The sequence below is a fragment of the Amycolatopsis ponsaeliensis genome (genome assembly GCF_030182635.1).
Taxonomy (GTDB): domain Bacteria; phylum Actinomycetota; class Actinomycetes; order Mycobacteriales; family Pseudonocardiaceae; genus Amycolatopsis; species Amycolatopsis ponsaeliensis.
This window is the reverse complement of the sequence record NZ_JAPZLD010000015.1, coordinates 55,587-220,407: the sequence shown is the minus strand read 5'-3', so window position 1 is coordinate 220,407 and position 164,821 is coordinate 55,587. Positions and strand designations below refer to the sequence as shown.

Annotated in this window: 162 protein-coding genes (1 of these 162 running past the window's edge); 72 read left to right on the top strand and 90 right to left on the bottom strand. The window is 70.6% G+C overall.

Translation table 11 applies throughout. The features are described from left to right. From QQ657_RS23595 to rsgA, 5 genes are all read right to left on the bottom strand, one after another. The coding region (locus tag QQ657_RS23595) for an IS30 family transposase (RefSeq protein WP_284744392.1) at window positions 1–726 on the bottom strand (726 nt) is incomplete at its 3' end. A gap of 514 nt (window positions 727–1,240) precedes the next feature. Continuing rightward, on the bottom strand, window positions 1,241–2,113 hold the full coding sequence (locus tag QQ657_RS23590) for an NAD-dependent epimerase/dehydratase family protein (protein WP_284744400.1): 873 nt from the start codon (window positions 2,111–2,113) through the stop codon (window positions 1,241–1,243). A gap of 60 nt (window positions 2,114–2,173) precedes the next feature. Continuing rightward, on the bottom strand, window positions 2,174–2,911 hold the full coding sequence (locus QQ657_RS23585) for an SCO4651 family lipoprotein (protein ID WP_284744391.1): 738 nt from the start codon (window positions 2,909–2,911) through the stop codon (window positions 2,174–2,176). 64 nt (window positions 2,912–2,975) lie between these two features. Further along, window positions 2,976–3,860: an SCO4651 family lipoprotein gene (locus QQ657_RS23580; RefSeq protein ID WP_284744390.1), complete on the bottom strand. Its 885-nt coding sequence runs from the start codon at window positions 3,858–3,860 to the stop codon at window positions 2,976–2,978. Window positions 3,861–3,961: 101 nt separating this feature from the next. Further along, window positions 3,962–4,984, bottom strand: a complete 1,023-nt coding sequence (gene rsgA, locus QQ657_RS23575) for a ribosome small subunit-dependent GTPase A (protein ID WP_284744389.1) — start codon at window positions 4,982–4,984, stop codon at window positions 3,962–3,964. 116 nt (window positions 4,985–5,100) lie between these two features. Between rsgA and QQ657_RS23570 the strand changes: the two genes are divergently transcribed. The 4 genes from QQ657_RS23570 to QQ657_RS23555 are packed head-to-tail and all read left to right on the top strand — an operon-like array spanning window position 5,101 to window position 7,653. After that, window positions 5,101–5,871: an SOS response-associated peptidase gene (locus QQ657_RS23570; RefSeq protein ID WP_284744388.1), complete on the top strand. Its 771-nt coding sequence runs from the start codon at window positions 5,101–5,103 to the stop codon at window positions 5,869–5,871. Then, a complete protein-coding gene (locus tag QQ657_RS23565) occupies window positions 5,868–6,476 on the top strand; it encodes an alpha/beta hydrolase family protein (RefSeq protein ID WP_284744387.1) in 609 nt (202 codons plus the stop codon). The genes QQ657_RS23570 and QQ657_RS23565 overlap by 4 nt, the downstream gene beginning before the upstream one ends. A gap of 12 nt (window positions 6,477–6,488) precedes the next feature. Next, complete coding sequence (locus tag QQ657_RS23560; RefSeq protein WP_284744386.1) at window positions 6,489–7,250, top strand: phosphotransferase enzyme family protein; 762 nt, start codon at window positions 6,489–6,491, stop codon at window positions 7,248–7,250. 25 nt (window positions 7,251–7,275) lie between these two features. Further along, entirely contained in the window at window positions 7,276–7,653 is a 378-nt protein-coding gene (locus QQ657_RS23555) for a Pycsar system effector family protein (RefSeq protein WP_284744385.1), read from the top strand. Between the two features lie 100 nt (window positions 7,654–7,753). Here QQ657_RS23555 and ybaK read toward each other — a convergent pair whose 3' ends face one another. Continuing rightward, window positions 7,754–8,230, bottom strand: coding sequence for a Cys-tRNA(Pro) deacylase (ybaK, locus tag QQ657_RS23550; RefSeq protein ID WP_284744384.1), 477 nt, complete (start codon window positions 8,228–8,230; stop codon window positions 7,754–7,756). 193 nt (window positions 8,231–8,423) lie between these two features. Between ybaK and QQ657_RS23545 the strand changes: the two genes are divergently transcribed. After that, the gene (locus tag QQ657_RS23545) at window positions 8,424–9,047 is read left to right on the top strand and encodes a sigma-70 family RNA polymerase sigma factor (protein WP_350310699.1); all 624 of its coding nucleotides are present in this window, start codon (window positions 8,424–8,426) and stop codon (window positions 9,045–9,047) included. Continuing rightward, window positions 9,044–9,364, top strand: a complete 321-nt coding sequence (gene rsrA / locus QQ657_RS23540; RefSeq protein ID WP_284744382.1) for a mycothiol system anti-sigma-R factor — start codon at window positions 9,044–9,046, stop codon at window positions 9,362–9,364. Before QQ657_RS23545 ends, rsrA begins: the two co-directional genes overlap by 4 nt. Before the next feature lie 65 nt (window positions 9,365–9,429). On the opposite strand, the gene QQ657_RS56980 is transcribed toward rsrA, so the two are convergent. Continuing rightward, a complete protein-coding gene (locus QQ657_RS56980; protein ID WP_098515123.1) occupies window positions 9,430–9,504 on the bottom strand; it encodes a 50S ribosomal protein bL37 in 75 nt (24 codons plus the stop codon). A gap of 100 nt (window positions 9,505–9,604) precedes the next feature. Between QQ657_RS56980 and QQ657_RS23535 the strand changes: the two genes are divergently transcribed. After that, complete coding sequence (locus QQ657_RS23535; protein ID WP_284744381.1) at window positions 9,605–9,817, top strand: biotin/lipoyl-binding carrier protein; 213 nt, start codon at window positions 9,605–9,607, stop codon at window positions 9,815–9,817. A 2-nt stretch (window positions 9,818–9,819) separates the two neighbouring features. Beyond that, the gene (locus QQ657_RS23530) at window positions 9,820–11,340 is read left to right on the top strand and encodes a sensor histidine kinase (protein ID WP_284744380.1); all 1,521 of its coding nucleotides are present in this window, start codon (window positions 9,820–9,822) and stop codon (window positions 11,338–11,340) included. A gap of 300 nt (window positions 11,341–11,640) precedes the next feature. Here QQ657_RS23530 and QQ657_RS23525 read toward each other — a convergent pair whose 3' ends face one another. Beyond that, window positions 11,641–11,895 carry a WhiB family transcriptional regulator gene (locus tag QQ657_RS23525; protein ID WP_284744379.1) on the bottom strand — a complete coding sequence of 85 codons (255 nt, stop codon included), beginning with the start codon at window positions 11,893–11,895 and terminating at the stop codon, window positions 11,641–11,643. A 274-nt stretch (window positions 11,896–12,169) separates the two neighbouring features. Further along, a complete protein-coding gene (locus tag QQ657_RS23520) occupies window positions 12,170–13,096 on the bottom strand; it encodes a diacylglycerol/lipid kinase family protein (protein WP_284744378.1) in 927 nt (308 codons plus the stop codon). A 326-nt stretch (window positions 13,097–13,422) separates the two neighbouring features. Between QQ657_RS23520 and QQ657_RS23515 the strand changes: the two genes are divergently transcribed. Beyond that, the gene (locus QQ657_RS23515) at window positions 13,423–13,893 is read left to right on the top strand and encodes a hypothetical protein (RefSeq protein WP_284744377.1); all 471 of its coding nucleotides are present in this window, start codon (window positions 13,423–13,425) and stop codon (window positions 13,891–13,893) included. Window positions 13,894–13,993: 100 nt separating this feature from the next. Here QQ657_RS23515 and QQ657_RS23510 read toward each other — a convergent pair whose 3' ends face one another. Together QQ657_RS23510 and QQ657_RS23505 are read right to left on the bottom strand one after the other, a co-directional pair. Further along, window positions 13,994–14,476 carry a GNAT family N-acetyltransferase gene (locus QQ657_RS23510; protein ID WP_284744376.1) on the bottom strand — a complete coding sequence of 161 codons (483 nt, stop codon included), beginning with the start codon at window positions 14,474–14,476 and terminating at the stop codon, window positions 13,994–13,996. Between the two features lies 1 nt (window position 14,477). Further along, window positions 14,478–15,068, bottom strand: a complete 591-nt coding sequence (locus QQ657_RS23505; protein WP_284744375.1) for an acid phosphatase — start codon at window positions 15,066–15,068, stop codon at window positions 14,478–14,480. An 83-nt stretch (window positions 15,069–15,151) separates the two neighbouring features. On the opposite strand from QQ657_RS23505, the gene QQ657_RS23500 reads away from it, so the two are divergent. Continuing rightward, window positions 15,152–15,625, top strand: a complete 474-nt coding sequence (locus QQ657_RS23500) for a hotdog fold domain-containing protein (RefSeq protein ID WP_284744374.1) — start codon at window positions 15,152–15,154, stop codon at window positions 15,623–15,625. Here QQ657_RS23500 and QQ657_RS23495 read toward each other — a convergent pair. Next, window positions 15,622–16,290, bottom strand: a complete 669-nt coding sequence (locus QQ657_RS23495) for a hypothetical protein (protein ID WP_284744373.1) — start codon at window positions 16,288–16,290, stop codon at window positions 15,622–15,624. The two genes, QQ657_RS23500 and QQ657_RS23495, sit on opposite strands and share 4 nt — an antisense overlap. Before the next feature lie 137 nt (window positions 16,291–16,427). On the opposite strand from QQ657_RS23495, the gene QQ657_RS23490 reads away from it, so the two are divergent. Then, window positions 16,428–18,038, top strand: coding sequence for a GMC oxidoreductase (locus QQ657_RS23490; protein WP_284744372.1), 1,611 nt, complete (start codon window positions 16,428–16,430; stop codon window positions 18,036–18,038). Here the strand turns inward: QQ657_RS23490 and QQ657_RS23485 are convergent. The 3 genes from QQ657_RS23485 to QQ657_RS23475 form a co-directional block, all read right to left on the bottom strand. After that, entirely contained in the window at window positions 18,028–18,462 is a 435-nt protein-coding gene (locus QQ657_RS23485) for a MarR family winged helix-turn-helix transcriptional regulator (protein ID WP_284744371.1), read from the bottom strand. The two genes, QQ657_RS23490 and QQ657_RS23485, sit on opposite strands and share 11 nt — an antisense overlap. Then, on the bottom strand, window positions 18,459–18,872 hold the full coding sequence (locus QQ657_RS23480; protein WP_284744370.1) for an SRPBCC family protein: 414 nt from the start codon (window positions 18,870–18,872) through the stop codon (window positions 18,459–18,461). Before QQ657_RS23480 ends, QQ657_RS23485 begins: the two co-directional genes overlap by 4 nt. A gap of 65 nt (window positions 18,873–18,937) precedes the next feature. Next, a complete protein-coding gene (locus QQ657_RS23475) occupies window positions 18,938–19,543 on the bottom strand; it encodes a dTDP-4-dehydrorhamnose 3,5-epimerase family protein (protein WP_284744369.1) in 606 nt (201 codons plus the stop codon). A 446-nt stretch (window positions 19,544–19,989) separates the two neighbouring features. Between QQ657_RS23475 and QQ657_RS23470 the strand changes: the two genes are divergently transcribed. Continuing rightward, complete coding sequence (locus QQ657_RS23470; protein WP_284744368.1) at window positions 19,990–21,171, top strand: NAD(P)-dependent malic enzyme; 1,182 nt, start codon at window positions 19,990–19,992, stop codon at window positions 21,169–21,171. A 61-nt stretch (window positions 21,172–21,232) separates the two neighbouring features. Here the strand turns inward: QQ657_RS23470 and QQ657_RS23465 are convergent, their stop codons facing one another. Then, the gene (locus tag QQ657_RS23465; RefSeq protein ID WP_284744367.1) at window positions 21,233–22,648 is read right to left on the bottom strand and encodes a bis-aminopropyl spermidine synthase family protein; all 1,416 of its coding nucleotides are present in this window, start codon (window positions 22,646–22,648) and stop codon (window positions 21,233–21,235) included. Window positions 22,649–22,741: 93 nt separating this feature from the next. Between QQ657_RS23465 and QQ657_RS23460 the strand changes: the two genes are divergently transcribed. The 4 genes from QQ657_RS23460 to QQ657_RS23445 are packed head-to-tail and all read left to right on the top strand — an operon-like array spanning window position 22,742 to window position 26,080. Next, window positions 22,742–23,827 carry an ABC transporter ATP-binding protein gene (locus tag QQ657_RS23460; protein ID WP_284744366.1) on the top strand — a complete coding sequence of 362 codons (1,086 nt, stop codon included), beginning with the start codon at window positions 22,742–22,744 and terminating at the stop codon, window positions 23,825–23,827. Further along, window positions 23,824–24,507, top strand: coding sequence for an ABC transporter permease (locus tag QQ657_RS23455; RefSeq protein ID WP_284744365.1), 684 nt, complete (start codon window positions 23,824–23,826; stop codon window positions 24,505–24,507). The genes QQ657_RS23460 and QQ657_RS23455 overlap by 4 nt, the downstream gene beginning before the upstream one ends. After that, window positions 24,504–25,196, top strand: a complete 693-nt coding sequence (locus QQ657_RS23450) for an ABC transporter permease (RefSeq protein WP_284744364.1) — start codon at window positions 24,504–24,506, stop codon at window positions 25,194–25,196. Before QQ657_RS23455 ends, QQ657_RS23450 begins: the two co-directional genes overlap by 4 nt. Further along, window positions 25,193–26,080 (top strand): ABC transporter substrate-binding protein, encoded by an 888-nt coding sequence (locus QQ657_RS23445; RefSeq protein WP_284744363.1) that lies wholly within the window; start codon window positions 25,193–25,195, stop codon window positions 26,078–26,080. Before QQ657_RS23450 ends, QQ657_RS23445 begins: the two co-directional genes overlap by 4 nt. Here the strand turns inward: QQ657_RS23445 and QQ657_RS23440 are convergent. Together QQ657_RS23440 and QQ657_RS23435 are read right to left on the bottom strand one after the other, a co-directional pair. Beyond that, window positions 26,070–27,368: an erythromycin esterase family protein gene (locus QQ657_RS23440; protein ID WP_284744362.1), complete on the bottom strand. Its 1,299-nt coding sequence runs from the start codon at window positions 27,366–27,368 to the stop codon at window positions 26,070–26,072. The genes QQ657_RS23445 and QQ657_RS23440 overlap by 11 nt on opposite strands. Before the next feature lie 82 nt (window positions 27,369–27,450). Further along, on the bottom strand, window positions 27,451–28,053 hold the full coding sequence (locus tag QQ657_RS23435; RefSeq protein ID WP_284744361.1) for a LysE family translocator: 603 nt from the start codon (window positions 28,051–28,053) through the stop codon (window positions 27,451–27,453). 65 nt (window positions 28,054–28,118) lie between these two features. On the opposite strand from QQ657_RS23435, the gene QQ657_RS23430 reads away from it, so the two are divergent. Beyond that, on the top strand, window positions 28,119–28,826 hold the full coding sequence (locus tag QQ657_RS23430) for a class I SAM-dependent methyltransferase (protein ID WP_434056769.1): 708 nt from the start codon (window positions 28,119–28,121) through the stop codon (window positions 28,824–28,826). Here QQ657_RS23430 and QQ657_RS23425 read toward each other — a convergent pair. Continuing rightward, window positions 28,823–29,803, bottom strand: a complete 981-nt coding sequence (locus QQ657_RS23425; RefSeq protein ID WP_284744360.1) for an LLM class flavin-dependent oxidoreductase — start codon at window positions 29,801–29,803, stop codon at window positions 28,823–28,825. The two genes, QQ657_RS23430 and QQ657_RS23425, sit on opposite strands and share 4 nt — an antisense overlap. Before the next feature lie 10 nt (window positions 29,804–29,813). Continuing rightward, window positions 29,814–30,332 (bottom strand): GNAT family N-acetyltransferase, encoded by a 519-nt coding sequence (locus QQ657_RS23420; RefSeq protein WP_284744359.1) that lies wholly within the window; start codon window positions 30,330–30,332, stop codon window positions 29,814–29,816. An 89-nt stretch (window positions 30,333–30,421) separates the two neighbouring features. On the opposite strand from QQ657_RS23420, the gene QQ657_RS23415 reads away from it, so the two are divergent. Genes QQ657_RS23415 through QQ657_RS23405 form a run of 3 tightly spaced genes read left to right on the top strand, consistent with a single transcriptional unit; the run spans window position 30,422 to window position 34,730 of the window. Next, a complete protein-coding gene (locus tag QQ657_RS23415; protein WP_284744358.1) occupies window positions 30,422–31,468 on the top strand; it encodes a hypothetical protein in 1,047 nt (348 codons plus the stop codon). Beyond that, a complete protein-coding gene (locus QQ657_RS23410; protein WP_284744357.1) occupies window positions 31,465–34,164 on the top strand; it encodes a CHAT domain-containing protein in 2,700 nt (899 codons plus the stop codon). The genes QQ657_RS23415 and QQ657_RS23410 overlap by 4 nt, the downstream gene beginning before the upstream one ends. Further along, window positions 34,161–34,730, top strand: a complete 570-nt coding sequence (locus QQ657_RS23405) for a CHAT domain-containing protein (RefSeq protein ID WP_284744356.1) — start codon at window positions 34,161–34,163, stop codon at window positions 34,728–34,730. Before QQ657_RS23410 ends, QQ657_RS23405 begins: the two co-directional genes overlap by 4 nt. Window positions 34,731–34,811: 81 nt before the next feature. On the opposite strand, the gene QQ657_RS23400 is transcribed toward QQ657_RS23405, so the two are convergent. Beyond that, complete coding sequence (locus QQ657_RS23400) at window positions 34,812–38,516, bottom strand: multifunctional oxoglutarate decarboxylase/oxoglutarate dehydrogenase thiamine pyrophosphate-binding subunit/dihydrolipoyllysine-residue succinyltransferase subunit (RefSeq protein WP_284744355.1); 3,705 nt, start codon at window positions 38,514–38,516, stop codon at window positions 34,812–34,814. 258 nt (window positions 38,517–38,774) lie between these two features. Here QQ657_RS23400 and QQ657_RS23395 point away from each other — a divergent pair, with 258 nt between their 5' ends. Beyond that, window positions 38,775–39,047, top strand: a complete 273-nt coding sequence (locus tag QQ657_RS23395; RefSeq protein WP_284744354.1) for a hypothetical protein — start codon at window positions 38,775–38,777, stop codon at window positions 39,045–39,047. Between the two features lie 43 nt (window positions 39,048–39,090). Here the strand turns inward: QQ657_RS23395 and QQ657_RS23390 are convergent, their stop codons facing one another. The 4 genes from QQ657_RS23390 to QQ657_RS23375 all read right to left on the bottom strand — a co-directional run bounded on the left by QQ657_RS23390 (window position 39,091) and on the right by QQ657_RS23375 (window position 45,552). After that, window positions 39,091–39,633, bottom strand: coding sequence for a DUF4291 family protein (locus tag QQ657_RS23390; RefSeq protein WP_284744353.1), 543 nt, complete (start codon window positions 39,631–39,633; stop codon window positions 39,091–39,093). 163 nt (window positions 39,634–39,796) lie between these two features. Then, the gene (locus QQ657_RS23385) at window positions 39,797–43,543 is read right to left on the bottom strand and encodes an ABC transporter ATP-binding protein (protein ID WP_284744352.1); all 3,747 of its coding nucleotides are present in this window, start codon (window positions 43,541–43,543) and stop codon (window positions 39,797–39,799) included. A gap of 108 nt (window positions 43,544–43,651) precedes the next feature. Further along, the gene (locus QQ657_RS23380; RefSeq protein WP_284744351.1) at window positions 43,652–44,536 is read right to left on the bottom strand and encodes an ABC transporter permease subunit; all 885 of its coding nucleotides are present in this window, start codon (window positions 44,534–44,536) and stop codon (window positions 43,652–43,654) included. Beyond that, window positions 44,536–45,552: an ABC transporter ATP-binding protein gene (locus tag QQ657_RS23375; protein ID WP_284744350.1), complete on the bottom strand. Its 1,017-nt coding sequence runs from the start codon at window positions 45,550–45,552 to the stop codon at window positions 44,536–44,538. The genes QQ657_RS23380 and QQ657_RS23375 overlap by 1 nt, the downstream gene beginning before the upstream one ends. A 479-nt stretch (window positions 45,553–46,031) precedes the next feature. On the opposite strand from QQ657_RS23375, the gene QQ657_RS23370 reads away from it, so the two are divergent. The 3 genes from QQ657_RS23370 to QQ657_RS23360 are packed head-to-tail and all read left to right on the top strand — an operon-like array spanning window position 46,032 to window position 49,218. Next, the gene (locus QQ657_RS23370) at window positions 46,032–46,709 is read left to right on the top strand and encodes a response regulator transcription factor (protein ID WP_284744349.1); all 678 of its coding nucleotides are present in this window, start codon (window positions 46,032–46,034) and stop codon (window positions 46,707–46,709) included. Further along, window positions 46,702–48,060, top strand: a complete 1,359-nt coding sequence (locus tag QQ657_RS23365; RefSeq protein ID WP_284744348.1) for a sensor histidine kinase — start codon at window positions 46,702–46,704, stop codon at window positions 48,058–48,060. The genes QQ657_RS23370 and QQ657_RS23365 overlap by 8 nt, the downstream gene beginning before the upstream one ends. A 45-nt stretch (window positions 48,061–48,105) precedes the next feature. Continuing rightward, on the top strand, window positions 48,106–49,218 hold the full coding sequence (locus QQ657_RS23360; RefSeq protein ID WP_284744347.1) for an acyltransferase family protein: 1,113 nt from the start codon (window positions 48,106–48,108) through the stop codon (window positions 49,216–49,218). Between the two features lies 1 nt (window position 49,219). On the opposite strand, the gene ald is transcribed toward QQ657_RS23360, so the two are convergent. Beyond that, window positions 49,220–50,335 (bottom strand): alanine dehydrogenase, encoded by a 1,116-nt coding sequence (gene ald / locus QQ657_RS23355; protein ID WP_284744346.1) that lies wholly within the window; start codon window positions 50,333–50,335, stop codon window positions 49,220–49,222. Between the two features lie 172 nt (window positions 50,336–50,507). Between ald and QQ657_RS23350 the strand changes: the two genes are divergently transcribed. Further along, a complete protein-coding gene (locus tag QQ657_RS23350; RefSeq protein ID WP_284744345.1) occupies window positions 50,508–51,440 on the top strand; it encodes a zinc-binding dehydrogenase in 933 nt (310 codons plus the stop codon). 415 nt (window positions 51,441–51,855) lie between these two features. Here the strand turns inward: QQ657_RS23350 and QQ657_RS23345 are convergent, their stop codons facing one another. Continuing rightward, complete coding sequence (locus QQ657_RS23345) at window positions 51,856–52,770, bottom strand: zinc metalloprotease (RefSeq protein WP_284744344.1); 915 nt, start codon at window positions 52,768–52,770, stop codon at window positions 51,856–51,858. A gap of 162 nt (window positions 52,771–52,932) precedes the next feature. Continuing rightward, complete coding sequence (locus QQ657_RS23340; RefSeq protein WP_284744343.1) at window positions 52,933–54,483, bottom strand: PucR family transcriptional regulator; 1,551 nt, start codon at window positions 54,481–54,483, stop codon at window positions 52,933–52,935. A 50-nt stretch (window positions 54,484–54,533) separates the two neighbouring features. Between QQ657_RS23340 and QQ657_RS23335 the strand changes: the two genes are divergently transcribed. Further along, complete coding sequence (locus QQ657_RS23335) at window positions 54,534–55,154, top strand: class I SAM-dependent methyltransferase (protein WP_284744342.1); 621 nt, start codon at window positions 54,534–54,536, stop codon at window positions 55,152–55,154. On the opposite strand, the gene QQ657_RS23330 is transcribed toward QQ657_RS23335, so the two are convergent. Beyond that, a complete protein-coding gene (locus QQ657_RS23330) occupies window positions 55,151–55,588 on the bottom strand; it encodes a VOC family protein (RefSeq protein ID WP_284744341.1) in 438 nt (145 codons plus the stop codon). The two genes, QQ657_RS23335 and QQ657_RS23330, sit on opposite strands and share 4 nt — an antisense overlap. After that, window positions 55,585–55,923: a PadR family transcriptional regulator gene (locus QQ657_RS23325; protein ID WP_284744340.1), complete on the bottom strand. Its 339-nt coding sequence runs from the start codon at window positions 55,921–55,923 to the stop codon at window positions 55,585–55,587. Before QQ657_RS23325 ends, QQ657_RS23330 begins: the two co-directional genes overlap by 4 nt. A 60-nt stretch (window positions 55,924–55,983) precedes the next feature. Here QQ657_RS23325 and QQ657_RS23320 point away from each other — a divergent pair, with 60 nt between their 5' ends. After that, window positions 55,984–56,370: a VOC family protein gene (locus tag QQ657_RS23320; RefSeq protein WP_284744339.1), complete on the top strand. Its 387-nt coding sequence runs from the start codon at window positions 55,984–55,986 to the stop codon at window positions 56,368–56,370. On the opposite strand, the gene rdmE is transcribed toward QQ657_RS23320, so the two are convergent. Further along, window positions 56,367–57,905: an aklavinone 12-hydroxylase RdmE gene (rdmE, locus tag QQ657_RS23315; RefSeq protein WP_284744338.1), complete on the bottom strand. Its 1,539-nt coding sequence runs from the start codon at window positions 57,903–57,905 to the stop codon at window positions 56,367–56,369. The genes QQ657_RS23320 and rdmE overlap by 4 nt on opposite strands. A 165-nt stretch (window positions 57,906–58,070) precedes the next feature. Between rdmE and QQ657_RS23310 the strand changes: the two genes are divergently transcribed. Both QQ657_RS23310 and metX read left to right on the top strand, forming a co-directional pair. Next, complete coding sequence (locus tag QQ657_RS23310) at window positions 58,071–59,381, top strand: bifunctional o-acetylhomoserine/o-acetylserine sulfhydrylase (RefSeq protein ID WP_284744337.1); 1,311 nt, start codon at window positions 58,071–58,073, stop codon at window positions 59,379–59,381. Further along, window positions 59,378–60,496, top strand: coding sequence for a homoserine O-acetyltransferase MetX (gene metX, locus QQ657_RS23305; RefSeq protein WP_284744336.1), 1,119 nt, complete (start codon window positions 59,378–59,380; stop codon window positions 60,494–60,496). The genes QQ657_RS23310 and metX overlap by 4 nt, the downstream gene beginning before the upstream one ends. 120 nt (window positions 60,497–60,616) lie before the next feature. Here metX and QQ657_RS23300 read toward each other — a convergent pair whose 3' ends face one another. Together QQ657_RS23300 and QQ657_RS23295 are read right to left on the bottom strand one after the other, a co-directional pair. After that, a complete protein-coding gene (locus QQ657_RS23300; protein WP_284744335.1) occupies window positions 60,617–60,835 on the bottom strand; it encodes a hypothetical protein in 219 nt (72 codons plus the stop codon). Between the two features lie 15 nt (window positions 60,836–60,850). Next, window positions 60,851–61,729 carry an AurF N-oxygenase family protein gene (locus QQ657_RS23295; protein ID WP_284744334.1) on the bottom strand — a complete coding sequence of 293 codons (879 nt, stop codon included), beginning with the start codon at window positions 61,727–61,729 and terminating at the stop codon, window positions 60,851–60,853. Window positions 61,730–61,809: 80 nt separating this feature from the next. Between QQ657_RS23295 and QQ657_RS23290 the strand changes: the two genes are divergently transcribed. Continuing rightward, window positions 61,810–62,439, top strand: a complete 630-nt coding sequence (locus QQ657_RS23290; RefSeq protein WP_155541160.1) for a TetR/AcrR family transcriptional regulator — start codon at window positions 61,810–61,812, stop codon at window positions 62,437–62,439. On the opposite strand, the gene QQ657_RS23285 is transcribed toward QQ657_RS23290, so the two are convergent. Both QQ657_RS23285 and QQ657_RS23280 read right to left on the bottom strand, forming a co-directional pair. Continuing rightward, window positions 62,436–62,936 carry a hypothetical protein gene (locus QQ657_RS23285; RefSeq protein WP_155541161.1) on the bottom strand — a complete coding sequence of 167 codons (501 nt, stop codon included), beginning with the start codon at window positions 62,934–62,936 and terminating at the stop codon, window positions 62,436–62,438. The genes QQ657_RS23290 and QQ657_RS23285 overlap by 4 nt on opposite strands. A 46-nt stretch (window positions 62,937–62,982) precedes the next feature. Continuing rightward, on the bottom strand, window positions 62,983–63,573 hold the full coding sequence (locus tag QQ657_RS23280; RefSeq protein WP_284744333.1) for an SACE_7040 family transcriptional regulator: 591 nt from the start codon (window positions 63,571–63,573) through the stop codon (window positions 62,983–62,985). Between the two features lie 388 nt (window positions 63,574–63,961). Between QQ657_RS23280 and QQ657_RS23275 the strand changes: the two genes are divergently transcribed. The 4 genes from QQ657_RS23275 (at window position 63,962) to QQ657_RS23260 (ending at window position 69,622) form a co-directional block, all read left to right on the top strand. Next, window positions 63,962–64,732, top strand: a complete 771-nt coding sequence (locus QQ657_RS23275) for an SGNH/GDSL hydrolase family protein (protein WP_284744398.1) — start codon at window positions 63,962–63,964, stop codon at window positions 64,730–64,732. Window positions 64,733–64,869: 137 nt separating this feature from the next. Beyond that, window positions 64,870–66,483: a carboxyl transferase domain-containing protein gene (locus tag QQ657_RS23270; RefSeq protein WP_284744332.1), complete on the top strand. Its 1,614-nt coding sequence runs from the start codon at window positions 64,870–64,872 to the stop codon at window positions 66,481–66,483. A 2-nt stretch (window positions 66,484–66,485) separates the two neighbouring features. After that, window positions 66,486–68,471, top strand: a complete 1,986-nt coding sequence (locus QQ657_RS23265) for an acetyl-CoA carboxylase biotin carboxylase subunit (RefSeq protein ID WP_284744331.1) — start codon at window positions 66,486–66,488, stop codon at window positions 68,469–68,471. Then, window positions 68,468–69,622: an acyl-CoA dehydrogenase family protein gene (locus QQ657_RS23260; protein WP_284744330.1), complete on the top strand. Its 1,155-nt coding sequence runs from the start codon at window positions 68,468–68,470 to the stop codon at window positions 69,620–69,622. Before QQ657_RS23265 ends, QQ657_RS23260 begins: the two co-directional genes overlap by 4 nt. Window positions 69,623–69,671: 49 nt before the next feature. Here the strand turns inward: QQ657_RS23260 and QQ657_RS23255 are convergent, their stop codons facing one another. From QQ657_RS23255 to QQ657_RS23245, 3 genes are read right to left on the bottom strand one after another with little or no spacing between them, the layout of a single operon-like run. Continuing rightward, window positions 69,672–71,057, bottom strand: coding sequence for a hypothetical protein (locus QQ657_RS23255; RefSeq protein ID WP_284744329.1), 1,386 nt, complete (start codon window positions 71,055–71,057; stop codon window positions 69,672–69,674). After that, window positions 71,054–71,389, bottom strand: coding sequence for a hypothetical protein (locus tag QQ657_RS23250; RefSeq protein ID WP_284744328.1), 336 nt, complete (start codon window positions 71,387–71,389; stop codon window positions 71,054–71,056). The genes QQ657_RS23255 and QQ657_RS23250 overlap by 4 nt, the downstream gene beginning before the upstream one ends. A gap of 15 nt (window positions 71,390–71,404) precedes the next feature. Beyond that, window positions 71,405–71,917, bottom strand: a complete 513-nt coding sequence (locus QQ657_RS23245) for a YbaB/EbfC family nucleoid-associated protein (RefSeq protein WP_284744327.1) — start codon at window positions 71,915–71,917, stop codon at window positions 71,405–71,407. A gap of 145 nt (window positions 71,918–72,062) precedes the next feature. On the opposite strand from QQ657_RS23245, the gene map reads away from it, so the two are divergent. From map to QQ657_RS23225, 4 genes are all read left to right on the top strand, one after another. Continuing rightward, on the top strand, window positions 72,063–72,827 hold the full coding sequence (gene map / locus QQ657_RS23240) for a type I methionyl aminopeptidase (protein WP_284744326.1): 765 nt from the start codon (window positions 72,063–72,065) through the stop codon (window positions 72,825–72,827). Window positions 72,828–72,836: 9 nt separating this feature from the next. Then, window positions 72,837–73,349 carry a GNAT family N-acetyltransferase gene (locus QQ657_RS23235; RefSeq protein WP_284744325.1) on the top strand — a complete coding sequence of 171 codons (513 nt, stop codon included), beginning with the start codon at window positions 72,837–72,839 and terminating at the stop codon, window positions 73,347–73,349. A gap of 59 nt (window positions 73,350–73,408) precedes the next feature. Then, window positions 73,409–74,254 (top strand): SDR family oxidoreductase, encoded by an 846-nt coding sequence (locus tag QQ657_RS23230; RefSeq protein WP_284744324.1) that lies wholly within the window; start codon window positions 73,409–73,411, stop codon window positions 74,252–74,254. Between the two features lie 112 nt (window positions 74,255–74,366). After that, on the top strand, window positions 74,367–75,428 hold the full coding sequence (locus QQ657_RS23225; RefSeq protein WP_284744323.1) for an alpha/beta hydrolase: 1,062 nt from the start codon (window positions 74,367–74,369) through the stop codon (window positions 75,426–75,428). On the opposite strand, the gene QQ657_RS23220 is transcribed toward QQ657_RS23225, so the two are convergent. The 5 genes from QQ657_RS23220 to QQ657_RS23200 all read right to left on the bottom strand — a co-directional run bounded on the left by QQ657_RS23220 (window position 75,417) and on the right by QQ657_RS23200 (window position 79,973). Continuing rightward, the gene (locus QQ657_RS23220; RefSeq protein WP_284744322.1) at window positions 75,417–76,292 is read right to left on the bottom strand and encodes a peptidoglycan recognition protein family protein; all 876 of its coding nucleotides are present in this window, start codon (window positions 76,290–76,292) and stop codon (window positions 75,417–75,419) included. The two genes, QQ657_RS23225 and QQ657_RS23220, sit on opposite strands and share 12 nt — an antisense overlap. Beyond that, a complete protein-coding gene (locus tag QQ657_RS23215; RefSeq protein ID WP_284744321.1) occupies window positions 76,292–76,513 on the bottom strand; it encodes a hypothetical protein in 222 nt (73 codons plus the stop codon). The genes QQ657_RS23220 and QQ657_RS23215 overlap by 1 nt, the downstream gene beginning before the upstream one ends. 48 nt (window positions 76,514–76,561) lie before the next feature. Further along, entirely contained in the window at window positions 76,562–77,764 is a 1,203-nt protein-coding gene (locus tag QQ657_RS23210; protein WP_284744320.1) for an acyl-CoA dehydrogenase family protein, read from the bottom strand. 20 nt (window positions 77,765–77,784) lie between these two features. Beyond that, window positions 77,785–79,080: an acyl-CoA dehydrogenase family protein gene (locus QQ657_RS23205; RefSeq protein ID WP_284744397.1), complete on the bottom strand. Its 1,296-nt coding sequence runs from the start codon at window positions 79,078–79,080 to the stop codon at window positions 77,785–77,787. Window positions 79,081–79,175: 95 nt separating this feature from the next. Further along, window positions 79,176–79,973: an SDR family NAD(P)-dependent oxidoreductase gene (locus QQ657_RS23200; RefSeq protein ID WP_284744319.1), complete on the bottom strand. Its 798-nt coding sequence runs from the start codon at window positions 79,971–79,973 to the stop codon at window positions 79,176–79,178. A gap of 100 nt (window positions 79,974–80,073) precedes the next feature. Here QQ657_RS23200 and QQ657_RS23195 point away from each other — a divergent pair, with 100 nt between their 5' ends. Continuing rightward, complete coding sequence (locus tag QQ657_RS23195) at window positions 80,074–80,898, top strand: helix-turn-helix transcriptional regulator (protein WP_284744318.1); 825 nt, start codon at window positions 80,074–80,076, stop codon at window positions 80,896–80,898. Here QQ657_RS23195 and QQ657_RS23190 read toward each other — a convergent pair. Next, window positions 80,893–82,098: a low temperature requirement protein A gene (locus QQ657_RS23190; protein ID WP_284744317.1), complete on the bottom strand. Its 1,206-nt coding sequence runs from the start codon at window positions 82,096–82,098 to the stop codon at window positions 80,893–80,895. The two genes, QQ657_RS23195 and QQ657_RS23190, sit on opposite strands and share 6 nt — an antisense overlap. 118 nt (window positions 82,099–82,216) lie before the next feature. On the opposite strand from QQ657_RS23190, the gene QQ657_RS23185 reads away from it, so the two are divergent. From QQ657_RS23185 to fxsT, 4 genes are all read left to right on the top strand, one after another. Continuing rightward, window positions 82,217–83,131, top strand: a complete 915-nt coding sequence (locus QQ657_RS23185; protein ID WP_284744316.1) for an effector-associated domain 2-containing protein — start codon at window positions 82,217–82,219, stop codon at window positions 83,129–83,131. 94 nt (window positions 83,132–83,225) lie between these two features. Continuing rightward, on the top strand, window positions 83,226–84,722 hold the full coding sequence (locus QQ657_RS23180) for a VMAP-C domain-containing protein (protein WP_284744315.1): 1,497 nt from the start codon (window positions 83,226–83,228) through the stop codon (window positions 84,720–84,722). Next, a complete protein-coding gene (locus tag QQ657_RS23175) occupies window positions 84,700–85,758 on the top strand; it encodes an AAA family ATPase (RefSeq protein ID WP_284744314.1) in 1,059 nt (352 codons plus the stop codon). Before QQ657_RS23180 ends, QQ657_RS23175 begins: the two co-directional genes overlap by 23 nt. A 1-nt stretch (window position 85,759) precedes the next feature. Further along, window positions 85,760–90,223 carry an FxSxx-COOH system tetratricopeptide repeat protein gene (gene fxsT, locus QQ657_RS23170; protein WP_284744313.1) on the top strand — a complete coding sequence of 1,488 codons (4,464 nt, stop codon included), beginning with the start codon at window positions 85,760–85,762 and terminating at the stop codon, window positions 90,221–90,223. 732 nt (window positions 90,224–90,955) lie between these two features. On the opposite strand, the gene QQ657_RS23165 is transcribed toward fxsT, so the two are convergent. Both QQ657_RS23165 and QQ657_RS23160 read right to left on the bottom strand, forming a co-directional pair. Then, window positions 90,956–92,794 carry an HEXXH motif domain-containing protein gene (locus tag QQ657_RS23165; RefSeq protein WP_284744312.1) on the bottom strand — a complete coding sequence of 613 codons (1,839 nt, stop codon included), beginning with the start codon at window positions 92,792–92,794 and terminating at the stop codon, window positions 90,956–90,958. 293 nt (window positions 92,795–93,087) lie between these two features. Next, window positions 93,088–94,266, bottom strand: a complete 1,179-nt coding sequence (locus tag QQ657_RS23160) for a TetR/AcrR family transcriptional regulator (protein ID WP_284744311.1) — start codon at window positions 94,264–94,266, stop codon at window positions 93,088–93,090. Between the two features lie 149 nt (window positions 94,267–94,415). On the opposite strand from QQ657_RS23160, the gene QQ657_RS23155 reads away from it, so the two are divergent. Continuing rightward, window positions 94,416–95,627: an acetyl-CoA C-acetyltransferase gene (locus tag QQ657_RS23155; RefSeq protein ID WP_284744310.1), complete on the top strand. Its 1,212-nt coding sequence runs from the start codon at window positions 94,416–94,418 to the stop codon at window positions 95,625–95,627. An 8-nt stretch (window positions 95,628–95,635) separates the two neighbouring features. Further along, the gene (locus QQ657_RS23150; RefSeq protein WP_284744309.1) at window positions 95,636–97,807 is read left to right on the top strand and encodes a 3-hydroxyacyl-CoA dehydrogenase NAD-binding domain-containing protein; all 2,172 of its coding nucleotides are present in this window, start codon (window positions 95,636–95,638) and stop codon (window positions 97,805–97,807) included. Between the two features lie 53 nt (window positions 97,808–97,860). On the opposite strand, the gene QQ657_RS23145 is transcribed toward QQ657_RS23150, so the two are convergent. Further along, on the bottom strand, window positions 97,861–98,166 hold the full coding sequence (locus tag QQ657_RS23145; protein WP_284744308.1) for an antibiotic biosynthesis monooxygenase family protein: 306 nt from the start codon (window positions 98,164–98,166) through the stop codon (window positions 97,861–97,863). Window positions 98,167–98,282: 116 nt separating this feature from the next. On the opposite strand from QQ657_RS23145, the gene QQ657_RS23140 reads away from it, so the two are divergent. Continuing rightward, window positions 98,283–100,616, top strand: a complete 2,334-nt coding sequence (locus tag QQ657_RS23140; protein ID WP_284744307.1) for a GH92 family glycosyl hydrolase — start codon at window positions 98,283–98,285, stop codon at window positions 100,614–100,616. Here the strand turns inward: QQ657_RS23140 and QQ657_RS23135 are convergent. From QQ657_RS23135 to QQ657_RS23125, 3 genes are all read right to left on the bottom strand, one after another. Next, on the bottom strand, window positions 100,613–102,664 hold the full coding sequence (locus tag QQ657_RS23135; protein WP_284744306.1) for an MMPL family transporter: 2,052 nt from the start codon (window positions 102,662–102,664) through the stop codon (window positions 100,613–100,615). The genes QQ657_RS23140 and QQ657_RS23135 overlap by 4 nt on opposite strands. Window positions 102,665–102,777: 113 nt before the next feature. After that, window positions 102,778–103,446 carry a response regulator gene (locus QQ657_RS23130; protein ID WP_284744305.1) on the bottom strand — a complete coding sequence of 223 codons (669 nt, stop codon included), beginning with the start codon at window positions 103,444–103,446 and terminating at the stop codon, window positions 102,778–102,780. Window positions 103,447–103,453: 7 nt separating this feature from the next. Further along, on the bottom strand, window positions 103,454–104,518 hold the full coding sequence (locus QQ657_RS23125; protein WP_284744304.1) for a sensor histidine kinase: 1,065 nt from the start codon (window positions 104,516–104,518) through the stop codon (window positions 103,454–103,456). A gap of 79 nt (window positions 104,519–104,597) precedes the next feature. Between QQ657_RS23125 and QQ657_RS23120 the strand changes: the two genes are divergently transcribed. Together QQ657_RS23120 and QQ657_RS23115 are read left to right on the top strand one after the other, a co-directional pair. Further along, the gene (locus QQ657_RS23120) at window positions 104,598–105,050 is read left to right on the top strand and encodes a DUF3761 domain-containing protein (protein WP_284744303.1); all 453 of its coding nucleotides are present in this window, start codon (window positions 104,598–104,600) and stop codon (window positions 105,048–105,050) included. An 86-nt stretch (window positions 105,051–105,136) separates the two neighbouring features. Next, window positions 105,137–106,552, top strand: coding sequence for an MFS transporter (locus QQ657_RS23115; protein ID WP_284744302.1), 1,416 nt, complete (start codon window positions 105,137–105,139; stop codon window positions 106,550–106,552). On the opposite strand, the gene QQ657_RS23110 is transcribed toward QQ657_RS23115, so the two are convergent. The 7 genes from QQ657_RS23110 to QQ657_RS23080 all read right to left on the bottom strand — a co-directional run bounded on the left by QQ657_RS23110 (window position 106,549) and on the right by QQ657_RS23080 (window position 113,494). Beyond that, window positions 106,549–107,349, bottom strand: coding sequence for an SAM-dependent methyltransferase (locus tag QQ657_RS23110; RefSeq protein WP_284744301.1), 801 nt, complete (start codon window positions 107,347–107,349; stop codon window positions 106,549–106,551). The two genes, QQ657_RS23115 and QQ657_RS23110, sit on opposite strands and share 4 nt — an antisense overlap. 40 nt (window positions 107,350–107,389) lie before the next feature. Then, window positions 107,390–108,019, bottom strand: a complete 630-nt coding sequence (locus QQ657_RS23105; protein WP_284744300.1) for a histidine phosphatase family protein — start codon at window positions 108,017–108,019, stop codon at window positions 107,390–107,392. 2 nt (window positions 108,020–108,021) lie between these two features. Further along, window positions 108,022–108,825: an SAM-dependent methyltransferase gene (locus QQ657_RS23100; RefSeq protein WP_284744299.1), complete on the bottom strand. Its 804-nt coding sequence runs from the start codon at window positions 108,823–108,825 to the stop codon at window positions 108,022–108,024. Continuing rightward, window positions 108,822–109,619 carry an SAM-dependent methyltransferase gene (locus QQ657_RS23095; RefSeq protein ID WP_284744298.1) on the bottom strand — a complete coding sequence of 266 codons (798 nt, stop codon included), beginning with the start codon at window positions 109,617–109,619 and terminating at the stop codon, window positions 108,822–108,824. The genes QQ657_RS23100 and QQ657_RS23095 overlap by 4 nt, the downstream gene beginning before the upstream one ends. Window positions 109,620–109,662: 43 nt before the next feature. Next, complete coding sequence (locus QQ657_RS23090; RefSeq protein ID WP_284744396.1) at window positions 109,663–111,213, bottom strand: acetolactate synthase large subunit; 1,551 nt, start codon at window positions 111,211–111,213, stop codon at window positions 109,663–109,665. A 5-nt stretch (window positions 111,214–111,218) separates the two neighbouring features. After that, complete coding sequence (locus QQ657_RS23085) at window positions 111,219–112,604, bottom strand: FAD-binding oxidoreductase (RefSeq protein ID WP_284744297.1); 1,386 nt, start codon at window positions 112,602–112,604, stop codon at window positions 111,219–111,221. Between the two features lie 131 nt (window positions 112,605–112,735). Continuing rightward, the gene (locus QQ657_RS23080) at window positions 112,736–113,494 is read right to left on the bottom strand and encodes a PE-PPE domain-containing protein (protein WP_284744296.1); all 759 of its coding nucleotides are present in this window, start codon (window positions 113,492–113,494) and stop codon (window positions 112,736–112,738) included. A 155-nt stretch (window positions 113,495–113,649) separates the two neighbouring features. Here QQ657_RS23080 and QQ657_RS23075 point away from each other — a divergent pair, with 155 nt between their 5' ends. Beyond that, on the top strand, window positions 113,650–114,471 hold the full coding sequence (locus QQ657_RS23075) for an aldo/keto reductase (protein WP_284744295.1): 822 nt from the start codon (window positions 113,650–113,652) through the stop codon (window positions 114,469–114,471). Window positions 114,472–115,010: 539 nt separating this feature from the next. On the opposite strand, the gene QQ657_RS23070 is transcribed toward QQ657_RS23075, so the two are convergent. Both QQ657_RS23070 and QQ657_RS23065 read right to left on the bottom strand, forming a co-directional pair. Beyond that, on the bottom strand, window positions 115,011–115,508 hold the full coding sequence (locus QQ657_RS23070) for a DUF3830 family protein (protein WP_284744294.1): 498 nt from the start codon (window positions 115,506–115,508) through the stop codon (window positions 115,011–115,013). A gap of 2 nt (window positions 115,509–115,510) precedes the next feature. Then, on the bottom strand, window positions 115,511–116,767 hold the full coding sequence (locus QQ657_RS23065; protein WP_284744293.1) for an aspartate aminotransferase family protein: 1,257 nt from the start codon (window positions 116,765–116,767) through the stop codon (window positions 115,511–115,513). A gap of 92 nt (window positions 116,768–116,859) precedes the next feature. On the opposite strand from QQ657_RS23065, the gene QQ657_RS23060 reads away from it, so the two are divergent. The 3 genes from QQ657_RS23060 to QQ657_RS23050 are packed head-to-tail and all read left to right on the top strand — an operon-like array spanning window position 116,860 to window position 119,903. Further along, window positions 116,860–118,323: an NAD-dependent succinate-semialdehyde dehydrogenase gene (locus QQ657_RS23060; RefSeq protein WP_284744292.1), complete on the top strand. Its 1,464-nt coding sequence runs from the start codon at window positions 116,860–116,862 to the stop codon at window positions 118,321–118,323. Beyond that, on the top strand, window positions 118,320–119,378 hold the full coding sequence (locus QQ657_RS23055; RefSeq protein WP_284744291.1) for a tartrate dehydrogenase: 1,059 nt from the start codon (window positions 118,320–118,322) through the stop codon (window positions 119,376–119,378). Before QQ657_RS23060 ends, QQ657_RS23055 begins: the two co-directional genes overlap by 4 nt. 60 nt (window positions 119,379–119,438) lie before the next feature. Next, complete coding sequence (locus QQ657_RS23050; RefSeq protein ID WP_284744290.1) at window positions 119,439–119,903, top strand: DUF4262 domain-containing protein; 465 nt, start codon at window positions 119,439–119,441, stop codon at window positions 119,901–119,903. 181 nt (window positions 119,904–120,084) lie between these two features. On the opposite strand, the gene QQ657_RS23045 is transcribed toward QQ657_RS23050, so the two are convergent. Genes QQ657_RS23045 through QQ657_RS23035 form a run of 3 tightly spaced genes read right to left on the bottom strand, consistent with a single transcriptional unit; the run spans window position 120,085 to window position 122,353 of the window. Continuing rightward, window positions 120,085–120,804, bottom strand: coding sequence for a GntR family transcriptional regulator (locus QQ657_RS23045; RefSeq protein ID WP_284744289.1), 720 nt, complete (start codon window positions 120,802–120,804; stop codon window positions 120,085–120,087). Between the two features lies 1 nt (window position 120,805). Continuing rightward, window positions 120,806–121,552 (bottom strand): maleate cis-trans isomerase family protein, encoded by a 747-nt coding sequence (locus QQ657_RS23040; protein ID WP_284744288.1) that lies wholly within the window; start codon window positions 121,550–121,552, stop codon window positions 120,806–120,808. Window positions 121,553–121,612: 60 nt separating this feature from the next. After that, complete coding sequence (locus QQ657_RS23035) at window positions 121,613–122,353, bottom strand: maleate cis-trans isomerase family protein (protein ID WP_284744287.1); 741 nt, start codon at window positions 122,351–122,353, stop codon at window positions 121,613–121,615. Window positions 122,354–122,457: 104 nt separating this feature from the next. Here QQ657_RS23035 and QQ657_RS23030 point away from each other — a divergent pair, with 104 nt between their 5' ends. Genes QQ657_RS23030 through QQ657_RS23020 form a run of 3 tightly spaced genes read left to right on the top strand, consistent with a single transcriptional unit; the run spans window position 122,458 to window position 125,151 of the window. After that, window positions 122,458–123,456, top strand: a complete 999-nt coding sequence (locus QQ657_RS23030) for a D-2-hydroxyacid dehydrogenase (protein WP_284744286.1) — start codon at window positions 122,458–122,460, stop codon at window positions 123,454–123,456. Beyond that, on the top strand, window positions 123,453–124,835 hold the full coding sequence (locus QQ657_RS23025) for an amidase (protein WP_284744285.1): 1,383 nt from the start codon (window positions 123,453–123,455) through the stop codon (window positions 124,833–124,835). Before QQ657_RS23030 ends, QQ657_RS23025 begins: the two co-directional genes overlap by 4 nt. A 58-nt stretch (window positions 124,836–124,893) precedes the next feature. Further along, complete coding sequence (locus QQ657_RS23020; RefSeq protein ID WP_284744284.1) at window positions 124,894–125,151, top strand: hypothetical protein; 258 nt, start codon at window positions 124,894–124,896, stop codon at window positions 125,149–125,151. A 9-nt stretch (window positions 125,152–125,160) separates the two neighbouring features. Here QQ657_RS23020 and QQ657_RS23015 read toward each other — a convergent pair whose 3' ends face one another. Beyond that, complete coding sequence (locus QQ657_RS23015) at window positions 125,161–125,838, bottom strand: ArsR/SmtB family transcription factor (protein ID WP_284744283.1); 678 nt, start codon at window positions 125,836–125,838, stop codon at window positions 125,161–125,163. A gap of 57 nt (window positions 125,839–125,895) precedes the next feature. Here QQ657_RS23015 and QQ657_RS23010 point away from each other — a divergent pair, with 57 nt between their 5' ends. Further along, complete coding sequence (locus QQ657_RS23010; protein WP_284744282.1) at window positions 125,896–126,387, top strand: MaoC family dehydratase; 492 nt, start codon at window positions 125,896–125,898, stop codon at window positions 126,385–126,387. Here QQ657_RS23010 and QQ657_RS23005 read toward each other — a convergent pair. Both QQ657_RS23005 and QQ657_RS23000 read right to left on the bottom strand, forming a co-directional pair. Further along, window positions 126,326–127,558 carry an MFS transporter gene (locus tag QQ657_RS23005; protein WP_284744281.1) on the bottom strand — a complete coding sequence of 411 codons (1,233 nt, stop codon included), beginning with the start codon at window positions 127,556–127,558 and terminating at the stop codon, window positions 126,326–126,328. The genes QQ657_RS23010 and QQ657_RS23005 overlap by 62 nt on opposite strands. Before the next feature lie 283 nt (window positions 127,559–127,841). After that, window positions 127,842–128,366: a winged helix-turn-helix domain-containing protein gene (locus QQ657_RS23000; protein ID WP_284744280.1), complete on the bottom strand. Its 525-nt coding sequence runs from the start codon at window positions 128,364–128,366 to the stop codon at window positions 127,842–127,844. Window positions 128,367–128,468: 102 nt separating this feature from the next. Here QQ657_RS23000 and QQ657_RS22995 point away from each other — a divergent pair, with 102 nt between their 5' ends. Then, entirely contained in the window at window positions 128,469–129,413 is a 945-nt protein-coding gene (locus tag QQ657_RS22995) for an aldo/keto reductase (RefSeq protein WP_284744395.1), read from the top strand. Here the strand turns inward: QQ657_RS22995 and pqqB are convergent. The 6 genes from pqqB to QQ657_RS22965 form a co-directional block, all read right to left on the bottom strand. Then, window positions 129,410–130,237, bottom strand: a complete 828-nt coding sequence (pqqB, locus tag QQ657_RS22990; protein WP_284744279.1) for a pyrroloquinoline quinone biosynthesis protein PqqB — start codon at window positions 130,235–130,237, stop codon at window positions 129,410–129,412. The genes QQ657_RS22995 and pqqB overlap by 4 nt on opposite strands. Beyond that, window positions 130,234–131,298, bottom strand: a complete 1,065-nt coding sequence (pqqE, locus tag QQ657_RS22985) for a pyrroloquinoline quinone biosynthesis protein PqqE (RefSeq protein WP_284744278.1) — start codon at window positions 131,296–131,298, stop codon at window positions 130,234–130,236. Before pqqE ends, pqqB begins: the two co-directional genes overlap by 4 nt. After that, on the bottom strand, window positions 131,289–131,555 hold the full coding sequence (gene pqqD, locus QQ657_RS22980; protein WP_284744277.1) for a pyrroloquinoline quinone biosynthesis peptide chaperone PqqD: 267 nt from the start codon (window positions 131,553–131,555) through the stop codon (window positions 131,289–131,291). The genes pqqE and pqqD overlap by 10 nt, the downstream gene beginning before the upstream one ends. Then, on the bottom strand, window positions 131,552–132,235 hold the full coding sequence (gene pqqC, locus QQ657_RS22975; protein WP_284744276.1) for a pyrroloquinoline-quinone synthase PqqC: 684 nt from the start codon (window positions 132,233–132,235) through the stop codon (window positions 131,552–131,554). Before pqqC ends, pqqD begins: the two co-directional genes overlap by 4 nt. Before the next feature lie 3 nt (window positions 132,236–132,238). Next, entirely contained in the window at window positions 132,239–132,334 is a 96-nt protein-coding gene (gene pqqA / locus QQ657_RS22970; RefSeq protein ID WP_284744275.1) for a pyrroloquinoline quinone precursor peptide PqqA, read from the bottom strand. Between the two features lie 116 nt (window positions 132,335–132,450). Beyond that, on the bottom strand, window positions 132,451–133,815 hold the full coding sequence (locus QQ657_RS22965) for a WS/DGAT/MGAT family O-acyltransferase (RefSeq protein WP_284744274.1): 1,365 nt from the start codon (window positions 133,813–133,815) through the stop codon (window positions 132,451–132,453). Window positions 133,816–133,895: 80 nt separating this feature from the next. On the opposite strand from QQ657_RS22965, the gene QQ657_RS22960 reads away from it, so the two are divergent. The 6 genes from QQ657_RS22960 to QQ657_RS22935 are packed head-to-tail and all read left to right on the top strand — an operon-like array spanning window position 133,896 to window position 141,943. Next, a complete protein-coding gene (locus tag QQ657_RS22960; protein ID WP_284744273.1) occupies window positions 133,896–135,074 on the top strand; it encodes an NAD(P)/FAD-dependent oxidoreductase in 1,179 nt (392 codons plus the stop codon). Between the two features lie 44 nt (window positions 135,075–135,118). Next, a complete protein-coding gene (locus QQ657_RS22955; protein WP_284744272.1) occupies window positions 135,119–136,741 on the top strand; it encodes a thiamine pyrophosphate-binding protein in 1,623 nt (540 codons plus the stop codon). Further along, on the top strand, window positions 136,738–138,768 hold the full coding sequence (locus QQ657_RS22950; protein ID WP_284744271.1) for a hydantoinase/oxoprolinase family protein: 2,031 nt from the start codon (window positions 136,738–136,740) through the stop codon (window positions 138,766–138,768). Before QQ657_RS22955 ends, QQ657_RS22950 begins: the two co-directional genes overlap by 4 nt. After that, window positions 138,765–140,465 (top strand): hydantoinase B/oxoprolinase family protein, encoded by a 1,701-nt coding sequence (locus QQ657_RS22945; RefSeq protein ID WP_284744270.1) that lies wholly within the window; start codon window positions 138,765–138,767, stop codon window positions 140,463–140,465. Before QQ657_RS22950 ends, QQ657_RS22945 begins: the two co-directional genes overlap by 4 nt. Before the next feature lies 1 nt (window position 140,466). After that, window positions 140,467–141,252 carry an SDR family NAD(P)-dependent oxidoreductase gene (locus QQ657_RS22940; protein WP_284744269.1) on the top strand — a complete coding sequence of 262 codons (786 nt, stop codon included), beginning with the start codon at window positions 140,467–140,469 and terminating at the stop codon, window positions 141,250–141,252. A 4-nt stretch (window positions 141,253–141,256) separates the two neighbouring features. Further along, window positions 141,257–141,943, top strand: coding sequence for a GntR family transcriptional regulator (locus QQ657_RS22935; RefSeq protein ID WP_284744268.1), 687 nt, complete (start codon window positions 141,257–141,259; stop codon window positions 141,941–141,943). Here QQ657_RS22935 and QQ657_RS22930 read toward each other — a convergent pair. Continuing rightward, window positions 141,924–142,163 carry a hypothetical protein gene (locus tag QQ657_RS22930; protein ID WP_284744267.1) on the bottom strand — a complete coding sequence of 80 codons (240 nt, stop codon included), beginning with the start codon at window positions 142,161–142,163 and terminating at the stop codon, window positions 141,924–141,926. The two genes, QQ657_RS22935 and QQ657_RS22930, sit on opposite strands and share 20 nt — an antisense overlap. Before the next feature lie 86 nt (window positions 142,164–142,249). On the opposite strand from QQ657_RS22930, the gene QQ657_RS22925 reads away from it, so the two are divergent. Further along, entirely contained in the window at window positions 142,250–143,227 is a 978-nt protein-coding gene (locus QQ657_RS22925; RefSeq protein ID WP_284744266.1) for an ArsR/SmtB family transcription factor, read from the top strand. A 4-nt stretch (window positions 143,228–143,231) separates the two neighbouring features. Here the strand turns inward: QQ657_RS22925 and QQ657_RS22920 are convergent, their stop codons facing one another. Both QQ657_RS22920 and QQ657_RS22915 read right to left on the bottom strand, forming a co-directional pair. Further along, window positions 143,232–143,627, bottom strand: a complete 396-nt coding sequence (locus QQ657_RS22920; RefSeq protein WP_284744265.1) for an NPCBM/NEW2 domain-containing protein — start codon at window positions 143,625–143,627, stop codon at window positions 143,232–143,234. Between the two features lie 158 nt (window positions 143,628–143,785). Further along, window positions 143,786–145,744, bottom strand: a complete 1,959-nt coding sequence (locus QQ657_RS22915; protein ID WP_284744264.1) for an NPCBM/NEW2 domain-containing protein — start codon at window positions 145,742–145,744, stop codon at window positions 143,786–143,788. A gap of 135 nt (window positions 145,745–145,879) precedes the next feature. Between QQ657_RS22915 and QQ657_RS22910 the strand changes: the two genes are divergently transcribed. Next, on the top strand, window positions 145,880–147,073 hold the full coding sequence (locus QQ657_RS22910; RefSeq protein ID WP_284744263.1) for a CaiB/BaiF CoA transferase family protein: 1,194 nt from the start codon (window positions 145,880–145,882) through the stop codon (window positions 147,071–147,073). Window positions 147,074–147,165: 92 nt separating this feature from the next. Here the strand turns inward: QQ657_RS22910 and QQ657_RS22905 are convergent, their stop codons facing one another. After that, window positions 147,166–147,690: a hypothetical protein gene (locus tag QQ657_RS22905; protein ID WP_284744262.1), complete on the bottom strand. Its 525-nt coding sequence runs from the start codon at window positions 147,688–147,690 to the stop codon at window positions 147,166–147,168. Between the two features lie 143 nt (window positions 147,691–147,833). On the opposite strand from QQ657_RS22905, the gene QQ657_RS22900 reads away from it, so the two are divergent. Next, the gene (locus QQ657_RS22900; protein ID WP_284744261.1) at window positions 147,834–149,102 is read left to right on the top strand and encodes an aminotransferase family protein; all 1,269 of its coding nucleotides are present in this window, start codon (window positions 147,834–147,836) and stop codon (window positions 149,100–149,102) included. A 67-nt stretch (window positions 149,103–149,169) separates the two neighbouring features. Here QQ657_RS22900 and QQ657_RS22895 read toward each other — a convergent pair whose 3' ends face one another. The 7 genes from QQ657_RS22895 to QQ657_RS22865 form a co-directional block, all read right to left on the bottom strand. Then, window positions 149,170–149,607: a VOC family protein gene (locus tag QQ657_RS22895; RefSeq protein WP_284744260.1), complete on the bottom strand. Its 438-nt coding sequence runs from the start codon at window positions 149,605–149,607 to the stop codon at window positions 149,170–149,172. Then, complete coding sequence (locus QQ657_RS22890; protein ID WP_004561810.1) at window positions 149,586–149,783, bottom strand: hypothetical protein; 198 nt, start codon at window positions 149,781–149,783, stop codon at window positions 149,586–149,588. Before QQ657_RS22890 ends, QQ657_RS22895 begins: the two co-directional genes overlap by 22 nt. A gap of 121 nt (window positions 149,784–149,904) precedes the next feature. Further along, window positions 149,905–150,408 (bottom strand): GNAT family N-acetyltransferase, encoded by a 504-nt coding sequence (locus QQ657_RS22885; protein ID WP_284744259.1) that lies wholly within the window; start codon window positions 150,406–150,408, stop codon window positions 149,905–149,907. A gap of 31 nt (window positions 150,409–150,439) precedes the next feature. Beyond that, the gene (locus QQ657_RS22880; RefSeq protein ID WP_350310698.1) at window positions 150,440–151,225 is read right to left on the bottom strand and encodes an IclR family transcriptional regulator; all 786 of its coding nucleotides are present in this window, start codon (window positions 151,223–151,225) and stop codon (window positions 150,440–150,442) included. A 121-nt stretch (window positions 151,226–151,346) separates the two neighbouring features. Next, window positions 151,347–152,042, bottom strand: coding sequence for a 3-keto-alpha-glucoside-1,2-lyase-like domain-containing protein (locus QQ657_RS22875; RefSeq protein WP_284744257.1), 696 nt, complete (start codon window positions 152,040–152,042; stop codon window positions 151,347–151,349). A gap of 80 nt (window positions 152,043–152,122) precedes the next feature. Beyond that, window positions 152,123–153,673, bottom strand: a complete 1,551-nt coding sequence (locus tag QQ657_RS22870) for a PH domain-containing protein (protein WP_284744256.1) — start codon at window positions 153,671–153,673, stop codon at window positions 152,123–152,125. Then, complete coding sequence (locus QQ657_RS22865) at window positions 153,670–154,182, bottom strand: PH domain-containing protein (RefSeq protein WP_284744255.1); 513 nt, start codon at window positions 154,180–154,182, stop codon at window positions 153,670–153,672. The genes QQ657_RS22870 and QQ657_RS22865 overlap by 4 nt, the downstream gene beginning before the upstream one ends. A gap of 173 nt (window positions 154,183–154,355) precedes the next feature. Here QQ657_RS22865 and QQ657_RS22860 point away from each other — a divergent pair, with 173 nt between their 5' ends. The 3 genes from QQ657_RS22860 to QQ657_RS22850 are packed head-to-tail and all read left to right on the top strand — an operon-like array spanning window position 154,356 to window position 156,840. Further along, window positions 154,356–155,273, top strand: coding sequence for a proteasome assembly chaperone family protein (locus QQ657_RS22860; protein WP_284744394.1), 918 nt, complete (start codon window positions 154,356–154,358; stop codon window positions 155,271–155,273). Continuing rightward, a complete protein-coding gene (locus QQ657_RS22855; RefSeq protein WP_284744254.1) occupies window positions 155,273–156,004 on the top strand; it encodes a class I SAM-dependent methyltransferase in 732 nt (243 codons plus the stop codon). The genes QQ657_RS22860 and QQ657_RS22855 overlap by 1 nt, the downstream gene beginning before the upstream one ends. 14 nt (window positions 156,005–156,018) lie before the next feature. Continuing rightward, a complete protein-coding gene (locus QQ657_RS22850) occupies window positions 156,019–156,840 on the top strand; it encodes a class I SAM-dependent methyltransferase (RefSeq protein WP_284744253.1) in 822 nt (273 codons plus the stop codon). Here QQ657_RS22850 and QQ657_RS22845 read toward each other — a convergent pair. The 3 genes from QQ657_RS22845 to QQ657_RS22835 form a co-directional block, all read right to left on the bottom strand. Next, window positions 156,827–157,177 (bottom strand): YciI family protein, encoded by a 351-nt coding sequence (locus QQ657_RS22845; RefSeq protein WP_284744252.1) that lies wholly within the window; start codon window positions 157,175–157,177, stop codon window positions 156,827–156,829. The genes QQ657_RS22850 and QQ657_RS22845 overlap by 14 nt on opposite strands. A 22-nt stretch (window positions 157,178–157,199) precedes the next feature. After that, window positions 157,200–158,186, bottom strand: a complete 987-nt coding sequence (locus QQ657_RS22840; protein ID WP_284744251.1) for an MCE family protein — start codon at window positions 158,184–158,186, stop codon at window positions 157,200–157,202. A 69-nt stretch (window positions 158,187–158,255) separates the two neighbouring features. Continuing rightward, window positions 158,256–159,446, bottom strand: a complete 1,191-nt coding sequence (locus QQ657_RS22835) for an FAD-dependent monooxygenase (protein WP_284744250.1) — start codon at window positions 159,444–159,446, stop codon at window positions 158,256–158,258. A gap of 112 nt (window positions 159,447–159,558) precedes the next feature. On the opposite strand from QQ657_RS22835, the gene QQ657_RS22830 reads away from it, so the two are divergent. Next, window positions 159,559–160,221, top strand: coding sequence for a TetR/AcrR family transcriptional regulator (locus QQ657_RS22830; RefSeq protein ID WP_284744249.1), 663 nt, complete (start codon window positions 159,559–159,561; stop codon window positions 160,219–160,221). Here the strand turns inward: QQ657_RS22830 and QQ657_RS22825 are convergent. After that, window positions 160,218–160,493 (bottom strand): YggT family protein, encoded by a 276-nt coding sequence (locus QQ657_RS22825; protein ID WP_155541239.1) that lies wholly within the window; start codon window positions 160,491–160,493, stop codon window positions 160,218–160,220. The two genes, QQ657_RS22830 and QQ657_RS22825, sit on opposite strands and share 4 nt — an antisense overlap. A gap of 61 nt (window positions 160,494–160,554) precedes the next feature. Continuing rightward, window positions 160,555–161,469: an MBL fold metallo-hydrolase gene (locus QQ657_RS22820; RefSeq protein WP_284744248.1), complete on the bottom strand. Its 915-nt coding sequence runs from the start codon at window positions 161,467–161,469 to the stop codon at window positions 160,555–160,557. Window positions 161,470–161,551: 82 nt separating this feature from the next. On the opposite strand from QQ657_RS22820, the gene QQ657_RS22815 reads away from it, so the two are divergent. Both QQ657_RS22815 and QQ657_RS22810 read left to right on the top strand, forming a co-directional pair. Further along, window positions 161,552–162,430 carry an AraC family transcriptional regulator gene (locus QQ657_RS22815; protein ID WP_284744247.1) on the top strand — a complete coding sequence of 293 codons (879 nt, stop codon included), beginning with the start codon at window positions 161,552–161,554 and terminating at the stop codon, window positions 162,428–162,430. Continuing rightward, entirely contained in the window at window positions 162,427–163,020 is a 594-nt protein-coding gene (locus tag QQ657_RS22810) for a maleylpyruvate isomerase mycothiol-dependent enzyme family protein (protein WP_284744246.1), read from the top strand. The genes QQ657_RS22815 and QQ657_RS22810 overlap by 4 nt, the downstream gene beginning before the upstream one ends. An 18-nt stretch (window positions 163,021–163,038) precedes the next feature. Here QQ657_RS22810 and QQ657_RS22805 read toward each other — a convergent pair whose 3' ends face one another. The 3 genes in view from QQ657_RS22805 to QQ657_RS22795 are tightly spaced (at most 16 nt apart) and all read right to left on the bottom strand, a layout consistent with a single transcriptional unit that may run on beyond the window. After that, on the bottom strand, window positions 163,039–163,434 hold the full coding sequence (locus QQ657_RS22805; protein WP_284744245.1) for a putative quinol monooxygenase: 396 nt from the start codon (window positions 163,432–163,434) through the stop codon (window positions 163,039–163,041). Then, entirely contained in the window at window positions 163,431–164,186 is a 756-nt protein-coding gene (locus QQ657_RS22800) for an MBL fold metallo-hydrolase (RefSeq protein ID WP_284744244.1), read from the bottom strand. Before QQ657_RS22800 ends, QQ657_RS22805 begins: the two co-directional genes overlap by 4 nt. Window positions 164,187–164,202: 16 nt before the next feature. Then, window positions 164,203–164,821: the 3' portion of an alpha/beta fold hydrolase gene (locus QQ657_RS22795; protein ID WP_284744243.1), read on the bottom strand. 167 nt of this gene lie beyond the right edge of the window; the window shows 619 of its 786 coding nt (coding positions 168–786); the start codon falls outside the window, past its right edge; its stop codon occupies window positions 164,203–164,205.

Sequence of the window (164,821 nt, the reverse complement as noted above, 5' to 3'; positions counted from 1 at the left end):
GGTGGTGCGTTCAACGAGGGTGCCGATCGCCGTGCGGTTGAACGCTCCCATGATCAGGTCGCCTTCCCAGTGCCCGGGCACTGCCCGATCCGCGACCTCGGCGGGCCGGTCGCTGATCATCACCATGTCGGTGGCCATCCGCGGCCGCCGCTGGTCCGGGCGCACGTGAGGCCGCCGCTGGATGCGGCCGGACCGCAGCCACCCGGCGACCTCGCGCCGCAAACCGCCTCGGGCCTGCACATACAGGGCTTGGTAGATCGTTTCGCAGCACACATGCCACTCCGGCCGGTCGGGGTGATCGCGGCGGAGCCGGTAGGTGATCTGTTGCGGGCTCCACCGCGCATCCAGCCCATCCTGGACGATGGCCCGCAACGCCGGGTCCGTGACCAGTTTCCCGGCCTTCGACCGGGCGCGCCGGGCGGTGGCCAGTTCGTGCGCGGCATGGGGCTGATAGGTGCCATCGGGTTGCTGGTTGCGGCCCAGTTCCCGGCTGATCGTGCAGACCGGCCGGCCCAGTTCGGCCGCGATGGCCCGCAGCGAGATCCCGGGCTGGCGGACCCGGTCGGCGAGCCGGACCCGCTCGTCCAGGCTCAGAAACCGTGACGACACCACCGGCGCCGGCGGAGTCGCCGTAGCCCGGGCTGCCTCGGCGCGCCAGCGTTTCGCGGTCCGGTAGTTGACCCCGACCTGCCGGGCCGCTTCTCTGCTGCCTGTTCCTGCTTCCACCAGGGCAAAGTAGGTCACCCGCTCGGCGGTTAACGCTCGGCCACGCCGGTCAGGACTACACACGGCCCGGCTCAAAGCCCGGTCTCGATCCCGGCTGGACAAGAGGCAACTCCTGAAAACTCAGGTGTTGCAACCACCCCCAGAAACCGCCGATGGGCGGGGGCTGTCCGGTGAGGGCCTTGGCCCCCAGTGCTCGCCCTGGGCTCGAATGTCTTCGATGAGCTTCGTTCGCAACCTAACCAGAGCTGCCGCCCGCCGAGCGGTGGTGACCCTGCGATCCTCACGACGGCCCGGTGCCTGCGAGCTGCGCGGTCCGGCCGACGAAATCGCCGGGCTGCGAAGGACCTCGAGAGCTCCGCTGAAGCTTCGCCGGGACAGGGCCAGGCGGAGTCGCGTTCACGCAGACTGCCCTCGCCCGGGCGGGCCTCGGTCGGCGCGAGCACCGCACGCCGCCCGTCGCGCCGGCCCCCGCCAGGGACGGGCTGCCCAGCGAGGCCCTCGGCGCCCCAACAGCTCAGCCCGCGGTGAACCAGTCCGGTCCCGGCACCGGCCGTTCACACCGCCACCCGGTCACCGCCATCAACTTCCCCGAATCCACCCGCTGCGACCGCGCCATCGGCTCCGCCATAGCCACCCGCGAGAGCACCCACTTAGGCACCGCCCGCGCCTTCCGAACCCCCGCAGCCGCAGCCATCGCCTCCCCTAACTCACCCTTCCGCACCGCCGGCGCCCCCACGTTGTAAACCCCCGAAGGCGCATCCAACGCCGCCACCGCCGCCGCCCCCGCGTCGGATGGGTGGATCGCCGTTGTCCAATCCGTCCGGGATCCCATGATCAACGGCGCTCCACGCCGGGCTGACGCCAGCAACGCCGCCGTCAGCGTGTCCGAACCCACCAACGTCCCGATCCGCAGCCGCACCACCGTGCGGTCCGTCAGCGCCGCCACATTCTCGTGCGCCACCACGGACGACGCCGTCACCCCGCGCGGCCGCAAAGGTGCGTCCTCGGCCAACACGCGATCTCCGCCGTCCGCGTACACGAACGAAATCCCCTCCTGGACCACGATCCGCAGCTCCTCGACCTCCCGGACGGCCGCGGCCAGCGCGGCGCTCCCCGCCAGCCGGACCCGGTCGTTCGCCGCCCAAGCGGACTTGCTCGTCACCTTCCGGGGAATGCGCGTCGCCAGGTTCAGCACCGCGTCGTGTCCGCGCAAGGCCGTCACCAGCGATGACGCCGAGAACAAGTCTCCCGGCACCGGCTTGGCACCCGTCGCCTCGATGGCCGGCGCCCGCGAGGCGTCGCGGGACAGCCCGCTCACCTCGTGTCCCGCCGCCAGCAGCCGGGCCACCGCCGGCACCCCCAGCACGCCCGTCGCCCCGATCACCATCACCCGCACGTCCGTCTCCTTTCGACTGAGAACCGGACGAGCGAGCGCGGGAAAACGTGACTAGCCCACTTCGCCTGCGGGCGGCGGCTGCACGTCCACCGGTGCGCCCCACTCGCGGTACCGGGTCGTGATCCGCGCCTCGCCGCCCTGCAGGATCGGCGACAGATCCAGCACGACCTGCACCGGCCGGTGCGCGTCGTCGAGCCAGAGCTCCACGGGGAACCGGCCGGCCGAGCCCGCGGGCAAACCCGCGGGCAGGTCCGCGCCCAGCCGGGACAGGTCCAGCTCCACCCGGTAGTGCTCCGCGGCCACGCCGTCCAGCTGCCCGCGCTCGGCCGAGACGATCGAGCCGGCCGTCCGGATCTCGCCCAGCGTGTGCGCCGGGTCGTTCTGGGCCGCGAGCTGGGCGAGGCTGCCGCCGAGGACCTGGGAAAACGGGTCGGTCCCGTCCGCCGCGACCGCCACCCACGGCTTGCCCGCCCCGACCTCGTCGCGCGATCCCTCCGGGACCTTCGCGTACAGCTTCCCGGCCACCAGCCGCAGCTCCATCGGCTCGCCGATGAAGTCGGTCGTCATCACCTGGGACGTCCCGCCCGGGCCGAACCGCGCCTGGCCCTGGCCCTTCGAACGGACCTGGCCCACCGCGACGTCGGTGCTGAACTTCGCCGAGCCGCCTGCCGTCGTGGCCGCCGTGGCGGCGTCGGCCAGCGCCCGCGCGTCGGTGAACGCGGGTGGGGCCGGCGCGCCGGTGCAGCCGGTGAGCAGGACGAGCAGCAGCACGACGGCGGCTTTGCGCATGGTGCCAACAAAAACACAACGGCTCCCCCGAACACGTTCGGGGGAGCCGTTGCTACTCAGAGTCTCAGCGACCGGCCTTCTTCATCAGCTCGCCGAGGTCGACGACCTGGTCGGCCGGCGGGGCCGAGACGTCGACCTGGGTGCCCCAGTCGCTGTACTTCATCGTGAACTTCGCGTCGCCCGCGGGCGCGCCCAGCGCCTGCATCATCGGGCCCTGGTCCATGGTGACCTGGACCGGCAGGTTGTCCTTGTTCAGCCACAGCTCGGCCGGGATCTTGATGTCCTTGCCCTTGAGCATGTCGGTGAGCTTGTCGCGCGCCGCCGCCGGGACCGAACCGGTGAACTGGTCGATGGCCTTCGCGATGTCCAGCTCGACCTTGTAGTGGTTGACCTGCTCGCCGTTCAGCTCGGTCTGGTCGGACGAGACGATCCGGCCCGCCTTCGAGATCTGGTCGAGCATCTTGCTCGGGTCGCTCTGCTCCGCCGACTGCGACAGCGAGGCGCCCAGCGCCTGCGAGACCGGGTCGGTGCCGTCGGCCGAGATCTTGGCCCACGACTTGTCGGTGCCCATCTGCTTCTGCTCTTCGGCGGGCAGCTTGATGTACATGACCTTGTCGACCATGCGCATCTCGGTGGTCTCGCCGGCCGCGGTGCTGGTCATCGAGAACCTGGTGTTCGCGCCGTCGAAGGCCATCGCGCCGGTCGCGCTGACCGTCTGGCCGGCGGCGGAGCCCTCCATGGTGAACTTCGCCGACTTGGACTTCTCGGTGCCCTGCTTGGACGCCGACGCCAGCTGGATCGCGTCGGTGAACGGCGAAGCGAGGAGCCCGCCGCCGTTGGCCTGGGTCTGGTTGCCCGCGCCGGCCGGCTCGGCGGTGCCGGAGGTGCTGCACGCGGTCAGCGTGAGCACCAGCGCGGCGCCCGCGGCGACCAGGGTGGTCTTGCGCATCGAATTCCCCTCAGAGTCGGATCTTCCGCTCGGAATATCGCCCGATCGGACGAATAGTTACCACTGGGACGGTGACGATCCGGATCTGGTTCCCGGTTGTCTCAGGCGTCTGTGACGCGGGCCACTTCGTGGCCGCCGCGGGAGGCCAGCAGCCGGCGCAGCGACGCCAGCCGCTCGGCGCCCGCCTGGCCCTCGGTGACGACGTCGTCGAGCGCGCAGCCCGGGTCCTCGGGCGGCCCGAGGTGCCCGCAGCCCGACGGGCACTCCTCGGCGGCCGCGGCGAACTCCTCGAAGGCGTCGACGATGTCGTCCGCGGTGACGTGGGCCAGCCCGAACGACCGGACGCCCGGTGTGTCGATCACCCAGCCGCCGTCCGGCAGCGGCAGCGCCACCGCGGCGACGGACGTGTGCCGCCCCTTCCCGACCCCGCTCACCACGCCGACGGCCAGGTCGGCGTCCGGGACCAGGCGGTTGACCAATGTCGACTTGCCGACACCGGAGTGGCCGACCAAGGCCGTTACCCGGTCCTTCAGCATCCCGGCGAGGCCTTCGGGGGTTTCGTCGAAGCGGCTGACGATCGCCGGAATGTCGAGGCCCGCGTAGCCCGCGAGCAGCTCGTCCGGGCTGGCCAGGTCGGCCTTCGTCAGGCACAGCACGGGCTCGACGCCGCCCGCGTAGCAGGCGACGATGCAGCGGTCGATGAAGCCGGTGCGTGGCGGCGGGTCGGCGAGCGCGGTGACGATCAGCAGGCGCTCGGCGTTCGCGACGACGAGCCGCTCGTACGGGTCGGTGTCGTCGGCCGTGCGCAGCAGCGAGCTGCTGCGCTCGTCGACACGGATGATGCGCGCGAGGGTGTCCGGCTTGCCGGAGACGTCGCCGACCACGCCGACCCGGTCGCCGACCACCACCGGCGTCCGGCCCATTTCGCGGGCCCGCATCGTGGTGATCACCCGGCCGGGATCGGCGTCGATTGCGCAGGTCCAGCGCCCGCGGTCCTTGCCGATGACCATGGCGTTGACGGCGTCGGCGTGCTCGGGACGGCGCTTGCTGCGGGGCCTGGTGCCCTTGCCCGGACGCACGCGGACGTCGGACTCGTCCAGCTTGCTCCAGTCGTTGCGCGCCAAACCCTCGTCCTCTCGTGCACCGGTGCCCACCCGAATGATCCCACGTCGCTCGCCACGGCCCTGGCCTGCGTGTAACGATGGCGTCCCGGCTGTTCCGGTACGCGAGGAGGTTGGTCATGTGCGGCCGCTACGCCGCGACGAAGGACCCGGCGAAGCTGATCGAGGAGTTCGAGGCCATCGACCTCACCGAGGGGCACGCGCGCGCCGACCACAACGTCGCGCCGACGAAGAACGTGGTCACCGTCGTGCAGCGGCACCCGCGTGACGAAGACGGCCAGGTCCTCGAAGACGAGCCCGCCGAGCGTTCGCTGCGGATGATGAAGTGGGGCCTGGTGCCGTTCTGGGCCAAGGACCCGTCCGTCGGCTCGCGGATGATCAACACGCGTGCCGAGACGGCCGCGGAGAAGCCCGCCTTCCGCCGCGCGCTGGTGTCGCGCCGCTGCCTGGTGCCCGCCGACGGCTGGTTCGAGTGGCGCCGCACCGGCAAGGAGAAGGAGCCGTTCTACATGACGGAGCCGGACGGCTCCTCGATCGCGTTCGGCGGGATCTGGGAGAGCTGGCACCCGAAGGACGACAAGGACGCGGCGCCGCTGATCACGTTCTCGATCATCACGACCGACGCCGCCGGCCAGCTCACCGACGTCCACCACCGGATGCCGCTGATCGTGCCCGAGTCCCATTGGGACGGCTGGCTCGACCCGGACCGCGAGGACGTCAAGGACCTGCTGGTGCCGACACCGGAGGACATCGTGGCGTCGCTGGAGCTGCGGCCGATCTCGACCCTGGTCAACAACGTCCGCAACAACGGGCCCGAGCTGCTGGAGCGCGTCGACCCGCAGCAGGAGCTCGAGGACGACGGCGCGCTGTTCGACAAGCCGAAGTCATGACCGCGCTCAAGATCGACACCGCGCACGGCCTGGCCCGGGTCTACCTCCACTGCGCCGAGGAGGGCACGGCGGTCCTCATGCTGGGCCACGGCGCGGGCGGCGGCCTCGGGGCGAAGGACCTGGTGGCGGTGACGCGCGCGGCCCAGGCGGCCGGCGTGCACGTGGCGCTGGTCGAGCAGCCGTACAAGGTGGCCGGCCGCCGCGCGCCGGCCCCGGCCAACCAGCTGGACGCGGCCTGGCTGACGATCGCGGACGAGCTGTCGGAGCGCTTCGATGGCCTGCCGTTCGTGTTCGGCGGCCGGTCGTCCGGAGCCCGGGTGGCCTGCCGGACGGCGACGGCCGGGCAGGCGGTGGCGGTGCTGTGCCTGGCGTTCCCGGAGCACCCGCCGGGCCGGCCGGAGAAGACCCGCCAGCCGGAGTTCGACGCGGTCGAGGTGCCGACCTTGGTGATCCAGGGGGAGCGCGACCCGTTCGGGCGGCCGAAGGTGGGGGCGCACCAGGAGCTCGTCCTGGTCGACGGCGACCACAACCTGGGCAAGGACCTGGAGACGGTCTCGCGGGCGGCGACGGAGTGGCTGTCGCGGGTGCTCCGCCCGCTGGCCTGAGGTCTCTCGTTCGTGGAGGAGATCCCCCTGACCGGCGGCAACGTGAGCGCCGGCGTCGTGAGGGTGGGGGACACCGTGCGGCGGCCGGCTGGGCCGTGGACGCCGTCGGTGCACGCCCTGCTCGAGCACCTGCGCTCGGTGGGCTTCCTCGGCGCGCCCCGGCCGCTGGGCCTGGACTCGCGCGGCCGCGAGGTGCTCGAGTTCATCCCGGGCGAGGTGCCGTGGCCCGACCGGATCGACCTCCTGGAACCGGACGCGGCGGTGGTCGCGGTAGGCCGCCTGGTCCGCGACTTCCACGACGCGGTCGCCGGCTTTGTCCCGCCGCCCGGTGCGTCGTGGCAGGTGCTCATCCCGGCGGACGGAGCCGAGATCATCGCCCACCACGACCTCGCGCCGTGGAACCTGGTGGTGGACGGCCCGCGCTGGGCGTTCATCGACTGGGACACCGCGGCGCCGGGCACCCGGCTGTGGGACCTCGCGTACACGGCGAACGACTTCGCCCTGCTGACCGGCGGGGTGGCGCCGGCCGAGGCGGCCCGGCGGATGCGCTTGCTCGCCGACGCCTACGACCTGGCCGAGGCTGAACGCCGTGAGCTGGTGAGCCTGCTGGGCCCGCGTGCTCGAGCGATGCACGACTTCCTGGCCGCGCAGGCCGCGGTGGGCAAGGAGCCGTGGACGCGGCTTTGGCGCGAAGGCCACGGCACGCACTGGCGGCACCGCGCCGGCTACCTGGAGCAGCGCCACGACGTCTGGCTGCGTGCGCTGCTGGACTGAGCCCGGCCGTCCGTCACTTCCGAACGTGGGCGACGACGAGGTGCACGCCGACCTGTGGCGCACTCTGCAGATCGTGAGCGAGTGGATCCGGACCGCCGATACGAAGGCCGGAGCGACCTTCGCCGTGGGCGGAGCGGTCCTGGCGGTGGCGGCGACCCGGCTGCGCGGTTCACCCGCGCCGGGCGTGCCGGCGGTGGTGGCGTTGTCGGCCGCGATCACGCTCGCCGCGGCCAGCGTCCTGCTGGCGATCTGGACGGTGGTCCCCAGAGCGCGCCGGCTGGGCACGAAGGCGATCTCGCACTACGGCACGATCGCGGCCTTCGGCTCGGCGGCCGAGTACCGCGCCTCGAGTCGAGACCGGCAGTTATCCACATCGGACTCGGCTATCCACAGATTTGCGTGACCGAGGTTTTCAGGCCCAGGGTGCCGATACGCTGGACAAGGGACGCCCCCCGGGACGGGTGGGGGCTGCCCGGCTGGTCTCTGGACCATAAACGTGCAGGTCAGGCCGCGATCGGCGCCACCATCGCGGAGGTCAACCGGACCAGCTCACCCGGCGCCACCTCCACCTCCAGCCCCCGTCGCCCCGCCGAGCAGAACACCGTCTCGAACGTCGGAGCCGAGGCGTCGATCACCACCGGTAGCCGGCTGCGGTGCCCCAGCGGCGAAATCCCACCGAGCACATACCCCGTAGCCCGCTGAGCCGCCGCCGGGTCGGCCATCTTGGCCTTCTTCCCGCCCGCCGCGGCCGCCAAAGCCTTCAAATCGAGCTGCCCCGTGACCGGAACCACTCCCACGACGAGGCGGCCGTCCACCTCGGCCACCAGCGTCTTGAACACCCGGGCGCGCTCCAGGCCCAGCGCCTCCACCGCCTCCAGCCCGTACGACTCCGCGCGCGGGTCGTGGTCGTACGCGTGCAGCGTGTGCGGCACTTTCTTCTTCACCAACAACGCCGTCGCCGGGGTGCCCTTGCCAGCCATGGGCCGGAGTCTAGGGAATGCCCGCACCGCCCGATCGGTTGTACGGGACGTGACCACAACCCTCGCCACCACACGCTCTCGCAGCCGCCGCCGCCCTCAGGCACCGGCGAGCCGCGGTGTGCCCGGCCCCCGCGTAAACTCGACGTCGCCGTATGCGCGCACGCGCATCGACGCCGAGCGGGAAGGGAACGGTTTGCCGAGCACGCAGAACTCAGCGCCGGAAGAAGCGACCGAGGCCGAGCGCGCCGAGCGCTTCGAACGGGACGCTATGCCGCTGCTCGACCAGCTGTACTCGGCCGCGATGCGGATGACCCGCAACCCCGCCGACGCCGAGGACCTGGTCCAGGAGACCTACCTGAAGGCGTACGCCGCCTTCGCGTCGTTCAAGGCCGGGACGAACCTGAAGGCCTGGATGTACCGCATCCTGACCAACACCTACATCAACGGCTACCGCAAGCGGCAGCGGCAGCCGGTGCAGCAGCCCACCGAGGAGATCACCGACTGGCAGATCGCCAAGGCGGAGAGTCACACCTCCAGCGGTCTGCGTTCCGCCGAGGTCGAGGCGATGGACAACCTGCCCGACACCGACGTCAAGGCCGCCCTGCAGAAGCTGCCCGAGGAGTTCCGGCTGGCCGTCTACCTGGCCGACGTCGAGGGCTTCGCGTACAAGGAGATCGCCGAGATCATGGACACCCCCATCGGCACCGTGATGTCCCGCCTGCACCGCGGGCGCGCCCAGCTGCGCGACCTGCTCGCCGACGTCGCTCGCGAGCGCGGCTTCGTCCGGGGCGCCAAGGAAGAGGTGGCGGGGCGATGAACGACATGTGCGAGGGCGCGTCGGACAAGGTCCGCTGCGAAGAGGCGCTCGCCGACATCTACCTGCTGCTCGACCGGGAGTGCAGTGCCGAGCGGGACGCCGCGTTGCGCGCCCACATCGAGGACTGCCCGCCGTGCCTCGAGGAGTACGGCATCGACGAGCACATCAAGCAGCTACTGGCCCGCAAGTGCGGCGGTGACCACGCCCCGGCCGAGCTGAAGAGCCGGCTGCGCGCGTCGATCCGCCAGACCGTCGCCACCCGTGGCGGCGTCACCGTGGAACGCACCGAGATCACCCTCGAGCAGCGTTCCGAATAGCGCCCGAGCACGACGAAGGCCCCCGCACCGCGGTGTGGGGGCCTTCGTCATGCCGACGCCGGGAATCAGGCGTTGGGCTTCTTGCCGTGGTTCGCGCCGTTCTTCTTCCGGTCGCGACGCTTGCGGGCGCGCTTCGACATGTTCACTCCTCGTCGTCAAAGCTGGTCAACCTCTCAAGTGTGTCATGACGTCCCGTTCTGGTTGGATGGGGTCGTCGGGCGAGCGCCGAGGAGGGTGTCGATGGCCGAAATCAGGGCCGAAATGGTCGGCACCGTGCTGCAGGTCGTCGCGGAGCCGGGCACCGCGTTGAACGCCGGCGACACCGTCCTGATCCTGGAGTCGATGAAGATGGAGCTGCCCGCGGTGAGCGAGAAGGCGGGCACGCTGACCAGCCTCGCCGTGGCGAAGGGCGACCGCGTCCAGCAGGGTGACGTCCTCGGGACGGTCGAGTAACCGTGTCCACCCTCGCCGAACTGCTCGCCGACAACACCGGCCTCCCCGGGGAAGCCGCGGACCACCTGCAGACCGTCGTCGCGGAGTGGCAGCTGCTGGCCGACCTGTCCTTCGCCGACTTCCTGCTCTGGGTCCCGGTGACCGAAGACCTGCAGCCGGACGGCGGCGACTTCGTCTGCGTCGCGCACGCGCGGCCGACGACGGCGCCCACCGCGCACCCCGAGGACGTCGTCGGCACGCGGTTCACCGTGGAGGAGCACCCGCAGCTGGCGAAGGCCATGCGCGAGGCGCGGATCTGCCGCGAGGAGGACCCGCACTGGTACCGCGACCTGCCGATGCGGCGCGAAGCGATCCCGGTGCGGTTCCACGACGACGTCGTGGCCGTGATGAGCCGCGAGACGAACCTGGCCGCCCCGCGCGTTCCTTCGCCGCTGGAGATCGCGTACCTGGGCAGCGCCGGCGACCTGTGCCAGATGATCGTCGACGGCACGTTCCCGCCGAGCGGTACCAACGCCACCGACACGCACACGTCGCCGCGGGTGGGGGACGGCCTGATCCGGCTCGATTCGAGCGGCACGGTCGTGTTCGCCAGCCCGAACGGCCTGTCCGCCTACCACCGGATGGGGCACGAGTCCGACCTGGTCGGCACGCGCCTGGCGCCGCTGACGCGGTCGCTGATCCGCGACCCGTTCGACGCGACCGAGGTGTCGCACCGGATCATCGAGGCTCTCGACGGGAAGCCGTCGAGCCGCACCGAGGCCGATTCGCGGCGCGGCGCGGTGGTGCTGTTCCGCGCGCTGCCGCTGCGCCCGGCCGGGCAGGCGGCGGGTGCCCTGGTGCTGGTCCGCGACGTCACCGAGGTCAAGCGCCGCGACCGCGCGCTGCTCTCGAAGGACGCGACGATCCGCGAGATCCACCACCGGGTGAAGAACAACCTGCAGACGGTGGCGGCGCTGCTGCGCCTGCAGTCCCGGCGGACGTCGTCGGAGGAGGCGCGGCTCGCGCTCGCGGAGTCGGTGCGCCGGGTGACGTCGATCGCGCTGGTGCACGAGGCGCTGTCCATCTCGGTGGACGAGCGCGTCGACCTCGACAAGCTGCTCGACAACGTGCTGCCGATGGTCGGCGAGGTCGCCACGGCGGAGTCGCAGGTCGGGCTGAAGCGGAAGGGCTCGTTCGGGGTGGTGGTCGCGGAGATCGCGACGCCGCTGGTGATGGTGCTGGCCGAGCTGGTGCAGAACGCCATCGAGCACGCGTTCCCGGCGGGCCGGTCGGGCAAGGTCGAGCTGATCGTCGAACGCTCGGCCCGCTGGCTGGACGTCGTCATCCGCGACAACGGGCGCGGGCTGCCGGCGGGGTTCTCGTTGGAGCGTTCGGACGGCCTGGGCCTGCAGATCGTGCGGACGCTGGTCGAGTCCGAGCTGCGGGGTTCGCTGTCGCTGCGGAAGGTGCACGCCGAGACGTCGTCCACCCGGGTGACGGGAACCGAAGCGGCGCTGCGCATCCCTCTTTCGAGGCGCTTGTAGACCGTCGCGTTTGGACTTGATCACCGCCGGGCATACCCGTCCCGGTGGACGAGATCGGGTGCGGATCGCGGCAGGGAACCGGAACACGCTGAAGGCCCGGCACGTGGTGCTCGTGTGCCGGGCCGTTCAACGTTCGCGGGAGGACTTGAAGTCCTGGTGAGGTTTCAGCACACCCGTCGCCGGGTGGTTTCGCCTCGGTTGTTAAACTTGAACCGGGTAGGTATCACCCCAGACGGTCTGGACACAACTGCGCCAGCCCGGGTGAAATACCTGTTTGGTTCGGGTGTAGCGTGATGAAAGTCAGGCGTTGGTACGCGTGCCGATGTGCGTACGGCGGCGCTTGACTGCGCGTCGCTCGTCCTCGCTCATGCCGCCCCACACGCCGGCATCCTGACCGCTGGCCAGAGCCCAGGCCAAGCAGTCGGAAGCGACGGTGCAGCGGTGGCACACGGCCTTCGCCTGAGCTACCTGCGACAGAGCAGGACCGCTGGTTCCCACCGGGAAGAACAGCTCGGGGTCCTCGTCTCGGCAGGCCGCGTCGTGGCGCCAGTCCATGTTCGTGAGCTCCTTCATATGGCGCGGGAGGGCCGCGCCACAGTCGTCAATGGCGGTCGTCTTCTTGGGTGCTTGTGAATGCTTTCACGAAGCACTGCTTTCGACAAGGGTTTCTTGAAGATCGGTGAGTCAGGTCACCCGGCCGAGCGACCCCTCTGACCTGCGGTTTCTCTCCGAAACAGCCGCCCGAAGGGAAGGCTGATGCGCTGAGCGGAGCTTCTGCGTCGACGAACGGCAGCTTGCACTTTGCCGCAGGCGATCAGCGGTCCCGTCGTCACACGATTACGCTGAGTGCATTCGGGACACTGAAGAATTCCACCCTGGTCCGCTGGCCGACGAGGTCGCCGTCCACCTGGAAGTTTACCGGTTCAGCTGCGTCGATGCGGATCATCGGCACGTCGTCGTGACGCACGAGACGTTTTCCTTTTTGGTTGCTCTTCGTAGCCAAAGCACGCCGTACATGCTTGAACACCGTGGGCAACCCCAGACCGTTCAACGCGAACAGACCCAATCCCGTCTCGAACGAGCAACCCGGGTTGAGGTGGACCGGACGCTCGCCCAGGTAGCTCCACGGATCGGTGTTCGACACGAAAGCGGTCAGCGCTTCGGTGGGTTCTTCACCCGGGACGCGGATGGTCAGGGCCGGCCGGCCCAGCGGCGGCCGGAAGTAGGAGCGGACGGCGGCCCTCATGTAGAGGCCGGCGGTCGTCTGCTTGCCGCGGCGCTTGGCGACCCGGCCGACGACGTCGGCGTCCCAGCCGAGCCCGGAGTTGAAGGTGAACCAGTGCCCGTCGGCCAGGCCGAGCCCGACCCGGTGGGAGCGGTCGTTCTCCAGCGCGTTGAGCAGCTGGTGGGTGGCCTCGACGGGATCCGCGGAGATGCCGAGAGCGCGTGCGAACACGTTGGCCGAGCCGCCGGGCACGACGCCCAGGGCCGGCACTCGCCCGATCTGGGTGGGATCGCCGTCCGAATCGGCCAGCAGGCCGTTGACGACCTCGTTGACCGTGCCGTCGCCGCCGTGCGCCACGACCAGGTCGATCCCGTCCCGCGCGGCCGAGCGCGCGACGGCCATGGCGTGCCCGCGGTAGTCGGTTTCGACCACGTCGAGCTTGACCTGGCTGGCGAGCGCGTGCGCCAGGACGTCCCGGCCACCGGCGGTGGTCGAGGTGGCCTGGGGGTTCACGACGAGGATTGCGCGCACTACCGCAGGGTAGGTGACGCCCACCGCCCCGAGAACCTCTCGACGGCGCAAGGTGACCGGAAGCACCGGCCGCCGCAACGTTCCGAACCGCACCTGTGACCCTGTGCCGGGCGGCCCTCCTTCGTGTGACGAGTGTCCGCTCGTCGTGACAAGTGCACCCGGGCCGACCGCCCGCTCATCGACGACACCTGAATTCTCAGCGCCCGGGCGGTCCCGCGAAAACGGCCGACCGGGTGGCATACGATCGAATCAGCTCACGCACGGTGACCCGCCCTGGTCGAGTCCACTGTGCTCCCGCAAAGCAAGTCGCTTCGGAAGGCCCCGCAGTGAAGCTCTCGCCCGCTCCCCGTGAGGTCCGGCTGGCCGGCGTGGTCACCGCGGTGCCGTCGCTCGCCCTGCTGGTGTTCGGGGTGGTCGTGCTGGTGAACGGCCTGGGTTCGCCCGCGCGGCCGGGCAACAACATCTACGTCGAGTCCGGCACGTTCATCGTGGTGGCGCTGGCGTTCCTGGCCGCGTCGGCCGGGCTCGTCGCCGGCCAGACGTGGGCGCGCTCGCCCGGCGTGGTGATCGCGCTGATCGTGGTCGGCCTCGGCTGGTACCTGCTCGGCCCGTCCGGCGAGCCGGTGTGGGGCGTGCCGATCGCGCTGTTCGGCATCGGGGCGCTGGTCCTGTTGTTCCGGCGGCCGTCGCGGGCCTGGGCGCTGGGCCTGCGCGAAGGCGAGACGGAGACGGAAGCCGCCGAGCGAGGCGGCCTGGCCGGCCGCCGCGCCGAGCGCGAAGGTCACGAAGAGGACTGAACCCGGATCCCGCGTGATCAGGCCCGGATCCCGCGTGATTGAAGCCGTGACTCGCGAGATCCGGCTCTGATCACGCGAGTCACGGCTCTGATCACGCGAGTTACGCCTGGGCGGCCAGGGCTTGCAGGGGCTCGTCGGTGAGGCGGTTGACCGTCCACTCGTCCATCGGGACCGCGCCGAGGGCCTTGTAGAACTCCGTCGCCGGGTTCCAGTCCAGGACCGACCACTCGAGCCGGCCGTAGCCGTTCGCGACGCACTCCGCCGCCAGGGCCGCCAGCAGGGCCTTGCCCAGGCCCGAGCCACGGTGGGCGGGCAGGACGAACAGGTCCTCCAGGTAGATCCCGTGCACGCCGCGCCACGTCGAGAAGTTCAGGAACCAGACCGCGAAGCCGACGACCTCGCCGTCCACTTCGGCCACGTGCCCGAACAGCTTGGGCGCCTCGCCGAACAGGGCCTCGCGCAGCTGCGGCACCGTCAGGTGGCACTCGTCGGGCGCGCGTTCGTACTCGGCCAGGTCGTAGGCGAGCCGGACGGCGGCCTCGACGTCGTCGGGCCGGATCCGGCGGATGCGGTCGTCGGGCACGTCAGTCCTCCAGGGCGGGCAGCAGGTTGAGGTGTTCGATCTGGGGTTCGCCGCGCTCGTCGCCGAGCACCGCGATGCCGGCCGCGTCCAGTCCGAAGTGGACGCCGGACGTCGCGGGCTGCCCGAGCCAGCGGGCCACCAGCACGCGGCTGAAGTGCCCGTGCCCGACGAGGATCACGTCGCCGGCCTCGATGTCACCGCGGGCGCGTGCCAGCACGCGGTCGGCGCGGGCGGAGACCTCCGAAGCGCTTTCGCCGCCGGGAATCGGGTGGGTCCAGACGGTCCAGCCCGGCACGGTCTCGCGGATCTGCGGTGTGGTGATGCCTTCGTACTCGCCGTAGTCCCACTCGGAGAGGTCCTCGGTGACCTCGTCGACGCGCAGCCCGGCCAGCGCGGCGGTCCGCAGCGCGCGGGTGCGCGGGCTCGACAGCACGAGCGACGGCCCGCCGACCAGGCTCCGGAGCGTGCCGCCGGCGGCCAGTGCCTGGCCTTCCCCGGCCGGCGTCAGCGGGATGTCGGTGCGGCCGGTGTGCCGTCCGTTCACCGACCATTCGGTCTGGCCGTGCCGGAGGAGGAAGAGACGGTTCGCCACACGGGCGAATATATCCGGCGGTTTGCGCGGCGGCCGGGCGTCTGGTTGGCTACTGAGCAGTAGCTTAGCTCGAGGAGACCTCCATGCCCGACACGTCGACGTTCGCGCTGTGGCACAAGCTGGCCGGCAAGCCGGGCGGGAAACAGCTGTTCAGCGCGGCGATGTGCCTGCGCGTGCCGTACTTCCGCACGGTGCTGCCGTCGGTGCGCGAGCTGCGCCCGGGCCACTGCGAAGTCACCGCGCCGAAGTGGTGGGGTGTCTACAACCACATCCACACGTTCCACGCGATCGCCGCCTGCAACCTCGCCGAGATCGCGATGGGCATGCTCGCGGAGGCGACGGTCCCCGCGACGCACCGGTGGCTGCCGAAGGGCATGAACGTCCAGTACGTCGCGAAGGCCGAAACGGGCCTGCGTGCGGTCGCGTCGCTGCCCGCGCTGCCGGAGTTCGGCGACGAGGGTTTCGAGCTCGAGGTCCCGGTGACCATTTCGGACACGAGTGCCAAGCCCGTGGTCACCGGGACGATCACGATCTGGGTGACGCCGAAGAAGCGTTAGAGCGGCTTGTACTGCACGTACGTCGTCTGCTGGAACGTGTTCTCGCCGGCCGCCGACGGCAGGCCCAGCCGGAGGTCGACGAGCTTGCCGAGGGCGCCGCAGCCGCTGGTCGCGGGCAGGGCGAGGTCCGGGTCGACGACACCGAAGTACGCGATCCGCGGGTCGTTCGAGATGATCCGCGGCGGCACCGCCGGGTCGTCGTGGACGACGGTGTGCAGCGGGGCGGCGAGGGTGCCGATGCTGCAGTCCTTGCGCAGCAACGGGTGCTGGACGACTGCGTAGAGGTCGACCTCGCCGCGGCGTTCGTCGTTGCTCTGGAAGTCCGAATGACCGCCGTAGCGCACCTGGATCGTCGCGCCGGGGATGCCCGGCAGCGGTGCCGGCGCGTGCCGCATGGCGCCGAACACCTGCGCGTACTGGCCGTTCACCCGGCCCTCGCTGAACGTGATGCGCAGCTCCCCGAGCGGGATCTCCCGGTCGTGGATGGTCAGTTTTCCTTGTGAGACAAAGGCTTCGCAACGCCACGTGCCCGGGTCGGCGTTCGCGGGCGGTGCCGGGCAGTCCGTGAAGTCGAACGTCGGCAGCTCGTCGGCGGACGCCGATCCGGGCAGGACCCCCAGTGCGGCGACGGCGACCGCGGCCGCCCCCAGTGCGAGAAGTTTCATGGCGGTGAGCCTGCTCGTCCCGCGCGGCCCGGACATCCGGGATCGCCCCCAGGGGAAGACCGGAAATTTCCCTCGACTGGGTGAAACACGTTCTGATTAGTTAACGCCGTTTACTGGGCTGGGGCATGCTCGGGACCATGTCTGTGTTTTCCCGCCGCCGGTTCCTCGGCCTCGCCGCCCTGAACTCCGCCGCCGCCCTCGGGCTGACCACGGTCTCGACGCGGCCCGCGGCAGCGTCACCGCTCCCGGAGTACTCGCCGGCGGTGGTCATCGGCACCGGCTACGGCGCCGCCGTCACGGCGTTGCGGCTCGGCGAGGCCGGGATCCCGACGTTGATGCTCGAGATGGGCAAGCTGTGGACCGAGCCCGGCGCGGACGGCGAGGTCTTCTGCTCGATGCTCAAGCCCGACGAGCGCGCGATGTGGTTCAAGGACCGCACCGAGGCGCCGCTCGCGTCGTTCCTCTGGCTCGACCTGGCCAACCGCGACATCGGGCGCCACGCCGGCGTGCTCGACCGGGTGAGCTTCGGCGACATGGCGGTGTACCTCGGCCGCGGCGTCGGCGGCGGTTCCCTGGTCAACGGCGCGATGGCGGTGACGCCGGAGCGGTCGTACTTCGAGGAGATCCTGCCGCGGGTCGACGCCGGCGAGATGTACGGCAAGTACTTCCCGCGGGCGAACGCGGCCCTGGGGGTCAACGTCGTCGACCCGGACTGGTTCGAGACGTGCCGCTCGTACCAGTACGCCCGCGTCTCCCGGAAGGCCGCGCGCAAGGCCGGGTTCGGCACGGTGTTCGTCCCCAGCGTGTACGACCTGGACTACCTGCGGCGCGAGGAGGCGGGCGAGGTCCCGCGCTCGGCGGACGCGTCCGAGGTCATCTACGGCAACAACCACGGGAAGCGCTCGCTCGACAAGTCCTACCTGGCCGCCGCGCTCGGCACCGGCCACGTGACCATCGAGACGCTGCGCGAGGTCCGCGAGATCCTCCGGCAGCCCGACGGGACGTACACATTGGTCGTCCGCGAGATCGACGAGCACGGCACCGTCCTGGGCACCCGGCAGGTGAGCACGAAGCACCTGTTCCTCGGCGCGGGCAGCGTCGGCTCGACCGAGCTGCTGGTGCGCGCCCGCGACACCGGGCGGCTCCCCGAGCTGGGCGAGGCGGTCGGGCAGGGCTGGGGCACCAACGGCAACGTCATGTGCGGGCGTGCCAACCACGTCTGGGACACCACCGGCAGCCTGCAGTCCGGCATGCCCGCGCTCGGCATCGACAACCGGGCCGACCCGGTGCACCCCGCGTTCGCCGAGATCGCGCCGGTGCCCGCCGGCCTCGAGACGTGGGTCAGCCTCTACCTGGCGATCACGAAGAACCCCGAACGCGGGCACTTCACCTACGACGCGGCGAGCGACTCGGCGAAGCTGCACTGGACGGCGTCGCAGGGGCAGCCGTCGATCGACGCCGCGAAGGCCCTGTTCGACAAGATCAACCGGGCGAACCGGACGATCTACCGCTACGACCTGTTCGGCGACACCCGCACCTTCGAGAACCGCTTCACCTACCACCCGCTGGGCGGGCTGGTGCTCGGCGAGGCGACCGACGACTATGGCCGAGTGAAGGGCTACCGGAACCTCTACGTCACCGACGGCTCGCTCATCCCGGGCAGCACCGGCGTCAACCCGTTCGTGACGATCACGGCGCTGGCCGAGCGCAACATCGAGCGCGTCCTCGCCGAAGACCTCAAGGGCTGAGCTTCGCCAGTGAATCGACGAAGCCGTCGTCGGCGCCTGCGAAGAACGACGCGTCGGCGGCTTCGACGTCCTTGAGGGCCTTCGCGACCAGGTCCAGGCCGGCTTGGGTGACTTCCAGGCGCTTCGCGCGGGCGTCGGCCGGGTCGTCGGCGCGGGCGAGCAGGCCGCGTTCGGCGAGCTTGCGGACGACCTGGCTGGTCATCATCGTGTCCGTGCCGGCCCGCTCGGCCAGCTGCCGCTGGGTCGGGGGCTCACCCGAGCGGGTGAGCCACCACGTGGTCGTCAGCAGCACGAACTGGACGTGCGTGAGGTCGTGCGGGGCCAGCGCGGCCCGCATCGCCCGCTGCCAGGCCAGTGTCACGCGCCACAGCAGGAAGCCGGGGCTGCGCTCGGGGCCGGGCAGGCGGGACTCCGGGGTGGTCATACTCGCGAGGATGCCTCAGCCAATCGCGCCAGTGCGCGCATGGCGTCCGGGGTGTCCGACGTGACCTGCTCGCCGAAGCCTTCGGGTCCGTCGATGGTGACGCGGTAGGTGATGCGCGTGCCGCCTTCGACGTCGGTCAGGACGTGCTCGAACCGCAGGTGGGCGTCCGGCAGCCGGGTCTCGTCGGTGAAGCTCCGGCCCTCGGTGACCTCGGTCAGGGTGAACGGGATCGGCGGCATCCCGTCCATCGTCATGGTCCCGCTGGTCCCGACGGCGAAGGGGCCTTCGACGACCACCGAGCGGACGCCCGCGTCCCACTCGGGCCAGCGGCCGGTGTCGGCCCAGAGCGGCCAGATCGCGTCGGCGGGAGCGGTGGAGGTCTCGCTGTGCTCGTACTCGTAAAGTGTCATGCGGGCAGACTATATGCGCGCTTACTAACTACGCAAGGGGTCACGCGGACCCGGTGGTGCGGTGCTCAGTGCGCCGAGCGCAGCTTGTCGTAGTAGGCGACGCAGTCCTGGTAGGACGGCAGCAGCCCCTGCTCCTGGGCCTCGGCCAGCGTGGGCGCGGTGCGGTCCTTCTCGGACAGGATCGGCTCGATGTCCGCGGGCCAGGGCAGGCCCAGTTCCGGGTCGAGCGGGGTGATGCCGTGCTCGCCCGTCGGGTTGTACGGCTCGGAGCACAGGTAGGCCATCACCGTGTCGTCCTCGAGGGCGATGAAGCCGTGCCCGAGGCCCTCGGCGAGGTAGGCGGAGTTGAACCGGTCCGCGTCGAGCCGGACGGCGTCCCAGGTCCCGAAGCTCGGCGAACCGACGCGGATGTCCACGACGACGTCGAGCAGCGAGCCGCGGGCGCAGTAGATGTACTTCGCCTGGCCGGGAGGCGTGTCGGCGAAGTGGATGCCGCGGATCGCGCCGCGCCGGGACACGCTGTGGTTCGCCTGGGCCAGCCGCAGGGGGTGCCCGGTCGCCTCGCGCAGGACATCCTCCTGGAAGGGGGCGACGAACAGGCCCCGCTCGTCGGGGAACGCCCGGGGGGAGAACTCGAAGGCGTCCGGGACGCTCAGCCGGCGGAATTCCATGGCGTCACCATATCGGGCGGTTAAAAAACCGAACGGACGTCTTGGCAATTGCCGGGAATAGGGGTCCGGTGTGACGTCAGCCGCACCGAGGGGTCCCCTCCCGGACAAGACCTGTCACAATGACTGGACCGCCGCGTCCGCGGCCATCGCCAGACCCACGGCACCGATGGCCGACGTGACGCCTCGCCGACAGGCCGGCGCTACCGCGCTGGGCTGCCGTGCCGGGATGAGGCTCATTCGGATCAGCTCGGCGCAGCTGCCGGTGGTTCGCACCGCAGGCCGGTTAGCGCCGGGCGACGTCTGAATGAGCCTCACTCACCCACGGATTCCCCTGCAGACCGTGGTCCCAGCTCGCATGCCCAGGAGAAATTCCAGTGACCCAAGTCCGATCCGCGAGTTCCGTCATTCCCACTGGGGGAATGACGGAAACGACGACAGGAATCCCCATGAGCGACCCCACCGGCGCGCCAGCACCGGTCACCGACGAAGAGATCTTCACCGGGCACGAGGGCGGCAAGCTCTCGGTGGCGGCCACCCGCCCGATTTCCAGCCCGCGTGACCTTTCGATCGCGTACACCCCGGGTGTGGCGAAGGTGAGCCGCGCGATCGCCGAGGACGCGGCCAAGGCCAAGCGGTACACGTGGGCGGACCGGCTCGTCGTCGTGGTGAGCGACGGGACGGCGGTGCTGGGCCTCGGCGACATCGGCGCGAGCGCGTCGCTGCCGGTCATGGAGGGCAAGTCGGTCCTGTTCAAGACCTTCGGCGGGCTCGACTCGATCCCGCTGGTGCTCGACACCACCGACGTCGACGAGATCGTCGAGACGCTGGTGCGGCTGCGACCGTCCTTCGGCGCGGTCAACCTGGAGGACATCTCCGCGCCGCGGTGCTTCGAGCTGGAGGACAAGCTCAAGCAGGCGCTGGACTGCCCGGTCATGCACGACGACCAGCACGGCACGGCGATCGTCACGCTGGCCGCCCTGCGCGGCGCCAACCTGGTCCTCGACCGGGCGATCGCCGACCAGCGCGTCGTCGTCTCCGGCGCCGGCGCGGCGGGCGTCGCGTGCGCGCGGATCCTGCAGGAGGCCGGCATCGGCGACGTCACCGTCCTCGACTCGCGCGGCATCATCCACCCCGGCCGCGACGGCCTGAACCCGATCAAGGCGCGCCTGGCTTCGGAGACGAACAAGGCGGGTCTCCAGGGCGGGCTGGCGGAGGCGCTCGAAGGCGCGGACGTGTTCCTGGGCCTGTCCGGCGCGACGATCGACGAGACGCTGCTCGGCCGGATGGCGGGCGGCGGCATCGTGTTCGCACTGTCCAACCCGGACCCGGAGGTGCACCCGGAGGTCGCCGCGCGCTACGCGTCGATCGTGGCCACCGGGCGCAGCGACTTCCCGAACCAGATCAACAACGTGCTGGCGTTCCCGGGCGTCTTCCGCGGTGCCCTGGACTCGGGTGCGCGGGCGATCACGGAGAACATGAAGCTGGCGGCCGCCGAGGCGATCGTGTCGGTGGCGATGGACGACCTGGGCCCGGACCGCATCGTCCCGAGCCCGCTCGACCCCCGCGTCGCCCCCGAGGTCGCGGCCGCGGTGGCGAAGGCCGCGGAGGCGGACGGCGTCACGGCCTGACGTTGTCCATGAGGGGCACCTTCATGGCTTTTAGAGCCATGAAGGTGCCCCTCATGGCATGTCAGAGGAGTTCGGCGAGGCGGTGCCTCGGGACGTCGACCAGGCGCAGGTTCACCAGGTCCTCGGGGACGTCCAGGGCGACGTTCGCCAGGCGGGCGTGGGCGCGGGTCAGGACCTCGTCCTGCTGCTCCACCGCGTCCGCGACCACCACCGCGTGCCGGTTGTCCGGCGTGCTGCGCAGGTACCGCAGGGTGTACTTCCCCCGGACCAGCTCCGCCAGCGACGTCTGGGACCGCTCGTCCGCCAGGTCCGGGTGCGCGTTCGGCACCAGCAGCGCCAGCCGGCGGGCGTTCGTGCCCAGCAGGGTGCGCAGCAGCCACGGCCCCGGGTCGGCCGTGAGGTCCATCGCGACGGCGTCGCCCTCGGGCCCCGAAATCGACCAGTCCACCGGCCGCGTCTCCGGGGAAAGCCCGCCCGAGACGGCGATCTCCTTCAGCTTCTCCAGCAGCGCCGGCTTCGTCCCGGCCGCCTCCACCGACTGCGGCCCGTGCGTGTAGATCGCGGACTTCCCCTTGGTGCCACGCATCTTCTTGGCCTTCGCCGTCGGCTGGCAGACGTACAGGTCCGCCGCGCTGCCGATCGCCTGCGCCCCGAAGTAGCGGTTGAAGTCCGGCAGGATCGCCTCGAACGTCAGCCCGAGCGTGGCCAGTGACCGCTGCACCTGCGCGCCCAGCGCCGGGTGCCGCGGGCTGTAGCCGTACGCGAACAGCAGCCGGCCTTCGGACGGCTCCCGCAGCGCCTGCACCCCGCGCGCCGCGAACAGGCCCATGCCCTCGGGCGTGTACGGCGGATCGCTGAACACCAGGTCGAAGGCGCCGCCGAAGGCCGGCGGCAGGCCGATGCGCAGGTCCGCGTGGGCGGTGGCGATCTCGCGCCCGCCGCGGTCGTCGAGGTAGGCCAGCACGCGCTCGTCGAGGTCGACGACCGTCAGCGACGCCGCCGGGCAGACTGCGTGCACCGCCAGCGACGTCAGGTCGTGGTCGCCGAGGAACAGCAGGTTCGCCGACGCCAGGTCGTACCGGGCGTCCAGCCACAGCGCGCGGCGCAGCACCGTCTCCGGCGTGGCCTGCACGTGGTCGAGCGCGGCCAGCGGCGACGGCACCTCCGCGACCCACTCGGCGACCTTCGGCAGCAATTCGTGCGTCGCGACGGCTTCGTCGAGCGGGTCGGCGTAGCGGGGCGCGCTGTACTGCAGGTACGACGCCGCGACGCCGGGGGAGAGCCGCAGCCGGTCGCCGCTGCGGTCGAGGTCGTCACCCAAGGCGGTGAGGACGTCCTCGACGCTGCGTCGCGGCGCCGCGCTCAGCCGCACCAGCTCGCCGAGGTCGTGGTCACCGGTCCGCAGCAGGTCGATGACGCGGTACAGCGGGCGGACGCCGACGCCGTGCTTGGCGAGGATGTCGTCGAGTGCAGTCACGGGCTCTCAGCGTAGTCACCACCTGCCGGAACACCGTGCCAACCGTCGCCAACTCGGCTACGGTCGATCGGACCGGACATGGGGAGTGGGCAAGTGACGATCGAATTCCGCGACGTGACCAAGCAGTATCCCGATGGGACGGTCGCCGTCGACAAGCTGAACCTGACGGTCGAGGACGGCACGATCACCGTGTTCGTCGGCCCGTCCGGCTGCGGCAAGACGACGTCGCTGCGGATGATCAACCGGATGGTCGAGCCCACCGGCGGCCAGGTGCTGCTGGACGGCAAGGACGTCGCCGAGGGCGACCCGGCGCTGCTGCGCCGCGGCATCGGCTACGTCATCCAGCACGCCGGCCTCTTTCCACATAGGACGGTGCTGGACAACATCGCCACCGTGCCCCTGCTGTCGGGCTGGGACAAGGCGAAGGCGCGCAAGCGGGCCGCCGAGCTGCTCGAGACCATCGGCCTGCCGGTCGAGCTCGGCAAGCGGTACCCGGCCCAGCTCTCGGGCGGCCAGCAGCAGCGCGTCGGCGTCGCCCGCGCGCTCGCCGCGGACTCGCCGGTGCTGCTGATGGACGAGCCGTTCTCCGCGGTCGACCCGATCGTGCGCGAGGACCTGCAGAACGAGCTGCTGCGGCTGCAGTCGCAGCTGGGCAAGACGATCGTGTTCGTCACCCACGACATCGACGAGGCCGTCCGGCTCGGCGACAAGGTCGCGGTGATGCGCGTCGGCGGCAAGCTCGCCCAGTACGGCACGCCCTCCGACGTGCTGCGCCACCCGGTGGACGACTTCGTCGCGTCGTTCGTCGGCCGGGACCGCGGCTACCGCGGCCTCTCCTTCCTCTCCGCCGAGGGCGTCGAGGTGAAGGAGATCGAGCTGGTCGAGATCGGCTCGGCGGTGTCCGCGAGCGACGGCTGGCGGCTGGGTGTCAACGCCGACAAGCAACCCCGCGGCTGGCTGCGGCCGAACTCCACAGTGGACGGCACACTGTCCGAAGACGACCTCGTCGCCGGCGGTTCACTGTGGACCCACGGGACGCCGATCCGCGGGGCGCTCGACGCCGCGCTGTCCTCGCCGGCCAGCCTCGGCGTGGTCGTCGACGAAGACCACCGCGTGCTCGGCGGCGTCGTCGCGAGACAGGTCCTGGACGTGATCGAGGCGACGCCCCAGGCGTCATGAGCTTCTTCGACGAGCTCGGGCAGTACCTGAGCAGCGGGAACACGCGCGTCGAGGTCCTCGGTGACCTGGGCGACCACGTCTACCTGGCGCTGCTCCCGCTGGTACTGGGCATCGTCCTCGCGATCGCGGCCGGCTGGCTCGGCCACCGCTGGCGGCCGGCCCGGCAGGTGCTGATGGTGCTGGCCAACCTGCTCTACACGATCCCGTCGCTGGCGTTGTTCGTCGTCATCCCCGGCCTCATCGGGTCGAAGATCCTGGACAGCATCAACGTCGTCGTCGCGCTGACGATCTACACCACGGCGCTGCTGGTGCGTCCGGTGCTCGACGCGCTGGACGCCGTGGCGCCGTCGGTGATCGCCGCGGCCACCGCCGTCGGGTACAAGCCCGTGCGCAAGTTCTTCGCCGTCGAACTGCCGCTGTCGGTCCCGGTCCTCGCGGCCGGCGTGCGGGTGGCGTCGGTCAGCAACATCAGCCTGGTCAGCGTCGGCGCGCTGATCGGCACCGGCGGCCTCGGGGTGCTCTTCACCGACGGGTTCCAGCGCGAGTACTTCTCGCCGATCGTCGTCGGCATCGTGCTGACCTTGCTGCTCGCGCTGGTCGTCGACCTGGTCCTGGTGGGAATCCGGAACCTCCTGACACCGTGGGAACGGGCCGGGAGCACGGGGGTGGCCGTCGCATGATCACCGACCTCTTCCACTGGTTCGGCGACCCGGCCCACTGGTCGGGCCCGGACGGCATCCCGCAGCGACTGCTGGAACACCTCGGCTACACCGCTTTGTCGCTGGTGATCGCGTTGGTCATCGCTGTCCCGTTGGGACTGTTCGTCGGCCACACCGGACGCGGCGGCGTCGCTTTGGTGAGCGCGGGCAACGCGATCCGCGCGCTGCCGACGCTGGGGCTCGTGACGTTCCTGTTCCTGCTCTTCACCGAAAGCGTCACCTCGACGATCATCGGGCTCGTCGTGCTGGCCGTGCCGCCGATCCTGGCCGGCACGTACGCCGGGCTGCAGGCGACCGACCACGGCGTGGTCGACGCCGCCGAGGGCGTCGGGATGACCGGCTGGCAGCGGCTCTGGAAGGTCGAGGTGCCGATCTCGCTGCCGCTCGTGCTCGGCGGCATCCGCAACGCCGTGCTCCAGCTCGTGGCGACCGCCGCGGTGGCCGCGTACGTCGGACTCGGTGGCCTGGGCCGATTCCTGCTCGACGGACTGGCCATTTTGGACTATTCCGAAGTCATCGCGGGTGCGTTGCTGACGACGTTGCTCGCGATCGTCCTGGACGTGCTTTTCGCGTTGCTGAACCGGGCTCTCGTGCCCCGGGGCGTCCGGCTCGCGACCGCGGCGGCGACCGGCAAGAAGGTGGCGGCATGAAGCGGCTCGGTCTCGTGGCTGCCGCCTTGGTCCTGGTGGCCGGCTGCGGCAACCCGCTGGCGGGCGGTGGCGAAGGTGGTTCGAACGGCGACATCATCATCGGCGCGTCCGACGTCGGGGAAAGCCTGCTGCTGGCCCAGATCTACGCCGGCGCGCTGAAGAACGCGGGGGCGGCGAACGTGACCGTGCGGCCGCCGGTCGGCAGCCGCGAGGTCGTCGTCAAGGCGCTGCAGGACAAGTCGCTGTCGGTGGTGCCGGACTACAGCGGGAACCTGTTGCGGTACTTCGACAAGGAGACGTCCGCGACGACGTCTCAGGACGTCTACGCGCAGCTTCGCCAGAAGATCCCCGCGGGGTTCGAGGTCCTGGACCAGGCGCCGGCCGAGGACAAGGACCTCCTGGTCGTCGGGGCGCAGCTGGCGTCGTCGGGCGTCAAGACGTTCTCCGACCTGGGGAAACGCTGCGGCGAGCTGGTGTTCGGCGGGCCGGGTCAATGGAGCAGCCGCTGGAAGGACCAGATCAAGAAGCTCTACGGCTGCGAGTTCAAGGAGATCCGCACGACCGACACGGGCGGCCCGGTGACGGTGGCGGCGCTGAAGTCGGGTGACGTCCAGGTGGCGGACCTGTTCAGCACGTCGTCGACGATCGCGGCGAACGGGTTCGTGCCGCTGGTCGACGACAAGAACATGTTCCCGGCGCAGAACATCGTGCCCCTGGTCGCGAAGGGAACGCTGTCGGAACAGGAAGCCGCGGCGCTGAACCGGGTGTCGGCGGCGCTGACCACCGACCAGCTGACCCGGCTGAACGTCGAGTTCACCGAGGAGAAGCGCAACCCCCTCGACATCGCCGAAGACTTCCTGGCCCGCAACAACCTCAAGGCTTAGCGATCGCCGCTTCGTGCACGTCGTGCAGGTGGATGAGCAGGTCGTAGGACCGCGCGAGCGCGATGTCCGCCGGGTCGACGGGGAACCCCGTCCCGATGTCGTAGGTCGGGCGGGGGACGTCCAGCCACGCGCGCGCCGCGGCCGGGGCGGTCCGCATGTCGAGGTAGTAGTCCTGGTACCGGACCTGGTCGAGGGTGTACTCGTTCGATCCGGGGCCGGCGGCGCCGACCGTGAACTTCTGCCAGGTACCGGCTTCGTCCTGCGAGAGGAACGAACCGCGGTCGAAGGTGAAGCCGGTGGCGACGTAGTTCGCGCCGAGTGTGTCGCGCAGGAACGAGCCCTGCGTCTTGGGGTACCGCCCGGGATCACCGGAGATGTAGCCGACGTGGCCGTTGTGGGCCGACAGCAGGATCTTGGCGCCGGTGTGGCGTTGCCACCAGACGACGTTCTGCGCCATGACCTCGTCTCGGAAGCGCTGGGAGTTCGCCACCGAGGCCGGGTCGGCGAGGTCGATCGTGAGGAACTTCGCGGTCTGGGCGATGGACCGGGCGTCCTGCGCCACCCAGTCGTCGCCGAGGCTTTGCACCAGCTCGAGGGCTTCCTGGGCTTGGGCCGCGAGCCGTTGCCGCTCCGCGAGCGGCTTGGCGAGGTAGGCGTAGACGTCGTCGATCGGGCGCAGGCCGGTGTAGAGCTCGTTGAGCCGGGCGAGCGATTCGGGGTGGGTCCGCTGGACGTAGCCGGTCACCCGGCCGAAGAACTCGTCGTCCACGGTCGGGGCACTGAGGTCGTCGCCGAGGAAGTGGACGGTGCGGCCGGGGTGGTGGCGGTTGTAGTCGCGCATCCACTCGATGAGGTGGACGAACTCCTCGCGGTCCCACGGCGAGCCGGCGAGCGCGGCCTTGGCGACCGTGCGCGCGTCACCGACGCCGGTCTGGAGGAACTCGTCGATCTCGAGTCCCGCGGACCAGCTCATTTCGAGCGCGAAGGTGGTGAAGCCCTTCTGCTCGACGAGGTAGCGGAAGAGCCGCTCCTTCATGGCGAAGAACTCGTGGGAGCCGTGGGTCGCTTCGCCGAGGCCGGTCACTTGGGCGTCGCCGATCATCGCGCCCAGGGCCCGCAGGTCGGCGGTGTCCCGGCCGGGTTCGGTGGTGCGCAGGGGATGCGCCGCCTGGGTCAGGGCGCGGACGGGGTCCGGCTGGGCGGCATCGGCGGTGGTGGGGGCGAAGAGCGTTCCGGTCGCGATCGCCGCGACGGCGAGGACGGCCGTGGTTTTCCGGTTCCTGGTCATGGAAGGGATATTGGCCGGGGCGCGGGCTCGCCACCCTGGGGCCGGCCGCCCGCTTCGGGGTAGCGCAGGCACTACCCCCCGGTCAGTCGAGGGCCAGCCGGACGCCGAGGCCGATGAAGATGCCACCGGTGGCGACCTCGATCCGGCGCTGGTTCTTCTTCCGGCGCACCCACCCGCCGATGCGGCCGGCGAGCACGCCGACGGCGCCGTCGACGAGGAACTCGAACACGATCATGATCGCGCCGAGGATCGCGAACTGCAGCCAGACGTGCCCTCGTCCCGGGTCGATGAACTGCGGGAGGAAGGCGATGGTGAAGGTGACCATCTTCGGGTTGAGCAGGTTGGTCAGCAGGCCGCTGAGGTAGGCGCGGTCGGCGGGTTTTTCCACGAGCGGCTTACGGTTCCGGATAGCTTGGACGCCGAGGTAGATGAGGTAAGCGGCGCCGGCGATCTTGACGCCGGTGAAGGCGACGGGAACGGCGGCGAAGAGCGCGGCCAGCCCGGCCGCGGCGACGGTGACGTGGATGGCTTCGCTGGTGGCGACCCCGGCGGTGGCGAGAAGCCCGGCTTTCGGGCCGCCGCGCATGCCGCAGCCGAGGATGAAGAGCATGTCCGGGCCCGGGGTGACCATCGCGACGATGGTGGTGAGGACGAAGGCCAGGAGGAGGTGCGGGTCGACCGGCATGAGCCGATCCTGACACGCGGGCCGCGCCCGGCGAACTTGTTTTCGGCCTCCGGCGCATTGCCATGATGGATCACGTGACCACCGACTACGACAGCTTCGCCGAGGCGTACGCGGCCGAGAACGAGACCAGCCTCATGAACGCCTACTACACGCTGCCCGCCATCTTGGGCCTGGCGGGGGACGTCGCCGGGCGGCGGATCCTCGACGCGGGCTGTGGCTCCGGCCCCCTGTTCGCCGCGCTGCGGGATCGCGGGGCCGTCGTGACCGGCTTCGACTCCAGCGCCGGGATGGTCGAGTCGGCTCGCCGAAAGCTCGGCTCCGGCGCCGAGCTGCAAGTCGCTGACCTGGGCGAGCCGCTCTCGTATCCCGACGGCGCGTTCGACGACGTCGTCGCCGCCCTGGTCCTGCACTACCTGGAGGACTGGGCCGCGCCGCTGGCCGAACTCCGGCGCGTGCTCAGACCCGGCGGCAGGCTGATCATGGCTGTCAACCACCCGCTGCTCCACAAGTTGGTCCATCCCGAGGGCGACTACTTCGCGACCAGCAAGTGGTCCGACGAGTACGTCTTCAGCGGCCAGAAGGCCGTGCTCACCTTCTGGCACCGGCCGCTGCACGCGATGACCGACGCCTTCACCGCGGCCGGCTTCCGCACCGCTGTGATCAGCGAACCGCCCTTCGCGCCGAAAGCCCGCGAACTCTTCCCCGACGAGCTAGCGAGATTTCCTTCCGGAGCCTTCCTGGGTTTCCTGTTCTTCGTCCTCGAGGCCGGCTAACGACGTAAGGCGGCCGCGACCCGGCCCGCGTCCTCGATGCCTCGCTCCGGCGGCTCCTCCGGCAGCGGCAGCAGCACCACCGACCCGCTCCCGGCCTCGTGCAGCGAACGCACCGCGGCGACGCACTGATCGAGATCCCCGCACACGGCCAACCGGGAGATCCACTCCGGCCGCAGCCCGGCCGCCAGTTCGTCCACAGTGGACGCCGAGTCGACCAGCTCCAGCAGCTCCGAAGCGAACGGCAGACCCTCCACCTGCACCCGAGACCCAGGCGTCAACGACTCCGCCACCGTCGTCCGCGCGCGCTCGAGGTCGCCCAACGCCAGCCAGTTGTACGTCACCACCGCATGATGGTCGGGCGCGCCCTCCGCGGAACGTCCGGCGGCGATCCCGGAGAGAGCCGTCCGCACGAACTCCGGCGGTGACGGCTCCGCCAGGATCGTCCCGTCCGCGGAGGAACCCGCCACCGCAAGGGACTTCGGGCGACGTACGCCGGCCAGCACCGGCGGCACCTCAGCCGGCGGAAACACGAGTTCCACCTCGTCCAGCGTGACATGCCGGCCCTGCGCGGTCACCCGGTCGCCCGCCAGCAGCCGGCGGACCGCCACCAGAGTCTCCTCCAAAGCTGCCAGCGGCGAAGCCGGATAGGCGCCGATCTGGCGCATCCACGACGCCACCCCGTGCCCCAGCCCGCCGATCAGCCGGCCCGGGTGCAGCTCCGCCAGCGCGGCCAGCTCCATCGCCGCGATCGCCGGGTTGCGGGCCACCGCCGGCAGGACCCCGATGCCCACCTTGGTCGTCGACGTCGCCGCCAGCGCCGTGGCCACTGTCGCGATCCCCGCCGCCCAGAAGCAGTCTTCGACCAGCCAGACCTCGTCGAGACCCGCGGCCTCCGCCTGGCGCGCCAGCTCGACCAGCCTGGCCGGTGGCTGCTCGCGGTTGATCCGGACGCCGACGGACGAACTCGGTGCGTACATGCGAAGCTCCTCAGATCCGGGAGAACGCCGGCGCGTATTCGAACGCGCCCGCCTGCGTGGGTTTGTAGCCGGTGAGCGTGCGGGCCTGGAAGTGCTTGCCCCAGGCCGGATCCGGCGCCGTGATCGAGAGCGTCGACGCCGTGACGAAGCCGAATCGCCCGTAGTACGCCGGGCTGCCGAGCAGGACGACCACGCCGTACCCGAGCGCGTCCGCCGCGCCGAGCACGGCGTGCACCAGCGCCGATCCGACGCCGGCGGCCTGATGCCCCGGCAGCACGCCGAGCGGCCCCAGCCCCACGGCCGACGTCGTGTCCTCGCCGACGCGGGCCCGGCTGCAGCACACGTGCCCGGCGAGCTCGCCGTCGCGGACGGCCACCAGCGACAGCGCGTCGAGCAGGTCGCCGTCCGCGCGCAGCTCGTCGACCAGCGGCGCTTCGACCGGGGTGACGCCGGGTTCGCGCCGGAACGCCTCGCTGTGGATCGCGTACACGGTGGTCCGGTCGGCGGGCGTCTCGCGGCGGATCAGCATGGCCGCCACCTTGCCCCGAACCGGCCGCGGGCGAAAGCCGATTTCGCCCGTGCGCCCTAGACTCGGCCTGAGCCGGACGAGGGGAAACAATGGGGATTCGGGAGCTGGTCGACCGCGTCGTCAAGCGGGAGGCCGAGGGCATCGTCGCCGTGCAGGTTCCGTCGGTGGACACCGGGCCGGTGCCGGAGTTCGCGCCCGGCCAGGTCTACCTCGAAGTCCGGCTGCAGCAGATGTGGCTGACCCGCGCCCGCGAGCTGTGGCGCGAGTACCTGCCCTTCGGGACAATCGTCACCGAGTTCGCCCACAAGGGGAACACCGTCGCGGTGCCCACGGTGCTCAGCAGCGCCGAGCTCGCGCGCCGGTTCCAGGTCACCGGCGCCGACGACGCTGTCGAGATCGCCAACGTCCGGGTCGCCGGGCCGGTCCCGTACGAAGGCGACGAGGTCAGCCTGCTGGTCGCGCTGTTCCGGGCCAAGACCACCGACTGGATCGCGCGCTCGCTGAAGGTCGTCGAAGACGTCGCCTCGGCCGTCGGGTTCGGCGGGCTCGCCGGTGCCGTGCCGCTCGCGTCGTCGCTGATCCGCGGCATCGAGTCGTTCCTCGAGTCCCCGGACGTCGAACTCCGCGTCGGCGCCTACCGGTCGTGGCAGCGGGGCTTCGAGCCGCTGAACTACTGCGTGATGCGACGGCCGCGCACGACGACGTCGGCGGCGGAGCTGGCGTCGCTGCGCGTTTCCGACGGGCGGCTGCACCGGCTCCTCGACGACGGCGTCACCCTCGTGCCCTACACCGAGCACGACTTCATCCTGGTCAGCGTCGAGGCGAAGACCGAGCGCGACGACTACCGCAAGCTCGCCTTCTACCCGCTGTGGGAGCGGACGAAGGAACAGGTGATCGCGGGTGAGCTCGGCGCCGCCCAGCGCGCCTGGCGCAAGACCGCGGGGGCGATCTTCACCGACGACCTGACCCAGCCCCAGCAGGAAATCCTCTTCGCCGAGTACCAGCGGCTGTACGGCGAGCTGGTCGAGCGCTTCTCGGACCTGGAGCTGGCGGAGTACCGCGGCACGACGACCGAGCTCGCGGCGGCTCCCGTCGTCGACGACCCGGTCGCGATCCTCCGGGCGGCCGGAGCGTGACCGAGCCGACCGAAGCGGACCTGCAGCTGCTGGGCCTGATCCAGCACGTCCACGGGCTCCTGGGCGAGGGCCGCCACCAGGACGCCTACGGGGCCTTGATGAGCGGGCTCGAGCTCGCGGAGGCCGACTCCGCCGACCGGCTGGCCGTGTTCGCGTTCTACCGGCTTCTGGGCCAGGCCGCGCGCCTGGCGCGGCAGTTCGACGACGCCCGGAAGGCGTACGCCCTGGCCTTCCAGGTCGCCCGGGACCTCGAGGACCTCAACGCGGCCAGTGCCGCGCTCGAAGGGCTCGGCCTGGTGGAACTGGCCGACGAACGGCTGCCCGAAGCGGACGAGTACCTCGCCGAAGCCGTCAAGGCGGCCCAGGCGTCGGGGGACGCCGACGGGTACCGGGCCGCCCTGCAGAACCACGCGATGGTGCTGTCCCGGCGTGGCGACCCGCGGGCCGTCGAGCGGTACGAGGAGGCGCTGGCCGTCCCGGGGCAGGGGCCGGCGCTGCGGGCCATCACGACCGACAACCTCGCCGAAGAGCTGCGCCGGCAGGGCCGTCTCGAAGAGTCCGTCGCGAAGACGCGCGAAGCCGTGACGATGTTCCGCGAAGCCGGCGCGCGCTACGACGAGTTCGTGGCCCTGCACAACCTCGCCTTGCGTGCCCGCAAGATCGACGCCGAAGCCGCGACGCGGGCCTTCGTCGAGGCCCACGACCTCGTCCTCCGGTTGCACGCCGACGTCGACGTCGAGCGCTACACGACCGGGCACGAGCAGATGGTGCGCCGGATCGAACAGCGGACTGAGGAGAAGTTCGCCGCGGATCACCCCGCCGACGCCGCACTCGAGATCGGGCTCCTCGCGAAGACCGCGTCCGACGCCATCCAGCAGGGCGAAGAGTTGCTGGGCCGGCACCGGTACGCCGACGCCGAGCGTCTCCTCCGGCAGGCCGAGGCGGCGTGGGACCACCTCGGCGCGGTCCACTGCCTGCCGCGGGTCTGGAACGGCCTCGGGTACCTGTACATGGAGACCGGCGACCACGAAACGGCGTGGCAGAACCTGGAACGCGCGAAGCAGTACGCGAACCAGCTCGGCGACGCCCGGCGCGAGCTGACCGCCCTGGTCAACCAGTGCAGCCTGAGCCGGCGGTTCGAGAACGTCCCGCCGCAGCGGGCCCTCGAACTCCTGGCGCGGGCCCGCGGCCTGCAGGCGTTCGTCCGCGACCGGGAGGCCGAGCGGCTGCCCGGCGTCGAGCTGACGGAGTCGCAGCGTGAAGAGCTCGCGAGCGCCGTCGACGGCGGTGTCCTCGACGGCGTCGCCGCCGGGATCGCGGCTGAGCACGGCGCCGTCGAGCTGGAGGAGCGGTACCTGCGGCGGTTCGCCGCGTCCGGGCAGCGGTCGGCCGAGGACATGCCGGGACGGTTCGCGAGCCGGCGCGCCCGGCTGATGCACTTCCTGTTCCGGCAGGGGAAGAGCGACGAGGCCGCGGAGATCGCCACGCGGCTCGAAGCGGCGTTGACGGAGACTCCGGACGTCGCGCTGGCGTTCGTCGTCAACACCGTGCTCGGCGGGCTCGCCTTCCGGGACGGCCGGTGGACCGAGGAGACGCTGCAGCGGCTGGAACGCGCCTGCGCGGCCCATTCGGAGCTGCGGCGCGATGCTGTCGACGTCGGGGAGACCGGCCGGTTCGGTGTGTACGTCGAGCCGCCGTACGCGCAGGCCGTCGAGGTCGCGATCGACCTCGGGCACGCCGAACGGGCCTTCGAACTGGTGCAGGCCGCGAAGTCCCGTGCTCTGCTCGACGCCGTGCGCGACCGGCCGCCGGTCGTGGACGATCCGCTCGCGGCCGAGGAGGAGCAGCTGTGGCAGCAGCTCGTGCGGCTGCGCACGCGCTCCGTCGGCGAGGAGCTCTCGCCGCGCGAGCGCGTCACCCGGCTCTTCACCGTCGACAAAGAGATCGAAGACGTCCGCGCCCGGCTCGAGGACGTCTGGGACCGGCTCCCGGCCGATGTCCGATTGCACCGGATGGCGACGCCGTCGACCAGCGCGGATGTCCGCGCGCTGCTCTCGCTGCGCGGCGAACGGACGCTGCTCGAGTTCTTCACGGGCAGCAAGGGCGTCTTCGTCTTCACGGTGGCCGCCGGGGAGATCGGGGTCCGGCTGGTCGTCCCGGCGGACGACCCGGACCTCGCCGAATTCACCCGGCTGCTGAACGAGGACGACCCGCGCGGCCTCGACCGCCTGCTCGCCCAGCCGGTGTACCAGCGGCTGGCGCGGCTCGTCGGGGACGTCCGCACCGACGTGTACGTCGCGCCGCACGGCGTGCTCCACCTGGCGTCGCTGCACCTCGTGCCCGGCGAAGACGGCGGTGTCGAGCCACGGCCCGGGACGTTCGTGGTGCCCAGCGCGTCCCTGCTGCGCGCGGCGCACAGCGGGTCGTGGGCGCGGCGGGAGTCCCTGGTCATCGGCGGCGACCCGCTCGGCGATCTGCCGTTCGCGCGGGCGGAGGCGGCCGGCGTCGCGGCCCGGCTGGGTGGTGAAGCGCGGCACGGCGGCGAGGTGACGTTCGACTGGCTCGCCGGTGCCCTCGACGGCACCGCGCGCCTGGTGCACCTGGCCTGTCACGCCGTCTTCGACGAAGCCCGGCCCGAACGCTCGGGCCTGCTGCTCGCGATGCCGGTCAGCTCGTCACCGGTCCGGACCAGGTGACGCTGCCGCGGCTGGCCTCCCTGGACTGGTCGGGCGCGCTCGTCGTGCTCGGCTCCTGCCAGAGCGGCAAGCACCGGGTCCGGACCGGTGACGAGCTGACCGGCATCGCGAGCACCCTGCTCGCCGCGGGTGCGACGGCGCTGGTCAGCACGTTCCGGCCGGTCCCGGACCTCGCGACGGCGGTGCTCATGCTCTGGTTCCACGACCGGCTCGGCGCGGACGGCGACTGGTCGCTCGAAGCGGTGAGCACGGCGTTGACCGACGCCCAGCGCCGCGTCGCGGCGGCCAGTGCCCGGGAGGTGCTGACCTGGGTCGTCGAGCGGGTGGCCGCGGGAGAGCTGGACCTGGCGCTGGCCTACACGCTGCTGTCGGTGGCGCACCGGGCGGCGGGGAACGTCGAGGAGTTCGCCGCCTGCCGGCACCGGCGTCAGCAGCTCCGGGAAGTGCCCGCGGAAGAAGCGGCGGCGGACGTCGCCCGCCAGCGCGCGCTGGGCCCGGGCTACGCGGAGCGGCCCTTCCGCGCGGCGGCGAACTGGGCGCCGTTCTCGATCACCTCGGGCGGCTGACACTCCCCCCGAAAGCCGTGAAGGCCGTCTTGAGTGACTTAACTTAGTCACTCAAGACGGCCTTCGCGGGCCATCAAGCGATCAGTCGAACGCCTTCGAGATCAGCGCCTTCTGCTCCACCTCGTGCACCTTCGACGAGCCGGCCGACGGCGCCGCCATCGGCCGGCGCGACACGACCTGCAGGCCCGAGAGCAGCTCCGGGAACTTCCGCGGCAGGTTCAGGCCGAAGAAAGGCCACGCGCCCTGGTTCTCCGGCTCCTCCTGGACCCACGCGACCTCGGTCGCGTTCGTGTACCGCTCCAGCGCCGCCACGAGCTTCTTCTTCGGCAGCGGGTAGTACTGCTCGATCCGCACGATCGCGACGTCGTGCGCCTCGCGCTTGGTCCGCTCCGCGACCATCTCCCAGTACAGCTTCCCGGAGGTCAGCAGCACCTTGCGGATCTTCGACGGGTCCGGCGTGACGTCGTCGATGACCGACATGAACCGGCTCTGGCCGGTGAAGTCGGCGGTCGGCGACGTCGCGGCCTTGTTGCGCAGCATCGACTTCGGCGTGAAGACGACCAGCGGGCGCTGGATGCCGTCGAGGGCGTGCCGGCGCAGCAGGTGGAAGTAGTTCGCCGGGGTGGACGGCACCGCCACCGTCATCGAGCCCTCCGCGCACAGCGAGAGGAACCGCTCGATGCGGCCGGACGTGTGGTCCGGGCCCTGGCCCTCGTGGCCGTGCGGCAGCAGCAGCACGACGTCCGAGCGCTGGCCCCACTTGGCCTCGCCGGAGGAGATGTACTCGTCGATGACGGTCTGCGCGCCGTTGACGAAGTCACCGAACTGCGCTTCCCACATGACCAGCGACTCGGGGTTGGCCACCGAGTAGCCGTACTCGAAGCCGACGGCCGCGTACTCCGACAGCGCCGAGTCGTAGATCATCACGCGGCCCTGGCCGTCGGCCAGGTTCTGCAGCGGCGAGTACTCCTGGCCGGTCTTGCGGTCGATGAACACCGAGTGCCGCTGCGTGAACGTGCCGCGGCGGGAGTCCTGGCCGGACAGCCGGACGAGACGGTCCTCCATCGCCAGCGAGCCGAACGCCAGCAGCTCGCCGAACGCCCAGTCGATGTCGCCTTCGCGGGACATCTTGTGGCGGCGCTCCATGACCGGCTTGACGCGCGGGTGCGGCGTGAAGCCCTCGGGCACGTTCACGAACGCGTCGCCGATGTGCTCCAGTGTCTCGGTGGTGATCGCCGTCGCGACCTTGGCCGGGACCTGCTGCTCCTCCTCGACCGAGGGGCTCGCCTTCGCCGGGTGCTTCTCCAGCTCCCGGACCTCGTTGAAGACGTGCTCCAGCTGGCTCGAGAAGTCGCGCAACGCGGCTTCGGCCTCTTCGACGGAGATGTCCCCGCGGCCGATCAGCGACTCGGTGTAGGTCTTCCGCACCGAACGCTTCGTGTCGATGATGTCGTACATCGCCGGCTGCGTCATCGAGGGGTCGTCGCCCTCGTTGTGGCCGCGGCGGCGGTAGCAGATCAGGTCGATGACGACGTCCTTGTGGAACGCCTGCCGGTACTCGACGGCCAGCTTGGCCACCCAGTGGGCGGCCTCCGGGTCGTCGCCGTTCACGTGGAAGATCGGCGAGCCGATCATCTTCGCGACGTCGGTGGCGTACTGCGACGAGCGCGAGTGCTCCGGCGCGGTCGTGAAGCCGACCTGGTTGTTGACGATCACGTGCACGGTGCCGCCGGTGCGGTACCCGCGCAGCAGCGACAGGTTCAGCGTCTCGGCGACGACGCCCTGGCCCGCGAAGGCCGCGTCGCCGTGCATCAGGACCGGCAGCACGGTGTAGCCCTCGCCGCCCTTGTCCAGGAGGTCCTGCTTCGCGCGGACGATGCCCTCGAGCACCGGGTCCACGGTCTCCAGGTGCGACGGGTTCGCCGTCAGCGACACCTTCGTCTCGCCGTCGCCGAACATGCGGAAGTACTTGCCCTCGGCGCCGAGGTGGTACTTCACGTCACCGGAACCGTGCGCCTGGCCCGGGTCGAGGTTGCCCTCGAACTCCTGGAAGATCTGCGAGATCGGCTTGCCGACGATGTTGGCCAGGACGTTCAGCCGGCCGCGGTGTGGCATGCCGATGACGACCTCGTCGAGCTCGTGCTCGGCGGCCTTGTCCAGCAGCGTGTCGAGCAGCGGGATCGCCGTCTCGCCGCCTTCGAGCGAGAACCGCTTCTGGCCGACGTACTTGGTCTGCAGGAACGTCTCGAACGCCTCGGCGGCGTTCAGCTTCGAGAGCACGTACTTCTGGACCGCGGGGTCCGGCTTCTCGTGCGGGATCTCGACGCGCTCCTGGATCCAGCGGCGCTCCTCGGGGTCGAGGATGTGCGTGTACTCGATGCCGACCGTGCGGCAGTACGAGTTGCGCAGCACGCCGAGGATGTCGCGCAGCTTCATCCGCTCCTGGCCGGCGAAGCCGCCGACCGGGAACTCGCGGTCGAGGTCCCAGAGCGTCAGGCCGTGGGACAGGACGTCCAGGTCGGCGTGGCTGCGCTGGCGGTAGTTCAGCGGGTCGGTGTCGGCCATCAGGTGGCCGCGCATCCGGAACGCGTCGATGAGCTCGATCACGCGGGCGGTCTTGTCGACCGGGCCCTCGGGGATGTCGGCGACCCAGCGGATCGGCTCGTACGGCAGGCGCAGGCTGGTGAAGACGTCGTCGTAGAAGCCGTCTTCGCCGAGCAGCAGCTGGTGGATGCGCTTGAGGAACTCGCCGGACTCCGCGCCTTGGATGATGCGGTGGTCGTACGTCGAGGTCAGCGTCATGATCTTGCTGATGCCGAGGTCGACCAGCGTCTTCTCGCTGGTGCCCTCGAACGCCGCCGGGTACTGCATGGCGCCGACGCCGATGATGGCACCCTGACCGGCCTGCAGGCGGGGCACCGAGTGGTTGGTGCCGATGCCGCCCGGGTTGGTCAGCGAGATCGTGGTGCCGGCGAAGTCGTCCGCGGTGAGCTTGTTGTTGCGGGCCTTCTTGACGATGTCCTCGTAGGCCTGCCAGAACTGCAGGAACGACATGTCCTCGACGGACTTCACCGAGGCGACGACGAGGTTGCGGGACCCGTCCTTGCCCTTCATGTCGATCGCGAGCCCGAAGTTGACGTGCTCCGGCGTGATCGCGAACGGCTTGCCGTCGATCTGCTGGTAGTGCCGGTTCAGGTTCGGGTAGTTCTTCAGCGCCCGCACCATGGCGAAGCCGATGAGGTGCGTGAAGGAGATCTTGCCGCCGCGGGTGCGCTTCAGGTGGTTGTTGATGACGATGCGGTTGTCGGCCATCAGCTTGGCCGGGACCGCGCGCACGCTGGTCGCGGTGGGGACGCTCAGCGAGGCGTCCATGTTCTTCGCGATGGCTGCCGCGGCACCGCGCAGCTGCTTCGACTCCGGCTCGTCCTTCTTCGCTTCGGCCTTCGGCTCCGCCTTGGCGACGGCCGGCTTCGGCGCGGCCTTCGGCTCGGTCTTCGCGGGGGCCGCCGGGGCCGGCTTGGTCGCCGCCTGCTTGGCCGCCGACTCCGCGTTCTGCACGGCCTTGGGAGAAGGCTGCGCCGCCTGGCCGTTGGTGGCCGGCTTGGCTTCGGCCTGCTGCCGGGCGTTGTCCGCCTTGGCCTGCGCGTTCTGCGTCGGCTTGAAGTCCGCGAAGAAGTCGTGCCATGCGGCGTCGACTGAACTGGGGTCTGCGAGGAACTGGTCGTACATCTCTTCGACCAGCCACTCGTTGGGGCCGAACTGTGACGCAGGGCTGCTGCTGGACACGGCTTGGGCTCGCCTCTATCCGTCTCGATCTCGATCATGAATCCGCTGATGCGCCTACCAGGCTAACCCCCTCGATGGCCGCCTTGTGATGGAACCGGCCTGTGTGAGGCGTGGCGCACTAGGGGATCGGTCACTGACTCGATCAAGATGTGCTAAGGGAACCTTAAGCGCTGTACCCGGTACAGGGTTCGTGGGCTCTTTCGCCGGGGTTCGCCCGGTGGTCCGGGGACGTTCACCGCGGCGGGTTCCACTGGACGGATGTGGCTGGTCGAATGTCCTTCGTTCTGGGACCAGGGCCTGGTCAGGCCGCTGGTGACGGAGTCCGGCGCGGTCGTCCTGAGGTGCGACTCGTGCCAGGCGGTCTGGCCGACCCTGGCCGACTTCGAGGAGATGGAATGGGTCGAGCCGGACGAGCCGGACTGGCTGGTCGGGGCCGGGGTCCACGTGCGGCCTGGGACGGTCCGGTGGGCCTCGCGACCGGACGTCGAGGCGGCGGGAATGGGCTCGCTGAAGTGGCGGGCGCTGCCCTGAACATCGCCCGGTGGCAGCCTTTCGTCGGTGAGCGGGCGTCGGTCTAGCCCGTCGCGTCGATGGCCTCCGCGAGTTCGGCCGGTAGCTCGTACGGCGGCTCGTGGGGGACGAGCTTCACCGCCTTGTGGAGCTGGCCGGTGGCCAGGAGGCCGGAGATGTCGCGCATCACGGGTGTGACGTCGGTGATGGCGGTGATCCACTCGTCCACGTAGTGGTCGGTGGCTTCGCCGGTCAGCCCGATCCGGATCGCGGCGAAGTTCAGGGCCGTGTGGTCGAGATCTCGCTCCGCGTCCCACTGGACGAGCACCCGGCCGCCGCCGACCTGGGACAGCGCCCGCTCGAAGCCCTCGCGGGTGAGGTCGACGGCCAGGATGCGCTCCTGGCCGGGCTTGCTCCCGTTGCCGCTGCCGTAGGCCGCCCAGCGGAACGACGGCACGAGCCACGTGGTGCCGTCCAGCTCCCCGAACGTCTGCTTCCCGAGCGCGGCGTCGGCGACCGCGGGCGAGCAGGCCTGGTAGACCCGGACGGTCGTCCCGGTCTGCGCCGCGCGAACCTGCCGGTCGGGGACCCGCTTCTCTTCGAACATGCCCGCCATGCTCCCAGCGCGGCGTGACCTCGGCCACGAGCCTGGCGGTGACCAGGCCCGTAACCCGCGTGATTGGAGACGAAAGTCGCGTGATCGGAGCCGGAACTCGCGAGTTCCGGCCCCAATCACACCGGTTCCGGGTTCAGTCACGCGGGTTACGGGTTCAGCCGAGGGACCAGAGGCGGGCGTAGAGGCCGTTGGCGGCCAGGAGCTCGTCGTGGGTTCCCGTCTCCGCGATCCGGCCGTGGTCCAGGACCACGATGCGGTCCGCGCGGGCCGCCGTGGCCAGGCGGTGGGCCACCACGAACGTCGTGCGACGGCGGGCCACGTGCTCCGTCGCCCGCAGGACCGCCGCCTCCGTCGAGGGGTCCAGGGCCGCCGTCGCCTCGTCGAGCAGCAGGACGTCCGGGTCCACCAGTTCCGCCCGGGCGAGCGCCACCAGCTGACGCTGCCCCGCCGACAGCGACCGGCCGCGTTCGCCCACCGGCTGCAGGAAGCCCGCCGGCAGGGCCGCGACGCCGTCGAACGCGCCCACCGCGCGGACCGCCGCCTCCACCTCGGCGTCGGACGCCGCCGGGCGGCCGTAGCGGACGTTGTCCGCCACCGTGCCCGAGAACAGGTGCGCCTCCTGCGGCACCACGCCCATCCGGCGCCGCAGCCCGGCGAGCTCGTACTCGCGGACGTCCGTGCCGTCGATCCGGACCTCGCCGCCGGTGACGTCGTAGTAGCGCGCCACCAGCTTCACCGCCGTCGACTTGCCCGCGCCCGTCGCGCCGACCAGCGCGATCGTCTCGCCGGCCGCGACGTCCAGCGAGAACTGTTCCAGCGCCTTCGCTTCGGTGCCGGTGTAGGAGAAGTCGACCTCCTTGAACGACACCTCGCCCCGCAGCCGTTCGGGCGTCGCCACCGCGTTCTCCGCCGCCGGCACCGACGTCGGCGTCCGCAGCAGGTCACCGATCCGGTCCAGGCCGACGCGGGCCTGCTGGTAGCCGTCGAACACCGACGACAGCTGTTGGATCGGCGAGAAGAACTGCTGCAGGTACAGCAGGAACGCGAGCAGCACGCCGGCCGACAGCGTCCCGGTCGAGACGCGGTTCGCGCCCGCCACCAGCACCGTCGTGGTCGCCAGGTCGGACAGCAGCGCCACCAGCGGGAAGTACGTCGCCACGTACCGCTGCGCCCGCAGCCGCGAGCGCCGGTAGTCGTCGCTGCGTGAAGCGAACGCTTCCGCGGAACGGTCTTCGCGCGTGTACGCCTGGGCGACGCGCAGGCCGCTCATGTTCTCCTGCATGTCCGCGTTGACGAGGCTGACCCGCTCGCGCGCCTCGTTGTAAGCCTTCGACGCGGCCCGCCGGAAGATCACCGTGGCCACCGCCAGCACCGGCACCATCGCCAGCGCGAACAGCGCCAGCCCGGCGTCGGTGATCAGCAGCGCCGCCGTGATCCCGGCCAGCGTCAGCGCGCTGACCACCGCGGTGGCCAGGCCGGTCTGCAGGAACGTCGAGAGCGCGTCGACGTCCGTCGTCATCCGGGTCATGATCTTCCCGGACAGCTCGCGCTCGTAGTAGTCGAGCCCGAGCCGCTGCAGGTGCGCGTAGCTGCGGACGCGCAGCGCGTACAGCACCGTCTCGCCGACCCGCGAGGTCAGGCGGGTCTGCGCGAACACCACCAGCCAGTCGGCCGCGATCACCGCGGCGCCGATCCCGGCGGCCAGCCAGATCATCGACTCCACACCCGCGCGGACGCCGTGGTCGACGCCGAACTGGTACAGCCCCGGCAGTGCGATCGACGCCAGCGCGTCCGCCGCCACCAGCCCGATCACCAGTGCCAGGGGCCAGCGGACCGGCCGCAGCAGCCGGGCCAGCCGGAAGCCGGGGTCGGGCGCGGTGACGTCCACATCGGACATCCGCGGCTCGTCGGCCGCGGCCGGGAGCTTGCGCACGCCTTCGATCAGCTCCGGCGTCGGCGGCACGTCGAGGCCGCCGCCCCCGCCCACGAACCCGCTGCTGTTCGGGTTTCCGCTGCGCTGGCGAGCGGCGTCGGCCAGGTCGTCGACCTCGTCCCGGCTGTCGTCGCGCGGCCACAGCGCCCGCGTGATCCCGGCCGGGCCGCAGTCGAGGCCCTCGCAGCGGTGCTTCTCCTCGACGTCGTCGCCCGGGCCCGCGACGAGCTCGCGGAACAGTGGGCAGCGCGCCATCAGCTCGTCCTCGGTGCCGACGTCGACGACGCGGCCCTCGTCCAGCACCGCGATCCGGTCGGCCAGAGCGAGCGTCGAGCGCCGGTGCGCGATCAGCAGCGTCGTGCGGCTCGCGGTGACCGAGCGCAGCGTGTCGTGGATCGCCGCCTCGGTGACGGTGTCGATGGCCGACGTCGCGTCGTCCAGGATCAGGATCCGCGGGTCGGTGATCAGCGCCCGGGCCAGCCCGAGCCGCTGCCGCTGCCCGCCCGACAGCGTCAGCCCGCGCTCGCCGACCAGCGTGTCGTAGCCCTCCGGGAGGGCGCGGATGAACTCGTCCGCCTCCGCGGCGCGCGCGGCCGCGACGATCTCTTCGTCGCTCGCGTCCGGCCGGCCGTAGGCGATGTTGTCCCGGATCGACGAGGAGAACAGGAACGCCTCCTCGAACACCACGCCGATCGCCTGCCGCAGCTGCCGCAGCGGGACGTCCCGGACGTCGAGGCCGCCGACCCGCACCGAGCCCGCGTGGACGTCGTAGAACCGGGGCAGCAGCAGGGAGATCGTCGACTTCCCGGAGCCCGCGGTGCCGACCAGCGCGAGGGTCTCGCCCGGGTTCGCGGTGACCGACAGCCCGGCGAGCACCGGGTCGGTCCGCGTGTAGCCGAACCGGACGTCGTCCAGCTCCACGCCGAGCGGCCCGTCCGGCAGCGGGCGCGCGTCGGGGGCGTCGACGACCTCCGGTTGCGCGTCGATCAGCTCGTACACGCGCTCGGCGCCGGCGCGGGTCAGCTGGGCCTGCACGACCAGGCCTGACAGCATCCGGGCCGGGCCGATCAGCGTCGCGAGGTAGGTTGCGAAGGCGAGGAAGGTGCCGAGGGTGATCGAGCCGTTCAGCGCGAAGACACCGCCGATGCCGAGCACGGCGACCTGGCCGGCGGCGGGCAGGGCCGCGGTGGTCGCCGTCGGCACCGCCGACAGCTTCGCCGCGCGAAGCCGCTCCGCGAACAGCTTGCGCGCGGTCCCTTCGAGCTTCGAGACCTCCCGCGTTTCCTGGCCGAACCCCTTCACGACGCGGACGCCGGTGACGGTCTCCTCGACCTGCTGCGCGACGTCCGCCGCGCGCTGCTGCGCCGACCACGTCGCCGGGAAGAGGCGCTTGCGGCTGCGGGCGATGACGATGCCGACCGCGGGCGTGACGACCAGCGCGATCAGCGTCAGCATCGGCGACATCCACAGCATCGCCGCGAACGACAGCAGCGCGAAGATCACCGAACCGAACGAGAGCGGGACCTGCATCAGGATCCCGGTGACCAGCTGCAGGTCGGAGATGGCCCGCGAGACGACCTGACCGGTGCGCAGCGCGTCCTGCTTGCCGCCGTCGAGGCGCGAGACCGCGTTGAAGACGCGCTGGCGAAGGTCGTGCTGGACGTCGAGGGCGAGCTTTCCGCCGAAGTACCGGCGCAGGAACGCGGTGCCGAACGCGACCAGCTGCAGCGCCACCAGGAAGACGGCGATCCCGGGCAGCGCCCCGGTCTGCCCCGCCACCGCGTCGTCGACCGCCGTGCGCACCAGCAGTGGGCTCGCGGCCTGGACGCCGACGCTGAAGACGGCGGCGAGCAGCGAAAGCACGACGACGGCGCGGTGCTCCCAGGCCGCGGCGGACAGCCGGCGGACCCAGCCGACGGTCTCAGCGGGTGGGAGCTCTTGACGGGAGGAGGGCGGAGCGATGGTCACGTTGTCACAGTAAGCGCCGCCACCGACAAAATATTTCCCCGAAAACAGCGACGGCCACCTTGAGTGACTTAGTTAAGTCGCTCAAGGTGGCCGTCACGGACCACGGAACTACGTGATGTCGCGGCGCTGGTTGCCCGCCCAGCCGAGGCCGAAGAAGACCATCGTCCAGGCGAAGAAGATCAACGCCGAAGCCCACCAGGAGAGCACGCCGGGCGCCGCCGCGGTGTACTGCAGCAGCAGCTGCGCCCCCGTGTTGACGTCGTCGGGCAAGTTGAGCGAGTTGAATCCGAACGCGTCCGCGGCGATGCCGCCGACGATGCCGTTCGCGGTGCCGTTCGGCAGGATCCCGCCCAGCAGGGTCGTCTGGCCCCAGAGCAGGATCACCAGCACGTTCTCCACGATCAGGAACCACACCAGGAACAGCACGACCGCCAGCGGCACGCTGCGCAGCACCGCGCCGAACCCGATGCCGAACAACGTCACCAGCACCGAGGCCAGCACCGTCCCGCCGAGCGCGGCCAGCCACTGGCCCGCCGACGGCCAGCGGCCGGAGTCGACCGACGACATGACGGCGATCGCCGAGACCCCGAAGCTGACCAGCCCGTAGATCGCGCCCCACGCGACGTAGGTGAGCATCTTCGCGGCCAGTGCCGTGATCCGGTTCGGCGCGGTCAGGAAGGTCGTCGTGATCGTCTTGCTGCGGTACTCGCCGGCCAGCGCGAAGATGCCGAACAGGCCCGGGACGAGCTGCGCGATGTTCACGCCGTGCGCCAGCGCGAGCAGCCCCACCGGCACCTGGTTCGGGTCCAGGCCGATCAACCGGGTGACCTGCCGGGCGTCGCTGTCCGAGCTCAGGAAGTCCGCGAAGTCGTTGGTGATCTTGCCCCACGCGAACGTCAGCCAGAACGCCACCAGCGCCAGCGGGATCAGCAGCACCCACCACGTCTTCAGCGAGAGCGTCTTGCGGAACTCCGCCTTGATCAGGTTGCCCATCACTGCTGCGGTCCTCCCCAGTACTGCTGCTGTTGCTGCGGGCCCGACGGCGGATACCCCGGCGGCGGTCCCTGGTACTGCGGCTGCTGCTGGTGACCCGGCCCGCCGGTGTACTGACCCTGCGTCAGCTGGAAGAACATCCGCTCCAGGTCGGCGTGGTCCTCCTGCATCCCGTAGACCGCGATACCGGCCTTCGCGGCGATGTCACCGATCTGCTGGACGCTCGACCCGGCGACCGCGACCCGGCCGTCCGGAGTCGGCGAGACGGCGGTGATGCCGTTGTCCTGCAACGCTTTCACCAGCGCGGAGGGATCCGCCGGCTGGACGAGCACCCGCGACTGCTGGCTCTTGCGCAGCTGGTCGAGCGAGCCGTAGTAGCGCGTGACGCCCTGGCTGATGATCACGACCTGGTCGATCAGCTGCTCGACCTCGTTGAGCAGGTGGCTCGACACCAGGACGGTCCGCCGCTGCTCCCGCGCGTACGAGCGCAGGAAGTTCCGCAGCCACAGGATGCCCTCCGGGTCGAGGCCGTTCGTCGGCTCGTCCAGCACCAGCACCTGCGGGTCACCCAGCAACGCCGTCGCCAGCGCGAGCCGCTGCCGCATGCCGAGCGAGAACCCGCCCGCCTTCCGGTCCGCGGCGCTGCCCAGGCCCACCAGGCCGAGCACCTGGTCCGCCCGCTGGTCCGGCACCCCGATGGCCGCCGCGTACACGCGGAGGTGGTTGCGCGCCGTCCGGCTCGGGTGGAAACCCTCGTTCTCCAGCACCGAACCCACCACCCGCGCCGGATTCCCCAGCTGCGAGTGCGGCCGCCCGTTGATCGTCGCCGACCCCGCCGTGGGCGTCACCAGCCCGAGCAGCATCCGCAACGTCGTCGTCTTCCCGGCGCCGTTCGGGCCGAGAAAGCCCGTCACCGAACCCGGTTCGACCGTGAAGCTGAGGTTCTGCACCGCGTTCACCGGACCGAACTGCTTGCTCAGGTTCTGCACCACAATCCGGCCACTGCCGTCGTGCATACCGTCCCCTAACGTTCCCGCTGATGCGGCGTCATCCTGCCCTACCCGCGCCGCCCGCGCGCACGGAACGGCCGAACCCGCCCGAAGCGACGTTCGTCACGTTCCGCTACCGGACGCGGTGGCCGGCCGCGGGCATTGCACGGCTCTGACCTGAGGGTTCGCGGCGGAGTCCATCGCCGGGGCAGATCAACTTGGTAAAGAATTCGCTCGACTTGCCGACCCGGTGCAGCGAAGTCCGGCCCGGACCTCTAAGCTGGGTATCGGCGGCCCGCTCCCAATGACCCCCAGGTTGGTTGAGCGGGTCGCCGCTTACGTTTCGGGCTTCGCTCCTTCACTTCAGCCTCATCTCCCGGGGGCCGAGCCCCCGGACCCCCACGGTGCCTCTGGCTCGGCTTCCAGCGTTGTCCCGTGGCGCCTGGCTCGGCTTCCAGCCATTGTCCGTTGGCGTGGTTGGTGGCGGCTTGTGGCATCGTGGCGCGGTGCGGATCTTGCTCGTGGAAGATGAACGGCGGCTCGCCGAGGCGTTGCGGGCCGGGCTCAGTGCCGAGGGCTATGCCGTCGATGTCGCCCACAACGGGCGGGATGCGCTCTGGCTCGCCACCGAGCACCCCTACTCCGCCATCATCCTCGACATCATGCTGCCCGGCCTGAACGGTTATCGCGTCTGCCGGCGGCTGCGGGACCAGGGCGACTCCACCCCCATCCTCATGCTCACCGCCAAGGACGGCGAGGACGACGAGATCGAGGCCCTCGACACCGGTGCCGACGACTTCCTGCCCAAGCCCTTCTCCTACGGCGTCCTGCTCTCGCGGCTGCGCGCCCTCATCCGGCGCGGCGGCGCCACCCGGCCGGGGGTCCTCAAACTGGGTGATCTCGAGCTCGATCAAGCCGGGCGGACGTGCCGGCGCGGCGGCGCCGACATCACCCTCACCGGCAAGGAGTTCGCCCTCCTCGCCTACCTCATGCAACGGCCCGGGCAGGTCGTCACCAAGGCCGAGCTGCTCGACAACCTCTGGGACTTCGCCGCCTCCGCGACCGCCAACCTGGTCGAGGTCCACGTCAGCGCGCTGCGGCGCAAGATCGACGTGCCCTTCGGCGCCGAGACCATCCGGACGGTCCGCGGCGCCGGCTACCACGTGGTCGGCTCGGGTGCCTAGCTTCCTGCGCTCCACCCGGTTCCGCGTCGCGGTGACCGCCTTCGCCGCCTCGGCGCTCGCGCTCGGGGCCATGTCGGTCTGGTTCGTGGTCCAGGCACAGGACCGCCTCGAAAACGCCGCCACGCAGATCGCCTTTTCCCGCGCCCAAGCGATCGTCCAGCTGCTGAACACCGGCGCCCGCCCCGTCGACCTTTCGCTGCTCGTCCGCGACTCGATCTTCGAGGTCACCGACCGGTCGGGGAACCGGGTGGTGTCCTGCCCGGCGCTGCGCGGGGCCACGCTGGCCGCGTACGACGCCGACGTGACGCTGCCGCCGTACGTGATCGACCGGGCCGATCCCGCGTCCGTCGGGTGCGCCCCCGAGCTGGCCGGCCTCGACGAGTCCCTGACCGTGCACGTCGTCCACGAGGTCAGTGGCGACAGCAAGTACGACGTCTTCGCCGGCGTCGCGATCGACCCCGAAGGCCAGGCCGCCGTCGACTCGGTCCGGACCGTGCTCACCTTCGGCGTCCCCGCGGTCGCACTGCTCATCGGCGTGATCGCGTGGCTCGCCGTCCGCCGGTCGCTGCGCCCGGTCGAGGCCATCCGCGGCGAGGTCGCCGAGATCGGCGCGCACGACCTGAGCCGCCGCGTCCCGGCGCCGCGCACCGGCGACGAGATCGCACGCCTCGCCGGGACGATGAACACGATGCTCGCCCGCCTCGACGAGGCCGTCACGCGCCAGAGCCGGTTCACCTCCGACGCGTCGCACGAGCTGCGCACCCCGCTCGCCTCCCTGCGGACGCAGCTCGAAGTGCTGCTGGCCCACCCCGACCGGCTCGACTGGCGGCACTCCTGCGAGAACGCGCTGCTCGACGTCACCCGGCTGCAGGACCTCGTCGCCGACCTCGTGCTGCTCGGCAAGCTCGACCACGCCGGGCCGGACCGGCTCGAACCGGTGGCTCTGTCCGAAGTGGCCGCCGCCGTCGTCGCGGGACGGGACCGTATCGACGTCGACGTGACCGGGACGCCGGTGGTGCGCGGCCACCGGTCGCGGCTCGAACGGCTCCTGCGCAACCTCGTCGACAACGCCCAGCGGCACGCGGCGTCCCGGGTCGCCGTCGAGGTGTCCGCCGCGGACGGGTGGGCTGTGCTGTCGGTCACCGACGACGGGCCCGGCATCCCGGAAGCGGACCGCGAGCGCGTCTTCGACCGCTTCGTCCGCCTCGACGACGCCCGCGCCAGCGACGACGGCGGATCGGGGCTGGGCCTGGCGATCGTCGCCGACATCGCCCGCGCCCACGGCGGCACGGCCGCGGTCGAAGGCGGCAGCCGGTTCGTGGTCCGGCTCCCGGAGCTGAAGACGTCTTAAGCCCGCTTCAGGCCGGGTTCAGCGTCCAAGATCGACGCTGCGGCCATGATCATCTCCTGGCGGCCGCTCGACCACGCCGAATACCGCTCGTCGTCGTGGTTCCCCGGCCTGACCGGCCTGCGCGCGCTCGCCGCGCTGGCCGTCGTGTTCTTCCACTACGGCGGGCCCGTCGTCGACCGGCTGCAGGGCTGGATCGCCGTCCAGCTGTTCTTCGTGCTGTCCGGCTTCCTGATCACCACGCTGGCGCTGCGCGAAGAGGACCGCACCGGCCGGATCTCGCTGCGCGACTTCTACGTCCGCCGCGTCTTCCGGATCATGCCGGTGTACTTCCTGCTGCTGGGCTTCACAGCGTTGGCCGTGACGCTCGCCGGCGCGTACCAGAGCAGCCGGCTCGGCGACGCGATGCCGTTCTACCTGACCTTCTTCAACGAAGTCGTCGACTACAACACGCCGTACCCGACGTCGTGGTCGCTCGGCGTGGAGGAGAAGTTCTACCTCGTCTGGCCCGCGCTGCTCGTGCTGACGTCGTTCGCGAAGTCCGGGAAGGCCGCGCTGCGCCTGCTGATCGGCGCGGGCGCGGTGGGCTTCGTGCTCGGCGTGCTGCCGCTGGCGCCGGCACACCAGTGGGCGAGCCTGTCGGTGCACTACGGCTCGCTGGTCGTCGGCTGCCTGCTCGCGCTGGCGCTGCACCACCCGCGCGGGTTCGCGGTGCTGCGGCCGCTGACCAGCCCGGCCGCGGCGGTGCTGGTCGCGCTGGGGTTCTGCGTGCTGCAGCTGTCGGTCAAGCCGCTGGGGCAGGCGCTCGGCGGGAACTGGCAGTTCGTCGTCCCGATCTACGCGGTGGGCGCGGCGCTGCTGCTCGTGGCGGTGATCGCGCAAGGGCCGGTGCGGCGGCTGCTCGCGAGCCGTCCGTTCACGTACATCGGTGACCGGTCCTACGCGCTCTACCTGGCGCAGACCGGAGCCGCGGGCGTGACCGGGCTCTTGCTACCGACGGGCCTGCTCAAGGCCGCCGCGACCGCCGCCGTCGCACTGCTCTTCGCCTGCGGCCTGCGGCGGTGGGTGGAGCTTCCCGCGATCGCCGTCGGCCGTCGGCTGGTGGCGAAAGAGGAGCGAGCCCCTGCCGCAGAACGACAGGGGCCCGCTCGGGTCAGGTAGGTCAGGCGAGGACGGTCTCCAGCGCCGTGTGGGGCAGGTCGTGGGCCACCGCGACCGGGCCGTTCGTCAGGGCGCCCGCGTGCGTGTTGAGGCCCTTCGCCAACGCGGCGTCCGCCTGCAGCGCGGCCTTCCAGCCGTGCTCGGCGAGCTGGACCGCGTAGGGCAGCGTGACGTTCGTGAGGCCGTAGGTCGACGTCCGTGGCACCGCGCCCGGCATGTTCGCGACGCAGTAGAAGACGGACTCGTGCACGGTGTAGGTCGGGTCGTCGTGCGTGGTCGGGCGCGAGTCGGCGAAGCAGCCGCCCTGGTCGATCGCGATGTCGACGAGCACGCTGCCGGCCTTCATGCGGGCCACCAGGTCGTTCGAGACCAGCTTCGGCGCCTTGGCGCCCGGGACCAGCACCGCGCCGATGACCATGTCGGCCTGCAGCACGGACTCCTCGACCGACAGGCGGTTCGACGTCACCGTGCGGATGCGGCCGCCGAAGTCGTTGTCGATCTGGCGGAGGCGGTCGACGTTGGTGTCCAGGATCTCGACGTCCGAGCCGAGGCCCAACGCGACGCGGGCCGCGTTGATGCCCGCCACGCCGCCGCCGATGACAACGACGCGCGCCGGGTGGACGCCGGGGATGCCGCCGGGCAGCACGCCGCGGCCGCCGCTCGGCTTCATCAGCGAGAACGCGCCGACCTGCGGGGCCAGCCGGCCCGCGACCTCGGACATCGGGGCGAGCAGCGGCAGCGCGCCGTTGGCGGTCTGCACGGTCTCGTAGGCGATCGCGGTGGTGCCGGCGGCCAGCAGCGCGTCGGTCAGCGGCCGGTCGGCGGCGATGTGCAGGTAGGTGAACAGCACCTGGTCGGCACGCAGCCGGGGGTACTCCTCGGCGATCGGCTCCTTGACCTTGAGGACCAGCTCGCCCTGCGCCCACGTCTCGTCGGCGGTGGCGAGGATCTTCGCGCCGGCGGCGACGTACTCGTCGTCGGAGATGGACGAACCGACCCCGGCGCCCGTCTCGACGAAGACGTCGTGCCCGCGCCCGACCAGCTCGTGCACCCCCGCGGGGGTCAGCGCGACCCGGTACTCGTGCTTCTTGATTTCACGGGGAACGGCGATACGCACGGTCGGCCTCCTGGGTCGGTCTGCGTCCGGATTCGGTGCGGTGGTGCCACTCACGGTGAACCACCCGGACGGCGGTGTCATCGTGCTGGGCGAACATTTCTTCGAAGCATTCGTGGTGCTGAGCGGACAAGACCGTTGACCTCGACCTCGCTGGAGGTTGCAGCGTGCACGCATGAGAGCTGTGTGGTTGCGGGAGTTCGGCGGGCCGGAAGCGCTGGAGCCGGGGGAGGCGCCGGACCCGGTCCCCGGGCCCGGGCAGGTGCTGGTCGAGGTGGCGTTCGCGAACATCACCTTCGTCGAGACCCAGGTGCGGGCCGGGACGGGACCGTTCCGTCCGGTGTTACCGGTCGTCCCCGGCAACGGCGTCGGCGGCGTGATCAGCGCGGTCGGAGAGGGTGTGGACCCGGGGCTCGCGGGACAGCGGGTGGTGACCTCGACCGGCGGTTCGGGCGGGTACGCCCAGCGCGTCGCGGTGGACGCGGCGGCGGTGTTCGAGGTCCCGGACGCACTGGCGCTCGACGCGGCGGTGGCGCTGCTCGCGGACGGCCGCACCGCGACGGGTCTGGTCTATGCCACCGGGGTGCGGCCGGGCGATCGAGTCCTGGTCGAGGCGGCTGCGGGCGGCGTCGGCGGCCTGCTGGTCCAGCTGGCGAAGGCCGCGGGCGCGTCGGTGGTCGCCGCGGCGGGCGGGCCGGCGAAGGTGGCTTCGGTGGTGGGCGCCGACGTCGTCGTCGACTATCTGCGGCCGGACTGGGCATCTGAGGCGGGCGAGGTCGACGTGGTCTTCGACGGCGTGGGCGGAGCGATCGGCACGGCGGCGTTCGGACTGCTGCGCCCGGGCGGCCGGATGGCGGTGTACGGCCTGGCGGGCGGTTCGTGGGCGGAAGTGTCCGAAGAGGACGCTGCCGCGCGCGGGGTTTCACTGGTGCGCTCGATCGGGAGCCCGGCGGAGATGCGGGGATTCACGGAGTCGGCGTTGTCCGAAGCCGCGGCAGGACATCTGGTGCCGGTGATCGGCCAGCGCTTCCCACTGGAGAAAGCCGCGGACGCCCACGCGGCGATGGAATCCCGCACCACGGTGGGCAAGACGCTGCTGGTCGCATGAGCGGTTCCGACGAGGTTCCTGCGTGGCCGTCCACCGCTCGGGAGCGGAAGTTCTCGCCGGGGTCGCGGGCCGCCGGAGCCGGAACGCCGCGCCCCACCCATCCCTGGGGGACGAGCCCCGCTCAGTCTATCGCCGGTTGCCGACAGTTCGGCCGATGCGCGGGGGTCGGGAAAGAATCCGTCCACATTCGTCGAGGGCTGTGGACAGCGCAGTTCGCCGAGGGCGCGGCAGCTCTGCCGAGTGTCGCAAAAGCGTCGACGTAGAACGCCGGGGCCGCGCGTACCTGCGCGAAAACCTGGCCACGCACCGGGTGCGCTTGCGCCCAAGCCCCTCGTGGCAGACCTCAGCTACCAGGTGCCATGAAGGGCACCCTCATGGACATAAGAGCCATGAGGGTGCCCTTCATGGAAAACGGTCAGGCGCGGTAAGCCGACCAGGAGCTGTTCATCCGCGTGGCCTGGCCCGCGGTGAACTCGTACATGCAGCCGTCGTAGCTGTAGTCCATGAAGTTGTGGATCGGGTCGTTGCCCGCCGCCGAGCAGGTGTTCTTGCTCGCCGGGCAGCCGGATGTCGCCGTCGCCTCGGCCGGGGTGTCCGAGACGTAGTCGCCCGAACCGGAGCAGCCGCCCTGGAACGTGTGGTACAGCCCCATCCAGTGGCCGACCTCGTGGGTGGCCGTGTCGCCCTCGTTGTAGTTCGTCGCCGAGCGGCCCGGGAGGGACTCGTCGAGGATCACCACGCCGTCCAGCTTCGGCTGCGAGCTGTAGTTCGAGGGGAACGTCGCCCAGCCGAGCAGGTCGTCACCGAGGTTGGCGGTGTAGATGTTCAGCGCGTTCTTGCCGCCCTTGCGCAGCGCGTTCTTCATGTTGCGCTCGGCGGACGTGCCGTCGGTGATGCCGTTGTACCAGGTGGAGTTGTTCGTGTAGTCCGTGCTCGCCAGCGAGAAGCTGAAGCCGCTGGAGGCGTACGCGCTGTTGAGCACCGAGATCTGCTTGGTGATCGTCGCGGCCGGCAGGTTGCCGGTCGAGCCGCTGGTGATCACGTGGAAGTAGACCGGGATCGACACCGCCGCCGCGGCCTTCAGCGTGCTGCGCTTGCCGGCGAGCTTGCTCTGCAGGTCCGCGTCCATGCGGGCCGCTTCGGCGGGCGACAGGCTGTCGGCGTGGCCGTCCTTGCTGCGATCCGCGCTCTGGGTCGGGGTGAAGCAGTCGCCGGCGGGCGCGGCTACCGCGCTCCCGGTCGTGGTGCCCGGGACGACCAGGGCGACCAGCGAGAGCGCGGACACCGCACCCAGCTTGACGGCCCTGCGAAACCGCTCCGAACTGCTCATGGCCACTCCTCTGCGACGACCCGGCTACCCCGGGTGCTGCGAAGAAGGTGCGTCAGGCGGTCACCGGAATCCACCATCTTTCGGCTGGAAAAGACAATCGGAACGTTCGGCGCGATCCATGCGGAGTAGTGCATAGGTCTCGGAATGGGCCGAATGGCGCAGTCAGCTCCAGCGCAGCGCGACGAGCTGGGTGATCAGGGCCAGCCGGACGTCGGGGTCGTCGAGGTCCAGCGGCACCAGCTCCAGGAGCTTGCGCATGCGATACCGCAGGGTGTTGGGGTGGATCCGCAGCTCGCGCGCCGCCGCGCGCGGGTCGCCGGGGTGACGCAGCCACTCGTAGAGCGTCTCGACGTAGCCGGCCTTGCTCGTCTCGTCGTGCGTGCGCAGGGCACCCAGCGGGCCGAGCTCCGCGACTTTCGCCCCGGCCGCCGCCGTCGCGCCGCGGTGCAGCGTCAGTACCGTCCAGGCTTCGTCGAAGGTGATCACGCGCTCGTCGAGGAGCTCGGCGCGCAGCAGCCCGAGGGCTTCGTCGGCCTGGTGACGGGAGGCCGAGAGGTCGCCGATCTCGCCCGGGGCGCCGGCCGCGGCCCGCGGGGCACCGCTGCGACGAGACGGTCCCGTCGCGACGAGCGCGTCGCGTAGTTCCTCCCAGCCGCCGGGGCCCGGCCGGTCGGGGACCACGGCGTAGAGCAGCCCGCCCAGCTCGGTCGCCACCGGACGGCGCCCGATGCCCTGGGAGATCCGCTCCAGCAGGGCGAGCCGCAGGCCCTCGGCGTCCCGGCCGTCGCCGCCGGTGACCTCGATGACGACCACGCGGTGCGGCTCGTCGGACAGGTCCAGCTCGGCCATCGCCTTGCGCGGGTTCGCCCGGCCTTCGAGCACCCCGCGCAGCAGTTCGGCCGACGCGCGGCGCTGCGCGTCGGTGTGCGCGCGGCGGCGCAGCAGGTGCAGCGCGACGACCGGGGCGGCGTCGGCGAACGCGGCCGCGCGCTCGTCGGACACCGGCCCGGCGACGACCGCCCACATCGAGCCGAGCAGCTCGCCGCCCATCCGGATCGGCACGATCAGCCGCGGCAGCGTGCCGTCGCGCTGGGCGGGGACGAAGATCGTCTGCCGCCCGCGTGACAGCTCGCGGAAGACCCCGCGCGAGCGGAACCGCGCGAGGACGTCGTCGGGGATGCGCCGGCCCATGATCGTGGCGACGCGGGCGGGGTCGGTGAGGTCCTGGCGCGCGGAGTAGGCGAGCACGCGGGAGTTGGTGTCCTCGATGGTCACCGGGGCGTCGACGACGGACGCGACGGCGTCGGCGAGCCGGAAGAGGTCGCCGGAGCCGGGATCGAGGTCCTCGGACTCGTCGGCGAGTGCGTCGAGGACGGTCCGCAGCAGCCACACGAGCTGCGCCCACGACGTCGCGGCGTGCACCTGGACGAGCGCGACCCCGCTGGCCTTAGCGGCGCGCTTGACGGCGGGCTTCGCGGCGAGCGGCGGCTTGAGCAACACGGCGGCGGCGCCCTGTTCGGCACTCCGTTTCACCAGCTCGGCGGCATCTTCGGGCCCGGAGGTGGCGACTCCGAGCACGAGATCCCCGGCGGCAACGGCTCCGCCGGGTTCGGCGATGACGACGTCGGCGACGGCAGGGGAGTCGTCAGGCACCTGGAGCGCGTGGAGCAGCGTCGGCCCCACCCGGTCGACCACGCTGCGCACCGACACCACGGGCTTATTCTGGCCGAGAAACCCCTGGACGGCTCGGTAGGGTCGGACGGGTGAGCGACGCGCGGCGGATCGTCGAATCCGGCTACGACAGCTCGGCCGAGCGGTACCTCGAGTGGAGCGCGCGGATCGCGGACGATCCCCGGCTGCGGTTCCTGGGGGAGCTGACCGGCCGGCTCGACGACGGCGCCGAAGTGCTCGACCTCGGTTGCGGCGCGGGTGTGCCGTGCACGGCGTTGCTCGCCGAGCGCCACGACGTCCTCGGCGTCGACCTCTCCGCGGCGCAACTCGACCTCGCGCGACGCAACGTCCCCGGCGCGCGGTTCGAGAAGGCCGACATGGCCGAGGTGTCCTTTCCGGACGGCAGCTTCGACGCCGTCACGGCGTTTTACTCGGTGCTGCATGTGCCCCGCGAGGAGCAGGGTGCGCTGTTCGCGCGGATCGCGCGCTGGCTGCGGCCCGGCGGCTGGTTCCTGGCCGCTCTCGGGTGCAGTGAGGCGAACGGCGTGGAGGACGACTGGCTCGGCACGCCCATGTTCTTCAGCTCCCACAGCGCGGCAGCGAACCGGCGGCTGCTCGAAGCGGCCGGCTTCACCCTGGTCGTCGATGAGCCCGTGACCATGCACGAACCCGAAGGCGCAGCGACCTTCCACTGGGTCCTCGCGCGCCGCTAGACCTCGTGCGGCTTGCGGGCGTCGATGTCCTCCGGGGTGTACTGCTCGCGTTTGGTGGTGAGCGCCCAGCGGTGCCCGTCCGGGTCGACGACCCGGCCGTACCGCTCGCCGAAGAACATCTCCGTCACCGGCGCCTCCACCGTCGCCCCCGCGAAGACCGCCCGTCGCGCGAGGTCGTCCGGGTCGGGGGTCTCCAGCGTCAGCAGCAGCGGGGTCCCGCCGATCGTCGACGGTGCCAGCGCGTCCAGTGACGCGATTTCCTGGCTCACGAGCAGCCGTGCGTCGCCGACCGCCAGCTCCACGAACAGCACCGTGCCGTCCGGCAGAACCGTGCGGAACAGCTCCACCGCGCCGAACGCCTTGCCGTAGAAGGAAAGCGCCGTCTCGACGTCCTTCACGAACAGATGCGGCACCAGGCCGAGCGGGCGGCTCACGCCGACTCCGGGCGGGCCAGCAGATCGGCGTCGCCGGCCGCCGCGACCAGCCGGCGCAGGAGCGAAGCTTCGCGTGACGCGGCTTCGCGGCCGGCCGGCGTGATGCGGTAGTAGCGGCGCCGCGAGTCTTCGCCGGGGAGTTCCTCGGCCAGACCGTCGGCGGCCAGCCGGGTCAGCGTCCGGTAGAGCGTCCCCGGTCCGAGCTGGACTTCGCCGCCCGTGACCTCGGCGACGAACCCCATGATCCCGTAGCCGTGCGCGCGGCCGCCCGGCCCGGCGGCCAGGGCCAGGAGCACCTGGAAAGCCGCGGGGGTGAGCGGGTTGCCGTCGGCCATGGGCGCAGCCTACACTCCGCCCTGGTTATATCCACCGTGGATATATAGAGAGGCGGGGTCATGCCCATCCAAGGGGTCAGCAAGGTCGTCGTCGGGGTCGAGGACCAGGCGCGCGCGAAGAAGTTCTGGTCCGAAGTGGCCGGGTTCGCCGTGACGACCGACGTGCCCTACGACGACCAGGGCCGGCGGTGGGTCGAGGTCACCGCGCCGAACGGGACGATCCTCGTGCTCAGCGAGTCGCCCGAGGATCGCCGCCGCTTCGGCGAGAACGACCGGCTGCCGACGTCGAACTTCTTCTTCCACGCCGACGACATCGAGAAGACGTACGAGGAGCTGTCGGCGAAGGGCGTGGAGTTCCCCGCGAAGCCGGAGAAGCAGCCGTGGGGCTGGTGGTCGATGTTCGTCGACTCCGAGGGGAACCGCTTCGCGCTGCAGCAGCGCGACTAGCGCGAAAGGACCGCGGTCAGGACCCGCCACAGCTCGCCGGCCGGGTCCTCGACCGGTCCCTGGGAACGCCACGCCACGATGCCGTCCGGACGCACGAGTGACGCACCGCCCGTCGAAAGGCCGTAGCGCGTATCGATGTTGTCGAGCGCGTGGCACTCCAGGCGGATGCCGGTTTCCGCCGCGACGTCGGACGCGGCGTGTTCCCAGCCCTCGCCGGCGCACAGCAGCACCCACGAGTGCCCCAGAAGGTCCACAGTGGACGCCGTGCCGGGCGCCCGGAACCCCGGCCGTCCGGTCGGCGCGTGGATGTCCTCGACGCGCGAGCCGTCGTCCGGCTCTTCGGAAAGCACCGCCGTCGAGCGGTAGCGGAACCCGAGGATGGCGTTCAGCATGTCCACCGGCTCGGTGATCCCCGAGACGTCGAGATCGGGGTGCATCCGCTGCTTCATGTTGTGCAGCGACGTGTCGATGATCATCCGCGCGATCGGGCGCCGCTCGGCCTCGTACGTGTCGAGCAGCGCCGGACCCGCTTCGCCGCGCAGCACCGCGGCGAGCTTCCACGCGAGGTCCGCGCCGTCGCCGACCGCCGTGTTGCCGCCCTGACCGCCGGTCGGCGGTGTCACCTTCGCCGCGTCGCCGACCAGGAACACCCGCCCGGAGCGGAAGCGGTCGGCCAGCCGGGCGGCGATCTCCCACGAGCCCGTCCAGACGATCTCCGGCTCCAAGTCGGGCAGATCCGTGGCCGCGCGGATCATCGACACCAGCCGGTCGTGGCCGAAGTCGGCCGGGCTCTCGCCGCGGTCCGGGAAGTAGTCCGGCGCGAAGACGTACCGGTTCGGGACGTCGGTGTTGACCAGCCCGGCCGTGAAGTCGCCGTGCTGCAGGTAGAACAGGTCAGTCACGCCGGCCTGCACGCGGTCGCCGAGGTCGGCGTCGAACACGACGCCGAGGCAGTGGCTCAGCGCGTCCATCCCGGTCGTCCCGATGCCCAGCCGCCCCCGGATGCCGCTGCGTCCGCCGTCGGCCGCGACGACGTAGTCCGCGCGCACCACCTTCTCCTCGCCCGAGTCGCGGTGCCGCAGCGTCGCGGTGACGCCGTCGTCGTCCTGCGCCAGCTCGACGAGCTCGGTCCGGAACCGGACCTGTGCGCCGGCCTTCTCCGCGTGCGCCAGCAAGATCGGCTCGACGACGTCCTGGCCGGCCATGCCGGTGGGCATCGTCGTCGACGCCGAGACGTCGAACTCGCTGCCGTCCTCCATGAGCCGGTGCAGGACGCGGCCGGCCAGGCTGGTCGCGACGGTGATCCGCAGCCCCTGCGACGCTCGCGGGCTCACTTCCAGGACCTCGCGGTCGATTCCTGCCCAGTGGAACAGTTCCATCGTGCGCCAGTTCTGCCCGGCGGCCCGGGAGTGGACCGACGTCCCGGCGTGCCGTTCGACCGTCAGGACGTCCACTCCCTCCCTCGCCAAGAACAGCGACGCCGACAGTCCGCCCAGTCCGGCCCCCACGACCAGCACCTGCACCCGCTCCATCATGATTTCCTCCCAGTTCGTAAATCTCTCTGCGTGAATATCTTAGACACAGAGATATCTCTGAGGCAAGGGGCGTAGGCTCCCAGGAGGTGGGAACGGTTGGGTACTCCGTTCGGCCCAAGTAGCTTCGGACTCCAGCGATCCCCCTTGAGCCGCAAGGAGAAACCCATGAGCGCGGACGACACCTCGGCGTGGTCCTTCGAGACCAGGCAGATCCACGCGGGCGCCGCGCCGGATCCGGCGACCGGCGCGCGGGCGACGCCGATCTACCAGACGACGTCGTACGTCTTCCGCGACAGCCAGCACGGCGCCGACCTGTTCAGCCTCGCCGAGCCCGGCAACATCTACACGCGGATCATGAACCCGACGCAGGACGTGCTGGAGCAGCGCGTCGCGTCGCTCGAAGGGGGCGTCGCGGCGCTGGCGTTCGCGTCCGGCTCGGCCGCGACGACCGCGGCGATCCTGAACCTCGTGGGCGCGGGCGACCACTTCGTGTCGAGCCAGTCGCTTTATGGCGGCACCTACAACCTCTTCCACTACACGCTGCCGAAGCTCGGCATCGAGGTCACGTTCATCGACGACCAGGACGACCTCGAGCAGTGGCGCGCCGCCGTCCGGCCGAACACGAAGTTCTTTTTCGCCGAGACACTCGCGAATCCGGGTAGCAATGTTCTCGACATCCGCGGCGTCGCCGACACCGCGCACGAAGCCGGCGTCCCGCTGCTGGTCGACAACACGATCCCCACGCCGTACCTGGTGCGCCCGATCGAGCACGGCGCCGACGTCGTGATCCACTCGGCCACCAAGTACCTCGGCGGCCACGGCACGACGATCGCCGGCGTCCTGGTCGACGGCGGCACGTTCGACTTCGGCAAGGACCCGGGGCGGTTCCCCGGCTTCACCGAGCCGGACCCGAGCTACCACGGCCTGAAGTACTGGGAGGCGCTCGGCCCGGGCGCGTTCGCGGCGAAGGCGCGCGTGCAGCTCCTGCGCGACACCGGCGCGGCGATCGCCCCGCTGAACAGTTTCCTGATCCTGCAGGGCATCGAGACGCTGTCGCTGCGCATCGAGCGCCACGTCTCGAACGCGCAGGCGCTCGCCGAGTGGCTCGAGCAGCGTGACGAGGTCGAGAAGGTGTACTACGCCGGCCTGCCGTCCAGCCCGTTCTACGAGGCCGGGCAGAAGTACCTGCCGCGCGGCGCGGGCGCGGTCCTGTCGTTCGACCTGCGCGGCGGCGTAGAGGCGGGCCGGAAGTTCGTCGACGGGACCGAGCTGCACAGCCAGCTGGTGAACCTCGGCGACGTCCGCAGCCTGATCGTCCACCCGGCGTCGACCACCCACAGTCAGCTCTCGGCGGAGGAACAGCTCGCCAGCGGCGTGACGCCGGGCCTGGTCCGGATCGCCGTCGGGCTGGAAGGGATCGAGGACCTCAAGGCCGACCTGGAGGCCGGATTCCGGGCGGCCAAGGCGGAACTGTGACGGCTGGGCCCGTCACCGGCGCCTGGCGGATCGGTGATCCGCCGGGGCGCCGGAAGTTCGTCACCGGCCCTGGCGCGCTCGCGCTCGAGGCCGGTGGCGTGCTGCCCGCCTTTTCCCTCGCCTACGAAACCTGGGGGACGCTGAACTCCGACGCGTCCAACGCGGTCCTCGTCGAGCACGCGCTGACCGGCGACAGCCACGCGGCCGGGCCGCTCGAGCCGGGGCATCCCAGCGCGGGCTGGTGGGACGGGCTGATCGGGCCCGGGAAAGCCCTGGACACCGACGAGTTCTTCGTCGTGGTCCCGAACGTGCTCGGCGGCTGCCAGGGATCCACGGGCCCGTCGTCCCCGGATCCCGGCGGAACGCCTTGGGGCAGCCGGTTTCCGGTCGTGACGGTGCGGGACCAGGTGGCGTCGGAGGCGATCCTGGCCGACCACCTGGGCATCACCCGCTGGGCGGCCGTCGTCGGCGGGTCCATGGGCGGGATGCGCGCGCTGGAGTGGGCGGTGACGCTGCCCGCGCGGGTGGCGTCGGTGCTGGTGCTGGCGTCGACGGCGCGGGCGTCGGCCGAGCAGATCGCCTGGGCCGCGCCGCAGCTGCACGCGATCCGCAGCGACCCGTTCTTCCACGGCGGCGACTACTATTCGGCGCCGGAGGGCCCGTTTCGCGGACTCGGCATCGCGCGTCGGATCGCGCACGTGACCTACCGCAGCGAGCCGGAGCTGGCCCAGCGGTTCGGCCGGGAGTACCAGGGTTCGGAGGATCCCTTGCGGCGCGGGCGGTTCGCCGTCGAGTCCTATTTGGACCACCATGCGGACAAGCTGGTCCACCGGTTCGACGCGAACAGCTACGCGGTGCTGACGGAGTCGATGAACACCCACGACGTAGGCCGTGATCGCGGCGGCGTCGCGGCGGCCTTGGGCCGGGTGACGGCCCGCGCGGTGATCGGCGGGGTGGACAGCGACCGGCTCTACCCGCTGTACCAGTCGGCGGAGCTCGCCGCGGGGATCCCGGGAACGTCGGAGCCGTCGGTGGTTTCCTCGCCCTACGGCCACGACTCGTTCCTCATCGAGACCGGGCAGATCGCGGCGTTGACGAAGGCGCTGCTGGGTTAGTACGCCCGCGGACGTCCGGATTCGAGCCGCTCCCGCGGCGATGCGGCGGCTGGTCACCGGCGCCCTCGTTCGGGGCGCGGGTGTCAACCTGCTCGTCGTCGAGAACCTGCTCCGGCGGGATCAGCGGCCGCCGACGCGTTCTCCCAGGCGCACCAAGCGGTTCGCGACCCGGCGTGACGCTCCGGCGGCGTAGTCCCCGAGCCGTTCGGCGGCGCGGTCGGACAACTTCGCGACCCGCCACGCGACGTCGTCCGCGCGGTCGCCCGCTTCGTCGCCCGCCGTGGTGATCCGGTCGGCGAGCCGTCCCGTGCCGGCGGCGAGCAGATCCTTGAGTGCCATGGCTTCCCCTTGCGTCTAGAGCATCCCGGCGCGGCGCCACAGCACCGCGCTCGGGCCGCCGATCAGGTCGTTCTCCCGCAGGAACCGGACGAGCTTCCGGGCCCCGAACGCCAGCGTCTCCCGCCGGTGCGCACTCGTCCGGGCCGCCTGGACCGCGACGCCGGGGTCGATCCCCGCGCGCAGGTACTGGCGTGGCCGGGACAGCAGCCGCGACATCAGCAGCGCGCCGACGGCGACCACGATCCGCGCGAACTCCTTGCGCCACCACGGCGCCTCCGCCAGCTCGCGGACGAGGTCGTCGCGCGCGTACCGCACGTGCCGCGCTTCTTCCGTGACGTGGATCCGCATCACCGCGCGGACCACCGGCTGTACCGACTCGTCGTCGAGGTGCTCGCGCTGCAGCGCGTCGAAGATCTCCTCGCCGATCAGCGTCGCGACCCACATCGACGGCCCGTGGAGGATGGCCGGAAGGGCCTGCGCGGACCGCTGCAGCCAGCGGTTGTTGCGGTACGGCCGACCGTCGACGCGCTCGATCAGCCGCGCGAACATCGTGGAGTGCCGGCATTCGTCGGCGATCTCGGTCAGCGCGTAGTGCACGTGGCGGGTCGTCGGGTCCTGGCGGTAGGACGCGCGCAGCAGCATCTGCATGAGGATGATCTCGAACCAGATCCCGACGCTGACGGTGTTCACGAGTTCCTGGCGCGACAGCTCGATCCGCTGCTCGCGGCTCAGCGTGTCCCACAGTGGGGTGCCGTAGAGGGAGACGAGCTTTTCGGGGATGAAGAACTGGTCCTCGTTCAGCGGCGCGGCCCAGTGGACGTCGACGTCCGGGTCGTAGGAGAGCCGGGCGCTCGACTTGAGCAGCCGCTCGGCCGTCGCTTCACGATCACCCATTCCGCACCTCCCTGTGTCGTGTAACACTAGAACGCATGAAACATTTTCCGTCAAGTTGTAAACCAGCCTAGGGTTGGGGCATGCGCGATCTCCTGAAGCACGCGCTCGAAGCCGAGCTTCCCGGCGACGAGACCGCGGAGCGGATCATGGGCGCGGCGCTGACCCAAGCCGAGGACTTCGGGCTGCGCCGGTTCACCGTCGACGACGTCGCGCGCCGCGTCGGCCTCTCGCGGGTGACGATCTACCGCTACTTCCCGAAGAAGGACCAGCTGCTCAACGCGCTGGTCCTGCGGGAGATGAAGCGGTTCCTGACGAAGGTCGACGCCGTCGTCGAGGCGCAGGCGACCCCGGAGGAGAAGCTCATCGAGGGGTTGAGCTTCTCCCTGGGGTACCTGCGCGGGCACCGGCTGCTCAACCGGCTGCTGCGCACCGAGCCGGAGCTGATCCTGCCGCAGCTGACGGTCCAGGCGGGCGGCTTGTTCGCGGCGGCTCGCACCCGGATCGCGGCGCACTTCCACGCGGAGATCGCGGCGGGCCGGCTGAGCCTGCCGGCCGAGGACGTCGACGGCATGGCCGAGCTGCTGATCCGGATCGTCGTGTCGCTGGTGCTGACCCAGGAGACGGTGCTCCCGGTGGACGACGACGTCCAGCGGCGCCGGCTGGCCGAGCTGTACCTGGCCCCGATCGTGCGGTCTTTGCGGCCGGCCTAGTCCGAGACGGCTTCCGAGATCCAGGGCGCCACCGGCAGGTCCCGGTCCAGGCACTCGACCGACAGCCGGATCGTCCACCGCAACGCCTGCAGCACCAGGCTGTCCACCTCGTCGGGCGCCGCGTTGGCCAGGGCGATCTCCACCTGCTCCTGCGCCGCCTCCGTGTTGCCGTGGACCTCCGCCAGCAGCGTCCGGACCGCGGTCCGCACCGGCGGGTCGGCCTGGTCGATCGAGACCTCTTCGCCGTCCTCGTCGAAGACCTGGACCTTCACCGGCGCGCTGCCGCCGTCCCCGAGGGTGGAGACCATCGCGCTGCACTCGCCGAACAGCAGCAGCATCAACGCTTTCGTCTCGTCCGCGCGGGCCTGGGGTTCGGCGGCCGTCGGCGCGACCTCGACGAGGGCTTCGGCATCGTCACCGAGGCTCAGCGCCGTCAGTGCGCGCTGAGCCTTCTCGACGAGCTCCTGCTCGTTCCAGTCCGCATCCACGTGCCCCATCAAACACCAGCGACGGCGGTCGTGGGGATACCTTGATCCGGGTCGGTCATCCGGCCGCGCGGAGTGCACCCAGTGCGAGCCGGGAGAGCAGTTCGGCGAGCTCCGAGTCACCGAGATGGCGGTTGTACGGCGTCGAGTTGATCAGTCCGAACACCGCGTGTGCCGCCGACCGCGCCTCCAGTTCTCCCAGCTCCGGTAGGGCTTCGCGGATCGCACGGACCCACACCTCGACGTACTGGCGCTGCAGCGCGCGCACCTGCTTGCGGTCGGCGTCGGTGAGGTTCGCGAGATTGCGCTCTTGAACGGTGATCAACGCCGGATGGGCGAGCGCGAAGCCGACGTGGAACGCCACGAGCCCGGCCAGCGTGTCGTCCGCATCGCCGGGCCGGGCTGCCCACGTCGTGCCGCCGTCGAGCAGGTAGCGGCTGATCGAGTTCAGCATCTCGCCGAGGATCGCGTCCTTGCTGCGGAAGTGCCGGTAGAGCGCGGGCCCGGAGATCCCGACGGCGGCGCCGATGTCGTCGATCCCGACACCGTGGAACCCGTGGTGGGCGAACAGCTCGGCGGCCGCGGACAGGATCTGCTCGCGTCTGTTCGCCTTCTCGCCGTTCACGAGAGGAGTGGGGTTGGCCGGCATCCGGCCATATTAGAGGCGCAGGTTAGCGAGCGCTAACGCCCAGTTGGTGTCCGGTTCGTCTCGGGCCGGCCGATCAGCAGGAACGCGCTGGGCATGGCGAGCTGCCGGCCGGGTGAAAGCGGGCGAGGGCGGTGTGGCCGGCCCTGCGGTCTCGGAGTGCGCGCGCATCGCCACGATCCGGCGTCGACGTCCCGTCAGCCCGGGCATGTCACGGGTTAGCGAGCGCTAACACTGTTCCCGTCTTCCGGCGTGGGCCGAGTGGGTTACTTACAGGTAACTAGGGGTTCCTCGTGGGGCTTCCACATGCTGTGCTTTTGGGGTCGGTTCTGTCACAAAGGAGTGGCCCATGGGGGTTCCGATCCGTCTTTCGCGACGGTTTCTCGCAAGGTTGAGCACGGCTCTCGGGGCCGTCGTCCTGTCCACTCTCGGCGTCACGGGCCTCGCCCACGCCGCCGGGACCGTCTACGCCGCGCTCGGCGACTCCTACTCCTCGGGAGTCGGGGCCGGCAGCTACGGCAGTTCCGGGAGCTGTTACCGCAGCTCCAACGCCTACGGTCAGCTGTGGGCCAACGCCCACAGCGGCACTTCGTTCACCTTCCTGGCCTGCTCCGGTGCCAAAACCGGGGACGTCATCAGCCAGGCCAACTCCATCCCCTCCAACGCGACCCTGGTCACGGTCACCGTGGGCGGCAACGACGCCGGCTTCAGCGACGTGATCCAGACCTGCACCCTCGGCAGCGACGCGACCTGCACCGCCCGCGTCAACACCGCGAAGACCTACGTCAACAACACCCTGCCCGCGTTGCTGACCAACACCTACAACGCGATCAAGGCCAAGGCGCCCGGGGCTCGCCTCGTCGTCCTGTCCTACCCGCGCTTCTACACCGTGCCCGGCTCCTGCTGGGTCGGGCTCAGCGACACCAAACGGACCGCGATCAACTCCGGCGCGGACACCCTGGCGTCGGTGATCCAGTCCCGGGCGGCGTCGGCGGGTGCGACGTTCGTCGACGTCCGGCCGTCGTTCGTCGGGCACAACATCTGTTCCTCGTCCGACGACTACCTGCACAGCCTGACCTGGCCGGTGATCGAGTCCTATCACCCGACCGTGGCCGGGCAGTCGGGCGGCTACTACGCCCCGCTGCGGGGCGCTATCGGCTGAACCCGGTCCCCTCCGGTCGTGAAGGCCATCCCGGCGTGCCCGGGGTGGCCTTCACGGCGTCCGGGCGACTGGACACCCACGTTAGCGGTCGCTAACATCGAGACGGAGGTTAACGACCGCTAACTTCGAGGGAGCCCATGGACACGCCGGCACTGGGGACCACCGCTGCCCCGGACAGCGAGGCCTACGCCCGCAACGCCACATCCCACGCGGAGCTGGTCGAGGACCTCCGCAAACGCCTGTCGAGCGCCCGGCTCGGCGGGCCCGAGAAGTCGCGCACCCGGCACGTCGAACGCGGCAAGCTGCTGCCGCGCGACCGCGTCGACACGCTGCTCGACCCGGGTTCGCCGTTCCTGGAACTCTCGCCGCTGGCCGCGAACGGACTGTACGACGACGAGGCGCCCTCGGCCGGGATCATCACCGGGATCGGGCGCGTCTCCGGACGCGAGTGCGTGGTCGTCGCCAACGACGCCACCGTCAAGGGCGGCACGTACTACCCGATGACGGTCAAGAAGCACCTCCGCGCCCAAGAGGTGGCGCTGCACAACAACCTGCCGTGCGTCTACCTGGTGGACTCCGGCGGCGCGTTCCTGCCCCGGCAGGACGAGGTCTTCCCGGATCGTGAACACTTCGGCCGGATCTTCTACAACCAGGCGACGATGTCCGCGCGCGGCATCCCGCAGATCGCCGCGGTGCTCGGCTCGTGCACCGCGGGCGGGGCGTACGTCCCGGCGATGAGCGACGAGGCCGTGATCGTCCGGAACCAGGGCACGATCTTCCTCGGCGGGCCGCCGCTGGTGAAGGCCGCGACCGGCGAGGTCGTCACGGCCGAGGAACTGGGCGGCGGCGAGGTGCACTCGCGCCAGTCCGGCGTCACCGACCACCTGGCCGACGATGACGCGCACGCGCTGCGGATCGTCCGCCAGATCGTCTCGACGCTCGGCCCGCGCACGCCGCGTCCGTGGGACGTCCTGCCGACCGAGGCGCCCGCCGTCGACCCGGCCGAGCTGTACGGCGTCGTGCCGACCGACCCGCGCACGCCGTACGACGTGCGCGAGGTGATCGCGCGGATCGTCGACGGCAGCCGGTTCGGCGAGTTCAAGAAGGAGTACGGCTCCACCCTGGTCACCGGGTTCGCCCGGATCCACGGCCACCCGGTCGGGATCGTCGCGAACAACGGCGTGCTGTTCGCCGAGTCCGCGATGAAGGGCGCGCACTTCATCGAGCTGTGCGACAAGCGCTCGATCCCGTTGCTGTTCCTGCAGAACATCACCGGCTTCATGGTCGGGCGCGCGTACGAGGCGGGCGGCATCGCCAAGCACGGCGCGAAGATGGTCACCGCGGTGGCCTGCGCGCGGGTGCCGAAGTTAACGGTCGTTATCGGCGGCTCGTTCGGCGCCGGCAACTACTCGATGTGCGGCCGGGCGTACTCGCCGCGGTTCCTCTGGATGTGGCCGAACGCGCGGATCTCGGTGATGGGCGGCGAGCAGGCGGCGTCAGTGCTCTCGACCGTCCGCCGCGACTCGATCGAGGGGCGCGGCGGCGAATGGTCCACCGAGGACGAAGAGGCGTTCAAGGACCCGATCCGCGAGCAGTACGAGGCGCAGGGCAGCCCGTACTACTCCACCGCGCGGCTGTGGGACGACGGCGTCATCGACCCGGCGGACACCCGCACGGTGCTCGGTCTCGCGCTCTCCACCGCGGCCAACGCACCTTTGTCCGATGTCAACTACGGCGTCTTCCGGATGTGATGATGTTCGACTCAGTGTTGGTCGCGAACCGCGGCGAGATCGCGGTCCGGGTCATCCGCACGCTGCGGGCGCTCGGCATCCGCGCGGTCGCGGTGTACAGCGACGCGGACGCCGACGCACGGCACGTCCGCGAAGCGCACACGGCGGTGCGCATCGGCCCCGCGGAAGCGTCGAAGAGCTACCTGTCCATTCCGGCCATCGTGGACGCCGCCGTCTCGTCGGGTGCGCAGGCCGTGCACCCGGGTTACGGCTTCCTGGCGGAGAACGCGGAGTTCGCGCGTGCCTGCGAGGCGGCCGGGCTCGTGTTCATCGGCCCGCCGGTCGCGGCGATCGAAGCCATGGGCGACAAGATCCGCGCCAAGGCGACGGTGTCGAAAGCCGGGGTTCCCGTCGTGCCCGGCGCGTCCGATGTGGACATCCCCGCCGGCGGGTTCGCCGAGGCGGCCGCGAAGGTCGGCTACCCGCTGCTGCTCAAGCCGTCCGCCGGCGGTGGCGGCAAGGGTATGCGGCTGGTCCACGAAGAGTCCGAACTGGACGCCGCCATCGAGTCGGCGCGGCGCGAGGCCAAGGGATCCTTCGGTGACGACACCCTGCTGATGGAGCGGTTCGTCACGACGCCGCGGCACATCGAGATCCAGGTCATGGCCGACCGGCACGGCAACGTCATCCACCTCGGCGAGCGCGAGTGCAGCCTGCAGCGGCGGCACCAGAAGATCATCGAGGAAGCGCCGTCGGTGCTGCTCGACGAGGCCACGCGCGTGAAGATGGGTACTGCCGCGGCCGAAGCGGCGCGCTCGGTCGGGTACGTCGGCGCGGGTACGGTCGAGTTCATCATGTCGGCGCACGACCCGGACGAGTTCTTCTTCATGGAGATGAACACCCGGCTGCAGGTCGAGCACCCGGTCACCGAGCTGGTCACCGGCCTCGACCTGGTCGAGTGGCAGGTCCGGGTGGCCGCCGGGGAACACCTTTCGGTCGCGCAGGACGACGTCGTCCTCAATGGACACGCCGTCGAAGCGCGTGTCTACGCCGAAGATCCGGCGCGCGGGTTCATCCCGACCGGCGGGACGGTGCTGGCGGTGCACGAGCCGGCCGGCGAGGGCGTCCGCGTCGACTCGTGGATGACGCGCGGCGCGGTGATCGGCTCGAATTACGACCCGATGCTGGCCAAGGTCATCGCCTGGGGCCCGGACCGCGCGGCCGCGCTGCACCGGCTCGACCGGGCGCTGGCCGACACGGCGCTGCTGGGTGTCGGCACCAATACGGCGTTCCTGCGCAGCCTGCTGGCCGATGACGACGTCCGCGCCGGCCGGCTCGACACCGAGCTGGTCGACCGGCGACTGTCCGATTTGGTCTCGTCGGACGTGCCCGCGGAGTTCTTCGTCGCGGCCGCGCTGGACCGGTTCCTGGAGCTGCAGCCGTCGGGGTCCGTCGTGGACCCGTGGGACGTGCCGGACGGCTGGCGGATGGGCGGGTCCGGCGGGGTGACGTTCCGCCTGAAGTCCGGCCAGGCCAAGGCCGTCGTCCGGGTGCAGGGCACGCCGTCCGGCGCGACGGTCGTCGTCGACGACGCCGGGCCGGTCGAGGTTTCGGCCCGGCGCGACGGTGACGTGCTCGAGATCCGGCACGCCGGCGGCTTCCACCGCTACCGCCACGCCTGCGGTCCGGACCGGACGGTCTGGCTGGCGCGTGACGGACTGAGCTTTCCCTTCGGGGAGCAGGAGTTCGTGCTCTCGTCGCGCGGCGAGGACGCCGGGGCCGGGCCGGTCACCAGCCCGATGCCGGGCACGGTGCTCGTCGTGAAGGTCGCCGCGGGCGACGTCGTGAAGGCCGGCACGCCGTTGCTGGTCGTCGAAGCGATGAAGATGGAGCACACGGTCACCGCGCCGATCGACGGCGTGGTCAGCGAACTCCCCGTCCGAGCGGGCCAACAGGTCGCGCTCGACGAAACCCTTGCCGTAGTCACGCCCCAAGAGGAGCAGCAGTGATCGACTTCCGCCTGGACGAGGAGTACGAGGCCCTCCGCAAGACCGTCGAGGACTTCGCGCACGCCGAGGTCGCGCCGGTCATCGGCGAGCTGTACGAGAAGGAAGAATTCCCGTACGCGATCGTCGCGAAGATGGCGGAGATGGGCCTGTTCGGCCTGCCGTTCCCCGAGGAGTTCGGCGGCATGGGCGGCGACTACTTCGCGCTGTGCCTGGCGCTGGAGGAGCTCGCGCGGGTCGACTCGTCGGTCGCGATCACCCTCGAGGCCGGCGTCTCGCTCGGCGCGATGCCGATCTTCCGCTTCGGGACGCAGGAGCAGAAGGAGCAGTGGCTGCCGTCGCTGTGCGAGGGCACGGCGCTGGGTGGCTTCGGCCTGACCGAGCCGGGCGGCGGCTCGGACGCGGGCGCGACCCGTACCCGGGCCACTTTGGACGGTGACACGTGGGTCATCAACGGCAGCAAGGCGTTCATCACGAACTCGGGCACGGACATCACGCGCCTGGTCACCGTCACGGCCGTGACGGATGTGATGGAGAACGGCCGCAAGGAGATCTCGGCGGTCATCGTCCCGTCCGGCACCCCGGGCTTCGAGGTGGCGCCGAAGTATTCGAAGGTCGGCTGGAACTGCTCGGACACGCACGAGCTGTCCTTTTCGGACGTCCGCGTCCCGGCGGAGAACCTGGTCGGCGAGCGCGGCCGCGGGTACGCCCAGTTCCTGTCCATTTTGGACGAAGGCCGCGTCGCGATCGCGGCCCTGTCGGTCGGTCTGGCGCAGGGCTGCGTCGACGAGTGCCTGCAGTACGTGAAGGACCGCGTCGCGTTCGGCAAGCGGATCGGTGAGTACCAGGCGATCCAGTTCAAGATCGCCGACATGGAGGTCCGCACGCACACGGCCCGCCTGGCGTACTACCAGGCGGCGTCGAAAATGCTGCGCGGCGAGCCGTTCAAGAAGGAGGCGTCGATCGCGAAGCTGGTCGCCTCCAACGCGGCGATGGACAACGCGCGCGACGCGACGCAGATCTTCGGTGGCTACGGGTTCATGAACGAGTACCCGGTGAGCCGCTTCTACCGCGACGCCAAGATCCTGGAGATCGGCGAGGGGACCAGCGAGGTGCAGAAGATGCTGATCTCGCGCCACCTCGGCGTCGCCTGACGTTCCATGAGGGGCACCTTCACGACTGCCGTGAAGGTGCCCCTTATGGCTAGTGCGACTGTTGCTGCTTCTTGTCTTCCTCGGCCCAGGCGGCCTCCGCCTGCATCTGGATGTCGGTGAGACCGCGGTCGACCTGCACGATGTCCTTGCCGGCCCAGCCGACGAAGTTCTTCGAGCTCTTGGCGTCGGAGAGGGCCTTCAGCATCGGGTAGTAGTCCGGAGCTTTGGCCTTCAGCCAGTCGTCGACGAACTTCATCTTCTTGTAGCTGTCGCCGAACTTCGTCTTCAGCCAGTCCTCGTGCTTCTTGATCGTGGAGACGTCGTGGTCGCTCAGGTGCGACTTCGGGGGCGGCGGCTTCGGCGGTGCCGCGGGCGGAGGCAACGGCCGTGAGAAGTTCGGCGTGGTGCCGTCGCCCGGAGGACGGGTGCTGGGCGTGGCGCCACCACCGGGCGGGCCGTCGTGGGTCACCGCGGTGCCCGGCGGCGGCAGCGGCCGCGAGAAGTTCGGGGTCGTGCCGTCACCCGGCGGCCGGGTGCTGGGCGTCGCACCACCGGTCGTGGGCGGGCCGTCGTGGGTGACGGCCGTGCCCGGCGGTTTCGGCAGCGGCCGCGAGAAGTTCGGCACGCCGCCACCGTGCGGCGGCAGATTGCTCAGCTCGTGGCCCGCGTTCGAGGCACCCGCCTTCGGCTTGACCAGCTTCGACAGCTGGGTCAGCCGGGCCAACGTGCGACCGGCGTAGGCGACGACCTTGGCGAGCTTCGCCATCATCGCCGCCACCTGCACCGAGACCGTCGCGACGCACTTGGTCACCCCGACGGCGATCGACGCGCCGAAAGTGGGGATGGCGAGTGCGAGCGCGATCAGCATCGTGGAGATGATGTCGCCGAGGATCGTCGTGATGATGTCGCGCAGCAGCGAGCGGACCGCGCCGATCAGGGCCCCGGTGGTCTCGACCATGTAGCCGGCGACGTCGGACGCCTTGGCGTTCGCGTCGATCCAGCCCTTCCGCTCGTTGATCGACTTGAGGAAGCTGTCGTAGCCCTTGCCCTGCCACTGGGTGATCGTCGCCTTGAGGGTGTCGTCCAGCGAAGTGCCGGTGTTGCGCAGCGATTCGCCGATCTTGTGCAGCTCGTTGGCGATCTTCGTGACCTCGGCGGGATTGCCCGCGACCTGGTCCAGCGGCCACTTCAGGAACGAGACGTGCTCGATCAGCCAGCCCAGGCCCGCCGCGATCAGCTTCGCCAGGGGATCCATGACGAACGCGACGGTGTCGAGCGCGGCGCTGATGACGTTGATGCCGAGCTCCACGCTGACGGCCGCGAGGTCGCCGCCGTGCTCGGTCTGGACCTTGCCGATCGAGTCGCCCACCTGCTTCCAGCTGTCGAAGACGCCGGCCCCGGTCGTGGAGTTCGATGCCGTGATGGGAACGGTCACTTGCCCAGCTCCGTCTCGAAGGTGCTCAAACCCTTGGCGGTGTTCGAGTCGTGGGTCGCGTAGGTGTCGGCGGCCTTCTTCACGTCGTCGGCGGACTTCCCGATGTCACCGACCAGCTTGGTGATCTCCCCGGTGATCACCGCCATCGTGATCCGCGAGGGCACGGCGAGCACCTGCGCGAGCAGGATGCCGAACGCGGCGTTGTCGAACCCGTTGGCCGCCTGCATCCGGTTCGCGGCATCCTGCACCGCCGGTTGCGTGGTGCCCGACAGGAACTGGCTGAACTTCTGCAGCTCGGCCGGGTCGACCGAGAAACCTTCTCCGGAAACCACCGGTTCTCCTCCGTACTACCAGGGGTTGCTCTCGTCGTCGTCCTCGGCCGGCGCGGGCCGGGGACGACGACGCGGCGGACCTTGCTGCGGCGGGCTTGGCGGGCGGTGCGGCGGCCGATCTTCGGCCTCCTGCTCCGGCAGGAACACGTCGCTCTTGTCCGGAGGCGTGCTCTCATCGGGAGCCGGCAGGAACTCGTCCAGCAGTTCGCGGGCGGCCGAGCTTTCGCCCACCATGCCGCCGAACGCGTCGGCGACCTGGGCCGAGACCTTCTGCTGCGCGCGGCCGATCAGCTGCATCACCAGGCCGGACAAGGCTTGTGGCGGCCGCTCGTACGCGCGGGGGCCGAACCGGAGCTCCTGCAGGACGCCGCTCGGGCCGACGGTCACCGAGACCGCCCCGTCCGGCGCCTGCACCGTGGCGACGGCGGAGCGGAGCTTTTCCTGCGCTGCTGCGGCTTTTGCCCGGATTTCGTCGAGGTCGGCGGTGAACGCGGCCAAGGGATCGCCGCCGGGCACTGACTCTGTCAATTTGTCCTCGTCACAAGAGAGGTTGTGAACAGGGAAAGTCAATCAGCGCACCTTGAACTCCGGATGACACGGACAGAGCCACCGGCTGAACGCGACGGCCGATCGCTCACTGGACACCAATATCTATACCGGTATAGTTATCGTCATGGTCGAGATCAAAACCGAAGCCGAGCTGGCGGTGATGCGCGAAGCCGGGCGAGTGGTCGCGCGGACGCTGCACGCAGTGAAGGAGGCCGCCGCGATCGGCGTCTCCTTGCGTGAACTGGACGAAATCGCCGCGCAGCTGATCAGCGAAGCCGGCGCCAAGCCGTCGTTCCTGCACTACCAGCCGCACTCCGCGCCCACGCCCTACCCGGGCGTCATCTGCGCCAGCGTCAACGACGTCGTCGTGCACGGCATCCCGACGGCGTACCGCATCCAGGACGGCGACCTGGTCAGCATCGACTGCGGCGCCATCGTCGACGGCTGGAACGGCGACGCCGCGATCAGCTTCGTCGTCGGCACTGCCGACCCGCGTGACCTCGCGCTGATCGAGGCGACCGAGCGCGCCCTGGCCGCCGGGATCGCCGCGGCGCAGCCCGGCGCGAAGCTCGGTGACATCTCCGCCGCGATCGGCGCCGCCGGCCGCGCGTCGGGTCACGGCATGCTCGAGGACCACGGCGGTCACGGGATCGGCCGCGCGATACACGAGGACCCGCACCTGGCGAACGAAGGTCGCGCGGGCCGCGGGATGCGGCTCAAGCCGGGCCTCGCGCTGGCGATCGAGCCGATGCTCACCCGGGGCGGCGACGCCTACCGGTACGCCGAGGACGGCTGGTCGCTGCTCACCACCGACGGCAGCCGCGCCGCGCACGTCGAACACACCATCGCCATCACCGAAGACGGCCCGCGCGTGCTCACCGTGCGGTAGACAAGGGGGATGGACAACACCGTCATCCGATCGGGTGATTCTGGGGATGCTGACACGCTGCTGGGCTTCTTCGACGAGGCCGTCGAATGGCTCGTCGCGCGCGGCAGCTCGAAGCAGTGGGGGACCGAGCCGTGGAGCCGGGTCCCGAAGCGCGTCGAACGGGTCAAGGGCATGGTCGCGGACCCGGGGCTGCGCATCGCGATGGTCGACGGCGAGCCGGCCGGCGCGCTGATCGTCTCCGAGGAGCACGACCCGCACGTGCCGGCGGTCGACGAGCGTGAGCTGTATGTCCGATTGCTGATCACGTCACGGCGGTTCACCGGGCAGCGCGTCGGCGGGCGGCTGATCGAGTACGCGCTCGACGAAGCGCGGCGGCGCGGCATCGACCTCGTGCGCGTCGACTGCTGGGCCGGCGGCGACGGCGACCTGCAGCGCTACTACGAGAGCCAGGGCTTCAAGCCGACCGTGCAGTTCCACGTCGAGGAGTGGGTCGGGCAGGTTCTCGAGCAACGCGTGGGGTAGCGCGATCGCGGGCCAGGGGTGACACTGTTGACGCGTTGCCAACAGACGAAGGAGTCGCCATGGCCGAGGAGCTCGCGGGCAAGGTCGTCGTCATCACCGGCGGCGGGCAGGGGATCGGCGCGGCGACCGCGTCGGCGCTGTCCCGGCTGGGCGCGCGGGTGGTGATCGGCGACCTCGACCAGGTCCGGGCCGAGAAAACCGCCGGGGAGCTGGACGCCGAGGCGCTGCCGCTGGACGTCACCGACATCAAGGGCTTCACCGAGTTCCTCGACGAGGTCGAGCGTCGCCACGGCCGGATCGACGTCCTGATCAACAACGCCGGGATCATGCCGCTGGCTCTCCTCGAAGAAGAGAGCGACGCGACGACCCGGCGTCAGCTGGAGATCAACCTGCACGCCGTCATCCACGGCACCCGCGAGGCGATGAAGCGGATGCGGCCGCGGCGGTCCGGGCACATCGTGAACGTCGCTTCCTTCGCGGGCAAGGCCGGTTTTCCTGGCGCGGCGACGTACTGCGCGACCAAGCACGCCGTCGTCGGGCTGTCCGAGGCGGTGCACCTGGAGCTGCACGGGTCCGGTGTGCACGTCTCGTGCGTGATGCCCGCGATCGTCCGGACGGAGCTCGCGAGCGGGCTCGGCGAGGCGAAGCTGTTCAAGTCGTCACGGCCCGAAGATGTGGCCGATGCCATCGTGTCCACGCTGCGCAAGCCTCGGTTCGAGGTCTTCGTGCCCCGGTCCGTGGGAACTATGGGCAAGCTCACCCGGCTGCTGCCGCGGCGGGCCGGTGAAGCGCTCGCCCGTGCTTTGAAAGCGGACCAGCTTTTGGCTTCAGCGGCCCATTCCCCGGCTCGCGCGGGCTACGAGGCGCGCGCCGCCGAGAGCGCGCCCGGGGCGGGCACGGAGTAACTCGGACGGCCTAGCACTGTCCGATTTGGACGTGGCCGGTGTTGAGTCCACCGGCCTGACCCGGCAAGATTGCCGGGAAGTGCCCGGGGGACGTCGCAGGAGGCTCGAGGAAATGGTTTCACCGCCCGCACGGCTGGCCGCCGCGGCGTCGAACGTGGTCGGCAAGGTGCTGCACGGCGGCGTCGCCGACCTGCGCCCGATGCCGCGGGTGCTGATCGACCAGGGGCCCAACCGCTCGGTGTACCGGATGACGCACAGCAGCCGCCCGGTGTCGGGGCCGCCGATCCTGCTGGTGCCGCCGCTGGCCGCGCCGGCGATCTGCTTCGACCTGCGCCGCGGCTGCAGCCTCATCGAGCACCTGGTCGAGGGCGGCCGCAACGCGTACCTCGTCGACTACGGCATGGTCGCCTTCTCGGACCGCCGCCTCGGCATCGAGCACTGGATCGACGAGGTCCTGCCGCGGGCGATCCGCAAGGTGAGCGCGGACGCCGGCGGTCAGCCGGTGCACCTCGTGTCGTGGTCGCTGGGCGGGATCTTCTCGCTGCTGGTGAACGCGGACCAGCCGGACCTCCCGATCGCGTCGATCACGGCGATCGGCTCCCCGGTGGACTTCACGGCGATCCCGATCGTCGCGCCGTTCCGCCCGCTGGTGGACCTGACCGGCGGCCACCTCCTGACGCCGATCTACCGCGCGTTCGGCGGCGCACCGTCCTATTTGGTCAGCCGCGTGTTCCGCGCGACGGGCATCAGCAAGGAGATCACGAAACCGATCGCGATCCTCTCGCACCTCGACGACCGCGACTACCTCGCGCAGATCGAGGCGGTCGACCACTTCATGAGCAACATGTACGCCTACCCGGGCCGCACGTTCGGCCAGCTGTACCACCGGTTGTTCCGCACGAACGACCTGGCGGAGGGCAAGGTGGACCTCAACGGGCGCATCATCTCGCTGTCGTCGGTCCGGGTCCCGACGCTGGTGGTGGCGGGCGAGAACGACACGATCGCCCCGCGGCCGTCGGTGGAGCGGGTGGTGGAGCTGCTGGACAAGGCCCCGGAGGTCCGCTTCAAGACGGCACCGGGCGGCCACCTCGGAGTGCTGACGGGCCGCAAGGCGCGCGGCACGACGTGGCGTTACCTGGACGAGTTCCTCGACGACCAGGCGTCAGCCGACTAAGTCGATCTCGAACGGCTCACCCGCGCTGTAGCGGACGTCCGCCCACACCGCGCCGGGCAGGTCGTAGCGCCGGTGCGACGTCAGCTTCGGGTCGTGGCCCGGGATCTGCCCGGGGTTGTGGCCGACACCAGCGCGGTCCGAACCCCACGCGAAGATGTTCGACACCCACATCGGCCGCGCGAAGCCGTCGCCGCCCAGCCGGGGCCGGATCACGATCGCCCCGCCGGGGCTGCCGGCGAGGAAGACGCGCACGACGTGTTCACCGGCGTCCGGCGGCGTGACGGTGATCCGGTCCAGGATCTCGACGCCTGCTTGGATTCCGGCGCCGGCGGGGTTGGCGGCGCGCTCGCGCAGCCAGCCGGTGTCGATGCCGACGGGATCGATCTTGCGCCCGACCGGAACGCAGACGTCCTTGTGCCCGGCGTAGCGATCGAGTCCACGCGACATGTACCGCAGCAACGCGGCGACGAGCTTGGGGTAGGCGTCTCGTTGCGCGTCCGTCCAGCCGCCGGCGCCCGCGGACTCGGCTTCGATGCCGAGGAACTCGTCGTTCACATCGAGGAACCCGAGCCACCGCGACGCACCGGCGTGGTAGGCACACCCGGCGGCGACGACGTAGACGGTGCCACTGCGCCCGAGCCCGAGGTTGCAGAGCGGCCCGGCGAGATCGGCCCGGCCGTGGGTGACGATGTCGAGCGAGGGGTAGTCACCGGGCGCGGAGTCGGCGGTGGCGGTGTGGTGCCCGACAACCCCTTCGACAACGCGCATGCCCCCGTGGCCCCGGGTCTGCCACCCGGGCACTTCGACAACGGGATAGCCGGTACTGCGAGCGGCATCGACGAGCCAGGGGACGTAAATCGGCATCAGCCCTCCACCACGTCGTAGGCACCGGCGTCGGCTTCGGTGTCGGGCGCGTCATGAGCCGCGATCCGCGAGTCAAGGGCTTCCCGGGCTTCATCGAGGGTCTTCGGGTTCTGCCGGCCGGCATCCCAGCCTTCGGCGTCCCATTCCTCGGGCGTCTTGATGGGGGTCGGGTCACCGGGCTCGTACACAACGGCGACGGGGGTCTCGCTGGGTTCAGTCACGATCGGCCTCCGGACCGCGAGGGTACCGGAGGCCGACCTACCGGCGCTTCACTTCAGTTCGGCGGACGACTTCCCGAGGACTCGTCGAGCCACGATGAGCTGCTGAATCTGCTGCGTCCCCTCGAAAATGTCCAGGATCTTGGCGTCCCGAGCCCACTTTTCGAGCAAAGACTCTTCGCCATAAGCCCCGGTCAGCTCGACGCACTTCAGCGCGATCTCGACCACCGATCGCCCCGCCTTGGCTTTCGCCATCGACGCCTGCAGGGAGTTCGGCTTGCGGTTGTCCGCCATCCACGCGGACTCCAGCGTCAGCAGGTACGCCGACTCGTAATCCGCCTCCAAGCGAAGGAACTCGGCCGCCGCGGCGTGCTGCGAGTTGGCGGGCCGGTCGTAGTCGATCTCCACGCCCGCCTCGGTGAGAATGCGGCGAGTCTCCTCCAGCGCCGCCCGAGCCACACCGATCGCCATCGCCGCCACCAGCGGCCGGGTGTTGTCGAACGTCTGCATGACGCCCGCGAAACCCTTGGCCGTGTCGATTTCCGGGGTACCCAGCAGGTTCTCCGCCGGGACGCGGCAGTTCTCGAAGCGCAGCACCGCCGTGTCCGAAGCGCGGATGCCGAGCTTGTGCTCGACGCGCACCACCTCGAAGCCCGGTGTGCCCTTCTCCACCACGAACGACTTGATCGCCGCGCGGCCCTTGGACTTGTCCAGCGTCGCCCAGACCACCACCGCGTCCGCGCGCTCGCCCGACGTCACGAAGATCTTCTCGCCGTTCAGCACGTAGTGGTCGCCGTCGAGGCGCGCCGTCGCCGTGATGGCCGCCGAGTCCGAACCGCACGACGGCTCGGTGATCGCCATCGCCGCCCACATGCCGGAGAAACGCTGCAGCTGCTCGTCCGTCGCGACCGAGCCGATCGCCGCGTTGCCGAGACCCTGGCGCGGCATCGACAGCAGCAGGCCGACGTCACCCCAGCACATCTCGATCGTGCCGAGGACGACGTTGAGGTTGGCGCCGTTGCGGTTGCCCTTTTCCTTGTCCGGACCGGACCGGCGGACGCCCGCCGCGCCCGCGCCGCCCTCGCCGGACGAGTTGAGCCCGTCCAGCAGCGCCGCGAACATGTCGAGCTCGCTCGGGTACGTGTGCTCCGCGCGGTCGTACTTGCGCGAGATCGGCCGGAACACCTCGGCCGCGGCCTGGTACGCCTGGTTGATCAGCGCGCCGGCCTTCTTGGGAGCTTCCAGGTTAATCATCGTTAACGCCTTTCCGAAACCTAGAGAAGGACGGCGCCTTCCATGACGCCGATGGCCCGCAGGTCCCGGTACCAGCGCTCGACGGGGTGCTCCTTCACGAAGCCGTGCCCGCCCAGCAGCTGCACACCCGCGCTGCCGATCTGCATGCCCTTGTCCACGGCGAGCTTGCGCGCCAGCGCGACTTCCCGCGCGTACGGCTTGCCCTGCTCGGCCCGCGCCGCCGCGCGCAGCGTCACCAGCCGCAGGCCCTCCAGCTCGATCGCGATGTCGGCGACGGAGAACGCGACCGCCTGCCGGTGGCTGATCGGCTCGCCGAACGCCGTCCGCTCGTTGACGTAGGGCACGACGTAGTCGAGGACGGCCTTCGCGGTGCCGGCGGCCAGCGCCGCCCAGCCCAGCCGCGAAAGCCGGACGAGGTCGGTGAAGACGTCGAGCTTGCCGCCGCCGAGCAGCGCGCCCGCCGGCAGTGCGACGCTCGAAAGGTGCAGCTTGCCGGTCGCGGCGCCGCGCAGGCCCATCGCCGGCTCGGACTCGATGGTCACCCCGGCGTTCGACGACTCGACGAGGAACAGTGCCGGTCCGCGGCCTTCGAGGTCGGCCGAGACGATGAACAGCTCGGCCTGCGCCGCGCGCGGGACCAGCGACTTCACGCCGTCGAGCTGGTAGCCCTTCGGCGTGCGACGCGCTTTCGTCGCGGGCTTGAACGGGTCGTAGAGCGCTTTCTGCTCCTGCAGCGCCAGCGCCGCGGCGGGCACGTTCTCGCCGACGAACGCGGGCAGGTAGTCGGCCTGCTGCTGCTCGTCACCCCAGCTGACCAGCGCGGTGCTCACCGCGGACGGCGCGAGGACCGCGACCGCGAGTCCCAGGTCGCCGTGCGCGAGGGCCTCCGCGACCAGGGCGTTCGTCACGACCGAGCGTTCGGTGCCGACGCCGCCGAGCTCCTCGGGGATGCCGACCAGGCTGATGCCCAGCTCGGCGGCCCGGGTCAGCAGGCCTTCGGGCGCCTCGAGCTTGGCGTCGGCGTCCGCGGCGGCCGGGCGCAGCTGCTCGGCGGCGAACTCCGTCACGGTCTCGACGATGAGCTGCTGGTCCTCGCTCGGCGTGAGGTCGAACAGCCCGGTGTCGCCGGCCGGGGTGAGCCGGGCGGGCTTGCCCAGCTTCTGCACCGACCTGAACGACCGGGTCGCCGCGCCGGCGACGCGGAAGCCGTTGCGCGTCCCCGCGGTGACCAGGCCTTCGATGGGCTTGCGCAGCCCCGCCCGATCGACGACCTTGCTCCCGGCCAGCCGGGTCAGCGCGGAAAGGCCCCAGCCCATCGCGTCCCGTTTCCTTGGCGCAGCCATGTGGCCCTCCATCCGTTACCTACTCGTGAGTAGGTTAACGCGGGAGGCGGCGCGGCGCCAGTGTGGGCTCACTTACGAGTGAGCCGGGCCGAGATCGCCCACAGTTCCCGGGCGGCGTCGTGGTCCCGCCGCCGTTCGAGCCGGGGCTGCCCGCCGTTCCGGCCGCCCGGGCCGACGTAGGCGTTGCCGGGGACGTCCTCGGTCGCGGCGAACAGGATGGGCAGCGCGCCGTACTCGGCCTTCTTCTGCGCGATGACCGGGTAGAGCGCCCGCAGGGCCAGGGCCTGCACGCCGCCGTAGTTCCGGTCGATCCCGGTCCGCGCGACGCCGGGGTGGGCGGCGACGGCCCGGACGCTGCTCCCGGACTCGGTCAGCTGCCGCTGCAGCTCCTGCGTGAACAGCAGGTTCGCCAGCTTCGACTGCGCGTACGCGCCCATCTCCGAGTAGCGGCGTCGCTCCCAGTTCAGGTCGTCGAGACGGAGCCGTCCCAGCCGCGACAGGCCGGACGAGACGGTAACGACCCGTCCAGTGAGGTGCGGCAGCAGCAGGTTCGTCAGCAGGAACGGCCCGAAGTGGTTGACGGCCATGTGCGTCTCGAAGCCGTCGGCGGTCTTCGCGTACGGCACGGCCATGACGCCGGCGTTGTTGACCAGGACGTCGAGGTCGCCGGTCCAGCCGGCGGCGAACTTGCGCACCGACGCGAGGTTGCCGAGGTCGAGGCGCCGGACCTCGGTGTCACCCGGCGGCGGCGTGACGCGGGCGGGGTCGCGCACGGCGAGGACGACGCGGGCTCCGGCGGCGGCGAGTTCGCGGGCGGTGATGGCACCGAGGCCACCGCCGGCCCCGGTGATGAGGTAAGTGGTCATGGCTCGAGCGTCGCGGCGCCGGGACGGACGCGGCAGAGCGCGTCGATCGGGGGATCGGCAATCCCTGGCACTGACCCGGAGAGCGCCGATAATCGACGACGTGGACCGTGCCGAACTAGCCGACTTCCTGCGCCGACGCCGCGAAGCTCTGCGCCCGGAAGACGTCGGGCTGCCGCCCGGGCAGCGCCGCCGCACGTCCGGGCTGCGCCGCGAGGAGGTCGCGACGCTGTCGGGCATGTCCACCGACTACTACACGCGGCTGGAGCAGCAGCGCGGGCCGCGGCCGTCGGAGCAGATGCTGGCCGCGATCGCCCGCGGCCTGCGGCTGACGCTGGACGAGCGCGATCACCTGTTCCGGCTGGCCGGGCACACGGCGCCGTCCCGAGTGTCGCGCGCGGACCACGTCAGCCCGGCGCTGATGCGCGTGCTGGACCGGCTGCACGACACGCCCGCGCAGGTGATGTCGAACCTCGGCGAGACGCTCGTGCAGAACCGGCCGGCCCAGGCGCTGCTCGGTGACGAGACCGGCCACACCGGGCCCGCGCGCAGCGCCGCCTACCGGTGGTTCACCGACCCGGCGGAGCAGTTGCTCTACCCGCCGGCGGACCGCACGCGCCACGCCCGGTTCCTGGTGGCGAGCCTGCGGGCGTCGTCGGGCAGCGACCCCCGGGCCGCGGAGCTGGCGCGGCTGCTGGCGGCGAAGAGCGCGGAGTTCGCGAAGCTGTGGGAGGCGCACGAGGTCTCGGTGCCGTTCGAGCGGCGCAAGACGATCGTGCACCCGGGCTTCGGCGAGATCGCGCTCGACTGCCAGCTGCTCCACACCGACGACTTCGCCCAGGTGCTGCTGGTCTTCACCGCCACGCCCGGCACGGAGGACGCCGAGAAGCTGCAGCTGCTGTCGGTCGTCGGCCCGGAGCTGTTATGAGTGCTCGGTGTGCACCTGCCGCCGCCACTCGGCGAACCGGAGGCGTTCGAACCCGATGAGCCCGAGCACGACCCCGGCGACGACCAGCAGCAGCACGGCGGCGGGCACGTGTTCCAGCAACGGCGTCGCGGCGACCAGCAGGATCCCGACGGCCAGCCGCTGGACGTTCCAGCTGCCGAGGTTGCGCTTGCGCAAAGCGCTGAGCGCGACCAGGTAGAGCGCGATCCCGCCGGTCAGCGTCCAGATCGGCACGCCGTGCAGTGCCTCGCCGGGCGTGTGGTGCTCGGTGTCGGCGATGTAGAGGAAGGCCTTCTTCAGGCCGAGGGCGACGAGCACGATCCCGGCGATCAGCGGCAGGTGCAGGAAGGTGTAGGAGTCGGTGGCGAGCTTCGTGCGTTCGGTGCCGGTGGCCCGGGTGAGCCGGTGCTCGGAGACGCGCGCGACGACGTCGAAGTAGGTCCACCACATCCCGGCGGCCAGCGCGAGCCCGCACACGGCGGCCCCGGCGACCAGCCACGACATGGGCAGTGACCCGATCCCGATCCCGATCGCGACGATCGACTCCCCGAGCGCGATGATCACGATCAGCCCGAACCGCTCGGCGAAGTGCGCGGGCGAGTTCAGCCGCCAGCCTTCGGGCCCGCTGAGGTAGACGTTGAGATAGTCGGCCAGCAGCGCGACGACCCACAGCCCCAGCTGCCAAGGCCCACTCAGCGCGGTGCTCACGGCGAGCAGCACAACGGAGGGCAGCAGTCCCACGAACATCTTGAGCAGTACCTTGCGCAACCCAGGGTCATGCTGCGCGGCCCCGAGGTAGGCGACAAGGTGCAGCAGCCGCACGAGCGCGTAACAGCCGACGAACAGCACGGGCGCGAACAGCCCACCGGGGAAGTCGACGAAGGCCTCGGGGATGGTGAGCGACACGAGGAACATGACGGCCATGGCCCCGAACATCGCCAGCCGAGCGATCCCGTGATCGACATGGATGGTGGTCCCGAGCCAGGCATAGGAGCACCAGCACCACCAAAGGACGGCGAGCATGGCCAGCCCCTGCCCGACCCCGAGGGGGCTCAGGTGGTCGGCCATCAGCTGGGTGGTCTGGGTGATGGCATAGACGAAGACCAGGTCGAAGAAGAGCTCAATGGTGGAGACGCGGTGGTCCTCATCCGCGCCAACCAGGTGCAGTCGTCTCGTGGGCACGCCGAATTATGGACGAAACAAGGACAAGGAGGTCCGGTTTCCGCGTAACGCTGTGCGCGAACATGGCCGAGCGTGCATGTGTCTGGGACACTGAGTGCGGGACGTGGGGAGGTGGGTCGTGCATTCCTATGCGGCCGCGCACCACAAGACGATCATGGCCGTCGACATCGCAGGGTACAACAACCCGAGCCGCACCCTGGCCCACCTGCGTGAAGTCCACGAAGGCCTCTGGCGAGTCCTGCGCACGACGTTCGCCGAAACGGGCATCCCCTGGGACTCGTGCTATGTCGAGAACACCGGCGACGGCGCGATGATCCTGCTGCCCCCGGACATCGCGAAGGCGGACTTGGTCGCGCAGTTCCCGGCCCGCATGCGCGATGAGCTGCGCCGCTACAACCACGTGCACGCGGAGGAGGCTCAGGTTCAGCTCCGCCTGGCCCTGCACGCGGGCGAGGTCGCGGAGGGCAGCCACGGGCGCGTGAGCAAGGCGGCGAGCTTCACGTTCCGCATCCTCGACGCCCCGGAAGCGAAGGCCGCGCAGAAGGAGGCGAAGGCCGACCTGGCGCTGATCACCTCGGACCTGTTGTACCAGGACGTGGTGCGCGAAGACCCGGCCGCGGATCCGGGGGCGTACCGCCGGATCCCGGTCAAGGTCAAGCCGGAGGAGAACGCCGCGTGGGCATGGCTGCGCCTGTTCGGTGCGGTGAACGGGGTATCCGTTTCCGCGCCGGCCGAGGCGAAGCGTGAGGCGTTCCCGGCACTGATCGACGCGTTGCTCGCGGTGCCTTGTGTGCGCAAGGCGGAAAGCCGCCGGTTGTTGCTGGAAATGTTCCCCCGGCGGGAAATCGCCGATGCCGTTCCCTATCACGCCGAGGACCGTCTGCACGTCATCGCGCTCGCCCGGACGTGCGAGCGGTACGCGAGCGGAATGGCGGATCTCCTTGCCGCCATCCGGCTGCTCGACCCGGGATCGCCGCAGGTGGAGAAGGTGGCGTCACTGGTCGAGGCGGGGGCGGGGCGGCCGGCGGGCTGAGCGATGTCCACTTTTTGCCATTCTTCCACCCGGGTGAATGGGTAAACTCACGATCTTCGGGGGCGCTCTGCGGGGGCGGGAGGTGGTTCGTCAGATGGCCACGCGGCGAGGCTTGCCCCAACTCGGGATCGCGATCCGCAAAGCACTCGTGGACGTCCTCGTGGTGGCGGGCTTCGCCGACGACAAGGCGATTCGCGCGTTGATGGTGGGTGAACTGCGCACCGCGCTGGATCACCCGTTCACCTTTTCGGACCAGCTTGCCGCGCGTGACCAGCTCGTCGAAATCGTCACTGCCTGCGGCCGGCTGGACAGCGGGCTGGCCGTGCTGGCGGAGGTCCTCGAATTCCTGCGGCCCGGGACGAAGGAATGCGCGGAAGTGCGGCGGCTGGTGTCCTCCGTGCGGATGCACGACGTCGTGCCGGAAGCCGAACAGGAGAAGCTCCGTCGACGGTTGGAGGGGTTCGTCCCGCCCGGGCTTGGCGGGGCGGTTCGCCGAGCCGCGCGGTACGTCGTCCCGCCGCCTTCGTACGCAGACGCGGCAACGGCGTTCTCCGGCCTTGCCGACTTCAACGCCGCGCAGGGCGAGCTGCCACCCGTGCTGATCTTCGTCGAACTCATCGCCGGGGAATGCGACGAACCGCTCGCCGGTCAGCTGCGGGAATGGTGCGCCGGGCAGGCCCGGCGGCTCCGCCTCGACAAAGCGTTGTCGGAACTGCGTGAAGAAATCGGCGGTACTCCGCCGCTGGAAGGCAGGCTGCACCTGATGATCGTGGTCCGGCCGGACGCGATCGAGCCGGGGCTGTACCAGTTGTCCCACTGGCGGCAGGACGATCCCGCCGAATGGCCACCGCCGTGCGGGGACACCGCGCTGGTCCGCGAAGGCGATCTCGAGGAGCGCGTCGACGCTCTGGTCGTCGCGGCGGAAGAGTCCTGGTCGGGCGGGACCGCGGATGTGACACTGGAGTTCGTGCTGCCCAGGGCGTTGTTGAACCTGCCGGTGCATTCATGGTCCGCCGATCGCGGTTCCGGTGTGCCCAAACCGTTGTACCTCGGGTACCCCACGGTCATTCGTTCACTTGAACGGATGAGTTCCCGCAAATGGCACCGCGTGTGGCGGCGCCGATGGGAGGCCTTGAGCCGTGATCCTTCGTTGGAACGGGTGTATTTTTGCCCGGCCGGAGTAGCCGAAGACAACTATCGGCTCGACGCGATACTCAGCGACGAACAGTGGGTTGTGATGGTGCTCAGTGAATCGCCGCCGGTCAGCCCCATTTCCGAAGGTGACGAGCTTTTGGCGGCATTGCGCGCGGGGTTGCCGGTGATCGTTTGGCACCCCACGGCCTCTTCGGAAGTCGCGCGCGAAGTGGTAGCCTGGCTTGCCGGTAGTAGTGGCGGATTGGGGGATTTGCCCGCGCGGGCAAGGGAGTCCCGGCTGGATGCACTTCGAAATCCGCCGTCGTCGACGGGCGACGGCGTAGTACGCGATCTGGTGGTGCTATGGGACGACCCGAACCGGCTGCTCCCCCTCGCCGAGACGGGCATGGTCCGGCAGGCCGGGGGAGGCGCCGATGAGCGTGACCGAGCATCCTGACAGCCCACCCGATTGGTGGATCTACCGCGGGACCGGCCGTCCGCTGGCGGATATCCGGTTGGCGGACCGCCTGCCTCCGCCGCCCCCGTGGCGCGACTTCTCGACGGCGTTGCCGGAGGTGGACGTGACCCCACCGGATGACGGCGAAACGGATCGCAAGCTCGGCATCGAACTCAGCTATTCGGCGCGGAACGTCAACCGGCACGAAGTCGACATGGTCAACGCGGCGCTCTACCTGCGGCGCCCGCTATTGGTCACCGGTCGCCCCGGCAGCGGCAAGTCGAGCCTGGCCTACCGGATTTCGCGGGAGCTGCGCCTCGGCCGCGTTCTGCGCTGGCCGATCACCTCGCACACCACACTGAAGTCGGGGCTGTACGACTACGACGCCATCGGCCGTGTGCAGGCCGCGGCCGCGCGACAGACGTCGGCAGCGGGCTCCGAACGGGAGGAGCCGCCGGTCGGTGAGTTCGTCCGGCTCGCCGAGCTGGGCACCGCCTTCCTGCCGCGCCGGCTGCCGCGCGTGCTGCTCGTCGACGAGCTCGACAAGGCGGAGTCCGATCTCCCGCACGACCTGCTGAGCCTCTTCGAAGACGGCGAGTTCCAAGTACCCGAACTGGCCAGGGATGCCCGGCACTCGGTGCAGGCCGAGGTGTTCACCGCCGATCCGGGCCACACCGCGGTGGTCGAGCACGGCCGGGTCCGGTGCGCCGCCTTCCCCGTCGTCGTCATCACCAGCAACGGCGAGCGGGACTTCCCACCGGCGTTCCTCCGCCGCTGCCTTCGACTGGAGACCCGCGAACCGGACGCCGACCAGCTCGCCGCGATGGTGGCCGCGCACGCGCTGGACCCGCACCGCACGCAGAGCGCGCTGGTCGAGGACTTCGTGACGCGCAGCGCCGCCGTCGGCGGGCTTCCGGCCGACAAGCTGCTGGACGCGGTGTTCCTCGCGACGTCCGGTGCGTACCGGCCGGACGACGATTCGTGGCCGCGCCTCGTGGACTCCCTGTGGCGCCAGCTGAATCCGCAGGTGCCGTGACATGGCGGAACGGCCGGACGGGACGCCGGGCGACCACGACCTGACGTGGCGCGAGCTCGCCGACGGGATGTGGCTGATGGCCACCATCCAGGGCACCCGTCCGCTCGCCGAAACACCCCGGCCCGGACACCCGCACGACGCCGACGCCGAGACTGACGCCGAGGAAAGACGGCCCGCTCGGCAGCGCCCGCGTGCCGATCTGCCGGACGCCGGAGCCACGTCGTTCGCCCACACCGTCGAAGCGTCGCGGCCCGATCCGCCGCCGGACCGCGTCCCGGACCTCGAGCAAGCCGCCGGCGACGGCGGCTTGCTCGCACAGCGCAGCCCGTTGACCGCCCCGGCGCCGGACGGCGACGCCGAAGCCGAACCGTCCGCGACGCTCCCGGTGCTGCCCGACGCCGCCCGCCTGGTCCGCGCGTTGCGGCCGTTCAAGCGCAAGGTCCCGTCCCGCCGCGAGAGCGACGTCGAACTCGACGAAGAGCGGACGGCGGAAGAAGCCGCCACGACCGGGGTGTGGCTGCCGCACACTCGTCGCCGCCGCGACCGCTGGCTCGACCTCACCCTGGTCGTCGAGTCGGCACCGTCGATGGCGCTCTGGACGCCGACCGTCACGGCGTTCGTGACACTGCTGGAACGGCTCGGCGCTTTCCGGTCGATCCAGCTCAGGCTCCTCGAAACCGGAAAGACCGGTCAGGCCGAAGGTGGCGTGGTGCTCGGCCCGACCCTGCACGGTGGCACGGCCGAGACGCCGCCGCGCGGACCGCGGGAGCTGATCGACCCGTCGGGCCGCCGCTTGGTGCTGCTGCTGACGGACGGGATGAGCGACGCCTGGCGCCGCGACCTCGTTTCGCCGCTGCTTGCCCAATGGGCGCGCGCGATGCCGGTCGCACTCGTGCACCTGCTGCCGCAACGGCTCTGGGCGCGTGGCGGGGTCGACGTGCAAGCTGCGGAACTGACCAGCCCCGGGCCGCTGCGTGCCAACGGCGCGTACCGCCTGCGGCTGACCGACGCTCTGCTCGACGCGGCGGAAACCGCCTCATTGGTCAAGGGCGCGGTCGCGGTTCCGGTGCTGGAACTCGCCGAGCGGTGGTTCCGCTGGTGGGCCGGCCTGGTCACCGGGGACGGCGGGAAACCCCGTCCGGCCGCCGTGGTCCTCGCCCGCGATTCGCCTCGTCCGGCCGATGTGGAGCCCGCCGAAACGGCACCGGAACGTGTCGCCGCCACGGCGACCGAACAAGTGAAGCACTTTCACAGCATGGCTTCGCCGCCCGCGTTTCGCCTGGCCACGCTGCTGGCGGCGGTTCCGGTGGATGTGGGGGTGGCGCGGGCTCTGCAGGCCGAATTGCTGCCCGGGTCCGGACCCGGGCACCTCGCCGAGGTGTTCACCTCGGGCCTGCTGGAACGAGCCCGCGACGGATCGCCGTGGGATCGCACCGCGTGGGAATTTTCCGCCCAGGTAAGGGAAGTCCTGCTGCGCGGCGCGCGCCGGTCTGATACCGCGCACGCGGTGATCACGGCGTCTCGCCGGTTCGGCGAACGCAGTCCGGTGCTCGCGCGGCTCCACGCGGCGCTGGCGGAACCGGATGCCACTCCGGATCCCGAACCGGCCGCCGCGACGGCGGCCGAGATAGCACTCGAACGTGACGTGATGCGGGCGCTGTCGGGTCCGTATCTTTCCCGTGCCGACCGTCTGGCGAGTAGGATCGGGGAGCCAGGTGGCGGTTTACGTAGATCCACTATGGACACTAGTATCCCGGCGGTGAGCGAGACCATGTCGCAGGAACTCGAAAGCAAGAGATACTCGGGTGATCCTGCATCCGTCGTCCATCCCGATGCCGGGACCAGCGGGTTTTCCGCGTCGCCGATCGAAGTGTCGCCCGCTGTGCGGACGAAGATCGTCCGCGAGATCGCGGACACGACCGCCCGGAGTGAACGCCGTTCCGGTGACGACGCGCCACCCGTTTGGGGAACGGTTCCGCCCAAGAACCCCAATTTCACCGGAAGGCGTGAACTGCTCGATCAATTGGGCGAGCGGCTCGGGGCGGGGACGACCGCCGTCCTGCCGGCGGCACTCCACGGAATGGGTGGTATCGGCAAGACGCAGATGGCGGTGGAATACATCTACCGGCACCTGCAGGACTACGACATCGTCTGGTGGATCCAGGCCACCCAGGCCACCCAGATCCGGAAGTCGCTCACCGAACTGGCCCAGCACCTGCGGCTGCCGGGCGCCGACGAAGCCATCACCGCCGTCCCCGCGGTGCGGGAAGCCCTGCGGCTCGGCCGGCCGTACCGTCGCTGGCTGCTGGTCTTCGACTCCGCCGAAGAGCCGGAAATGGTCCGTCCGTTCTTCCCGGTGGACGGACCGGGCCAGATCCTCGTCACCTCGCGCAACCCCGGTTGGGCCGGCATCGCGCGGCCGCTGGAAGTTGCGGTCTTCCAGCGCGACGAGAGCAAGAACCTGCTCGGCCTGCGCCGCTCCGGCCTCGCCGACGAAGACTCCGACCTGATCGCGGAGAAGCTCGGCGACCTGCCGCTGGCCATCGAGCAGGCGGCCGCGTGGCTCGCCGAGACGGGCATGCCGGCCGACGAGTACCTGCGGCTGTTCGACGAGAAGGTCACCGAAATCCTCGACACGTCCGCCCCGAGCGACTACGAGCTCTCGGTCGCGGCCGCGTGGAACGTGTCGTTCGACGAGCTGAGCTCCCGCAGCCCCGCGGCCCACCAGCTCCTCCAGGTCTGCGCCTTCTTCGCCCCGGAACCGATTTCCCGAAGCGTGTTCGCCGGGGTGCGGGGGGTCACGGTGGCTCCCGAACTCGACGCGGCCCTCCGCGACCCGATGCGCCTGGGGCGCGCGATCCGCGACATCAACCGCTACGGCCTGGCGAAGATCGACCACCGCAGCGACACTCTCCTGCTGCACCGGTTGGTGCAGCTGGTGTTGCGCAACCGGATGGGCGACCAACACCGGCTGGAGATGCGCCACGGCGCGCACCTGCTGCTGGCGAACCTGGACCCGAACGACCCGGCGTCACCGCAGACCTGGCCCCGCTACCAGGAGATCCTGCCGCACATCTACGACACCGAGCTGACCGAGTGCAGTGATCCCTGGGTGCGTCAGCTGGTGATCAACCTGTTCAAGTTCCTTTACCACTGGGGTGACCACCAGGGCGCGCTCACGCTCGCGGAACGGGCGGTCAACGCGTGGGCGGCGGACCGCGAGCAACGGCGGGTCCAGGGCGAGGAGCCGGCCGAAGACCCGCCGCTGCTGGAACTCAGCGCGTCCGAACGGCTCGCGTTCTTCTACTGGGTAGTCGGGCGGTACAGCGAAGCGGCTGAAATCGCGAAAGAGACGCTGCGCCGCTACACCGAGGCACTCGGCTCGGAGAGCGAAGAGACGCTGAACGCGCAGCTCACGTACGCACTCATCTTGAAGGCGCGCGGCGATTTCACGGAAGCGCGCAGCCGTAACGGGGAAATCTACGAAAAGGCCAGGGGCCTGTTCGGCGACGACGATCCGATCACCCTGGGCTCCGCGCACGAGTTCATCGTCGCCCTGCTGCTGACCGGTGAGTACGAAGAAGCACGCAAGCTGGCGGACGAGACGTACACCCGCCGAGCCGAGATCTTCGGCTACGACAACGTCAGCACGATCGGCACGCAGGTGCTGCACGTGCTCGCGCGCCGGGAACTCGGGCACTACCCGTGGGCGCGCATCGAAATGGAGCACATCGCGGAACGCGCCGAGCAACTCTACGGCGGCGACAGCGTCGGCACACTCCGCCGTCGCTATTACCAATCGGTGGCGTGCCGCAAGGACGGCGACCACGAAACGGCCCTCGAATTGTCGTCCGACGCATTGCGCAGGTTCCGCATCCGCTACGGCGACAGTCACCCGAACGCGATGGCGTGCGCACTCGGTCACTCCATCGACCTCAGGCATGCGCGGAAGTTCACCGAAGCCCGCGCACTCGGTGAAGAGGTGTTCGACCTCTACCGCGAAAACCTCGGCGAAGGCCACCCGCACACCCTGTCGGCGGCCCTCGACCTGGGCGTGACCCTGCGGCTGGGCGGCGACCCGGCGAGCGCGCGCGTGACCGACGAACGATCATTGGCCCAGTTCCGCGAGAACGTCGGCGAGGACCACCCGCACACGATCGTCTGCGGGATCAACGTGGCGAGCGATCTGTTCGCCCTGGACCGCGTGGCCGAGGCAGCGGAACTCGACGCCGACCTCTTCGAGCGAGCCCGCCGAGTACTCGGCGAGGACCACCCGACGACGTTGGCCGTACAGCTCAACACCTCGTTGGACCTGCGGTCGCTGGGCCAACCCGCGGAAGCGGACCCGTTGTACGAGGACGTGCTGACCCGCTACCGCATGGTGCTGGGCGAAAACCACCCGGGCACGGTCTCGGCTGCGCGCGGAGTGCGCGCGGACTGCGACATCGACCCGATGCCGATGTAACCGATCGACGAACCGGCCAGGCCGAGCGGCGGTCGTGATCGCCGCTCGGCCCGCGCGTCTCCAATTCGAAGCTTGCTCTCGGACGAGCTCGGAAAGTGCCGTTGCCAACCGGCTATGAGCTACTGTCGATTCTTGGGGATGGAGAGATCCTCGACCTCGATGGTGCAACGGTCGCCTATTTCATTCCCGTCTTCGCCATAGCGAGTAATGACGAATGTGAATTCCGGTCCGCGTTCACGCGTCACCGGTGCGGGGGTATGATCCCGGACCGGCGTGGCGCGGCAGCTGGCGAACACACGTCTCGTCATAGGCGGTGTTTCCGCTGGTCAGGTGGAATTATCAACACCGGATCCGCGACTGGATGCGGCGGCTATCGTCGAGACGACACTCGAACGGGACGTGATTCGTGCCCTTTCCGGTCCTTATCTGTAGCGAGCCGATGGTTTGGCCGCCGTGTAGGGGCAATTGGTTCCCGTCGATCCGACGGAGGTCTTGATGCTGATAGCATCCTCGCCACCGCATCGTCGAACTTTCACGCGTAGTCGATCTCGTCGGATTGGAGCCCGACGTGGAAAGGGGCACAGTCTGGTGGGCCATCGTCGAGGTCCTGACCAGCAGGAAGATGTACGAGCGTCTGTTCAGACTGCTTTGCCTCGTCTCGACCTTGGTCCAGGGGCTCACGGCGGTAGCCATCGGAGTCCGGTTCAACCTGCGCTGACCGAGCCCCCGGGCTCAGTGCGTGAACCTCCCCAGCCAGCCGGCGACGGCTTCCACCGACGGCGTTCCTCCCGGCCCGTCACGCAAAGCGCGGTGCACCGCCCGGACCAGCTCCGGGCGGTGCAGCAGTGCGCGGGATGCCGGTCCCGTGCTGCGGGCCGCGAGGGCCAGTCCCAAGCCGGCCAGGGCCGCCGGGTCGTCCGGGTTCGCTTCCAGCAGTTTCCGATATCCGGTCGCGGCTTCCACCATGCGTCCGGCCACGAAGTTCAGGTCCGCCTCCGTGGCACCCGGGACCGCGGATCCCTGTGCGGCGAACCGCGCGGCGCCGTCCGGGCCGAGGCGGAGGCGGACCAGGTCCGTGCGGGCGTCCTGCCAGTCGCCATCCGGGACCGGGGTCGGGACGCGTGGCTCGGGCAGCGCCGTGGCGGCGGACCGCGGTCGCGCGAGTCCGGCCCGCCAGGCTGCTACCAGCTCCGCCACCGTGCCCGGGTCGGGGCGGAGGTGCCTGGTCCGCCAGACCGCGTAGTGGTCTTCGGTGGCGAACCGCGCCCAGCTACGAGGGCCCGAGGCGACCGGTTCGTCCTGCCACGGCGCGAGTTCAGCGGCGACACCCGCCAGGAACCGGCGTCCGGCCACCGTGAGGCTCTCGTCGGCGTGCACCACGTCGAGCGTGCGCCGGACCTGCCCGCGCCACAGCGCGAATTCGAAGGCGGCGAGTTCGTGGTCCGGTTCCGCCGCGGCCAGTGCGCGCCAGAACGACGCGACGCCGAAGAAAGCGTAGATCCCGTGCAGTACACCACTGATCGGGCGGGGGTCTGCGCGCCACGGTGCGTAGAGCCGTTCCCGAGGGTCGTCCACGCTGAGCCGGACGAGGTGGAGCAAGCCGCCCAGCCGGATGTGGTGGAACTCGTGCACCAGTGCGGCTGCCAGCGTGGCGGGGTCTTCGCCGTAGGCGACGATCGCGCTGCCGAACGCTTCCCCGGTCGACGCGCTGGGCAACCGGAACGGGACGGTGGGCGCGGGTACGATCGAGTCCAGCCCGACGCGCAGGGTGTCCGCGACGGCCGGCAGGTGCTCGGTGAGCAATGCCCAGGCGCCGTCGAGCACGGTCCGCCACGATTCGACTTCGACCGGGCTCAAGCGGTCCGGCGGGATCGGCTCGTACAACCCGCGATAAGGATCCACGTCGTCGAGCCGGACTTCGAGCCGCCGCTCACCGGCCCAGCACACGGTCGTCCGGATCCCGGACCACCCCGGTGCGTCGGCGGACGGGTGCGCCGGCAGGCGGATCACCGAGTGGCGGTTCCGGATTTCGATCCCGTCGTTGCCGCCTCGGATGGTGGCGACGGAAAACGGTGCCTCGGCACGTAGCTGAGCCGCGCCCAGCGTCGGCAGTGCGGCTTTGCCTTGCCAGACCGGGATTTCCGTTTCGAACGGGATCCCGGCGCGGATCGCGGCCGCGGCTGCCAGGCAGTGCACATGTCCGACGTGCACCCAGAACGGGCAGACTCCGGTGACGTCCTGCCGGTACAGCCGGGTGGTGTAGCCGGCCCACGTTCCGGTGTACGGGTGGGCGAGGATCGCCTCGAGTGCTTGGGGCGCCGCGTATTCGACCCGGGCCAGCAGCTCCCACGCCGTTTCCGGGGACGGGAGCGGGCGGTACAGGTCTTCTGATTTCGTGACCACTTCGACGAGATTGCGCAGCAGAAGGAGCCGACGGCTCCGTTCGGTCGCCCGCAGTTTGCGCAGTGACCCGGTACCACCCTCGCCGCGGGCCATCGCGTCGAAGTCCGACCAGAGCAACTGGTGGCGGTTCAGTTCCGCGACGGGTTCCTCGGTTTGCCCGGAAACCATCGTCAGTCGACCCGCTTCGCACCGTTGCCTGTGCTAGCTGTGACTTGGATGTGCGAAGCTCGTTCCACCGCATGCCGCAATGACTTGCGCAGTTCGCCGCCGTCCAGGGTGCGCAGTCTGGTGAGGGAGACGCCGCCGAGGTCGAGGAGTTCGGATTCGATTCCGTCTTCTGCGCCGGAACGAGCTGCTTGCATCGCGCTTTTCCCCTTCCGCAGGGAGAGCGGACCCCGTCGGCCCGTTTTCATTGTCCCGCATTCCGGGCCGTTCCGACAGGGACTGACGCTGTGCGCCGATCAGGCGACGTCCAGGACCGTGTGCAGGAGGGTCGTCAGCTCCGCCGCGAAGTGGGGACGGGCGGCCACCCGGCGAGTGCGGGCGAGGTCGTTTGCGATGGTCAGCGCCGCGTGGACGGTGATCTTCGCTTCCCGCGGCGGCAGGGAAGGGTGAACTGTGGAAAGCAGCGTGACCCACTGTGCGACGTAATCGCGTTGCACCCGCAGCAGATCCGCCTTGTCGCGGTCCGGCATCGTGACACGGTCCGCCGAGAATGACACCAGCAGTTCCGGCGTGTGCAGAATCGTGTGCACGTACGACTCCGCCAAGCGGCGCAGAGCTGAGTGTTCGTCCGGGGCCTGCAGCGCGCGCTCGGCCGCCAACGCCAGGCGGTCCGCGGCACGGTGGCCGATTGCCACCATCAGGGCCGCCTTGCTCGGGAAGTGGCGGTACACGCTCGGGCCCGCGATGCCCGCCGCCGCTCCGATGTCCTCCATGCTCACGTCGTGGAAGCCTCGCTGGGCGAACAGCCCCGTCGCCGCCGCCAGGACCTGCTCGCGGCGGGATGGTGTGCCCAAGCCCGCCACCGACGCAGAAGGCGACGAAGCCGGCGAAGGGAGTGTGGCGTTGAGCACACCGAGGGCCAGTTCGACCAGTAACTGAGCGAAGCGGCGGCGGGCCACGGCGGTGTGGTGGACCGACACGCTGCCGAATACCGACAGCGCCGCCCAGCACAGCAGTTCGGCGTCCTCGGCGGGTAACTCCGGCCGTTGGACCAGCAGCGCCTTCGACCATGCCGTCAGCGCCAGCGACGAACGGCGGGCGATCTCCCGCTGGTCCTCCTTCGGCAGGTGACGCCCCTCCCAGCGCCACAACGCTGCGATCTCCCGGCGTTCGACGGCCTGTGTCGCGAGCCGGCCGAGGAGGGATTCCAGCTGGTCAGACGCAGGAACCGAGTCTGATAGTGCCGAAGCCGTCGCCGCCTCCAGGTCCTCGAAGCCGCTCAGGACCACGTACGCCAGGATCGCCTGCTTGTCCGCGAAATGCCGGTACAGCGCCGGCCCCGTGACGCCCGCCGCGTCCGCTATGTCCTTGATGCCTACCCCCGGGAAGCCGCGGGCGCGGAACAGCTCCGCCGCCACCGCGGCCAGCTGGGCCTTGCGGTCGCGGGGTCGCACGCTGCGTACGGAGTCGGTCATGGTGAAAGAACGATAGCGGCTAACGGCACACCTGCAACCCATTGACACCTTGGGGTTATCCGGCGATATGTTAATGGCCATTAGCCCTACTGGTCGGTATCATCGGCCACGGTACGAAGACGTCCCACCCGCTCGCGAGGAGTTGTTCTGTGAGTAGCGAGGCCTACATCTACGAGGCGATCCGCACGCCTCGCGGCAAGAACAAGGGCGGTGCCCTGCACGGCACCAAGCCGGTCGACCTGGTGGTCGGCCTGATCGAAGAGCTCAAGGTCCGCCACCCGAACCTCGACCCCGCCGTGATCGACGACGTCGTACTCGGCGTCGTCTCCCCGGTCGGTGAACAGGGCGCGGTCATCGCGCGCACCGCCGCGCTGAACGCCGGCCTGCCCGAGACCGTCGCGGGCGTGCAGCTCAACCGCTTCTGCGCCTCCGGTCTGGAAGCCACCAACACCGCCGCGCAGAAGGTCCGCTCCGGCTGGGACAACCTGATCATCGCCGGGGGCGTCGAGTCGATGTCGCGGGTGCCGATGGGCTCCGACGGCGGCGCGCTCTTCATGGACCCGGCCACCGCGTACGACAACTACATCGTCCCGCAGGGCACCGGCGCCGACCTGATCGCGACCATCGAGGGCTTCTCGCGTGAGGACGTCGACGCGTGGGCCGTGCGCTCGCAGGAGAAGGCCGAGGCGGCCTGGTCCGGCGGCTACTTCGCCAAGTCCGTCGTCCCGGTCAAGGACATCAATGGCGTCACGGTCCTCGACCACGACGAGCACCGCCGTCCCGGCTCCACCGTCGAGGGTCTCGGCAAGCTCAAGCCGGCTTTCGCGGGCATCGGCGAGCTGGGCGGCTTCGACGCCGTCGCGCTGCAGAAGTACCACTCGGTCGAGAAGATCAACCACGTCCACACCGGCGGCAACTCCTCCGGCATCGTCGACGGCGCCGCGCTGGTGCTCGTCGGCTCCGAGCAGATCGGCAAGACCTTCGGGCTGACGCCGCGCGCCCGGATCGTGGCGACCGCGTCGATCGGCTCCGAGCCGACGATCATGCTCACCGGCCCGACCCCGGCCACCGAGAAGGTGCTGAAGACCGCGGGTCTCAAGCCCGAGGACATCGACCTGTGGGAGCTCAACGAGGCGTTCGCGTCCGTCGTGCTCAAGTGGATCAAGGACCTGCACCTCGACGAGGAGAAGGTCAACGTCAACGGCGGCGCGATCGCCATGGGCCACCCGCTCGGCGCCACCGGCGCGATGCTGGTCGGCACCGTGGTCGACGAGCTCGAACGCCGCCAGGCGCGCCGCGCCCTGGTGACCCTGTGCATCGGCGGCGGCATGGGCGTCGCCACCATCATCGAGCGGGTGTGAGGACACTAATGGCTGAGAGCAAGACCATCCGCTGGGAGCAGGACGCCGACGGCATCGTCACCCTGACCCTCGACGACCCGAAGCAGTCGGCGAACACGATGAACGCCGACTTCCGCGAGTCGCTCGGCGTGACCGTGGACCGCCTGGAGGCCGAGAAGGACTCCATCACCGGCGTCGTCATCACGTCCGCCAAGAAGACCTTCTTCGCCGGCGGCGACCTGAACGACCTCATTCAGGCGAAGCCCGAGAACGCGGTTGAGTTCACCGAGTCGTCCGGCCTGATGAAGGGCCAGATGCGGCGGATCGAGCAGCTCGGCAAGCCGGTCGTCGCGGCGATCAACGGCGCCGCGCTCGGTGGTGGCCTGGAGATCGCGCTGGCGACGCACCACCGCATCGCCGCCGACGTCAAGGGCAGCCAGATCGGCCTGCCCGAGGTGACGCTGGGCCTGCTGCCCGGCGGCGGTGGTGTTGTGCGCACTGTCCGATTGCTGGGCATCCAGAGCGCACTGCTGAACGTGCTGCTGCAGGGTCAGCGGCACCGTCCGGCCAAGGCGCTTGAGCTCGGCCTGGTGCACGAGCTCGTCGGCACGGTAGAGGAGCTCGTCCCCGCCGCGAAGGCGTGGATCAAGGCGAACCCCGAGGGCGGCGTCCAGCCGTGGGACGTCAAGGGCTACAAGATTCCGGGCGGCACGCCGTCGAACCCGAGCTTCGCGGCGAACCTGCCCGCGTTCCCGGCGAACCTGCGCAAGCAGATCAAGGGCGCGAACATGCCGGCGCCGCGGGCGATCCTGGCCGCCGCGATCGAGGGCGCGCAGGTCGACTTCGACACCGCGATCCTGATCGAGACGCGCTACTTCATCAGCCTCGCCACCGGCCAGGTCTCGAAGAACATGACGAAGGCGTTCTTCTTCGACCTGCAGACCATCAACTCCGGCGGCTCGCGGCCGGACGGCTTCGAGAAGTACACGGCCAAGAAGGTCGGCGTTCTCGGGGCCGGGATGATGGGCGCCGCGATCGCGTACGTGTCGGCGAAGGCCGGCATCGACGTCGTCCTCAAGGACGTCTCGCAAGAGGCGGCCGAGAAGGGCAAGGGTTACGCGGCCAAGCTCGAGCAGAAGGCCCTCTCGCGCGGCAAGACCACGCAGGAGAAGTCGGACGCGTTGCTGGCGAAGATCAAGCCGACCGGTGACCCGGCCGACTTCGCGGGTGTCGACTTCGTCATCGAGGCCGTCTTCGAGAGCGTCGAGCTCAAGCACAAGGTGTTCGGCGAGATCGAAAGCGTCGTCAACGCCGACGCGGTGCTGGGCTCCAACACCTCGACCCTGCCGATCACCACCCTCGCCGAGGGCGTGCAGCGGACCGAGGACTTCATCGGGATCCACTTCTTCTCGCCGGTGGACAAGATGCCGCTGGTCGAGATCATCTGCGGCGAGAAGACGTCGCCGGCGACGCTGGCGAAGGTCTTCGACTACACGCTGCAGATCAAGAAGACCCCGATCGTCGTCAACGACAGCCGCGGCTTCTTCACCTCGCGCGTCATCGGCACATTCATCAACGAGGCCGTCGCCGCGCTGGGCGAGGGCGTCGAGCCGGCGTCGATCGAGCAGGCGGGTTCGCAGGCCGGCTACCCGGCGCCGCCGCTGCAGCTGATGGACGAGCTGACGCTGACCCTGCCGCGCAAGATCCGCAAGGAGACCCGCGAGGCGATCGAAGCCGCGGGCGGCACCTGGAAGGCGCACGCGTCGGAGGGTGTCATCGACCGGATGGTCGACGAGTTCGACCGCAAGGGCCGCTCGACGGGCGCCGGCTTCTACGAGTACGGCGAGGACGGCAAGCGCACCGGGCTGTGGCCGGGGCTGCGCGACGCGTTCAAGTCGGGCTCGGCCGAGGTCCCGTTCGAGGACCTCAAGGAGCGGATGCTGTTCGCCGAGGCGCTCGAGACGGTCAAGTGCTTCGACGAAGGCGTGCTGACGTCGGTGGCGGACGCCAACATCGGCTCGATCTTCGGCATCGGCTTCCCGGCGTGGACCGGCGGTGTCATCCAGTACATCAACCAGTACGAGGGTGGCCTGCAGGGCTTCGTCGACCGGTCGCGTGAGCTGGCCGCCCGGTACGGCGACCACTTCGAGCCGCCGGCTTCGCTCGTGGAGAAGGCCGCCAAGGGCGAGATCTACGAATAGGCAGTGGGTTCGTGAAGGCCACCTCGAGTTCCTCGAGGTGGCCTTCACTGCGTTCAAAGGGCGACCGCGACCTCCGCGTGGCTCACGTGGTCGTCCCAGCGGCTCAGCGCTCGCCGCGCGTCGTCTTCGAGGACGGCGTCTTCGAAGCTTTCACCGGCGAAGCCGCGTACGGCGTCGAGGTCGGTGAAGAACGCGATCGAGGTGAACTCGACCTCGGTGCCGTCCGGTCGGCGCAGCAATCGGGCACCCCGGAAGCCCGGCACGTTCTTCAGGTGCTGCGCCACGGCGGTCTCGTAGTGCTGCTGGTAGTCGTCGGCCGTCGCGGCGGGCGCCCAGCCGCGCCAGGTCCGTGCGATCATCGGGTCCCCTTCCATGAAGGGCTTTGACCGTACCCGCGGTTTCCGAGCGGAAGTGTCCGGCAGCTTGTCTGCTCTAGTCCACCCAACGGTCACCGAACGCGGGTTAATCTCCGCCCATGCGCCGTCCCGTCACGGTGGCACTGGCCGCCGCCCTGCTTGCCTCGACGTTGACAACGATGTCGGCCGCCGATGACCTGAGTCCCGCCGACTACGTCGACCCGCTGATCGGCTCGGCCGGGGACGGCAACACCTATCCCGGGGCCACCGCGCCGTTCGGAATGCTCGCGTGGAGCCCGACCAGTACGCGCGGGGACCAGACCAGCACCGGTGCCGCCAACGGCTACCAGTACGACGCCACCCGGATCCGCGGCTTCGCGCTAACGCACGTTAACGGCGCCGGTTGCAACCCCGGTGCCGCCGGTGACGTCCCGATCCTGCCGTTCGCCGGCGACGTCACCTCATCGCCGACCGCCGACACCACCGACGCGATCTACGCGAGCAACTTCAGCCACGCCGACGAAGCAGCAACGCCGGGACGGTACCGTCTCGACCTGGCCAACGCCGTGACGACTGATGTCGCGACCACCGAACGCACCGCGATCGGCACTCTGCAGTACCCCGCGGACAAGCCCGCCAGCCTGCTCTTCCGCACGTCGAACTCCCTCAACGGCAGCGAAGACGCCGAGACCCACCTCGACGCGGCGAACCGCAAGGTCACCGGCTCCGTCCTCACCGGCGCGTTCTGCGGCCGCCGAGCGAACGGCGGCGTCAACAACCGCAAGTCCTACTACCGCCTGTACTTCACCGCGCGGTTCGACCAGCCCGTCGTCGGCACCGGGACGTGGAAGGACGCGACCCTGCAGCCGGGCGGCACCGACCAGACCGGCGGTGAGGGTTATGCCACCGGAAAGGACCGGGCCGGACGCGGCTCCGGCGGTTACGTCACCTTCGCGCCCGGCAGCAAGGTGACCATGCGGATCGCGATCTCCTACGTCTCGCTCGAAGGCGCGGAACGCAACCTCCAGGTCGAGCAGTCAGCGAAGTCCACCGTGGACAGCGTCGCGGACAAGACCAAGAAATCCTGGAACGCCGAACTGAGCCGCGTCGACGTCCAGGGCGGCACGGCCAACCAGCGGATCGTCCTCACCACCGCGCTCTACCACAGCCTGCAGCAACCCAACCTCGTCAGCGATGTCGACGGCCAGTACCTGGGGATGGACCGCAAACCCCACCGCGTCGAACGCGGCCAGGACGCGCAGTACTCCAACTTCTCCGGCTGGGACCAGTACCGCGCGCAGATCCAGCTGCTGGCCCTGCTCGAACCGCGCGTCGCCGGGAACTTCGCGCAGTCGCTGTACAACTACGCGAAGCAGAACGACGGCGTCTGGGACCGCTGGGTGCACGTCAACGGCGCGGCGCACGTCATGACCGGCGACCCGTCGGCAGCGACGATCGCGACCTTCTACGCCATGGGCGTCCGCAACTTCGACTACCGCGGCGCGTTCGACTCGCTGTACAAGCAGGCGACAGTCCCGCGCCCGGAGGGCCTGCAGGACGGCGGCTGCCCGGGCCAGTGCGTCGGCCAGCGGCCCAACCTCGCGCAGTACCTGGCGTCCCACTACGCGCCCAACGACGTCTGCCACTGCTGGGGCGGCGCCGCCGAGACCCTGGAAGACGCGGTCGCCGACTCTGCAATCGGACATTTCGCAGAACAACTCGGCCGCACTCGCGAAGCCGCGGAGCTGCGCGCCCGGGGGGCTTACTGGCTAAACGTATTCAACCCGGGCACCGGGTACACACAGGCCCGCAACGTCGACGGCAGCTGGGTGACGCCGTTCGACCCGGCGAGCGACCGCGGCTTCGCCCAGGGCAGCGCGGCCGCGTACACCTGGATGGTCCCGCAGGACGTCTCCGGGCTCGCCGACGCGATGGGCGGCAAGGCGAACGCCATCACGCGGCTCGACGGCTTCTTCCACGACGCGAACGGCAACTGGCAACTCAAGGGCGGCGGCCCGCTCAAGTACGACCCGACCAACGAGCCCGACATCCACGCGCCGTGGCTGTACAACGAGCTCGGGCAGCCGTGGAAGACGCAGGAGACCGTGCGGCAGCTGGTGAACTCCGTCTACACGACCGGACCGTCCGGGCTGCCCGGCAACGACGACCTCGGCACGATGTCCGCCTGGTACGTCTTCGCGGCACTCGGGATCTACCCGCGGACGCCGGGCTCGGGTGAGCTGCTGCTGTCGAGCCCGCTGTTCCCGGCCGCCGTGATCCGGCCGGCGGGCGGCGCGCCGATCCGGATCACGACGTCGGGGAGCGGAAAGTATGTGGCCGACGTCCGCCGGAACGGCAGGCCGCAGCGCGACTGGAAGGTCGACGCCTCGTTCCTGCACGGCGGAAGCCTGGACTTCCGGCTGTCCGAGACGCCGACCGGGTGGGGGAGTTAGGGCTCCAGCGCGACGTGCGGGAGCCGGCGGTCCAGCCACCGCGGCAGCCACCACGCGCGCTCCCCGAGCAGCCGCATGATCGCCGGGACGAGCAGGCAGCGGATCACCAGCGCGTCCAGCAACACCGCGACTGCCAGCCCGAGGCCGAACTGCGCGAGCATCCGCGACGGGTCGAGCAGGAACGCGCCGAACACCAGCACCATGATCGCGCCGGCCGCGGTGATCACGCCGCCGGTCGACGCGAGGCCCTCGCGCACCGCGAGCCGCGCGTCGCCGGTGCGCCGCCATTCCTCGTGCATGCGCGACACGAGGAACACCTCGTAGTCCATCGACAGCCCGAACACGATCGCGAAGATCATCACCGGCACGAACGCCTCGATCGGGCCGGGCTGCGCGCCGAACCAGCCGTCGCCGAACACCAGCGTCATGACACCCAGCGAAGCGCCGATGCTCAGCAGGTTCAGCAGCGCGGCCTTGAGCGGGATGAGGATCGACCGGAAGACGACCATCAGCAGTAGCGCGGACAGCCCGACGACGACCAGCACGAACAGCGGCAGCCGGTCGGCGACGGCGTCGGCGAAGTCCGTCGCGGCCGCGACCGAACCGCCGACCAGGTAGTGCCCGGGCAGGACCGGCAGGACGTCGGTCCGCAGGCGCGTCACCAGTTCGGCCGTCGCCGCGTCCTGGGGTGACGTCGTGGGGAAGACGAGGACGGTCGGGCCCATCGGCGGCAGCACCCGCGCGATCCCCGGCGTCACGGCGAGCCGTTGCTGCAGCGCGACTGGATCGCCGTCTTCCGTGACGAGCGCGAGCGGGCCGCTGAATCCCGGCCCGAAGCCCTCGGCCAGCAGGTCGTACGCCTGCCGCGTTGTCGAGCCCGCCGGGTCGGTGCTCGCGTCGGCGAACCCGAGGCGCATTCCCGCGGCGGGGATCGACAGCCCGATGAGGAGGGCCAGGCCGATCGCGAGCGGCGCCAGCGGACGTCGCTGGACGCCGTCGGCGAGCCGTCGCCACGCCTTGTCGTGATCGCGGTGTGCGGCGTGCCGGCGGATGCCGCGTTCGAGCCGCTTGCCGAACAGCGACAGCAGCGCGGGCAGGAGCGTCACCGACGCGAGCATGGTCATCAACACGGTGAGTGCGACGGCCAGAGCCACCCCGCGCAGCCCGCCGAGCCCGAGTGCGAGGAGGCCGAGCAGCGCGATGATCACCGTCGTCCCGGCGAACAGCACTGAGCGCCCGGCCGTATCGAGCGCCCGGCGGGCGGCCGTGTCACGGTCGTACCCGGCCAGGATCTCGCCGCGGTACCGGGAGAAGATCAGCAACGCGTAGTCGACGCCCACCCCGAACCCGACCAGCATCATCAGCGGCGCGGTGTAGCTCGCGATGTCGACGAAGTGCGAGACGACCGTGATCACGCCCAGCGTGCTGCCGACGGCGAACACCGCGGTGAGCACCGGCAGCCCGGCCGCGAGCAGTGAGCGGAACAGGAACACGAGGATGACCAGGGCCGCGAGCAGGCCGACGCCTTCCGCGGGGCCACCACCTTCCGAGATGCGCTCGATGGGGTCGCCCGCCAGAGCAACTTCGACCGGCCCGGCCTGCTTCGCGGTGTCGGCGAACTTCACGATGTCGTCGTACGGGAGGTCGGTCGAGGGCACGTCGAAGGTGACGGTGGCGTAGCCGATCCGGCCGTCGGGCGAGAGCGTCTCGAACGGCCCGGTCACCGACCGCACGTGCGGCTGCAATCGGACATTTCCCAGAGTGTTTTCGACCGCGGCACGCTGCGTGGCGAGCCCGTTGTCCTCCTTGAACACGATCTGCGCGCTCGCGCCGGACTGTGCGGTGTTCTTCAGGAGGTCGACGACCTGCTGGGACTCGGTGCCGGGCAGCGAGTTGTCGTCGTGGAACGCGCTGCCGGTGAGGCGGGAGGTGAACGTGACGCCGATGAGGACCAGGGCCCAGAGTGCGACGGCGAGCCACCGGTGGTGCTGCGCCCAGCCGGCCAGCCGGGCCAGCCGTCCCCCGGTGGGGCGAGTGATGGTGTCCATGGGGGACAAGGATTCGCCGCGAGGGCACTACTCCGCGTCGCGCAGCGGAGGACACTTGACTTGCTCCCGGCGGTGTCCCTTAAGGCGTTTCCCGTACCCCTGGGGGAGTACGGCTAGGGGGTGAGCCATCGCGGCGTCACCGCGCCGGACTCGTAGGCGAGGACGACGAGCTGCGCGCGGTCGTGCGTACCGGTCTTGGTCATGATGCGGCTGACGTGCGTCTTCGCCGTCGCCGGGCTGAGTGTGAGCTCGCGCGCGATCTCGTCGTTCGACAAGCCGGCTGCGACCAGGGAAAGCACCTCGCGCTCGCGGTCGGTCAGCCGGTCCAATGCCGGAGCCGGCGACGGGCGCGTGACGCGCGCGGCGAACTCCGAGATCAGCCGCCGGGTGATCGACGGCGCCAGCAGCGCGTCACCTCGGGCGACCACGCGCACGGCGTGGATCAGCTCTTCGGGCTCGGTGTCCTTGACCAGGAACCCGCTCGCGCCCGCGCGCAGGGCGCCGTAGACGTCTTCGTCGAGGTCGAACGTCGTGAGGATGACGACCTTCGTGCCGCTCAGCGAAGGGTCTTCGAGCAGGTGCCGCGTGGCGGCGAGGCCGTCGAGCACCGGCATCCGGATGTCCATCAGCACGACGTCCGGGCGGTGGTCGTGCGCGGCCTGCAGGGCTTCGCGGCCGTCGGCGGCTTCCGCGACGACGTCGATGTCGTCCTCGCCGTCCAAAATGGACCGGAAGCCGGCGCGGACCAGCCGCTGGTCGTCGACGAGCAGGACCCGGATCATCGGGTCATCATCGCACCGGCAGCCGGGCGCGCACGCGGTAACCGCCGCCCTCGCGCGGTGCCGCGGTCAGTTCGCCGCCGAGCGCCCGCGCGCGTTCGGCCATGCCGCGGATCCCGGTGCCCGGCGGGGCATCTCCTCCACGGCCGTCGTCGTCGACCTGCACGGACAGCGCGTCGGCGCCGTAGCCGAGCCGGACGACGACAGTCTTCGCGCCCGCGTGCTTCGCGACGTTCGTCAGCGCTTCCTGCACCACGCGGAACGCGGCGTGCTCGACGTCCGGCGGCAGGTCCCGGGCGACGCCGTCGATCTCGGTGCGCACGGTCAGCCCGGACGCGCCGACCGACTCGGCCAGCTCTGCCACCCGCGACAGACTGGGCTCGGTCTGGCGGAGCATGCCGAGCGTCGCGCGCAGCTCCTGGAGCGCGGTCTTGCTGGCGTCCTTGATGGTGCCGAGGGCTTCCTCGGCCTGCGCGGGGTCACGGCGGTGCAGCGCGGCGCCGGCCTGGACGTTGATCAGCGCGAGGTGGTGACCGAGGACGTCGTGCAGTTCGCGGGCGATGCGCAGCCGCTCGTCGGTCGCGCGCGTCCGGGCCTCCGCCTCCTTTGTGCGCTCAGCCTCGGCGCGATAGTGCGCGACCGCACCCCCGGCGACGAGCGCGACGAACCAGCCGGTCATCAGGAAGAAGGCGAAGTTGTCGACGTGCCGTCCGCTGCGCGAGCTGATCTCTCCGGCGGTGACGCCCGCCATCGCGGCGACGACGAGCAGCGCGGCCCCGCGGATCCGCCCGGCCGCGGCGGCGTTGTAGAGGGTGTAGGCGAAAGCCAGCAGGACGAGGCCGTCGGGATCGGTGAGCGGGTAGTAGAGGGCGCAGCAAACGAGCGTTAACCCAGCAACGCTCAGCGGGTACTTCCGCCGGAAGAAGACCGCGGCGCAGCCGAGAACGGTGAGGACCCAGCCGAGCGCGGCGTGGTGGGCGGGCTTCGCGCCGTCGTTCAGGACGGCGAACAGCGAACCGACGAGCACCGCGACGGTGACCGCGAGTTCGGGTGCCCATCGCCGCAACCAGGACATGCGCCGAGTCTAGGCGGCGTAACAAACACTCCGTGGTGCGCGACTTCGCGGCATTGATTGCCATGGCTAAGGAGTCTTCGTGAGCAAGAAACTGGGGTTGATCCTGGCTGCGGGCCTGCTGGTCGCGGGCTGCGGCGTCGGCGCTGTGCCGCCGAAGGACGCCGGGAGCGTCGGAGTCCTCGATACTCCGACGTCGACGTATTCGACGCCCACGTATTCCGTTCCGGTCACGACCGCACCACCCACGTCCGATGCGCCGGTCGTCACCACCACACCGACCCAGGCGCAGGCCGTCGCACCGAAGACGACCGCCGCCAAGCCCAAGGCGGCACCGAAGACCACCGCGCAGGCCGCGCCGAAGCCGGCCGAGTGCGGCGCCGACTACTACGTGAACTCTTCCGGCAACTGCGTCCACCGCCCCAGCGACAACCCGTCCGGAGCGACCGCGATTTGCAAGGACGGCTCCTACAGCTACAGCCAGCACCGCTCCGGCACGTGCTCCGGCCACGGAGGCGTGCGCACCTGGCTGTGACGAGAGCACCAATCGAGCGGAAAACCCCCGGGGCGTAGGTACAGTGCATGAAGTTGCATGATGCGTACTAACTACACACCGGGGGTGTGCTGGTGTCCCGACCCGAAGGGTCCGGTCGCGCGATCGTCGTGGTGCTCGCCTCGTGCGGGCTGGTCGCTTCGTTCATGCAGACGCTGGTCGTGCCGCTCATCCCGGTGTTCCCGCGGCTGCTGAACGCCTCGGCGGCCGACGCGTCCTGGGTCGTCACCGTGACGCTGCTGGCCGCGGCCGTCATCACCCCGGTCAGCGGACGGCTCGGCGACCTCTACGGCAAACGGCGGATGATCCTCGTCAGCCTCGCGCTGCTCATCGCCGGTTCGGTCGTCTCGGCGACGACGAGCGAGCTCGCGTTCCACATCGTCGGCCGCGGGCTGCAGGGCTGCGCGATGGGCGTCATCCCGCTCGGCATCAGCATCATGCGCGACGAGCTCCCGCCGGAACGCGTCGGCGGCGCGATCTCCCTGATGAGCGCGACGCTCGGGGTGGGCGGCGCGATCGGGTTGCCGGTCGCGGCCGTCGTCGCCGAGAACGCCGACTGGCACGTGCTCTTCTGGATGTCCGCCGGCCTCGGGCTGCTCTTCGCGCTGCTGATCGTCAAGTTCGTGCCGGAGTCGCCGCTTCGCACCCCCGCGCCGTTCGACTACTTCGGCGCGCTCGGGCTGGCCGCCGGCCTGGTCTGCCTGCTGCTGCCGGTGGTCAAGGGGGCCACGTGGGGCTGGACCAGCACGCCGACGCTCGGGTTCGCCGCCGCGGCCGTCGTCATCCTGGCCGGCTGGGGCACCTACCAGCTGCGGCGGCGCGACCCGCTGGTGGACCTGCGCGTGTCCGCCCGCCGCCCGGTGCTGTTCACGAACCTGGCGTCGATCATGGTCGGGTTCTCGATGTACGCCATGGCGCTGTCGTTCCCGCAGCTGCTGCAGGCGTCGGCGTCGACCGGCTACGGGCTGGGTCAGACGATGGTCGAGTCCGGACTGTCCCTGGCGCCGAACGGCCTCGTGATGATGCTGCTCTCGCCGGTCTCGGCGCGGCTCATCACCCGGTTCGGCCCGCGCCCGACGCTGATGACCGGCGCGCTGGTGATCGCCTTCGGGTACCTGTTCGCGATCGTGCTGATGGACAACTCCGCCGAGCTGATCACGGCGTCGGTGATCATCGGCGCGGGCGTCGGGATCGCGTACGCGGCGATGCCGGCGTCGATCATGGGCTCGGTGCCGGTCACCGAAACGGCGTCCGCGAACGGCCTGAACTCCCTGATGCGTTCGGTCGGCACGGCGATTTCGAGCGCGGTGATGGCGGCGATGCTCGCCCAGCTGACGATCACCGTCGGCGGCCTGTCCGTCCCGTCACTGTTCGGCTTCCGCGCGACGTTCGCCGTGGCGGCGTTCGCCGCGCTGACGGGCGTGCTGCTGGCCGGGCTGGTGCCGAAGACGCGGGTGGCGCCGGAGCTGGTCGGCGTCGCTTAGTTCTTGCGCGCCACCAGCGCCAGCCCGCCGCACTCGGCCGGGTTCTCCGGTACGCCCTCGTCGGGCCGCCACTCCGGGATGAAGACGATGCCCGGGTCGAGGATCTCGAAGCCGTCCACGAGCGCGCGCAGCTCGTCGGCCGTGCGAGGCGTCACCGGGTTCGCGCTCTTCTGGTACATCGCGACGGCGCGGGCGGTGCCGTCGCTCTGCTGCTCCGGGGTCGCCGACGACATCGCCAGGTAGCTGCCGGGCGCGAGCGCGTCGCGGTAGGCGGCGATCAACCGGGCCGGGTCTCGGTCGTCCGGGATGAAGTGCACGAACAGCGCCATCACGACCATCACCGGCTGGTCGAGGTCGAGCATCATCTCGGTGGTCTCGTGCTCGAGGACGTCGTCCGGGAACTCGGCGTCGGCGTGCACCATCACCGCGTTCTCGTTGTCCTCCAGCACGATCTCGCTGTGCGCCACGGCGACGGGCTCGTTGTCGACGTAGACGACGCGCGCGGTCGGGTCGATCCCGTGCGCGACTTCGTGAACGTGACCGACGGTCGGCATGCCCGAGCCGATGTCGAGGAACTGCCGGATGCCCTGGTCCATCCCGAACCGGATCGCTCGGCGCAGCCACTGCCGGTTCAGCTGCGCGCGCTCCCGCGCGTTCGGCTGGGCGGCCAGCACCTGGTCGGCGAACATCCGGTCGACGGCGTAGTTGAGCCGGCCGCCGAGGATGTAGTCGTACACGCGCGCGGGGTTCGGCTTGTCGAGGTCGATGCCGCGCCGCGCGTACTCGTCTTCACTCATCCGCCGCTCCAGTGATCGTGGTGACGGCGAGAATAGCGGGTCATCCGATCAGGTGGCTCGTGTCGTTCAGCGTGTGCAGTGTCCGATTGCGGAAGCGGTCGTCCTCGTGGAGCACGGTGATGCCGCCGGCGCTCGCCCGGAACGAGGCGTACGCGCAGGCGGCGACCGGCAGCCCGAGCGACGCCGCGACGACCCAGCTCAGCGAGCCGCCGTGGGTGACGACCACCGGGTGCTCCTCGCCGGCGGAGCGGATGCGGTCCATCGCGCGGTACACGCGGGTCACCCACTCGAGCTTGGTCTCGGCGCCCTCGATGCCCTCGTCGTGGTCGAGCCGCTCACCGGTGGCCGGGGGCGGCACGAACCGCTCGTCGAGCCAGGACTGCGGCCGCCCGCCCGCCACGCCGTAGGACTTCTCCCGCAGGTCGTGCACGAGCGTGGGCTCGACCCCGAAGAGGCTCGCGATCGGCGCCGCGGTCTCGACCGTGCGGCGCAGGTCGGAGCTGTACAGCGCGATCCGCGCCGCACGGGGGACGAGGTCGTGCAGCCGGGCCGCGACCGCCCCCGCGTGCAGGCGGCCGCGAGCCGTGAGCGCGGAGTCGAACCAGCCGCCGACCCGGCCTTCGACGTGGTGCGTGGCCTCCGGATGCGTGACGACGTAGACCCGGCGCATCCCTAGTTCTTGCGCGCCACCAGCGCGAGCTGGCTCGCCAGCTCCGGGTGCTCACCGACCTCGCCGGGGTCGTCCGGCCGCCACTCCGGCGTGAACACGATCCCCGGCGGCAGGATCTCGAAGCCGTCCAGCAGCGCGCGCAGTTCGTCCCGCGAGCGCGCCACGACGTTCGTGCCGCTCTTCTGGTACATCTCCGCCGCGCGGCGGACCTCCTCGCCCTGGCCCTCGAACGTGCCCGACGACAGCGCGAAGTAGCTGCCCGGCGCGAGCGCGTCGCGGTAGGTGGCGATCAGGCCGGCCGGGTCGCGCTCGTCCGGGATGAAGTGCACGAACGCGGCCATGATCAGCATGACCGGCTGGTCGAAGTCCAGCAGCATCTCGGTGGTCTCGTGCTCGAGGACGTCCGCCGGGAATTCGGCGTCGGCCTGCACCATCTCGGCGTTCTCGTTGTCCTTCAGCACGATCTCGCTGTGCGCGACCGCGACCGGCTCGTTGTCGACGTACACCACGCGCGACGCGGGGTTGATCGCCTGGACGACCTCGTGCACGTGCCCGACGGTCGGCATGCCCGAGCCGATGTCCAGGAACTGGCGGATGCCCTGCTCGGCGCCGAAGCGGACGGCCCGGCGCAGCCAGCGCCGGTTCATCAGGGCCAGCTCCTTGGACTCCGGCCGCACCGCCAGGATCTTCTCGGCGAACATCCGGTCGATGGCGTAGTTGAGCTTGCCGCCGATCAGGTAGTCGTACACGCGGGCCGCGTTCGGCTGGTCGAAGTCGATCCCGCGCTTGGCGTGCTCGTCGGTCATCGCCGCGCCACGAGCGCCAGCCCGCCCGACTGCTCCGGCGGATCCTCGAGCGGACCGTCCGGGCGCCACTCGGGGGTGAAGACCACGCCCGGCGGCAGGATCTCGAAGCCCTTCACCAGCGCCCGCAGCTCGTCGGGCGATCGCAGCGTCAGGGGCGTGCCGCTCTTCTCGTACAGCGAAACCGAGCGCTGCGACTCCTCGCCCTGCCCCTCCCACGTGCCCGACGACAGCGCGAGGTAGCTGCCCGGCGCGAGGACGTCGCGGTAGGTGGCGATCAGCCCGGCCGGGTCACGCTCGTCCGGGATGAAGTGCACGAACGCGGCCATGATCACCATCACCGGCTCGCTGAAGTCCAGCATCGCCTCGACGGTCGGGTGCTCCAGCACCTCGTCCGGGTACTCGGCGTCGGCCTGGACCATCGCCGCGTTGTCGTTGCCCTCCAGCACGATCTCGCTGTGCGCGACCGCGATCGGCTCGTTGTCGACGTAGACGACCTGCGACGTGGGGTCGATCGCCTGGACGACCTCGTGCACGTGCCCGACCGTCGGCATCCCCGAGCCGATGTCCAGGAACTGCCGGACACCCTGCTCCGCCGCGAACCGCGCCGCGCGGCGCAGCCACGCGCGGTTGACCACCGCCATGTGCCGCGCGTTCGGCAGCACGCCCAGGATCCGGTCGGCGAACATCCGGTCGACGGCGTAGTTGAGCTTGCCGCCGATCATGTAGTCGTACACGCGCGCCGCGTTCGGTCTTTCGAGGTCGATGCCCCGCCTCGCGTGTTCGTCTTCGCTCATCCGCCGCTCCCGGGGCTCAGGTGTGACGGCGAGGATAGCCGGGTCAGAGCAGCGGCGGCACCACCGCGTCGATGAGGTGCGGACCCGGTTCCGCGAAGGCGCGCTGCAGCTGCTCGGCGAGCTCTTCGGCGGTCGTCGCGCGCGTCGCCGGCACGCCCATGCCCTCCGCGATCTTCACGAAGTCCATGTCCGGCCGCGACAGGTCGAGCAGCTCGTTCGCCTTCGGCCCGCCCTGCGCGCCGACACGCTGCAGCTCCAGCCGCAGGATCGCGTAAGCGCGGTTGTTGAGCAGCACCGTCGTGACGTTCAGGTTCTCCCGTGCCTGCGTCCACAGCGCCGAGATCGTGTAGAGCGCGCTGCCGTCCGATTGCAGGTTCAGGACGGGACGGTCCCGTCCCGCCACTGCCGCGCCGGTGGCCACCGGCATGCCGTAGCCGATCGCACCGCCGGTGAGTGTCAGCACGTCGTGTCGCGGCGCGCCGGCCGTCGCCGTCGGGAGCAGCAGGCCGGACGTGTTGGCTTCATCGGCGATGATCGCGTTCTCCGGCAGCAGCGCGCCGATGACGTCGACCCAGTTCTGCGGGGTCAGCGGCCCGCTCGGGAGCGCGGGCCGGGACGGCTGCTGCAGCACCGGCTCGGTGTCCGCGGCAACGAGGTCCGCGACCTCGTTCAGCGCGCGCGTGACGTCCTGGCCGACCGCCGCAAGCGTGTGCACCTGGGCGCCTTCGGGCACCAGGTCGCTCGGCTTGCCCGGGTAGGCGAAGAACGACACCGGCGCCTTCGTACCCGCGACGACGACGTGCTTGATCCCGTCGAGCTGGTAGGTCACCTGCTCGGCGAGGTACCCCAGCCGCTCGATCGTCGGCAGGCCCGCGCCGCGCTCGAGACGGGACGGGAACGTCTCGACGAAAACCTTCGCGCCGGTCGCGGCGCCGATCCGGCTCGCCGCGCGCAGGCCTTCCTCACGGCACGCGGCCCCGCCGATGAGCAGCGCCACCGGCTCGCCGGCGCCGAACACCGCGGCGACGTCCTTGACGGTGGTCGCGTCGACGGCCTGCGGAACGCGCGGCGGGACCGGCGCGCAGGTCTCGCCGCCTTCGCCCCACGAAGCGTCGGCGGGCAGGATCAGCGTCGCGATGCGGCCGGGCGCGTCCTGTGCCGCGGCGACCGCGGCGGCGGCGTCCGCCCCGACGTCCTTGGTGTGCTCCGAACGGCGCACCCAGCCTTCCAGCGAGCCGGCGACGGCCTCGATGTCCGACTCCAGCGGCGCGTCGTACTGCTTGTGGTAGGTCGCGTGGTCACCCACGACGTTGACGATCGGCGTGTGTGCGCGCCGAGCGTTGTGCAGGTTCGCCAGGCCGTTGCCCAGGCCGGGGCCGAGGTGCAGCAGCGTCGCGGCGGGCTTGTCCGCGATGCGCGCGTACCCGTCGGCGGCACCGGTGACGACGCCCTCGAACAGCGCGAGCACGCCCCGCATCTCAGGCACGGTGTCGAGCGCGGCGACGAAGTGCATCTCCGACGTGCCGGGGTTCGCGAAGCACACCTCGACACCGGCGTCGACCAGCGTGCGGATCAGGGACTGGGCGCCGTTCATCTCGCTCATTCGGTTCCTTCGGGGAAGAGAACGCCGGGGTTGAGGATCCCGGCGGGGTCGAAGCTCTGCTTGATCCGGCGCATCAGCTCGATCTTCGCCGGGTCTTCGAGTACCTGGTGGTAGTACGCCTTGGTGCGGCCGATGCCGTGCTCGCCGGAGATCGCGCCGCCGAGTTCCATCGCGAAGGCGAAGATGTCGGTGAGCAGCTGCTTTCGCTTGTCCACGTCCTTGCAGAAGATCGCGAGGTGGACGTTGCCGTCGCCGGCGTGCCCGCAGCCGATCGCGCCGCCACCGGCGGCCATGGCCAGCTCGCGAGCCTTGGTGATGAACTGCGGCATCGCGGTGCGCGGCACGACGACGTCGATCACGTCGTCGGCGCCGGCCGCCTTCGCGGTCCAAAAGGCTTTCTCGCGGGCTTCGATCAGCTTGCGCGCGGCGGGTCCTTCGAGGACGTAGACGTCGGTGGCGCCGAGTTCGCCGAGCAGTTCGCCGACGGTCTCGACATCCTCGTGCAGGCGTCCGTTGTCCCGGTTTTCCAGCGCCACCACGAGGTAGGCCTCGCTGGTCTCGCGGATCTTGTCCGGGACGCCGAGCTCGAGCTTCTCGTTGTAGACGATGGCGGCCATCGTCATGTTGTCGATGTACTCGAGGATGTGCGGCGCGAGCCCGCTGGAGACGATCGCCGGCACGGCGGCCATCACCTGGTCGAAGTCGCCGAACGGGGCGAGCACGGTGGCGCCGTGGGTGAGCCGCGGGTGCAGCTTGACGGTGATCTCCGTGGCCAGCGCGAGGGTGCCCTCGGAGCCGATGATCAGCTGCGTGAGGTCGTAGCCGGTGGAGATCTTCGACGTCTTGCCGCCGGTCCGCAGGATCTCGCCGGTCGGCAGGACGGCCTGCAGGCCGAGGACGTTGTTGCGGGTGACGCCGTACTTGACGGCGCGCATGCCGCCGGCGTTCGTCCCGACGTTCCCGCCGACGCTCGCGCTCAGCTCTCCGGGGTAGACGGTGTAGCTGAGCCCGGCTTCGGCGGTCTTGACGTCGAGCTCGGCGAGTGTGACGCCGGGCTGCACGACGGCGACGTGGTTCCCGGTGTCGACTTCCAGGACCGCGTTCATCCGCTCGAAGGAGATCAGGAGGCCGTCTTCCCGCGGTTGCGCGGCGCCGGAGAGACCGCTTCCGGAGCCTCGCGCGGTCACGGGCACGTTGTGTTCTGTCGCGGCCTTCAGCAGCTCCGCGACTTCTTCCGCGGTTGCCGGCTTCGCGACGTACGCAGGCTTCTGCGGCTCCGCGGTCAACGCTTCGTCGTGCGCGTAGTCCTCGGAGATCGCCTCGCCGGTCAGCAGGTTCTTGTCTCCGACGATCTCGGCCAGCCGTGCTGCCACGTCGCCCATCGACAGTCTCTCCTCCGCGCCGTTGCTGTGGTTACCGCAGCGTAGTACGTACCGCCGGTACGCCGCTATGAAGGATTTTCATGTTAGCGCGAGGGAGGTGGGGCGGGCGCCGGAGCGCCCGCCCCGGAGTGTCAGCCGATCGGCCACGGCGGCCGGCAGTCCTGGCGCGGCAGCTCGATCGACGAGTTCGTGTACACGCCGTCGGCCAGGGTGTTGTCCATGATCGGGCGTTCGACGTAGCACCAGTGCTGGGCGAAGTAGCCGCCCGGCGCTTCGAGGGTGTCGAAGTGGCACACCCCATCGGTCTGGATGCAGTAGCGGATGTACGGGATGCCGCCGAAGTCCGTTCGGCCCGGGCCGAACGAGACGTACCCGCCGAACGGCGACGGCGCGCCCGCACCCGCCGGGATCACCGCGCTGATCCCGCGTCCCGGCGGCCCGACCGGCTGCATCGGGTCGGCGTACAACTTCGCGTTGAAGTGGCTCTTGTCGACGTTGACCACGCCGTCCGCGATGTCGTTCAGCAGGAAGTTCGCGACGATCGCGCCCTGCGAGTACCCGACGACGGTGAATTCGCCGCCCGGGTCCTCGTTGAACGAATCCTGGGCGACGCGCTTCGCCTCTTCGCGGCCGATGGCGACGCTCTGGTCCATCGGCGTCGCGCCGCACGGTCCCGGGAGCCCGGACGCGCCGGCCGGGTAGTTCACGACCTTGCGGATCCCGCCGCGCAGCCACGCTTCCTGGTACTGGTCGGCGTTCCCGTTGCAGGTGCCGCCGATCAGGATGTAGTAGTGCGCGCCTTCGGCGTGCGCGGCCGGCGTGGTGACGAATCCGGTGACGAGCGCCGCCACCGCCGCGCCGATCAGCGAAAGCCGTTTCAGATTTTTCACTTCGCAGTCCCCTCCGTCAGTTGATCACTGCGCCGAGGACGTTAGGGAGGGGCGATGAAATCCGGATGAAACCGGTGATCAGCCGATTACAGAGCAGGATTTAGCTCAGGCTAAATCTCTGGTGGGTGACTCCGCGCCGGGCGAAGCTTCCCGGCATGACATCGACGTACACCTTCGAAGACGGCGTTTCCGTGCGGCGGCTCGGTTTCGGCGCGATGCGGCTCACCGAGTGGGACCACGTCCGCGACGGCGCCGCCGCGGTCGCACGCCGGGCGACGGAGCTCGGCGTGACGTTCTTCGACACCGCCGACGCCTATGACCTGGGGTTGAACGAGGAACTGCTGGCTGACGCGCTGCACCCGTACGACGGGCTGTTCATCGCGACGAAGTGCGGCCACGCGCGTCCGAGTCGGGGCGAGTGGGTACCGCTCGGCCGGCCCGAATACCTCCGGCAGCAGGCGGAGCTCTCGTTGCGGCGCCTGCGCGTCGAGCGGCTCGACCTGCTGCAGCTGCACCGGCTCGACCCGCAGGTGCCGCTCGCCGACCAGATCGGCGCGCTCGCGCGGCTGCGGGACGAGGGCAAGATCGCGCGGATCGGGCTGTCCGAGGTCAGCGTCGCGCAGCTGGCCGAAGCGCGGGCCATCGCGCCGATCGCGAGCGTCCAGAACCGGTACAACCTGACCGACCGCGCGTCCGACGACGTCCTCGGCTACTGCGAGCGCGAGGGGATCGCGTTCGTGCCCTGGCTGCCGATCGCACGCGGTGACCACGCGACGGCGGGCGGAGTGCTCGGAAAGGTCGCGGCCGGCCTCGGCGCGACACCCGCTCAGGTGTCCCTCGCCTGGTTGCTGCGCCGGTCGCCGGTGGTGATCCCGATTCCCGGCACGTCGTCAATCCGGCATCTCGAAGAAAACTGCGGCGCGGCCGGAATCACGATTTCCGACGACGATTTCGCGCGGCTGGGTGAACTGGGGTGAAACGGCCTGGCCGCGGTTTCCCGCGGCCAGGCTCCGGTGTTCCGCCTGGATCAGACGAGCCAGCCGAGAACGTGCGCCAGGTGCGCCAGCGCGCCGGTGAGGATGTCGTGGCAGTAGTGGGCGTGCTGGGCGAACATCTGCATGGAATGACTCCTTGATGAATAACTCATTGACTTCCCTGGAGTGCTCCCGGTGGGGAGCGAAAGCAGGTTTTCACCGCGCCGGGAAGCTGTCAAAGAGTCATTTCCGGAAGACTCGGCCACTGCGGAATCTTCCCATGCTAAACACGTAATCCCTTCGTGTTTGACGCCGGGGTGCCCGCTTCGACGGTCAGCCACTGTGGGTAACAGTCGACCGGAATCTCACTGTCGGTAATTCCGACCTTGATCCGGCATCCTGGGTAGCCGGGTAGCTCGATCCGGTGATCACCAGCCACGAAAGGTGATCGCGAGATGATCACCCTTTCGAGTGGTCGAACGCAGCAAAAGGGACGCCGGGTGCGGTCACCGCACCCGGCGTCCCCTTGCCGGACAAGGGATTCAGGCTCGCGCGAACGAGAGCGTCTCGCCCTCGACCCCCCGCAGCCAGAGGTCCTGCGCGGCCGCCGCCATTTCGGCGAGGCCCTCCTCGATCGTGGCGAACACGTTGCCGGGCACCCAGCCCGCGTCGCCGTTGATCAGCAGGTTGTTGCGCCCGTAGAAGATCGCGAGGTCGGTCGCGCCCTGGTCGCTGTGCGCCTCGCTGCCGTCGTCGTAGCCGTACGCGGGGTTGCCGATCTCCCAGGCTTCGAACCCGAAGTACACGACGTCGCCGGGGATCGGCGTGATCGTCGGGTTCTCCCGCCCGGGCTTCGGCTCCGCGAAGGGCGGCACGAGCGTGTAGACCTCGTTGCGCGCGTACTTCGCGTGGTAGGCCGAACCGCTCTGCGGCAACGCGTCCCACACTGCCCTGCACGTCCGCGGCGCCTCGTCGTCGAGCAGCCGGGCCCGGCAGGACACCCCGCGCTTGTCGAGGGTGATCGTGATGTAGCGGGCCATGCTCAGCTCCCCGTGACGGACGCGACGACCTCGCCCCAGATGCGCAGCGCGTCGTCGACCTGCTCGGCGTTGACGATCAGCGGCGGCACCATGCGGACGACGTTCATGTACGGCCCGCACGTGAGCAGCAGCAGGCCGCTCTTCGACGCGGTCTGCTGCGCGGCCGCCGCGGTGGCGGCGTCGGGCTCGCCGTCGGCGGTGGTGAACTCCGAGCCGACCAGCAGCCCGAGCCCGCGCACCTCGCCGATCGCCGGCGTCTTGTCCGCGATCACCCGCGCGCCTTCGAGCAGCTGACGCCCGCGCTCGGCGGCGTTCTCCACCAGGTTCTCCTGCTGGATGACCTCGAGCGTCGCGATCGCCGCGGCGCACGAGACGGCGTTGCCGCCGTACGTGCCACCCTGCGAACCCAGGAACGCCTTCGCCATCAGCTCCTGCGAAGCGGCGATGCCCGACAGCGGGAAGCCGCTGGCCAGACCCTTCGCGATGAGCACGATGTCGGGGGAGACGTCGAAGTGGTCGTGTCCCCAGAACTTGCCGGTGCGGCCGAAGCCGGTCTGGATCTCGTCGAGGACGAGCAGAATGCCGTGCCGGTCCGCGCGCTCACGCAGACCCGCCATGAACTCCGTGTTCGCCGGGACGTAGCCGCCCTCGCCGAGTACGGGCTCGACGAAGATCGCGGCGGTCTCGTTCGGCGCGCTGACCGTCTGGAACAGGTAGTCCAGCTCCCGCAGCGCGAACTTCGTCGCGGTCTGCTCGTCCCAGCCGTAGTGGTAGGCGTAGGGGAACGGCGCGACGTGCACGCCGGACATGAGCGGGCCGATGCCGGCGCTGAACCGCGTCCCGGACGTCGTCATGCTCGCCGCGGCGACGGTCCGGCCGTGGAAGCCGCCCTGCATGACGACGACGTTCGGGCGCTTCGTCGCCTGCCGCGCGAGCCGCAACGCCGCTTCGACGGCTTCGCTGCCCGAGTTCGCGTAGAAGAGCGAGTCGAGCCCGCTGGGCAGGACGTCGCCGAGGCGTTTGGTCAGCTCGAGCAGGGGCCGGTGCATCACCGTCGTGTACTGCCCGTGGACGAGCTTGCCGATCTGCTCCTGCGCCGCGCGCACGACGTGCGGATGGCAGTGCCCGGTGCTCGTGACGCCGATGCCGGCGGTGAAGTCGAGGTGGCGTTTGCCGTCGACGTCGTAGAGGTAAACCCCTTCACCGTGGTCGACCACGACGGGCGTTGCCTGCTTGAGCAGCGGAGATAGCTGGGCCATGGCAGCGTGCTCCTTGGTCGGTTGAGCGGGTTGTCGATTGTTGACAATATCCATAGCATGGCCCTCGGGACAACACGTGAGGAGCAGTCGGGATGAGCGCGAGCACCGAGTCCGGCGTCGTCGACGCGGTCGGCAAGGAACTGTTCATCGGCGGCAAGTGGGTCGCCGCCGAGTCGGGGAAGACGTTCCCGGTGGTCGACCCGGCCACCGGCAAGGAGCTGTGCCAGGTCGCCGACGCCTCCCCGGCGGACGGCGTCACCGCGCTGGACGCTGCGGTCGCGGCGCAATCGGACTTCGCGAAGATGGCGCCGAGGGAACGCGGGGAGATCCTGCGCCGCGGGTACGAGCTGCTGATGAAGCGCCAGGACGAGCTCGCCCTGCTCATGACCCTGGAGATGGGCAAGCCGCTCGCCGAGTCGAAGGGCGAGATCGCCTACGCCGCCGAGTTCTTCCGCTGGTTCGCCGAGGAGGCCGTCCGGATCGACGGCGGCTTCGCGACCGCCCCGAACGGCGCGGGCCGGTTCCTCATCACGAAGCAGCCGGTCGGGCCGACGATCCTGATCACGCCGTGGAACTTCCCGATGGCGATGGGCACCCGCAAGATCGGCCCGGCGGTCGCCGCCGGCTGCACGATGGTGATCAAACCCGCCGCGCAGACGCCGCTCTCGATGCTCGCGCTGGCCGGCATCCTCGCCGAGGCGGGGCTGCCTGAGGGCGTGCTCAACGTCCTCACGACCAGCGACTCCGGCGGCGTGATGGAGCCGCTGATCCGCGACGGCCGCGCTCGAAAGCTCTCCTTCACCGGCTCCACCGGCGTCGGCCGCAAGCTCCTGGAGCAGTGCGCCGACAAGGTGCTGCGGACGTCGATGGAGCTGGGCGGCAACGCGCCGTTCCTGGTCTTCGACGACGCCGACATGGACGCGGCGATCGACGGCGCGATGCAGGCGAAGATGCGCAACATCGGCGAGGCGTGCACCGCGGCCAACCGGTTCTACGTGCAGCGCGGCGTCGTCGAGGAGTTCTCACGCCGGCTGACCGAGCGGATGCAGGCGCTGCCGATGGGCCGCGGCACCGAGAAGGACGTCGTGGTCGGCCCGCTGATCGACGACAAGGCCGTCGACAAGGTGACGGAGCTGGTCAAGGACGCCACCGACCGCGGCGCGAAGGTGCTCACCGGCGGGTCTGGAGTCGACGGGCCGGGCCACTTCTACCAGGCCACCGTGCTCACCGACGTCCCGCAGGAGGCGCGGCTGACGCACGAGGAGATCTTCGGGCCGGTCGCCCCGATCACGTCGTTCGACACCGAGGAAGAGGCGGTCGCCAAGGCGAACGACACCGAGTTCGGCCTGGTCTCCTACGTCTTCACCAGCGACCTCAAGCGGGCGTTGCGCGTCTCCGAAGCACTCGAAGCGGGCATGATCGGGCTCAACCAGGGCATCGTGTCGAACCCGGCGGCGCCGTTCGGCGGGATCAAGCAGTCCGGGCTCGGCCGCGAGGGTGGCACGGTCGGCATCGACGAGTTCCTCGAGACCAAGTACATCGCGGTGGCCCTGTGACGGCCTACCGCATCGCGAGCATCCCCGGCGACGGGATCGGCGTGGACGTCACGGTCGAGGCCCGCAAGGTCCTCGACCGGGCTGCCGCACTCTTCGACTTCTCTCTGGAGTGGACGGAGTTCGACTGGAGCTGCGAGCGGTACGCGCAGGCCGGGTCGATGATGCCGGACGACGGCGTCGCGCAGCTCTCGGCGTTCGACGGGATCCTGCTCGGCGCGGTCGGCTTCCCCGGCGTCCCGGACCACGTTTCGCTGTGGGGCCTGCTGATCCCGCTGCGGCGCGCGTTCCAGCAATACGTCAACCTGCGCCCGGTGCGGCTGCTGCCGGGCACGACGTCCGTGCTGGCCGGGCGGAAGGCCGAGGAGCTGGAGCTGGTCATCGTCCGCGAGAACTCCGAAGGGGAGTACTCGGCGATCGGCGGCCGGCACAACGCCGGGCGGCCGGACGAGTTCGTGCTGCAGGAGTCGGTCTTCACTCGCGTCGGTGTTTCGCGGATCATCCGGTACGCCTTCGAACTGGCGCGGACGCGGTCTTCGCGCGTGTGCTCGGCGACGAAGTCCAACGGGCTCATCCACTCGATGCCCTTCTGGGACGAGATCTTCGCCGAGATCGCGGCGGAATACCCCGATGTCCACAGTGAACAGATGCACGTGGATGCGTTGGCGGCACGCATGGTCCAGGCGCCGGACCGGCTCGACGTCATCGTGGGGTCGAACCTCTTCGGCGACATCCTGAGCGACCTCGCGGCCGCGATCACCGGCGGGCTCGGCATGGCACCGTCCGGCAACATCAACCCATCGGGTGAATATCCGTCGATGTTCGAGGCGGTCCACGGGAGCGCTCCGGACATCGCCGGCCAGGGCATCGCGAACCCCGTGGCGCAGATCCTGGCGGCCGCGATGCTAGTCGAACACCTGGGTGAAACCGTTGCCGCGCAAGCGATCCGTACCGCGGTGGACCGGGTGCTCGACGAGGGCCGGGTGCGCACCCCGGACCTCGGCGGCACGGATACCACAGAACGGCTCGGCACGGCGGTGGCCGAAGCGCTGGGCTGAGTTTTTGTCGGTGCCCTCCGGCACGGTGGTCGCAAGTCCACCGAGGGGGAGGAGCCACCGATGTGCTTCGAATGTGAGAACCCGGACAGATCCGGTTACCTGGAACGGCTTCGCGACGGCGTGGCCGGCCAGAGCTGGCTCGTGCAAGGAGTCGAGGGCAGCGGGGCGTACCCGCCGTGGGCCTACACGATAGGCCTGAGCGGGTACGGCCTGCCCGAGCTGGTCGTGACGGGCATGCCGCTGCCGGAGGCCGCCGAGCTGCTGAACGACCTGGCCGCGCACTCGCTGCACGCGTCGCCACCGTCGCCGGGCGAACGCGTCCTGCTGCGGGGCGGCCCGGTGATCGAAACGGTCCTGCTGGCGGAGCCGTCGGTGCACCTGGTGTTCGCGGAAGCGTTGTACGGCCCGGAAATCCGTGCGCTGCAACTGGTCCACGCGGACTCGCGGGGGCGTTTCCCGTGGTCGCCGGACTACCGCGACGGCCGTGGCGGCCAGCCGGTGCTGGGGGTGCGTGATGGCGCTTAGCTGCGGGTGCTCGCCGCCGTCCAACTGCTTCCCGGTACCCGTGCGGGCCGTCCACGTGCGCCTGCCGGATCCTTCGGAACCCGAGCCGGTCGTTCGGATGCGCGTGCCGCGGCAACGGGTGGACGCACCCGTTTTCCGATCGCGCGCGGCGGCCTTCCGGACGCGGCTGCCGGACCTTCGCTCACGCGTTGCCCGGCACCGGCGGGGCGTGCCCCTCGATGAGGCTCGTCCCCGGCGCGAGGCGCTGAACGGCGTCCTCCATGTGGGAGTCGAGCAGCGCAAGCGCCGTTTCCTCGTCGCCGTCGCGAAGGGCCTGGATGAGTTTCGTGTGCTCCTCGACGCGTTCCTCGACCCGCTGATAAGTGCTCTGCAGGGCGGTCAGGCACATCCGCGTCTCGATGAGGAGGGTCCGGGCCATCCGGACGAGCCGCTTGCTGCCGGAGGCGTTGATGAGGGCCTCGTGGAACCTGAGGTCCGCGGTGGAAAGCGCGCTCGGGTCGTCTTCGCTCGCAGCCGTCGCCATCTCCGCGACGGTCCGTTCGAGCACGTCGGCGATCCGGTCGCGTTCCCCGCCGCGCACGGCGCGGATCATCGCGGCGCGTTCGATCGCCGATCGAGCTGCATAGATGTCGTAGACGTCGCCGGGCTCGAGGTCGATCACGAAGAGCCCGCGGTGCCGTTCGCTGCGGAGGAGCCCTTCCGACACGAGATGCTGCATGGCCTCCCGGAGTGGCCCCCGTGACACCTGGAAGCGTGAGGCCAGCTCCGTCTCGCCGAGCTGGGTGCCCGGCGGGAGGGCGCCGGTCATGATCGCGTCGCGCAGCTGACGCGCGATCACCGCGGCCGTCGACTCGCGGCTGACCGGTTCGATCTCGGGCAGCATGCCCGGTGGCAGGGCCATGTCAGGCGCTCCCGTCCGGCAGCTGCCGGAACAACGCGCCGAGGGAGCGGACGAGCCGGTGCCGCCCGGTCAGGCGCAGGCCCTCCCAGACGGTCACCTGGTTGGCGGTCAGCACGGGCTTCTTCAGCGCGGCTTCGACGATGTTGATCTCCTGGAGCGTCCGCATCGCGGTGTCCGGCACCAGCACCGCGTCGGCGTCCGGGTGGTCGTGGCGCACGGCGAGTTCGATGACGGCTTCCGACGTCATCACGCCGACCTCGGCGGCCGTGACGATGTCGGCGCTGGCCATCGCGACCACCTCGATGCCGCCGGCCTTGAGGAAGTCCACGAACAGCCGGGCGATGTCGTCCGGGTAGCTGGCGGCGACGGCGACCCGCTTGACGTCCAGGGCACGCGCGGCGTGCACGAACGCGAAGGAGGTACTGGAGGCCGGGACCCCGGCGACGGCGGCGAGGCGGTCGGCCTGGTCGCGGGCGCCGTCCCAGCCGTAGACGAAGCTGCCGCTGGTGCAGGCCCAGATGACCGCGTCCGGCTCGTGCTTCCGGAGCAGGGTGGCGCCGTCGGCGAGGCGGGTCTCGCTGCCGAGGTCCAGCAGTTCGGCGACCGCGTGCTTGTCGGTGCCGTAGATGTGCTCGACCGCGAGGCGGATGTCGCCCTCGTCGGCGGCCGCGCCGCCGAGCAGCTGCTCGGCCAGCGGGTAGTCGTCTTCGGCCGCGTGGTCGGGGTAGATGAAGCCGATGGTGGTCACGAAACCTCCGGAGGGGCGCAAATTGTCGACAATCCTAGAGGGGTGGTCAAGGACTACCTTTCACGACACGTCACGAAGCCACTTACCCGGTCCGACGATGGGCAGGTTCATCCGGCGCAGGCACGCCCACATGGTCAGCTGGTTGGCCGTGAGCACCGGCTTGCCGAGCGCGGCTTCCAGGGGCTCGATCAGGTCGTAGGTGGGAAGGTTCGTGCAGCTGACGAAGATCGCTTCGGCTTCACCGTGGTCGGCGGCGAGGATGCGTTCGGCGATGGTGCGGTAGCTGACCTTCCAGATGCCGCCGCCCAGCCCGAGGTGGTCGCTGGCGACGGTCTCGACGTTCAGCTCGCCGAGGAAGTCGTGCAGGGCGCGGGTGAGGTCGGCGTCGTAGGGCGTCAGCACCGAGACGCGGTGCAGGTCGAGCTGGTGCAGCACTTCGGCCAGCGCGCCCGAGGTGGTGACGGCGTCCGGGGCGCCGGCGTCGCAGATCGCCTTGGTCAGCGAGCGTTCGTAGTCGACGCCGTTGACGAAGCTGCCCGACGTGCAGAGGTAGGCGACGACCTCGGGCTCGACGTGCAGCACATCGCGGGTCGCACTGGCCAGGTGATGGCTGTCGCTGACGAGGCGGGCCATCTCCATGCTGACCGGCACCGGCTCGTACGGCGTCCGGGCGAGGTGCAGGGACACCTCCATCGGCACCCACCGCCAGAGCTCGCGCTCCAGCGCCAGGTCGAACGGCGCGATGACGCCGATGCCGCGTTGCGCCAGCGGGCCTTCGAACGCCAGGAAGTCGAAATCCAAGGCTCAGCCTCCGGAATACGTCTGAACTTGATGACACGTCCGGTGCTCCGGGGGTCGTTCCTCGGATTGTTGACAATCATACGAGCGACTTTTACCGTGTCAACGTGATCGCCTCGGAAAACCGGGAAACTCCCGTCCTGGCCGTGCTCTGCGGCGAGCACCGTCCACCGGACATGCGTGCTGTCGAATCCGGGGCGGTCGTGCGTTACACGGACGCGGCGGGTCTGTCCGAAGCCCTGTCCGGAGCCGACGCGCTCTTCGTCTACGACTTCCTCTCCACGGCCGTGCCGGGCGCCTGGCACGCCGCCGATCGCCTGCGCTGGCTGCACATCGCGAGCGCGGGTGTCGACCCGGTGCTGTTCCCCGGGCTGGTGGAGAGCGACGTCGTCCTGACCAACTCGCGGGGTGTCTTCGACGACGCCATCGCGGAGTACGTGCTCGGCGTCGTCCTCGCCTTCGCGAAGGACTTCGCACGGTCGCACGACCTGCAGCGCGAGGGTCGCTGGCTGCACCGGGAAAGCGAGCGGATCGCCGGGCGCGAGGTGGTGGTCGTCGGCACCGGGCCGATCGGCCGGGCCATCGCGCGGCTGCTGCGCGCGGCCGGGATGCGGGTGAGCGGGGCCGGCCGCCGGGAGCGCACCGGCGACCCGGACTTCGGTGTCGTGCACGAGTCTTCGCAGCTCGACGGGTTCCTGCCGCACGCCGACTACGTCGTCGCCGTCGCGCCGCTGACCGAGTACACCAAGGGCATGTTCGACGCGCGCGCGTTCGCCGCGATGAAGCCGTCGGCGCGGTTCGTCAACGTCGGCCGGGGTGAGCTGGTGGTCACCTCCGACCTGGTCGCCGCGCTGGAAGACAAAACCATCGCCGGCGCCGCGCTCGACGTGTTCGACACCGAGCCGCTGCCGTCCGACAGTCCGCTCTGGACCATGCCGGACGTGCTGGTCTCGCCGCACATGTCCGGGGACTTCATCGGCTGGCGGAACACGCTCGTCGAGGTGTTCACCGAGAACTTCCGCCGCTGGCGCGCTGGGGAGCCGCTGCGCAATGTCGTCGACAAGACGCTCGGCTACGTGCCGTCGGGGAACCAGGGAGCCGGATGAACGACAGGATGCTGACCGCCAGTGAGCTCGTCGCCGCCTACGCGACCGGTGAGCTCTCACCGATCGAGGCGACGCAGAACGCGCTGCAGGCCATCGAGGACCGCGACGGCGAGTGCAACGCGTACTGCCTCGTCGACGCCGATCGGGCGCTGGAACAGGCCAAGGCGTCCGAGGTCCGCTGGCGGGACGGCAACCCGATCGGCTGGCTCGACGGCGTGCCGTCCTCGATCAAGGACATGTTCCTGACCCAGGGCTGGCCGACCGTCCGGGGCTCGAAGAGCATCGACCCGGACCAGCCGTGGGACGTCGACAGCCCGGTCGCCGCGCGGATGCGCGAGGCCGGCCTGGTGGTGCTGGGCAAGACCACCACGCCCGAGATCGCGTGGAAGGGCGTCACCGACAGCCCGCTGCGGGGCATCACGCGCAACCCGGCCGACCCGTCGAAGACGGCGGGCGGGTCGAGTGGCGGGAGTGCCGCGGCCGTCGCGGCGGGGATGGGCGAACTGTCCGTCGGTACCGACGGCGGCGGCTCGGTGCGGATCCCGGCGTCGTTCTGCGGGATCGTCGGGCTCAAGCCGACGCACGGCCGGATCCCGCTCTATCCGGCGAGCCCGTTCGGCCCGCTGTCGCACGCCGGCCCGATGGCGCGGTCAGTGGATGACACCGCGCTGCTGCTGGACGTCCTGTCGCTGCCCGACCACCGCGACCCGGCCGCGCTCGCGCCGCCGGTGGCGTCGTTCCGCGAGGCCGTCCGCCGGGATGTCCGCGGCCTGATCGCGGCGTATTCGCCGACGCTCGGGTACGTCGACGTCGACCCGGAGATCGCCGCGATCGTCGCGGCGGCGGTGCGCGCACTCGGTGACGCGGGCCTGCACATCGAGGAGACCGACCCGGGGTTCGCCGATCCCAAGCCGGCGTTCGACATCCTCTGGTCGTCGGGGGCGGCGAAGCTGCTCGACTCGTTCCCGCCGGGTTCCGCGGACCGCACCGACCCGGGGCTGCGCAAGGTCTGGGAGCTGGGCAAGACGTGGTCGGCGAGCGACTACCTCGACGCGACCGCGGAGCGGGCCGCGCTGGGCATCCTCATGGGCGAGTTCCACACGCGCTACGACGTGCTGATCACCCCGACCGTCCCGATCGCCGCGTTCGAGGCCGGGCACGACGTGCCGCCCGGCAGCGGGCTGAGCGAGTGGCCGGAGTGGACGCCGTTCACGTACCCGTTCAACATGACCCAGCAGCCGGCGATCAGCGTGCCGGCCGGCCACACGTCGGCGGGGTTGCCGGTGGGCCTGCAGATCGTCGGGCCGCGGCACTCGGACGACCTCGTGCTGGCGGTCGCGAAGCTCCTGGAGGAAGTGCGGCCCTGGGCGCCGGCCTGACCACACGTGAGGGTGAAACCCGGGCCGGGGCGGGGAAAGCTGTGCCACTGTCGGCCGGGTGAACGCTGAAGGCTGGCGGTACGAGCGCGCCATTCCGACCGTGGACGTCGCAGGACAGCCGACCCGGGTGGTGGTGGGCCTGATCGAGCAGGGTGACCGCCTGACCGCGGCGCTCCGGGTAGACGACGGCAAGGCGGCCTTGGTCCCCCTGGAAATCGGCGGCGAGCTGCTGAAGGCGTTGAGGGAGACGCTGGAGAGCTGGTGGCGCCTCGACGGCCACCGCGACCTGACCCCGGAGCCCCGAGCGGGCCGCTGACACGCGCGGTCAGCCGATGCCGCATTCGGCGAGCTTTCGCCGCCCTGCTTCCGTCACCCGCAACGCGCGTCCGCCCGGGCGGCGGCGTACCCACCCTTCGCCGAGCAACGCCGTCAGCAACGCGGTCCCCAGGACTCCCGCGAGGTGAGCGGTGCCGTGCGACCAGTCGAGGCACGCGCGTACCGCCGGCCCGGTCCCGCGCAGCTCGGTGATTCCGAGCGCTGCCAGCAGCGGATGGTCGAGGGTGCGCACCACGCCGGTCTCGCCGGGAGCCAGCTCGTCGACCACCCCGTCTTTCCGCAGCAGCACGGCCAGGTCGATCCCCAGCTGTCCGGCCAGGTGCCCATAACACGCCCGGGCCAGCAGCAAGGGCCCCGACGGCGGATCGGGCTGGAGCCGTGCCGGCAGCCGAGGTGGCGCGAGCGCCGCCAGCGCCTCCACCAGTTGGGCCACCTCCGGTCCCGCGAGGCGGTGCAGGCGTTGGCGGCCCGCGTCGGTCACGACCACCAAGCCCGCGTCGCACAGGCGGCGCAGGTGAGTGCTCGCCGTGGAGGGCGCGACCCCGGCGACCGTTGCCAAGGCCCGGGCGGAGTGCGCGTCGCCGTCCATCAGCTGCAGGAGCATCGCCGCTCGGGCCGGTTCGCCGATCGCCTGGGCGACTGCGGCGATGTCGGGCTCGGCGACCATGCCGGCAGCCTAATCCTTCGCTCCGGATCGAAGGATTTCTGTGGCACCCTGCGCCCCATGACCAGTGATCGCTACTTCGAGGACTACGTGAGGGGCACGACCTACGACTGCGGCAGCGTCGAGGTGACCGAGGCCGACATCCTCGACTTCGCTCGCCGCTACGACCCGCAGAGCTTTCACGTCGACGCCGCCGCCGCGGCGGACGGGCCCTTCGGCGGGCTGATCGCCAGCGGCTGGCACACCGCGAGCCTGATGATGCGGCTCTATGCCGACCACTACCTGTCCACTGTGTCCAGTCTGGGCAGTCCGGGCGTCGACGAGTTGCGGTGGCCGCGGCCGGTGCGGCCGGGTTCGGTGCTGCGGTTGCGGGCCACTGTCACCGAGGCCCGGCTCTCGCGCTCGAAGCCGGACCGGGGGCTGGTGCGCACGCACGTCGAGTTCGTCGATGCTGAAGACGACGTCGTCTTCAGCGCGAGCCTGCTGAACCTCATCCTGGTGCGCCCGGGCTGGCCGGCGCGTGGCGGACGAGCCCGCGCACCTGCGGGTTGAGCAGCACGATCGCCGTCGCGCCGACGATCAGGGCCGCGCCGCCGAAGAGTGTCGCCGAACGGCCGGCGTGCTCGGCCAGCGGACCGGCGGCGATCTGGCCGAGCGGCATCGCGATGAACGAGCCGAGCATGTCGTAGGAGTAGACGCGGGCGAGCTTCTCTGGCGGCACGTTCTCCTGCAGCGAGACGTCCCACGCGACCCCGAACTGCTCGATCGCGACGCCCGCGAGGAACATCGCGAGCAGCAGCGGAAGCAGGTACGGCGTCTGACCGAGCGCGAGCATCGGCAGCGCGTCGACCACGACCAGCGCGACGCCCACCAGCAGCATCCGCCGGGGCTGCCACCGCGCGGCGACGAAGCCGCCGAGCAGCGCTCCGGCGGTTTGCACCGCCAGCGCGAGGCCCCAGCCGGTGCGGCCGAACGTGTCGTCGGCGACCAGCGGGCCGATCACCCGGAGCGCGCCCGCGTTCACCGCGTTGACGATCATGAACTGCAGTACCACCAGCCACACCCACGACCGGGTGCGGAACTCCCGCCAGCCTTCCGCGAGCTCGCTGAGGGGGCGGCTGCCGGGGATCCGCTCGCCGCGCGGGAGGCGGATCCGGCGGTAGGAAAGCGCGGCGGCGAGGAACAGGACGGTGTTCCCGGCGAGCGCCCACCCGGATCCGGCGAACGCGACGAGGATCCCGGCGAGCCCGGCGCCGGCGATGCGGCCGGCGTTGGACAGCAGCCGGGCCAGCGCGTTCGCCTGGGCGAGCAGCGACGAGGACACGGTCAACGGCGTGAGCGACGCGGCCGCGGGCAGCGAGATCGCCGAGACGGCGCCGTTGATCAGGCTGAGCCCGACCAGCAACGGGATGGAAGCGAACCCGCAGAGGACGCTCGCGGCGATGGCGGCCTGCGTGAGCGCGGCGGCGGTTTCGGTGCCCTGCAGGATCACCGACCGCGGCAATCGGTCGGCGAGCATCCCGCCGAACAGGATGAGCAGCACGTTGGCGATCGACCGCGCCCCGACGACGATCCCGAGATCCACGGCCGACCCGGTCAGGTCGACGACGGCGAAGGCCAGCGCGAAGGGCGCGACGGCGTTGGCGAAGTCGGCGAAGGTCCGCCCGGTGACGAGGGCGCGGAAGCGAGGTTCGCGAAGCGGGGCGAGGAGTGGGGAGGTCATGGGAGCGGCTCCGGAGGGACGGTGCGGGAGAACGAGCGGACGCGATGGCGGCGCTGGGATGCGGATCGGTGGCCGGGCTCGCGTGGTGAGGGGAGTCGGTGGGTCGGGGCAACGACGGTGCCGAGTTCGCCCGTTGGCGACGTCGGCGTGGCGGCGGAGCGGAACTTGCGTGGTGAGGGGAGTCGGCGGCTCGGCGCAACGGCGGTACCGAGTTCGCCCTCTGGCACGGTCAGCGCGGCAGTGAAGCCGAACTTGCGCGGCAACCCGTCTCCCGGCAGCACACTCACCGAGCTTCCTCAGAACCCGCGTCCGCGAGTTCGAACAGCGCCACACTCGCGCTGACCCGGACCGTCCCCGGGGATCGCGGGGGCTGGGCCGCCGCGTGGAGGTCCTGGCTCAGCTCCGATGCCCGCTCCAGCAGCCGGGCCCAGATCTCGGGGTCCACCCACAGCTCCGCGTCCGTCAGCGACGCTCGGCGGCCGGGGGCGCGGGAACCTGCTCGCCGCAGCAGCTCGCCCGCGACCGCTTTCGTCAGCAGCTGCTGCTCCGCCGGGTTGCGGGTCGTCAAGCGGCGGCCCGACTCCGGGTCGTGGCGGTACCTCTTCGCGCGGCCGCCGCGGATGGTGACCTCCTCCGCGACGTCCAGGAGGCCCGCCTCGTGCAGGCGGCGCAGGTGGTAGCTGATGTTCGCCTGCGTTTCGCCCAGCTCGCGCGCCGCCTCGGCCGCGCTCATCGCCGCTCCCGTCAGCAGCGACAGGATCCGCATGCGCAGCGGGTGCGCCAATACGCGCAGGTTGTCGTGGGGCATGGCGCCAGTCTGGCACGACCGTCAAAGAGTTATTTGGGGGTCTCGTTGGCCGGGAAGATCACCCCAGTGGTCCGATGTCTGTGTTGTGCTGGACGCATGCGTATGACGATCTTGGGCCGCAGTGGCCTGGAAGTGTCGAAGATCGCCTTCGGCACCTGGCAGCTCGGCGGCGACTGGGGTGCGTTCGACGAGGACACCGCCATCGCGGCCATCCACCAAGCCCGCGACCTCGGCGTGAACTTCTTCGACACTGCGCAGGCGTACGGCCGCGGCCGGTCCGAAGTGCTGCTCGGTCGCGCGCTGCGCACGCAATCGGACATCGTCGTCGCGACCAAGGGCGGCATCAACCCGCGCGCCGAGCGGCCGCGCGACTCCCGGCGCGCGTGGCTGACCCAGGGCCTCGACCAGAGCTTGCGCAACCTCCAGCGCGACCACATCGACCTCTACCAGGTGCACTGGCCCGACCCGGACACTCCGGCCGCGGACGTCGCCGGGCTGCTGCGGGAGTTCGTCGACGCCGGCAAGGTCCGGCACGTCGGCGTCTCGAACTACAACGCCGAACAGCTGGCGGACCTCGGCGTGGCGGAGACGCTGCAGCCGCCCTACCACCTGTTCCGCCGCGGTATCGAGACCGACCCGCTGCCCTACGCCCGCGAGCACGGCCTCGGCGTCTTCGTCTACAGCCCGCTCGGCAGCGGCCTGCTCACCGGCGCGCTCACCCCGGACACGACGTTCGAACCCACCGACTGGCGCTCGAAGTCGAGCGCCTTCCAGGGTGACAACCTGCGCCGCAACCTCAAGATCGTCGACGAGCTCGAGGCGTTCGCCGCGCGGCGCGGTCTCCAGGTCGGGCAGCTCGCCATCGCCTGGACGCTCGCGCGGCCCGGGGTGCACGCCGCCATCGTCGGCGCGCGGCAGCCGAAGCACATCGAGGCGAGCATCGCCGCCGCGGACGTCGAGCTGACATCCGATGACTTGGCCGAAATCGACCGGATCGCCGCCGACGCCGTCCAGGTCGCCGGTGCCGCTCCGGAGGGGATCGCCTAGAGCGAAAACTCGGTGCCGTCGGCCGGGAGCAGCGCGCCGGCGGACAGCACGGCAGCGTGTTCTGCCGACGCCGGGTCCAGTACCGGGTTCGTGTTGTTGAGGTGCGTGAACGCCCAGCGCCCGGGCCGCCCGGCGATCCGGGCCAGGCTCGCGGTGATCGGCAGGTGCCCCATCGCGAGCTGGTCCGGTCCGCCGACGCCGGCCATCTCGTCCGGTGCGTGGAACGTTCCGTCCAGCAGCACCAGCGAAGCACCCTCCACGAACGAATCGAACCCGTCGGGCCAGCTCTTCAGGCACGGCGCGTACACCAGCACGCCGCCGGTCCGCAGATCCGTGACGCGGTAGGCGACGACCCACGGACCCTCCCCGCCGGGCGGGGCGTACTTCGGTTTCTTGTCGCTCACCGGCAGCACGTCGACCCGCAGTCCGGGCAGGTCCACGAAGGATGTCCAGCCGCCGTAGCCGTCGATGATCGCGCGCAACGGCGACAGCGCGTCCAGCACCGCGTCCGGCGCGAACACCGGGAGCCCGCGGGTCTCGCGCAGCATCAGCAGGCCCAGTGTGTGGTCGAGTTCGGCGTCGGTCAGCAGCACTCCGCGCAACGGGATCTCGCGCGGGCCCGGCCCCGCGCGCAACGGCGGAGTGGCGAGGATCTGGGCCCGGATGTCCGGCGAACAGTTGAGCAGGTACCAGCCGGCGCCGTCCGCGCTGATCGCGACGCAGTCCTGGGTGCGCGGGGGCAGCCCGGCCGTGCACAAGCGGCACGCGCAGTTCCACTGCGGACACCCGCCGCCCGCCGCGGTGCCGAGCAGGATCACCTTCACCGGCGCATCACCAGATCCGACTCCGGAGGCCGGGCCAATACGAGATCCACGACCTCGCGCTGCGGCGACCGCGAGCACACCGGGTCAGTCGCTGCGGCGTCGCCGGTGAGCAGGAACGCCTGGCAGCGGCAGCCGCCGAAGTCGACGCCGCGACGGTCGCACGTCCGGCACGGCTCGCTCATCCAGTCCTCGCCGCGATAGGCGTTGAACGACGAGGAGTCGTACCAGATCTCGGCGAGCGGGGTGTCGCGGACGTTGGACAGCGAGAGCGTCGAAATCGCCGACGCCGCCGGGCACGGCAGCACGGTCCCGTCCGGTGCCACCGTCAGCTGCCGCGCGCCCCAGCCGTACATGCACGGCTTGGGATACGGCTCGTAGTAGTCGGCGACGACGTAGATGATCTCCATCGTGCCGCGCAGTCGCGACACGGCCGCGCGCACCACCGGCTCGGCCGCGGCGAGCTGTGCCGGAGTCGGCATCAACGCCTCCCGGTTGCGCAGCGCCCAGCCGTAGTACTGCGTGTTCGCCAGCTCCAGCCGGTCCGCGCCCATCCGCTCGGCCAGTTCGATGATGCCGGCCAGCTGGTCGTGGTTGCGCCGGTGCAGCACCACGTTCAGGGACAACGGCAGCCCGGACGCCTTCACCAGCGCCGCCGCGGCGAGCTTGTGGTCGAACGCCCGCGCGCCGGCCAGCAGGTCCGAACGCTCCCGCGTCGCGCCCTGCGCCGACAGCTGGACGTGTGCGAGCCCGCGCGACACCAGGTCGTCGAGCCGCGCGGACGTCAAGCCGAGCCCGGACGTGACGAGGTTGACGTAGCACCCGAGCGAGCTCGCGTGCTCGACCAATGCGGACAAGTCGGGCCGGGCCAGCGGTTCGCCGCCGGACATGTGCACCTGCAGGACACCCAGCTCACGGGCTTGCGAGAGCACGGAGATCCAGTCCTCCGTGGACAGTTCGGCATCTCGTGAGACCAGCGAAACCGGGTTCGAGCAATAAGGACAGTGCAGCGGGCAGCGGTGGGTCAACTCGGCCAGCAGCCCGAGCGGCGGAGTCACGTCCATGCGACGACCCGCCGTTCGCCCAGCCGGGCCAGCACGTCGAGGACGTCCTGCTCCCGGACACCGGTGAAGCGCTTTCCCAGCACCGCGGTGATGGCGGTGACGGTCCGTGCGCCGTCGCAGAGTTCGAGCACCGCGGCCGCGGTGGCGTTGGGGACGAGCACGCCTTCGGGGAAAAGCAGGACGTGCGTCTCCCGGACGTGGTCGAACGACAGCCGCACGCCTCGACGCAGCTCGGGAACGGAGTCGACGGCGATCATGCGCGCTCGATCGCGTCGAGCATCGACCAGAGGACGTCGCACTTGAACGACAGCGCGGCGATCGCGCGGTCCTGCTGCTCGCGCGTGACGCAGTGGCGGACCACGATGTCGAGCGTGTCCTTGCCCTCGCCGGAGACCTTGTCGATGCGGTTGGTGAAGTAGTCGAGGTCCGCCCGCGCGATCCACGGGTAGTGGGCGAGCATGTCGGCGACGCGCTGCTGCATCAGGTGCCCGGCGAACATCTCGGTGAGCCCGGAAGCGACGGCCTCCCACCACGGTTTTGTCCGCGCGAACGTCACGTAGGCGTCGACGGCGAACCGGACGCCGGGAGCGACGTGCCGTTCGTCGAGAACTTCGTCGCGCTCGAAACCGACCGCTTCGCAGAGCCGCAGCCACCGCTCGATGCCGCCGGCGCCGGCGTGCGGGCCGTCGTGGTAGACGATCCGGTCGAGCCACTGGCGCCGGATCTCCGGCAGCGGGCAGTTGCTGATGATCGCCGCGTCCTTCTGCGGCAGCTGACACTGGTAGTACCAGCGGTTGGCCGCCCAGATCCGCAGCCCGCGCTCGTCGAGCTCGCCCGCGTGCAGCCGGCGATGGAACGGGTGCGTGCCCCAATAGCGGTCCGAAAGACCGCGCAGGGCCCCGATGAATGCGCTTTCCGCGAGCGGCTCGACGGGCATCGGTCAGTCCGCCATGCGGGCCGCGTAGGCGGTCACCTCCATGGGAGTTTCGTACTCGACGAAGTCGGGGGTCGTCCACACCTCAAGGGATTCGGTCATTTCCTGCTCCTCTCCCGGGACTGGTCGTCGCCACCGTAGGAGCGGGACGAGCACGGTGGCCAGAGCAGTTCGGAAAGTTTCCTTCCGATGGCGCAGTGGGGTGCCGATCAGTGGGGCTACTTGACCGCCGCTTCCAGTTCCACCAGCGCCGTGTCCAAGTGGGTGAGGATCCGCTGCAGGTGCGGCACGCTGCGGCGGCAGCCGGTGACGCCGAAGTCGAGGTTGTCGCCGTTGCTGGTCAGCGTGATGTTCACGGCCTGGCCGTCGAGCAGCACCGACGCCGGGTAGATGCCGTCGAGCTGCGCGCCGTTCCAGTACATCTGCTTGCGCGGCCCGGGCACGTTCGAGATGACCAGGTTGAACGGCGGCCGTGTGTTGTTCACGATGCCCGGGATCGGTGAGATGCCCAGCTGTGCGACGTTAACGGCCGATAACAACAGCGTCTGCAAGGGCGTCAGCTCCGAGAACAGCCGCTTGCCGTTGCGCATCGACTGGTGGATCGTGAGGAGCCGCTTGCCCGCGTCCGGCAGGTCGGTGGCGAGGTTGCACAGCAGCGCGCCGATGTTGTTGCCCGCGGCCTCGCCCGGGTCGTTCTGACGACGCAGTGACACGGGCACCATCGCGACCAGTGGCGCGTCCGGGAGCGCGCGCTGCTCGATGAGGTAGTCCCGCAGCGCGCCCGAGCACATCGCGAGCACGACGTCGTTGCGCGACACCCCGGCCGCGGTGGCCACCTTGCGCACCCGGTCGAGCGACCACGACTGCGCCGCGAACCGCCGCGCGCCGCCGATCGGCACGTTGAACATCGTCCGCGGCGCCTGCCCCGGCAGGGTCACCGTGTGTTCGCCGAACGCTTCGCGCGCCACCTTGATCGCGGCCGGCGCCAGCCCCGCTAGCTGGTTGGCGGTCTTGCCCGCGGTCTCCAGGAACGAGCGGGGGCGCTTGGCGGGCTTTTCGCCGGGCTTGCGCCGGCTGCCCCACCAGGGCGGGCAGTCGAGGTCCGCGGGGTCGTCCGACAGCGTGCCCTGCAGCTGGCGCAGCGCCGAGACGCCGTCCATCAGCGCGTGGTGGACCTTCGTGTAGACGGCGAACCGGCCGTCCGCCAGCCCCTCGATGAGGTGCGTCTCCCAGAGCGGCCGGTGCCGGTCGAGCAGGGTGCTGTGCCAGCGGGACGTCAGTTCCAGCAGCTCGCGGATGCGGCCCGGCTGCGGCAGCGCCGAGTGCCGGAAGTGGTAGTCGAGCTCGAGATCGGTCTCGGCGCGCCAGGCCACGTGCCCCATGGTGTTCACGGGGCGGGCCGGGCGGCGGCGGAACACCGAGCGCATGTTGTCCGATTCGAGCAGCGAACGGCGGACGTCGCGCAGGTAGTCCGGCCCGGCGCCGTCGGGCTTCTTGAACAGCTGCAGACCGCCCACGTGCATCGGATGCTCGCGCGTTTCGACCAGGAGGAACATCGAGTCGGTCACGGGCATCATCGCCATGGGACATCACCTTCCGCACTCGGCACGCCGACTCTACGCGCTCGGCAGCCGACGGTGGATCACGTTCTACATTGGCGAGTATGACCGTCCGCGGGCCTGAGGAAACGTCCTTGCCACCGATGGCCGAGTGTGTCGTGATCGGCGGCGGTGTGATCGGTGTGAGCTGCGCGTTCCGCTTGGCGGAAGCCGGTGTCGACGTCCTGCTGCTGGAGCGCGACGGCCTCGGCGAGGGCTCGACGGCGAAGGCCGCGGGCGGCATCCGGTCGTCGTTCACCAGCCGCGTGAACGTCGAGCTGGGACTGCGCGGGCTCGCCGCGTACAGCGCTTTCTCTCGCGACTTCGGAGTCGAGATCGACTTCCGCCGCGACGGCTACCTCTACTTGCTCACCGACCCGGCGGACGTGCGTGCAATCGGACATTGCTCGGAGCTGCAGCGCGAGTACGGCGTCCTCAGCCACCTGCTGGAACCCGCGGAGGCGAAGGGTGTCCTCCCGCTGCTCGAGACCGACGGGATCGTCGCCGCACTGTGGTCGCCGGACGACGCGAAGGCGACGCCGGACGCCGTCGTCCAGGGCTACGCGCGTGCGGCCCGCGCGTGCGGCGCGAAGCTGCGGACCGGTGTCGAGGTCGTCGGCATCGAGCGCGACGGCGACGTGTTAACCGGCGTTAACACGACGGCGGGGTTCGTGCGGACCGGCGCGGTCGTGTGCGCGGCCGGCGCGTGGTCGGGGCGGATCGGCGAGCTGGCCGGCCTCGACCTCCCGGTCCGCCCGTTCCGGCGCCAGGTCGTGTTCACCGGGCCGGTGCCCGGGCTGCCGGACGCGGTGCCGCTGACCATCGAGATGCCCTCGGCGTTCTACTTCCACCGCGAGGGCCCGGGCCTGGCCATGTCGTTCTGCGAGGACGACGGCTTCCCGGGCTTCGGCACGCAGTACGAAGCGGGCGACTGGCTGCCGCGGCTGGCCGAGCTGGCGGGCCGCCGGATCCCGGCCGTGCTCGACGCCGGGATCCGCACCGCCTGGGCCGGGTTGTACGAAGTGACGCCCGACCGCAACCAGATCGTGGGGGAAAGCGTCCTGCTGTCGCGGTTCTTCTACGCGACCGGCTTCTCCGGGCACGGGTTCCAGATGGGCCCGGCGATCGGCGAGCTGATCCGGGACCTCTACCTGGGCCTGCCGACGGCCGTGGACATCGCGGAGCTCGACGTCCGGCGCTTCGAAAGCGCCGATACCGCACCGGTCGAGCGCAACATCGTCTAGGGGTTGATTGCCAGATCGTTCAACGATCTGGCAGTATCCGCGCCGTGGCTGTGAGTGGTGCTCGGGAGTTGGTGGACGCGCTCGAAGGGCTGGGGACGGAGATCGTTTTCGGCCTCCCGGGGGTGCACAACCTGCCGTTGTGGGAGGCGCTCGCCGAGACCCGCATCAAGCTCGTCGGGGTCCGCCACGAACAGACCGCGGGCTACGCGGCCGACGGCTACGCGCGCGCGACCGGCAAGCTCGGCGTCGCCCTCGTCACCACCGGCCCGGGTGCGGCCAACACCCTCGGCGCCGTCGGCGAAGCGATGGCGTCCGCGGCTCCGGTGCTGGTCATCGCCACCGACATCCCCTCGACGCTGCGGCGCCCCGGCGTCGTCCGCGGCGTGCTGCACGAGACGTCCGACCAGCAAGCGATGTTCGCGCCGATCACCAAGGGCGGCTTCACCGTGCGGGCCGCCGACCAGATCGGCACCACCGTGCACCGCGCGGCGCGGCTCGCGCTGCAGCCGCAGAGCGGCCCGGTCTACCTCGGCGTGCCCACCGACTACCTGCGCGAGACCGTGCCGCACCGGCGCCCGCCCGCGCCGCACCGCAAGCCCGACGGCGACGTGCCCGACCTCGCGCGCGCCGAGGCGCTGCTATCCGACGCGGAGCACCCGCTGATCTGGGCCGGCGGCGGCGCGCTGCGGTCCGGGGCGGGGGACGCCATCGGCGCGCTCGCCGAGAAGATCGCCGCGCCGGTCATCACCACGTTCGGCGCCCGCGGCCTGCTCCCGCTCGACCACCCGTGCCTCGCCCCGAACCCGGTGCACACGCCGGAGGTCGGCGAGCTGTGGGACGAGGCCGACGTCGTGCTCGCCATCGGCACCGACTTCGACGGCCTGATGACGCAGAACTGGCGGATGCCGAAGCCGCGCAAGCTGGTCGCGATCAACGTCGACGCCGACGACGCCGCCAAGAACTACCCGCCGGACCTGACGCTGGTCGGCGACGCGCGTGCGATCGTCGAGCGGCTGCTGCCCAAGGAACGGCCGGGCCTGGACGACATCACGCTCCGGCTGGCCGGCATCGGCCGCCGGGTGCGCCAGCGCATCCGCGACGAAGAGCCGCAGGCCTACGACTTGCTGTCCACTCTGGACGAAGTGCTGCCGTCGGACGCGGTGATCGTGTCCGACATGTGCGTCGCCGGCTACTGGGTCGGCGGCTTCCACCGGGTGAGGGCGCCGCGCAAGCTCGCCTACCCGATGGGCTGGGGCACCCTCGGCTACGGCTTCCCGGCGTCGCTCGGCGCCGCCGCGGCGGGCGTCGGACGCGCCATCTGCATCACCGGTGACGGCGGTTTCCTCTACGCCTGCGGTGATCTCGCGACGCTCGCGCAGGAGCAGCTGCCGGTCACGGTCGTCCTGGTCGACGACGGCGGCTACGGGATGCTGCGCTACGACCAGGAACGCGAAGGCCTCCCGCGCCGCGGAGTCGACTGGGACAGCCCGGACTTCGTCGGCCTCGCGCGGTCCTTCGGTGTGCACGCGGACCGCGTGTCCGGCTTCGGGCGCGCGTTCCGGCGGCTGCTCGGCGAGTTCGTCGAGTCGGACGAGCCGAACGTCCTGGTCGTGAAGGCCAAGTTGAAGCCGCCGCTGAACACTTCGCCGCGGTGGTACCGCACATGAGGATCGGCGTCGACATCGGTGGCACGTTCACCGACCTCTGCGCGGTGGACGAGACCGGGATCGTCGCGGTCGGCAAGGTCCTGACCACGCACGACGAGCCGGCGCGCGCGGTCGAGGAGGGCCTCGACGCGCTCCTCGCGGACGCGGGTATCGCGGCGACGGACGTCGAGCAGGTCGTGCACGGGACGACGCTGGTGACGAACGCGCTGATCGAGCGCAAGGGCTCGCGCACGGCGTTGCTCGCGACTGCGGGCTTCCGGGACGTCCTGGAGATGCGCCGCGAACACCGGTACGAGCTGTACGACCTGCACATCGAGCTGCCCGCACCGCTGGTCCCGCGGCACCTGCGCTTCGACGTCCCGGAACGGATCCTCGCCGACGGATCCGTCCACATCGGACTCGACGAGGAGTACGTCGCGCGGCTCGGAAGGGAGCTGGCGTCGCGGGGCATCGAGGCGGTCGCGGTCTGCTTCCTGCACGCCTTCACCAACCCTGCGCACGAGCGGCGCGTGGCCGAGATCCTGGCCGAGGTGGCGCCCGGGCTGCGGGTCGCGCTGTCCTCGGACGTCGTCCCCGAGATCCGCGAGTTCGAACGGACGTCGACGACGGTCGCGAACGTCTACGTCCAGGACCTGACCGAGCGTTACCTGCGCGACCTCGAACACCGGTTGCGGTGGCTCGGGATTCCCGGGGCGCCGCACATCATGCTGTCCAACGGCGGACTGGCCACTGTGGACACCGCGGCCCGGAACCCCATCCGGATCCTCGAGTCCGGCCCGGCCGGCGGAGCGCTGGCCGCCGCGTCGATCGGCCCCGCGGACCTGCTGGCCTTCGACATGGGCGGCACGACGGCGAAGCTGTGCCTGATCGCCGGCGGCGCGCCGCTCGTCACCCATCAGTTCGAAGTGGACCGCAAGTACCGGCTCCTGCCCGGATCCGGGCTGCCGGTGCAGGTGCCGGTCATTGACATGATCGAGATCGGCGTCGGCGGCGGCTCGATCGCCCGGATCGACGCGCTCGGCCTGCTGACCGTCGGGCCCGACTCGGCGGGCTCCGAGCCCGGCCCGGCCTGCTACGGCCGCGGCGGCACCGAACCCACGGTGACCGACGCCGACCTGGTCCTCGGCTACCTCGACCCGGCGTACTTCCTCGGCGGCGGCATGAAACTCGACGCCGCGGCGGCGCGCGAAGCGATCGGCCGCATCGCCAGGCCGCTCGGTGTGAGCGTCGAAGAGGCCGCGTGGGGCATCCACACGAGCGTCAACGAGGACATGGCGAACGCCGCCCGCGTGCACGCCGTCGAGCGCGGCCAGGATCCGGCGAAGCTGCCGATGTACACGTTCGGCGGCGCGGGCCCGGTGCACGGCGTCGGGGTCGCCCGCGCGCTCGGGGCGCCGTCGGTCGTCGCGCCGCCTGCGGCCGGCGTGCTCAGCGCGGCCGGGTTCCTCACCGCGCCGCTGGCGTTCGACTTCGTCCGGTCGGCGCGCGCGGCCGTGCACGATCTCGCGTGGGAACAGGTCGACGCGCTGTTCGCCGAGATGGAAGCCGAGGGCACGGCACTGCTCGCGAAGTCCGGAGTGGACGAAGTGACCCATCGGCGGATCGCCGAGATGCGCTACGCCGGGCAGGGCTACGAGATCCGTGTCCCCGTCCACGGCGGCAGCTGGCCGGACACGCTGATCGACGAGTTCACCGCCACCTACCGCGCGCTGTACCGGCGCACCGGTCCCGAGGTCGGCGTCGAGGTGCTGAACTGGCGGGTCGTCTCCAGCGGTCCCGCGCCGGACGTCACGCTGCGGCTGAATGCGCAGGTCACCGATGGTGATGCGCGCAAGGGCGCGCGCCCGGCCTACTTCCCGCCGGCCGGTGGATTTGTCGACACGACCGTGTTCGACCGGTATCTCCTGACGCCGGGTGAGCGCGTCGACGGACCGGCCATCGTGGAGGAACGCGAGTCCACAGTGGTCGTCCCACCCGGTGCCCACTGCGTCGTCCGAGGTGACGCGGCACTGGAGGTGACGGTATGACCGTCGACCCCATCCTCGTCGGGCTGTTCGGCAACCGGCTGCACTCCATCCTCGCCGAGCAGCAGAACGCGCTGGTCAACACGGCTTTCTCCGCCGTGGTCCGCGAATCGCTCGACCTGGCCTGCGCGGTGTTCGACTCGCGCGGCGAGATGATCGGCCAGTCCGTCGGCGGCACGCCCGGGCACATCAACGCGATGGCCACCGGCATGCACCACTTCGTCGCCGCCTATCCGCCGGAGACGCTCGAACCCGGGGATGTGCTGCTCACCAACGACCCGTGGCAGACCGCCGGGCAGATCAACGACATCACCGTCGCGACACCGGTGTTCCGGCGCGGCCGGCTCGTCGCGTGGTTCGCGTCCTGCTGCCACGCGCCGGACATCGGCGGCCGGCTCGTCTCCGCCGAAGCCCACGAGGTCTTCGAGGAGGGCCTTCGGCTGCCGATCCTCAAGTTCCTCCGTGCGGGCGAGGTCAACACCGATCTGGAACGGCTGATCCGCGCCAACGTGCGGACGCCGGAGGAGACCATCGGCGACCTGTACGCGCAGGTCACCGGCAACGAGGTCGGCGCGGCGAGCCTGCTGAAGCTGCTGGACGAGTTCGGGCTCGACACCCTCGACGACGTCGCCGCCGAGATCATGAACCGCTCCGAGAAGGCCCTGCGCGACGCGCTGCGGGAGCTGCCGGACGGCGTCTACACCAACGAGATCGGCACCGACGGCTTCGACGACGAAGAGATCGTCCTGCGCGTGACGGCCACTGTGGACGGTGACGAGATCCACCTCGACTTCGCGGGGTCGTCGCCGCAGAGCCGTCGCGGGATCAACGTCGTGCTGAACTACACGCGGGCGTACGCGTCGTTCGCGGTCAAGGCGGCGATCTCGCCGGAGGTCCCGCACAACGCCGGGTCGTTCCGCCCAGTGCACGTCACCGCGCCGGAAGGTTCGGTGCTGAACTGCCTGCCGCCCGCGCCGGTCGCGTCCCGGCACCTGATCGGGCATTTCCTTCCGTCGCTGCTGATCGGCGCCCTGCCCGGCGCCGCGATCGCGCCGAGTGCCGACGCATTGTGGATGACGATCTGGCGCGGCCCCGGGTTCATGCTCAACGTCTTCCAGACCGGGGGCATGGGCGCGCGGGTGGACAAGGACGGGCTGAACACCACCGGCTTCCCCAGCGGCCTGCGTTCGACGCCGACCGAGGTCATCGAGACGATGGCGCCGCTCGTCCAGCGTTCGCGTGAGTTGCGAGTGGACTCGGGCGGGGCCGGACGGTGGCGCGGCGGCCTCGGCCAGGTGACGACGATGATCGCGCGCGACCAGGAGTCCTGGAGTGTCAACGGGAACGTCGACCGCGTGCGCGCCGCGGCGTCCGGTGTGGACGGCGGCCGATCCGGCGCGGCCGGTCGCTTCGGGCTCCACGAAGGCGAAGACCTGCCCGCGAAGAGCCGGGTGCCGCTGGCCGGTGAGTCCGTTGTGGACGTCACACTGCCCGGCGGCGGTGGCTACGGGCTGCCGTTCGCGAGGCCGCCGGCGGCGGTGCTCGACGACGTCGTCGAGGGGTACGTCTCGGTGGCGGCGGCGCGTGCGGTGTACGGCGTCGAAGTGCGCTACCTCGGTGAACCGGACGCGCTCGTCCGGCTGCCCGAGGACTACGAGGTGGACGACGAGCAGACAGCTCGGTTGAGGGCAGGGGAGTGACATGAGTCGGTTGGCCGGCAAGGTGGCGGTCGTCTTCGGCGGCGCGCGGGGCATCGGCCTCGCCACGGTGAAGGAGTTCCTCGCCGAGGGTGCGACGGTGTTCGCCTCCGACATCCGCGAGCCCGCGGAACAGATCGACGGCTACCGGCACTCCATAGTGGACGCCACCGACGAGGACGCCGTCGGGGCGTTCGTCGACGGCGTGCTCGCCGAAGCAGGCCGCATCGACGTGCTGGTCAACAACGTCGGCATCCACCTCGGCAAGCCCCTCGCGGACACGACGCTCGCCGAGTTCGACAACATCTTCGCGCTCAACGTGCGGGCCGCCTTCCTCGGCACCCGCGCGGTGCTGCCGCACATGATCGAGCGGAAAGCCGGCAGCATCATCACGACGTCGTCGAACGGCGGCGTGATGGGCCGCCCCGGCGACCCGGTGTACAACGCCACCAAGCACGCGCTGGTCGGGCTGACGAAGTCGATCGCCGTCGCCCACGCGCACCAGGGCATCCGCGCGAACACGGTGAACCCGGGCGCGATCGACACCGACATGCTGCGCAGCACGCTCAACTCGCCGGAGGAGTTCGAAACCAAGCAGCACCAGCTCGTCGCGAGCACGCCCGCGGCGCGCGTCGGCGAGGCGTGGGAGGTCGCGAAGGCCGTGGTGTTCCTGGCCAGCGACGAGTCGCGGTTCATCAACGGCGTCGTGCTGCCGATCGACGGCGCGAAGGCCGCGGGCGCCATGCCGGGCAACCGCTACAGCCTCGACTTCGAACTAGGCGTCAGGTAGCGCCGTGTCCGTCGATCCCTCGGGGCTGGAGAGCGAGCGGCACCTGCTCGAGCGCAGCGGCACGGCCGAACGGGTCGCCGCGATCCTGCGGCAGTACATCACCGACGGCGTCTTCGCCCCCGGTGAACGGCTGTCCGAGCCGGTGATCAGCTCGGCACTCGGCGTCTCGCGCAACACGCTGCGCGAGTCGTTCCAGTTGCTGGCCCACGAGCGGCTGGCGGTGCACGAGCTCAACCGCGGCGTGTTCGTGCGCGAACTGACCATCGAGGACATCGAGGACCTCTACGTCGTCCGCCGCGCCACCGAATGCGGTGCCCTGCGGCGGGCGGCCGAACGGTCCACTGTGGACCTGGCCCCGGTCGAACAGGCGCTGCGGGACGGCCGCGCGGCGGCCGCGGCCGAGGACTGGCCGGCGGTCGGCACCGCCAGCATCCACTTCCACCAGGCGCTGGCCGACCTGGCCGGCAGCGAGCGCATCTCCGCGACGATGCGCCAGGTGCTCGCCGAGACGCGGTTGTTCTTCGTCCTCAACGAGAACACGCGCGAGTTCTACGAGCCGTTCCTGGACTGCCACGCGCGGATCCTGCGCGACCTGCGGTCAGGCCGGTTCGGCGTCGCCGAGGCCGCGTTGGACCGCTACCTCCGCGACGCCGAAGCCCGGCTGCTGTCGCTCAGTAACCCCGCGACGTAGGGGACAGCACGGTCGGGAACACGACCGTGACCGTGTACGGCCGCAGGAAGGTGGTGGCCCGGTACGTCCCGTCGGGGCCGGGCGACCAGCTGTGCCAGGCGATGGTGCGGATGACGGACAACTCGGCGTACGCGGGGGCGGGCTGGGCCGCGGCGGGCGGTGCCGAGGCGAGGAGCACGGCGGCCACGGCGGCCAGGGTGGTCGCGCGTCCTGGAAGCACGGCACCAGTCAACCCCGCGGCAGCCGCCGGCCGGAAAGGATTCGAGCCGGTTCAAATCGACCACGGCTGCTGTTACCGTCGGTCGGGTGTTCACGCTGCGCGTCGACGCGGAGACAGTGGCCAGGACCCGGTTTTCGCCGTCGCTCGCGGCCGAGTCCCTGGCCTGGCTGAAGCTCGCCGCCGGCCCGGCGCGCCACCCCGTGTTCGGGGATCCCGGCCCGCTCGCCCGGGCGTCCCTCACCCACCCGGACGTCGCCCTGCTGCTGGACCTGCTGCCGCGCACCGGCGAGGTCTACACCCCCGACCTGCTCACCCCGCAGCCCGGCACGGCCACCCGGCACCGCGACCTGCTCGACGAGCAGATCGCGCGGATCGAGGCGACCCCGCAGGACGATCTCGAGGAGCAGGTGCTCTCCCACACGCAGGCCCACTGGGGCCGGCCGGTGCCGGTCAAGGCCCGCCGGGTCGCCGAGTCGGGGGCGATGCCGGCGCGCCTGGCCAACGGGCTCGCCCGGTTCTGGCGCGAAGCCCTGGCCGAGGACTGGGCCGGGCTGCAGCAGGTCCTCGACCGGGACATCACCCACCGCGCGCGGACCATCGCCGGCCACGGCGTCGGCGCGGTGCTGGGGACCCTGCACCCCGCCATCGGCTGGGCGGGCGACGCGATCACCCTCGCCAAGTCGTTCGACGGCGAGGTCGACGTCGCCGGCCGGGAGCTGGTCCTCGCCCCCGGCGTGCTCAGCTGGCCCGGCACCAGCATCCAGGTCGACGTGCCCGGCCAGGTCGTGCTCGGCTACCCCGCGCACGGGATCGGCACGGGCGGGACGCCTGAGCCGGGCCGGATCGCGCCGGTGGTCGGGGCCGCCCGGGCGGCCCTGCTGACGGACCTCGAAGCCGCGCGGTCGACGGCCGAGCTCGCCACCCGCACCGGGTACGCCGCGGGCACCGTCTCCTACCACCTCGCCGCCCTGCACCGCGCGGGTCTCGTCAGCAAGGTCCGGGACGGCCGCTACGTGCTGTACCGGCGGACCCCGCAGGCCGTCGTCCTCCTGGAAGGTGCCTGAGCCGTCAGCAGCTCAGGTTCGGCGCGATCCGGTCGGCGAGCTCGCCCGCCGCTCCGTCGTCCACCGCGATCGCCAGCTGCTGGACGCCGGTGACCGGGGCTGTCATCTTCTGCGCTTTGACGCCGGGACGGAACAGTCCCGTCGCGAACAGCTCCCGGCCGTCGCCAGCACCCGGAAGGTCACCGTGGCCTGCGGGCCCGCCGCGTCGTCGACGCCCTGCGTCTTGAACGTCTTGCACTTCCCGCCGGGGGTACAGCCGGATCACCGATGGCGCGTGCACGCCGATGCCGCTGTTCGGCTGGTACCCGACGCCCCCGACCGACATTTGTCTTCGCCGGCCGGCGGCTGCCGATGTTGACGTAGGTGTAGCCCGCGTCCCGCAGCCCGTGTTCACCAGCATGTCGACGGCGGCGCGGACCTTCGCGTCGTCGATCCGCGAGCACTGGTTCCAGCCGTGCGACCACCCGGGCCACGGACAAGATCCCCAGGGTAACCGGCAGAAGGAAGAAAATGCCGCCCCCGGACGGGTGGCCGGGGGCGGCGCGTGAATTCCCGTGCTCAGCAGGTGATCGTGGCGTCCGCCCAGTCGGCGTGGTCGGAGTCGGTGGTGTCCCCGCCGTCGGTGACGACCAGGTCGAGCACCTGGACGCCGGCCAGGTTCGCCGCGAGCTGCTGCGCGGGCAGGCCCGCCGTCATGACGCCGGTCTCGGTGAGCGTCTTGCCGTCGCCGAGGACCTGGAACGCGACGCTGCCCTTGGTCTTCTCGTCGTCGTGGCCGACGGACGCGCCGAACGCCGTGCAGCCGCCGCCGAGGTAGAACCGGACGCGGGACGGCGCGTGCACGCCGAGGCCGTCGTCGTAGGCCACGCCGCCGATGGTGATCTTGTGCCCGTCGCCGGCCTTGGACTCGCCGTTGCTCGTGCCGCGTTCGACCGGGCCGTAGCCGTTCTCGGCGGACAGCCAGGTCGCCTTCGACAGCGGCGTCACGCCCTTTGCCGGCGGGACGACGATCGGCGCGCCGCCGTCGGCCGTGAGAGAGCGCTTACCCCAGGCCGTCCAGTAGTTCGCCGTCGCGGTCAGGATCACGCGGTCGCCGCTCGGGTCGTCCGGCTTGACGGTCCAGGACCGTTGCCACGACCGGCCCGGCGCGACCGCCGGGACGAGCACGTCGGAGCGGCCGTCGAGCTGCCAGCCGGCCGGTGCGGTCAGTTTCACCTGCGCGGCGACGAGCGGGGTGCTGCCGTCGTTGGTGAGCTTGAGCGTCGCGGTGAACGGCTTGGCGGCGTCGGCGAAGTCGGGCGTCTGCACGGTGAGCGTCGACAAGGGCGCCGCGTTGGGGAACTTCGCGGGCCAGACCCGGAACACGGCGGCGCCGTGGCTCGGCACCGACGCCCGGAGCGTGCCGGTGGACTCGGTTTCGGCGCCGGTCCACAGGTCGCGGACGCGGAAGTCGCGGGCCTTCGAAAGGCCGAGTTCGGCAGTGGTGGCGGACATCGGCGCCGCGGTCAGGCCGCGGTTGAAGAGGACGACCGCGGCCGAGCCGTCGGACATCGGCTTGGTCCAGACCTCGGTGTCGCCGTCGTCGCGCAGCCGGTAGCCCTGCTTGCCCGCCCAGTCCTGGTCGAGCGCGATGATGTCCTTGTTCTCCAGGATCCGCTTGGTCGTGTCGGACATCGAGCGCAGGTCGTTGCCGGCGAGCAGCGGCGCGTTCATCAAGGCCCACAACGCGAAGTGCGCCTGGTACTCGGTGGTCGTCATCTTGCCGTTGCCGACTTCGAGCATGTCCGGGTCGTTCCAGCCGCCCGGGCCGGAGTACCCGGCCAGCGGGACCTGCTTGTCGAGGATGCCGGTCATGCTGCTCCAGCTGTCGCTGATGTCGCCGGTCGTGCGCCACACCTGCGCGCCGGCGTCCTTGCCCCACAGCCACGGCTGGTTCTCGCCCCACTCGCAGAGCGCGTAGACGATCGGGCGGCCGGTCTTCTTGAGCGCTTCGCCCATCTTCGTGTAGCGCTCGATCGCCGGGCGGCTCTGGTTGTTGCAGTTGTCGTACTTGAGGTAGTCGATACCCCAGTCGGCGAACGTCTGCGCGTCGACGTCTTCGTGGTCGAGGCCGCCCGGCATGGTCTTCTGGCAGGTCAGCGTGCCGGCACTGGTGTAGATGCCGAGCTTGAGCCCGCGGTCGTGGACGTAGTCGGCCAGCGCCTTGATGCCGCTGGGGAAGCGGGCGTGGTTGGCCTCGAGCTTGCCGTCGGCGGTGCGGTTCTGTTCGGCCCAGCAGTCGTCGATGTTGACGTACTGGTAGCCGGCCGCCTTCAAGCCGGAGCTCACCATCGCGTCCGCCGTCTCGCGGATGAGCTCTTCGTTGATGTCGCAGTGGAACTTGTTCCAGCTGTTCCAGCCCATCGGCGGGCGCTGGCCCAGTTGCGGTGCGGGGGGTGGTTCGGCCGCTTGAGTCGGGGGCGGGGAAGCGATCGCGGCGGCCACGACGGCGGCCGCGAGCCCGAGAAGAAGACGCATGATCCCTCCAGGAGTGCGCAACTCTGCACAAACTCACTCAACAACAAACACCATCGAGAGGTCGGATGTCTACGGCCGTTAGGAGGAACACCTTGCGGAAATCCGGGCCGTGGGAGAGAAAGGGCCGTGACTTCGATGCCTGCTGACCGCGCCGGTCTCCGCCCGCTGGACGGGATCAAGGTCGTCGACCTGTCCCGCATCCTCGCCGGGCCGTATTGCACGCAGTACCTCGGCGAGATGGGGGCGGACGTGGTGAAGGTCGAGCCGCCCGGTCACGGCGACGACACCCGCGGCTGGGGGCCGCCGTTCGTCGGCGAGAGCGACGAAGCCGTGTACTACCTCGCCGCGAACCGGAACAAGCGCGGGATCGTGCTCGACCTCAAGAGCGACCGCGGCCGCGAAGCCCTCCGACGTCTGGTGGCCGACGCGGACGTGCTGGTCGAGAACTTCCGCCCGGGGACGCTGGAGAAGTGGGGGCTCGGGTATGCGGCTTTGTCGGATCTGAACCCGCGGCTGATCCACGTGTCGATCACCGGGTTCGGGCAGACGGGCCCGTACCGCGACCGCGCGGGCTACGACCTGGTGGCCCAGGCGCTCGGCGGCGTGATGTCGCTGACCGGCGAGCCCGACGGAGCGCCGGCGAAGGTCGGGCTGCCGGTGGCCGACCTGAACGCGGGGACGTGGGCGATCATCGCGGTGTTGATGGCGTTGCAGGCCCGGCACACGACCGGCCGCGGCCAGTACCTCGACGTGTCCCTTTTGGACAGTCAGCTGGCGTGGCACGTGTACGCCGCGGGCGCGGTGTTCTACGACGCGCCGCGCCCGCGCCGGATGGGGTCGGCGCACCCGAGCATCGTCCCGTACCAGGCGTACTCCGTGTCGGACGGCTGGCTGATCATCGCGGTGGGCAGCGAAAAGCTGTGGCACGCGTTCTGCGGGGTGCTCGGGCTGGCGATCGCTTCGGACGCGCGGTTCTCCTCGAACGCTCTCCGGGCCGCCCACCGGGACGAGCTGAACGCGCTGCTGGAGCCGGTGCTGCTGACGCGGACGGCGGCGGACTGGATGAAGTCCTTCGACGCGGCAGGCATCCCGGCGGCCCCGATCAACGAGATCGACGACGTGTACGCGGACCCGTGGACCGAGGCCCGTGACCAGGTGGTGCGGTTGCCGCACCCGACGGTGGGAACGTACGTGGGGACGGGGTTCCCGGTGAAGGCGTCGGACACCCCGGCGCGTCCGACGTCGGCGCCGCCGACCTTGGGGCAGCACACTGCGGAGGTGCTGGCGGAGCTGGGGTATTCGGCGGAGGAGATCGCGGAGTTCCTGTGAGGTTCAGCGGGAGCCGGGCGGTTGCCAATGGAGATAGTCGGCGACCGTCCGCCGTCTCGCGGCCAGCCAGATCAGCCGCAGGCTGAAGCCGGTCAGCGCGACGCCGATCGCCCACGCGGCGAGGCCCGGCACCAGCGCCGGATCGGACCAGGTGTGCCCGGAGAGCGGGAACCACCACGCGACGGTGCCGAGTGCCAGCAAGGCAAGCGCGGGGAGGCGAGGACCGTCGGGCTGGTCTGCGCCTGCCGGAGCACGCGGCGCAGGCCCGGCGGCTCGGTGGTCGCCTTGCGGAGCCACTTCTCGTACCCGATCCCGCCGGGCACGTGAGGGTCGAGCTCGGTCCGAATGTACAGCGAGACCCGCTCGACGAGCCGCTGGCACAGCACCCACCGTGCGGCGAGGATGTTGCTGCTGAACGGGATGATCAGCAGCAACGGCATCCGGTCCGCCGAGGTGAAGGCGAAGCCGAACACGGCGCCGCTGGTGGTGATCAGGAACGCCGTCACCTTCCACTGCTGGTCCATCAGGTGGATGATCTCGGCGCGCAGGGCCGAGTACTCCGCGAGCGGGCCGAGGTGGTGGTCGTCGTCGGTTCGCCACCGGCGTGGGATGCGCACCTCCACGAGGTCGGCCGGGCGGCGTCGCTGTTACAGGTTGCGGTGCCGTTCGGGCCAGTCCCGGGCCGCGAAGTGTGCACGATGGAGTGTTCGCGCTCGTCGCTTCGCCCTGGTAGGGATGGGGGACGGACTGAGGAGGACCGATGTCAGCACAGCACGCCCTTTGGCACCCGTTCGCCGACATGGGCGCGGTCGACGGCGACCGGATGGTCATCACCCGGGGTGAGGGCTCCTACGTCTGGGACGACGCCGGCCGCCGGTACTTCGATGCCACCGCGTCGCTCTGGTACGCGAACTTCGGGCACGGGCGGCCCGAGATCACCGAGGCTGTCACGAAGCAGCTTCGGACGCTCGATTCGTACAACCTGTTCGGCTACAACGCGAACGAGCCCGCGATCGAGCTGGCCGACCGGGTCGCCGCGCTGGCGCCGACGCCGGGATCGAAGGTCTTCTTCGGCTCCGGTGGCGGGGACGTCATCGACACCGCCGTGAAGCTCGCGCGGGCGTACTTCGCGCAGACCGGACGTCCGGAGAAGGTGCACGTCATCGGCCGCGCGCAGGGGTACCACGGCACGCACGGCTTCGGCACGGCCGTCGGCGGCATCCCGGCCAACGCGGCCGGCGTCGGGCCGCAGCCGCCGGAGTTTTCGCACGTGCCGTTCGACAGCGCGCCGGCGCTGGAAGCCGAGATCGAGCGGGTGGGCGCGTCGCGCGTCGCCGCCTTCTTCTGCGAGCCGGTGATCGGCGCGGGCGGTGTGCTGCTCCCGCCGGACGGCTACCTCGAAGAGGTGGCCGCGATCTGCCGCCGCCACGACGTGCTGTTCGTCGCGGACTGCGTGATCGCGGCGTGGGGCCGGCTCGGCACGTGGTTCGGCATCGACCGCTGGGCGGTGCGGCCGGACATGATCACGACGGCGAAGGGCATCACCGGCGGCACGATCCCGCTGGGCGCCCTTGTGGTGGCTCCGCGGGTGGCGGAGCCGTTCTTCACGGGCACGCCGGGCGCCCCGATCTTCCGCCACGGCGCGACGTACGCGGGTCACCCCGTCGCGTGCGCGGCGGGCTTGGCGACGTTGGACATCTACGAGCGCGACGGCCTGATCCCCCGCGGCCGCGAGCTGGAGAAACCCCTGGCCGACGCGGTGTCGGCGGTGAGCGGGCACCCGCTGGTGGCGGAGGTCCGGGCGGGGCTCGGGTTCCTGGCGGCGGTCGAGCTGACGCCGGAGGTCATGGACGCCGACCCGGGAGCGCCGGTGAAGCTGCAGCGCGCGTGCCGGGACGAAGGTGTGATCGTGCGGAACCTCGGACGCGGGGTCGCGGTGTCGCCGCCGCTGATCGCGGGAGAGACGGAACTGGACCTGCTGGCCTCGGCACTCCCGAAGGCCCTGGACCGTCTGGCAGCGCGGAGCTGACGCGGTGAACGACTCTTTCCTGTCCTCCGACAGCAGGAAAGAGTCGTTCACGACGTTCGAGCGCCTCTTACGAAATGCAGAACTCGTTGCCTTCCGGGTCCGCCATCGTCACCCAGCTGTGCGGCCCCTGCCGCCCGCGGTGCAGGAACTTCGCCCCGCGCGACGTCAGCTTCTCCAGCGTTGCCTCGACGTTGTCCGCGCCGACCCACACGTCGATGTGGAGCCGGTTCTTCACCGTCTTCGGTTCCGGGACCTCCTGGAAGAGGATCCGCCGGGGTGGACCCTCGGGTGGGGAGTCCGGGTGGCGGATCGCCGCCCCGGTTCGCCACACCAGTGATCCGTTGTACGTCCGGGTTTCCTCCTCCTTCGCATACCCCTTCGCGATCATCTCGCGGATGAAGTCCTCGTCCGTCGGTTCCACGGGCCAGCCGAGCGTCTCGGCCCACCAGCCGGCGAGCTCGTGCGGGTCGGCCGTATCCACCACTACCTGGAAGTCATGCGCCATACGGGCACGTTAACGACCGAGTCCGACATTTTCCGGAGCATCGGGTCCTCGGGCACGACCGTGAAGCGCCACTTGTCGACGCCGCCGCCCATGATCTCGGCGTAGCGGCGGGCGCCGTCGGCGTTGGCGAACCGCACCTGCTGGCCGTTCGTCAGGTGGGTGATCTTGACCGCCATGACAACCTCCGAAGTCTGTGGGCCGGCCCAGGAGCTTCCCCCTCCGAGGCCGGCGAGCACAGTAGAACACATGTTCGACCGGGTGCGCCAGTGGATCCCCCGCGCAGGTGAGAACCCCAGGTCAGAGTGGTCGGACCATCGCCACGCGCGGCCAGGCGTCGAGGCCGCGGGCCGCCTCCGCGCGGCGGATCGCCCGCAGTCCGTCGCCGATCTCGACGTCCGCCAGCACCCGGAACCCCAGCCGCTTGTAGTACGGCGCGTTCCACGGCACGGCTGCGAACGTCGTGAGCGTCAGCGCCCGCAACTCGCGCGCGGCCGCCCATTCAGCGAGGGTCTCGATCAACGCGCTGCCGAGCCCGCGTCGCGCGTGCGAGGGCCGCACCGAGACCTGCTCGACGTGCGCGTGCCCGTCGAGGACCTCGGCGACGAGGTAGGCCACCGGCCGATCGGCGTCGTCCACGCTCACCCAGGCCCGGCCGTCGGACTGGTACACCGCCAGCTCCGCCACCGAGCCCGGGTCGTCGTCGGCGATCGCGGCCATGTCGAGGGCACGGAAGAGGCTGCCCGCCTCGCGTTCGATGTCGATGAGGGTGGGCAGGTCGTCGGGGCGCGCGAGCCGGATCACGAAGGCATTCGTACGCGCCCGGCCGGGATTTTCACAGCGAATAAGACGAAATCGTGCGCTGGATGCGGTTCGCGTACCCCTGCAGGGCGGTGATCGCGGTGTGCCGGGCCTCGTCGGTGATCCGCGCGGCCGGGCCGGCCAGGCTCAGCACGGTCGGCCGCCGCCCGTAGGTGGGCACCGGCACTGAACACGCCCAGACGCCTTCGTCGATTTCCCCGGAGCTGACCGAAAACCGGTTCTCCAGCGCGTGCTTCAGCTCGTCGCGCACGATCGTGCCCCGCTGCTCGATGATCGGCGTCAGCCGCCGGTCGCGCTCGATCTCCGGCAGCAGCGCGAGCAGCATCTTCCCCGACGCGCCGACGCCGAGCGGCACGGAATGCCCCGGCTCGAAGGTGAACCGCATGGCGCGGTCGCACTCGACGCGGTCCGCGCACACGGCGGCGTCACCGAACTGCTGGAAGAGCATCACCGTCTCGCCGAGCTCGCGGGCCGCTTCTTCCATGGACGGCTTGGCCAGCCGCACGAGGTCGTTCGCCAGCTGCGCGGCGCGCGCGAGCGGCATCACCTGGCTGGTGAGGTGGTAGTGCCCGGCCCGGCCCTCTTCGAGCAGCTGCAGCTCCTTGAGCAAGGCGACGTAGCGGTAGGTCGTCGCGACCGGGGTGCCGATCGTCGCGGCGAGCTCGGCGACGCTGGCCTCCCAGCGTCTTTCGGAAAAGGCGAGGAGCAGCTGGAGGACCTTCCGGGAACTGCTGGCGCCGGGGGTGCGGCGCGGTGCGGTGGTGGCGGGACCGTCGACGGCACTGACGGCAGGCGTCATCATGACCTCTCGGTGAGACAAAAACGACCTTCGCTATCACACGGGGTGAATAAATTAGCACGTTGTGTTAAACGAAGGCCAGCATTCGGTCGACGGCCCGCCTTTTGGGAAAAAAGCCGGGTCAGAGCGTGAGGAACTCGCCCGGTTTCGTCACCACCGGTGACTCGACGTAGAGACCGCGGTAATCGTCCTGGATCCCGGAGTTGTGCACCTGCAGCGCGAGCGGCCCGACGCGCCCGGCGGTCTTGTCCGTGAACCGCAGCACTTCGACGCCCTTGCAGGTCACGGCCGTTCCGGTGAGCGGGCAGCAGGCCATCCGGGCCACGCCGGTGGCCGCGTCGCCGATCAGCTCGCACTGGGCCCACTTCTTGATGTCGATCGTGCTGTGCGGCAACTGGGTGAACAGTTTGCCGCCGCCGTCGTTGTGGCCGGGCCGGTAGTCCCAGTGACCGCCGTTCGGCGGCTGGAACTGGATGGCGCTCAGCGCGTCGCGGATCGGATCGGTGGTGCCCCAGATCAGCACGGTCGGTTTGTGGTTGCCCTTGACCTGCCGGACATTGAATATCCACCGAAACGTGCCGACCTGCGATTTGTTGTAGTACAACCAGCCGCGTGCGGTGCCATTACCGTGGATGACGCCGTTTTTCGCCGACCACAGGCCGGTCTTGGACGATGTCCAAGGGCTCAAATCGGAGCCGTCGAACATCGAGACCAGATTCGGGTCACCGTAAGGGTTGTCGGCCGCCTGCGCGGCCGGGGCCAGTACCGAGCCCGCGACGATTCCCGCGGCCAGCACGCCAAGGAGCTTCCGGAACATCCTGCCGTCCTCTCGACGAAACGCGATGGGCATTGCGTTCGGACGGCGGATTTCACGCTACGAGCCGCGCGGGTGGAGCGTCAACCGCGGTCCCGCTGACCGGTCAGGAACGGCGTCATCAGGCCCGGCATGGCCCGGTCGGCGAGCGCGAGCCCGGCGGACTCGCCGACGTCGAGCACGCGGTAGTGCCCCTTGCCCGCGGCGACCGGCGCGATGATCGTGACCAGCCCGGCCCGGCGCTGGAAGTACGAGCGTTCGACGACGACGCCGGTCATGCCGTCGCAGCGGACCGCCGCGGTGCCGCGGTCGAGCGAACCCGAGCGCGTCACGAGGTAGCGGCCGGTGAGAGCGTGCCCGAGGCCGCGGTAACGGTCCCAGCCGACCACCGCGGCGAACGGCAGCAGCACGAGCGCGGCCTGCCACGGCCAGTCCGGCAGCGCGCCGAGCCACGCCAGGCCGTACAGCGCCGCGGCGAGCAGCAGCACCCCGATGACCGCCCGGGAGAGCCGCCGGTACAGCGCCCGGCGCGGGTGACGCACCAGCGGCGTCGCGGCCGGGTCCTCGCCGAGCACCTCCGCGACGACTTCGTGCGCTTTCGCGAGCGGCGCGGGCGGGAGCAGCAGCCCGCCGCTCTTGTCCGCGCCCTTGCCCTCGCGCAGGCCGCCGGCGATGGCGACGCAGCGGGCGCCGCCGGCCAGCCGCAGCGGCAGCGGCTCGCGGATTTCCACGCCCCGCAGGCGGTCTTCCTCGATCGACACCGAGCGCGTCGTGATCAGGCCGCGCCGGATGTGCAGCGTGCCGGCGGGTTCGCGGGTGAGCCGGAAGTTCCAGAACGACAGCACGTACCCGCCGATCGACAGCAGCGAGACGAGCACCAGCAGCCCGGCGGCGGCCAGCACCAGGCTCACCCACGTCGGAGTGTCGGCGAAGTGCCCGACGACCGTCTGGACCAGCGAGAACTGGATCGGGTCGAAGTGCAGTTCGTGCGCGAAGTGGTAGACGGTGCCGACCGCGGCACCGACCACCGCCAGCCCGGACAACGTGAACGGCGCGTACCGCAGCCACTTCTTGTCGACCACGGCGACCACCTGCTCGGGCGGCGCGGGTGCCGCGGCGGTGTCTTCGGTCGTCGTCTCCACGGCCTTGCGGTGCAGCAGCAGCGTGCGCAGCCGCTGGGCTTCCGCGACCGTGACGGCGTCGAGGACGAGCTCGTCCTTGCCCGGCCCCTTGCCGTGCGAGTGCCGCCCGGTGCCGATCCGCGCGGCCGCCAGCTTGAACAGCCGGTGCTTCGGCTCGGAGGTGACGTCGACCGTGCGGATCCGGTCGCGGGGGATGGCCCGCTGCTTGCGCAGCAGCAGCCCGGTGTGCCACTCGACCTGGGTTTCGGTGATCCGGTAGCGCGAGGTCAGCACGTGCGAGACGCCGGTGCACACGGCGATCGCGGTGAAGACGAGCCCGATCCACTGCCACGGCTCGCCGTGCCCGACGAGCAGGGCGCCCAGCAGCACCGGCAGCGACCGCACCAGGTCCAGCACCGGCCGGATGAGCAGCATGCGCCGGTCGAGGCGGTGCCACGGCGCGTCCTGCGTGCCTTCGGCGGGCGGTATCACCAGGGCTTCGGTGCTACTCATGTCGCGTCGCCCCGGATCGCCTGCGTCGTCCTCGTCAGCTCGTCGGCCAGTTCCAGCGCGCGGTCGTGCCGCAGGCCCGCGATGCGCAGCGGGCCGGCCGCGGACGCCGTCGTCACGGTGATCTTCGCCAGCCCGAAGAGCTGCTCGAAGGGGTCGCGCTCGATGTCGACGGTCTGGATCCGCGACACCGGGGCGATCCGCCACTCCTGCTTCAGCCAGCCCGCCTGCGTGTAGACGGCCTCGCCGGTGACCTCCCACCGGTGCACGCGGTAGCGCCACTGCGGCATCACGATCAGGTGCAGCGGAGCGAGCACGCACGAGATCACCAGCGTGACGTCAAGGAACGACGGCGGGTCGTCGCTGGTCACGACGATGACGGTCTGCACCCCGATCAGCACGATCCAGAGGATGGCGGCGGTCGCCGTCCAGTAGCCGATGGCCCGGCGGCTGACCCGGTGCGCGGGCGGCCGCAGGCGCAACGCCGCTGTGTTCGTGCTGTGTTCGCTCACAGGTCAAGCGTGCCCGATCGGCGCCTTGCGTGCCCACGACAAGTGTCACGATGGCGATTCAGTCCGCCTTCGATCGCTTGCCGTTACGATCGGCCACACCGTCGGAGGAATGGATTCGCCGTCGGGGTGTGTTGTGCTTGATGGATTCAAGTATCTGCGAGCTGGAGGACCCGGTGGGACTCGATCCCGACGACCTGTACGAGGTGGACTCGGACGTCCCCGACCTGACCGGAGCGGTGCTCATGCACCACTTCGAAGGGTTCATGGACGCCGGTTCGGCGGGCCGTCTGCTGGCCGAGCACCTGCTCGGCGGCGAGCACCGGGTGGTCGCGCGCTTCGACGTCGACCGGCTCATCGACTACCGCTCGCGCCGGCCGACCATGACCTACGCCGTGGACCACTGGGAAGACTACGACGCCCCGGAACTGGTCGTCCACCTGCTCCACGACGGCGACGGGACGCCGTTCCTGCTGCTGTCCGGCCCGGAGCCCGACCACGACTGGGAGCGGTTCTGCCGCGCGGTCAAGAACCTGATCGAGCGCTGGGGCGTCCGGCTCACCGCCGGCTTCCACGGCATCCCGATGGGCGCGCCGCACACCCGCCCGCTCGGCGTCACCGCGCACGCGACCCGCAAGGACCTGGTCGGCGAGCACCAGCCGCTGCCGAACCGGCTGCAGGTGCCGGGCAGCCTGGCCGCGCTGCTGGAGTACCGGCTCGGCGAGTGGGGCCACGACGCCGTCGGGTTCGCCGCGCACGTGCCCCACTACCTCGCGCAGTCGACGTACCCGGCCTCGTCGCTGGTCGTGCTCGACGCGCTGGGCCGCTCGACCGGGCTGAGCCTGGCCGAGGGCGAGCTGCGCACGGCGGCGGACCTCGCCGACGCCGAGATCAACCGCCAGATCGCGGAGTCCGACGAGATCGCCGACGTCGTCCACGCACTCGAGCGGCAGTACGACACGTTCATCGAGGCTTCCGAGCGGGGTTCGCTGCTCGCGGAGTCGGTCGAACACATGCCGACCGCGGAGGAGCTCGGGTCTCAGTTCGAGCGGTTCCTGGCCGAGCAGAACGGCGGAGACGCCCCGGAGCGCTGATGACCCGCTATGACGAGATCGGCGTCGGCTACGCACGAGGGAGGCGTACCGACCCACGCTGGCTGACGCCGGTGCTCGACGCGCTGGGCCCGGCCGCTTCCGTGCTCGACGTCGGTTCCGGGACGGGGTCCTACGAGCCGCCCGCGCGGCAGGTCGTCGCGGTGGAGCCGTCGGCGGAGATGATCCGGCAACGGCGCCCGGGCGCCGCGCCGGTGGTGCGGGCGGTCGCCGAGGCGCTGCCGTTCGCCGATGGTGCCTTCGACGCTGCGCTGGCGGTGCTCACCGTGCACCACTGGGGCGACTGGCGCCGCGGTCTCGACGAGCTGCGCCGGGTCGCGCGTCGTCAGGTCGTCCTGGCTTACGACACCGCACTGCACAACGACTTCTGGCTCGTGCGGGAGTACGTGCCGGAGGTCGCTTCGCTGGAGTCTTCCCGCCCGTCGGCGCCGGAGATCGCGGCTTTCCTGGGCGCGGCTTCGGTCATCGAGCTGCCGGTGCCGTGGGACTTCACGGACGGCGTGTTCCCGGCTCACTGGCGCCGTCCGGAGGCCTACCTCGATCCGGCGGTGCGGCGGTCGTGCTCGGCACTCGCGCAGACGTCGCCCGACGCGGTGCTCCGGGGAATCGCCCGATTGCGGGCCGACCTGGAGTCCGGGCGGTGGCACGAGGAGCACGCGGAGCTGCTCGGCCGGACGGAGTGGGACGCGGGGTTCCGGCTCATCGTGTCGTGAGCTACCGTCCCGAGATGAACGACCCGAAAAACCGTTCCCCGGTAACGAAAACCCTGAGGCGCACCCTGGGTAAGCTGCTTCACCAGGCCGCCGCGAAAGTGGACGACCCGTACACCGATCAGCTGAACCGGATGGCCGCCGAGCTCCGCGAGGAGATCGTCCGGCAGGGTGACCGGGTCCTCGATCGGGTGGTGGAGTTCGAGATCCGCAGCCGGCGCGACATCGTCTACGCCGGCGACCAGGACGCCGCCCTCGAGAGCAACGTCTTCGCCCGCGAGAACCTGGTCGGCGCCCAGCACTTCGGCCGTCCGAAGGAGACCCTCGAATACGCGCTTTCCCTGGCACCCCAAGGCGGGATGGCGCTGGAGTTCGGGGTCGCGTCCGGCAACACACTGCGGACGATCGCCGGCGCCCGCGGCGGCCGGGAGGTCTACGGCTTCGACTCCTTCGACGGGCTGCCCGAAGCGTGGCTCAACGGCATGCCCGCCGGCGCCTTCGCCCGCGACGACCTGCCGGACGTCCCCGGCGCCGAACTGGTCGTCGGCCTGTTCGCCGACAGCCTCCCGGGCTTCCTCGGGACGCACGGGGAGCACGTCGACTTCCTGCACGTCGACGGCGATCTTTACAGCTCCGCGAAGACCGTCCTCGACCTGTGCGGGCCACGGCTGCGCGCGGGCAGCATCGTGCACTTCGACGAGTTCTTCAACTTCCCCGGCTGGAAGCGGCACGAGTACCGCGCGTGGACGGAGTACGTCGAGCGCACCGGCGTCGAGTTCGAGTACGTCGCCTACACCTACAGCGACAACCAGGTGACGGTGAAGATCACGAAGCCGTAGGCGGCCCGTCGGGGATTTCGCGCAGCTCCAGCGTGCCGACCTCGGCCCACGGGTGCCGCGACGCGACCTCGAGGGCCGTCGAACGGTCCGCGCATTCGAGGATGTTGTAGCCGCCGACCTGCTCCTTGGTCTCGGCGAACGGGCCGTCGGTCAGCAGCACCTCGCCGTCGCGCACCCGGATCGTCTTCGCCTCGGCCGGCGGGCGCAGGCCCGTGCCGCCCTGCCGGACGCCACGCCGTTCGGCCTCGGCGGCCCATTCGTGGCAACGCCGCGCCATCTCCGGGCCGGCCGCCGCCGCGGCGCTTTCGTCACCGCACAGCAGGAGCAGGTATCGCACGGCGCCAGCATGCCACGCGGGCTCAGCCGTGGCAGCCGCCTTCGTTCAGCGGGCCGAACGACGGCAGGATCAGCCCGCACAGGTAGCCGTCGATCCACCGGCCGTTCCCGGAGAGGTTGGTGCCGAGCCGGACCAGCGGCGCGAACCCCCGGATGCCCGCGGCGAGCGCGTCCTGGTTGCGCTGCAGCATCGACGTCAGCTGGTCGAGCTGGGTGAGCAGCGGGCCGAGCTGCGTGTCGTTGTCGCTGATCAGCCCGGACAGCTCGGTGGCGAGCCGCCGCGAGCCGTCGAGCAGGGAGCTGATCGCCTGTTCGCGGTCGCTGACCTCGGCGAGCAGCTGGTTCCCGTCGTCGAGGAGCTGCTGTACGGCGGCGTCGCGGTCTACGAGCGTCTGCGAGACAACCCGCGTGTTGCCCAGCAGGGAGGCGAGCTGCTGGTCGCGCGTGGCAAGGGTGTCCGACAGCCGCGACAGCCCGCTCAGCGCCGCGCGGACGCTCTGCGGGGTGTTCGCCAACGTCGCCGACAGCGTGTCGAAGCTCTTCGCCAGCTGAGTCGTATCGATCTTGTCCACAGTGGACGAAAGCTCCCCGAACGCCGTGAGGATGTCATACGGAACGCTGGTGCGGGACCGCGGAATCGGTTTGCCGGGGTCGAGCGTCCCGTCGCCCTGCGGGTCGAGTGCTAGGTACTTCTGGCCCAGGACGGTCTTCAGCCGGATCGCCGCGCCCGTCGTGTCGCCCAGCCACGCGCCCTTGACCCGGAAGGAAATCAGCACGCGGTCGCCGCGCAGCTTGACGTCCGAGACGCGGCCGACCTCGACCCCGGCGATGCGCACGTCGTTGCCGGCGAACACTCCGGCTGCCTCGGTGAACTCGGCGGAGTAGGTCGTGCCGTCACCGATCACGGGCAGGGAACGCGCGTTGAGCGCCGTGAGCACGCCCAGGGCCAGCACGGTCAGGCCGACGAGCGCCGTCCTGACCGGGACATCGGCGGCCCGGCGTATTGACATGGCGTCAAGAGTGACGTACGCCACGCCGGGTCGCCAGCCGAGTCCCCCGAAGAGACGAAGATCGTCGCCTCACGCGGACGTGAGCGCGGGGTACTCACGATATTCCAGCGCGTTGGCCGCGCGGTCGGTCATCCAGGTGAACACCTTGCCGAACAGCCGCGTGCTCAGCATCCGGTAGGCGCGGTTGCGGCTGCGGATCTTCGCGGCGGTGCGCGGGGCGAGGAAGTTGCCGGAGCCCTTGCCGTTCTTCTGCCCGACCGTGGCCGGCTTGCGCAGGCGCTCCTCGTACTTCGCGAACGCCGTCACGTGGTCGCCGCCGGCCGCCGCGAGCTCGCCGGCCAGCACCTGGGCGCCCATCATGGCGAGCCCGGTGCCGGACCCGCCGGGCCCGGCACACCAGGCGGCGTCGCCGAGCAGCACGACCCGGCCCTTCGACCAGCGGTCGAGGTGGATCTGGCTGATCGAATCGACGTACAGGTCGTCCGCCTCCGGCAGCGCCTCGAGCAGCCGCGGCGTCTCCCAGCCGGTGTCCGCGAAGAGCCGCGTGAGCAGAGTGCGCTGCTCGTCCGGGGTGCGGCGGCGGAACTCGACGCCGTCGGCGGCGAAGACCAGGCCGACGTGCAGCCGGTCCGCGAGGCGGTGGCTGCCCACGCTCAGGCCGCGGCCGGGCTCGTTGTACATCACGCTCGTGTGGTCGAGGCCGAGGTGGTTGGGCGCGGTGAACCCGGCGATCCCGAACCCGAGGTCGCGGCGGAACTCCCCCTCGGGCCCGAACGCGGCGGCCCGCACCCCGGAGTGCACGCCGTCGGCCCCGACGACGAGGTCGAACCGCCGCGGCGCGCCGTGGCGGAAGGTGACGTCGACGCCGCCATCGGTCTCGGTCAGGCTCGTGACGCGGTCGCCGAAGACGTACTCGGTGTAGTCCTTGGTGTGTTCGTAGAGGAGCCGCGCGAGGTCGCCGCGCAGGATCTCGACCTCCCCGCTCCAGGCGGCGCCGGGCACGGTCAGCTGCGGCCGCGCGTCGAGGCCGAGCACGGTCTGGTCGCCCATGTCGGTCTCGAAGCGGTGGACGTCGTCGAGGATGCCCATGGCCCGCAGGAGCTTGACCTGCTCACCCCGGAAGTCGACGGCCTGCCCGCCGGGCCGCAGTTCGGGCGCGGTCTCGACGACGGTCACGCGGTAGCCGTGGCGGTGCAGCCAGTAGGCCGCGGACGGGCCGGCGATGCTGGCCCCGGACACGAGCACGGTCTTGGCGGTCATCGGAGGTTCCTCTCGGGTCGGTGGTGATGACCCCAAGCTGCTCCCTCGCGCTGACGGTTCGCGCACGATTCGCTGACCGTTCGGCCGGTGGTGTCCGGTTCGAGTGGCTAGCATGACGCCCGTGGACCGCTCCGCCGCAGACCGGATCCCGCAGGACGGCGAAGATGCCGCCGTCGAGGCGCGCATCCTCAACGCCGCCGCGCACCTGATCGCCGACGAGGGCTTCGGCCGGCTGAAGATCGGGGCCGTCTGCGCGCGGTCCGGCTACGCGCGAGCGGTCGTCTTCCAGCACTTCGGCGACAAGGACGGGCTTGGGCAGCGGCTGGTCGAGTACGCCGTCGAGGAGTTCACCACCTCCTACAGCGAGGCCGTGGCGGCCCGGACCGGGTCGGCCACCGCGACGCCGATGGACATGCTGCGCGCGCTGCTCGACATCATCTTCGAGCTGATCCGCACGATGCCGACGCTCAACCAGGCCTTCCTGGCGTGCTGGGGCGACGCGGCGGCGGAGTACTCGGCCCTGCGCGGCGCGCTGACCGAGGCCGACCGCCGGTTCCGGTTCGCCATCGCCCAGACGCTGGCCAGCGGCGTCGCGGACGGGTCCATCACCGGAGTCCGCGACGCCGACGCGTACGCGGGGGCGCTGCTGGCGCAGCTGCGCGGGATCTCGATGCAGGCGCTGATCGACCCCGACGGCGTCGACCTGCGCGGCGTCCGCGCCGAGCTGGAACGCGGCATCGACCGGCTCTCGGCGGGCTTCCGCGGCAGTCTTTAGAGCGCGAAGACGATTCCCCGCAGCACGATCACCCCGATGAAGACCAGCGTGAAGGCGAGGTCGAGCGAGATCCCGCCGATCCGCACCGGCCGCACGACCCGCCGCACCGGCCCGATGACCGGCTCGGTGGCCGAGTAGGCGAGGCTGCGCGCCCGCCGTGTCCACGGCGGGCTGTCGGCCAGCATCCCCACCCAGTCCAGCACCATCCGCGCGATCAGCACGAGCAGGTACAGGCTCAGCGCGAAGCCGAGCAGCGTCCCAAGTGCACCCATGGTTCCTCCTTGTCCCCCTGACAACGCCCGGAGGCTCCCGGCAGTGCCGGATCCGTCCGTTTCACAGGTTTTCGACAGGATCACCCGCCCAGCGGCGGATGGCGAACCGGCTGCCGTCGCGCCGCACTTCGGCCGCGCCGGGGCCGGCGAAGTGGGCCGGGACGACGAGCTCGCGGTCGTCCGCGGCGCGTTCGAGGACGCGGCGCCGGGTGACGGCGGCTTGCTGTTCGTCTTCGCAGAAGCAGCTGCTGTGCTGGGGCGCGAGAATCTGGACGGGGCTGTGCAGCAGGTCGCCGACGAACACGGCGCGTTCCCCGCCGGAGGCCAGGCGGACGACGGACGAGCCGGGCGTGTGGCCGGGCGCGGGTTCGAGGGTCAGGTTGCGGTCGATGCGGTGGTTTCCCTCCCACAGCACGGCTTTGCCGAGCACGGGCGCGATGCTGTCGGCGTAGACGAGCAGGCTGCCTTCACGGCGCACCTGGTCGTGCTCGGTGCGCGGGGCGGGGCGCCGATGGGCGTTGCGCGGGTCGAAGTACGTCTGGTCGGCGCGGGGGATCAGGTAGGTGGCGTTGGGGAACGCCGGAACCCATTCGCCGTTGCGCCGCAGGGTGTTCCAGCCGACGTGGTCGTAGTGGATGTGGGTGTTGACGACGACGTCGACGTCCTCGGGCCGGACGCCGGCGTCGGCCAGGCGGTCGAGGAAGTTCGTCGTCAGGTGGTCGAACAGCGGGATCTGCGGGCGCTGCCGGTCGTTGCCGACGCCGGTGTCGACGAGGATGACCCGGCCTTCGCTGCGCAGCACCCAGGTCTGGACCGTGCCGCGGTAGCCGCCGGTCTCGGGGTTCCAGTGATCGGGCGCGAGCCAGTGGGCGTTGTCCTGCCAGAGCTCGGGCGGGCTGGGGACGATGGTCCGCGCGGGGGCGATCTCGCCCTGCCACTCGAGGACTTTCACGACTTCGACGTCACCGATGTGCATGCTCTCCACTCTCGCGCTCACAGGTGAGCTTTCCAATGCTCTGATAGCTCACTTTGATGCGTGAACGTCTTATGATGGCGGTGTGGACCTGCTGAGTGACGCGATCGCTGCGGTGCGGATCGGGCAGCCGACGTCGAACCGGCTGTCCGCCGGCGCCGAGTGGTGTTATCGCTTCGCGCCGTACGAGGGCGCGGGCTTCCACGTGCTGCTGCGCGGCAGCGGCTGGCTGATCCCGCCCGACGGCGAGCCGGTACCCCTGGGCGCGGGCGACGTGGTCCTGGTCCCGCACGGCAGCGAGCACACGCTGTCGTCGCGGCCGGACGCGTCGGGCGCGGTGCCGTTCGAGACGGCGGTGCCCGAGCCGGACGGCCGGACGGAGTTCCTGTGCGGCAAGTACCGCCTGTCCCAGGCGCGCCGTCACCCGGTGCTGGCGAGCCTGCCGGAGGTGGTGCACATCCCGGCTCGGGTCGGCGGCGCCCCGGAACTCCGGGCGGCGATCGAGCTGCTCGGTGCGGAGGTGACGTCGCATCGCCCGGGTTCGGCCACTGTCCTCGCCGGTCTGCTGGATTTGCTGCTGGTGTACCTGATCCGCGCGTGGCTGGCGGGAAACCCGGGCGCGGGCTGGCCCCAGGCGTTGCGCGATCCCGCGATCGCGGCGGCGCTGGAGGCCCTGCACGAAAATCCCGAAGCACCATGGCGAATCGAGGATCTGGCGTCCAGGGCAGGCCTGTCCCGCGCGACGCTGGCGCGCCGGTTCACCGCGTTGACCGGCCACTCACCGATGGCGTACCTGACGTGGTGGCGCCTGACGACGGCGGCGCGCTTGCTGCAGGACACCGACCTTCCCCTGCCGTCGATCGCTTCGAGGGTCGGCTATGGCTCGCCTTTCGCGTTCTCGCACGCGTTCAAGCGCGAGTTCGGTGCCGCACCGGGAAGCTACCGGCTAGGGTCCCGATCATGAATCCGGTTTCCGCCGCTGACCTCGACGCGGCCATCGCCTGCCTGGCCGACGCTTTGCGCCCGGCGGAGTCGAAGGACTGGACGACGGCGGCGGGCACGGGCGACCTGGACGCTTGGCACACGGCGGAGCACATCGGCGACTGTCTGCTGTCGTACGCGGCGCAGCTCGTCTCGCGTCGTCCCAGTGGTTACGTACCTTTCCTGGCAGCGTTGGCGAAGGACGCGTCATCGGCCGACGCGCTGGAGTTCGCGTTGGCGGGCAGCACAATCCTCGCGGCGGTGGTCCGAACGTCCCCGCCGGAGGCCCGCGCATACCACCCGACGGGCACAGCGGACCCGGGCGGCTTCGCGGCAATGGGCTGCGCGGAGGTGCTGGTCCACGGGGAAGACGTGGCCCGGGGCCTCGGCCTGGCACTGGATCCACCCCGCGAGGTCTGCGCGCGGACGGTGTCCCGGCTGTTCCCGCACCTGGGCGACGTCTCGGATCTGGATCCGTGGACGGCGTTGCTGTGGGCAATGGATCGGGCGGAGGTCCCGGGCCGCGCTAAGCAGACGGGGTGGCGCTGGCGCGGAGCCCCGCCGGAAGAGTGAGCCGCACCTGGGCCGCTTCTACCGCTCGTCGTCTTCGTTCGCGTGACCGGCGGGCACGGTCTGAGAGCCGGGTGCGGGCAACTCGGCGAGCTGGGTCAGCGCGCCCGCGTCGGCGGTGCTGTGCTCGGCCAGTTCGGTGAAGAAGTGCGCCACGTGTGCGGTCTCGAGGTGGGCCCGGAACGCGCCGGTGTCGGCGTAGATCTCGTAGAGGCGAAAGGTTCCGGGGTCGCCGATGTCCCGGAACGACCGGAACTCGACGCAGCCGGGCTCGCGCCGCACCGCGGTGGTGAGCACTGCGATGGCGGCGGCGAGCCGGTCTTCGTGGCCGGGGATCGCCCGGACGACGGCGAGCATCGGCCGCTCGCCGGGCGGGAGGTCGTCGCCGACCTCGGGCATGAACCGCCGGTCGGTCACGGGACCACCACCGTGGTCCCGGGCAGCACCAGGCGGACGTCGATCCCCGGGGCGAGCCGGGCGACCGCGTCGGCGTAGTGCCGGGGGTCCCGGTCGCCCTTGGTGATCATCCGGTCGCCCAGGCGGCCGCTGTGGAAGGCGTAGTGGTGCGGCACGGCCATCGCCGGCTTCAGCGCGGCCGTCAACCCGGCTGCTTCCTCGGCGTCCATGACCACCTGCGCGAGGTTCATCGGCCGGATGCACAGGCCGTTCGTCGGCAGGATGGCCAGGTCGACGGGGCCGAACCGGTCCGGGATGGTGTCGAGCTCCGGGACGCGCAGCGAGTCGCCGCCGAAGAAGACGGTGCGGCCCCCGGACTGGAGGACGAAGGTGACTTCGTGGACGCCGTGCTTGCCCGGGGTGGCGGTCACGGTGAGGTCGCCGACCGTGGTGGCTTCCCAGGCCTCGACGACGCGGACGTCGAGGAAACCCTTGTCCCGCGCGATGGTCGCGACCGTGCCGGGGCCGATCAGCGGGGTGGTGAGGTCGAAGCCGCCGGTGACGAGGGCGTCGAGGTCGCAGTGGTCGTAGTGCTCGTGGCTGATGACGACCGCGTCGAGGCGCCCGAGGGCTTCGACGGTCGCGGTGACCGGTTCGCCCTGGTAGTAGGTCGCGGCCTGGGTGAACCACGGGTCGGTCAGGACGCGGATCCCGCCGATCTCGATCAGCTGGCAGGCGTGCCCGATCCGGGTCACGGTCAACGAGGTGCTCATGCTGGTTCTCCTGGGGTCAGTTGCCGAGGTCGAGCAGTGCGCCCAGCAGCTCTTCGGGCGTCTCGACCTGGGGCAGGTGGCCGGCGCGGGGGAGCACGGTGAACGTCGCGAGCGGGATCGCGGCGGCGTAGGCCTTCCCGTATCCGGGGTCGACGATGCCGTCGCTTTCGCCCCAGAGCACGTGGACCGGGATGTCGATGGCGCCGAGCCGGCCGGCGAGCGTCGGGTCGGCCATGGCCGGGCCCGTGTAGCCGATCAGGGCCCGGACGTCCGGGCTGGGCCCGGTGCCGCCGCCCGGCGGGACGGGCGCCTTGCTCGGGTCGTGGAAGGAGTGCGCGCGCAGCTCGGCGGGGGAGAGGCCGCTGACGTCGGTCAGCGGGTGGCCGTCGACCTCGATGCCGACCCCGTCGATGATCACCGCGCCGCTGACCCGCGGGCTCTTTTGCAGGGCGATTTCGGCGGCCAGCCAGCCGCCGAAGGAGTTGCCGATCACGGTGACGTCGGTGAGGTCGAGCTCGTCCAGCAGCGCGACGTACGCCCGGGCCAGTTCGGTGACGCCGGTCAGGCTGTCGTCCTTCGGGGTGCCGCCGAAACCGGGGTGGGTGGGCAGCAGCACCCGGGAGTGCGTGCGCTCG

What these genes read in the sequence shown, in the direction of transcription:
- QQ657_RS23590 (WP_284744400.1), bottom strand. Translation starts at nt 2,113, where the DNA reads ATGGTGATCGGGGCGACGGGCGTGCTGGGGGTGCCGGCGGTGGCCCGG.
- QQ657_RS23585 (WP_284744391.1), bottom strand. Translation starts at nt 2,911, where the DNA reads ATGCGCAAAGCCGCCGTCGTGCTGCTGCTCGTCCTGCTCACCGGCTGC.
- QQ657_RS23580 (WP_284744390.1), bottom strand. Translation starts at nt 3,860, where the DNA reads ATGCGCAAGACCACCCTGGTCGCCGCGGGCGCCGCGCTGGTGCTCACG.
- QQ657_RS23570 (WP_284744388.1), top strand. Translation starts at nt 5,101, where the DNA reads ATGTGCGGCCGCTACGCCGCGACGAAGGACCCGGCGAAGCTGATCGAG.
- QQ657_RS23565 (WP_284744387.1), top strand. Translation starts at nt 5,868, where the DNA reads ATGACCGCGCTCAAGATCGACACCGCGCACGGCCTGGCCCGGGTCTAC.
- ybaK (WP_284744384.1), bottom strand. Translation starts at nt 8,230, where the DNA reads ATGGCTGGCAAGGGCACCCCGGCGACGGCGTTGTTGGTGAAGAAGAAA.
- rsrA (WP_284744382.1), top strand. Translation starts at nt 9,044, where the DNA reads ATGAACGACATGTGCGAGGGCGCGTCGGACAAGGTCCGCTGCGAAGAG.
- QQ657_RS23535 (WP_284744381.1), top strand. Translation starts at nt 9,605, where the DNA reads ATGGCCGAAATCAGGGCCGAAATGGTCGGCACCGTGCTGCAGGTCGTC.
- QQ657_RS23525 (WP_284744379.1), bottom strand. Translation starts at nt 11,895, where the DNA reads ATGGACTGGCGCCACGACGCGGCCTGCCGAGACGAGGACCCCGAGCTG.
- QQ657_RS23500 (WP_284744374.1), top strand. Translation starts at nt 15,152, where the DNA reads ATGCCCGACACGTCGACGTTCGCGCTGTGGCACAAGCTGGCCGGCAAG.
- QQ657_RS23495 (WP_284744373.1), bottom strand. Translation starts at nt 16,290, where the DNA reads ATGAAACTTCTCGCACTGGGGGCGGCCGCGGTCGCCGTCGCCGCACTG.
- QQ657_RS23490 (WP_284744372.1), top strand. Translation starts at nt 16,428, where the DNA reads ATGTCTGTGTTTTCCCGCCGCCGGTTCCTCGGCCTCGCCGCCCTGAAC.
- QQ657_RS23485 (WP_284744371.1), bottom strand. Translation starts at nt 18,462, where the DNA reads ATGACCACCCCGGAGTCCCGCCTGCCCGGCCCCGAGCGCAGCCCCGGC.
- QQ657_RS23480 (WP_284744370.1), bottom strand. Translation starts at nt 18,872, where the DNA reads ATGACACTTTACGAGTACGAGCACAGCGAGACCTCCACCGCTCCCGCC.
- QQ657_RS23475 (WP_284744369.1), bottom strand. Translation starts at nt 19,543, where the DNA reads ATGGAATTCCGCCGGCTGAGCGTCCCGGACGCCTTCGAGTTCTCCCCC.
- QQ657_RS23470 (WP_284744368.1), top strand. Translation starts at nt 19,990, where the DNA reads ATGAGCGACCCCACCGGCGCGCCAGCACCGGTCACCGACGAAGAGATC.
- QQ657_RS23455 (WP_284744365.1), top strand. Translation starts at nt 23,824, where the DNA reads ATGAGCTTCTTCGACGAGCTCGGGCAGTACCTGAGCAGCGGGAACACG.
- QQ657_RS23450 (WP_284744364.1), top strand. Translation starts at nt 24,504, where the DNA reads ATGATCACCGACCTCTTCCACTGGTTCGGCGACCCGGCCCACTGGTCG.
- QQ657_RS23445 (WP_284744363.1), top strand. Translation starts at nt 25,193, where the DNA reads ATGAAGCGGCTCGGTCTCGTGGCTGCCGCCTTGGTCCTGGTGGCCGGC.
- QQ657_RS23440 (WP_284744362.1), bottom strand. Translation starts at nt 27,368, where the DNA reads ATGACCAGGAACCGGAAAACCACGGCCGTCCTCGCCGTCGCGGCGATC.
- QQ657_RS23435 (WP_284744361.1), bottom strand. Translation starts at nt 28,053, where the DNA reads ATGCCGGTCGACCCGCACCTCCTCCTGGCCTTCGTCCTCACCACCATC.
- QQ657_RS23430 (WP_434056769.1), top strand. Translation starts at nt 28,119, where the DNA reads ATGGATCACGTGACCACCGACTACGACAGCTTCGCCGAGGCGTACGCG.
- QQ657_RS23425 (WP_284744360.1), bottom strand. Translation starts at nt 29,803, where the DNA reads ATGTACGCACCGAGTTCGTCCGTCGGCGTCCGGATCAACCGCGAGCAG.
- QQ657_RS23420 (WP_284744359.1), bottom strand. Translation starts at nt 30,332, where the DNA reads ATGCTGATCCGCCGCGAGACGCCCGCCGACCGGACCACCGTGTACGCG.
- QQ657_RS23415 (WP_284744358.1), top strand. Translation starts at nt 30,422, where the DNA reads ATGGGGATTCGGGAGCTGGTCGACCGCGTCGTCAAGCGGGAGGCCGAG.
- QQ657_RS23395 (WP_284744354.1), top strand. Translation starts at nt 38,775, where the DNA reads ATGTGGCTGGTCGAATGTCCTTCGTTCTGGGACCAGGGCCTGGTCAGG.
- QQ657_RS23390 (WP_284744353.1), bottom strand. Translation starts at nt 39,633, where the DNA reads ATGTTCGAAGAGAAGCGGGTCCCCGACCGGCAGGTTCGCGCGGCGCAG.
- QQ657_RS23380 (WP_284744351.1), bottom strand. Translation starts at nt 44,536, where the DNA reads ATGGGCAACCTGATCAAGGCGGAGTTCCGCAAGACGCTCTCGCTGAAG.
- QQ657_RS23375 (WP_284744350.1), bottom strand. Translation starts at nt 45,552, where the DNA reads ATGCACGACGGCAGTGGCCGGATTGTGGTGCAGAACCTGAGCAAGCAG.
- QQ657_RS23360 (WP_284744347.1), top strand. Translation starts at nt 48,106, where the DNA reads ATGATCATCTCCTGGCGGCCGCTCGACCACGCCGAATACCGCTCGTCG.
- QQ657_RS23350 (WP_284744345.1), top strand. Translation starts at nt 50,508, where the DNA reads ATGAGAGCTGTGTGGTTGCGGGAGTTCGGCGGGCCGGAAGCGCTGGAG.
- QQ657_RS23345 (WP_284744344.1), bottom strand. Translation starts at nt 52,770, where the DNA reads ATGAGCAGTTCGGAGCGGTTTCGCAGGGCCGTCAAGCTGGGTGCGGTG.
- QQ657_RS23325 (WP_284744340.1), bottom strand. Translation starts at nt 55,923, where the DNA reads ATGGCCGACGGCAACCCGCTCACCCCCGCGGCTTTCCAGGTGCTCCTG.
- QQ657_RS23320 (WP_284744339.1), top strand. Translation starts at nt 55,984, where the DNA reads ATGCCCATCCAAGGGGTCAGCAAGGTCGTCGTCGGGGTCGAGGACCAG.
- rdmE (WP_284744338.1), bottom strand. Translation starts at nt 57,905, where the DNA reads ATGATGGAGCGGGTGCAGGTGCTGGTCGTGGGGGCCGGACTGGGCGGA.
- QQ657_RS23310 (WP_284744337.1), top strand. Translation starts at nt 58,071, where the DNA reads ATGAGCGCGGACGACACCTCGGCGTGGTCCTTCGAGACCAGGCAGATC.
- QQ657_RS23300 (WP_284744335.1), bottom strand. Translation starts at nt 60,835, where the DNA reads ATGGCACTCAAGGATCTGCTCGCCGCCGGCACGGGACGGCTCGCCGAC.
- QQ657_RS23295 (WP_284744334.1), bottom strand. Translation starts at nt 61,729, where the DNA reads ATGGGTGATCGTGAAGCGACGGCCGAGCGGCTGCTCAAGTCGAGCGCC.
- QQ657_RS23290 (WP_155541160.1), top strand. Translation starts at nt 61,810, where the DNA reads ATGCGCGATCTCCTGAAGCACGCGCTCGAAGCCGAGCTTCCCGGCGAC.
- QQ657_RS23285 (WP_155541161.1), bottom strand. Translation starts at nt 62,936, where the DNA reads ATGGGGCACGTGGATGCGGACTGGAACGAGCAGGAGCTCGTCGAGAAG.
- QQ657_RS23280 (WP_284744333.1), bottom strand. Translation starts at nt 63,573, where the DNA reads ATGCCGGCCAACCCCACTCCTCTCGTGAACGGCGAGAAGGCGAACAGA.
- QQ657_RS23270 (WP_284744332.1), top strand. Translation starts at nt 64,870, where the DNA reads ATGGACACGCCGGCACTGGGGACCACCGCTGCCCCGGACAGCGAGGCC.
- QQ657_RS23265 (WP_284744331.1), top strand. Translation starts at nt 66,486, where the DNA reads ATGTTCGACTCAGTGTTGGTCGCGAACCGCGGCGAGATCGCGGTCCGG.
- map (WP_284744326.1), top strand. Translation starts at nt 72,063, where the DNA reads ATGGTCGAGATCAAAACCGAAGCCGAGCTGGCGGTGATGCGCGAAGCC.
- QQ657_RS23235 (WP_284744325.1), top strand. Translation starts at nt 72,837, where the DNA reads ATGGACAACACCGTCATCCGATCGGGTGATTCTGGGGATGCTGACACG.
- QQ657_RS23230 (WP_284744324.1), top strand. Translation starts at nt 73,409, where the DNA reads ATGGCCGAGGAGCTCGCGGGCAAGGTCGTCGTCATCACCGGCGGCGGG.
- QQ657_RS23225 (WP_284744323.1), top strand. Translation starts at nt 74,367, where the DNA reads ATGGTTTCACCGCCCGCACGGCTGGCCGCCGCGGCGTCGAACGTGGTC.
- QQ657_RS23220 (WP_284744322.1), bottom strand. Translation starts at nt 76,292, where the DNA reads ATGCCGATTTACGTCCCCTGGCTCGTCGATGCCGCTCGCAGTACCGGC.
- QQ657_RS23210 (WP_284744320.1), bottom strand. Translation starts at nt 77,764, where the DNA reads ATGATTAACCTGGAAGCTCCCAAGAAGGCCGGCGCGCTGATCAACCAG.
- QQ657_RS23205 (WP_284744397.1), bottom strand. Translation starts at nt 79,080, where the DNA reads ATGGGCTGGGGCCTTTCCGCGCTGACCCGGCTGGCCGGGAGCAAGGTC.
- QQ657_RS23200 (WP_284744319.1), bottom strand. Translation starts at nt 79,973, where the DNA reads ATGACCACTTACCTCATCACCGGGGCCGGCGGTGGCCTCGGTGCCATC.
- QQ657_RS23180 (WP_284744315.1), top strand. Translation starts at nt 83,226, where the DNA reads ATGGCCACGCGGCGAGGCTTGCCCCAACTCGGGATCGCGATCCGCAAA.
- QQ657_RS23175 (WP_284744314.1), top strand. Translation starts at nt 84,700, where the DNA reads ATGAGCGTGACCGAGCATCCTGACAGCCCACCCGATTGGTGGATCTAC.
- fxsT (WP_284744313.1), top strand. Translation starts at nt 85,760, where the DNA reads ATGGCGGAACGGCCGGACGGGACGCCGGGCGACCACGACCTGACGTGG.
- QQ657_RS23165 (WP_284744312.1), bottom strand. Translation starts at nt 92,794, where the DNA reads ATGGTTTCCGGGCAAACCGAGGAACCCGTCGCGGAACTGAACCGCCAC.
- QQ657_RS23160 (WP_284744311.1), bottom strand. Translation starts at nt 94,266, where the DNA reads ATGACCGACTCCGTACGCAGCGTGCGACCCCGCGACCGCAAGGCCCAG.
- QQ657_RS23150 (WP_284744309.1), top strand. Translation starts at nt 95,636, where the DNA reads ATGGCTGAGAGCAAGACCATCCGCTGGGAGCAGGACGCCGACGGCATC.
- QQ657_RS23145 (WP_284744308.1), bottom strand. Translation starts at nt 98,166, where the DNA reads ATGATCGCACGGACCTGGCGCGGCTGGGCGCCCGCCGCGACGGCCGAC.
- QQ657_RS23140 (WP_284744307.1), top strand. Translation starts at nt 98,283, where the DNA reads ATGCGCCGTCCCGTCACGGTGGCACTGGCCGCCGCCCTGCTTGCCTCG.
- QQ657_RS23135 (WP_284744306.1), bottom strand. Translation starts at nt 102,664, where the DNA reads ATGGACACCATCACTCGCCCCACCGGGGGACGGCTGGCCCGGCTGGCC.
- QQ657_RS23130 (WP_284744305.1), bottom strand. Translation starts at nt 103,446, where the DNA reads ATGATCCGGGTCCTGCTCGTCGACGACCAGCGGCTGGTCCGCGCCGGC.
- QQ657_RS23125 (WP_284744304.1), bottom strand. Translation starts at nt 104,518, where the DNA reads ATGTCCTGGTTGCGGCGATGGGCACCCGAACTCGCGGTCACCGTCGCG.
- QQ657_RS23110 (WP_284744301.1), bottom strand. Translation starts at nt 107,349, where the DNA reads ATGAGTGAAGACGAGTACGCGCGGCGCGGCATCGACCTCGACAAGCCG.
- QQ657_RS23105 (WP_284744300.1), bottom strand. Translation starts at nt 108,019, where the DNA reads ATGCGCCGGGTCTACGTCGTCACGCATCCGGAGGCCACGCACCACGTC.
- QQ657_RS23100 (WP_284744299.1), bottom strand. Translation starts at nt 108,825, where the DNA reads ATGACCGACGAGCACGCCAAGCGCGGGATCGACTTCGACCAGCCGAAC.
- QQ657_RS23095 (WP_284744298.1), bottom strand. Translation starts at nt 109,619, where the DNA reads ATGAGCGAAGACGAACACGCGAGGCGGGGCATCGACCTCGAAAGACCG.
- QQ657_RS23090 (WP_284744396.1), bottom strand. Translation starts at nt 111,213, where the DNA reads ATGAACGGCGCCCAGTCCCTGATCCGCACGCTGGTCGACGCCGGTGTC.
- QQ657_RS23085 (WP_284744297.1), bottom strand. Translation starts at nt 112,604, where the DNA reads ATGGGCGACGTGGCAGCACGGCTGGCCGAGATCGTCGGAGACAAGAAC.
- QQ657_RS23075 (WP_284744295.1), top strand. Translation starts at nt 113,650, where the DNA reads ATGACATCGACGTACACCTTCGAAGACGGCGTTTCCGTGCGGCGGCTC.
- QQ657_RS23070 (WP_284744294.1), bottom strand. Translation starts at nt 115,508, where the DNA reads ATGGCCCGCTACATCACGATCACCCTCGACAAGCGCGGGGTGTCCTGC.
- QQ657_RS23065 (WP_284744293.1), bottom strand. Translation starts at nt 116,767, where the DNA reads ATGGCCCAGCTATCTCCGCTGCTCAAGCAGGCAACGCCCGTCGTGGTC.
- QQ657_RS23060 (WP_284744292.1), top strand. Translation starts at nt 116,860, where the DNA reads ATGAGCGCGAGCACCGAGTCCGGCGTCGTCGACGCGGTCGGCAAGGAA.
- QQ657_RS23050 (WP_284744290.1), top strand. Translation starts at nt 119,439, where the DNA reads ATGTGCTTCGAATGTGAGAACCCGGACAGATCCGGTTACCTGGAACGG.
- QQ657_RS23045 (WP_284744289.1), bottom strand. Translation starts at nt 120,804, where the DNA reads ATGGCCCTGCCACCGGGCATGCTGCCCGAGATCGAACCGGTCAGCCGC.
- QQ657_RS23025 (WP_284744285.1), top strand. Translation starts at nt 123,453, where the DNA reads ATGAACGACAGGATGCTGACCGCCAGTGAGCTCGTCGCCGCCTACGCG.
- QQ657_RS23015 (WP_284744283.1), bottom strand. Translation starts at nt 125,838, where the DNA reads ATGGTCGCCGAGCCCGACATCGCCGCAGTCGCCCAGGCGATCGGCGAA.
- QQ657_RS23010 (WP_284744282.1), top strand. Translation starts at nt 125,896, where the DNA reads ATGACCAGTGATCGCTACTTCGAGGACTACGTGAGGGGCACGACCTAC.
- QQ657_RS23005 (WP_284744281.1), bottom strand. Translation starts at nt 127,558, where the DNA reads ATGACCTCCCCACTCCTCGCCCCGCTTCGCGAACCTCGCTTCCGCGCC.
- QQ657_RS23000 (WP_284744280.1), bottom strand. Translation starts at nt 128,366, where the DNA reads ATGCCCCACGACAACCTGCGCGTATTGGCGCACCCGCTGCGCATGCGG.
- QQ657_RS22995 (WP_284744395.1), top strand. Translation starts at nt 128,469, where the DNA reads ATGACGATCTTGGGCCGCAGTGGCCTGGAAGTGTCGAAGATCGCCTTC.
- pqqE (WP_284744278.1), bottom strand. Translation starts at nt 131,298, where the DNA reads ATGGACGTGACTCCGCCGCTCGGGCTGCTGGCCGAGTTGACCCACCGC.
- pqqD (WP_284744277.1), bottom strand. Translation starts at nt 131,555, where the DNA reads ATGATCGCCGTCGACTCCGTTCCCGAGCTGCGTCGAGGCGTGCGGCTG.
- pqqC (WP_284744276.1), bottom strand. Translation starts at nt 132,235, where the DNA reads ATGCCCGTCGAGCCGCTCGCGGAAAGCGCATTCATCGGGGCCCTGCGC.
- pqqA (WP_284744275.1), bottom strand. Translation starts at nt 132,334, where the DNA reads ATGACCGAATCCCTTGAGGTGTGGACGACCCCCGACTTCGTCGAGTAC.
- QQ657_RS22965 (WP_284744274.1), bottom strand. Translation starts at nt 133,815, where the DNA reads ATGGCGATGATGCCCGTGACCGACTCGATGTTCCTCCTGGTCGAAACG.
- QQ657_RS22960 (WP_284744273.1), top strand. Translation starts at nt 133,896, where the DNA reads ATGACCGTCCGCGGGCCTGAGGAAACGTCCTTGCCACCGATGGCCGAG.
- QQ657_RS22950 (WP_284744271.1), top strand. Translation starts at nt 136,738, where the DNA reads ATGAGGATCGGCGTCGACATCGGTGGCACGTTCACCGACCTCTGCGCG.
- QQ657_RS22945 (WP_284744270.1), top strand. Translation starts at nt 138,765, where the DNA reads ATGACCGTCGACCCCATCCTCGTCGGGCTGTTCGGCAACCGGCTGCAC.
- QQ657_RS22940 (WP_284744269.1), top strand. Translation starts at nt 140,467, where the DNA reads ATGAGTCGGTTGGCCGGCAAGGTGGCGGTCGTCTTCGGCGGCGCGCGG.
- QQ657_RS22920 (WP_284744265.1), bottom strand. Translation starts at nt 143,627, where the DNA reads ATGCTGGTGAACACGGGCTGCGGGACGCGGGCTACACCTACGTCAACA.
- QQ657_RS22915 (WP_284744264.1), bottom strand. Translation starts at nt 145,744, where the DNA reads ATGCGTCTTCTTCTCGGGCTCGCGGCCGCCGTCGTGGCCGCCGCGATC.
- QQ657_RS22910 (WP_284744263.1), top strand. Translation starts at nt 145,880, where the DNA reads ATGCCTGCTGACCGCGCCGGTCTCCGCCCGCTGGACGGGATCAAGGTC.
- QQ657_RS22900 (WP_284744261.1), top strand. Translation starts at nt 147,834, where the DNA reads ATGTCAGCACAGCACGCCCTTTGGCACCCGTTCGCCGACATGGGCGCG.
- QQ657_RS22895 (WP_284744260.1), bottom strand. Translation starts at nt 149,607, where the DNA reads ATGGCGCATGACTTCCAGGTAGTGGTGGATACGGCCGACCCGCACGAG.
- QQ657_RS22890 (WP_004561810.1), bottom strand. Translation starts at nt 149,783, where the DNA reads ATGGCGGTCAAGATCACCCACCTGACGAACGGCCAGCAGGTGCGGTTC.
- QQ657_RS22880 (WP_350310698.1), bottom strand. Translation starts at nt 151,225, where the DNA reads ATGACGCCTGCCGTCAGTGCCGTCGACGGTCCCGCCACCACCGCACCG.
- QQ657_RS22875 (WP_284744257.1), bottom strand. Translation starts at nt 152,042, where the DNA reads ATGTTCCGGAAGCTCCTTGGCGTGCTGGCCGCGGGAATCGTCGCGGGC.
- QQ657_RS22870 (WP_284744256.1), bottom strand. Translation starts at nt 153,673, where the DNA reads ATGAGTAGCACCGAAGCCCTGGTGATACCGCCCGCCGAAGGCACGCAG.
- QQ657_RS22855 (WP_284744254.1), top strand. Translation starts at nt 155,273, where the DNA reads ATGACCCGCTATGACGAGATCGGCGTCGGCTACGCACGAGGGAGGCGT.
- QQ657_RS22850 (WP_284744253.1), top strand. Translation starts at nt 156,019, where the DNA reads ATGAACGACCCGAAAAACCGTTCCCCGGTAACGAAAACCCTGAGGCGC.
- QQ657_RS22840 (WP_284744251.1), bottom strand. Translation starts at nt 158,186, where the DNA reads ATGTCAATACGCCGGGCCGCCGATGTCCCGGTCAGGACGGCGCTCGTC.
- QQ657_RS22835 (WP_284744250.1), bottom strand. Translation starts at nt 159,446, where the DNA reads ATGACCGCCAAGACCGTGCTCGTGTCCGGGGCCAGCATCGCCGGCCCG.
- QQ657_RS22830 (WP_284744249.1), top strand. Translation starts at nt 159,559, where the DNA reads ATGACGCCCGTGGACCGCTCCGCCGCAGACCGGATCCCGCAGGACGGC.
- QQ657_RS22825 (WP_155541239.1), bottom strand. Translation starts at nt 160,493, where the DNA reads ATGGGTGCACTTGGGACGCTGCTCGGCTTCGCGCTGAGCCTGTACCTG.
- QQ657_RS22820 (WP_284744248.1), bottom strand. Translation starts at nt 161,469, where the DNA reads ATGCACATCGGTGACGTCGAAGTCGTGAAAGTCCTCGAGTGGCAGGGC.
- QQ657_RS22810 (WP_284744246.1), top strand. Translation starts at nt 162,427, where the DNA reads ATGAATCCGGTTTCCGCCGCTGACCTCGACGCGGCCATCGCCTGCCTG.
- QQ657_RS22800 (WP_284744244.1), bottom strand. Translation starts at nt 164,186, where the DNA reads ATGAGCACCTCGTTGACCGTGACCCGGATCGGGCACGCCTGCCAGCTG.